The 166146-nt window shown below is 56.3% G+C and carries 159 protein-coding genes, 2 tRNA genes, 1 other RNA gene, 1 pseudogene and 1 other annotated feature (1 of these 164 cut by a window edge); of the genes and pseudogenes, 73 read left to right on the top strand and 90 right to left on the bottom strand.

Annotated elements, in window-relative coordinates:
* Positions 1–238 precede the first annotated feature (238 nt).
* The 13 genes from dppF to IAE50_RS11770 form a co-directional block, all read right to left on the bottom strand.
* On the bottom strand, positions 239–1252 hold the full coding sequence (dppF, locus tag IAE50_RS11830; RefSeq protein ID WP_042713255.1) for a dipeptide ABC transporter ATP-binding subunit DppF: 1014 nt from the start codon (positions 1250–1252) through the stop codon (positions 239–241).
* The gene (gene dppD / locus IAE50_RS11825) at positions 1239–2231 is read right to left on the bottom strand and encodes a dipeptide ABC transporter ATP-binding protein (RefSeq protein WP_200580327.1); all 993 of its coding nucleotides are present in this window, start codon (positions 2229–2231) and stop codon (positions 1239–1241) included. The genes dppF and dppD overlap by 14 nt, the downstream gene beginning before the upstream one ends.
* A gap of 10 nt (positions 2232–2241) precedes the next feature.
* Entirely contained in the window at positions 2242–3144 is a 903-nt protein-coding gene (dppC, locus tag IAE50_RS11820) for a dipeptide ABC transporter permease DppC (protein ID WP_042713257.1), read from the bottom strand.
* A 9-nt stretch (positions 3145–3153) separates the two neighbouring features.
* Positions 3154–4173 carry a dipeptide ABC transporter permease DppB gene (gene dppB, locus IAE50_RS11815; RefSeq protein ID WP_042713258.1) on the bottom strand — a complete coding sequence of 340 codons (1020 nt, stop codon included), beginning with the start codon at positions 4171–4173 and terminating at the stop codon, positions 3154–3156.
* A gap of 141 nt (positions 4174–4314) precedes the next feature.
* Positions 4315–5922, bottom strand: coding sequence for a dipeptide ABC transporter periplasmic-binding protein DppA (gene dppA / locus IAE50_RS11810; RefSeq protein WP_200580326.1), 1608 nt, complete (start codon positions 5920–5922; stop codon positions 4315–4317).
* A 758-nt stretch (positions 5923–6680) separates the two neighbouring features.
* Positions 6681–6812, bottom strand: a non-coding RNA gene (locus IAE50_RS11805) — RtT sRNA.
* 36 nt (positions 6813–6848) lie between these two features.
* Positions 6849–6925, bottom strand: a tRNA-Pro gene (locus tag IAE50_RS11800).
* A 90-nt stretch (positions 6926–7015) separates the two neighbouring features.
* Complete coding sequence (eptB, locus tag IAE50_RS11795; RefSeq protein WP_200580325.1) at positions 7016–8698, bottom strand: kdo(2)-lipid A phosphoethanolamine 7''-transferase; 1683 nt, start codon at positions 8696–8698, stop codon at positions 7016–7018.
* 214 nt (positions 8699–8912) lie between these two features.
* Complete coding sequence (locus IAE50_RS11790) at positions 8913–9344, bottom strand: organic hydroperoxide resistance protein (RefSeq protein WP_042718589.1); 432 nt, start codon at positions 9342–9344, stop codon at positions 8913–8915.
* Positions 9345–9447: 103 nt separating this feature from the next.
* The gene (locus IAE50_RS11785) at positions 9448–9708 is read right to left on the bottom strand and encodes a Txe/YoeB family addiction module toxin (RefSeq protein WP_054802690.1); all 261 of its coding nucleotides are present in this window, start codon (positions 9706–9708) and stop codon (positions 9448–9450) included.
* Entirely contained in the window at positions 9705–9959 is a 255-nt protein-coding gene (locus IAE50_RS11780; protein ID WP_232045137.1) for a type II toxin-antitoxin system Phd/YefM family antitoxin, read from the bottom strand. The genes IAE50_RS11785 and IAE50_RS11780 overlap by 4 nt, the downstream gene beginning before the upstream one ends.
* Before the next feature lie 218 nt (positions 9960–10177).
* Positions 10178–11380: an MFS transporter gene (locus IAE50_RS11775; RefSeq protein ID WP_076769346.1), complete on the bottom strand. Its 1203-nt coding sequence runs from the start codon at positions 11378–11380 to the stop codon at positions 10178–10180.
* 241 nt (positions 11381–11621) lie between these two features.
* On the bottom strand, positions 11622–12302 hold the full coding sequence (locus IAE50_RS11770) for an autotransporter domain-containing protein (protein WP_094418958.1): 681 nt from the start codon (positions 12300–12302) through the stop codon (positions 11622–11624).
* Between the two features lie 147 nt (positions 12303–12449).
* Here IAE50_RS11770 and tag point away from each other — a divergent pair, with 147 nt between their 5' ends.
* A complete protein-coding gene (gene tag / locus IAE50_RS11765; protein WP_200580324.1) occupies positions 12450–13031 on the top strand; it encodes a DNA-3-methyladenine glycosylase I in 582 nt (193 codons plus the stop codon).
* The gene (locus IAE50_RS11760; protein WP_042718597.1) at positions 13009–13455 is read left to right on the top strand and encodes an N-acetyltransferase; all 447 of its coding nucleotides are present in this window, start codon (positions 13009–13011) and stop codon (positions 13453–13455) included. Before tag ends, IAE50_RS11760 begins: the two co-directional genes overlap by 23 nt.
* On the opposite strand, the gene IAE50_RS11755 is transcribed toward IAE50_RS11760, so the two are convergent.
* Positions 13418–15748 carry a molybdopterin guanine dinucleotide-containing S/N-oxide reductase gene (locus tag IAE50_RS11755; RefSeq protein WP_200580323.1) on the bottom strand — a complete coding sequence of 777 codons (2331 nt, stop codon included), beginning with the start codon at positions 15746–15748 and terminating at the stop codon, positions 13418–13420. The two genes, IAE50_RS11760 and IAE50_RS11755, sit on opposite strands and share 38 nt — an antisense overlap.
* 192 nt (positions 15749–15940) lie before the next feature.
* Here IAE50_RS11755 and IAE50_RS11750 point away from each other — a divergent pair, with 192 nt between their 5' ends.
* The 5 genes from IAE50_RS11750 (at position 15941) to ghrB (ending at position 21110) form a co-directional block, all read left to right on the top strand.
* On the top strand, positions 15941–16957 hold the full coding sequence (locus IAE50_RS11750; RefSeq protein WP_200134914.1) for a LacI family DNA-binding transcriptional regulator: 1017 nt from the start codon (positions 15941–15943) through the stop codon (positions 16955–16957).
* A gap of 114 nt (positions 16958–17071) precedes the next feature.
* A complete protein-coding gene (locus IAE50_RS11745) occupies positions 17072–17833 on the top strand; it encodes a sugar phosphate isomerase/epimerase (protein WP_200580322.1) in 762 nt (253 codons plus the stop codon).
* Complete coding sequence (locus IAE50_RS11740; protein WP_200580321.1) at positions 17826–18767, top strand: sugar kinase; 942 nt, start codon at positions 17826–17828, stop codon at positions 18765–18767. Before IAE50_RS11745 ends, IAE50_RS11740 begins: the two co-directional genes overlap by 8 nt.
* 79 nt (positions 18768–18846) lie before the next feature.
* On the top strand, positions 18847–20139 hold the full coding sequence (locus IAE50_RS11735) for an MFS transporter (protein WP_042718604.1): 1293 nt from the start codon (positions 18847–18849) through the stop codon (positions 20137–20139).
* The gene (gene ghrB / locus IAE50_RS11730; RefSeq protein ID WP_200580320.1) at positions 20136–21110 is read left to right on the top strand and encodes a glyoxylate/hydroxypyruvate reductase GhrB; all 975 of its coding nucleotides are present in this window, start codon (positions 20136–20138) and stop codon (positions 21108–21110) included. Before IAE50_RS11735 ends, ghrB begins: the two co-directional genes overlap by 4 nt.
* 67 nt (positions 21111–21177) lie before the next feature.
* On the opposite strand, the gene IAE50_RS11725 is transcribed toward ghrB, so the two are convergent.
* On the bottom strand, positions 21178–21579 hold the full coding sequence (locus tag IAE50_RS11725) for a hypothetical protein (RefSeq protein ID WP_200580319.1): 402 nt from the start codon (positions 21577–21579) through the stop codon (positions 21178–21180).
* 252 nt (positions 21580–21831) lie between these two features.
* Entirely contained in the window at positions 21832–22542 is a 711-nt protein-coding gene (locus IAE50_RS11720; protein WP_042718608.1) for a DUF3053 domain-containing protein, read from the bottom strand.
* A gap of 390 nt (positions 22543–22932) precedes the next feature.
* Between IAE50_RS11720 and IAE50_RS11715 the strand changes: the two genes are divergently transcribed.
* Positions 22933–23226: an HTH-type transcriptional regulator gene (locus tag IAE50_RS11715; RefSeq protein ID WP_042718609.1), complete on the top strand. Its 294-nt coding sequence runs from the start codon at positions 22933–22935 to the stop codon at positions 23224–23226.
* A 51-nt stretch (positions 23227–23277) separates the two neighbouring features.
* Here the strand turns inward: IAE50_RS11715 and IAE50_RS11710 are convergent, their stop codons facing one another.
* The 3 genes from IAE50_RS11710 to IAE50_RS11700 form a co-directional block, all read right to left on the bottom strand.
* Positions 23278–23865: a hypothetical protein gene (locus IAE50_RS11710; RefSeq protein ID WP_200580318.1), complete on the bottom strand. Its 588-nt coding sequence runs from the start codon at positions 23863–23865 to the stop codon at positions 23278–23280.
* Positions 23865–24827: a hypothetical protein gene (locus tag IAE50_RS11705; RefSeq protein ID WP_042718613.1), complete on the bottom strand. Its 963-nt coding sequence runs from the start codon at positions 24825–24827 to the stop codon at positions 23865–23867. The genes IAE50_RS11710 and IAE50_RS11705 overlap by 1 nt, the downstream gene beginning before the upstream one ends.
* 174 nt (positions 24828–25001) lie before the next feature.
* Positions 25002–26621 carry an ABC-F family ATP-binding cassette domain-containing protein gene (locus IAE50_RS11700; RefSeq protein ID WP_200580317.1) on the bottom strand — a complete coding sequence of 540 codons (1620 nt, stop codon included), beginning with the start codon at positions 26619–26621 and terminating at the stop codon, positions 25002–25004.
* A 420-nt stretch (positions 26622–27041) separates the two neighbouring features.
* Here IAE50_RS11700 and IAE50_RS11695 point away from each other — a divergent pair, with 420 nt between their 5' ends.
* From IAE50_RS11695 to IAE50_RS11685, 3 genes are read left to right on the top strand one after another with little or no spacing between them, the layout of a single operon-like run.
* Positions 27042–27413 (top strand): response regulator, encoded by a 372-nt coding sequence (locus IAE50_RS11695; RefSeq protein WP_042718617.1) that lies wholly within the window; start codon positions 27042–27044, stop codon positions 27411–27413.
* A complete protein-coding gene (locus IAE50_RS11690) occupies positions 27410–28051 on the top strand; it encodes a chemotaxis protein CheC (RefSeq protein ID WP_042718620.1) in 642 nt (213 codons plus the stop codon). The genes IAE50_RS11695 and IAE50_RS11690 overlap by 4 nt, the downstream gene beginning before the upstream one ends.
* 2 nt (positions 28052–28053) lie before the next feature.
* Positions 28054–29013: a sensor domain-containing diguanylate cyclase gene (locus IAE50_RS11685; RefSeq protein ID WP_200580316.1), complete on the top strand. Its 960-nt coding sequence runs from the start codon at positions 28054–28056 to the stop codon at positions 29011–29013.
* A 172-nt stretch (positions 29014–29185) separates the two neighbouring features.
* Here IAE50_RS11685 and glyS read toward each other — a convergent pair whose 3' ends face one another.
* The 3 genes from glyS to IAE50_RS11670 all read right to left on the bottom strand — a co-directional run bounded on the left by glyS (position 29186) and on the right by IAE50_RS11670 (position 32611).
* The gene (gene glyS, locus IAE50_RS11680; protein WP_200580315.1) at positions 29186–31255 is read right to left on the bottom strand and encodes a glycine--tRNA ligase subunit beta; all 2070 of its coding nucleotides are present in this window, start codon (positions 31253–31255) and stop codon (positions 29186–29188) included.
* A gap of 9 nt (positions 31256–31264) precedes the next feature.
* Positions 31265–32176 carry a glycine--tRNA ligase subunit alpha gene (glyQ, locus tag IAE50_RS11675; protein WP_042718627.1) on the bottom strand — a complete coding sequence of 304 codons (912 nt, stop codon included), beginning with the start codon at positions 32174–32176 and terminating at the stop codon, positions 31265–31267.
* A gap of 135 nt (positions 32177–32311) precedes the next feature.
* Positions 32312–32611 (bottom strand): YsaB family lipoprotein, encoded by a 300-nt coding sequence (locus tag IAE50_RS11670; protein WP_042718720.1) that lies wholly within the window; start codon positions 32609–32611, stop codon positions 32312–32314.
* 171 nt (positions 32612–32782) lie between these two features.
* Here IAE50_RS11670 and IAE50_RS11665 point away from each other — a divergent pair, with 171 nt between their 5' ends.
* Positions 32783–33778, top strand: coding sequence for an acyltransferase (locus tag IAE50_RS11665; protein ID WP_200580314.1), 996 nt, complete (start codon positions 32783–32785; stop codon positions 33776–33778).
* On the opposite strand, the gene IAE50_RS11660 is transcribed toward IAE50_RS11665, so the two are convergent.
* The 4 genes from IAE50_RS11660 to xylA form a co-directional block, all read right to left on the bottom strand.
* A complete protein-coding gene (locus IAE50_RS11660) occupies positions 33771–34688 on the bottom strand; it encodes a GlxA family transcriptional regulator (protein ID WP_232045136.1) in 918 nt (305 codons plus the stop codon). The two genes, IAE50_RS11665 and IAE50_RS11660, sit on opposite strands and share 8 nt — an antisense overlap.
* Positions 34689–35225, bottom strand: coding sequence for a cysteine hydrolase family protein (locus IAE50_RS11655; protein ID WP_200580313.1), 537 nt, complete (start codon positions 35223–35225; stop codon positions 34689–34691). It abuts the gene before it with no gap.
* Between the two features lie 121 nt (positions 35226–35346).
* Positions 35347–36801, bottom strand: a complete 1455-nt coding sequence (gene xylB / locus IAE50_RS11650; protein ID WP_200580312.1) for a xylulokinase — start codon at positions 36799–36801, stop codon at positions 35347–35349.
* 39 nt (positions 36802–36840) lie between these two features.
* Complete coding sequence (gene xylA, locus IAE50_RS11645) at positions 36841–38163, bottom strand: xylose isomerase (RefSeq protein WP_042718634.1); 1323 nt, start codon at positions 38161–38163, stop codon at positions 36841–36843.
* Positions 38164–38512: 349 nt separating this feature from the next.
* Between xylA and xylF the strand changes: the two genes are divergently transcribed.
* The 4 genes from xylF (at position 38513) to xylR (ending at position 43574) form a co-directional block, all read left to right on the top strand.
* On the top strand, positions 38513–39505 hold the full coding sequence (xylF, locus tag IAE50_RS11640) for a D-xylose ABC transporter substrate-binding protein (RefSeq protein WP_124967016.1): 993 nt from the start codon (positions 38513–38515) through the stop codon (positions 39503–39505).
* Between the two features lie 87 nt (positions 39506–39592).
* Complete coding sequence (locus IAE50_RS11635; protein ID WP_200580311.1) at positions 39593–41134, top strand: xylose ABC transporter ATP-binding protein; 1542 nt, start codon at positions 39593–39595, stop codon at positions 41132–41134.
* Complete coding sequence (xylH, locus tag IAE50_RS11630) at positions 41112–42293, top strand: xylose ABC transporter permease XylH (protein WP_042718639.1); 1182 nt, start codon at positions 41112–41114, stop codon at positions 42291–42293. The genes IAE50_RS11635 and xylH overlap by 23 nt, the downstream gene beginning before the upstream one ends.
* A 102-nt stretch (positions 42294–42395) precedes the next feature.
* Positions 42396–43574, top strand: coding sequence for a D-xylose utilization transcriptional activator XylR (gene xylR / locus IAE50_RS11625; protein WP_042718640.1), 1179 nt, complete (start codon positions 42396–42398; stop codon positions 43572–43574).
* Positions 43575–43622: 48 nt separating this feature from the next.
* On the opposite strand, the gene IAE50_RS11620 is transcribed toward xylR, so the two are convergent.
* Complete coding sequence (locus IAE50_RS11620; protein WP_200580310.1) at positions 43623–44450, bottom strand: protein bax; 828 nt, start codon at positions 44448–44450, stop codon at positions 43623–43625.
* Positions 44451–44767: 317 nt separating this feature from the next.
* Between IAE50_RS11620 and IAE50_RS11615 the strand changes: the two genes are divergently transcribed.
* On the top strand, positions 44768–46804 hold the full coding sequence (locus IAE50_RS11615) for an alpha-amylase (RefSeq protein ID WP_200580309.1): 2037 nt from the start codon (positions 44768–44770) through the stop codon (positions 46802–46804).
* Positions 46805–46940: 136 nt separating this feature from the next.
* On the top strand, positions 46941–48197 hold the full coding sequence (gene avtA / locus IAE50_RS11610; protein ID WP_187291293.1) for a valine--pyruvate transaminase: 1257 nt from the start codon (positions 46941–46943) through the stop codon (positions 48195–48197).
* Between the two features lie 7 nt (positions 48198–48204).
* Here the strand turns inward: avtA and IAE50_RS11605 are convergent, their stop codons facing one another.
* The 4 genes from IAE50_RS11605 to IAE50_RS11590 all read right to left on the bottom strand — a co-directional run bounded on the left by IAE50_RS11605 (position 48205) and on the right by IAE50_RS11590 (position 52703).
* A complete protein-coding gene (locus tag IAE50_RS11605) occupies positions 48205–48672 on the bottom strand; it encodes a 4Fe-4S dicluster domain-containing protein (protein ID WP_200134899.1) in 468 nt (155 codons plus the stop codon).
* A 106-nt stretch (positions 48673–48778) separates the two neighbouring features.
* Complete coding sequence (selB, locus tag IAE50_RS11600) at positions 48779–50629, bottom strand: selenocysteine-specific translation elongation factor (RefSeq protein WP_200580308.1); 1851 nt, start codon at positions 50627–50629, stop codon at positions 48779–48781.
* Positions 50626–52002, bottom strand: a complete 1377-nt coding sequence (selA, locus tag IAE50_RS11595; RefSeq protein WP_200580307.1) for an L-seryl-tRNA(Sec) selenium transferase — start codon at positions 52000–52002, stop codon at positions 50626–50628. Before selA ends, selB begins: the two co-directional genes overlap by 4 nt.
* Positions 52003–52094: 92 nt before the next feature.
* Complete coding sequence (locus IAE50_RS11590; RefSeq protein ID WP_042718654.1) at positions 52095–52703, bottom strand: glutathione S-transferase; 609 nt, start codon at positions 52701–52703, stop codon at positions 52095–52097.
* Between the two features lie 653 nt (positions 52704–53356).
* Here IAE50_RS11590 and IAE50_RS11585 point away from each other — a divergent pair.
* From IAE50_RS11585 to trmL, 8 genes are all read left to right on the top strand, one after another.
* Positions 53357–55270, top strand: a complete 1914-nt coding sequence (locus tag IAE50_RS11585) for a PTS mannitol transporter subunit IICBA (protein WP_042718655.1) — start codon at positions 53357–53359, stop codon at positions 55268–55270.
* 94 nt (positions 55271–55364) lie between these two features.
* Complete coding sequence (gene mtlD / locus IAE50_RS11580) at positions 55365–56528, top strand: mannitol-1-phosphate 5-dehydrogenase (protein WP_083699459.1); 1164 nt, start codon at positions 55365–55367, stop codon at positions 56526–56528.
* A complete protein-coding gene (gene mtlR / locus IAE50_RS11575) occupies positions 56528–57115 on the top strand; it encodes a mannitol operon repressor MtlR (protein ID WP_076770295.1) in 588 nt (195 codons plus the stop codon). The genes mtlD and mtlR overlap by 1 nt, the downstream gene beginning before the upstream one ends.
* A 54-nt stretch (positions 57116–57169) precedes the next feature.
* Complete coding sequence (locus IAE50_RS11570) at positions 57170–57532, top strand: YibL family ribosome-associated protein (protein WP_042718723.1); 363 nt, start codon at positions 57170–57172, stop codon at positions 57530–57532.
* 261 nt (positions 57533–57793) lie between these two features.
* Positions 57794–59449 carry an L-lactate permease gene (gene lldP / locus IAE50_RS11565; RefSeq protein WP_042718661.1) on the top strand — a complete coding sequence of 552 codons (1656 nt, stop codon included), beginning with the start codon at positions 57794–57796 and terminating at the stop codon, positions 59447–59449.
* Positions 59446–60222 carry a transcriptional regulator LldR gene (gene lldR / locus IAE50_RS11560; RefSeq protein ID WP_200580306.1) on the top strand — a complete coding sequence of 259 codons (777 nt, stop codon included), beginning with the start codon at positions 59446–59448 and terminating at the stop codon, positions 60220–60222. The genes lldP and lldR overlap by 4 nt, the downstream gene beginning before the upstream one ends.
* Positions 60219–61406 carry an FMN-dependent L-lactate dehydrogenase LldD gene (gene lldD / locus IAE50_RS11555; RefSeq protein WP_076769328.1) on the top strand — a complete coding sequence of 396 codons (1188 nt, stop codon included), beginning with the start codon at positions 60219–60221 and terminating at the stop codon, positions 61404–61406. Before lldR ends, lldD begins: the two co-directional genes overlap by 4 nt.
* 62 nt (positions 61407–61468) lie before the next feature.
* The gene (trmL, locus tag IAE50_RS11550) at positions 61469–61942 is read left to right on the top strand and encodes a tRNA (uridine(34)/cytosine(34)/5-carboxymethylaminomethyluridine(34)-2'-O)-methyltransferase TrmL (protein ID WP_200580305.1); all 474 of its coding nucleotides are present in this window, start codon (positions 61469–61471) and stop codon (positions 61940–61942) included.
* A gap of 208 nt (positions 61943–62150) precedes the next feature.
* Here the strand turns inward: trmL and cysE are convergent, their stop codons facing one another.
* From cysE to IAE50_RS11525, 5 genes are all read right to left on the bottom strand, one after another.
* Positions 62151–62972 carry a serine O-acetyltransferase gene (gene cysE / locus IAE50_RS11545; protein ID WP_042718667.1) on the bottom strand — a complete coding sequence of 274 codons (822 nt, stop codon included), beginning with the start codon at positions 62970–62972 and terminating at the stop codon, positions 62151–62153.
* An 83-nt stretch (positions 62973–63055) separates the two neighbouring features.
* On the bottom strand, positions 63056–64066 hold the full coding sequence (gene gpsA / locus IAE50_RS11540) for an NAD(P)H-dependent glycerol-3-phosphate dehydrogenase (protein ID WP_042718668.1): 1011 nt from the start codon (positions 64064–64066) through the stop codon (positions 63056–63058).
* Positions 64066–64533 carry a protein-export chaperone SecB gene (gene secB / locus IAE50_RS11535; protein WP_042718670.1) on the bottom strand — a complete coding sequence of 156 codons (468 nt, stop codon included), beginning with the start codon at positions 64531–64533 and terminating at the stop codon, positions 64066–64068. Before secB ends, gpsA begins: the two co-directional genes overlap by 1 nt.
* Positions 64534–64572: 39 nt before the next feature.
* Complete coding sequence (gene grxC / locus IAE50_RS11530; RefSeq protein WP_042718672.1) at positions 64573–64824, bottom strand: glutaredoxin 3; 252 nt, start codon at positions 64822–64824, stop codon at positions 64573–64575.
* A 46-nt stretch (positions 64825–64870) separates the two neighbouring features.
* Entirely contained in the window at positions 64871–65302 is a 432-nt protein-coding gene (locus tag IAE50_RS11525) for a rhodanese-like domain-containing protein (RefSeq protein ID WP_042718673.1), read from the bottom strand.
* Positions 65303–65546: 244 nt separating this feature from the next.
* Here IAE50_RS11525 and gpmM point away from each other — a divergent pair, with 244 nt between their 5' ends.
* The 3 genes from gpmM to IAE50_RS11510 are packed head-to-tail and all read left to right on the top strand — an operon-like array spanning position 65547 to position 69298.
* Entirely contained in the window at positions 65547–67091 is a 1545-nt protein-coding gene (gpmM, locus tag IAE50_RS11520; RefSeq protein ID WP_200580304.1) for a 2,3-bisphosphoglycerate-independent phosphoglycerate mutase, read from the top strand.
* Between the two features lie 9 nt (positions 67092–67100).
* On the top strand, positions 67101–68366 hold the full coding sequence (gene envC / locus IAE50_RS11515) for a murein hydrolase activator EnvC (RefSeq protein WP_054802705.1): 1266 nt from the start codon (positions 67101–67103) through the stop codon (positions 68364–68366).
* A gap of 2 nt (positions 68367–68368) precedes the next feature.
* Entirely contained in the window at positions 68369–69298 is a 930-nt protein-coding gene (locus IAE50_RS11510) for a divergent polysaccharide deacetylase family protein (protein ID WP_200580303.1), read from the top strand.
* Between the two features lie 8 nt (positions 69299–69306).
* Here the strand turns inward: IAE50_RS11510 and IAE50_RS11505 are convergent, their stop codons facing one another.
* The 3 genes from IAE50_RS11505 to kbl all read right to left on the bottom strand — a co-directional run bounded on the left by IAE50_RS11505 (position 69307) and on the right by kbl (position 72858).
* A complete protein-coding gene (locus tag IAE50_RS11505) occupies positions 69307–70341 on the bottom strand; it encodes a glycosyltransferase (RefSeq protein ID WP_200580302.1) in 1035 nt (344 codons plus the stop codon).
* Positions 70342–70629: 288 nt separating this feature from the next.
* Positions 70630–71655 carry an L-threonine 3-dehydrogenase gene (tdh, locus tag IAE50_RS11500; protein WP_042718684.1) on the bottom strand — a complete coding sequence of 342 codons (1026 nt, stop codon included), beginning with the start codon at positions 71653–71655 and terminating at the stop codon, positions 70630–70632.
* A gap of 9 nt (positions 71656–71664) precedes the next feature.
* Positions 71665–72858: a glycine C-acetyltransferase gene (gene kbl / locus IAE50_RS11495; RefSeq protein WP_042718685.1), complete on the bottom strand. Its 1194-nt coding sequence runs from the start codon at positions 72856–72858 to the stop codon at positions 71665–71667.
* A gap of 214 nt (positions 72859–73072) precedes the next feature.
* Here kbl and rfaD point away from each other — a divergent pair, with 214 nt between their 5' ends.
* The 4 genes from rfaD to IAE50_RS11475 are packed head-to-tail and all read left to right on the top strand — an operon-like array spanning position 73073 to position 77284.
* A complete protein-coding gene (gene rfaD / locus IAE50_RS11490) occupies positions 73073–74005 on the top strand; it encodes an ADP-glyceromanno-heptose 6-epimerase (RefSeq protein ID WP_200580301.1) in 933 nt (310 codons plus the stop codon).
* 2 nt (positions 74006–74007) lie between these two features.
* Positions 74008–75054 (top strand): ADP-heptose--LPS heptosyltransferase RfaF, encoded by a 1047-nt coding sequence (rfaF, locus tag IAE50_RS11485; protein WP_042718688.1) that lies wholly within the window; start codon positions 74008–74010, stop codon positions 75052–75054.
* 3 nt (positions 75055–75057) lie between these two features.
* On the top strand, positions 75058–76017 hold the full coding sequence (rfaC, locus tag IAE50_RS11480) for a lipopolysaccharide heptosyltransferase RfaC (protein WP_200580300.1): 960 nt from the start codon (positions 75058–75060) through the stop codon (positions 76015–76017).
* Between the two features lie 10 nt (positions 76018–76027).
* The gene (locus tag IAE50_RS11475; RefSeq protein WP_200580299.1) at positions 76028–77284 is read left to right on the top strand and encodes an O-antigen ligase; all 1257 of its coding nucleotides are present in this window, start codon (positions 76028–76030) and stop codon (positions 77282–77284) included.
* Positions 77285–77318: 34 nt separating this feature from the next.
* Here IAE50_RS11475 and IAE50_RS11470 read toward each other — a convergent pair whose 3' ends face one another.
* The 9 genes from IAE50_RS11470 to rfaQ all read right to left on the bottom strand — a co-directional run bounded on the left by IAE50_RS11470 (position 77319) and on the right by rfaQ (position 86226).
* Positions 77319–78401: a glycosyltransferase family 9 protein gene (locus IAE50_RS11470; protein ID WP_200580298.1), complete on the bottom strand. Its 1083-nt coding sequence runs from the start codon at positions 78399–78401 to the stop codon at positions 77319–77321.
* Positions 78402–78427: 26 nt separating this feature from the next.
* Positions 78428–79285, bottom strand: a complete 858-nt coding sequence (waaZ, locus tag IAE50_RS11465; RefSeq protein ID WP_200580297.1) for a 3-deoxy-D-manno-oct-2-ulosonate III transferase WaaZ — start codon at positions 79283–79285, stop codon at positions 78428–78430.
* 86 nt (positions 79286–79371) lie between these two features.
* The gene (rfaY, locus tag IAE50_RS11460; RefSeq protein ID WP_200580296.1) at positions 79372–80070 is read right to left on the bottom strand and encodes a lipopolysaccharide core heptose(II) kinase RfaY; all 699 of its coding nucleotides are present in this window, start codon (positions 80068–80070) and stop codon (positions 79372–79374) included.
* A 20-nt stretch (positions 80071–80090) separates the two neighbouring features.
* Positions 80091–81113, bottom strand: coding sequence for a glycosyltransferase (locus IAE50_RS11455; protein WP_200134882.1), 1023 nt, complete (start codon positions 81111–81113; stop codon positions 80091–80093).
* A 19-nt stretch (positions 81114–81132) separates the two neighbouring features.
* Positions 81133–82149, bottom strand: a complete 1017-nt coding sequence (waaO, locus tag IAE50_RS11450) for a lipopolysaccharide 3-alpha-galactosyltransferase (RefSeq protein WP_200134881.1) — start codon at positions 82147–82149, stop codon at positions 81133–81135.
* Complete coding sequence (gene waaB / locus IAE50_RS11445; protein WP_200134880.1) at positions 82146–83240, bottom strand: lipopolysaccharide 1,6-galactosyltransferase; 1095 nt, start codon at positions 83238–83240, stop codon at positions 82146–82148. Before waaB ends, waaO begins: the two co-directional genes overlap by 4 nt.
* A 19-nt stretch (positions 83241–83259) precedes the next feature.
* Positions 83260–84057 carry a lipopolysaccharide core heptose(I) kinase RfaP gene (gene rfaP, locus IAE50_RS11440; protein WP_200134879.1) on the bottom strand — a complete coding sequence of 266 codons (798 nt, stop codon included), beginning with the start codon at positions 84055–84057 and terminating at the stop codon, positions 83260–83262.
* Entirely contained in the window at positions 84050–85174 is a 1125-nt protein-coding gene (locus IAE50_RS11435) for a glycosyltransferase family 4 protein (protein WP_200580295.1), read from the bottom strand. The genes rfaP and IAE50_RS11435 overlap by 8 nt, the downstream gene beginning before the upstream one ends.
* Entirely contained in the window at positions 85174–86226 is a 1053-nt protein-coding gene (rfaQ, locus tag IAE50_RS11430) for a lipopolysaccharide core heptosyltransferase RfaQ (protein WP_200580294.1), read from the bottom strand. The genes IAE50_RS11435 and rfaQ overlap by 1 nt, the downstream gene beginning before the upstream one ends.
* Before the next feature lie 386 nt (positions 86227–86612).
* Between rfaQ and waaA the strand changes: the two genes are divergently transcribed.
* Positions 86613–87890, top strand: coding sequence for a lipid IV(A) 3-deoxy-D-manno-octulosonic acid transferase (gene waaA, locus IAE50_RS11425; protein WP_054802713.1), 1278 nt, complete (start codon positions 86613–86615; stop codon positions 87888–87890).
* A gap of 8 nt (positions 87891–87898) precedes the next feature.
* Positions 87899–88378 (top strand): pantetheine-phosphate adenylyltransferase, encoded by a 480-nt coding sequence (gene coaD / locus IAE50_RS11420; RefSeq protein ID WP_042714983.1) that lies wholly within the window; start codon positions 87899–87901, stop codon positions 88376–88378.
* Positions 88379–88417: 39 nt separating this feature from the next.
* Here the strand turns inward: coaD and mutM are convergent, their stop codons facing one another.
* The 4 genes from mutM to radC form a co-directional block, all read right to left on the bottom strand.
* Entirely contained in the window at positions 88418–89227 is an 810-nt protein-coding gene (mutM, locus tag IAE50_RS11415) for a bifunctional DNA-formamidopyrimidine glycosylase/DNA-(apurinic or apyrimidinic site) lyase (protein ID WP_200580293.1), read from the bottom strand.
* 78 nt (positions 89228–89305) lie between these two features.
* Positions 89306–89473 carry a 50S ribosomal protein L33 gene (gene rpmG, locus IAE50_RS11410; protein ID WP_003024094.1) on the bottom strand — a complete coding sequence of 56 codons (168 nt, stop codon included), beginning with the start codon at positions 89471–89473 and terminating at the stop codon, positions 89306–89308.
* A gap of 20 nt (positions 89474–89493) precedes the next feature.
* Positions 89494–89730: a 50S ribosomal protein L28 gene (gene rpmB / locus IAE50_RS11405; RefSeq protein WP_002436699.1), complete on the bottom strand. Its 237-nt coding sequence runs from the start codon at positions 89728–89730 to the stop codon at positions 89494–89496.
* Between the two features lie 216 nt (positions 89731–89946).
* Positions 89947–90615 carry a DNA repair protein RadC gene (gene radC / locus IAE50_RS11400; protein ID WP_042714990.1) on the bottom strand — a complete coding sequence of 223 codons (669 nt, stop codon included), beginning with the start codon at positions 90613–90615 and terminating at the stop codon, positions 89947–89949.
* Positions 90616–90784: 169 nt separating this feature from the next.
* Between radC and coaBC the strand changes: the two genes are divergently transcribed.
* The 4 genes from coaBC (at position 90785) to IAE50_RS11380 (ending at position 94357) form a co-directional block, all read left to right on the top strand.
* The gene (gene coaBC, locus IAE50_RS11395) at positions 90785–91999 is read left to right on the top strand and encodes a bifunctional phosphopantothenoylcysteine decarboxylase/phosphopantothenate--cysteine ligase CoaBC (RefSeq protein WP_200580292.1); all 1215 of its coding nucleotides are present in this window, start codon (positions 90785–90787) and stop codon (positions 91997–91999) included.
* Complete coding sequence (dut, locus tag IAE50_RS11390) at positions 91977–92435, top strand: dUTP diphosphatase (RefSeq protein WP_200580291.1); 459 nt, start codon at positions 91977–91979, stop codon at positions 92433–92435. The genes coaBC and dut overlap by 23 nt, the downstream gene beginning before the upstream one ends.
* Positions 92436–92559: 124 nt before the next feature.
* On the top strand, positions 92560–93156 hold the full coding sequence (gene slmA / locus IAE50_RS11385) for a nucleoid occlusion factor SlmA (protein WP_042714996.1): 597 nt from the start codon (positions 92560–92562) through the stop codon (positions 93154–93156).
* A gap of 184 nt (positions 93157–93340) precedes the next feature.
* Positions 93341–94357, top strand: coding sequence for an SMP-30/gluconolactonase/LRE family protein (locus IAE50_RS11380; protein WP_200580290.1), 1017 nt, complete (start codon positions 93341–93343; stop codon positions 94355–94357).
* Between the two features lie 35 nt (positions 94358–94392).
* Here IAE50_RS11380 and pyrE read toward each other — a convergent pair whose 3' ends face one another.
* Positions 94393–95034 (bottom strand): orotate phosphoribosyltransferase, encoded by a 642-nt coding sequence (pyrE, locus tag IAE50_RS11375; RefSeq protein WP_094418916.1) that lies wholly within the window; start codon positions 95032–95034, stop codon positions 94393–94395.
* A 120-nt stretch (positions 95035–95154) separates the two neighbouring features.
* On the bottom strand, positions 95155–95871 hold the full coding sequence (gene rph / locus IAE50_RS11370) for a ribonuclease PH (RefSeq protein ID WP_042715001.1): 717 nt from the start codon (positions 95869–95871) through the stop codon (positions 95155–95157).
* Positions 95872–95995: 124 nt separating this feature from the next.
* Between rph and IAE50_RS11365 the strand changes: the two genes are divergently transcribed.
* The gene (locus IAE50_RS11365) at positions 95996–96859 is read left to right on the top strand and encodes a YicC/YloC family endoribonuclease (protein ID WP_042715002.1); all 864 of its coding nucleotides are present in this window, start codon (positions 95996–95998) and stop codon (positions 96857–96859) included.
* Positions 96860–97122: 263 nt separating this feature from the next.
* Positions 97123–97740: a trimeric intracellular cation channel family protein gene (locus tag IAE50_RS11360; protein WP_200580289.1), complete on the top strand. Its 618-nt coding sequence runs from the start codon at positions 97123–97125 to the stop codon at positions 97738–97740.
* On the opposite strand, the gene ligB is transcribed toward IAE50_RS11360, so the two are convergent.
* Positions 97734–99413, bottom strand: coding sequence for an NAD-dependent DNA ligase LigB (gene ligB / locus IAE50_RS11355; RefSeq protein ID WP_200580332.1), 1680 nt, complete (start codon positions 99411–99413; stop codon positions 97734–97736). The two genes, IAE50_RS11360 and ligB, sit on opposite strands and share 7 nt — an antisense overlap.
* 254 nt (positions 99414–99667) lie before the next feature.
* Between ligB and gmk the strand changes: the two genes are divergently transcribed.
* From gmk to IAE50_RS11320, 7 genes are all read left to right on the top strand, one after another.
* Positions 99668–100291 (top strand): guanylate kinase, encoded by a 624-nt coding sequence (gene gmk, locus IAE50_RS11350; protein WP_042715009.1) that lies wholly within the window; start codon positions 99668–99670, stop codon positions 100289–100291.
* Between the two features lie 54 nt (positions 100292–100345).
* Positions 100346–100621, top strand: a complete 276-nt coding sequence (rpoZ, locus tag IAE50_RS11345; protein ID WP_007369481.1) for a DNA-directed RNA polymerase subunit omega — start codon at positions 100346–100348, stop codon at positions 100619–100621.
* An 18-nt stretch (positions 100622–100639) separates the two neighbouring features.
* Positions 100640–102757 carry a bifunctional GTP diphosphokinase/guanosine-3',5'-bis pyrophosphate 3'-pyrophosphohydrolase gene (gene spoT, locus IAE50_RS11340; RefSeq protein WP_200134856.1) on the top strand — a complete coding sequence of 706 codons (2118 nt, stop codon included), beginning with the start codon at positions 100640–100642 and terminating at the stop codon, positions 102755–102757.
* Between the two features lie 4 nt (positions 102758–102761).
* Positions 102762–103451 (top strand): tRNA (guanosine(18)-2'-O)-methyltransferase TrmH, encoded by a 690-nt coding sequence (gene trmH / locus IAE50_RS11335; RefSeq protein WP_200580288.1) that lies wholly within the window; start codon positions 102762–102764, stop codon positions 103449–103451.
* A gap of 3 nt (positions 103452–103454) precedes the next feature.
* Positions 103455–105536, top strand: a complete 2082-nt coding sequence (gene recG / locus IAE50_RS11330; RefSeq protein ID WP_200134854.1) for an ATP-dependent DNA helicase RecG — start codon at positions 103455–103457, stop codon at positions 105534–105536.
* A gap of 125 nt (positions 105537–105661) precedes the next feature.
* A complete protein-coding gene (locus IAE50_RS11325; RefSeq protein ID WP_200580287.1) occupies positions 105662–107047 on the top strand; it encodes an NCS2 family protein in 1386 nt (461 codons plus the stop codon).
* A gap of 123 nt (positions 107048–107170) precedes the next feature.
* Entirely contained in the window at positions 107171–108892 is a 1722-nt protein-coding gene (locus IAE50_RS11320; protein ID WP_200580331.1) for an AsmA family protein, read from the top strand.
* Between the two features lie 184 nt (positions 108893–109076).
* Here IAE50_RS11320 and yicI read toward each other — a convergent pair whose 3' ends face one another.
* On the bottom strand, positions 109077–111395 hold the full coding sequence (yicI, locus tag IAE50_RS11315) for an alpha-xylosidase (RefSeq protein WP_200580286.1): 2319 nt from the start codon (positions 111393–111395) through the stop codon (positions 109077–109079).
* A gap of 10 nt (positions 111396–111405) precedes the next feature.
* Positions 111406–112797: a glycoside-pentoside-hexuronide family transporter gene (locus IAE50_RS11310; RefSeq protein WP_200580285.1), complete on the bottom strand. Its 1392-nt coding sequence runs from the start codon at positions 112795–112797 to the stop codon at positions 111406–111408.
* A gap of 286 nt (positions 112798–113083) precedes the next feature.
* Here IAE50_RS11310 and IAE50_RS11305 point away from each other — a divergent pair.
* The 5 genes and pseudogenes from IAE50_RS11305 to IAE50_RS11290 all read left to right on the top strand — a co-directional run bounded on the left by IAE50_RS11305 (position 113084) and on the right by IAE50_RS11290 (position 117373).
* Positions 113084–113178, top strand: a tRNA-Sec gene (locus tag IAE50_RS11305).
* A 151-nt stretch (positions 113179–113329) separates the two neighbouring features.
* Positions 113330–113517 (top strand): annotated as a pseudogene (gene rhuM / locus IAE50_RS25995) (RhuM family protein); the annotation flags it as partial.
* 244 nt (positions 113518–113761) lie between these two features.
* Complete coding sequence (locus tag IAE50_RS11300) at positions 113762–114352, top strand: N-acetyltransferase (RefSeq protein ID WP_200580284.1); 591 nt, start codon at positions 113762–113764, stop codon at positions 114350–114352.
* A gap of 251 nt (positions 114353–114603) precedes the next feature.
* Positions 114604–116097 carry a pyridoxal-dependent decarboxylase gene (locus IAE50_RS11295; RefSeq protein ID WP_225975678.1) on the top strand — a complete coding sequence of 498 codons (1494 nt, stop codon included), beginning with the start codon at positions 114604–114606 and terminating at the stop codon, positions 116095–116097.
* A gap of 217 nt (positions 116098–116314) precedes the next feature.
* Positions 116315–117373: an AbrB family transcriptional regulator gene (locus IAE50_RS11290; protein ID WP_042715033.1), complete on the top strand. Its 1059-nt coding sequence runs from the start codon at positions 116315–116317 to the stop codon at positions 117371–117373.
* Positions 117374–117545: 172 nt separating this feature from the next.
* Here IAE50_RS11290 and IAE50_RS11285 read toward each other — a convergent pair whose 3' ends face one another.
* The 3 genes from IAE50_RS11285 to IAE50_RS11275 form a co-directional block, all read right to left on the bottom strand.
* Positions 117546–117764, bottom strand: coding sequence for an AbrB/MazE/SpoVT family DNA-binding domain-containing protein (locus tag IAE50_RS11285; protein WP_094422710.1), 219 nt, complete (start codon positions 117762–117764; stop codon positions 117546–117548).
* A 106-nt stretch (positions 117765–117870) separates the two neighbouring features.
* On the bottom strand, positions 117871–118764 hold the full coding sequence (locus tag IAE50_RS11280) for a dihydrodipicolinate synthase family protein (protein WP_200580283.1): 894 nt from the start codon (positions 118762–118764) through the stop codon (positions 117871–117873).
* A gap of 13 nt (positions 118765–118777) precedes the next feature.
* Positions 118778–119467 carry a B3/4 domain-containing protein gene (locus tag IAE50_RS11275; RefSeq protein ID WP_200580282.1) on the bottom strand — a complete coding sequence of 230 codons (690 nt, stop codon included), beginning with the start codon at positions 119465–119467 and terminating at the stop codon, positions 118778–118780.
* Positions 119468–119512: 45 nt separating this feature from the next.
* Between IAE50_RS11275 and IAE50_RS11270 the strand changes: the two genes are divergently transcribed.
* A complete protein-coding gene (locus tag IAE50_RS11270; RefSeq protein ID WP_200580281.1) occupies positions 119513–120115 on the top strand; it encodes an XRE family transcriptional regulator in 603 nt (200 codons plus the stop codon).
* 107 nt (positions 120116–120222) lie between these two features.
* Positions 120223–121395, top strand: a complete 1173-nt coding sequence (locus IAE50_RS11265; RefSeq protein WP_200580280.1) for a multidrug effflux MFS transporter — start codon at positions 120223–120225, stop codon at positions 121393–121395.
* Positions 121396–121501: 106 nt separating this feature from the next.
* Here the strand turns inward: IAE50_RS11265 and IAE50_RS11260 are convergent, their stop codons facing one another.
* Both IAE50_RS11260 and IAE50_RS11255 read right to left on the bottom strand, forming a co-directional pair.
* Positions 121502–122455, bottom strand: a complete 954-nt coding sequence (locus tag IAE50_RS11260; RefSeq protein ID WP_128481852.1) for an aldo/keto reductase — start codon at positions 122453–122455, stop codon at positions 121502–121504.
* Between the two features lie 61 nt (positions 122456–122516).
* Positions 122517–123452, bottom strand: coding sequence for a LysR family transcriptional regulator (locus IAE50_RS11255; protein ID WP_200580330.1), 936 nt, complete (start codon positions 123450–123452; stop codon positions 122517–122519).
* A gap of 194 nt (positions 123453–123646) precedes the next feature.
* On the opposite strand from IAE50_RS11255, the gene IAE50_RS11250 reads away from it, so the two are divergent.
* The 3 genes from IAE50_RS11250 (at position 123647) to IAE50_RS11240 (ending at position 125165) form a co-directional block, all read left to right on the top strand.
* Positions 123647–124300, top strand: a complete 654-nt coding sequence (locus IAE50_RS11250; RefSeq protein WP_042715053.1) for an oxygen-insensitive NAD(P)H-dependent nitroreductase NfsB — start codon at positions 123647–123649, stop codon at positions 124298–124300.
* 157 nt (positions 124301–124457) lie between these two features.
* Entirely contained in the window at positions 124458–124763 is a 306-nt protein-coding gene (locus IAE50_RS11245) for a type II toxin-antitoxin system MqsR family toxin (RefSeq protein WP_076769309.1), read from the top strand.
* Positions 124764–125165 (top strand): type II TA system antitoxin MqsA family protein, encoded by a 402-nt coding sequence (locus IAE50_RS11240; RefSeq protein ID WP_200580279.1) that lies wholly within the window; start codon positions 124764–124766, stop codon positions 125163–125165.
* Positions 125166–125222: 57 nt separating this feature from the next.
* Here the strand turns inward: IAE50_RS11240 and IAE50_RS11235 are convergent, their stop codons facing one another.
* The 6 genes from IAE50_RS11235 to IAE50_RS11210 form a co-directional block, all read right to left on the bottom strand.
* Positions 125223–126416 (bottom strand): zinc-dependent alcohol dehydrogenase, encoded by a 1194-nt coding sequence (locus IAE50_RS11235; protein WP_042715056.1) that lies wholly within the window; start codon positions 126414–126416, stop codon positions 125223–125225.
* 73 nt (positions 126417–126489) lie between these two features.
* Positions 126490–127464 (bottom strand): ABC transporter ATP-binding protein, encoded by a 975-nt coding sequence (locus tag IAE50_RS11230; RefSeq protein WP_200580278.1) that lies wholly within the window; start codon positions 127462–127464, stop codon positions 126490–126492.
* On the bottom strand, positions 127461–128444 hold the full coding sequence (locus IAE50_RS11225; protein ID WP_042715059.1) for an ABC transporter ATP-binding protein: 984 nt from the start codon (positions 128442–128444) through the stop codon (positions 127461–127463). The genes IAE50_RS11230 and IAE50_RS11225 overlap by 4 nt, the downstream gene beginning before the upstream one ends.
* Complete coding sequence (opp4C, locus tag IAE50_RS11220; RefSeq protein ID WP_200580329.1) at positions 128441–129388, bottom strand: oligopeptide ABC transporter permease; 948 nt, start codon at positions 129386–129388, stop codon at positions 128441–128443. The genes IAE50_RS11225 and opp4C overlap by 4 nt, the downstream gene beginning before the upstream one ends.
* 2 nt (positions 129389–129390) lie before the next feature.
* Positions 129391–130347 carry an ABC transporter permease gene (locus tag IAE50_RS11215; protein ID WP_094422692.1) on the bottom strand — a complete coding sequence of 319 codons (957 nt, stop codon included), beginning with the start codon at positions 130345–130347 and terminating at the stop codon, positions 129391–129393.
* Between the two features lie 47 nt (positions 130348–130394).
* Entirely contained in the window at positions 130395–132020 is a 1626-nt protein-coding gene (locus tag IAE50_RS11210) for an ABC transporter substrate-binding protein (RefSeq protein ID WP_370569037.1), read from the bottom strand.
* Positions 132021–132727: 707 nt separating this feature from the next.
* On the opposite strand from IAE50_RS11210, the gene IAE50_RS11205 reads away from it, so the two are divergent.
* Positions 132728–133582 carry a hypothetical protein gene (locus tag IAE50_RS11205; protein ID WP_200580277.1) on the top strand — a complete coding sequence of 285 codons (855 nt, stop codon included), beginning with the start codon at positions 132728–132730 and terminating at the stop codon, positions 133580–133582.
* Positions 133583–133631: 49 nt separating this feature from the next.
* Entirely contained in the window at positions 133632–134471 is an 840-nt protein-coding gene (locus tag IAE50_RS11200) for a hypothetical protein (protein WP_200580276.1), read from the top strand.
* A 188-nt stretch (positions 134472–134659) separates the two neighbouring features.
* Here the strand turns inward: IAE50_RS11200 and IAE50_RS11195 are convergent, their stop codons facing one another.
* From IAE50_RS11195 to IAE50_RS11185, 3 genes are all read right to left on the bottom strand, one after another.
* Positions 134660–134869, bottom strand: coding sequence for a hypothetical protein (locus IAE50_RS11195; RefSeq protein WP_042715070.1), 210 nt, complete (start codon positions 134867–134869; stop codon positions 134660–134662).
* Between the two features lie 123 nt (positions 134870–134992).
* The gene (locus IAE50_RS11190) at positions 134993–135436 is read right to left on the bottom strand and encodes a hypothetical protein (protein ID WP_200580275.1); all 444 of its coding nucleotides are present in this window, start codon (positions 135434–135436) and stop codon (positions 134993–134995) included.
* Positions 135437–135637: 201 nt separating this feature from the next.
* Entirely contained in the window at positions 135638–136594 is a 957-nt protein-coding gene (locus IAE50_RS11185) for a LacI family DNA-binding transcriptional regulator (protein WP_042715073.1), read from the bottom strand.
* 292 nt (positions 136595–136886) lie between these two features.
* Between IAE50_RS11185 and IAE50_RS11180 the strand changes: the two genes are divergently transcribed.
* From IAE50_RS11180 to IAE50_RS11155, 6 genes are all read left to right on the top strand, one after another.
* A complete protein-coding gene (locus IAE50_RS11180) occupies positions 136887–137201 on the top strand; it encodes a PTS sugar transporter subunit IIB (protein ID WP_042715075.1) in 315 nt (104 codons plus the stop codon).
* 11 nt (positions 137202–137212) lie between these two features.
* Complete coding sequence (locus IAE50_RS11175; protein ID WP_042715077.1) at positions 137213–138544, top strand: PTS sugar transporter subunit IIC; 1332 nt, start codon at positions 137213–137215, stop codon at positions 138542–138544.
* 12 nt (positions 138545–138556) lie between these two features.
* Entirely contained in the window at positions 138557–139948 is a 1392-nt protein-coding gene (locus tag IAE50_RS11170; protein WP_200580274.1) for a glycoside hydrolase family 1 protein, read from the top strand.
* 5 nt (positions 139949–139953) lie between these two features.
* A complete protein-coding gene (locus tag IAE50_RS11165) occupies positions 139954–140259 on the top strand; it encodes a PTS lactose/cellobiose transporter subunit IIA (RefSeq protein ID WP_094422682.1) in 306 nt (101 codons plus the stop codon).
* A 144-nt stretch (positions 140260–140403) separates the two neighbouring features.
* Entirely contained in the window at positions 140404–141783 is a 1380-nt protein-coding gene (locus IAE50_RS11160) for a carbohydrate porin (protein ID WP_042715082.1), read from the top strand.
* Between the two features lie 100 nt (positions 141784–141883).
* Complete coding sequence (locus tag IAE50_RS11155; protein WP_042715084.1) at positions 141884–142786, top strand: EamA family transporter; 903 nt, start codon at positions 141884–141886, stop codon at positions 142784–142786.
* Between the two features lie 94 nt (positions 142787–142880).
* On the opposite strand, the gene nepI is transcribed toward IAE50_RS11155, so the two are convergent.
* Together nepI and IAE50_RS11145 are read right to left on the bottom strand one after the other, a co-directional pair.
* The gene (gene nepI, locus IAE50_RS11150; protein ID WP_200580273.1) at positions 142881–144065 is read right to left on the bottom strand and encodes a purine ribonucleoside efflux pump NepI; all 1185 of its coding nucleotides are present in this window, start codon (positions 144063–144065) and stop codon (positions 142881–142883) included.
* Between the two features lie 96 nt (positions 144066–144161).
* On the bottom strand, positions 144162–144614 hold the full coding sequence (locus IAE50_RS11145) for a DUF1198 domain-containing protein (protein WP_054803550.1): 453 nt from the start codon (positions 144612–144614) through the stop codon (positions 144162–144164).
* A 157-nt stretch (positions 144615–144771) separates the two neighbouring features.
* On the opposite strand from IAE50_RS11145, the gene IAE50_RS11140 reads away from it, so the two are divergent.
* A complete protein-coding gene (locus IAE50_RS11140) occupies positions 144772–146805 on the top strand; it encodes a DUF4034 domain-containing protein (RefSeq protein WP_200580272.1) in 2034 nt (677 codons plus the stop codon).
* 153 nt (positions 146806–146958) lie between these two features.
* Here the strand turns inward: IAE50_RS11140 and ilvN are convergent, their stop codons facing one another.
* The 3 genes from ilvN to ivbL all read right to left on the bottom strand — a co-directional run bounded on the left by ilvN (position 146959) and on the right by ivbL (position 149139).
* Positions 146959–147243: an acetolactate synthase small subunit gene (gene ilvN, locus IAE50_RS11135; protein ID WP_076769298.1), complete on the bottom strand. Its 285-nt coding sequence runs from the start codon at positions 147241–147243 to the stop codon at positions 146959–146961.
* 3 nt (positions 147244–147246) lie between these two features.
* Positions 147247–148935, bottom strand: coding sequence for an acetolactate synthase large subunit (gene ilvB, locus IAE50_RS11130; RefSeq protein WP_042715094.1), 1689 nt, complete (start codon positions 148933–148935; stop codon positions 147247–147249).
* Between the two features lie 105 nt (positions 148936–149040).
* Positions 149041–149139 (bottom strand): ilvB operon leader peptide IvbL, encoded by a 99-nt coding sequence (ivbL, locus tag IAE50_RS11125; protein WP_124966939.1) that lies wholly within the window; start codon positions 149137–149139, stop codon positions 149041–149043.
* 17 nt (positions 149140–149156) lie between these two features.
* Between ivbL and IAE50_RS11120 the strand changes: the two genes are divergently transcribed.
* The 4 genes from IAE50_RS11120 to emrD all read left to right on the top strand — a co-directional run bounded on the left by IAE50_RS11120 (position 149157) and on the right by emrD (position 152065).
* The gene (locus IAE50_RS11120; protein WP_200580271.1) at positions 149157–149486 is read left to right on the top strand and encodes a hypothetical protein; all 330 of its coding nucleotides are present in this window, start codon (positions 149157–149159) and stop codon (positions 149484–149486) included.
* Between the two features lie 168 nt (positions 149487–149654).
* The gene (gene tisB, locus IAE50_RS26730) at positions 149655–149750 is read left to right on the top strand and encodes a type I toxin-antitoxin system toxin TisB (RefSeq protein WP_076769296.1); all 96 of its coding nucleotides are present in this window, start codon (positions 149655–149657) and stop codon (positions 149748–149750) included.
* Between the two features lie 119 nt (positions 149751–149869).
* Positions 149870–150703, top strand: coding sequence for a DMT family transporter (locus IAE50_RS11110; RefSeq protein WP_094423020.1), 834 nt, complete (start codon positions 149870–149872; stop codon positions 150701–150703).
* 177 nt (positions 150704–150880) lie between these two features.
* Positions 150881–152065 (top strand): multidrug efflux MFS transporter EmrD, encoded by a 1185-nt coding sequence (gene emrD, locus IAE50_RS11105; protein ID WP_200135094.1) that lies wholly within the window; start codon positions 150881–150883, stop codon positions 152063–152065.
* Here emrD and IAE50_RS11100 read toward each other — a convergent pair.
* From IAE50_RS11100 to IAE50_RS11085, 4 genes are all read right to left on the bottom strand, one after another.
* Positions 151968–153056: a cellulase family glycosylhydrolase gene (locus IAE50_RS11100; RefSeq protein WP_200580270.1), complete on the bottom strand. Its 1089-nt coding sequence runs from the start codon at positions 153054–153056 to the stop codon at positions 151968–151970. The genes emrD and IAE50_RS11100 overlap by 98 nt on opposite strands.
* Before the next feature lie 94 nt (positions 153057–153150).
* Positions 153151–153501, bottom strand: a complete 351-nt coding sequence (locus tag IAE50_RS11095) for a DUF202 domain-containing protein (RefSeq protein ID WP_042715099.1) — start codon at positions 153499–153501, stop codon at positions 153151–153153.
* Positions 153491–153838 carry a YidH family protein gene (locus IAE50_RS11090; RefSeq protein WP_042715102.1) on the bottom strand — a complete coding sequence of 116 codons (348 nt, stop codon included), beginning with the start codon at positions 153836–153838 and terminating at the stop codon, positions 153491–153493. Before IAE50_RS11090 ends, IAE50_RS11095 begins: the two co-directional genes overlap by 11 nt.
* Before the next feature lie 33 nt (positions 153839–153871).
* On the bottom strand, positions 153872–155542 hold the full coding sequence (locus IAE50_RS11085; RefSeq protein WP_200580269.1) for a putative transporter: 1671 nt from the start codon (positions 155540–155542) through the stop codon (positions 153872–153874).
* Between the two features lie 275 nt (positions 155543–155817).
* On the opposite strand from IAE50_RS11085, the gene oxlT reads away from it, so the two are divergent.
* On the top strand, positions 155818–157083 hold the full coding sequence (gene oxlT / locus IAE50_RS11080) for an oxalate/formate MFS antiporter (protein WP_200580268.1): 1266 nt from the start codon (positions 155818–155820) through the stop codon (positions 157081–157083).
* A 108-nt stretch (positions 157084–157191) separates the two neighbouring features.
* Here the strand turns inward: oxlT and IAE50_RS11075 are convergent, their stop codons facing one another.
* The 4 genes from IAE50_RS11075 to ibpA form a co-directional block, all read right to left on the bottom strand.
* Complete coding sequence (locus IAE50_RS11075; RefSeq protein ID WP_200580267.1) at positions 157192–157659, bottom strand: hypothetical protein; 468 nt, start codon at positions 157657–157659, stop codon at positions 157192–157194.
* Positions 157659–158792, bottom strand: coding sequence for an AAA family ATPase (locus IAE50_RS11070; protein ID WP_200580266.1), 1134 nt, complete (start codon positions 158790–158792; stop codon positions 157659–157661). The genes IAE50_RS11075 and IAE50_RS11070 overlap by 1 nt, the downstream gene beginning before the upstream one ends.
* A gap of 103 nt (positions 158793–158895) precedes the next feature.
* Positions 158896–159327, bottom strand: coding sequence for a small heat shock chaperone IbpB (ibpB, locus tag IAE50_RS11065; protein WP_042715111.1), 432 nt, complete (start codon positions 159325–159327; stop codon positions 158896–158898).
* 108 nt (positions 159328–159435) lie between these two features.
* A complete protein-coding gene (ibpA, locus tag IAE50_RS11060) occupies positions 159436–159849 on the bottom strand; it encodes a small heat shock chaperone IbpA (RefSeq protein ID WP_042715112.1) in 414 nt (137 codons plus the stop codon).
* Positions 159843–159914, bottom strand: a sequence feature (ROSE (Repression Of Heat Shock gene Expression) occurs in the 5'-region of heat shock genes and acts as an RNA thermometer to modulate expression.). (Overlaps the previous gene by 7 nt.)
* Before the next feature lie 248 nt (positions 159915–160162).
* On the opposite strand from ibpA, the gene IAE50_RS11055 reads away from it, so the two are divergent.
* Positions 160163–160492 (top strand): YceK/YidQ family lipoprotein, encoded by a 330-nt coding sequence (locus IAE50_RS11055; protein WP_042715115.1) that lies wholly within the window; start codon positions 160163–160165, stop codon positions 160490–160492.
* 1 nt (position 160493) lies between these two features.
* Here the strand turns inward: IAE50_RS11055 and IAE50_RS11050 are convergent, their stop codons facing one another.
* The 6 genes from IAE50_RS11050 to dgoR all read right to left on the bottom strand — a co-directional run.
* Positions 160494–161720: a DUF3748 domain-containing protein gene (locus tag IAE50_RS11050; RefSeq protein WP_200580265.1), complete on the bottom strand. Its 1227-nt coding sequence runs from the start codon at positions 161718–161720 to the stop codon at positions 160494–160496.
* Between the two features lie 51 nt (positions 161721–161771).
* On the bottom strand, positions 161772–163109 hold the full coding sequence (locus tag IAE50_RS11045) for an MFS transporter (protein ID WP_124966930.1): 1338 nt from the start codon (positions 163107–163109) through the stop codon (positions 161772–161774).
* A gap of 107 nt (positions 163110–163216) precedes the next feature.
* Positions 163217–164365 carry a galactonate dehydratase gene (gene dgoD, locus IAE50_RS11040; protein ID WP_200135085.1) on the bottom strand — a complete coding sequence of 383 codons (1149 nt, stop codon included), beginning with the start codon at positions 164363–164365 and terminating at the stop codon, positions 163217–163219.
* Positions 164362–164979 (bottom strand): 2-dehydro-3-deoxy-6-phosphogalactonate aldolase, encoded by a 618-nt coding sequence (locus IAE50_RS11035; RefSeq protein WP_094422665.1) that lies wholly within the window; start codon positions 164977–164979, stop codon positions 164362–164364. The genes dgoD and IAE50_RS11035 overlap by 4 nt, the downstream gene beginning before the upstream one ends.
* Positions 164963–165841, bottom strand: a complete 879-nt coding sequence (locus IAE50_RS11030; protein ID WP_200135084.1) for a 2-dehydro-3-deoxygalactonokinase — start codon at positions 165839–165841, stop codon at positions 164963–164965. Before IAE50_RS11030 ends, IAE50_RS11035 begins: the two co-directional genes overlap by 17 nt.
* A protein-coding gene (gene dgoR / locus IAE50_RS11025; protein WP_042715123.1) for a D-galactonate utilization transcriptional regulator DgoR crosses the window boundary here: on the bottom strand, positions 165838–166146 show its final stretch. Its footprint extends 381 nt past the window's final position; 309 of the gene's 690 nt are visible here — the last part of the coding sequence; its start codon lies beyond the right edge, outside the window; the stop codon is at positions 165838–165840. Before dgoR ends, IAE50_RS11030 begins: the two co-directional genes overlap by 4 nt.

Raw genomic sequence — 166146 nt, 5'->3', positions numbered from 1 at the left:
GGATTGACAAGGGGAGCGCGGCCGCTCCCTTTGTCCCGTTCACCGCATAAGTGGTTGATGAAACTCCCCAGCGCCTGGTGAACGGAATCATTCCACCCATGTAGCATAAGCGCCGCCGAACATGCCGGATGGCGCGTAAAACACTTATCCGGCCTACGGAACGGAACCCTTCCACCAATGCCACATACCAGGCCCATTGCCGGATGGCGGCTTCGCCTTATCCGGCCTACAAATAAACCTACACCTGCGGGATCTCGCGATTCTCATCCTTATCCACCGCAAAACAGGCCACCAGCTGACCATTGTAATCCTTCAACTGCGGCTGCAACTGCGTGCAGGGGCCGAAGCGACGGCTACAACGGGCATTAAAGGCACACCCCGGTGGCGGGTTGAGCGGACTCGGCAGCTCGCCGGTAAGCTTAATGCGCTCGCGGCGATCGTCCGGATTAAGCCGCGGCGTCGCGGAGAGCAGCGCCTGAGTGTAAGGATGGCGCGGGTTGGCAAAGATCTGCTCTTTGCTGCCCTTCTCCACGCAGCGGCCGAGGTACATCACCATCACCTCATCAGCAATGTGCTCCACCACCGACAGATCGTGCGAGATAAAGACGTAGGAGAGCCCCAAATCCTGCTGCAGATCCATCATCAGGTTCAGCACCTGCGCGCGCACGGAGACATCGAGCGCTGAAACCGGTTCGTCGGCAATCACCACGTCCGGGTCGAGCATCAGACCACGGGCGATAGCAATACGCTGACGCTGACCGCCGGAGAACATATGCGGGTAACGGTCATAGTGCTCGGTTTTCAGCCCCACTTTCGCCATCATCGCCAGCGCTTTCTCGCGGCGCGCCTCTCTGCTGAGCGAGCTGTTAATCAACAGCGGCTCTTCGAGGATCTGCCCCACTTTTTTACGCGGGTTCAGCGAGCCATAGGGGTTCTGAAAGACGATCTGGATTTTCTGCCGACGCAGCTTCTGCGCCTGCGGATCGTGCTTGAGCAGATCCTGGCCCTGGTAGTAGAGCTCACCGCCGGTCGGCGTTTCAATCATCGTCAGCAGGCGGCCAAGCGTTGATTTGCCGCAGCCGGACTCGCCGACCACCGCCAGGGTTTTGCCGCGCTCCAGCGAAAACGAGACGCCGTCCAGCGCTTTGACCAGGCGCTCCGGGGCGAAAAAGCCCTTCTTCACCGGGTAGTGTTTTTTCAGGTCGATCGCCTGCAACAGCGGCTGCTGCGAAGTGGCCTCATGCGTACTCATAATTCGGCCTCCCGGCATCATCGAGTGGGTAGTGACATTTGGACTGGCGGCCGCCGTCGACGGTGTTCAGACCCGGCTCATCGACGCGGCATTTGTCCGTCGCATAGGGGCAGCGCGGGTTGAGCAGACAGCCGCTTGGGCGGTCATATTTCCCCGGTACTACGCCCGGCAGCGACGCCAGACGCGCTTTGTCCTGGGCAAACTCCGGCAGCGCGCGCAGCAGCGCCTGGGTGTACGGGTGACGCGGCGCGCGGAAGATATCCCGCGATTCGCCCGCCTCTACCACCTGGCCTGCATACATCACGATGATTTTGTGCGCCGCTTCCGCCACCAGCGCCAGATCGTGCGTAATCAGAATCAGCGCCATGTTCTTTTGCTGCTGCAACTCCAGCAGCAGTTCGATGATCTGCGCCTGAATGGTAACGTCCAACGCAGTGGTCGGTTCATCAGCAATCAGCAGCTTCGGCTGGCAGGCAATCGCCATCGCGATCATGACGCGCTGGCTCATACCGCCCGAAAGCTGGTGCGGGTAAACGTCGAGCCGCGAAGCCGGGTCGGGAATGCCGACCTGGTTGAGCAGGTCGATCGCCCGCTGGCGGCGGGTTTTCTTATTGCCGCCCTGATGCACTTTAATCGCTTCCATAATCTGGAAACCGACGGTGTAGCAGGGGTTAAGGCTGGTCATCGGATCCTGGAAAATCATCGCCACTTCCGAGCCAACCAGGCTGCGGCGCTCTTTCTCGGAAATCCGTTTTAAATCCTGACCGTTAAACTCCAGCTTCTCTGCCATTACGCGGCCGGGGAAATCAATCAGCCCCATGATCGCCAGCGAGCTGACCGATTTACCGGAGCCGGACTCGCCAACAATGCCGATCACTTCGCCCTGGTTTACGCTGTAGCTAATGCGGTCTACGGCGCGGAACTCGGCACCAACGTCGCCGAAGTGCACCGATAATTTATCTACATTTAATAACGCCATCTCGAACCTCTTACTGCTTCAGTTTGGGGTCGAGCGCATCACGCAGTCCGTCACCCATCAGGTTAAATGCCAGCACCGTCAGCAGGATCGCCAGACCCGGGAAGGTCACGACCCACCAGGCACTCTGTGCGAACTGCAACACGTCGGAGAGCATGGTGCCCCACTCCGGTGTTGGCGGCTGCGCACCCATGCCGAGGAAGCCAAGGGCGGCCATATCGAGAATGGCGTTAGAGAAGCCGAGCGACGCCTGAACGATCAGCGGCGCAAGGCAGTTCGGGAAAATATTGACGAACATTTGACGCATCGCGCCTGCACCCGCCACGCGGGAAGCGGTCACATAATCGCGGTTCACCTCCACCAGCACGGCGGCGCGCGTCAGGCGCACGTAGTGCGGCAGGGCGACAAAGGTTAATGCCAGCGAGGCGTTAACGATCGACGGGCCGAAGATCGCCACCAGCACCAGCGCCAGCAGCAGGCTCGGCAGTGCCAGCATGATATCGACGACGCGCATAATGATGTTGTCGATAAGCCCGCCGAAGTAGCCCGCCACCAGGCCGAGGATAATCCCGGCGACCAGCGACAACGCCACCACCAGGCAGCCAACCAGCAGCGAGAGGCGCGCGCCGAACATCAGACGCGACAGCGTGTCGCGGCCCACATCATCGGTGCCGAGGATATGCGTCCAGGTGCCGCCATCCTGCCAGACCGGCGGTGCCAGTAGCGCATCGCGGAACTGATCCGCCGGGTTATGCGGCGCGATGAAGTTGGCGAAGATGGCGATAATCAACATCACCACGACATAGGCCAGGCCGACAACCGCGCCTTTGTTGCGTTTGAAGTAGTGCCAGAACTCCTGCAGCGGCGTCATGGGCACCGGCGCAGAGATAACTTTATTTTCAGTAACTTGTGACATGATGGCCCCTTACTTCTTATGCCGAATACGCGGGTTCACCACGCCGTACAGCAGGTCGACCAGCAGGTTGACGAGGATAATCATCGTCGCGACCAGCAGCACCCCACCCTGCACCACCGGATAATCGCGGCGTTGCAGTGCATCAATCAGCCAGCGGCCAAGGCCCGGCCAGGAGAAGATGGTTTCGGTCAGGATCGCGCCCGCCAGCATGGTGCCGACTTGCAGACCGATAACCGTTACCACCGGCAGCATCGCGTTGCGCAGCGCGTGGACGATAATCACCCGCATACGGGTCAGCCCTTTGGCGCGCGCGGTGCGGATATAGTCTTCGCCCAGCACTTCCAGCATCGAGGAGCGCGTCATACGCACAATCACCGCCAGCGGAATAGTGCCGAGCACGACGGCCGGCAGGATCATGTGCGCGACGGCATCAATAAAGTTGCCCTCTTCGCCCCAGATGGCGGTGTCGATCAGCATAAAGCCGGTGAGCGGGTTGGTGTCATCGAGGAACACCATATCGCTGACGCGCCCGGAGACCGGCGTCAGGTTTAGCTGCACCGAGACCAGCATAATCAGCATCATGCCCCACCAGAAGATCGGCATGGAGTAGCCGGTCAGCGCGATGCTCACGGCGGTGTGATCGAAGATGGAGCCGCGTTTGACCGCAGCAAGTACGCCCACCGGAATGCCGACGGCAACGGCGAAGATCATCGCGCAGACGCCCAGCTCCAGCGTGGCTTTAAAGCGCGGCACGAATTCGTCCCACACCGGAAGACGGCTCTTCAATGAGAGACCTAAATCGCCGTGCAATACGCCCCACACATAGTGGACATACTGTTCCCACAGCGGCTTGTCGAGACCGAGCTCGGCCAGCAACTGAGCGTGACGCTCAGGGGAGATACCACGCTCACCCGCCATGATCATCACCGGATCGCCGGGGATCATATGAACAAAGGCAAAGGTGAGAAGGGTGATACCGATAAACGTCGGGATAACTAACCCCAGACGTCGGAGGATGAACTGCAACATAACCCGGATTCTCAGTAGTGACGCGACGCCTGGCGACGGCACGTCTGTATTGCTCACAAATGTATTTCCACTCTTATTACAAGAGGGAACAGACCTCTCCCCCTCTCCCAGCGAAGAGGGGGAGATCAGGCATTTTACTTATTATTCGACAGAGACGTTTTCGAAGTGGTGTTTGCCTAATGGATCAACCACATAGCCTTTCACCTCTTTACGCACTGGCTCATAGACGGTGGAGTGCGCGACGATCAGCGCCGGAGCCTGGTCATGCATCACTACCTGCGCTTGTTTGTAGAGCTCAATACGCTTGTTGTGATCGTCAGTGGCGCGCGCCGGCTGAATCAGATCTTCAAACGGCTTGTAGCACCAGCGCGAGTAGTTGGAGCCATCTTTCGCTGCTGCGCAGCTGAACAGGGTGGCGAAGAAGTTATCCGGATCCCCGTTGTCGCCGGTCCAGCCCATCATCACAGCCTGATGCTCGCCCGCTTTCGCACGCTTGAGGTATTCGCCCCACTCGTAGGTGACGATTTTGGCCTGTACGCCCACTTTCGCCCAGTCAGACTGAATCATCTCAGCCATACGGCGCGCGTTCGGGTTGTACGGACGCTGTACCGGCATTGCCCACAGCTCAACGGTGAAGCCCTTCTCATGACCGGCTTCTTTCAGCAGCTGCTTCGCCTTCTCCGGATCGTAGGTGTAGTCTTTAACGTCGTCGTTATAGCCCCACATGGTCGGCGGAATCAGGTTTTTCGCCGCAACGCCCGCGCCCTGATAGACCGCTTTGATGATCGCTTCTTTGTTTACCGCGTAGGTCAGCGCCTGGCGCACTTTCACATCATCAAACGGTTTTTTCTCGGTGTTGAAGGACATGTAACCGACGTTCAGGCCAGCCTGCTCCATCAGGTTAATGTTTTTGTCCTGCTTCATGCGCGCGATGTCAGCCGGGTTCGGGTACGGCATCACCTGACATTCGTTTTTCTGCAGCTTGGCGTAGCGCACGGAAGCATCCGGCGTGATGGAGAAGACCAGGCGATCGATCTTCGGCTTGGTGCCCCAGAAGCCTTCAAACGCTTTGTAGAGAATGCGCGAGTCTTTCTGGTATTGCAGCAGCTGGAACGGACCGGTACCGATTGGGTTGAGGTCAACTTTGTCCGGCGTGCCGGCTTTCAGCATGTTGTCCGCGTACTCTTTGGAGAGGATGGAGGCGAAGTCCATTGCCAGGTCAGCGAGGAACGGCGATTCCGGGCGCGTCAGCACGAACTGCACGGTGTGATCGTCGACTTTTTTCACTTCGCTAATCAGATCCGGCAGACCCATGCCTTCGAAGTATTCGTAGCTGCCGCCAGAGATTTTATGGTACGGGTTCTGGGCATTTTTCTGGCGTTCGAAAGAGAACACCACGTCATCGGCGTTGAATTCACGCGTCGGTTTGAACTCTTTGTTGTCCTGCCACTTCACGCCTTTACGCAGGTGGAAGGTGTAGGTTTTGCCGTCTTCGCTGATGTCCCACTTCTCCGCCAGACCCGGAATCACTTCCGTGGTGCCGGTTTTGAACTCAACCAGACGGTTATAAATTGGCACAGAGCTGGCATCGTAAGTGGTACCAGAGGTGAAAAGCTGTGGGTTAAAACCTTCGGGCGAACCTTCAGAACAATAAACCAGGGTTTTAGCCTGCACGCTTGCCGCGACGGTCATGGCCACCAGGCTAAGACCGAGCTTCAGCATCCCTGACTTCTTCAAGGAAATACTCATTGATTCTGCTCCAATGTGATATGTGTTGTTACCCATGCAGTGGGTATGTCCGACAGGCCTTTTTTAGTTTTTTACCCGGTCTGGTCGGTTGTGCCCGCAGGCGTTATGAGAGATGGGGATTCCTTTCACAAGGTTGACTGAGTTGCAGTACAGATTCTCCATGAAATGCCCCTCATGCCCTACAATCTGTCAACAGAATGTCAAAACGTCAATACAGGTAACCGGGATTTACAACGACGGTGAGAATCGGCAAACAAAGTTAAAAAAAAGTTCAAGCCGCCATATTCAGCAGGGAAATTTATGCTAAAGGCGCAGAGGCAGAATATTCCCCTTATAAAGCGCCCTTACCCAGTGATTAACATTCATGCAGATTATGAAAAATTTCTATCACAATGATGATTATCTGAGCGGTATATCCCGCGAACGCTAAAACGCACAGCGCAAAATGCTGACTTTATCCATAAGCAACGCGAAAAAAGATCGTTAGATATATAAATAAATACGATGGAATATCGCAAAAAATAGCCGTCAGGCAGCGGGAAGCAGGGATAAGAGGAATTTCAGCGGGTTTTGGTTTTTTACGGATGGATTGGGTGCGGGATCGTGGGTTTGCCGGATGGCGCGTGAACGCTTATCCGGCCTACGGAATTGAGGATTTTGCTGGATCGCGTAGGCCTGATAAGGCGAAGCCGCCATCAGGCAATTGAGCGGACGCAGAAAGCAAAAAACCCAACCGTAAGGTTGGGTTTTTCTAAATTTGGTCGGTGCCAGAGGATGACTCGCCACTGCGTGGCTCGCCCTGCGGGCCGTTGCTGCGCAACGTTCTCTCGCTGCGCTCGAGTCGAACCTCCACCCCCGGAGGTTCTCATCCTCTTTCGGACGCAGAAAGCAAAAAACCCAACCTTGCGGTTGGGTTTTTCTAAATTTGGTCGGTGATAGAGGATTCGAACCTCCGACCCCTTCGTCCCGAACGAAGTGCGCTACCAGGCTGCGCCAATCACCGAATGCGGGGCGCATCTTACTGCCGCCGACATGCCCCGTCAATCCTTTAATCGAAAAAAGCTAACTGACTGGCGAGAAAGCCAGCAGCGCGTTACTTCGCGGCCTGCCCCGGTAAACGGCACCAGTTGTTATTCTCGTTAATCCCACCGTCCGGCGAGGTATAACCGAGGCAACCCATAATGGTGTCGTACAGCTCAACGTGGCGGCGCGGCGTTTTATAGGCCACCTGCTGCTTGAGTTGCGCCAGCATCTGCGCCTTCTGCGGGTCTTCAAGGTATTTATCAGACATCCACACCATCATCGGCACGCGGAACTGCTCCGGCGGTGCCATATGGCGCGGCGTGCCGTGCAGGTGCTCCTGCTCATTGATCGATTCACCGTGATCCGCTGCGTAGAAGACAATCGCTTTACGGTCGCGCATCTTATCAATCACGCTGTCGATAAAGTGATCGACATAGGTCACCGAGTTATCAAAGGAGTTGATCATCTCCTCTTTACTGCACTTGCGATCGACGCCCATACACTCCGGTTTCCACTGCGCGAAGCTGCGCGGGTAACGCTGGGTATAGTTAAAGTGTGACCCTTTGGTGTGGAGAATAATCATATGCTTACCGTTGGCGTTATCCGCCAGCGAGCGGTTCATCTCGTCGACCAGCAGCATGTCGTCAACGTGCTTGCCACGGTTGCGCGGCTCAGCGCCTATCTGCTCGCGGTAGGCGATATTGTCCGCCATGGTGTTGCTGTAGAACCACATTTCGCTCTGCATGGCGTAGAGATCGCTGGAGAAGCCGAGCTGCTTGAGCACCGCGAAAATATTCTGCTCTTTCAGCGTACGCTGCGGGTTGGTCTCCGCACCGCCTTCGCGCACAAACATACAGCGCAACGAGAGCTTCGTCGCGGTATCGCACGAGTAACCGCGGAAGGCGACGAGGTTCTTCTCCTGCGCCAGCTTCGGCGTCGTATTGCGTTCATAGCCGAGCATACCCATATGGTCCCAGCGCGTGGTCTCGCCGATGATAAACACCACCCAGGTATCATCAATATCCTTCGGCGCGACGTAGGTAAACTTCGTCGCCGGGTTCATCAATGAACTGTTATCTGAAGACTCATCGACGCGCGCCCAGGCATAAAGCCCCAGCGCAGAGAGCCAGTTGGAGGGCAAATAGGAGTTAGCAACCACGCCGCCGTAGCTTGGCAGATCAACGCCCGAAGCGCGCTCGGTCTGCTTCTGCTGCACATCCATCAGGCGAATCGGCCCCCACACCAGCAGCCCGGCTAACACCACCAGGCCTGCGCTGCGAATGCGCGCGCCAGGCTGACGCAGCTGGCGCAGCAGGGTGTCGCGGCAGCGGTTGTGCCAGATAAAGAGCAGTGGGAGCGCGCTCACTGCCACGATCCAGACGAACAACTGCCAGCCCACCACCTCTTTGGAGAGGTCAATATCCGTGGTCATCACCGAAGCGATAATGCCGTAGCCAATCACCACGTTAAGGAAAGTCATGTAGTAGCTGGCGGCGGCTGAGAAGACCACAATCAGCGAAGTCAGAATACGCCAGACGCGTCGGCCAAACAGCGACAGCACACGTAGTAAGAAGAAGGTGACCAGCACGGTCGCGACCAGCTCCACGGCAGCGGAGAGCCCTTTCAGCGGGGTGAATGCGTGCGCGTAACCATCGAACCGACGGTAAAACACAGCGCTATTCATAAACAGACCGATATACAACGCAAGCAGGAAGCTTAACTTCTGCTGGGTAATCGTTTTGATATAGTTCATGCAAGCAGCTCAAAAAAGAGGAAAAAGCTCCTGAAAGCGAGAGTCATTCACGCGTCAGGCTAAACAATTGCGAAGGAAGTTAATACGTGAAACTTCTGAAGCGCGCTAAGTAGACCATAGCGGCAGGGAAAAGTGTCAATGGGAGATAAGATTCGGCCATATATTTACAAAAAATAGATGGCCGATGGCAAAAAATGTTAACCGCGATGGGTTATCAGGAGGTGATTACATTGAGTTTTACATCAATGTTACCGCGAGTGGCATTGGAGTAAGGGCAGACAATATGCGCCTTTTGCACCAGCTCTTCCGCTTCTTTGTGATCCATGCCCGGCAGGTGGATATCCAGCTGCGCTTCGATACCAAAACCGGTCGGCAACGGCCCAATGCCTACCTGACCTTCAATGTAAGCATCCTGCGGCACTTTCTTCTTCTCGGTCGACGCCACGTGTTTTAGCGCGCCAAGGAAACAGGCCGAGTAGCCCGCTGCGAAAAGCTGTTCCGGGTTGGTCACTTCGCCGCCAGGGCCGCCCATCTCTTTCGGTACGCCCAGTTTGACATCCAGCACACCATCAGAGGAGGTTGCACGGCCATCGCGTCCCCCGGTTGCTTTCGCTTTAGCACGGTAAACCACTTTCTCTAAAGACATTTGTGACTCCTTCTGTTGGATGAACCTGATTAATAAGGATAGTCGCTTTGCGGAAAGTGTGCGGCGCAGATAGAGAAAAGCCTCGCGAAAGCGAGGCCAGGCATTAAAGATTTACGTAGTGGTAGCGGCAAGAAACGATAATCAGCGAGTCATCTTTTATGTAGTAAACGAGTCGATGCTCTTTGGTGATGCGGCGCGACCAGAGCGGCTTATGGTGCTTAAGCGCCTCCGGCTTTCCGAGCCCCTGGAAAGGGTGCTCAAGCGCATCCCTCACGAGGGTATCAATCTTCTGCTTTACCTTAGGGTCGTTCTGCTTCCAGAAATCTATATCAGCTTGCGCTTCCGGCGTTATCCTGGGCGTCATTCAAATTTATATTCCTGTAGGTCGCCGCTTTCCGCCTGTTGGATGCTGCGCTCAATATGCGCGGCGTTGACCGGGTTGCTGAACAGATGAAGCGTCTCTTGCATAGAGGCAAACTCCTCGGCATCGATAACCACCACGCTTTTAGCCCCTTTGCGGGTGACAAGGATCGGTGCCAGCTCGTCATTTGCCTGCTGCATCAGCGAGGCCAGGTTCTGGCGGGCGTCGGTGTAGTTAACATGTTGCATATTCATCTCCCAGGTTCTGTTACGCGAGACACTATAGCTAACGTACAAGTACCTGTACATATAGAACCCCGCCCTTTACGCAACGGATGGCAGGGCGAAATCATAGCGGGCCGTGAAAGTTAGCATTGCGATCGCCCGCAACAATCGTTGATGGCGTGAGAAATTCAGAAAACAACAAGGCCGCGACGATTGCCGCGGCCTGCAAAGGTGTAGCCAGTTCGTTATTACGCGTGCGCTTGCTGGTAGACCTCGCGCTGCGGCTGGCGAATGGTGGTGGAGAGTGCCAGCGAGAGGATCAGCAGGGCGAAGATGACACAGAAGGTGACATAAAAGCCGCCGAACAGTGAGGCGATAATCGAGCCACAGATGCTGCCGATACCGAAACCGAGGTAAATCACGCCGTAGTTTTTCGCCAGGTTGTTGAGGCCGAAGAACTCACTCACCAGCGACGGGAAGACGGTGATGGTGCCGCCGAAGTTGAAAGCAACACAGGCGATGGCGGCAAAGAAGCTCACGGCATTCAGCGGTGCGAAGAGCAGTGCGGCCATACCGACTAATGAAATCACCTGACCAATGGTAATCACGCGGATGCGGGCAATCTTATCAGAGAGGATACCCAGCACCAGGCGGCCGCTGAGGTTGGCAATTGCAATCACCGTTACCGCATTAGCAGCAGTGGCAATATCCAGATGCACCATCCCCTGCGCAATATCTTTCGCCACGCCAATCACATACAGGCCGCTCATGCAGGCGGTCAGGAACATCACTGCCAGCATCCAGTACTGCGGTTTACGCATTGACTGCGCCAGCGTGAAGTCATTTTCCACTACGCCGTTAACGGTGGAGACTTTCTGCAGCGGCGCATCGGTCATCAGCATCGCACCGAAGACAATCATCACCAGCGTGATCGCGCCCCAGATCATAAAGGTGCTTTCCAGGCCAACGGTCGCCAGCAGATGGCTGTCGATAAATTTAAAACCGAGGCTGCCAAGGCCGTAAGAACCGATAGAGAAGGCGGAGATCAGCCCTTTGCGCTCCGGGAACCACTTCACGCAGTTAGAGAGGGTTAACAGGTAGCCCGCGCCATCTGCCAGGCCAACCAGCACACCTGCGCTGAGCCACAGCATCATCAAATTGGTCGCATGCGCGGTGAGGAAGAAGCCAAGCCCGAGCAGCAGGCCGGAGGCGATGGTGACGCGCTTCACGCCAAAACGCTCCTGCAGTTTACCGGCTACGGAGGAGGAGAGCGCGAGGCCAAGGCTCAGCAGGCCAAAGGAAAACGCGACCTGGCTTACCGGCTCGCCCAGTTTTTCCGCCAGCGAACTATTGAACAAACTCCAGGTGTAAACCGATCCTAACGCAAACTGCGTGATGATGGTGCCGACCAGCGTCAGCCAGCGAGTGTGTTGAGCAAAGGAACTATTCATGGCAGTTGTCCCGCAGAAGAATAAAAAGGAATTCACTGCCGACAACCATAACGAAGCGCATTTCATGCCTGGGTAAAAAAGGCATGAAATGCAGCGAGAGAGGAATGAAATGCCGCTAAGCGGGAATGAATGACCGCGCGAAATATCACTGCGGCGAATACTAAGTGTGAGTTAGTACATACTATCAATATAAAACGCGCCGCTATTGTTTCAAGAGTGTAAAAAGATTGTTTTAATCGAGCTAAAAACGGGCGCTGACCCCCATGCTGTAGAGGTAGTTTTGCCCCCAGGTCTCGTTTTCCGATTGCGACATTGAGGCGTAGGCCGCGAGGTGCGGGTTGAGCAGCATATCGGCCCCCAGCGTGACATCCATCCAGTTACCATACTGGTTGGCGGCGGTAAGGCGATAAAGGCCCGACTGGCTCTTCCAGACGTTTTCGCCAAACTGCTGGTTAACGCTAATTTGCGCCCACGGACGCAGATCGCCAAAGCGGCTATCGACGCGCCAGCCCAGCGAACTGACGCTGGCGTGCCACAGCGGATCGCTGTACTGCACGTTGGTCGCACTGTCGCCGAATTCGTTATACATTGAGGTCGTTGAGCCATCGTAGTGCCACACCGCCACCGGGCCGGTAGTGACTTTACTTGAGAGCGGAATATTCCAGCCAAGGCTCATGGTGCTAATCGTATCGAGCGGCGACGTGTCGGGGAGATTAATGGCCAGCCCCGGCGAGTTTTGCGTCGAACGAATGCGCTCTTCAAGAATATCGTTATAACGGGGTTGCCGTTCGCTATCCCAGCGATAGCGTCCATCGGTGTCATCAGCACCGACATACTCTTGCTGCCACGCCGCCGCCGTCTGAGAAAAAAGCAGACAGGCAGGCAGCAGCGACATCATCAGGCCACTGCGGGTTGTTTTCATTATTTTACGACTCCAGAGAAGAGCCGAACTCGGCGTAATTGTTATCGTTGTTAGAACGGGCAAAAGCCCTGTAATAAATATTGTCTTTCTGGAGTTTACGTCAAGGCAGGCCGACGTTTATTTTTCCTTCACAAACGGAGTATGGATATGCAGCGTTGTGGTTGGGTTACGCAGGACCCGCTCTATCTCGATTATCACGATAACGAGTGGGGCGTGCCGCAAAGAGAGGGCAAAAAGCTGTTCGAGATGATCTGCCTCGAAGGGCAGCAGGCGGGGCTGTCGTGGATTACGGTGTTGAAAAAGCGGGAGAATTACCGTCACGCCTTCTATAACTTTGACCCGCAGCGCGTCGCCGCCATGACGGCGCAGGATGTCGATAATTTACTGCAAAATGCCGGGATTATTCGCCATCGTGGCAAGATTGAAGCGATTATTGGTAATGCGCGCGCCTACCTGGCGATGGAAGCCAACGGCGAGTCATTTTCAGATTTTGTCTGGGGGTTCGTCGATAACCAGCCACAGATCGCGCACGCCGCCCTGCTCGCAGAGATCCCTGCCTCAACGCCCGTCTCCGACGCCTTATCAAAAGCGCTGAAAAAACGCGGCTTCAAATTTGTTGGTTCAACTATCTGTTATGCCTTTATGCAGGCCTGCGGTCTGGTTAATGACCACGTCGTCGGCTGCATCTGTTACCCGGGAGGAACGCATGATTCGCGCATGGAACAGTGAAGATTTAACTCCGCTGCTGGCGCTGTGGCTGGAGAGCACCACCCTCGCCCACCCCTTTATTCAGGCCAGCTACTGGCAGGAGAGCGAAGCGCTGGTGCGCGACGCCTACCTTCCGTCGGCGAAAACCTGGGTCGCTGAGCAGGAGGGCGAATTGCAGGGCTTTGTCAGCGTGATGGATGAGCAGTTTATCGGCGCGCTGTTTGTGCGCCCGCAGGCGTTTGGCCTGGGGTTCGGGAAAGCGCTGATTAACCATGTTAAACAGCACTTTCCCCGCTTAAGCCTTGAGGTTTACCAGCAGAATGAGCGGGCGGTGAACTTCTACCATGCGCAGGGCTTTACCATTACCGAAAGCGCATGGCAGGAGGAGACCGGTCATCCGACGTGGATCATGAGCTGGCAGGCGGATCAAACGCCGTCAGCGTAAGCGCCGGGCCGCGATACTTCTCAACCCACGCCAGCGCCGTATTCCCCGCGCAGCCATTGCCCAGCCGCGAGCTGGGCAAATCTTTAGTCAGCACGTTCACCGCGCCGTTTTTACACAGCCCGTCCGCCGTTGGCTCAAGATCCGGCCATGCCCCTTCATGAATACAGATCACGCCAGGCTTAATACCGCTGCTCACCACCGCGCCCGCCAGCACCTGCCCGCGCTGGTTCCACACCCGCACCACATCGCCCGGCGCGATACCGCGCGCCTGCGCATCGAGCGGATGGAGCGTAATTGGCTCGCGCCCGGCAACCGCATACTCCTCGCGCAGACGAGTAAAGTTGAGCTGGCTGTGCAGGCGATGCGCGGGGTGCGCAGAGAGCACCTGCAGCTGCTCCGGCTCGGCATTGCCATGCCACTCATCTGGCTCCAGCCATGTCGGATGCGGCGGGCAGTCGGCATAGCCAAAGCTTTTAATGCGCTCAGAGAAGATTTCGATTTTACCGCTCGGCGTTTTCAGCGGGTGCGCCTGCGGATCGCGACGGAAATCGGCGTAACGCACAAAGCGCGCGTTCTGCTCGCTCTGTGGCATCTCAATCAGCTGGTTTGCCTGCCAGAACTCAGCAAACGGCGGCAGCGTTACCTGCTGGCTCGCCCCGCGCTCACCGGCGATGTTGTAGAAGGTCTCCAGCCACTGCAGATCGCTCTTCCCTTCGGTAAAGCGTTCGCGCCCGCCCGCTTCCCAGCGCTCGCTTAAGTCAGCAAACACCTCGAAGTCATCGCGCGCCTCAAACTGCGGCGGCACCACGCGCTGCATCGGCACCAGGTGCTGGTTGCTGTAATCGCCGGTCATCGTCAAATCGTTACGCTCAAACGAAGTGGTAGCGGGCAGCACGATATCGGCGTGTTTCGCCGCAGCCGTCCAGAAACACTCGGAGATCACCACCAGTTCTGGCTTCTGCCAGGCGCGGATCAGGCGGTTGGTATCCTGATGATGGGTAAAGTTTGCGCCGCCCGCCCACCAGACAAAGCGGATATCCGGGAAGTGTCCGTTGATGCCGTTATGCTGGTAAGGCGCGCCGGGGTTCTCCAGCGCTTCAACAATGCGCGCGACGGGGAATTTATGTACTGCGTCGGTGCCGCCTTTGACCAGCCCCTGCATTGAAGCGAGCACCGCGGCGCGGCGTGTCGGGTTACCGCCGTTGGCAAAGTGATAAGAGAGGCCAAACCCGCCGCCCGGCGTGCCGATCTGCCCAAGCATCGCCGCCAGCGTCACCAGCATCCAGTGTTTTTGCTCGCCAAACTGCTGGCGCTGCATCCCCCAGCCTGCCATCAACATGGTGGTGTTTTTATGGAAAACGTCCGCCAGTTCGCGGATTTTAGCCGCTTCGATGCCGCAGATGCCTGCTGCCCACTCCGCCGTTTTCGCCACGCCATCGCTTTCGCCGGTGAGGTAGGCGGCAAAAATCTCGTAGCCCACGGTGCAACGGGAGAGAAAATCATTATCCTGCCAGCCGTTCTCTACCAGCGTATGGGCGATGCCGAGCATCAGCGCCACGTCGGTGCCCATATGCGGCGCGATCCACTCCGCGCGGTCGCCGAGGAAATCAACGGTCTCCGATCGCATCGGATCGATACAGATCACCCGCTTGCCGCTGTTGCGCAGCGCGTCAAAGTAAGGAATCCCCTGCTCATCCGAGGCGTTCCAGGCAATCTTCAGGGTGTTTAGCGGGTTGGCGCTCCACAGCACCACTACGTCGCTATGCTCAAGGATCAGCGGCCAGCTGGTCTGCTGCTGGTAAACTTCGTTGCCGCCAACCACGTGCGGCATAATCGCCTGCGCGGCACCAGTGGAGTAATCCCCCAGATGGCCGGTGTAGCCGCCCGCGAGGCTCATATAGCGCTGTAACAGCGTGGCGGCTTTGTGCAGCACGCCGTTGGAGCGCCAGCCGTAGGAACCCGCAAAGATTGATGACGGGCCATAGCTGTCACGAATACGTTTGTGCTGCTGATGGATCAGATCCAGTGCCTGATCCCAGCTGACGCGCACAAACTCATCCTGCCCGCGCACGCCTTGCGGGCTGTCGGGCGAAGCGAGAAAGCCTTTGCGCACCATCGGGTAGCGCACGCGCGTTTCGCTGTGCACCTGCTCCTGCACCACGCTTTGCAGCGAGTTGGGGAAAGGCGTTGGCAGCGCGCCGCGTGAGGCGAGCACCTTTTCACCATCGGTGTCGACCAGCATCGGGCCCCAGTGGGCCGCCGTAAGAACTGTTTTGATAGCAGAGTTTGCCAAAGCGCGCTCCTGAATAGCTTGCAGGTGGTGTCGGATGTGTTGTTTGCGCTCTATCATCCACGGCGGGGCGCGTTTGGCAAAGAATTAAACGTCATTACCGCCGCGCGCCGGGTGATAAGCGCAGGTTAGTGCTTGATTGCCCGCGATTTCGCGCTAAGGTGTGGGCAACCAGTTACGGCGAGGGAAGCAACAATGGCGAAAACGACGCGCCCAACCATCAGCGATGTGGCGAAAGCGGCCAACACCGGCAAAACCAGTATTTCACGCTATCTCAACGGTGAAAAACATCTGCTTTCCGATGCCCTGCTGGCGCGTATTGAGCAGGCCATCGCCGCACTCGATTACCGCCCAAGCCTGATGGCGCGCGGTCTTAAGCGCGGGCGCACCCGGCTTATCGGGCTGATTATCGCCGATATCACCAATCCCTACTCCGTGCACGTGCTGAGCGGCATCGAAGCCGCCTGCCGCGAAAAGGGATTTACGCCGCTGGTCTGTAATACCAATAACGAAGTCGATCAGGAGCTGCACTACCTTGACCTGCTGCGTAGCTACCAGGTGGAGGGGATTGTGGTGAACGCCGTGGGTATGCGCGAAGAGGGGCTAAACCGCCTGCAACAATCCTCCCTGCCGATGGTGCTGATTGACCGCAAAATTCCTGATTTCGCCTGCGATGTCGTCGGGCTGGATAACACCCAGGCCGCCACCACCGCCACCGAGCACCTTATCGAGCAGGGTTTTGAAGCCCTGCTGTTCCTCAGCGAACCGCTGGGCACCGTCAACACTCGCCGCGAAAGGCTAAACGCTTTTCACTCCACCCTTGCCCGCTACCCTGGCGTGGTAGCGGAAGATGCGGAAGTGGTGCTGCACGAAGCGGCGCAGCTGGATAACACCCTGCGCCAGTTCCATGCCCGCCACCGCGGCATGCGCAAAGCGGTGATCTCTGCCAACGGCGCGTTGACCCTGCAAGTGGCGCGATCGCTTAAGCGTATTGGGCTGAACTGGGGCAGCGATATCGGCCTGCTCGGCTTTGATGAGCTGGAGTGGGCAGAGCTGGCAGGTGTGGGCATTACCACCCTCAAACAACCGACCTGGCAGATCGGTTTTGCCGCCGTCGAGCAGGTGGTGCGCCGCATTGAGGGCCACAGCGACACGGTGCACGAGCGGGTTTTCTCCGGCGAACTGATCGTGCGCGGCTCCACGTCGCGTTAATTCTCCTCTTCGTGATGCCGATCATAAATTCGACACAGTGAACTTTTCTTTGGAACCGGTTCCATCTAGCGTTAATGGAAGCTAATCACCCTGCCGTTATCGGGGAACCGGAAGATGAAAAGAAAAATTATTGTTGTTACCGCCGCCTATGGCCATGACCAGGTGGCGGCGCTGGGCGGCCAGGTCGGCACGCTGCCGATCATTGCCGATGCCGGTGCCGACGGCGTGGAGATTCGCCGCGAACTGCTGAACGACGAAGAGTTGTCGCATCTGCCCTCGCTGGCCTTCGCCATCGATATGCACAACCTGCTGGTCTGCTACTCCGCGCCGGAGCCGCTCTGCCTGGCCGATGGCACATTAAACCCGCGCCTGCCCGCCCTGCTGGAAGAGGCCCGCACGCTAAAAGCGCTGTGGCTGAAAGTCTCGCTGGGTCATTTCAAAGATAACGGCGTGCTGGAGACCCTGCGTGGCTGGCTGGCGGCAAGCGATGTGCCGCTGGTAGTGGAAAACGATCAAACTGAGTGCGGCAAGCTCGCGCCAATGCTGCGCTTTAAAGCCGCCTGTCACACTGCGCACCTCCCCGTCACGCTCACCTTTGATACCGGCAACTGGCTGTGGGTTGGCGATGAGCCGGAAGAGGCCGCGCGCCAGCTCGCGCCCGCCGTCAGTTATGTGCATGTCAAAGCCGTTGACCGCGCAGGCGATAAGCACTGCGCAACACCACCGAATGCCGAAAACCCGCGATGGCTGGCGCTGCTCGATGCACTGCCTGGCGATGTACCGCGTGGCATTGAGTTTCCGCTTGAGGGCGACGATTTGACTGCCGTAACCCGCCACTATGTCTCTCTGCTGCGTAAGGAGTTCAGCCATGCATAACGCGCTGGATGTCATCACCCTTGGCGAAGCGATGGCAATGTTTGTCGCCACCGAAACCGGCGATCTCGCCGAGGCCGGGCACTTTATTAAACGGGCGGCCGGTGCCGAATTAAATGTTGCCACCGGTCTTGCGCGTCTGGGGCTGAAAGTGAGCTGGGTCAGCCGCGTCGGCGATGACAGCTTTGGCCGCTTTATCCTCAACACGCTGCGCAAAGAGGGGATTGATACCTCCGGCGTGACGCTGGATACCCGCTACCCGACCGGTTTTCAGCTGAAATCGAAATGCGACGATGGAACCGATCCCATTGTGGAGTATTTCCGCAAGGGCTCCGCTGCCAGCCACCTTTCGCCGGAGGATTTTAACGCCGCGCTGTTCAGCGATGCGCGCCACCTGCATATGAGCGGCGTGGCGGCGGCGATCTCCACCACCTCTTACGCCCTGCTGGAGCATGCGGCGAAGGCGATGAAATCGCAGGGCAAAACCCTGTCGTTTGATCCCAACCTGCGCCCGGTGCTGTGGAAGAGCGAAGCGGAGATGGTCGAGAAGCTCAACGCACTCGCCTTCCAGGCAGACTGGGTGCTGCCGGGGCAGAAAGAGGGCGTAATTCTCACCGGTCAGCAGACACCGGAAGGGATTGCTGATTTCTATCTGCAACGCGGCGTGAAGGCGGTAATTATCAAAACCGGCCCTGACGGCGCGTGGTTTAAAACCGCCGAGGGCGAACAGGGGGCGGTTGCGCCGGTTATTGTCGAGAACGTCGTCGATACCGTTGGCGCAGGCGATGGTTTTGCCGTCGGGGTGATCAGCGCCCTGCTGGAAGGAAAAACGCTGCACGATGCGGTGCGCCGGGGCAATGCCATCGGTGCGCGGGCGATTCAGGTGCCCGGCGACAGCGAAGGATTGCCAACCCGCGCGGAGCTGGGCGCGCTGTAAGCGCCCGTTTCGCGGATACTCAAACCGCCTGTACCCTACATGACAGGTGGAAAATAACCTCAACCATAGAGGCAACCTTATGAGCAACGCCACCAACTCAGCCAAACGCTGGCTCTATATCATGCCGATTGTGTTTATCACCTACAGTCTGGCCTACCTCGATCGCGCGAACTTCAGCTTCGCCTCCGCGGCCGGGATTAACGACGATCTCGGCATCACCAAAGGCGTCTCTTCGCTGCTGGGCGCGCTCTTCTTCCTCGGCTACTTCTTCTTCCAGATCCCCGGCGCGGTCTACGCCGAACGGCGCAGCGTGCGCAAGCTGATCTTTATCTGCCTGATTTTGTGGGGTGCCTGCGCATCGCTGACCGGCGTAGTGAGCAATATTCCGATGCTGGCCGCCATCCGCTTTATCCTCGGCGTGGTGGAAGCGGCGGTGATGCCAGCGATGCTGATTTACATCAGTAACTGGTTTACCAAATCGGAGCGCTCGCGGGCGAACACCTTTTTAATCCTCGGTAACCCGGTCACGGTGCTGTGGATGTCGGTGGTCTCCGGCTACCTGATCCAGTCTTTCGGCTGGCGTGAGATGTTTATCATCGAAGGCGTACCGGCGGTGATCTGGGCCTTCTGCTGGTGGGTACTGGTAAAAGATAAACCGAGCCAGGCGAAGTGGCTGAGCGAAGATGAGAAGCGCGCGCTGCAAACGCAGCTTGATAAAGAGCAGCAGGGCATTAAAGCGGTTCGTAACTACAGCGAAGCCTTCCGCTCGCGCAATGTGGTGTTGCTCTGCCTGCAATATTTCGCGTGGAGCATCGGCGTGTATGGCTTTGTGCTGTGGCTGCCGTCGATTATTCGCAGCGGCGGCGACAACCTCGGCATGGTGGAAGTGGGCTGGCTCTCTTCCGTACCTTACCTGGCGGCGACCATTGCCATGATCCTCGCCTCCTGGGCCTCCGATAAGCTGCAAAACCGCAAACTCTTTGTCTGGCCGCTGCTGCTGATTGGCGCGTTCGCCTTTATCGGCTCGTGGGCCGTGGGCGCGAATCACTTCTGGATCTCCTACACCCTGCTGGTGATTGCCGGGGCGGCGATGTACGCGCCGTATGGCCCCTTCTTCGCGATTATCCCGGAGATGCTGCCGCGTAATGTGGCGGGCGGCGCAATGGCGTTAATCAACAGCATGGGCGCGCTCGGCTCATTCTGCGGCTCGTGGTTTGTCGGCTACCTCAACGGCGCGACCGGCAGCCCGTCCGCTTCGTACATATTTATGGGGGTGGCACTTTTCGCCTCTGTATGGCTTACTTTAATTGTTAAGCCTGCTAACAATAAGCAGATTCCGGCAGGCGCACCGTCACAAGGGAGAACCGCATGAAGCCATCTATCATCCTGTACAAAGCCTTGCCCGATGATCTGCTCGCACGACTGGAGACGCACTTTACCGTGACCCAGGTTGCTAACCTGAAACCTGAAACGGTGCAGCAACATGCCGAGGCATTTGCCAACGCGCAGGGGCTGTTAGGCTCCAGCCAGACGGTGGATAGCGCGCTGCTGGAGAAGATGCCGCAGCTGCGTGCCACCTCGACCATCTCGGTGGGCTATGACAATTTTGATGTGGATGCGCTGAACGCGCGCAAGATTGCCCTGATGCACACGCCAACCGTGCTGACCGAAACCGTGGCAGACACCATTATGGCGCTGGTGCTGAGCAGCGCCCGCCGGGTGGTGGATGTGGCTGAGCGGGTCAAAGCAGGCGAATGGACCAAAAGCATTGGGCCGGACTGGTTCGGCATTGATGTACACCATAAAACGATGGGTATTGTCGGTATGGGGCGCATTGGCCTGGCACTGGCGCAGCGCGCGCACTGTGGCTTCGGCATGCCGATTCTTTACCACGCCCGCAGCCAGCACGCCGAAGCGGAAGCGCGCTTTCAGGCGCGCCATTGCGATCTGGAAACGGTATTGCAGGAGTCCGATTTTGTCTGTGTAGTGCTGCCGCTCACTGAAGAGACGCAGCATCTGATCGGCAAAGCGCAGTTCGCGATGATGAAAAAAACCGCCATCTTTATTAATGCCGGACGCGGTCCGGTAGTGGATGAAGCGGCGCTGATTGAGGCGCTGCAAAACGGCGAAATCCACGCCGCCGGGCTGGATGTATTTGAGCAGGAGCCGCTGCCAGCGGACTCACCGCTGCTGTCGCTGCCCAACGTCGTGGCACTGCCGCATATCGGTTCTGCGACCCATGAGACGCGCTACAACATGGCGGCCTGCGCGGTCGATAACCTGATTGATGCGCTCAATGGCAAGGTGGAGCAGAACTGCGTTAACCCGCAGGTCGTCCGCTAAGGTCAATTCAGCAATAAAAAAGAGGCGATTGTATCGCCTCTTTTTTTATGCCTGCATCCGCTTACTGCTACGGTAAATCGACAGCCTCTTGCCCCTCGGGATCGACAATGTTTTCAACGGCAGTTTTTGGAGGGTTAAGAGTGTATTTGAGCACTACAGACGCGCCCTTCTTGATGAGCTTCACTTGCGATACCGGTATCACGCCCGCGGCTTTCAGTACCGTTTTTTTCCCGCTGATACTGCATTCCAGCGTGAACAGGTAGAAGTAGTCAAAATTATGCATGACGCTCAGCTGCTTCCACTCAACAACGGAGGCAGCGGTCACTTCACCTTGCCATTTTCCTCTGCTGTTCCACTGCCTGATTAGCGTGTTCTCTTCTTTATTTACTTTTATTCCTTTTAAGGAATAAAAGATGTTTATTCCAACGAGTATCCATGGAACAAAATGTAAGTATTTGGTTATCTCCACTGATAAATAACCTCTACGTTGAAATCTAACCGCGTTCATGGGTAAAGGCGATGGGCTGGCTCAGCCATTTACGGCGACTTGTTTGCGAAGATTCACTGTGACAGATGAATGTAGAGGAAAAAGCGCTGACATAGCTTCCTCGTCTGCCTGAAGAGAAGCGGAACGGCCATTAACAGGCCGTTCCTTTCAGGCGCGGATGGTACAGGTGTCGCGCCAGCCATTAGCAACCGCGCTTCACCGTAGCCTTATTACTTATTTCATTCCTGAGACGGTTGCCGTCCAGGCCTGGGTAAACGCCTGATGCTGCGCCGCCAGCGGCCCAATCAGCGCGTTATACTGGCTGGCCTGCTCGGAGGTCGGGAACTGAATGCCGTTCGCCGTAAAGCTCACCTGCGTGCCCTGCTGCGCGATAAAGTCGCCCACCTGCACCAGCTGCTGGGTGAAGACCTGCGCCGCCGGGATCAGCGGTTGCAGCGCGTTAGCCGGGTTGGTCACCACTTTGGTGTAAACCTGGTCATAGACCGGTTTCAGATCGTCTGCCTGCTTGAGCGCGGCATGAGAAGCATCGGCCTGCATTTTCGCGTTCTGCAACTGCTGGCTCAGCACGCCGAGAGAACCGTTGGCCTGGCGAAGCGGCTCGCGCTGCGTCATATAATCCTGCGGAACGCGGATGGCGTTAACGCTATCAACGACCGGGCGCAGACCGGAATCCATCGCCTGGTTTACCTGCTGGGAATAGCCATAGATAACCGCATAATCAGAGACAAACGGGCCGAACTGTTTTTTCTGATCCGCCGTCAGCGCTGGCAGACGTTCGCTGCTGCGCATTGCCGTATTCTGCAGGAAATCGATAAACGCTTTACGTTGATCGCCTTCTTTATCAAAACACCCACTCAGGCTTACCACCATTAATAGCGCCGCAAGAGACGCAAACCAGCGAGAGCAGGACTGTCCTGTCGCCATTTTATTACTCCTTTCACCCATAAAACCGCTTCTCGGCACACGCGTGCCCAACGGCCTACAAGGATAGTCCAGGTCAGCCTCGCAAGATACCCCTTCATTACACACAAAAGCGTGCGGATCCGTTTTGGCACGATATTTTCCGTGATCGCGGTCAGATTATTCTTAATCCAAATTTTTGCTGACGATTTACAAATTTATACCGAGCAAAATCGCTCTCTTATTAATCAATCAATTAAACAAAACTTAAGCGGCAGAAGGTGCATTTTGCGCGCATCTACCCCGCTTACAACGTAAATAATCACTGGCGAAATCATACGCCAGGTTTTTTTCCGACTACTCTTATCAGGCTGTATCACGATATCCGCTGTGTGATTTTATGAGGAGTGCTCAATGGAGTACAAAGACCCGATGTTTGAACTGATGAGCAGTCTCGAACAGATCGTATTTAAGAAAGATGTTGCGCAGACGGGAACCCTGAGCAAGAAGCCGAATTCCTTTAGTGACTTTGAACAATTGCGACGTGGAACCGGTCTGAAGATTGATGACTTCGCTCGTGCGATGGGAGTCTCTGTCTCAATGGTGCATGAGTGGGAATCACAACGTATAACACCCACCGCCACCGAGATGAAACTGATGCGCCTGATTCATTCGAATCCGATGCTCAGCAAGCAGCTTATTGACTAAGCTGCAACGGTCAGAGCCCCCGCCACGCCGGGGGTTTATGTTTTTCCCGCCTTAACGAGACTTCAACCGCAACGTCCTCGCCACTTTTGTCAGACGCGCTGTTCGACAGTAGAGCGCAAACACCACAAACCCTTCGCCATTAAGCAACCGCCGACACCCGACTAATGCCGCCAATGCAATCAGCAACGGTATCGCCGCACCGCCGCCCGTCAGCAGATTAATCACCAACTGCGCCACGGTGACCAGCAGCAAGCCGCTAAAGAGATACGCGAAACCGGCAAGCCCGGCGCTAAAGCCGCGCGCCAGCATAAACATGCTGCTGATGGTGGTCGCCAGCACCACCAGCGCAGGAGCAAAAAAGGCGAGCGCGTGTAGCGGCGGCGTCAGCCCCGGCAAGAGGCGCAGCAGGGAAAGCAGATTGAGCGCAAACGCCACTAGCAGCAGCAGCATTACAAACGCCACCGGGAAGCCGTTCTGGCGCGGCTGCTCGACGGCGGTTTTGTCAAAATGGCGCTCCAGCTCGGGCGTGGAGCGCGACAGGACGCGTTCATCTTTGCGCGCGATCAGCGGCTCGATTTCACGCCCGTGCTGCCATAAATCGTAGAACACCGATCCCGTCAGCCAGCTTAACAACGACATCAGATCACCGCCAGCGACTGAATGGTCCCGACGATATAGCGCCCGGTGCGCGGCACGTTGCCCGGTGCGGCAATAACGCCACTCACCGCGCTGCCTGCCAGTGCCGCTGCGCTGGTCACCACCTGGCCCAACTGACGGGTCAGTTCAACCTGGACCGGCTCGACGGGGAAGCGTTTCGGATAGAGCCCGGCGCGGATGGCGGCCTTGATGCCTTTATTGCTGATACCGGGGTTCTGCGCGCGGATAATCAGCTCCGTCAGACGGGCGCGATCCTGGCGCGGATACTCTTTCAGCCACTGCGTCGCTTTCAGCGAGGAGACCGACTTCATCGCTTTCCAGGTTGCCAGCGCCTCTTTCAGCGCGCCACCGGCGCTCGCCAGTGAGACAAGATCCAGCGAAGTTGAAGTGGCGACATACCACTCCTGGGAATCAAGCCAGGCGACGTTTTCACCGCCGTTCTCCACCAGATCGTACACGCGATAGATGCCGTTAAGGCACTGCAAACCGGTCGCCGCCGTGCCCGCATAGCCAATCGCCACCAGCACGGTGCTGCCGCCCGCGGTGAGCGGTGTGGCGACGGTACCGGCGGCCATCACGCCCGCAGTGATAAGCATCGCCCCGCAGGAGAGCACCGTCGAGGCGATCTCGGTGCCCATCGACGTTGCAGAGACCGCTTCCGTCAGCGCTTTACCGTTGCTGGAGTTGGTCGGCTGGGCGGCGGCTTTGGTGACGATAACGTGAGTGACGATGCCGCTCTGCCCGTTGGGATGGCGTTTACTCGGACGCACCAGATAACGCTCGGGGCCATCGGCATAGATGATGCCTGCGTCGGCAAATTCACGGGTACAATCCATTGCGGCGCCGAGGGCTTTAAAATCAAAATCACTCGCTCCTGCACCGGTCATACGGGCAAATTCATACCCCGGCAGATTTCGTTCGGGGTTCATTCCTGGCAGATTCATCATCGTTTCCTTGCGGCGGTGGCGTAGCAGAAGCTGTCGAGCCGGGGCTAAACAGCGTGAGCATATCTATCGCTTTCACTTATGTTACTTCTTATTAACAGCAGGCAACCGTATCGCGTTTATTTTCATCACTCAAGTTTAGAGCAGGATTGACTACGAGAATTGGTTGCCCGCTCACGCTTGCTGCCAGCACCATCCGCTGACCTGCCACGTCAGGCTGTGCGTCAGCCCAAGCCCGGCAAGAAACGCCTCATCGTGTGAAACCACCAGCATTGTGCCGGGAAAATCTGCCAGCGCCGCTTCAATCGCGCGGGTGGAAGCGAGATCGAGATGGTTGGTCGGCTCGTCGAGCAGTAACAGCTGCGTGGCATCGCGCTGCCAGAGCACGCAGGCAAGCGCCGCCTTCAACCGCTCGCCGCCGCTCAGGGCCGCCAGCGGCAACATCACCTTCTCCGCGCCCAGCTGTAACTGCGCCAGACGGCTGCGCAGCACCCCCTCCTCCAGCAGTGAGTTGCCTCGCTGAAGGTGCTCAAGCACCGATAACGAGAGATCAAACCGCGAGAGATGCTGATCAAGCCAGGCGCAGCTGACCGAGCGGTGGCATTCGCCTGCCAGCGGCGCTAACTCACCGAGGATCGCCTTTAGCAGCGTCGACTTACCGCAGCCATTTGGCCCACGAATGGCGACGCGCAGCGGGCCGTCGATGCGCAGGCTCAGGGGAGAAAGCGCGATGTGCGGCAGCACCACCTCGTCGAGCACCAGCACCTGTTTGCCCGGCGGCACCTGGCTGCCGGGTAGCGTAAACAGCATCGGCATCTCCTCCTCTACTCGCTCACGCGCCTCGGTGACCGCAGCATTAAGTACCTCATTTTGTTGTTGATGCTGCTTGCGCCAGCTCGCCGGGCGCTCTTTGGCGAGGTTTTTATATTTCACCCGCTCAAAGGAGGCGATGTTGAGGGTATCGACGGTGCGCAGCGTTTTCGCCGAACGCCGCAGGCTGGCGTCGTGCTCCTTCTGCATTCGGCTGCGCGCTCGCCGACGCTCAACGGCGGCATGATCCAGCATCGCGCGGGCGGCCTGCTGCTGCGCGTCGCGCTGCTGCTCATAATCAGCGTAATTGCCGCCGTAGCTGCGAAGCCCGGCGGGCGTCAGTTCAACAATGCGCGACATCTCGCCGAGCAGGTGCCGGTCGTGAGTGGCGATCAGGGCACCGCCTTTATGCTGCCGGAGCAGGTCGCTAAACCATGCCCGCCCTTCTCCATCGAGGTGATTAGTCGGTTCATCCAGTAACAGGTAATCCGCGCCGGTCATAAACGCGCCGCAGAGCAGCGCCCGAACGCGCTCGCCGCCGCTCAGTGCGGCAGCCGGTTTGTCCGGCGCGAACGGCGGCAGATTAGCGTGTTGAAAGGCGGCCTCAAGCCGCTCAGGCAGATCCCACTGACCGTCGAGTAACTCCAGATCGGCGGGCTGATAGCCCCCCTGTAACACGCGCTCCAGCGCGGCGAAGATCTCGCCATAGCCGAGCAGCTGCGCCAGGGTGGTGTGCGCAGAGAGGGTGTGTTGCTGCGCGACATACGCCCAGCGCACTGCGGATTCGATATGCCCAAACGCGGGCTGAGATTGCCCGGCAAGCAGGTGTAGAAGTTGGGTTTTGCCAACGCCGTTACGCCCCACCAGCCCGCACAGCGAGGCGTCGAGGGTTAAATTCAGCGGGCCAAAAAGGGTTTCGCCCGTCGCAAACTGACAGGTGACCTGATGCAAAATAAAGGCGGGTGACTGCGCACAATGAGCCATAAGCACTCCTGAATGAGATCGTTAACGGCCTTGCCAACGCGCGAGCGTTTAACAAGGTAGTGGATTCATCAGTCGTGTTTGTTCATTTTCCGGGTGCGCTCCAGTGAGACGAGGAGTTCGTCGGCGCACAGGATAGCCAGAGAGCCTGGCCGGGTTCAAGGTTAAATTTTCATCTTTACGTCGCGGTGCGCAAAATTGAGGGCTAATTGTTTGCGCAATATTGCCGATGAATAAGGTGACTTAACTGAAAGTAGCAGGCCATGCGTGCAATCCAGGATCGCCATTTCAGAAAGGAGACGATAAAACCGCGCGTTACCCCAAACGCATAACGGTGGCATATCGTTCAGCACTGCTCAGGGAGGAGGTCCGGAAGTAAAGCATTGTTCTGGTTTCAGGCCCTGAATCCTAAAATGAGAATGAATGATGTCCAGATATATTCTGATTGTCGATGACAGCCGCCTGTCACGCATGATTTCCCGCCAGTATGTTCTTAACTTGCACAGCGACTGGAGCATTGATGAGGCCGGTACGGGCGAAGAGGCGATTGCCCATGCCGCGGCGAACACCCCCTATCTGATTCTGCTTGATGTGAATATGCCCGGCATTGGTGGTATTGAAGCGGCGTCACGCCTGCGTCAGACGCACCCGCAGACCCACATCGTGCTGCTTACCGCCAACGTGCAGAACTCCGTGCAGGCTGCCGCCGAAGAGATGGGCCTCGGCTTTCTGCCAAAACCGCTGAAAGAGCCGCAGCTTCACGAGATGCTGAAACGTCTGGAGAGCCAGCCATGACCGAGTTGCCCGATATCAGCGAGATTGAAGCAGACAGCCTGATGGAGATCTTCAACATCGGCGTCGGCCACGCAGCGGCGGCGATGAGCAACATCGTCAACGAAGAGGTGCGCATGTCGGTACCGACCATCCGCTTTACGCCGCGCTCGAAAGCGGCCGACGAGATGGGTGCTGGCGTATCGCTGTTCGGCATTAGCCAGCATTACGAAGGGGCCTATGCCACCGAAGCGATTCTGATGTTTCCGGAAGCCGCGAGTTTTGAAATCGTCCGCATGATGGTCGGCGATCTGATCCCGGCGCACGAACTGGGCGAGATGGAGCGCGAAGCGATGAGCGAGATTGGCAATATCGTGCTCAATGCCTGTGTCGGCACGCTGGCAAATATGTTCCAGAAAGAGCTACAGGGTTCGCTGCCAGTGGTGCGGGTTGGCAGCAGCGAAGAGATCCTCAACCCGGAAAAAGATGAGAACGATCCGCTGGTTATGATGCTGCGCATTGATTTTGCGCTCGAGCGCCAGCAGATCCAGGGCTATCTCGCGTTTATCCTCGATATGTCCGCTCTGTGCGACTTACGCGAGCAGGTTCGGCTTTATATCAGCCGTTTAGAATCCGGTAGTGTTCCCAGCGGAATGCATTAATCATGAAAGATAAGTTGTTATTGGATGCGTTTTCAGCCCTCAGCCTCGGTGTCATCCTCGTGGATGCGCAGTACCGTATCGCGCTGTGGAATGCGTGGTTAGAGACGCATACCGGGCGGGCGGCCAGCGACACCGTTGGCGAAGACTTTTTTTCCGTCTTCCCGGACCTGACCTATCACCGCGTTGGCGATGCGATCCGTCAGGCCATTGGTCACAATTTATCTTCCCTGCTTTCACAATCGCTACACCGCTCCCCTTTTCCGCTCTATGCGGAACCGGCGCGGCCAACCGCCCGTCTGAGCCAGGCGGTGACCATTGTTCCACTCGGCGATGCCGAGCGTTACTGCCTGATTCAGATTGTCGATGTCACTGCGGCAGTGCGCCGTGAGTCGCTGCTGCGCGATCAGGCCCATGAATTGTTGTCGCAATCCCTGTCGGATGGCCTGACGGGCGTCGGCAACCGCCGCTATTTCGATCTCTGCATTGAGCGCGAGTGGCGCGCCAGCAAGCGTAACAATAAACCGCTGTCGCTGCTGCTGATCGATGTGGACTACTTCAAGTCCTACAACGACAGCTATGGTCACCAGCACGGCGATGAGTGCCTGCAACAGATCGCAGCGGCGATGCGCGGCGCGCTCTGCAACCCGAATGAGATCCTGTTTCGTTACGGCGGCGAGGAGTTTTGCGCCCTGCTGCCGGAAACGCGCTCGGCAGCGGCGGTGGAGCTGGCAGAAAAGCTGCGCACCAGCGTGCAGCGCCTGGAGCTTCCCCACGCCAGTTCCCCGGATGGCTGCGTCAGCGTCAGTATCGGCGTCGCCAGCCTGTGTCAGCAGAACCATACCGAATATGGGCAGCTGATCCAGAGCGCCGATAACGCGCTCTACGAGGCGAAACGCGCCGGGCGCAACACCGTGCGCGTCAGTAATGCCTTTCGTCGATTCACCCACGCGCCACGCCACTGAGTTAGGCGCTGTTGCCGGATGGCAGTTCCGAACCGTCTGCTTTGCCGGATGGCGGCTACGCCTTATCCGGCCTACGATTTAGCGCGGCTCATGGCCCCATGCGCACCACGCTCCCCGGCAACATCGGGGCATAAAAAAACCCGCCGTAGCGGGTTTTTTATCGACTGAACGATTACTGCAGCAGCGAGATATCTGCCACCTGCAGGAAGAGTTCACGCAGTTTCGCCAGCAGCGTCAGGCGGTTGATGCGCACCTCTTTATCGTCGGCGTTCACCATCACGTTCTCAAAGAACTCGTCCACCGGCTCGCGCAGCTGCGCCAGCTCGATCAACGCTTCCTGATAGCGCCCTTCAGCAAAGAACGGCTGCAGGGTATCGCGCAGAACCACCACGTTGCCCGCCAGCTTAATCTCTGCGGCCTCTTTCAGCACCGCCGCCTGCACGTTCTCATTCAGCGTTTCGTCAGATTTCGCCAGGATGTTGGAGACGCGCTTGTTGGCTGCCGCCAGCGCCGCCGCTTCCTCCAGCGTACGGAAGTGGGAAACCGCCTTCATACGCGCGTCGAAATCAGCCGGTTTGGTCGGACGGCGCGCCAGCACCGCCTGAATGGTATCAACGCTGTAGCCTTCGTCCTGATACCAGGCGCGGAAGCGGCCCAGCATAAAGTCGATCACATCGTCGACCACTTTGGCGTTCGTCAGCTTATCGCCGTAGAGACGCACCGCCTCTTCGGTCAGGGTTTGCAGATCCAGCGCCAGGTTCTTCTCAACGATAATACGCAGCACGCCCAGCGCGGCACGGCGCAGCGCGAACGGGTCTTTATCGCCTTTCGGATGCTGGCCGATACCGAAGATCCCCGCGAGGGTATCCATCTTATCGGCAATCGCCACGGCGCAAGCCACCGGGTTAGACGGCAGCTCGTCACCGGCAAAGCGCGGCTGATACTGCTCGTTCAGCGCAACGGCAACGTCTTCCGCTTCGCCGTCGTGACGCGCATAGTGCATGCCCATCACGCCTTGGGTGTCGGTAAACTCAAACACCATGTTGGTCATCAGGTCGCACTTGGAGAGCAAACCCGCGCGCGTGGCGTGGTTCACATCTGCGCCAATCTGACCGGCAATCCAGCCCGCCAGCGCCTGAATACGATCGGTCTTGTCGCGCAGCGTGCCGAGCTGCTGCTGGAACAGCACGGTTTGCAGACGCGGCAGGTGATCTTCCAGGCGTTTTTTACGGTCGGTATTGAAGAAGAACTCGGCATCCGCCAGACGCGGGCGCACCACTTTTTCATTACCGGAGATAATCTGTTGCGGATCTTTCGACTCGATATTGGCGACGAAGATGAAATTTGGCAGCAGTTTGCCGTCGTTGCCATACACCGGGAAGTACTTCTGGTCACCCTTCATGGTGTAGACCAGCGCTTCCGCCGGAACGGCGAGGAATTTCTCTTCGAACTTCGCGGTCAGCACCACAGGCCACTCAACCAGAGAGGTGACCTCTTCCAGCAGGCTGTCGCTCAGATCGGCAGTTCCGCCAATCTTACGCGCCGCCTCTTCAGCGTCCGCTTTGATTTTGGCTTTACGCTCGGCGTAATCCGCCATCACTTTGCCGCGCTCCAGCAGGATCTGCGGGTACTGATCGGCGTTGTCGATAGTGAACTCCGGCTCGCCCATAAAGCGGTGGCCGCGAATGACGCGATCGGACTGAATGCCAAGGATCGTTGCCGGAACCAGCTGATCGCCCAGCAGCAGGGTAACGGTGTGAACCGGACGCACAAAGTGCACGTCCGACGCGCCCCAGCGCATCAGTTTCGGGATCGGCAGTTTGCTAAGCGAGGTGGCGATCATGTTCGGCAGCAGCGCTTCGATGCTTTCGCCTTTCACATGGGCGCGATAGAGCAGCCATTCGCCTTTGTCGGTGGTCAGACGCTCGGCCTGATCGACGGTGATACCGCAGCCGCGCGCCCAGCCTTCAGCCGCTTTGCTCGGTTTGCCTTCCGCGTCGAACGCCTGGGCGATGGCCGGGCCACGTTTTTCAACTTCGCGATCCGGCTGCGCAGCGGCAAGATTAGCCACTTTCAGCGCCAGACGGCGCGGCGCGGCGAACCACTTAACCTCGCCGTGGGCAACGCCTGCCGCATCCAGCTCAGCGGTAAAGTTGGCAGCGAAGGACTCAGCCAGGCTGCGCAGGGCTTTTGGTGGCAGCTCTTCGGTGCCGATTTCCACCAGGAATGTTTTCTCTGACATGGCCGCCTCTTATTTATTTCTGTTGCACATCGGGAAGCCAAGGGCTTCACGGGAAGCGTAATAGGCTTCAGCGACTGCTTTGGTCAGCGTACGGATGCGCAGAATGTAGCGCTGGCGTTCGGTGACGGAGATGGCTTTACGCGCATCAAGCAGGTTGAAGCTGTGGGCGGCTTTCAGAATGCGTTCGTAAGCCGGCAGCGGCAGCGGATTTTCCAGCGCCAGCAGCTGCTGAGCCTCTTTCTCATACTGCTCGAAGCAGGTGAAGAGGAAGTCGACATCGGCGTATTCGAAGTTGTAAGTGGACTGCTCCACTTCGTTTTGATGGAACACGTCGCCGTAAGTGGTTTTACCCAGCGGGCCGTCGCTCCAGACCAGATCGTAGACGCTGTCTACGCCCTGAATGTACATCGCCAGACGTTCCAGACCGTAGGTGATCTCGCCGGTGATCGGCTTGCACTCAAGGCCGCCAACCTGCTGGAAGTAGGTGAACTGCGTCACTTCCATGCCGTTAAGCCACACTTCCCAACCAAGTCCCCAGGCACCCAGCGTCGGGTTCTCCCAGTTATCTTCCACGAAACGGATATCGTGAATGGTCGGGTCCATACCCAGCTCTTTCAGTGACCCGAGGTACAGTTCCTGAATGTTGTCCGGAGAGGGTTTAATCACCACCTGGAACTGATAGTAGTGCTGTAAGCGGTTCGGGTTTTCGCCGTAACGACCATCGGTCGGGCGACGGGAAGGCTGAACGTAGGCGGTTGCCATCGGCTCCGGGCCCAGCGCGCGCAGGCTGGTCATTGGGTGCGAAGTACCGGCACCCACTTCCATGTCCAGAGGTTGAACGATGGTGCAGCCCTGACGAGCCCAATAATCCTGTAAGGTCAGGATCAGACCCTGAAAGGTCCTGGTATCAAACTTTTGCATATTATTTCGTGCTGGATACGTGTGGATTTAAAGGAAGCGACCAGTATACCCGCTGACTGCAAGATATACAGTACGAAACGGGGTTGTTTACGGAAAATTGGGAAATAGCGGCGGCATTGGCGCGTATTATGGGGCTTAACGCATCGAAAGATGCAAAAACTGCCCTTCAGCGTCAAAAGTGCAGACAAACGCTTCATGACGCGGCGTAACGCCTCGCATCTCGTAGCTGCCCTGATACTGTTCGAAGCCGGTAACGTTCACTTTTTCCGCCCCGGTGTTGTAGCGGTGCGCGGCGTTTTCGCGGCAGAGCTGCTCCATATTGAGGGAGCGTGTCGGGCCAGGCCGTGCCGTTTGCGCCTTCTGCTCCGGCATTTTCTCGGGCGCACTGCAACTTGTCAGCAGCAACATCAGCATCGGCAGAGTAAACTTCATCATTTTCTTACGCATTTCCTTGCGGGCTGATAGGGTAAACGGCCAAAAACGCCATTGTGCAGCACTGCGCTTAGTGCACAACCACGCGTGGGAAAACTCAGAATTATCCAAAGAGATACGCAGGTAAATTACCAGTCTTAGGATATTTGTCGACAATAAGAAATTGAGGAAGTGATGCCGTCAAAAATTCACTGGATAGATAATTTACGCGGGATAGCCTGTTTAATGGTGGTCATGATCCACACCACAACCTGGTACATTACTAATCCAGCCGCCGTTACCAGCTTCGACTGGAATGTTGCCAATCTGCTCAACTCCGCCTCGCGCGTCAGCGTTCCCCTCTTTTTTATGATTTCAGGCTACCTCTTTTACGGCGAACGCAGCGCCCAGCCGCGCCACTTTTTGCGTATCGGCCTCTGCCTGCTGTTTTATAGCCTCATCGCCCTGCTCTATATCGTGCTGTTTACCTCGATTAACAGCGACCTGTCGCTGAAGAACATCCTGCAAAAGCCGATTTTTTACCATCTGTGGTTCTTCTTCGCCGTCATCGTTATCTACCTGCTCTCGCCCCTGATTCAGGTCAAAGCCCTGAGCGGCAAGATGCTTCTGGCGCTGATTGCGGTGATTGGCGTCGTCGCTAACCCCAATCTGGTGACGCTAAAAAGCGATGGCGTTGAGTGGTTACCGATCAATCTCTACATCAACGGCGACACCTTTTACTACGTGCTCTACGCCATCCTCGGGCGCGCCATCGGCATGATGGCGACGCAAAGACGGGCGCTGAACTGGCTGAGCGCCGCAGTAGTGGTGCTGGCGGTGGTGGCGATTTCACGCGGTACGCTGCATGAGCTGAGATGGCGCGGTAACTTCGCCGATACCTGGTATCTCTACTGCGGCCCGATGGTCTTTCTCTGCGCTATCGCACTGTTTACGCTGGTAAAAAACACGCTTAGCAGCCGCACTCTGCCGGGGCTGGCGCTGATTTCGCGCCACTCACTCGGTATTTACGGTTTTCACGCGCTGATTATTCATGCGCTGCGCACGCGCGGCGTTGAGGTGCAAAACTGGCCGCTGCTCGACATTGTGTGGGTCTTCAGCGCGGCGCTGGCGGCAAGCCTGGCGCTCTCGATGCTGGTGCAGCGCATCGACCGGCGGCGGTTTGTCAGCTAGCAATACGCGCCCGCGCCCGGTGCAGCTGGCGCGGGGAGGAGAAACCGGCGGCCAGCGCCGCCTGCTCCGCCCCCTGGCCCTGTAACAGCGCCTGCTCGGCAATCACCAGCCGCAGCTGCTCCAGATAGTCGCGCACGCTGATCCCCAGGTGCTGCTGAAAAAGACGGGTGAGATGCCGGGCGCTGACGTGAGCCCGCGCGGCAATCTCCGCCAGTTGCCAGGCTTTTTGCGGCTCGGCGGTCAGCGCATCCTGCGCCCGGTGCACCGCCGGATGGAGATGGTTACGATAGCGCAGCCACGGTGAAAGCTGCGGATCGTCGCCGGAGCGGCGAAACCAGACCACCATTTCGCGCGCTACCGCCAGCGCACGCGCCGGCCCGCATAAGCGGTTGATAATGTGCAGGGCAAGATCGATACCTGAGGTGATGCCCGCGCTGGTCCAGATGCCGCGATCCTCAATAAAAATCCGGTTCTCTTTGACCAGCGCCGCCGGTTCCAGCGCCTGCAAGCGGGCAATCACATTGTGATGCGTCGTGCACTGAACCCCGTTAAGCAGCCCGGCTTTCGCTGCCAGCATTGCGCCGGAACAGACGCACATCAGCGTAATCGCCCGGCGGTGGAGCAGCGGTTGCAGGCGCATCAGCCAGTTGCGCACCTGCGTTGCCTGCGGCGTGTCGAATAACTGCGACGAATCGCTGACGCCGGGCAGCACCAGCAGGCTCCCCTCCGGTAACGTCTCCGGCAGCGGCGCGATGTTGCCCATCGTTAAGCCAAGGGAGGTTGCCACCTCCGCTTGCGGGCCGATGTAGTGCAGGCGAAAGGTCTCCTGCGCCTGGGCAAAGGTCTCCGCCGGACCGGCCATATCGAGCGCCAGCACGCCGGGCAGCATCACAAACCAGACATCACACATTTATTGTTCCAGCGTCTCCTGGACGGTGTTAATGGCGGCAAAGCGCCCGACGAGCACGGTTTCCGTACGGTGGCGCAGCGTGTGGCTATCCAGCGTCACGCCATTATGTGTCATTGGGAAAGTGAGCGTCGCTTCGCTGACGAAGGTCACGCGATAGCCCAGATCCGATGCCACCCTGGCGGTCGTTTCACAGCACTGCTCCGTACGAATACCACAAATAATCAGATGAGTGATATCGCGCTGACGCAGCCAGCGATCGAGGCCGGTATCGGTAAAGGCGTTGTGGACATGCTTATGGAAGGTGACATCCGCCTGGTGCTGCAAAAAGGGCATCGGTTTCACGAAGCCGCTCTCCAGCGAGAAGGGGCCACTGTCGGCGACGTGAAAAATATCCACCAGCGGAATGCCGCGCGCCTGGCAACCGGCAATCAGTGTCAGCATCGCCTGCTGGAAAGCGGGAAAGTCGTTATCCTGCCAGAAATTACGGTGGAAAAAGGATTGCTGGGTGTCGATGTTAATCAGCGCGGTACGGGTCATTTCAGGACTCCTTGCTCAGTGGGGTTAACGCTATTCTGGCAAGGCTTTACGCTGCTGCTAAGACCAAAAAAGGACAACATCAGGGTGATTACGGCCCACCGTTGCCAGCGGGCCGAAAAGGTTATGACATCAGCGGCAACAGCTGCTGATAGATGCGGCGGAAGGTGTCGCGCTTCTCGACATAGTGCGCGTGACGCTGCGCGTCCGGCTGATGCTGCTGCTCAACCGGCAGTTGCGGCAGCAGCGTTGCCAGCGGTACGCCGGGATTAACGGCGATTTGTGCCAGCCGCGCCGCGCCGAGCGCCGGGCCAACATCCCCGCCGGTGCGGTAATCGAGCTGCAAGCCGCTGATATCCGCCAGCATCTGCCGCCACCAGTCGCTGCGCGCGCCGCCGCCGATAAGGGTAATGCTCTGCGGCGTCACGCCGCAGGCGTGCACCACATCCATCCCGTCTGCCAGCGCATATCCCACCCCTTCCAGCACCGCGCGCGCCAGCTCCGCCGGGCCGTGTTGATGGGTCAGACCAAAGAAGACGCCCTTTGCCTGCGGGTTGTTGTGCGGCGTGCGTTCGCCGGAGAGATAGGGCAGAAACCAGATATCGCCCGCGTTCTCATCCGCCTGCTGCGCGGCGCTAATCAGTGCCTGCACCGATTTCATGCCGGTCAGTTTGGCCGCCCAGTCCAGACAGGAGGCCGCGCTCAGCATCACCGACATCAGGTGCCAGCGCCCCGGCAGCGCGTGGCAGAAGCTGTGCACTGCGCTTTCCGGCTTGCTGAGAAACCCTTCGCTGACGGCAAAGTAGACGCCGGATGTGCCAAGCGAGAGCATCGCCTGCCCCGCATCCGCCATGCCGACACCGACCGCGCCAGCGGCGTTGTCGCCGCCGCCTGCAACAATCGGCACTACCGGCATCGCCCAGCGCCGGGCAACTTCCGGCAGCAGTTCGCCGGTGATCTCACTGCCTTCAAACAGCGTTGGCATATGGCTACGCGACAACGAGCAGGCGGCGAGCATCTCGTCGCTCCAGTCGCGCTTCGCCACATCGAGCCACATGGTGCCTGCGGCATCGGACATATCGCTGGCAAAGACGCCGGACATCTTCAGCCGCAGATAATCTTTCGGCAGCAGCACCTTCGCCACCTTAGCGAAGATCTCCGGTTCATGCCGCTGCACCCACAGCAGCTTCGGCGCGGTGAAGCCCGGCATCATCAGGTTACCGGTGATCGCACGGGCGTTAGCCACCCGCGCCTCCAGCAGCCCGCACTCTTCACCACAGCGACCATCGTTCCAGAGGATCGCCGGGCGCAGAACGCGGTTTTCGCTATCGAGCAGCGTCGCGCCGTGCATCTGCCCGGCAAGGCCGATGGCCTTCACCTGCTGCAACGAATGCGCCGCACCGAGCGCCTGGATGGCGCGATCCGTCGCCTGCCACCAGCTTTCGGGATCCTGCTCCGACCATAACGGGTGTGGGCGAGAGACGCTGAGTTTCTCCGTGTGGGAGGCCAGCACCTCGCCCTGCTCACCGAGCAGAATCGCTTTCACGCCCGAGGTACCGAGATCGATCCCGATATACATAGTGACTACTCCTTTTTGAGTGTGCCGCGCAGAAGCCGGTTACTTATCGAAGAGATACGCGTTGACCAGGTTCTCCAGTTGCTCCTGGTGACCGCTCTGGTGACGCGGTGCCAGGTTCTGCTCTTCAGCGTACTTCGCAAGTTCCGCAAGGCTAAGCTGCCCCTGCAAAATTTGCTGGCCCAGCTCACCATTCCAGCCCGCGTAGCGTTTGGCGACGCGTTTATCCAGCTCGCCCTCTTCGACCATGCGGGCAGCGATTTTCAGCGCCAGCGCCATGGTGTCCATCGCGCCGATATGGCCGTAGAAGAGATCGTACTTATCGGTACTCTGGCGACGGACCTTGGCGTCAAAGTTGAGGCCGCCGGTGGTGAAGCCGCCCGCTTTGATGATTTCATACATCACCAGCGCGTTCTCTTCGACGCTGTTCGGGAACTGGTCGGTATCCCAGCCGAGCTGCGGATCGCCGCGGTTGGCGTCGACGGAGCCAAACAGCCCCAGCGCAATGGCGGTGGCGATTTCATGATGGAAGGAGTGGCCCGCGAGGGTGGCGTGGTTGGCTTCGATATTGAGCTTGATCTCTTTCTCCAGTCCGAACTGTTTCAGGAAGCCATAGACCGTCGCGGCGTCGTAGTCGTACTGGTGCTTGGTCGGCTCCTGCGGTTTTGGCTCAATCAGCAGCGTGCCGCGGAAACCGATTTTGTGCTTATGCTCAACCACCATGTTCATAAAGCGGCCAATCTGCTCGCGCTCCTGGCGCAGGTCGGTATTGAGCAGGGTTTCGTAGCCTTCGCGTCCGCCCCACAGCACGTAGTTTTCGCCGCCGAGTTTATGGGTGGCGTTCATCGCGCTTACCACCTGGGTTGCCGCCCAGCTGAAGACTTCCGGATCCGGGTTGGTGGCTGCGCCCGCGCCGTAACGTGGGTTGGTGAAGCAGTTTGCGGTGCCCCACAGCAGCTTGACGCCGCTCTGCTGCTGTTTTTCTCCCAGCACATCAACCATTTCGGCGAAGTTGCTCAGGTACTCTTTCAGCGAGGCGCCTTCCGGGGAGACATCGACATCATGGAAGCAGTAGTAGGGCACATTGAGCTTATGGAAGAATTCGAAGGCGACATCGGCTTTGCGTTTTGCCAGCGCCATCGCCTCGCCCGGCTGCTGCCAGGGGCGATCGAAGGAGCCGACGCCAAACATATCCGCGCCGTTCCAGCAGAAGGTGTGCCAGTAGCAGGCGGCGAAACGCAGGTGATCTTCCATGCGTTTACCGAGCACCAGCTCATCCGGGTTGTAGTGACGAAACGCGAGCGGATTCGTACTCTTTGAACCTTCAAAACGAACCCGATCCAGCTGGTCAAAATAAGCGTGCATAATGAGCTCCATTGGCGAGTGAACATATCTGAGTTAATACTGGATTCTCTCTGCGCCTTGCTCAATTACGTTATTTCACACTGCCATTGAGAGAATACGCAAACGTGCGCTGGCTCGCAAAATAACCGCAAAAGTTGCTGCGAGGTGCTTTCCTGTTTTTTATGCAACGCCAGTTTTATTTTTTTTAAAATAAGATCGGGGTCATAAATCAGCAAATAAACCAAAAAACGTAACCCGCCTATTAAAATCTGTAATTGCCACTATTCCATTCTGCGTTAAGAATTTGCTCGTTCTAAGCAGTGCACGTTTCTTTTATCTCGCACACCACCCTACGAAAGGTATTCCTATTATGAAGATAAAGAATCTCTGCCTTACACTCTGCGCCACCCTGCTGCTTGCCAGCACGTTCAGCCATGCCAAAACGATAAAAATCGGCATGGCGATTGACGATCTGCGTCTTGAACGCTGGCAAAAAGATCGCGACATTTTTGTGAAGAAAGCCGAATCCCTCGGCGCCGATGTTTTCGTCCAGTCGGCGAACGGTAATGAAGAGACCCAGATGTCGCAAATTGAAAATATGATCAACCGCGGCGTCGACGTGCTGGTTATTATTCCCTACAATGGTCAGGTATTAAGTAACGTTGTGAAAGAAGCTAAACAGGAAGGAATTAAAGTTCTGGCCTATGACCGCATGATTAATAATGCGGATATCGATTTCTATATCTCCTTCGACAATGAAAAAGTCGGGGAATTACAGGCGCAAAGCCTGGTCAACAAGGTGCCGCAGGGTAATTATTTCTTAATGGGCGGCTCACCGGTGGATAATAACGCCAAGCTGTTCCGTGCCGGGCAGATGAAGGTGTTAAAGCCCTATATCGACAGCGGGAAAATTAAAATTGTCGGCGACCAGTGGGTCGATGGCTGGCTGCCGGAAAATGCGCTGAAAATAATGGAGAACGCGCTGACCGCCAACAACAATAAAATCGATGCCGTGGTTGCCTCAAATGACGCAACCGCTGGCGGCGCTATCCAGGCCTTAAGCGCGCAGGGGCTGGCGGGCAAAGTTGCCATCTCCGGCCAGGATGCGGATCTCGCTGGGGTCAAACGCCTGATGAACGGCAGCCAGACAATGACCGTCTATAAACCTATCACCCAGCTTGCCAACACCGCGGCGGAGATCGCCGTCGAGCTTGGTAACGGTAAGCAGCCGAAGGCCGATGCCTCGCTCAACAATGGCCTGAAAGATGTGCCCGCCCGCCTGCTGACGCCGATTGAAGTCACCAAAGAGAATATTGACGCCACGGTGATCAAAGACGGCTTCCACCAGAAGAATCAGCTCTGAAAACGACGGCGCGCCTGAGTTCAGAATCAGGCGCGCCGCCGCCCTCACTTCAGGCGCTGTCTGATAAGCGATCGACGTGGAGCAGCCATGCCTTACTTACTCGAAATGAAGAACATCACCAAAGCCTTCGGCGTCGTGAAGGCGATTGATAACGTCAGCCTGCAACTTAACGCGGGCGAAGTGCTCTCCCTGTGCGGCGAAAACGGCTCGGGTAAATCGACCCTGATGAAAGTGCTGTGCGGCATCTACCCGACCGGCAGCTATGAAGGCGAAATCTACTTTGCAGGGGAGATTCTGCAAGCGAGCCATATCCGCGATACCGAGCGCAAAGGGATCGCCATCATTCACCAGGAGCTGGCGCTGGTGAAACATCTCACAGTGCTGGAGAACATCTTCCTTGGCGCGGAGATCACCCGCCACGGCGTGATGGATTACGACCAGATGACGCTGCGCTGCGAGAAGCTGCTCAAACAGGTGAGCCTCGCCATCTCGCCCGATACCCGCGTCGGTGACTTAGGCCTGGGCCAGCAGCAGTTGGTGGAGATCGCCAAAGCGCTGAACAAGCAGGTGCGGTTGCTGATTTTAGATGAGCCGACCGCCTCGCTGACCGAGCAGGAGACGGCGGTGCTGCTCGATATCATCCGCGACCTGCGCAACCACGATATCGCCTGCGTTTACATCTCCCATAAGCTCAATGAAGTGAAAGCCATCTCCGACGTTATCTGCGTTATCCGCGACGGGAAGCACATCGGCACCCGCGACGCGGCGGGGATGAGTGAAGATGACATTATCACCATGATGGTGGGCCGCGAGCTGACCGCGCTCTACCCCAATGAACCGCACACCCACGGCGAGGAGATCCTGCGCGTCGAGCACCTTACCGCCTGGCATCCGGTTAACCGCCATATCAAACGCGTCAACGACGTCTCCTTTAGCCTCAAGCGCGGCGAGATCCTCGGCATTGCCGGGCTGGTCGGGGCCGGGCGCACCGAAGCCGTGCAGTGCCTGTTTGGCGTCTGGCCAGGGCGCTGGGAGGGAAAAATTTTTCTGGATGGCAAAGAGGTTGAGATCCGCAACTGCCAGCAGGCGATTGGTCACGGCATCGCCATGGTGCCGGAGGATCGCAAGCGCGACGGCATTGTGCCGGTGATGGCGGTGGGTAAAAACATCACGCTGGCGGCGCTAAACCAGTTTACCGGCAGCCTGAGCAGCCTCGATGACGCCGCCGAGCAGGCGTGCATTTTGCAGTCCATCCAGCGGCTGAAAGTAAAAACCTCGTCGCCGGAGCTGGCGATTGGCCGGCTGAGCGGCGGCAATCAGCAGAAAGCGATTCTCGCCCGCTGCCTGCTGCTCAACCCGCGCATTTTGATCCTTGATGAGCCGACGCGCGGCATCGATATCGGCGCGAAGTATGAAATCTACAAACTGATTAACCAACTGGTGCAGCAGGGGATTGCGGTGATTGTGATCTCCTCCGAGCTGCCCGAAGTGCTGGGCCTGAGCGACCGCGTGCTGGTGATGCACGAAGGGAAGCTGAAAGCCGATCTTATCAACCGTCATTTGACCCAGGAGCAGGTTATGGAAGCGGCGCTGAGGAGCGAACATCATGTCGAAAAGCAACCCGTCTGAAAGTCAGTTATCCACCGCGTCGCCAGGCCCCTTCTCCGGGCTGAAGTCACTCAACCTGCAGGTGTTTGTGATGCTTGCGGCCATCGTTGTGATCATGCTCTTTTTCACCGGCATGACCGACGGTGCCTACCTGAGCGCGCGTAATATCTCTAACCTGCTGCGCCAGACCGCCATCACCGGCATCCTCGCGGTGGGGATGGTGTTTGTCATTATCTCGGCGGAGATTGACCTCTCGGTAGGCTCGATGATGGGCCTGCTGGGCGGTGCGGCGGCTATTTTTGACGTCTGGCTCGGCTGGCCCTTGCCGCTCACGGTGGTGGTGACGCTGCTGCTTGGCCTGCTGCTCGGCGCGTGGAACGGCTGGTGGGTGGCCTACCGCAAAGTGCCGTCGTTTATCGTTACCCTCGCCGGGATGCTGGCGTTTCGCGGCGTGTTAATCGGCATTACTAATGGCACTACCGTTTCCCCTACCAGCGCGGCGATGTCGCAAATCGGCCAGAGCTATCTGCCGGACGGTGTTGGCTTCGGCGTGGGCGCGCTGGGGCTGGTGGCATTTGTGCTCTGGCAGTGGCGCGGGCGCATGCGCCGCCAGTCGCTGGGCTTAGCCACCTCCTCCTCCGGCCATGCGGTGGGGCGCCAGGCGCTGATCGCGGTGATCGTGCTCGGTGCCATCTGGCTGCTGAATGATTACCGCGGCGTGCCAACGCCGGTGCTGCTGCTGGTCTTTCTGCTGCTGGCAGGTCTGTTTATGGCAACGCGCACCGCTTTTGGCCGCCGCATTTACGCCATTGGCGGCAACCTTGAAGCGGCGCGGCTCTCCGGCATTAACGTTGAGCGCACCAAACTGGCGGTCTTCGCAATCAATGGCCTGATGGTGGCGATTGCCGGGCTTATCCTCAGCTCGCGCCTTGGTGCCGGTTCGCCGTCGGCCGGGAACATTGCCGAACTGGATGCAATTGCCGCCTGCGTGATTGGCGGCACCAGCCTCGCGGGCGGCATCGGCAGCGTGGCGGGCGCGGTAATGGGGGCGTTTATTATGGCCTCGCTGGATAACGGCATGAGCATGATGGATGTTCCCACCTTCTGGCAGTACATCGTCAAGGGAGCCATTTTACTGCTGGCGGTGTGGATGGACTCCGCCACCAAACGTCGTGCCTGAGTCGGGCGAACAGAGGCGCGATCACACTGCCGGATTATTTTTGTCCGGCAGCGTGTTGAATATGGTAATCAGAACTGATGAATAGTCAGGAAGCGAACCACTATGTTTGAAAAGCGCCATCGCATCACGCTGTTATTTAACGCGAATAAAGCCTACGACCGACAGGTGGTCGAAGGCGTTGGGGAGTATCTTCAGGCGTCGCAATCGGAGTGGGATATCTTTATTGAGGAGGATTTCCGTGCCCGTATTGAGAACATTAAAGAGTGGCTCGGCGACGGCGTGATCGCCGACTACGATGACCGGGAGATTGAGCGGCTGCTGGCGGATGTCGATGTACCGATTGTCGGCGTCGGCGGCTCTTATCACACGCCGGAGCACTACCCGCCGGTGCACTATATCGCCACCGACAACCACGCGCTGGTCGAGAGCGCCTTCTTGCATCTCAAAGAGAAAGGGGTGCATCGCTTCGCCTTTTACGGCCTGCCCGCCTCGAGCGGCAAGCGCTGGGCCGCCGAGCGGGAGTATGCTTTTTGCCAGCTGGTAGCGCAGGAGAAGTATCGCGGCGTGGTTTACCAGGGGCTTACTACCGCGCCGGAAAACTGGCAGCATGCGCAAAATCGCCTTGCCGACTGGCTGCAAACGCTGCCGCCGCAAACGGGGATTATCGCCGTTACCGACGCGCGGGCGCGCCATGTTTTGCAGGTCTGCGACCATCTGCATATTCCGGTGCCGGAGAAGCTGTGCGTGATAGGCATCGATAACGAAGAGCTGACCCGCTACCTCTCCCGCGTCGCGCTCTCTTCGGTAGCGCAGGGCACGCGGCAAATGGGCTACCAGGCCGCGAAGCTGCTGCACCGGCTGCTCGATAACGAAGCAATGCCGTTGCAGCGCCTGCTGGTGCCGCCGATGCGGGTGGTTGCCCGCCGTTCCACGGATTACCGTTCGCTGAACGATCCGGCGGTGATTCAGGCGATGCACTATATCCGCAACCACGCCTGCAAAGGCATTAAGGTCGATCAGGTGCTGGATGCGGTCGGTATTTCGCGCTCCAATCTGGAGAAGCGCTTCAAGGAGGAGGTGGGCGAAACCATTCACGCGGTGATCCACGCCGAGAAGCTGGAGAAGGCGCGCAGCCTGCTGATCTCCACCTCGCTCTCTATCAATGAGATTTCGCAGATGTGCGGCTACCCGTCATTGCAGTACTTCTACTCGGTCTTCCGCAAGGCCTACGACAGCACGCCGAAGGATTATCGCGACCGCTACAGCGAAATTCTGATTTAGGCGCAAAGAAAAACGCCTTCCGGATGGAAGGCGTTTCAGCAAGCGGGGTTACATGTGGGCGGCAATTAACTGCTGATTGTCCTGATACATGGCAAACAGATAGTTGTTGTAGCTCGCGCCGCGGGTGGAGTAGCCCTTCAGCTTGTGGATCATCGCCGTTGCCGTCACTTCCTGGTCCGCTTTACGCAACTGCGCACGGGATTTACGGAAGGAGGCATAGGCCGCGTGCGTGTTCAGGTTGGTGACGTAAGCGTCGACCGACTCCTGTACCGAGCCAAACTGCGAGTAACCTTTCACTCTGCCCGAGCCGCTTTTGCAGGCGCCTTTCGCGCACTTCATGCCGAACAGGTTGTTGTTACTGCGCGCCAGCTTAGAGGTGCCCCAGCCACTCTCTGCTGCGGCCATGGTGGCGACCATGCTGTCCGGAATAATGTCAACGCGCTCCAGCAGCGTGTTCCACGGAATACGGCGCGTATTCCCGGACCAGGTCACTTTGTAGCGTTTGGCAATATCCTTCATGCGCGTGCGCTCAGAGGGCGACCACTGGCTGTCATACTGTTTTCTGAGCAGCCAGTTACGCTCCGCGGTGATCGCAGCGTTTTTGCTGGTGATGTAAGGCATTACGGTCCGGAGAAACGCTCTCTTTCGTGGTGTCCCGGAAGGGTATTTTCGCAAATCAGGAAGTGAACGGCTTTTTACACTATTGCGAGAATACTCTTTCTTACTGCTTGCCTGTTTTTTTACGCTTGCCTTGGTGACGTGGGCTTTGTGACTCGCTGTTTCTGTGTGCGTTTTTGCCAGCACTCCACCTGAAAACATCAAGGTGAAAAACATGAGTATCGTCGCCCCACTTCGTCGCATGGGTATCGATATCATTAGGTCTCCTGGTCGGATATAAGCATTCCAACGCCTTCTTTTATGCACGATTTTGCGGGCTGAATCGCAAATCATACCAAAATTAACCTTATCGGGCACGTACAGAAATAATCCAATTCTGAAACTATGTCACCGGTAAACTGCATATAAAGCGCACAAGTTCTTAAAAATGCGGCGATTATCGCAATTTCGAAAAACGCACGTTTTACGCATTTTCTCAACCCTCTCCCTCCTCCCTGGCGAACCGGCGATGGGGAGGAGTTACCCGTGCCAGCAGACGGGCACACTAGGGAAAATCGCTATCACGGGGCTTATTGATGAAACACGCTGCCTTACTTCTGCTGTTACTGCCCGGCGTCGCCTGCGCCGACTGGACGGCTGCCGGTTTTCCCGCGTTGACCGACGACGGCACCGGCGTCTGGCGCAGCCAGGCAACGCTGAAAAAGGGTGAGATACCCGTTACCGTGCAGCAAGGCGATGCGTGCTGGCAGCCTGCCGGTGCCATCAAGCTCAATCAGATGCTGTCGCTGGTGCCGTGCAGCGCCAGCGCGCCGCAGTGGCGTATCTTCCGCGACGGCGATTATCAGCTCCAGCTTGATACCCGCTCCGGCACGCCGACGCTGTTAATCAGCGTGAAAGCCCCGGCAGAGAAGCAAGCGGTGGTGGCGCGCCAGTGCCCGGTGCGCAGCGATAAACCGTTGACCATTCCGGTTGGCGACACCTTCCCGGAAGGCAGCGAAGTGCGGGATTTCTACAGCCAGCAAACCGCAACGGTGCGCGAGGGCAAAATCACGCTGCTCCCGGCGAAAGAGAGCAACGGCCTGCTGCTGCTTGAGCCTGCGCAGACGCGCGGTGCGGCACCATTTCAGTGGCATAACGCCACGGTCTACTTCGTGCTGACCGACCGCTATGTCAACGGCGATCCCACCAATGACAACAGCTACGGGCGGCACAAAGATGGCATGCAGGAGATCGGCACCTTTCACGGCGGCGACCTGAAGGGGCTGACCAGCAAGCTCGACTATTTGCAAAAACTCGGCGTAAACGCCCTGTGGATCAGCTCGCCACTGGAGCAGATCCACGGCTGGGTTGGCGGCGGCACCAAAGGGGATTTCCCCCACTACGCCTACCACGGTTACTACACGCTCGACTGGACGCGCCTCGACGCCAATATGGGCGATGAAAACGATCTGCGCACGCTGGTTGATGAAGCGCACCGCCGCGGCATCCGAGTGCTGTTTGATGTGGTGATGAACCACGCCGGTTATGCAACGCTTGCGGATATGCAGACCTACCAGTTCGGCGCGCTCTACCTGAAAGAGGAGGAGCGCAAAAAAATCCTCGGCGAGCACTGGACCGACTGGAAACCTGACGCCGGGCAAACCTGGCACAGCTTCAATGATTACATTAACTTCAGCGATAAAACCGCCTGGCAAAACTGGTGGGGCAAAAAGTGGATCCGCACCGATATTGGCGATTACGACAACCCCGGTTTCGACGATTTGACGATGTCGCTGGCCTTCCTGCCGGATCTGAAAACCGAATCGAAAGAGGCTTCCGGGCTGCCGCTCTTTTATCGCCATAAACCGGACACCGCCGCGCGCGAGATTGCCGGTTACACGCCGCGCGACTATTTGACCCACTGGCTGAGCCAGTGGGTGCGCGACTACGGCATTGATGGTTTCCGCGTTGATACCGCCAAACACGTGGAGCTGGAGGCCTGGCAGCAGTTGAAAACCCAGGCAACGGCGGCGCTGGCAGAGTGGAAACAGGCCAATCCGCAGAAGAAAATCGACGATGCGCCCTTCTGGATGACCGGTGAATCCTGGGGGCACGGCGTGATGGAGAGCGCTTACTATCAGCACGGTTTCGATGCGATGATCAACTTCGACTACCAGCAGCAGGCCGCAGATGCCGCCAGCTGCCTGGCGAATATGGACAGCGTCTGGCAAGAGATGGCGGAGAAGCTGCAAAGCTTTAATGTACTGAGCTACCTCTCTTCGCACGATACCCGCCTGTTCCGCGAAGGCGGTACGCAGTCAGCAGAGCTGCTGCTGCTCGCCCCCGGTGCGGTGCAGATCTTCTACGGCGACGAAACCGATCGTCCCTTTGGCCCGACAGGTTCGGATCCGCTACAGGGGACGCGATCGCAGATGAACTGGCAGGATCTTGATGGTAAAGCCGCCGCCAGCCTGCGCCACTGGCAGACGCTCGGGCAGTTTCGCGCCCGCCATCCGGCGCTGGGTAGCGGCAAGCAAACATCGCTTACGTTGCCGCAGGGTTACGGCTTTGTGCGCACCCAGGGCGAGGATAGAGTGATGGTCGTCTGGGCCGGGCGGGCGCAGCAGAATTAATATCAGAAGATTGTGCTGATAAAGCACACTTGTTAAGAGCAAACGTCGATAAACTGCGACGAAGGGAGATTTGCACCTCGCGGGTGAGAGCGTTATGGTTAGCCACTTTCACCCGCAGCCCGACAGAGCAGTAGCGATGACATTTTCACTTTTCGGCGACAAATTTACCCGACATTCAGGCATTACGCGTCTGATGGAGGATCTTAACGACGGTTTACGCACCCCAGGCGCTATCATGCTCGGCGGTGGCAACCCGGCAAAAATCCCGGCGATGACCGACTACTTCCAGCAGCTGCTTTCACAGATGCTGGAGAGCGGCAGCGCCACGGATGCCCTGTGTAATTACGATGGTCCGCAGGGTAAAACCGAGCTTCTGACGGCGCTGGCCGCGATGCTGCGTGAAGAGTTAGGTTGGGATATTGAACCGCAGAACATTGCACTGACAAACGGCAGCCAGAGCGCATTTTTCTACTTGTTTAACCTCTTTGCCGGCCGCCGCGCCGACGGCAGCACGCGCAAAGTACTCTTCCCGCTGGCGCCCGAGTATATCGGCTACGCCGACGCCGGGCTGGAAGAGGATCTCTTCGTCTCCACGCGACCCAATATTGAGCTGCTGCCGGAAGGGCAGTTTAAGTACCACGTCGATTTCGAGCACCTGCATATCGGTGAAGAGACGGGGATGATCTGCGTTTCGCGCCCGACCAACCCGACCGGCAACGTCATCACCGATGAGGAGTTAATGAAGCTGGACGTGCTGGCCAATCAGCACAATATCCCGCTGGTGATTGATAACGCCTACGGCGTCCCCTTCCCCGGCATTATCTTCAGCGAAGCGCGCCCGCTGTGGAACCCGAATATCATTCTCTGCATGAGCCTGTCGAAGCTGGGCCTGCCGGGCAGCCGCTGCGGCATCATTATCGCCAATGACAAAGTGATCTCTGCCATTCGCAATATGAACGGCATTATCAGCCTCTCACCGGGCGGCATTGGTCCGGCGATGATGTGCGAGATGATTAAGCGCAAAGATCTGCTGCGCCTCTCAAATGAGGTGATTAAGCCGTTTTACTACCAGCGCGTGCAGGAGACCATCGCCACGCTGCGCCGTTATCTGCCGCCGGAGCGCTGCCTGATCCACAAACCGGAAGGGGCGATTTTCCTCTGGCTGTGGTTTAAAGATCTGCCGATCAGCACTGAGCTTTTGTACCAGCGCCTGAAAAAACGCGGCGTGTTGATGGTGCCGGGCGATTACTTCTTCCCCGGCCTCGATAAGCCGTGGCCGCACACCCATCAATGCATGCGCATGAACTATGTGCCGGAGCCAGAGCTTATCGAAGCGGGCGTTAAAATCCTCGCCGAAGAGGTGGAGCGCGCCTGGCAGGAGCACAGCGCCTGACAGCGGTTTACGCGGGCAGGCTTTTTAGCCGCGCTTCGCGTAACCGCGCCGGATCGACACAACTCAGCGCACTCGTCGGGCAGGCCTCAACGCAGGCAGGCCCGCCATCGCGGTGCTGACAGAAATCGCACTTCAGCGCCTGTAACGGCGCTGAAGTTACCTCCATCGCGCCAAACGGGCAGGCGATCATGCAGCTTTTGCAGCCGATACAGCGCGACTGCTCCACCAGCACTGCACCTTGCGCTCGGTAAATGGCACCGACCGGGCAGGCTCTGGCACAGGGCGCCTCTTCACAGTGATGGCAGGTAACTGCCGTGGAGAAGTCGCCGGTTTTGACCACGCGAATGCGTGAAGAGAAACGGGCGGGGTTAAGGCCCGAGCAATCCTGATCCTGCTGGTGTGATACCGCGCAGGCCACTTCGCAGGTGCGGCAGCCGATGCATTTTGCCGCATCGGCGATGATAAATCGGTTCACGCGTCCTCCCGCCTGAGGCTGAAAAGAGCGAGAGTGCCAGAAAAAACCGCCTGCGCGCTTTGATCGCACCCGGTAGATCGGCACATTTCTCCCCAAGCGAAGTGCCTTACCCCTTTTCGTTAATAAAGAGCGCCTTGTCGCGCAGAATATGGTCGTTGCCACGGCGGCGGGTAAATCCAATGCGATCGAAGTACTCGAGGATCTGAATCGCCAACTTGCGCCCGACATTGAGCTGGTCGCGAAAATCCGCCGCGCTGGTGGAGCCGCGCCCCTGATCGAGATCGCGGATCATGCTGGCGAAGGTGACAATGCGATCGTTGCGGTAGTAGCGATCTTTGACGATGGCGGTGATCAGCCCCTGCTGCGCCGCCTGGCGCAATACGCCGCGCATCACCTGCTCATCAACCCCCGTTTCGCGCGCTAAATCACGCACCCACCAGGGCTCATCACCGAAGAGCGGCGCGGCTTTCTGCCACAGCTGCGCCTGCTCATCGTTAAAACCGGCTTTATGCTCCGGCAGATGCAGCCAGCCGTGATGGCTCTGGATATCGCCGCTCTCGCGCATACGCTCAATCAGCGTTAAGACCAGCGCTTCATCCTCCATCGGCAGCGCCATGCGGCGCAAACGCTCGCGGCCGGGGCCGGGTTCGTCATGATGTTGCTGATGGTAGGTTGCCAGCGTCTCCAGCAGCTTGCGCTGCCAGCGGGCGGCTATCGGCGCATCGAGCAGGTTATTACCGGCACGGATAAAACAGGGATTTTCCAGCAGCAGATTCAGGCCGCTGGTGCTGAGCTGACGCGCCCAGCCAAAGGCGATGAGATCCACCGCGCCGCGCGACAGGTGCGCGCTGAGCGCCTGCGCATCATCTTCAGCACGCGCAAGGTCGGCGATCCACGTCAGATAGTCCGCTTTGCGTTTGCCGCGCCGCGGCGAGTTCAGCGTCACCACGCGAGCGCCCGCAAGCGTAGTGCGCGCGGAGATATCGCGCAGCACCAGCCGGTCGTTATCTGCCAGCCACAGCGGCGTATCCAGCACCAGCTCGGCTAAGCCATCCTCCAGCAGCGACACGCGCCCGGTGACATGGCTTGCAGCGTGATGGATATGCAGCGGCTGCCACTGGGTGAGCGGCGTATGGCTATGGAGGGCAACGATCGCCCGCTCCGTTGGCGCAGGCGGCTGTTGCGACAACAGCCAGTCGCCGCGGCTGAGCGCCTCTTTTTCTGCATCACCGGCAATATTTAGTGCAATGCGCTGCCCGGCGTGAGCATGTTCAACGGGTTGATTCTGCGCATGCAGACCGCGCACGCGCATCGGCTTATTAACGCCGGTGAGCCACAGCGTATCGCCGATACGCACATCACCGGAGAGCGCCGTGCCGGTAACCACCAGCCCTGCTCCCTTCACCGTAAAGGCGCGATCCAGCGCCAGCCGGAAGCGCTGATGCTCCGGGTGCGCCCGCTCCGGCAGCTGCAACAGGTGCGCGCGCAGCGCATCAATACCGCGCATCTCGGCGGCAGCGGTGACAAACAGCGTCGCCTGCGGGTAGCCAAACTCCCGTAAGGTCTGCTCCACCTCTTCGCGCACCTCGGCGATGCGCGTGTCATCGACGCGATCGGCTTTAGTGAGCGCGACGGTCAGCGCCGGGTTGCCGGTCAGTTGCAAAATCGCCAGGTGTTCACGGGTCTGCGCCATCACGCCATCGTCGCAGGCCACCACCAGCAGGGCGTGATCGATACCGCCAACGCCCGCCAGCATATTACTGAGGAATTTTTCATGCCCCGGCACATCAATAAAGCCCGGCACGCGGCCATCCGGCTGCGGCCAGTAGGCGTAGCCCAGATCGATGGTCATGCCGCGCCGCTTCTCTTCCGGCAGGCGGTCGGCGTTGACGCCGGTAATGGCTTCGATCAGGGTGGTTTTGCCGTGGTCGACATGCCCGGCAGTGGCAATAATCATTTCAGCAATATCTCCAGCAAGCGGGATTCATCATCAAGACAGCGGCAATCGAGCCACAGACGGCCCTCATAGATACGGCCAATCACCGGCTGCGGCAGCACGCGCCACTCGCTTGCCAGCGCTTCCAGCCGACGGCCGCTGCCGTCAAGCGGGGTAAAGGTTAGCGCCGCGCCCGGCAGCCGCTCGACGGGCAGCGATCCGCTGCCAATTTGCGACAGACAGGGCTCGACGCGCAGCGCAAACTCGCTGTAGCGGGCGGTAAGCGCGTCGCATAAGCGCTGGGCCTGGTCGCGGATCTCCGCCTGTGGGCGGGTGAGATAGCGCAGCGTCGGCAGATTTTGCGTCAGTTTTTCCGGGTGCAGATAGAGCCGCAACGTCGCTTCCAGCGCCGCGAGGGTCATTTTATCCGCCCGCAGCGCGCGTTTTAGCGGGTGGTGCTGAAGCTGCTCAATCAATGCCTTTTTACCGACGATAATCCCTGCCTGCGGCCCGCCGAGCAGCTTATCGCCAGAGAAGCTCACCAGGCTGACGCCCGCGGCAATCAGCGCCTGCGGCATCGGCTCTTTCGGTAAACCGTAGAGGCTTAAATCGACCAGCGAGCCGCTGCCAAGATCGACAATCACTGGCAGCCCGGCTTCCTGCGCCAGTTCAACCAGCTCGGCTTCCTCTACTGCTTTGGTAAAGCCTGCAATGTGGTAGTTGCTGGTATGAACTTTCATCAACGACGCGGTATTGGCATTGATCGCCTGGCGGTAATCTTTGGCGTGGGTGCGGTTGGTGGTGCCCACCTCATGCAGAATGCAGCCCGCCTGGCGCATCACATCGGGAATACGAAACGCGCCGCCAATCTCCACCAGCTCGCCGCGCGATACCACCACTTCACCGCCGGCTGACGTTGCCGCCAGCATCAGCAGCACCGCTGCGGCATTGTTGTTAACGATGCAGGCATCTTCCGCGCCCGTTAACTGGCAGAGCAGCGCCGCAATGGCGCGATCGCGATGACCGCGCCCGGCACCGTCAAGATCGTACTCCAGCGTTACCGCCGAGCCCATCGCCGTGGTCACCGCATCAATGGCGGCCTGCGACTGCACCGCGCGCCCGAGGTTGGTGTGCAGCACCGTGCCGCTAAGGTTAAACACCGACCGCAGCGCGTGGCTGTTCTCCTGCTCCAGGCGCTGTAAGGCGGCCTGCGCCCAGTTTTCACACCATGCAGGCAAGCGCTGGGCGTCGCGGATCGCTGCGCGCGCCTCATCCTGCAACTGACGCAGGGTTTGCGTAACGCGGCTATGGCCATACGTGGTTAACAGCGACGCGAACGCCTCATCACGTAACAGGCGATCGGTCGAGGGAATCTGGCTGTAAAGAGTTGTCATGAAAAGGCCCGGCTGTGGAGTTACCCCTCCCGTCAGGGGTGTTGACGTGAGAGGGATTGTACAGCGATTTTCTCAGGCGGGCATAACACGGATCACGCCTTGGGCGGTTCCGTGCGGGCAAAGCTTTCACGCTGGAAGAGATTTTCCACCAGCTTCACCAGCAGCGGGCGATCGACGTTCCAGCCCGGCGAGACGCGGCGGAAGTTGAGGTAGCTGATGGCACAGGCAATGGCGATGGTGGCCAGGTTGAGCGTGTCGACATCGAGTTCGCCCTCTTGCAGGCACTTTTCCAGCGCATCCAGCCCGCGTGAGACTTTTTCCCGCTGGCGCAGCAGTTCCGCCTGCGACTGCTGCTCTACCGGGCGGGCTAATTCACGCACCGAGACCAGCGCAGCGTCCATAATGCCGTCGGCCAGCGCTTCCAGCTGGCGGATTTTCAGCGCCGCTTTAGCATCGTCCGGCAGCATCGGCGGCTCGGCGCCCAGCAGGTCAATGTATTGCGCAATGATCGGCGAGTCGTACCACACCTCTCCCTCATCGGTGACCAGCGCCGGCACTTTGCCGAGCGGATTGTAGTGACCGACGCCGCTGTCGGCGTTGTAGGGCTGCTCGTTGATAAATTCGAAGGTGATGCCTTTTTCCAGCAGTATGACGGAGATTTTGCGTACAAACGGGCTGGTATAGCTGCCGATCAGTTTCATTGCCGTGTCCTTTTGAAATTTGCCGCAGGGATAAAAAAGAGTGTACGTCACGTGCCGGGGTTGTACAGCGAACCTCCTTACATTGCCTTAGATAACAAAATAGTCCTTTTCACCCAGGCTGGAACGGCAAGGGGCTAAAACCAGGAATCTCATTCAGAAAAAAAGAGCTTCTCTTAAAGCGTAGAAAGCGCGCGTTGCGTTCATCACGCTGTCAATTTCTTACCCCAGCATAAATACCGGCTGATGGGTGAAAGGGAGTTACATCGTTGGTCTTTCGAAAAGGCGCACTTTGCGGTCGATCACGTTCGGAATTTTCCGAGGAAAATATCTTGTGATTTACGTCACAAATAACTAACAAACTTCCGACAAATAAATGTGATTTGAATCACATTTATTCGCCAATGCCGGGTAAATTCTGCGCACTGTTCTTTTTTTACACTCATTTTTTGTGACGTAAGTCACTATGAATGGTGGATAACCCCCAACACCAGCGTGATCAAGATCACATAAAAGTGTGTCATCTGGACAGGCTAACGATTCGGTGCCAGATTCCGCATCACAGACAATTCAGGTCCGGCTACCTCTGCCGCCACATTAACAATAAACCTCGGGCTTCCGGCCTGTGCGCTAGCAAACATAAGAAGGGGTGTTTTATGTCATCCGATATCAAGATCAAGGTGCAAAGCTTTGGTCGTTTCCTGAGCAATATGGTGATGCCGAATATCGGCGCCTTTATCGCGTGGGGGATTATCACCGCCCTGTTTATTCCGACAGGATGGTTACCTAACGAGACGCTGGCGAAACTCGTCGGCCCGATGATTACCTATCTGCTGCCACTGCTGATCGGCTTTACCGGTGGTCGTCTGGTAGGCGGCGATCGCGGCGGCGTGGTCGGTGCTATCACCACCATGGGCGTGATCGTGGGCGCGGATATGCCGATGTTCCTCGGCGCGATGATTGCAGGCCCGCTGGGCGGCTACTGCATCAAGAAATTTGACGCGGCCGTCGACGGTAAGATCAAGTCCGGTTTCGAAATGCTGGTGAACAACTTCTCCGCTGGCATCATCGGGATGATCCTCGCCATTCTGGCGTTCCTGGCGATTGGCCCGGCGGTGGAAGTGCTCTCGAAAGCGCTCGCCGCAGGCGTGAACTTTATGGTGGTTCACGACATGCTGCCGCTGGCCTCTATCTTCGTTGAGCCGGCGAAAATCCTCTTCCTTAACAACGCCATCAACCACGGTATCTTCTCGCCGCTGGGTATTCAGCAGTCCCATGAGATCGGCAAGTCCATTTTCTTCCTGATTGAAGCGAACCCGGGCCCGGGTATGGGTATCCTGCTGGCGTATATGTTCTTCGGTCGCGGTAGCGCGAAGCAGTCTGCGGGCGGCGCGGCGATTATCCACTTCCTCGGCGGGATCCATGAGATTTACTTCCCGTACGTGCTGATGAACCCGCGTCTGCTGATTGCGGTGATCCTCGGCGGTATGACCGGCGTCTTTACCCTGAGCGTGCTGAACGGCGGCCTGGTCTCTCCGGCTTCTCCGGGCTCTATCCTCGCGGTACTGGCGATGACGCCAAAAGGCGCTTACTTCGCTAACCTCGCGGCGATTTTCGCAGCCATGATTGTCTCCTTCGTTATCGCGGCAATCCTGCTGAAAACCAGCAAAGTGAAAGAGGACGAGGACGATATCGAAGCGGCAACCCGCCGTATGCACGATATGAAAGCCGAATCCAAAGGCGCTGCAGCTGCGCAGGGCACAAAAGATGTCACTAACGATCTGAGCCACGTGCGCAAAATCATCGTCGCATGTGATGCCGGGATGGGCTCCAGCGCCATGGGCGCAGGTGTGCTGCGTAAGAAAGTGCAGGATGCGGGTCTGACCAACATCTCTGTTACCAACAGTGCGATTAACAGCCTGCCGTCCGATGTTGATCTGGTGATTACGCACCGCGACCTGACCGAGCGCGCCATGCGCCAGGCACCGCAAGCGCAGCATATCTCGCTGACCAACTTCCTCGACAGCGGCCTTTACACCGGCCTGACCGAGCGTCTGGTGGCTGCCCAACGCCACACGACTAACGAAGCGAAGGTTAACAGCAGCCTGCAGGACAGCTTTGATACTTCCAACACCCATCTGTTTAAGCTGGGCGCGGAGAATATCTTCCTCGGCTGTAGCGCCACGCAGAAAGAAGAGGCGATCCGCTTTGCCGGTGAGCAACTGGTTAAAGGCGGCTATGTACAGCCAGAATATATTGACGCGATGCTGGAACGTGAAAAACTGACGCCAACCTATCTGGGCCAGTCTATTGCGGTTCCGCACGGCACGGTGGAAGCGAAAGATCGCGTCCTGAAAACCGGCGTGGTCTTCTGCCAGTATCCGCAGGGCGTGCGCTTCGGTGAAGAAGAGGATGAGATTGCGCATCTGGTGATCGGTATTGCCGCGCGCAATAACGAACACATTCAGGTCATTACCAGCCTGACTAACGCGCTGGATGATGAGACGATTGTCGAACGTCTCTCGCACACCACAAGCGTTGAGGAAGTGCTGGCATTACTGAACCAGTAATCCGCTCCACGTTCTCTCCTCTTCGGGGGAGAGGGCTTGGGTGAGGAGAACCCGCTGACATTCCTCACCCCAGCCCTCTCGGGTAAAAACATTGATAAAGGGTCATTCTATGAAAGCATTACATTTTGGCGCAGGTAATATCGGACGTGGCTTTATCGGCAAGCTGTTGGCCGACGCGGGGATTGAACTGACGTTCGCCGATGTTAATCAGGTGGTTCTGGACGCCCTCAACGCCCGTCATAGCTATCAGGTTCACGTAGTCGGTGAACAAGAGCAGGTGGATACCGTCTCTGGCGTCAATGCGGTGAGCAGCATCGGCGATGAAGTTGTCGATCTGATTGCGCAGGTGGATTTAGTTACTACCGCTGTTGGCCCGGTCGTGCTGGAGCGTATCGCCCCGGCGGTTGCCAAAGGGCTGGTAAAACGTAAGGCGCAGGGCATCGATACGCCGCTGAACATTATCGCCTGTGAAAATATGGTGCGCGGCACCAGCCAGTTGAAAGGGCACGTTTTCGCCCAGCTGGCGGAGGAGGATAAAGCCTGGGTTGAGGCGCATGTCGGCTTCGTCGACTCTGCCGTCGACCGCATTGTCCCGCCTTCCGCCTCTGCCAACAACGATCCGCTGGAAGTGACGGTTGAGACCTTCAGCGAGTGGATTGTCGATAAAACCCAGTTTAAGGGCGCGCTGCCGACTATTCCGGGAATGGAGCTGACCGACAATTTGATGGCCTTTGTTGAGCGTAAGCTCTTCACGCTGAATACCGGGCATGCTATAACCGCCTACCTTGGAAAACAGACCGGCCATCAAACCATTCGCGACGCGATCCTTGATGAGAAAATTCGTGCCGTAGTGAAAGGCGCGATGGAAGAGAGCGGCGCGGTGCTGATCAAGCGTTATGGCTTCGATGCTGACAAACACGCAGCCTATATTCAGAAAATCCTGGGTCGTTTTGAGAACCCCTATCTGAAAGACGATGTTGAACGCGTAGGGCGTCAACCGCTGCGTAAACTGAGCGCGGGTGACCGTCTGATTAAACCGCTGCTCGGCACGCTGGAGTACAACCTGCCGCACGCCAACCTGGTGCAAGGGATCGCCGCCGCAATGCACTATCGCAGCGAAGAGGATCCGCAGGCGCAGGAGCTGGCTCAGCTTATTGCTGAGAAAGGCCCGCAGGCGGCACTGGCACAGGTTTCCGGTCTCGACGCCGACAGCCCGGTGGTACAGGAAGCCGTCAACGCTTATCAATCCCAGGCATGATGCCGATATTGGCGCGGGAGATCCCGCGCCAGCTAACGAAGTTGTCAGATATGCAGGCAATAATGGAACACACCCAGGCTTTCGAAAACCGTGTACTCGAGCGTCTGAATGCGGGAAAAACCGTGCGCAGTTTTTTGATTGCCGCCGTTGAGTTGCTCAACGAAGCGATCAATATCCTCGTGCTGCAGGTGTTTCGCAAAGATGACTACGCGGTGAAATATGCCGTCGAGCCGCTGCTGGACGGCGACGGTCCGCTGGGCAATTTGTCTGTGCGTTTAAAGCTGATTTACGGCCTCGGGGTTATCTCGCGGGCCGAGTATGAAGATGCCGAGCTGCTGATGGCGCTGCGCGAAGAGCTGAACCATGATGGCACCGAGTACGCCTTCACCGATGATGAGATCCTCGGGCCGTTTGGCGAGCTGCACTGCGTCGCCGCCCTGCCGCCTCAGCCTGTGTTCGATACCAGCGATGCAGATTTTTTCGCCATGCAAAAACAGCGTTATCAGCAGGTGGTGCGCTCCACCATGGTGCTTTCGCTGACCGAGCTGATCTCACGGATCAGCTTAAAAAAAGCATTCCAGAAGTAATCCCCTCCTGAAGTGTTGTATCCTTGCACTTTGTTCCTGAAGAAAATGCCTATCATGAAAGAAGTCGAAAAAAACGAAATTAAACGTCTGAGCGACCGTCTCGACGCGATCCGCCACCAGCAGGCGGAGCTCTCTCTGGTTGATGCGGCTGAGAAGTACGCCGAACTGGAAAAAGAGAAGACCACGCTGGAAACCGAAATCGCCCGTCTGCGCGACCAGTACAGCCAGAAGCTGAGTAAAGAGGCGCAGAAGCTGACGCAAATGCGCTACAGCCGCCCGATTACCAAGAAAGAGCAGGCCGATCTCGGCAAGTTGAAAAAAAGCGTGCGCGGGATTGTCGTGGTTCACCCGATGACGGCGCTGGGCCGTGAAATGGGCCTCGACGCGATGACCGGTTTCGCCAACACCGAGTTCTGATAGCTTCTCTCCGCCCCGCCTCCCTTGAGCGCGCGGGCGGCCTTAATTGGCCCTACCAATTCCACCCGCTTTTTCTCCGCGCTTCACAGTTCCACTAAATGCCTTCACAGCCTGATTGCCACGCCGCAACATTTGGATAACCATTCGTTATCACAAATCCTACACAACCCCATTGGCAGGACCACTTTTACAAAACCTGTGAGACAGAGCTAAGCAGAGACTTATCGCTCGCGGTTTTGCCGTGGTTCTCAGGAGACCTGCATGACGCTCTGGCAACAGAACTATGACCCGGCTGGTAATCTCTGGCTTTCCAGCCTCATCGCATCGCTTCCGATCCTGTTCTTCTTTTTCGCGCTGATAAAACTGAAGCTGAAAGGCTACGTTGCCGCAAGCTGGACCGTCGCCATCGCCCTTGCCGTTGCGCTGCTGTTCTACAAAATGCCGGTGGATCGCGCGCTGGCGTCGGTGGTGTACGGCTTTTTCTATGGCCTGTGGCCCATTGCGTGGATCATTATCGCCGCCGTCTTTGTCTATAAGATCTCCGTCAAAACCGGCCAGTTCGACATTATTCGCTCGTCGATTCTCTCCATTACGCCAGACCAGCGTTTGCAGATGCTGATTGTCGGCTTCTCGTTTGGCGCGTTTCTGGAAGGGGCCGCCGGCTTTGGTGCGCCGGTGGCGATCACCGCCGCCCTGCTGGTGGGGCTGGGCTTTAACCCGCTCTATGCCGCCGGGCTGTGCCTGATTGTGAATACCGCGCCGGTGGCCTTCGGTGCGATGGGGATTCCGATTCTGGTTGCCGGCCAGGTGACCGGGCTGGACAGCTTCGAAATCGGCCAGATGGTGGGCCGCCAGCTCCCCTTCCTGACCATTATTGTGCTCTTCTGGATCATGGCGATTATGGATGGCTGGCGCGGGGTGAAAGAGACCTGGCCTGCGGTAGTGGTTGCCGGGGGGTCGTTTGCCATTGCGCAGTATCTCAGCTCTAACTTTATCGGCCCGGAGCTGCCGGATATCATCTCCTCGCTGGTGTCGCTGGTCTGCCTGACGCTGTTCCTCAAGCGCTGGAAGCCAGTGCGCATTTTCCGCTTTGGTGATATGGGCGCGTCGCAGGTCGATCTCGATCTCTCCCGCACGAAATACAGCGCCGGGCAGATCCTGCGAGCCTGGTCGCCGTTCCTGTTCCTGACCGCAACCGTGACGCTGTGGAGTGTTCCGCCCTTTAAAGCGCTCTTTGCGCCGGGTGGCGCGCTTTACGACTGGGTGTTTAATATCTCCGTGCCGCACCTTGATAAGCTGGTGGCGCGCATGCCGCCGGTGGTGAACGCCGCCACGCCGTATGCGGCGGTCTATAAGTTCGATTGGTTCTCTGCCACCGGCACCGCCATTCTCTTTGCGGCAATCCTCTCGATTGTGTGGCTGAAGATGAAACCGAAGGATGCCATCACCACCTTTGCCGGTACGCTGAAAGAGCTGGCGCTGCCCATCTACTCTATCGGTATGGTGCTGGCCTTCGCCTTTATCTCCAACTACTCGGGCCTGTCGTCGACGCTGGCATTAGCGCTGGCGCACACCGGCAGCGCATTTACCTTTTTCTCGCCGTTCCTCGGTTGGCTGGGGGTCTTTTTAACCGGCTCTGACACCTCATCAAACGCGCTGTTTGCCGCGCTGCAAGCCACGGCTGCGCAGCAGATTGGCGTCTCGGATGTGCTGATGGTAGCGGCTAACACCACCGGCGGCGTGACCGGCAAGATGATCTCACCGCAATCCATCGCTATCGCCTGTGCGGCGGTGGGGCTGGTGGGCAAAGAGTCCGATCTCTTCCGCTTTACCGTCAAACACAGCCTGATATTCACCTGTATGGTCGGCGTGATCACCACCTTGCAGGCTTATGTGCTGACCTGGATGATCCCATGAACGTATTACCCAGACGCCTGGCTGACGAGGTCGCTGACCGCGTACGGGCGTTAATTGCAGAACAACAGCTGGAAGCGGGCATGAAGTTGCCCGCCGAGCGCCAGCTTGCCGTGCAGCTTGGCGTGTCGCGCAACTCCTTACGCGAAGCGCTGGCAATGCTGGTCAGCGAAGGCGTGCTGTTAAGCCGCCGCGGGGGTGGAACCTTTGTGCGCTGGCAGCATGAGGCCTGGTCGGAGCAGAACATCGTCCAGCCGCTGAAAACGCTGCTCAATGACGACCCCGATTACAGCTTTGATATTCTCGAAGCCCGCCACGCCATCGAGGCCAGCACCGCCTGGCATGCGGCGATGCGCGCGACCGACGCCGATAAAGAGAAAATCGTGCTCTGCTTTGAGGCCTCGCAATCTGATGACCCGGATCTCGCCTCGCAGGCGGATGTGCGTTTCCATCTGGCCATCGCCGAAGCCTCACACAATGTGGTGCTGCTGCAAACCATGCGCGGTTTCTTCGACCTGCTGCAATCCTCGGTCAAGCAGAGCCGCCAGCGCATGTACCTTGTTCCGCCGGTTTTCGCCCGGCTTACGGAGCAACACCGCACGGTAATGAATGCCATTCTTGCGGGCGATGCGGAGGGTGCGCGTCAGGCGATGATGGCGCACCTCGCATTCGTCCACACCACGATTCGCCAGTTTGACGAAGACCGGGCCCGCCAGGCGCGCATTACCCGCCTGCCCGACGAGCAACTGATTCATTTAAGGGAGAAAAAAGCATGATTATTTCCGCAGCCAGCGACTATCGCGCCGCGGCAAAACGCGTTCTGCCGCCGTTCCTGTTTCACTATATCGACGGTGGCGCCTACGCCGAATATACCCTGCGCCGCAACGTCGAGGATTTATCGCAGGTCGCGCTCCGCCAGCGGGTGCTGAAGAATATGTCCGACCTGAGTCTTGAGACCACGCTGTTCAAGGAGCAGCTCTCAATGCCGGTGGCGCTGGCACCGGTCGGGCTGTGCGGGATGTATGCCCGGCGCGGCGAAGTGCAGGCCGCAGGCGCAGCAGATGCCAAAGGCATCCCCTTCACCCTGTCGACCGTCTCCGTCTGCCCGATTGAAGAGGTGGCACCAACCATTAAGCGCCCGATGTGGTTCCAGCTTTACGTGCTGCGCGATCGCGGCTTTATGCGCAACGCGCTGGAGCGGGCAAAGGCAGCGGGCTGTTCCACGCTGGTCTTTACCGTCGATATGCCAACGCCCGGCGCGCGTTATCGCGATGCGCACTCCGGGATGAGCGGGCCAAACGCCGCGCTGCGCCGCTACTGGCAGTCGGTGATGCATCCGCAATGGGCATGGGATGTGGGCGTCAATGGCCGTCCTCACGACCTGGGCAATATCTCTGCGTACCTCGGGAAGCCAACCGGGCTGGAGGATTATATTGGCTGGCTGGCGAACAACTTCGATCCCTCTATCTCGTGGAAGGACCTGGAGTGGATCCGCGAATTCTGGGATGGCCCGATGGTGATCAAAGGGATCCTCGACCCGGAAGATGCCCGCGACGCGGTGCGTTTTGGCGCAGATGGGATCGTCGTCTCTAACCACGGCGGTCGCCAGCTGGATGGCGTGCTCTCTTCGGCGCGCGCGCTGCCAGCGATTGCCGATGCGGTGAAGGGTGATATTGCCATTCTTGCGGATAGCGGGATTCGTAACGGCCTTGATGTGGTGCGGATGATTGCGCTCGGCGCCGACACCGTGCTGCTTGGCCGCGCCTATCTCTATGCGCTGGCGACACATGGCCGACAGGGTGTGGCTAACCTGCTGGATCTGATTGAAAAAGAGATGCGCGTGGCGATGACGCTGACCGGCGCGAAATCGATTCGCGAAATCAGTAAAGAGTCACTGGTGCAGGCGCAGAGCGAGATCCCCGCCGCGCTGGCACCGCTGTCGCACGGCGATGCGGCGTAGTAAAAAATGCTCTCCCCGCCCTGGGGAGAGTGCTATCCTGCCCCCGCTATTAAGGGGGCTGCATGCTGAACATTGTCTTATTTGAACCTGAAATCCCGCCCAATACCGGGAATATTATCCGCCTGTGCGCTAACACCGGCTTTCGTCTGCATATCATCGAGCCGATGGGTTTTACCTGGGACGATAAGCGCCTGCGCCGTGCAGGGCTGGATTACCACGAATTCACCGCCGTGCAGCGCCACGCTGATTACGACGCCTTTATGGCCGCCGCTCAGCCTCAGCGCCTGTTTGCGCTGACCACCAAAGGGACGCCCGCGCACAGCGCCGTGTCGTTTGCCGATGGGGATTATTTAATGTTCGGCCCGGAAACCCGCGGCCTGCCCGCCACCATTCTTGATGCGCTGCCGCCGGAGCAGAAGATCCGTATTCCGATGATGCCGGACAGCCGCAGCATGAACCTTTCCAATGCGGTATCGGTAGTGGTGTATGAAGCCTGGAGCCAGCTCGGATATCCCGGCGCGGTGTTGCGCAGCTGATGAGGTAGTTGGTTGGAATTGCCGGATGGCGGCTACGCCTTATCCGGCCTACGGGTAGCGGGTAGCGCGCATCAACCTACCGCACTTCTGGCGTTATTGGCGAAGGCAGGCTGGAGACGGACAGCGCGGAAAAACCGGAGCGTACACGTAGTACGTGAGGATTTTGAGCACTGCCCGGGTTCAGGCTGGCGAGTAAAATAGCCAGAAATTAGATACCGTCGCCGTACTCAAACCCGTGATTGGCTCCATTAAAATGCTGATCCATATCCATCGCCGGCTTATCGCTCTCTGGCTTGCCGACAATGCGCGCCGGAACGCCTGCGGCGGTGGTATGCGGCGGTACGGGCTGCAACACCACGGAGCCGGCACCGATTTTCGCGCCGCGCCCCACTTCGATATTGCCGAGGATCTTCGCCCCTGCGCCAATCATCACCCCTTCACGGATCTTCGGATGGCGATCGCCGCTGGTTTTGCCGGTCCCGCCGAGGGTAACCGACTGCAGAATCGACACGTCATCTTCGATAACCGCCGTTTCCCCCACCACAATTCCAGTGGCGTGGTCGAGCATGATGCCGCGACCGATGGTCGCTGCCGGGTGAATATCAACCTGGAAGCTCACTGAGACCTGGTTTTGCAGGAAAATCGCCAGCGCCTGACGGCCCTGCGTCCACAGCCAGTGACCAATACGGTGCGCCTGCAGGGCGTGGAACCCTTTCAGATAGAGCAGCGGCGTTGAGTATTTATCCACCGCCGGGTCGCGGGTGCGCACGGCCTGAATATCACAGGCGGCAGAAGCGATCATCTCCGGGTCTGCGGCGTAGGCCTCTTCCACCACTTCGCGGATGGCGATGGCGGGCATGATAGGCGACGCCAGCTTGTTCGCCAGCATATAGCTCAGGGCACTGCCGAGGTTTTCATGCTTGAGTAGGGTTGCGTGATAAAAACTGGCCAGCATCGGTTCACAGTCCGCCAGCGCGCGGGCTTCGGCTTTGATATTTTTCCAGACCAGATCCAGTTCTTCACACGGCATTGCTTACTCCAGACGAAATAAAAGCAAGGCCGGACTCAGCCAGCCTTGACGTGATAGTGATGAGAATCCCTGCGATTAGCCGCTTATTGCTCATCCTTGCGGGCGCGGCCCAACAGCGTTAATGCTGCCTCGCGCGCATTTTTTCCGCAATACAATACCTGATAAATTTCCTCGGTTATTGGCATTTCGACGCCGAACCGGTGCGCCAGTGCACGCACTTCTTTGGTATTGCGATAGCCCTCAACCACCTGGCCGATCTTCTCCTGCGCGCCTTCGACATCCATGCCCTGACCGAGCATCATGCCAAAACGGCGGTTACGTGACTGATTGTCGGTGCAGGTCAGCACCAGATCGCCCAGCCCCGCCATGCCCATAAAGGTAGCAGGATCGGCACCCAGCGCCGCGCCAAGCCGCGACATCTCCGTCAGACCGCGCGTGATGAGCGCCGTGCGCGCATTCGCGCCAAAGCCGATGCCATCAGACATGCCTGCGCCAATCGCAATCACGTTCTTCACTGCGCCGCCAAGCTGCACGCCAATGAAGTCCGGGTTGCTGTAGACGCGAAGGCTCTTGCCGCAGTGCAGCAGTTGCTGAAGATCGTCGGCAAACTGCGGGTCGGTGGAGGCTAAAGAGATTGCCGTCGGCATTCCCGCCGCCAGCTCTTTGGCGAACGTCGGGCCGGAGATCACCGCCAGCGGAATAGAGGAGCCTAAAACTTCACGCGCCACGTCCTGTAACAGACGCCCGGTTTCCGCCTCCAGCCCTTTTGTCGCCCAGACAATGCGCGCATCGCTGCGCATCAGCGGTTTGATCTGCGCCAGCACCTCGCCAAAGACGTGGCTTGGCACAACGACCAGAATGTCGCGGCTGGCGGCCAGCGCGCGGGCAAGGTCGCTCTCAAGCTCAAGGGTGTCGGGGAAAGGTACATCGGGCAGGAACGCCACGTTGCAACGGTCGCGTTGCAGCGTCGCGATATGTTTCGGGTCATGGCCCCACAGCACAACCTGGTGGCCATTTCTTGCCAGCGTGATGGCAAGAGCGGTGCCGTAAGAGCCGGCACCGATCACAGTCATTGCAGCATTAAGTGCGTTCATCAGGCATCCTGATGTTGTTCGGCACCTTCGCCAGTCTGCTGTTGCAGGTAGTTCATGAACAGCGCATCAAAGTTGACTGGTGCAAGGTTCAGCTGTGGGAATGTACCGCGGGAAACCAGGCTGGTGATGCATTCACGGGCATACGGGAACAGGATGTTCGGGCAGTATGCGCCCAGGCAGTGCGCCATCTGGGTGCCTTCGATACCGTCGATAGAGAAGATGCCGCCCTGCTGTACTTCGCACAGGAAGCCGGTCTCTTCGCCCAGTGAGGCGGTTACGGTTACGCGCAGAACCACTTCATACACGCCGTCCGCCAGCTGCGTTGACGCGGTGTCGAGGTCCAGTTTGACTTCCGGCTGCCACTCTTTCTGAAAGATGTGCGGCGCATTCGGCGCTTCGAAAGAGATATCTTTCGTGTAGATACGCTGAATCTGGAAAGTCATTTCGGTGTTGTTTAGCTCAGACATGAATAAGTAACCCTTAAGTGTTGTAGTGCTTAGAAAGCATTAACCTAACAGCGGATCCAATCCGCCACGCGCATCCAGCGCAAATAAATCGTCGCAGCCGCCGATATGCTGTGCATCAATAAAGATCTGCGGAACCGTGGTACGGCCACTACGTTGAATCATCTCTTCACGTTTTACCATGTCGCCGTCAATCGGCAGCTCGGCAAAATCAACGCCTTTGCTGTTCAGCAGCGCTTTTGCGCGGTGGCAAAACGGGCAGGTTGCTTTAGTGTAGATCTCAATATTGGCCATATCTCTTCTCCTGGTTTTACCCGTGAGCCGAAGCTCACCGGATAAATTATTTACCGCGTACTAACGGCAGATTTTCGCCGACCCAGCCGGATACACCGTCTTTGAGCACAAAGACTTTCTCGAAACCGGCTTTTACCAGCTCGTTTGCCGGGGTCTGCGCCTGCAGGCCGGTACCGTCTACAACAATAATCGGCGTGCTTTTACGTTTTTCAAGCTCACCTACATTATTGGCTTTGATCTCGCCTGGCAGCAAATTCACCGCGCCGGCGATATGACCTTTACGGAAATCATCGCGCTGACGTAAGTCCACAACCACCGCATCTTCTTTGTTGATGAGGCGCGTGGCTTCGCCACGGGAAATCACTTTCACTTTCGACGCGACGCCTTTGAAGGTCGTGTATAACACCGCGGCGAACAACGCAAGCCAGCCGATACAGAGTATCGGGTTGCGTCCAATAAATTGCATAATTTCTTGCATCTGGGGTAACAGCTCCCGACTAAGTGATTAAAAACCAGCAAGGAGTATACCTGCGCAGTTAGGCAAATACAGCCAGCGAGCGCGATGGATTGCATTTTCTGCGGCGTGTTACGAAAAAAATAAACAAAGCGATGTAAAACACCCCCTCAGGTGACCCCTTTCTTTGATCTTCTGCGGCTATTTGATCGATTCAGCTGTAGTAAAATTACGCAAATTTTTATCTTCAGAGCATGAGGTTGTCGCAATGTCGGTTTCAAAAAAACCTATGGTACTGGTGATTCTCGATGGCTACGGCTATCGCGAAGATCAGCAAGATAACGCCATTTTCAACGCTAAAACCCCGGTGATGGATAGCCTGTGGGCTAATCGTCCGCACACCCTGATCGACGCCTCCGGGCTGGAAGTGGGTCTGCCGGATCGCCAAATGGGCAACTCCGAGGTGGGCCACGTCAACCTCGGTGCCGGGCGTATTGTCTACCAGGACTTAACCCGCCTGGACGTTGAAATTAAAGAGCGCACCTTCTTTACTAACCCGGTGCTGCGCGGCGCGGTGGATAAGGCAGTCAGCGCCGACAAAGCGGTGCACATTATGGGCCTGCTCTCCGCAGGCGGCGTGCACAGCCATGAAGATCACATTATGGCGATGGTCGAACTGGCCGCCGAACGGGGTGCAGAAAAAATCTACCTGCACGCCTTCCTCGATGGCCGCGATACGCCGCCGCGCAGCGCGGAATCCTCGCTGAAAAAATTTGAAGAGAAATTCGCCGCCCTTGGTAAAGGCCGCGTGGCGTCCATTATTGGTCGTTACTTCGCCATGGATCGTGACAACCGCTGGGATCGCGTCGAACAGGCTTACGACCTGATGACCCAGGCCAAAGGCGCATTCACCTTCGACAGCGCCGTTGCCGGTCTGCAAGCCGCTTACGCCCGCGACGAAAACGACGAGTTTGTGAAAGCGACGGTTATTCGCGCCGCCGGCCAGCCCGATGCGGCGATGGAAGATGGCGACGCGCTGATTTTCATGAACTTCCGCGCCGACCGCGCCCGTGAAATCACTCGTGCCTTTGTTAACAGCGATTTTGACGGCTTCCCGCGTAAGAAAGTGGTCAAGCTCGATTTTGTGATGCTGACCGAATACGCCGCCGACATCAAAACTGCCGTGGCCTACCCGCCGACCTCGCTTGCTAACACCCTCGGCGAGTGGATGGCGAAGAAAAACCGCACCCAGCTGCGCATCTCCGAAACGGAGAAGTATGCCCATGTCACTTTCTTCTTTAACGGTGGCGTTGAAGAGCCGTTCCCGGGCGAAGACCGCATCCTAATCAACTCACCCAAAGTTGCTACTTACGATCTGCAACCGGAGATGAGCTCCGCTGAACTGACGGAAAAACTGGTCGCCGCCATTACCAGCGGCAAATATGACACCATCATCTGTAACTACCCGAATGGCGATATGGTTGGCCATACCGGGGTGTTTGATGCGGCGGTCGCCGCCGTGGAAGCGCTGGATAACTGCATTGCGCAGGTCACCCGCGCCGTTGAATCGGTGGGCGGGCAGTTGCTGATCACCGCCGACCACGGCAACGCCGAGCAGATGCGCGATCCCTCAACTGGCCAGGCACATACGGCACACACCAATCTGCCGGTTCCGCTGATTTATGTGGGTGAGAAAACAGTGAAAGCGCTCTCCGGTGGCAAACTTTCCGACATCGCGCCGACCATGCTGTCGCTGATGGGTGAGGAAATCCCGCAAGAGATGACTGGTAAGCCGCTGTTCATCGTGGAATAATCGCTCCCCATGAGGGGAAAGGCGATTTTTTCAATTACATGGGTCGGGCTCCGACCTCTGCTCTGCGCCAGCGCACTCAGCGCTGGCGCTTTGCTGTGCGCCGTTCCCGCCCACGCGGATGACCGCGATCAGCTCAAATCCATCCAGGCCGATATCGCCGCCAAAGAGCGCGCGGTTCGCCAACAGCAGCAGCAGCGCGCAGGCCTGCTCGCACAGCTGAAAGCGCAGGAGGAGGCCATCTCCGCTGCCGCCCGCCAGCTGCACGAAACCGAAAACACACTGGCAGAACTCAATAAACAGATTGATGAGATGAACGCCTCCATCGCCAAACTGGAGCGTCAGCGCGCGTCGCAGGAGCGCAATCTTGCCGCGCAGCTCGATGCCGCGTTTCGCCAGGGCGAGCACAGCGGTATCCAGCTCCTGTTGAGCGGTGAAGAGAGCCAGCGCGGTCAGCGTTTGCAGGCTTACTTCGGTTATCTCAACCAGGCGCGCCAGGAGACCATCGCGCAGCTCAAACAGACGCGTGAAGAGGTCACCTCGCAGAAAGCCGAGCTGGAAGAGAAGCAGAGCCAGCAGCAGACCCTGCTCTATGAGCAGAAAGCGCAGCAGGCGAAGCTGGAGCAGGCGCGAAACGAACGTAAAAAGACCCTTGCCGGGCTTGAATCCTCGATTCAGGAAGGTCAGCAGCAGCTTAGCGAGATGCGCGCTAACGAATCACGTCTGCGCGATCGCCTTGCCCGCGCGGAAGCAGCAGCAAAAGCCCGCGCCGAGCGCGAAGCCCGTGAAGCGCAGGCGGTGCGTGAGCGGCAGAGCGAGGCCAGCCGCAAAGGCACCACCTATAAGCCAACCGAGAGCGAACGCTCACTGATGTCCCGCACCGGCGGCTTAGGCTCGCCGGCAGGCCGCGCGATCTGGCCGGTTCGCGGCCCGTTACTTCATCGTTATGGCGAACAGTTGCAGGGTGAGCTACGGTGGAAAGGGATTGTTATCGGTGCGTCTGAAGGCAGCGAAGTCAAAGCCATCGCCGACGGGCGCGTGATCCTCGCCGACTGGCTACAGGGCTATGGCCTGGTGGTTGTCGTAGAGCACGGCAAAGGCGATATGAGCCTTTATGGTTATAACCAAAGCGCCCTCGTCAGCGTCGGTGCGCAGGTGCGCGCAGGCCAGCCGATAGCTCTCGTCGGGAGCAGTGGTGGTCAGGGCCGGCCTTCACTCTATTTTGAAATTCGCCGTCAGGGCCAGGCGGTCAATCCACAGCCGTGGTTGGGAAGATAGGTTTGCTTCAACTTCGCCGCATCGTGATTACTCTTGCCAGCGTGCTGGCGCTCTCTTCGCCGGTGTTTGCCGGCAAACTGGCCATCGTTATCGACGATTTTGGCTACCGTCCCCAGACAGAAAACCAGGTGCTGGCCATGCCGCAGGCGGTCTCCGTCGCGGTGCTGCCCAATGCCACCCACGCCCGCGACATGGCGACCAAAGCGCATAATAGTGGCCACGAAGTGCTGATCCATCTGCCGATGGCACCGCTCAGCAAACAGCCGCTGGAAAAAGATACCCTGCGCCCGGAGATGGGCAGCGCAGAGATTGAACGCATCATCAGTGACGCCGTGAATAAAGTGCCCTATGCCGTCGGGTTGAATAACCATATGGGCAGCGCCATGACCTCCAGCCTGTTCGGCATGCAGAAAGTGATGCAGGCGCTGGAGCGCTATAACCTCTACTTCCTCGACAGCATGACCATCGGTAATAGCCAGTCGATGCGCGCAGCGTCCGGCACCGGGGTGAAGGTGATTAAGCGCAAAGTGTTCCTCGACGATACGCAGAATGAGGGTGATATTCGCCGTCAGTTCGACCGTGCCGTCGCGCTGGCGCGCCGTAACGGCTCGGCTATCGCCATTGGACACCCGCATCCGGCGACCGTACGCGTGTTGCAGCAGGCGCTGGCAAACTTACCCTCTGACATTACGCTGGTGCGACCAAGCGACCTGCTTCATGAACCGCAGGTCGACAACTCAACGCCAGCCAAACCTGATGCACAGCCGCAGCCGCCACGTAATCCGTTCCATGTTGCGAAGGTGTGTAAAGCGAAGCAGAAGCCAGAGCCGGTGAATGCCAGCCGCTTCTTTAGCGTGGTGGGAGAGAGCATCAGCGAAAGTACGCTGGTACAGTACTTCCAGCACCAGTGGCAGGGCTGGGGCCGGAAGTAAGCAGCGCTCTAGTAGATTTTCACCGCTTTACGGGCAAGACGATGGTGTGACGTCGTCTTGTCCCGCCATTTGTATAGCCGAAGTGACCACAGCAGCGCCTGATAAGCGAGTTTAGGGCTACGGACATTAGTGACCAGACGTTTAAACATTCCTGATGCATATATTTCGGCAATCATACGCTTGCGAATTATTTCATCCGGCTCTTTTCGCACGGCATGGCATACGCGGAGTGCTTCATAAGTAATTTGTTGATGGAATTCGGGATATATCGTAATGCGGTCAGCGTAATCGCGATTCAATTTCTCCAGCAGGCGCGTAATTTTCATGTAATGACGCTGATAGGCGAGGTTCTTTAATCCCTGGCGCTTCAGACGGCTGACCGAACAGCCATGGAGAAAATATTTATATAACGATTGTTCGGTATAACGCACGCGTTTGGCGTTATACATAAATTCGGTGCTCCAGATAATATCCTGGTGATGAAGCCCGGGAATAAATTCAATACGATTTTGCTTAATGACATCGTGGCGATAAACACCCATCCAGACCACGTGCGTCCAGCGGCGGCTTGCCAGCGCCACTCTTAACCAGTCAGGCCCGCTGAGTACGCCGGTAGAACGAATACGATCCAGCGGAATGGATTGCCAGGTGCTGTCGTTCTGCCGATCGCACCAGTCCGAGTTACACTGCGCGACATCCAGATCGTCTTCCAGCGCCATTTTCATCAGCGTTTCATACATTTGCGGATAGACAATATCATCGGCATCGACGAACGCGATGTATTCACCTGTGGCATACGTTAAGCCACGATTACGTGCCACCGAGGCACCGGCGTTACACTGATGAATAAGCTGGATATGCGAATACTTCTTTGCGTAACGCTCTGCTATTTCAGCAGAATTATCAGTCGAACCATCATTAACAATGATGATTTCAAGCGCCGTCCAGGTTTGCGCTAACAGGGATTCCATGCAAGGTACAAAGTCATCGCCCGCATTGTAGAGGGGGATAATAACGCTAAGCTTACCAGGGCTATTCATCATTAATTACCTGATTCATTGTCATTACAGTGACTATTTTTAAATTGTTTTAATTAAGAAAAAATTAAGGTCGGTCAGATTGAGTAGGTAAATTCTCAGACACAGCGGTTGCGATTAAGTTTCATCGCCGGTGCGAACTAAGATTATTCAGAGTAGCCTGGGGAGTTAAAGGGCGTAATAAGAGTATTGCGTAATTGCGAAGAATTTATGACACTGACAAAAGTTTACATTTAATAAATGTGTTTTGAGATTAGTCGCAGAAAAAAGGGCCATTATCTGGCCCTTACTCTTTTAATCCCAGCTCAGCACGACTTTGCCGGATTGACCCGAACGCATCGCGTCAAATCCCTGCTGGAACTCATCAATTCCGAAGCGGTGGGTAATGATCGGTGAGAGGTCGAGACCGGACTGGATCAGCGCGGCCATTTTGTACCAGGTTTCGAACATCTCACGGCCATAAATCCCTTTGATAAACAGCCCTTTGAAGATGACTTTGTTCCAGTCGATCGACATCTCCGAAGGCGGAATACCGAGCATGGCAATGCGTCCGCCGTGGTTCATGGTATCGAGCATGGTGCGGAACGCCGCAGGCGCGCCGGACATCTCCAGACCTACGTCGAACCCTTCTGTCATCCCCAGCTCCGCCATCACCTCGGTGAGGTTCTCTTTAGCGACGTTTACCGCGCGTGTGACGCCCATTTTGCGTGCCAGTTCAAGGCGATATTCGTTCACATCGGTGATCACCACATGGCGCGCGCCCACGTGTTTGGCGACCGCGGCCGCCATAATGCCGATGGGGCCTGCGCCAGAGACCAGCACATCTTCGCCCACCAGATCGAAGGAGAGCGCCGTATGCACTGCATTACCGAACGGGTCGAAAATCGACGCCAGCTCGTCAGGGATATTGTCCGGGATTTTGAAGGCGTTGAAGGCCGGGATCACCAGGTACTCCGCAAAACAGCCGGGACGATTGACGCCTACGCCGACGGTATTACGGCATAAATGGGTGCGGCCCGCGCGGCAGTTACGGCAGTGTCCGCAGGTGATATGCCCTTCGCCCGAGACGCGATCGCCGATCTTAAAGCCTTTCACTTCCTGACCGATGCCAACCACTTCACCCACGTATTCATGACCGACCACCATCGGTACCGGAATGGTTTTTTGCGACCACTCATCCCAGTTGTAGATATGCACGTCGGTGCCGCAAATCGCGGTTTTGCGGATCTTAATCAGCAGATCGTTGTGCCCAACTTCCGGTTCCGGCACATCGGTCATCCAGATGCCCTCTTCCGCTTTCAGTTTGGATAACGCTTTCATTTCACGTCCTCAGATCACACCCAGTTGTTTACCAATGCGGGTAAAGGCTGCTACCGCGCGTTCAATTTGTTCTGGCGTATGGGCCGCCGACATCTGTGTACGAATACGCGCCTGGCCTTTCGGCACCACCGGGAAGAAGAAGCCCGTGACGTAAATGCCCTCTTTTTGCAGCTCGCGGGCAAAGTTTTGCGCCACCACGGCATCGCCCAGCATTACCGGAATAATGGCGTGATCGGCACCTGCCAGGGTAAAGCCCGCAGCGCTCATCTGTTCGCGGAACAGTCGGGCGTTGGCCCACAGACGGTCGCGCAACTCGCCGCCGGACTCCAGCATCTCCAGCACTTTGATCGAGGCGCTGACAATCGCTGGCGCCAGCGAGTTGGAGAAGAGATAAGGGCGCGAACGCTGACGCAGCCACTCCACCACCTCTTTACGCGCAGCGGTATAACCGCCCGATGCGCCGCCGAGCGCTTTGCCAAGCGTCCCGGTAATGATGTCGACCCGGCCCATCACCTCACAGTATTCGTGAGTTCCGCGGCCGTTGGCACCGACAAAACCGACGGCGTGGGAATCATCAACCATCACCAGCGCATCATATTTATCCGCCAGGTCGCAGACGCCCTGCAGGTTAGCGATCACGCCATCCATTGAGAAGACGCCATCGGTGGCGATCAGCACGTGGCGGGCACCCGCTTCGCGCGCTTCTTGCAGACGCGCTTCCAGTTCCTGCATGTCATTGTTCGCGTAGCGGTAACGCTTCGCTTTACACAGACGCACGCCGTCAATGATCGACGCGTGGTTGAGGGCATCAGAAATAATGGCATCTTCCGCGCCGAGCAGCGTTTCAAACAGCCCGCCGTTCGCATCGAAGCAGGAGGAGTAAAGGATAGAGTCTTCCATGCCGAGGAAATCGGCCAGCTTCTTCTCCAGCGCTTTGTGGCTATCCTGCGTACCGCAGATAAAGCGCACCGAGGCCATGCCGAAACCGTGGCTATCCATACCGGCTTTCGCGGCGGCAATCAGCTCCGGGTGGTTGGCAAGGCCAAGGTAGTTGTTGGCGCAGAAGTTGATGACGTGGCTACCATTCGCCACGGTGATATCAGCCTGCTGCGCTGACGTGATAATGCGTTCCTCTTTGAACAACCCTTCCGCACGTGCGGTTTGCAGATCGTTCGTTAACTGTTGATAAAAATCCCCACGCATCGCAATTCTCCAGACTGGGCAAATTTCGGCACATATTACCCAAAGCTATACGTTGATACGAGATGACGCTTCACTGCTTATCCGTTTTGCAGCATAAATCACGCATAGCCCTCCCCTTTCCCGGGGAATGGCTGAAGGGGCAGCAATGTGATGGTATGATAAAGTTATTCGTGTCTGAGATTGTCTCAACGCTTCATTTTGCAAAGGTACAGTTATGATCATCGTCACTGGCGGCGCGGGTTTTATCGGCAGCAATATCGTTAAAGCCCTGAATGACAAAGGCATCACCGATATCCTGGTGGTGGACAACCTGAAAGACGGCACTAAGTTTGTCAATCTGGTCGACTTGCATATCGCCGACTATATGGATAAAGAGGATTTTCTGATCCAGATTATGTCTGGCGAAGAGTTCGGCGAGATTGAAGCGGTGTTCCATGAAGGTGCGTGCTCCTCCACCACCGAGTGGGATGGCAAGTACATGATGGAGAACAACTATCAGTACTCCAAAGAGCTGCTGCACTACTGCCTGGAGCGCGAAATCCCCTTCCTGTACGCCTCATCAGCAGCCACTTACGGCGGCCGCACCTCGGACTTTATTGAATCACGTGAATATGAAAAGCCGCTTAACGTCTACGGCTACTCGAAAATGCTGTTCGACGAGTATGTGCGCGGCATTCTGCCGGAAGCGAACTCGCCGATTGTCGGCTTCCGCTATTTCAACGTCTATGGCCCGCGCGAAGGGCACAAAGGCAGCATGGCGAGCGTCGCTTTCCATCTCAACACCCAGCTGAACAATGGCGAGAGCCCGAAACTGTTTGAAGGCAGCGACAACTTCAAGCGCGATTTCGTCTACGTTGGCGATGTAGCGGCGGTCAATCTGTGGTTCTGGGAAAACGGTGTCTCCGGCATCTTTAACCTCGGCACCGGACGCGCGGAGTCCTTCCAGGCCGTGGCGGATGCCACGCTTGCCTTCCATCAAAAAGGCAGCATTGAGTACATCCCGTTCCCGGACAAGCTGAAAGGCCGCTATCAGGCGTTTACGCAGGCCGATCTCACTAATCTGCGCGCGGCGGGCTACGACAAGCCGTTTAAAACCGTGGCTGAAGGCGTGAGTGAATATATGGCCTGGCTGAACCGCGACGCGTAAGTATGAAAATTCTGGTCATTGGACCCTCCTGGGTAGGCGACATGATGATGTCGCAGAGTCTCTACCGCACGCTGAAGGCGCGCTTTCCCCAGGCGATAATCGATGTGATGGCACCCGCGTGGTGCCGTCCGCTTTTATCGCGCATGCCGGAAGTTAACGAGGCGATCCCGATGCCGCTCGGCCACGGCGCGCTGGAGATTGGCGCGCGCCGTAAGCTGGGGCATAGCCTGCGCGAACGGCGTTACGATCGCGCCTACGTGCTGCCGAACTCCTTTAAATCTGCGCTGGTGCCCTTCTTTGCCGGTATTCCGCACCGTACCGGCTGGCGCGGCGAAATGCGCTATGGCGTGCTTAACGATGCGCGGGTGCTGGACAAACAAGCCTGGCCGCTGATGGTCGAGCGCTATGTTGCGCTGGCCTATGACAAAGGCGTAATGGGCTCGGCGAAAGATCTGCCGCAGCCGCTGTTATGGCCGCAGTTGCAGGTCAATGAGAGTGAGAAGCTGCAGGTTTGTGCGACCTTCGACCTCGCGGCTGAACGCCCGATGATCGGTTTTTGCCCCGGCGCCGAGTTTGGCCCGGCAAAGCGCTGGCCGCACTATCACTACGCTGAGCTGGCGAAACAGCTTATTGATGAAGGTTATCAGGTGCTGCTGTTCGGTTCGGCAAAAGATCACGACGCGGGTAATCAGATTCTGACCGCGCTGAGCATTGAGCAACAGGCGTGGTGCCGCAATCTGGCGGGAGAGACGCAGCTGGAGCAGGCCGTGGTGCTGATTGCCGCCTGTAAAGCGGTGGTGAGCAATGATTCAGGTTTGATGCACGTTGCCGCCGCGCTCGATCGCCCGCTGGTTGCGCTTTATGGCCCCAGCAGCCCCGATTTCACGCCGCCGCTCTCCCACAAAGCGCGCGTGATCCGCTTAATCACCGGCTACCACAAGGTACGCAAAGGCGATGCCGCAGAAGGGTATCACCAGAGCCTGATCGATATTACGCCGCAGCGCGTGCTGGATGAGTTGAATGGTTTGTTGCTGGCAGCAGAAGGATAAGCGATGCGGGTCTTGATTGTGAAAACCTCGTCAATGGGCGATGTGCTGCACACGCTGCCTGCGCTGACCGATGCCGCGCAGGCCATTCCGGGCATCCGTTTTGATTGGGTAGTGGAAGAAGGATTTGCCCAGATTCCTTCATGGCACCCAGCGGTCGACCGGGCTATCCCGGTGGCGATCCGCCGCTGGCGCAAAGCGTGGTTTTCCGCGCCTGTTACGGCAGAGCGCCAGGCTTTTCGCAACGCGGTGAAGGAGAGGCAGTACGACGCCATAATCGACGCGCAGGGTCTGGTAAAGAGCGCCGCGCTGGTCACCCGGCTGGCGCATGGTGTGAAACATGGGATGGACTGGCACTCCGCACGCGAACCGCTGGCGAGCCTGTTCTATAAACGCCGTCACGCCATTGCGAAACAGCAACATGCAGTTGAGCGGACGCGCGAACTCTTTGCGAAGAGTCTGGGCTATGCCAAACCGCAGGCGCAGGGTGACTACGCCATTGCGCAGCATTTCACCTCCAGCGCTGCGCCAGCTTCCTCCTACGCCGTCTTTTTACATGCCACCACGCGAGATGATAAACACTGGCCGGAGAGTCACTGGCGCACATTGATTGGCCTGCTTAACGGCAGCGGTTTGCAGATAAAGCTCCCCTGGGGAGCCGCTCATGAAGAGGCGCGTGCGAAGCGGTTAGCGGAAGGGTTTGATTACGTTGATGTGCTGCCGAAGATGAGTCTTGAGAAGGTCGCACAGACACTGGCTGGCGCAAAGTTCGTGGTGTCGGTGGATACGGGCCTCAGTCATTTGACGGCGGCGCTGGATCGACCAAATGTCACGTTATATGGCCCAACCGATCCTGGGCTTATTGGCGGGTATGGAAAAAACCAGCATATATGCCGCGCGAGTGATGGCGACTTAGCCCATCTCAGCGCAGATACCGTTTTTAATGAGATAGCTTGTTTAGCATAAAGGAAAGTGAATGCCAGTCTCTATGAATGCGCAAACCTGGAAGGGGCGAAGTGAAAAAGCCGCCTTTATTATGGAATATGGTACGTTTATTTTTAGCGCCGTTACGCTGCTGGTAGCGATGGTAAATAATAATCTGAGCATGAAGTTATTTAATATCTGCGGCATTCTCGCGATATTAACACTCATTATTAAAGGAAGATCATCGAATCTAACCTGGAAAAGTTTCGCCCTTCCCGCGTCCATCCTGTTTATTGGCATTATCGATCTTATCTGGTACAAACTTTTTAAAGTTAATAACTCTCCCTTTCAGGCGACGTACCATAACTACATCAATACCGTGCGGGTCTTTATTTTCGGCTTCTTCATGGTATTGCTGGCCGCAACGACAAAAATTAAGTACAAAAGCAGCGCGCTGCTTTATCTTCTCTATTCCGTTTCGTTTATTATTCTGGGCTACGCTCTTTTCCAGAAACATTCTCTTGGCATGGATAGAATCGATTTTGGCATTGGTTCATCAACGGGCGCCGCTTACTCCATTATGCTAGTTGGTTTGATCAGCGCGGTATCTATTCTGTATACACCTAAAAGCCATCCGCTTTTATTTGTGCTGAATACAGTAATGGTTTTTGCTGCTCTGGTGATGACGCAGACCCGCTCATCCATTTTGATTTTTCCGGTTATCTGCTGCATAACGATCGTCACTTATTACCTTAAGAATCCGAAAAAACTCTTTCTGGGAATTTGTGGTTTCTTAACATTAATGATTGTTCTTGGCCTTGTTTTCAGCCAGTCAATTGCCACACGATACGATGCAGCCGTTAATGACATAAACTTATATCAGCAGGGTAACGGTGACACCTCTCTCGGTGCGCGGTTTGCGATGTACGAATCCGGCATGACGCTCTTTAAAGAAGCTCCGTTAAAATGGCGCTCAGCAGAAGAGCGTTCACAGGAGGTTGAAAGTTTAATCGCAAAAAATAAAACATTAAGTTCTGCGATGATATATATCAACGTCCACCTGCATAACGAAATTATAGAAAATGCCTCGCTCAAAGGTATTGTCGGCGTAATATCTGTTCTCTGTTTTTATGCCGCGCTGATGTTTTCTGCCTACTACTATCGTGCGCTGGGGCTATTTGCTTTCAGCCTTGCAATAATTGGGACTGGGTTAAGCGATGTGCTTATCTGGGCGAGAAGCGTGCCGATTATCATTATCTGCGGCCTGACGCTGCTTCTACTTTTCAATAAGATCCGCAACTCGCAATAGCATGATGAATTAATGGCCACTACGTGTGGCCATTTTACTGCGTTGCGTTCATCCTGCCCGCCATCAGGCTTTCCAGCCCGTTAACTAACGTGCGCGCATCGATATCAGAGACGAAATGCGTGGGCGAGATAATTTGCTGCGCATACTCATTATTTGGCGCCCAAATCAGCGGCGAGGGATACTCAACGGTACGGGCCTGAGGGTAGAGCGCCAGCATCGGTCGGTTAAAGGCTGAAGCGATATGCACCAGCGCGGTATCGACGGAGACAACGTATTTGCTGAGCTTCGTTAAGGCTACGGTGTAGATAAAATCAGGGTAAGGCAGCGTTTCGATATTGTTTACAGGGATGGACGATAAGTCATCCGGATGTCCAGTATAGATAATTCTCAGACCAGGATGGTGCTGTGCAAACCAACTGTGGATAAGCATCATCTGTTCAGATGAAAGACGGCAAATCTTCTTGGCACCCAGTGGATTGATAACCACAACGTCAGACGATCCTACGAACGCGCTTACCGCCTCTTCGACATCGGCCGGAATAGCGATATCGTAACGATAATCATCGTCGGCATCGCAGCCGAAAAGCTGTCGCACAATGACGTTCGTGCGCGAAGACATATGCTCATTCAACTGCTCATCATGAGGGTTGTAGCGCGAATAGTAGCGCTGGTACCATTTATCAAATCCCAGCACGTACGAATCCCGGAAGCCCGAGAGCAGCAGCGCGTGACCAAAGCAGGGAAACGTTTCAAAGGGATCGAGAACAACATCGAACTGCCTCTCTCTTAACTGGCGGCGTAGTTTAAGCGTTTCCGCCAGGCTGTTCGATTTTTTTATGAACAGCTGCTCGATATGCGGGTGCGCTTTAAGAAAAGCGTGCCCTGTGCCGCAGGAGAGAATCGATAACGTGATACCTTTTTTGGCCAGTATTCTGTAAAGCGCACTGAGCACAATCAGGTCGCCAATCTTGCTGTTGTCATGAATTAACAAGCAGCTCTTGATGCTTTTGCCATCTACATCAGTCCCCCTTCTATTTTTTAAAAATAGAGAGAGAAAATTGATTTTAATTTTATTGATTAAATGCTTTTTCTTCTTGTGGAAAGTTCCAAGGCGCATTTTTCTTACCAAAAAGGTGTTTGCCACTAGTTAGCAAAGGTGTTTGCTTTGCGTTCGAAATCAATTTTTTCATGCAACTCGTGACTGTTTTTATAATTATTTGTTTCAAGCTCACCGGGTTGAATGAAAGGAATGATGTCGTAACTAATTGCCGTGTCATCTGAAAGATTATAGATATTAATATCCGGAATGTTCGCCCGCATAAAAATGAAGAAAGGCAAAATCTTCGGCAGATCTTTACTTAATTCAGATGGCATTGGGTTACTGCTTTCGTCATAAAATCGGCGGCAGGTGTTCGTCAGATCAAGGCCTGAGCAAATAATTGCGCTGTATTGCAACGAATAGGCAATTTGAATCGCAGTGTAAGCCACCGTATGGCATGAACAATATCCCAAAGCGATATCTTTACTGAAGCCAACGAGGTGCCCTTTCTTCGACCATGGGATATTAATGAGCAAATTTTTATGCAGGCGGCTTTTCATCAGGAATTTTACCTTTTTAACCGCACCACCTTTTTCTCGTTTGTAGAAGGCGCGCAGTATCAGGCAATTTTCGCGCAGATAACGCTTATCCTCTTCTGCTGCCGCCTCGTACACATCCGCATTAACAATGGTAAAACGGCTGCTGCGGCTAAACTGATAAAAATCATCACGACGCTGCAGCAAAAAGCGGGCGTCCGTTAAAACATAAATTAACGGTGTAATATCATTCTCGATTAAATAGGCGGCAGATCCGTTGACCGCAATAATATCCCGATTGCGAAGAATCGACAGAGGCGTCTTCTTTGACGTAGGCCCAGAGAGAAAGATAACAATGTCATCTGAAGACTTGTGTCTTTTCAATCGTTCAACACATGCATGTGTAATATATTTAATATTTTTCATAATAAACCTGTTGGGATTAATACATATTACCGTTTCAGACTAACAATATGCTTATCTTTAGTAATGCGGGCCAGCCATATATTCTTTCAGCGAACCGGCTTACCTTTTATCCGACGAATAAAATTACGTACCTTTTTCTTATAAATAAACTGGTAGTAACCAATATCCTTGACGCTATTAACAATACCGTAATGTCGTTCCAGGTCGATGCGATCTTTCGCTTTTCGTATCCGGGAAGGTGATTTGCCTGACAAATCTATAATGCGAACCTCACCGTTTTGAATGATAAAGTTGCCTTTATGCGGATCGCCTGAAACCATACCATTTTGATGCAACTCATCTATCGATAGTTTTATTTTTTGTTTTAGCTCATCATCAATAGAAGTAAAGTCTGCTAACTCAATGCCATCAATATATTCAATCAACATGATATAGGAGTGGGCAAAGCGAAAAGTCTTCTTAGCCGCCAGCAGATAAAAATCATTTATTGCACCAGCGCCATTTTTCCTGATGCGTTCTGTCTGATGAAACAAGGCTTCATAGTAATCGCCCTTGAAAATAGACTTCAGAAAACGCTCAGCTTTTTTCTGCTTAGGTGCGAAGACTTTTAAAATATACTTTCCATATTCCGTATTGATTAGTACGACTTTTGTATCATCAATACTGCGAAAAACTTTTATCACATCGAGATTATAATCCATGAAATCTTTAAAAATTTTCAGGTATTTTTCACCACCACTTTTGGTGAAAACAACATAATCCCCAACTTGATATTTGTCACTCATAAATTAGACCAGCTATTATTTTATTTTGAATGTAAAGAATATTTTCTCAGAAGATATAAAAAACCTGCTTTGATACCTGCCATATATTTATGCTGCACCAAAAGATGCTTGTATCGCTTCTTAAACTCAATAAATGTCCTTGCGTCACGCGGCGGTTGATCATTCCAGGGTGAAGCAGCTAACGCAGTTTGGTAATAAATAGTAGATGGATACGTCGCCCATTTATGCCAGGGTTTTGTGGCACCGGTATAATGTATTAATACGGTTTCATCTGAAATAATATTCTTGAAGTTTTGGTGAGTACGATCTTTTAACTCACTTTTAATGGTATAGATTGTATTAAATTTCCCGGGCAGAAAATGGACTTTATCTTTTAATAATACATTAAGCACATCCTGATCCGGGTACTTAAATTGTATGCCGCGGTTATTTTTATCAAGCAGGATCGAGAATGCCTGATTAGTGAGATCGTTTTTCACCCACTCTTTAAGATTGGCAAACACCACGCCAGAGTTAAAATAATTGTTGCGGATTTCGGGATCTTTTAATCTTTCGATAGCTTTACTTTGCATCGAATCAACATCCCTGACCACTGCGGCAGCAACGTTTTCAAGATTACACGCAGCCAGTTCATCAAGCTTACCTTTACAAAAGACGTCGGCGTCGAGATAGAGCAATTTATCGAAGCTATCGCTAAAGTACTCGAAGGCAAATAACCTGAAATACATAGCACGCGACCATATTTTAGTGCTCGGAAGATCGCTCAGGCATTCAGCATTAATCAAGTATAAGCTGATCTTGATTGCATACTTCTCAGCCAGAAGGGCAATTCTCTTCAGGAAACAGTCATCATACTCATCGGAAATGATGTGATAACTAATGTTGATGCTGTTATTAATTACAATCGACGTTATTGATACGCCAACCCAATCAAGATAGTTGCGATCAATTCCATAGGCGATGTTTAGAGCGTTGGTTGTTTTCTCTTTGCTATGATCAAAAACTTCGAATTCAGAAATTTTAATACCTGGAAATGAGTCCACTGCATCACCTATGTATTTTTTAGTTTGCGATTTTCTTTTGAAAATAGAACAAATAACTAATCAACCCTTTAACGAACTTCTTCTGATGCAGCATGTGTTTGGCACAATATCGATACTGATTTGCATTAGTTGGTTTCAGTAAGCGATCGTTTTTCCACGGCGACTCTCTTTTAGCCCGCAGAAAACCTTGTGAAACAGGATAATCTGACCAATCATGCCATGGTTTTGTTGGCCCAATATAATGGATAAATACCGTACTTTCATTTACCGGATTTACTACACCCGTCTTTAATTCATAATTAATGCTGTACTGTGTATTGAACTTTTTATCAATAAACTTCGCTTTATCCACCAGCAGCATATTTAATACATCTTGATCGAGATGCGTAATTTTGCCAGCCACAACCGGATCGCGTAACATTTCAATCGCATTGCGCGAGATATCATTCGCCGTCCAGCACGGAATATTAATCAGCAAAAAGCCGGCATTAAAATAACCGTTAACTAACCCAGGCGAGTCCAGGCTTATCGCTCGCTTTTGCCACCAGGTGATATCACCTTCCGCGACCACTGCGGCGATCTCATCCTCGCTAAACTCAAGATCAATCAGCTCCTGAACGCTACCCTGGCAGGCGATATCCGCATCGAGATAGAGGACGCGGTCGGCTTTTTCCGTAAAGTAATCGGCAATAATGAAGCGGAAATAAGTCGCATAGGTCCAGTTTTTGGTGCTGGGAAGCGATTTTAATTTATCGCAGTTGACCAGATAAACCGTAATTCGTGACTGGTACTGCTCAGCGAGTGAAGAGAACTTTTTGTTATCTTCTTCGGTTATATAATCGGTAAAGACATGGAAGGATAAACGCTTATCTTTGTTATTTAAAAGAATTGATGCTATCGAAATCCCACATCCATAGAGAAAGTTTTTATCAATGCCGTAGGCGATATTGAACGTACTGATGTCAGCATCAGACAGATAGTTGTAATCCTTTATCGAAAGAATCACTTCTTTCTCATCAAAATAAGTTTGGCTCATTTAATGCTCGTTGTCAGTGCAGCGAGGACAGAGCGAATCGCCTCTCGCATATTTCGATTATATGTTTCAGTGTAAAACGCGTTGATTGACTGCTTAATCGTATCCGGCTCGAACGCCGTACGACGATCAACGACCTGCTGTAGCAATGTCACAAATTCAGCCATATCGCCCGGCGGATAGAGGTAACCATTCACGCCCTGGCGAATAATATCCTCCGGACCGGCCATACAGTTTGCGCTGATACAGGGAATGCCCCATGACATTGCTTCCAGCAACACCATGCCGAAGCCTTCAAAGGATGAGGTCAGCAGCAATGCAGATACTTTTTTGATCTTGTCCCGGACCACCACCCAGGGCTGGGCCTGCCAGCCATGCCAGGTGATGTTGCTGTCGATATTGAGTTTGCGCGCGTAGGCTTTGCACTTATCAAAATCGGAGCCATCGCCAATCGCATGCAGATGCCAGTCGCCTTTGACCTGCGCGAGGCCATCAAGCAGATCTTTAACCCGCTTCTGCCCCTCAAACTTCATCCGGCCAACGTATAAGAACGTTGTTGTCTCGTCCGCCTTCGGGGCGGGAATCGTTTCAGTCTGCGGTTCAACCGGGTTATAGATGACGTGAATCATCTCTGGCGCAATGTGCCGCGCCTCCATCTGCGTTTTGATGCCGCTGCTTATCGCGAGGTGATAATCAGCCCAGGCTACAGCGTCGCCGTGCTTTTTGTGATCCAGCGAGAAATGCGGCCAGGACAAAACGGTAAAACGATGTTTGCTTTTACGCCGCGCTCTGTTTGCCAGAAAGCAGGAGGGCGTATCAATGCAGATAACGAGGTCGGGCTTATGCTCATCTACCCAGCGCTTGAAATTGCGGATATGTATCGCGCGCCTGAGAAAGCTGAGTTTGATGTTCGAGAAGGAGTAAGCGGCGTTAATCCCCGCCAGCCATCCTTTATCCATTTTGTCGTTACGGCAAAAAAAGAACATTTCGCACTGCGCAAAGGCATCTTGCTGAAAAGAGTGAATGACGGCTTTGATGACCGTTTCCATACCACCAAAACCCGATACCGCTTCACCAACAAATGCAATTTTCATTGAGTGACCACTTCTCATTTTAGAGAGACTTACGTTCTGTTCTTTCGCGGATCTTCTCAGCCCGGGCCTGCGCTTTCGCTAATAAGCCCGCTTCTTGCTGAACAATCTTTCGCGGCGATGCGGCAAAGTAGACGGTAAGAAAACGCCAGATATCCCGCTGGGTAAGACCAATATTGAGTGAAGAGAAGTAGAGCCCAATCAGATCTTTATCGCGCCAGCGCGTTGGCACATGCGCGCGCATCTGTGCACGATGAAGATCGATCACCGAGATTTTCAGGCGCTGTTCATCGCCGTCAAAAGGCAGGTGAAGCAGAAAATGGCAGATATAGCAGTCGCGATGGTTTACGCCAGCCTGATGCATCTTGCGCACCATGGTCGCAACACGATGAATTATCATCCGTTTAACGCGCGGTTGCGGCGGCGTTGTCAGCCAGTCGGCGCAATAATCTTCCAGGCTAATGGTTGGCGTCAGATCTTCAGTGATAATAAAGGACGTTTTATTGATAGGGTTGGCACCCTTTTCGCCAAACCCAACGCCGTGCATGGTATCAACACCCGCATCATGCAGGCGATGAATGGCTTTCCACTCGCGATCGGCACCCAGCACCGGCAAGCGCAGCGAAAGCAGATTTTTCACCACCTCTTTAAACGCGGTGCCCTGATGCCATTTCAGGAAATAGCTTTTACCGGCAAGTTCAAAACGCAGGGTGCGGCGCGTTTCGAGCTGGCGAAACACCTCTCCCTGTAGCTTTTCAACCTCGGCAAACGCATCTTTACCCCGCCAGAGTGTCGCCAGCGGCTCTTTCAATTCAACCATTCACTTCACCCGTAATGATGTCCGCCGCTCTCTCCGGCAGGCTATAAAGATCTTCTGTGTCTGCAAAGTGGCGCGCTCGCGCAGCCCACGCTTCGCGCAAGGCAGGCTCTTGCAGCGCACGCTGTAGCGCCTCGTTCAACGCGGCCTGAGACCATGGTTCTTCAATCACCACGCCGCACTGCGCGCGGGCAATGTAGTGCGCATATCCACAAACGCCACTGACAATCACCGGCAGGCCAGCTGTTATCGCTTCGAGCAGCACAATCCCCGCGGCTTCCTGGTAGGCAGGATGCATCAGCAGATCGGCACCCGCCATCAGTTCAGCCACATCGCTGCGCCCGGAAAAGAAGTGCACATTCTCTTTAATGCCAGCCTTCGCCGCCTGGGCGGCAAATCGCCCGGGTTTGTCCTGGCCGACCACAAACAGTATCGTCTTCTTTCTTAATGCTTCTGGCAGGGCGGCAACAGCGGCAAGCGTTCGATCAACGCCTTTCCTGCTGAAATCGGATCCAACCTGTAACAGCCAGAACTGATCCTCCGCGATACCACTCTTTTCACGGTAGATCTGGCGGGCATTGGCGATCTGCTGGCTGTATTTACGATCCGGATAGATCCCCGGAGGCAGAATGTGAAACCTGTCGCTTTCGGTATGGTAGTGCCGTTGAAAATCGCCAATCTGCTTATCCGTTAGCATCAGCAGCTGCGTCGCTTTCCCTTGTTCAAAGGTCGCTTTCTCAAAGGCGGCATAATGGCGATAGCGAGACGTCAGGCGGTAAAAGAAGCCCTTCTCCTGCGCCACTTTTTCGGCGTAGCAAACATCGGCCGCATAGTAGACATCAAGGCCCGGCATTTTATTAAAGCCGACCATGCGATCGGCGGGATGCTGCGCCAGATGCGCCACTACCCAGGCGTGATATTCAGCGTTGCGACCGTGGTTGGTGCGCGAGGTGACCGGGACACGGATCAGCTCAAACCCGGCTGGCACATCGCCTTCCCAGGACTGGACATAGACCCTGACATGATGCCCGCGCCCGGCCACGGTTTGCGCGATACGCATAAAGTCGCGCTGCAGACCGCCGAAGGGAAAATATTTGTATAAACAGAAAGCGACAATCATCAGGAAGCGCCTTCTAAAGAGGGCAGCATTTTCTCCGTTGCCGCGATGACATCTTCTGCCGGAATGACGGAGAGATATTTCTTGTTTCTGTCCAACTGGCTGCGCGCCGGCATCGGCTGATAATTGCCGGCCCAGAACTGAATAATGTTGTCGCTCCACGGGCGCCAGAAAACGTGGTCGGTCGCGCCAAAGAGACAGATAATCGGTGTCTTCACCGCGGCGGCGATATGGCCTGGCGCAGAATCCACGCCAATAAATAGCGCGGCGTGGGCAATTAAGGCACCGAGTTCAGGAAAACGCGTTTTACCCGCCAGAGAAGTGACGGGCCTGCGCGCGCATCCGTGGGCAATCTCCTCAACGCAGGCGAGATCGTCCGCGCCAGGGCCAGAGGTCAGCACAACGTCATAGCCCCGGGCTTGCAGCGCATCAATCACCTGCGAGAATTTTTCATTGTCCCAGCATTTAAACAGCTGTCGGGCAGTCGGCTGCACAACAACATAGTGCTCGCCAACGCCCGCCTCATTCAGCGCGCTGCGCATACGTTCCCAGTGTTCGGGCGCGTAGCTCATGGTGGTATAACGGCAGAAGTCGGTGATACCCAGCGGAACAAGGGTCGATAAGTTACGTTCTACCGCGTGCTCACCGGCAAAAGGTGCGAGATGGGTAAAACTCTTTTTCCAGAAAGCGGACTGCCGATGGGCGTAGTCCTGCGAAATTTTCACTTTTGCCGGCACAGAGCGTACCAGCGGCGCCACGATATGCTGATCCGTCAGGTTGACGATGAGATCGTAATTATTCTTGCGTAATTGGCTCACCAGAGAGAAGAAGTTCTGTATCTTTTCCTTTAAAGGCGCCCCTTTATTGCTCATGCCATAAAGAGCATGAATCTCGGGGTTTTCGGATAAGATTGGCATTGTGTCTTTGTAGAGCAGCATATCAATGCGCGCATCAGGATAGTTGCGTTTTAACGTACTGACGACCGGCGTGGTCAGCAGCATGTCTCCATGAAAACGCATTTTAATAACCAGAATTCGGTGAAATCGCTTTTCCACAATCGGCTCTTCTTGATGTGATATCCGTGAAAAAATTACAGGCACGCTACCGCCCCAGGCTCGACAGCTACCTGAACACTGATATTGCGCACTTATAGATCTTTTATTGTACCACTTCTTTACCACCAATCCGATCTGAAGCACTTTTCAACAAAGCCATTAAAAAGATCATAAAAATCATGTCCATAGATAAAATTTATTGCTTCATGGCCATAATGGGTTCGCGCTGAAACATTCAATAAACTAGATAAAAATGAAAAAAAATTGATAAGACTGATACAAATAACGTGATAAGAGGTGAATTTGACCGATTTCAGCAAAAGTAATAGCAATGGCGGTACTAAATACATAAAATCCCCAGCACATTCCTAAGCCTGCAACGTACTATGCTCCAATTGCTCTACACCACACTTCTGTACATCATTCAGCCGCTGATTTGGGTGCGGTTGTGGGTGCGTGGTGCAAAAGCTCCGGCTTACCGCAAACGCTGGGGCGAGCGCTATGGCTTCTACAATAAGCCGTTAAAAGCAGGCGGCATCATGCTGCACTCCGTCTCGGTCGGCGAAACACTGGCGGCGATTCCGCTGGTGCGCGCCTTACGTCACCGTTATCCTGATTTACCCATTACCGTCACAACCATGACGCCAACTGGCTCCGAGCGCGTGATGTCAGCATTCGGCGGCGACGTTCAGCATGTCTATCTGCCTTACGATCTGCCCGGCGCGCTAAATCGTTTCCTTGATAAGGTCGACCCCAAGCTGGTGTTGATTATGGAAACTGAGCTGTGGCCCAACCTGATTAGCGCGCTGCATAAACGAAACATTCCGCTGGTGATTGCCAACGCCCGCCTCTCGGCGCGCTCCGCCGCTGGCTATGCGAAGCTGGGTAAATTTATTCAGAAGCTGCTGCGCAAAATTACGCTGATTGCCGCGCAAAACAGCGAAGATGGCGACCGTTTTATCGCACTTGGCGCCAAACGCAATCAGCTTACCGTAACCGGTAGCCTGAAGTTTGATATCTCTGTCACACCGCAGCTTGCCTCCCGCGCTGTCGCCCTGCGTCGTCAGTGGGCGCCGCATCGTCCGGTGTGGATTGCTACCAGCACCCACGAAGGCGAAGAGAGCATTATGCTGCTCGCGCATCAGGCCTTGCTAAAACAGTTTCCTGATTTACTCTTGATTCTGGTTCCGCGTCATCCTGAACGCTTTCCTGACGCCGTAAATATGGTGCGCGAGGCGGGCTTGAGTTTCATCACGCGCTCTTCCGGCGAGATCCCTTCAGCCAGCACGCAGGTGGTGGTTGGCGATACGATGGGCGAGCTGATGCTGCTTTACGGCATTGCCGATTTGGCCTTTGTCGGCGGGTCGCTGGTAGAGCGAGGCGGTCACAATCCTCTTGAAGCCGCCGCGCATGCGATCCCGGTGTTGATGGGGCCGCATACGTTCAACTTCAAAGATATCTGCGCGCGGTTGACGCAGGCTGATGGGTTGATCACCGTAAACGATGTCGATGCGCTCATCAAAGAGATCACCTCTTTGTTGACCGATGAAGATTACCGGAATTTTTACGGTCGCCACGCAGTTGAAGTGCTCTACCAGAACCAGGGCGCTCTGCAGCTTCTGTTGCAACTGCTGGAACCCTATCTGCCACCTAAAGCGCAATAAGGTCGATTATGCAAAAGCGGGCGATCTACCCTGGTACGTTTGATCCCATCACTAACGGGCATATCGATATTGTGACCCGTGCCGCCGCGATGTTTGATGAGCTGATACTGGCGATTGCCGCCAGCCCAAGCAAAAAGCCGATGTTCAGCCTTGATGAGCGCGTTGCACTGGCGAAGCAGGCAACGGCGCATCTGCAAAATGTCACGGTAGTCGGTTTTAGCGATCTGATGGCTAACTTCGCGCGTGACCAGCAGGCCACGATTTTGATCCGCGGTCTGCGCGCGGTAGCGGATTTTGAGTATGAGATGCAGCTGGCGCATATGAACCGGCATCTGATGCCGAATCTGGAAAGCGTCTATTTAATGCCGTCGAAAGAGTGGTCGTTTATCTCCTCTTCGCTGGTCAAAGAGGTGGCGCGCCATCAGGGCGACGTCGCACATTTCCTGCCGCAGCCGGTTCACCAGGCGCTGCTTGATAAGCTGAAGTAAGCTTCGATGCCGGATAGCTTATCCGGCTTTACTCCACACCTATTTTTGGCACTGACGACAGTAGAACGTCGAGCGCTGCGCATGTTTTGCCGCCACGATTGGCGTACCGCAGATGCGACACGGCTGCCCTTCTCGCCCGTAAACCTGCAACTCCTGCGCGAAGTAACCCGGTTTGCCATCGCTTTGCAGGAAGTCTTTCAGCGTCGTCCCGCCCTGCTCAATGGAGCGTAACAGCACCGCTTTGATCACGCGAACCAGCAGTTCGTAATCCTGCTGCGAGAGGGATAAAGCGAGCCGATCGGGATGGATCCCGGCGGCAAACAACGATTCGCTGGCATAAATATTCCCGACGCCCACCACCAGCTTGTTATCCATCAGCCAGGGTTTGATCGCCGTTTTCTTCTTCGCGCACTTCTCCCGCAGATAGTCGGCATTAAACGCATCGCTCAGCGGCTCCGGGCCGAGATGCGCCAGCACGTTATGTCCTTCCAGCTCTTTGGTCCACAGCCAGGCGCCAAAACGACGCGGATCGGTGTAACGCAGCACTTTGCCGTTGCTCATCACCAGATCGACATGGTCATGTTTTTGGGCGGGAAGCTCATGGGGAAGAATGCGCAGACTGCCGGACATACCGAGGTGAATGATGATCCAGCCATCCGGCAGCTCGAGCAGCAGGTATTTAGCGCGTCGCTGCACGCTGAGCACCGGTTTGTCGCTCAGGCTATGGATCTCTTCGGAAACAGGCCAGCGTAAGCGGCCGTTACGTACCACCGCATGCAGGATGGTTTCACCGACCAGGTGCGGTTCAATGCCTCTGCGGCTGGTTTCAACTTCAGGTAATTCAGGCATCTCATCTCCGGCTTTTTGCGGGCTATCAGAAATGCAAAAACCCCGACAGTGCGGGGTTTTTGTTCAAGAAAACTAAAATTATTTAATTTTAGCTTCTTTGTACAGCACGTGCTGACGGACAACTGGATCGAACTTTTTCAGTTCCAGTTTTTCCGGCTTAGTACGTTTGTTCTTCGTGGTGGTGTAGAAGTGACCAGTACCAGCGGAAGAAACCAGCTTGATTTTCTCACGAATACCTTTAGCCATGATTTATATCCTTTAAGTACTTAGTACTTTTCGCCACGGGCACGCAGTTCAGACAGAACTGTATCGATGCCTTTCTTATCAATTACACGCATACCTTTAGCAGATACACGCAGGGTGACAAAACGCTTTTCGCTCTCAACCCAAAAACGGTGAGAGTGCAGGTTCGGCAGGAAACGGCGTTTAGTCGCGTTCAGTGCGTGGGAACGGTTATTACCGGTCACCGGACGCTTGCCAGTAACTTGGCAGACTCGGGACATGTCTATTCTCCAAAAATCAAATTAGCTCGAGCTTCGTATGGGGTATTGGCGCCTCGTCAGGCTTTACAGCCCGGTCATCGCAGTTCTATGTGAACTCTCGATTGCCAGGCCCAAATGCCAAACCCGAGATTCTCAAAGGTGGCGTAGTATACGCTGACTCGGCGGTGTGCTCAAGTCCCGAACAGACAAAGATCCCGATGGATCGCGCAAAGTGGTCTAAATCCAACCGCGTTCCGCAAAAGAAACGCACTCGCCGCGACCAATGACCAGATGATCAATAACGCGAATGTCCATGAGTTGGCAGCATTTTATCACTCGTTCGGTGATGGCCTTATCTGCTCTGCTGGGCTCAGCATTACCCGAGGGGTGATTATGCGCGAGGATCACGCCGACCGCATTGAATTTTATCGCTTCGCGTAAAATTTCTCGCGGATGCACCTCAACATGGTTAATCGTGCCGGAAAAAAGCCGGGCATGTTTGATGATGCGGTTGCGGTTATCAAGCAGGATCACCATAAAGACCTCCCGCTCTTCGTTCGCCAGCTGGCTCTGCAAAAACTCCCGCACCATCTCCGGGCTGAGCAGAGAGCTCTCCTCGGCAATACGCGCGTTGTAGGAGCGCCTCGCCAGCTCGCCAATGCCCCTGAGCTGCGCATATTTGGCGACGCCAATGCCCGAGATAAACCGAAACTCATCATAGTCGGCACAGAGCAGAGAGTGGAGCGAGCTGAAGTGGTTTAGCATCTCCCGCGCTACCGTAAGTACGCTTTTCCCGCACGCGCCAGTGCGTAAAAATAGCGCCAGTAACTCAACGTCCGTAAGGGACTCAACGCCCAGCTGCATCATTTTTTCGCGCGGCTTTTGAGGAATTAACACAATCGCCATATCCACACCTCCCTGTCAGAAACTCATGCTGCCACATCCGGGAATGCTCATCGAATGGCACTTTTCAACGCTGCGTAGCGCCTCGCAAAGTGGTTTACGGGCATAGGCACGACGACATCAGGATTGTGATAAAATCCCCAACCTCTGGCGAATCCAACGGGAAAGAATCATGACAACTCTGGCGGGTAAAAAAATTGTCCTCGGCGTAAGCGGCGGTATCGCGGCCTATAAAGCGCCTGAGCTGGTGCGTCGCTTGCGCGATCGCGGCGCGGAAGTCCGCGTGGCGCTGACCGAGGCCGCCAAAGCCTTTATCACACCGCTGAGTCTGCAGGCCGTTTCCAGTTACCCGGTCTCCGACAGCCTGCTTGACCCCGCTGCGGAAGCGGCAATGGGGCATATCGAGTTGGGTAAATGGGCCGATCTGGTGATTCTGGCACCCGCCACCGCTGATTTAATCGCCCGTGTCGCGGCGGGTATGGCAAACGATCTGGTCTCAACCATCTGCCTGGCCACGCCGTCACCGGTTGCGGTTGTTCCGGCGATGAATCAGCAGATGTACCGCAACGCCGCCACCCAGCACAATTTACAGGTGCTCGCTTCGCGCGGCCTGCTGTTGTGGGGGCCAGACAGCGGCAGCCAGGCGTGCGGTGATGTCGGCCCGGGCCGCATGCTCGATCCGCTGACCATCGTTGATATGGCCGCGGCCCACTTCTCGCCGGTCAAGGATTTGCAACATCTGAACATTATGATTACCGCCGGTCCGACCCGCGAACCGCTGGATCCGGTGCGCTACATCACCAATCTCAGCTCCGGCAAAATGGGCTTCGCCATTGCTGAAGCGGCCGCGAAGCGCGGCGCGAACGTGACGCTGGTTTCAGGCCCGGTGTCGCTGCCTACGCCCGCCTTTGTTCAGCGCGTGGATGTGACCACTGCCCTTGAGATGGAGGCGGCGGTTCAGCAGCGCGCCCAGCAGCAGCATATTTTTATCGGTTGTGCAGCGGTCGCGGACTACCGCGCCAGCGAGATCGCGCCGGAAAAAATTAAAAAGCAAGGCGATGAAATCACAATAAAAATGGTGAAAAACCCTGATATCGTCGCCGGCGTTGCGGCGCTCACCAGCCATCGACCTTATGTTGTTGGGTTTGCCGCGGAAACGAATAATGTGGAAGAATACGCCCGGCAGAAACGCGCCCGCAAAAACCTCGACCTGATTTGCGCCAACGATGTTTCGCAATCTAATCAAGGCTTTAATAGCGACAACAACGCATTACATCTGTTCTGGCAAGATGGCGATAAGCGCTTGCCGCTGGAGCGCAAAGCGCTGCTGGGACACCTATTACTGGACGAGATTGTTACCCGTTATGATGAAAAAAATCGACCTTAAGATTCTGGACCCGCGCGTGGGTGAGCAGTTCCCGCTGCCGACCTATGCCACCTCCGGCTCCGCCGGTCTTGACCTGCGCGCCTGTCTGGATGACGCCGTAGAGCTGGCGCCAGGCGACACCACGCTGCTGCCGACTGGTCTGGCGATTCACATTGCCGACCCAACGCTTGCCGCCGTGATTCTGCCGCGCTCGGGCCTCGGTCATAAACATGGCGTGGTACTGGGCAACCTGGTTGGGCTGATTGATTCCGATTACCAGGGGCAGCTGATGGTCTCCGTCTGGAACCGTGGAAAAGAGAGTTTCACCATTGTGCCTGGCGAGCGTATCGCGCAGATGGTCTTTGTACCGGTGGTGCAGGCTGAATTTAACCTGGTGGAAGAGTTCGATGCCACCGTGCGTGGCGAAGGCGGCTTTGGCCACTCCGGGCGTCAATAATCCGCGCTATTTAACGCATTACACAACACTATAACGCGATAAGATGACCGCAAATGCCAGGCATTTGCGGCCGTTGTGTGGTTGCTCGCCTGACAAGTGATTATTTTCTGGGGTTTTTTAGAACATGGCAGAAAAACAGACTGCGAAAAAGAATCGCCGTGAGGAAATACTTCAATCTCTGGCGTTAATGCTGGAATCCAGCGATGGAAGCCAACGTATTACCACGGCGAAACTGGCGGCATCGGTCGGCGTCTCTGAAGCCGCGCTGTATCGTCACTTTCCCAGCAAAACACGCATGTTCGATAGCCTGATCGAGTTTATCGAAGATAGCCTGATTACCCGCATCAATCTGATCTTAAAAGATGAAAAAGACACGACTGCGCGTTTGCGTCTGATTGTGTTACTGATTCTGGGCTTCGGCGAACGTAATCCCGGCTTAACCCGCATCATGACCGGTCATGCGCTGATGTTTGAGCAGGATCGCCTGCAAGGGCGCATTAACCAGCTGTTTGAGCGTATCGAAGCGCAGCTGCGCCAGGTGCTGCGCGAACGCAAAATGCGTGAAGGCGAAGGGTATGCAACCGACGAAACGCTGCTGGCAAGCCAGTTGCTGGCCTTCTGCGAAGGGATGCTGTCGCGCTATGTGCGCAGCGAGTTCAAATATAGCCCGACCGACGATTTTGACGCGCGCTGGCCGCTGTTACTTCTGCAATTACAGTAATCACCCTATGCAGCCTCTGTGGCTGCATTCGCATTTCCCGCCATTCTGTGTAAAAGCCCAACGTAATTCGTAACAATGCCAGATGTGGCACCCTTCCCGATTCTCTACGCTCCTTCAGGCACCTGGTTATTCCTGAAACAAACCACCGCTTCGATACCCTACAAAAGCAAGAAGGAGAGACCGGATGGCAACATCTCGTCGGGAACTGTTAAAGCTGAGCGGTATCGCTACCGCTTCACTGTTACTGAGTCAAAAGAGCTTCGCTGCCTGGACACCTGCGCCGCGCTACCCCGATCCGCGCGTGGTCGCGCTCGATGATGCTTTTCGCGGATATATGGTCTCCAGTGCAAAAGTGGAGCAAATCGCCACCGGCTGTCGCTGGGCGGAAGGACCAGTATGGTTTGGCGATATGCGCATGCTGCTCTGGAGCGACATCCCCAACAATGCGGTAATGCGCTGGGATGAGCAGACCGGCGAGACCGCTGTTTTTCGCAAACCAGCGAATAATGCCAATGGACATGCCCGCGATCGCCAGGGGCGATTGATTAGCTGTGAGCACGATACGCGGTGCATTACGCGCACGGAGTACGATGGCACCATCACAGTACTGGCGGATAGCTTCGACGGTAAGCCGCTCAACTCGCCGAACGATCTCGCGGTCAAATCAGACGGTTCAATCTGGTTTACCGACCCGCCATTTGGCATTACCGGTTTTTATGAAGGACATAAAGCCGAACCGCAACTGCCGCAGAATGTTTATCGTCTCGATCCGCAAACCCGCAAGCTGGAAGTGGTGCTGGGCGATGTGCGCGGGCCGAATGGCATCTGCTTCTCGCCGGACGAGAAAATTCTCTATGTGGTGGAGAGCCGCGCTACGCCTAATCGTTTAATACTGGCGTGGGACATTGTCGGCGGGCAGTTACAAAATAAGCGGGTGCATATTGATTGCGGCAACGGCACCGCGGACGGTATCGCCTGCGATGTTGACGGCAATTTATGGTGCGGATGGGGGATGGGCAGCGACGAGCTGGATGGTGTCCGGGTGTTTAACCCGCAGGGCAAAGCGATTGGTATGATTCATCTGCCCGAGCGCTGCGCTAATCTCTGCTTCGGCGGTGAGCAGCGAAACTGGCTTTTTATGGCCGCCAGCACCTCGATTTACGCCCTGTATGTCAACACGCAGGGCGCACAGCTTCTGTAAGGCGAAACCCGGCAGGCCTGCTGCCGGGTAGCAACTCAGACGCCGTACTCTTCGCGATACGCACGCACGGAGGCGACCAGATCGGCCAACTCTGGCTTCTCTTCCAGATAATCCACCAGGTCATTCAGCGTAATGATGGAAATAACCTTGCAGCCGTAATCACGCTCAACTTCCTGAATTGCAGAGATCTCTGCGCGGCCGCGCTCCTGACGGTCGAGCGAGATCAGCACGCCGGCGAGCGTCGCGCCGTTAGCCTGAATAATCTCCATCGACTCGCGGATCGCCGTACCGGCGGTAATCACATCATCCACCAGCATCACACGGCCCTGCAGCGCACTGCCGACCAGGTTACCGCCTTCGCCATGATCTTTGGCTTCTTTACGGTTAAAGCAGTAAGGCACATCGCGCTCGTGATGCTCTGCCAGCGCTACCGCAGTGGTAGTCGCAATCGGGATGCCTTTATAAGCCGGGCCAAACAGCAGATCGAAATCAATCCCGGAATCCATTAACGCTTCAGCGTAAAAACGGCCCAACAGCGCCAGATCGCGCCCGGTATTAAAGAGCCCGGCGTTAAAGAAATAGGGGCTTTTGCGCCCGGATTTCAGCGTGAACTCGCCGAACTTCAGTACCTGTTTGTTAAGCGCAAATTCAATAAACTGACGCTGGTACGCTTTCATGGATCCGCTCCTCTTCCTGTTTTGATGATTTAAAAATTTAGCAAAGTGCGTTGCGCAGACAGCAGGCTTGAAGGCCGGATGTTGCGCAAAAAAAAGGGCGACTCATCGTCGCCCTCAAAATCAATTTTCTAATGCCGCTTTTTGCGCCGCGACAATGGACTCAATGCCCCCTCGGGCTAGCGCCAGCATTGCGAGCAGTTCCTCGTGGGTGAAGGGCTCGCCCTCTGCAGTGCCCTGCACTTCGATCATGCGGCCATCTTCGGTCATCACGACGTTCATGTCGGTCTCAGCCGCTGAGTCTTCAACATATTCCAGATCGCACACCGCTTCGCCATTGACGATGCCCACAGAGACGGCCGCGACCATACCTTTCATCGGGTTGGTCTTCAGCTTGCCTGCGGCAATGAGCTTGTTCAGCGCATCGGCCAGCGCCACGCACGCACCGGTGATCGACGCGGTACGGGTACCGCCATCGGCCTGCAGAACATCGCAATCGAGGGTGATAGTAAATTCGCCAAGCGCTTTCAGATCGACCGCCGCGCGCAGTGCACGCGCGATCAGGCGCTGGATCTCCATGGTACGTCCGCCCTGCTTGCCCTTCGCCGCTTCACGGGCGTTACGGGTGTGGGTCGAACGCGGCAACATGCCATATTCGGCAGTGATCCAGCCCTGGCCCTGGCCTTTAAGGAAGCGTGGAACACCTTCGTCGATGGAGGCGGTGCAGAGCACTTTGGTGTCGCCAAATTCCACCAGCACGGAACCTTCTGCGTGTTTTGTGTAGTTACGGGTCAGGGTGACGGGGCGCACTTGAGTGGCGCTTCGGCCTGCTGGACGCATGATGATTTCTCCGGCTGTTACGAATGTGGCTGCGCATTATACTGGCTAACCCTGGTTATTCCTATCCTGATAAGGCCACCAAAGCTATAATCCCCCGCATCTCTCCTTCAAAACGGGAACGACTATGATCCGCAGTATGACCGCCTACGCCCGGCGTGAAATCAAGGGTGCATGGGGCTCCGCCTCCTGGGAACTGCGCTCGGTTAACCAGCGTTATCTGGAAACTTACTTCCGCCTGCCGGAACAATTCCGCAGCCTTGAACCGGTTGTCCGCGAGCGTCTGCGTACCCGTCTGACCCGCGGTAAAGTGGAATGCACCTTACGCTTTGAGCCGGACGCCAGCGCGCAGGGCGAGCTGATTCTGAATGAAAAACTGGCTAAGCAGCTGGTCACCGCCGCGAACTGGGTAAAAATGCAGAGCGACGAGGGTGAAATTAATCCGGTCGATATTCTGCGCTGGCCTGGCGTGATGGCGGCTCAGGAGCAGGATCTCGATGCGATTACCGCTGAAATCCTCGCCGCGCTGGATGGCGCGCTGGACGACTTTATCGTCGCCCGCGAAACCGAAGGCCAGGCGCTGAAAGCGTTGATCGAGCAGCGTCTGCAAGGCGTCAGCACCGAAGTCAACAACGTGCGCGCCCATATGCCGCAAATCCTGCAATGGCAGCGTGAGCGCCTGGTCAGCAAGCTGGAAGAGGCGCAGGTGCAGCTGGAAAATAACCGCGTCGAGCAAGAGCTGGTAATGATGGCGCAGCGTATCGACGTTGCTGAAGAGCTGGACAGGCTCGAAGCGCATGTAAAAGAGACCTACAACATCCTGAAGAAGAAGGAAGCTGTAGGTCGCCGCCTCGACTTTATGATGCAGGAGTTCAACCGCGAGTCGAACACGCTGGCCTCTAAATCAATCAATGCGGAAGTGACCAACTCGGCTATTGAGTTGAAAGTGCTTATTGAGCAGATGCGCGAGCAGATTCAAAATATCGAATAAGCCTCTCGTCTCATTAAAAGGTCCGTAAGGGCCTTTTTTTGTATCCATTCACCCACATATTATTTATCGATAACTGCTTTATTATTCTGGCGCACATTACAGAAACGCCTAATTAAATAAAATTAAAATCAATAAGATAAACAACAAAACCCATCACACCAGGCATTAACCTAACTAATCCGAAACACCGATCGTTAGAAAATCTCAATAGCCCCTTTCCCACTTAATCATTACCCTGCCCGCACTGAATTTATGGGGGCGGCATGCTGTTACACATTCTCTATCTGATCGGCATCACTGCCGAAGCCATGACCGGCGCGCTGGCCGCAGGGCGACGTCGAATGGACACCTTTGGCGTCATTATTATTGCCACCGCGACCGCGCTTGGCGGCGGTTCGGTGCGCGATATCCTGCTTGGCCACTATCCGCTCGGCTGGGTGAAGCACCCCGAGTATGTGATCATCGTTGCTATCGCCGCGGTGCTGACCACAATCTTTGCCCCGGTAATGCCCCATCTGCGCCGCCTGTTTCTGGTGCTGGACGCACTCGGGCTGGTAGTATTTTCCATTATCGGGGCGCAAATCGCCCTCGATATGGGCGAAGGCCCGATCATCGCCGTGATTGCGGCCGTTATCACCGGCGTCTTTGGCGGCGTGCTGCGCGATATGTTTTGTAAGCGCATCCCTCTCGTGTTTCAGAAAGAGCTCTATGCCGGCATCGCGTTTGCTGCCGCCGTGTTCTATATCGCGCTAAGCCATGTCGTTACCAACCATGACATCGTGGTGATTACCACCCTACTGTTTGGCTTCACCAGCCGCCTGCTGGCGATACGCTGGAAACTGGGTCTGCCGGTGTTTCACTACAAGCATAATGCTCACTGAAAGGCCTTTACGCCCTGCTTCGCAAGCCAGGCCGTGAGCTGCTCAACCGCTGGCTCGCGGATAAAAGCGACAACCTGGCGTGCTTTCTGTGCGCCGATGGCGGGTAGTTGTTGCCAGGCCAGCTCATCCCGGCTGCGCATCTGTCGCCATGAAGTATCGCCCGCAGCATTGATCGCCAATTGTGGCAGCGGCGTACCGAGTGCGTGAAGCCAGCGGTTTAGCGGCCTCTCACGCGTTAAGGAAAAACGGTGCCAGAGTTGCAGTCCGCGCGCGGGCGACATTCCGGGTGTCGTCTGCAACTGCTCTTTGGTCAACACCAGCCAGGAGAAAAGATGTTCAAAATGGTGAGCCTGATGCAGAGTCCGCCAGCCGCTCTCGCTCAATCCGGCTATCTCCAGCGCCTTATCAGAACTAAGCCAGGAGAGGCGGGCAATAAACTGTTGCTGGCAATCTGGCGTGGCGTAAAAGCAGCTCAGCGGCGTAAAGCGAGCTTGTGGCGGCGTGGGCGGCTGTCGAACAAGGTTGCGCCAGACCACGCGCTCCACGCGAGGGATCCCCTGCCCGGCAAGGGTGACGGCAATATGGTCGCCCGGTGCGATATCTAACGCCTGCCAGCGCTGAATGGACCCAATATTCACGCGCTGCACGCGCTTATCATCCAGTTTTACCGGCTCCAGCAGCGCGACAACGGAGATTTTCCCGGTCCGCCCGATGGCAAACTGAATATCCTCTACCGCTGCCACCTCTTCTACCGGTTCATACTTCCAGGCCACCACCCAGTCGCTTTGACCAGGTAACCACGCTTTGCCCGCAGGCTCCGCACTGGTGCGCACCACCACGCCATCCGTGACGAAGGGCAGTGGCGAGGTGAACCAGTGCTGGCGAAGACGCTCCACCTCCTGCACGCTGTTGACCGGCGCGCTGTAGTAGTGCGCCTCTTCAAAGCCCGCCTTTTTCAGTGCCACCAACCGCTGCGCTAAAGTGGCAGGGCCATCGGGCCAGGCCCAGACAAAAAAAGCGAGGTCATTAAGCAGCTCCGGGTTGTCGTGCCGCATCATCGCGCCGGCGACTTTTGCTCGGGCATTGAGACCCCCGGCCTCTTTTTGGATATGCCCCTTGCGGCGTAAATAGAGTTCACCCTGCAAGACGCTATTCGCCAGCGCACCGGTCACAGTTTTCGGGATCGCAGGAATGGCCTGCGCCTTTGCTGTCCACTCCTCGCCCGCAAGGCCATTACCCCGGCTGATAGCCTGTGCCAGCCTGCCGTTGCGATAGACCAGCGTGACCGCAACGCCATCCACTTTCGGCTGCATCCACAGATCCTGCTTTCCCCTCATCCACTGCTGCAACGCCCATTTATCCGCCAGTTTGCGCACCCCGGTATGGGCAACCGGATGATTAAGATTGCCGCCCGGTAAAGCAGGCGCAATGTCTGCGGGTGTCATGTTGAAACAGCGCTGCCAGTTCGCCAGGCGCGCGCTCATCCGATCGTAAACATCGTCGCTCACCGCGCTTGCGCCTCTTGACCAGTAATCGTCGTTCCATCTGCTGAGCTGCTGTTTCAGGCGCGATACCTCCTCCTGCGCCCGTGATGGCGACCAGACCGGACAAGCCGCCAGGCTAAACGCACTCCATAGCAGTAGAAAAATAGTGACCCCAACGCTTCTCCACATCATGCCTCTCCCTTGTGATTGCGGAGTGGTTATAGCGCTGCGGTTGAGCGCTTTTGAGCGGGAAAAGAGCAGGATGCGAGCGGGCTTCCGGGAAACTTACATGGCGATGAAAACGTGCATAAAAATCAGGAAAGCAGTACGCAAAATCGAATCATTGATGGGAAAACGGGTGACAAAAGCTACGTCACGTAGCGGCGATGTGTATAATAGGCACGTATGTAAGTTCCTATCGCATTCACATACAAAAGACTCTCATGGCTCAAGGCACGCTCTATATTGTTTCCGCCCCCAGCGGCGCGGGTAAATCAAGCCTCATCCAGGCTTTGCTGAAAACCCAACCGTTATACGACACGCAAGTTTCTGTTTCGCACACCACGCGCGCGCCGCGTCCGGGTGAAGTGCACGGTGAACACTACTTCTTCGTTAATCACGATGAGTTCAAAGCGATGATTAGTGAGGATGCGTTTCTTGAGCATGCCGAAGTGTTTGGCAACTATTACGGCACCTCACGCGCGACGATTGAGCAAGTGCTCTCAACGGGCGTCGATGTGTTTCTTGATATCGACTGGCAGGGCGCGCAGCAAATTCGCACCCGCATGCCGCAGGCGCGCAGCATCTTTATTCTGCCGCCGTCGAAGCTGGAGCTGGATCGCCGCCTGCGTGGCCGCGGCCAGGATAGCGAAGAGGTGATCGCGAAACGTATGGCGCAGGCGGTTGCCGAAATGAGCCATTACGCCGAGTATGATTACCTGATTGTGAATGATGATTTCGATACCGCCTTGGGCGATCTGAAAACCATTATCCGCGCTGAACGTCTGCGCATGAGCCGCCAAAAGCAGCGACATGACGCTTTAATCAGCAAACTATTGGCAGACTGAGCCTGGTTTCAGTATCATGCCCAGTCATTTCTTCACCTGTGGAGCATTTTAAGTATGGCACGCGTAACTGTTCAGGACGCTGTAGAGAAAGTTGGTAACCGTTTTGACCTGGTGCTGGTCGCCGCGCGTCGCGCTCGTCAGATGCAGGTTGGCGGTAAAGATCCGTTAGTACCGGAAGAAAACGATAAAACCACCGTTATCGCGCTGCGCGAAATCGAAGAAGGTCTGATTAACAACCAGATCCTTGATGTACGTGAGCGCCAGGAACAGCAAGAGCAGGAAGCCGCAGAACTGCAGGCTGTTACCGCCATTGCTGAAGGTCGTCGTTAATTAACCTGCAGGTCACCCTTGTATCTGTTTGAAAGCCTGAATCAGCTGATTCAAAACTATCTGCCTGAAGACCAGATCAAACGTCTCAGGCAGGCGTATCTCGTTGCACGTGACGCTCACGAGGGTCAGACACGTTCAAGCGGTGAACCTTATATCACGCACCCGGTAGCGGTGGCCTGTATTCTGGCCGAGATGAAACTCGACTACGAAACGCTGATGGCCGCGCTGCTGCATGACGTGATTGAAGATACCCCCGCCACCTACCAGGATATGGAGCAGCTCTTTGGCAAAAGCGTTGCCGAACTGGTGGAGGGTGTCTCCAAGCTGGATAAGCTCAAATTCCAGGATAAAAAAGAGGCGCAGGCGGAAAACTTTCGCAAGATGATCATGGCGATGGTGCAGGATATCCGCGTCATCCTTATCAAGCTTGCTGACCGCACCCACAACATGCGCACGCTGGGCTCCCTTCGCCCGGACAAGCGTCGCCGCATCGCCCGTGAAACCCTCGAAATCTACAGTCCGCTGGCGCACCGTTTAGGTATCCATCACATCAAAACTGAGCTGGAAGAGCTGGGCTTTGAGGCGCTCTACCCGAACCGCTATCGCGTGATCAAAGAAGTGGTAAAAGCCGCGCGCGGCAACCGCAAAGAGATGATTCAAAAAATCCTCTCGGAAATCGAAGGGCGTTTACAGGAAGCGGGGATCCCCTGCCGCGTCAGCGGGCGGGAGAAACATCTTTACTCCATCTACTGCAAGATGGTGCTGAAAGAGCAGCGTTTTCACTCGATCATGGATATTTACGCCTTCCGCGTCATTGTTCACGATCTTGATACCTGCTATCGCGTACTCGGTCAGATGCACAGCCTCTACAAGCCGCGTCCCGGTCGCGTAAAAGACTATATCGCCATCCCCAAGGCGAACGGCTATCAATCCCTCCATACCTCAATGATTGGCCCGCACGGCGTACCGGTCGAGGTGCAGATCCGTACTGAAGATATGGATCAAATGGCGGAGATGGGGGTTGCCGCGCACTGGGCTTATAAAGAGCACGGCGAAAGCAGCACCACCGCACAAATCCGCGCCCAGCGCTGGATGCAGAGCCTGCTGGAGCTGCAACAGAGCGCCGGTAGCTCGTTTGAATTTATCGAAAGCGTTAAATCTGATCTCTTCCCCGATGAGATTTATGTTTTCACCCCCGAAGGCCGCATTGTCGAACTGCCTGCTGGCGCCACGCCGGTGGATTTCGCCTATGCGGTGCACACGGATATCGGTCACGCCTGCGTTGGCGCGCGCGTCGATCGTCAGCCCTACCCGCTGTCGCAGTCGCTCTCCAGTGGCCAGACGGTGGAGATTATCACCGCGCCGGGCGCCCGCCCGAATGCCGCCTGGCTGAACTTTGTCGTCAGCTCGAAAGCGCGCGCGAAGATCCGCCAGATGCTGAAGAACCTCAAGCGCGACGACTCCGTAAGCCTGGGCCGTCGCCTGCTGAATCACGCGCTGGGCGGAAGCCGCAAGCTGGCGGAAATTCCGCAGGAGCATATTCAGCACGAGCTGGAGCGTATGCGGCTGGCATCACTTGACGATCTGCTGGCAGAGATCGGCCTTGGCAACGCGATGAGCGTTGTGGTGGCGAAAAATCTGCAGCAGGGGGAAGCCACGCCGGGCACCGCCGCACCGACTGGCGCAAACACCGCGCACTTGCCGATTAAAGGCGCAGACGGCGTGCTGATCACCTTCGCCAAATGCTGCCGCCCGATCCCTGGCGACCCGATTGTCGCCCACGTCAGCCCCGGTAAAGGGCTGGTTATCCACCATGAGTCCTGCCGTAATATTCGTGGCTACCAGAAAGAGCCAGAGAAGTTTATGGCCGTGGAGTGGGATAAAGAGACGGCGCAAGAGTTTATCACCGAGATCAAGGTGGATATGTTTAACCACCAGGGCGCACTGGCGAACCTGACGGCGGCCATTAACACCGCCACTTCCAATATTCAGAGCCTGAATACGGAAGAGAAAGATGGCCGCGTTTATAGCGCGTTCATCCGCCTGACGGCGCGCGATCGCGTTCATCTGGCGAATATCATGCGTAAAATCCGCGTGATGCCGGATGTGATTAAAGTCACCCGTAACCGAAACTAATTGTATGAATGCTCAGCGTTATGCGCGAATCCGCGAGATGCTCGCCAGGCGTCAGCCGGATCTGACGGTCTGCATGGAGCAGGTCCACAAACCTCATAACGTCTCTGCCATTATCCGTACTGCGGATGCCGTCGGCGTGCATGAAGTGCACGCTGTCTGGCCGGGGAACCGCATGCGCACCATGGCCTCTTCCGCCGCGGGCAGCAACAGCTGGGTGGATGTTAAAACTCACCGCACCATTGAAGATGCCGTCGGCGTGCTCAAGCAGCACGGCATGCAGATCCTTGCCACCCATCTGTCGGACAAAGCCGTCGACTTCCGTGAGATCGACTATACCCGTCCGACCTGTATTTTGATGGGGCAGGAGAAAACCGGGATCACCCGGCAAGCGCTGGATCTCGCGGATCGGGATATCATCATTCCGATGACGGGCATGGTGCAGTCGCTCAATGTCTCCGTAGCCTCGGCGCTCATTCTCTACGAAGCGCAGCGCCAGCGGCAAAACGCCGGTATGTATAAGCGTGAAAACAGCATGTTGCCGGACGCCGAGCAGCAGCGCCTGCTGTTCGAAGGCGGCTACCCTGTGCTCGCGCGGGTCGCGAAACAAAAAGGCCTGCCTTACCCTCATGTGAATAATGAGGGGCAGATTGAAGCCGACCCGACGTGGTGGGCTACCATGCAGGCTTCGAGGTAACCGATGAAAGGGAAGCTGCTCGATGCGGTGCCACTGAGTTCATTGACCGGCGTTGGCGCGGCGCAGAGCAGCAAGCTGGCGAAAATTGGCCTGCACACCGTTCAGGATCTGCTGTTACACCTTCCCCTGCGTTACGAAGATCGAACCCAACTCTACCCCATTGCCGACCTGCTGCCGGGCATTTACGCCACGGTAGAAGGCGAAGTGCTGAACTGTAACGTCACGTTCGGCGGTCGCCGGATGATGACCTGTCAGATAAGCGACGGCTCCGGCATGCTGACCATGCGCTTTTTCAACTTCAACGCGGCGATGAAAAACAGCCTTGCGGTTGGCCGCCGCGTGCTGGCTTATGGCGAAGCGAAACGCGGAAAGTATGGCGCGGAGATGATCCACCCGGAGTATAAGGTGCAGGGCGATCTCAGCACTCCGGAGCTTCAGGAGACGCTGACGCCGGTCTACCCAACGACCGAAGGCGTTAAGCAGGCTACGCTGCGCAAATTAACCGATCAGGCGCTGGAGCTGCTGGCAACCTGCGCCATCAGTGAACTGCTACCGCCGGAGCTGGCGCAGGGATTGATGAGCCTGCCGGAGGCGCTGCATACGCTGCATCGCCCGCCGCCTTCGCTGCAATTAAGCGAACTGGAGAGCGGGCAGCATCCCGCCCAGCGTCGGCTGATTCTTGAAGAGCTACTGGCCCATAACCTGAGCATGCTGGCGCTACGCGCCGGTGCGCAGCGTTACCATGCGCAGTCGCTCGCCGCTAACGATACGTTAAAAGATCAACTGCTCGCCTCCCTGCCCTTTAAACCAACCGGCGCACAGGCGCGGGTGGTGGCGGAAATTGAACGCGATATGGCGCTGGATATGCCGATGATGCGCCTGGTCCAGGGCGACGTCGGCTCAGGTAAAACGCTGGTGGCCGCGCTCGCGGCGCTACGCGCAATCGCCAATGGCAAGCAGGTGGCGATGATGGCGCCGACCGAACTGCTGGCAGAGCAGCACGCCAATAACTTCCGCGCGTGGTTTGCGCCGCTCGGTATCGAAGTTGGCTGGCTGGCGGGTAAGCAGAAAGGTAAAGCCCGCCAGGCACAGCAAGAGGCGATTGCCAGCGGTCAGGTGCAGATGATCGTCGGCACCCACGCTATTTTCCAGGAGCAGGTGCAGTTTAACGGTCTGGCGCTGGTGATCATTGATGAGCAGCACCGCTTTGGCGTCCACCAGCGGCTGGCGCTGTGGGAAAAGGGGCAGCAGCAGGGCTTTCACCCCCATCAATTGATTATGACCGCCACGCCAATCCCGCGAACGCTGGCGATGACGGCCTATGCCGATCTCGATACCTCGGTGATTGATGAACTACCGCCGGGCCGTACGCCGGTGACCACGGTCGCCATTCCCGATACACGTCGCAGCGAGATTATCGATCGCGTCCGCAGCGCCTGCACCGGCGAAGGTCGCCAGGCTTACTGGGTCTGTACGCTGATTGAAGAGTCGGATCTGCTGGAAGCCCAGGCCGCGGAAGCGACCTGGGAAGAGTTAAAGCTGGCTCTGCCGGAGCTGAACGTTGGGCTGGTACATGGCCGCATGAAGCCGACCGAGAAACAGGCGGTGATGCAGGCCTTTAAACAGGGCGAGCTGCATCTGCTGGTGGCCACCACGGTGATTGAAGTTGGCGTGGATGTGCCGAACTCCAGCCTGATGATTATTGAAAACCCCGAACGTCTCGGTCTTGCGCAACTCCACCAGCTGCGCGGGCGCGTCGGACGTGGCGCGGTGGCCTCACACTGTGTGCTGCTCTACAAATCCCCGCTGTCGAAAACCGCGCAAAAGCGCCTGCAGGTGCTGCGCGACAGCAACGACGGCTTTGTGATTGCGCAAAAAGATCTCGAGATCCGCGGCCCGGGCGAGCTGCTGGGCACCCGCCAGACCGGCAATGCCGAATTTAAAGTGGCCGATCTGCTGCGCGACCAGGCAATGATCCCCGAAGTTCAGCGCGTTGCGCGCCATATTCACGAACGTTACCCGCAGCTGGCAGAAGCGCTGATTGACCGCTGGATGCCGGAAACCGAACGCTACTCCAACGCCTGATTTTTAGAACCTGATGGTGTGAGATCAACCTCCGTTAGAAAAGTATGCTTCCAGCCAAAGCAACCGTTTGCTTTTACCATTCAGTCCGATAAAATCAGCGCTTTTCCATCAGGGGATAGCTTGAGATGTCCGTAAACACCATCGAGTCGGAAAATGCGCAACCGGTTGCGAAGACTCAACCCAGCGAATTGATCTACCGCCTTGAAGATCGTCCCCCGCTGCCGCAAACACTGTTTGCTGCGCTGCAACACCTGCTGGCAATGTTCGTTGGCGTGATCACGCCCGCGCTGCTGATCTGCCAGGCGCTGGGTTTACCGGCTCAGGACACTCAACATATTCTCAGCATGTCGCTCTTCGCTTCCGGCGTCGCGTCGCTGATTCAAATTAAAACCTGGGGCCCGGTCGGCTCCGGGCTGCTCTCAATCCAGGGCACCAGCTTTAACTTCGTGGCACCGCTGATTATGGGCGGCACGGCGCTGAAAACCGGCGGTGCCGATGTGCCGACGATGATGGCGGCGCTGTTTGGCACCTTGATGCTGGCAAGCTGCACCGAGATGGTTATCTCGCGTATTCTGCCGCTGGCGCGCCGCATTATCACCCCGCTGGTTTCCGGTGTGGTGGTGATGATTATCGGCCTGTCGCTGATTCAGGTTGGGCTGACCTCCGTCGGTGGCGGCTTCGCGGCAATGGGCAATCACACCTTCGGCGCGCCGAAAAACCTGCTGCTGGCAGGCGTGGTGCTAGGGCTGATTATCCTGCTTAACCGCCAGCGCAACCCCTATCTGCGCATTGCCTCACTGGTGATAGCGATGGCGGTCGGTTATGTGCTGGCGATGTTTATGGGCATGCTGCCGGAGTACAACGCGCCGGAGAGTACCTTTATGGTACCGACGCCGCTCTATTACGGCCTGAGCATTGACTGGAGCTTGCTGCTGCCGCTGATGCTGGTCTTTATGATCACCTCCCTGGAGACCATCGGCGATATCACTGCCACTTCCGACGTCTCTGAACAGCCTGTTACCGGCCCGCTCTACATGAAGCGGCTGAAGGGTGGCGTGCTGGCAAATGGTCTTAACTCTTTTGTCTCTGCGGTGTTCAATACCTTTCCCAACTCCTGCTTTGGCCAGAATAACGGCGTGATCCAGCTGACCGGCGTCGCCAGCCGTTATATCGGCTTCTTTATCGCGGTGATGCTGATGGTGCTCGGCCTCTTCCCGGCGGTGAGCGCGTTTGTGCAGCAGTTACCGGAGCCAGTACTCGGCGGAGCCACGCTGGTGATGTTTGGCACTATCGCCGCCTCCGGCGTGCGCATTGTCTCCCGTGAACCACTCAACCGCCGCGCGATCCTGATTATCGCGCTGTCGCTGGCGGTGGGTTTAGGCGTGTCGCAGCAGCCGCAGATCCTGCAATTTGCGCCGGACTGGCTGAAAAACTTGCTCTCCTCCGGCATCGCAGCAGGCGGGATCACCGCTATCGTCCTGAACCTCATCTTCCCACCGGAAAAAGAGTAAATTGCCTCGCGCGGCAACTGAGTATCTTCTGTTGCCGCAGCAATTTCCTTTCATCATTCCTCCCTTGAGCATCGCGCACAATTCGTGCATAACTCCCTTACGGTCACGTGAGGGAGGAAGATGATGAAATTTCTTGGGAAGCTGCTGTTAGCGGTCGTTATTATCCTGTTTGTGCTGCTGCTGGCGGCCTACTTTCTGCTGCAAACCCGCTGGGGCGCAACGCAAGCGAGCCAGTGGATCAGCGACAACAGCGATTATCACCTCACCTTTGACGCCATTGACCACCGCTTCTCTTCCCCTTCTCATCTGGTATTGAAAGGCGTCAGCTTCGGCCGCAAAGGCCAGCCAGCAACGCTGGAGGCGAAAATGGTCGATATCGGCCTCAGCAGCCGACAACTCACCGACCCGCTGCATGCCGACACCATTCTGCTACAGGACGGTACGCTTAACCTCTCCCCAACCGCCGCGCCGCTGCCTTTCCAGGCAGATCGCCTGCAACTGCGCAACATGGCTTTTAACAGCCCGGCAACTGGCTGGGAGTTAAGCGCGCAGCGCGTTACCGGTGGTATCTCACCCTGGCAGCCAGCGGCAGGTAATGTGATCGGCAGTAAAGCACAGTTGCAGATGAGCGCCGGTTCGCTGACGTTAAATGGCGTTCCCGCCAGTAACGTGCTGATTCAGGGCAGTATTGATAAAGATGTGGTGACCTTAACCACTATCGGTGCTGATATGGCGCGCGGCTCGCTCACGGGTGATGCAAAGCGCAGCGCCGATGGCAGTTGGGTGGTGAATAATCTGCGTCTTAACGATATTCGTCTGCAAAGCGATAAGTCGTTGCAGGATTTCTTTGCCCCGCTCACCACCCTGCCTTCGCTGAAAATCGGCCGTGTGGAAGTGACCGACGCCACGTTGCAGGGGCCTGAGTGGGCAGTGACCGACCTCGATCTTAGCCTGCGCAACCTGACCTTCAAGAAGGGCGACTGGGAGAGCGAAGAGGGCAAACTGTCGATGAATGCCAGCGAGTTTATCTACGGTTCGCTGCACTTTTTCGACCCGATTCTGAATGCCAGCTTCTCCCCGCAGGGCATCGCGCTGCAGCAGTTCACCTCCCGCTGGGAAAACGGCATGGTGCGCACCTCCGGTAACTGGTACCGCACAGGCAAGGCGCTAGTGCTGGATGATGCGGCGTTTGCCGGGCTGGAATACACGCTGCCGGCGAACTGGAAACAGCTGTGGATGGACGATCTGCCCCCATGGCTGAACAGCCTGGTGCTGAAAAAATTCAGCGCCAGCCGCAACCTGGTGATTGATATCGATCCGACATTCCCGTGGCAGCTCACCGCGCTGGATGGCTATGGCAACAATTTGCAGCTGGTGCGCGAACGGAAATGGGGTGTCTGGAGTGGGAATGCGAAGCTAAACGCTGCCGCAGGCACCTTTAACCGCGTCGATGTGCGCCGCCCTTCGCTGGCGCTGAATGCCAATAGCAACACGGTCAATATCACCGAACTTAGCGCCTTTACCGGCCAGGGGCTGCTGGAAGCGAGAGCGGTGGTAGCGCAAACCCCGGATCGCAGCGTCAATGTCAGCCTCAACGGGCGCGGCGTGCCGGTCAATGTATTGCAGGCGTGGGGCTGGCCCGCATTGCCGATTGATGGCGAAGGCAATTTGCAGTTAACCGCCAGCGGCCAGGTGCGCGCCGAAGCGCCGTTAAAACCCTCCGTCAATGGCGAGTTACAGGCGGTCAACGCGCATAAACAGCAGATTAAGCAGAGCATGCACGGCGGCACGGTTAGCAGCGCGGGTGCCGTTGCGCCAGCCGCCGCGCCGCAGGCGACGCCGTAAACCCGTGCCGGATGGCGCTGCGCTTATCCGGCCTACTTTTGACCTTCCCCTTGTAGGCCCGGTAAGCGTTAGCGCCACCGGGCAGCTCCTGCACCATTGCCGGATGGCGCTGCGCTTATCCGGCCTACGTTTGACCCTCCCCTTGTAGGCCCGGTAAGCGTTAGCGCCACCGGGCAATCTGCGTTTAGAGGGTGATATAAACTTCGGTGCCCTGCGGGGTAATGACCAAACCAGTTTCACTTTTGCTTGCCGTCGCTCCCTGCAGATGGGTTATCTGCATAATATTGCGCAGGCATAGCGTCCAGTTTTTGCCTTCGCCATCAGCCCGCACGGTAATCACAGCGCCTTCACGTTTGGCTGATAAACGGAAAACGCTCTCGCCGCGGCTATCCGGCACCTCACACACAGCTTCGCGCCCATCGTCGAGTTGAAAGAGCTGGAACGCGGTGCCCTGATGCCAGGTGTAATCGGGTCGCTGATCGTTATCGCCCAGCGCCAGTAGCGTATTGTCGCGAACGTAGACCGGCAAGCTCATAAAGCCATGCCGCTGTTTGTGCCAACGGCTACCGTCGAGGAGGTCGTTATGCCACAGGTGCGTCCAGCGCCCTTCCGGCAGGTAAAACTGCACCTCGCCCGCTTCGCTGAACACCGGCGCGACCAGCAGGGCGTCGCCGAGCATATACTGGCGGTCAAGGTAATCGCAGGCCGGATCGTCCGGGAAAGCCAGCATCATTGCGCGCATCATCGGCACACCGGATTCGTTTGCTGCTACCGCCTGCCGGTAGAGATAGGGCATCAGGCGGCATTTCAGCTGCGTGAAAAAGCGCACCACATCGCAGGACTCGTCATCGTAAGCCCACGGCACCCGATAGGATTTGCTGCCATGCAGGCGGCTGTGGCTGGAGAGTAAGCCGAACGCACACCAGCGCTTATAGACATGCGCAGGCGCGGTATTCTCGAAGCCACCGATATCATGGCTCCAGAAACCAAAGCCGGAAAGACCAATGGATAACCCGCCGCGCAGGCTTTCCGCCATTGATTCATAGGTGGCATAGCAGTCGCCGCCCCAGTGCACCGGAAACTGTTGCGCGCCGACGGAGGCCGAGCGGGCAAACAGCACCGCTTCCTTCTCACCCACGCTCTCTTTCAGCACGTTCCACACCAGCTCGTTGTAAATATAGGCGTAGTGGTTATGCATTTTTTGCGGGCAGGCGCCGTTGTGCCACACGACATCCGTTGGGATGCGCTCGCCGAAATCGGTTTTAAAACAGTCGACACCCATTGCCACCAGCGCGTTAAGCTTATCGGCATACCACTGGCAGGCTTGCGGGTTGGTGAAGTCATAAATCGCCAGCCCCGGCTGCCATTTATCCCACTGCCATATCGAGCCGTCCGCCCGTTTCAGCAGATAGCCTTTCTCTTTCAGTTCGCGGAACAGCGGGGATTTTTGTCCGATGTAGGGATTTATCCAGACACAGATTTTTAGCCCACGCTCCTTCAGGCGTTTGATCATCCCTGCCGGATCCGGGAAGGTCACCGGGTCCCACTCAAAATCGCACCACTGGAAAGCCTTCATCCAGAAGCAGTCGAAGTGAAAAACATGCAGCGGCAGTTGGCGCTCAGCCATACCGTCGATAAAGCTGTTTACGGTCGCTTCGTCGTAGTTGGTGGTAAAAGAGGTGGTGAGCCACAGGCCGAACGACCACGCCGGTGGCAGCGCCGGGCGGCCGGTGAAGCGGGTGTAGCGGTTTAGCACCGCTTGCGGTGTTGGGCCGTCAATGACGAAGTACTCAAGCGACTCCCCCTCAACGCTGAACTGCACTTTGGAGACTTTCTCCGAACCGATTTCAAACTCCACCGCCTGCGGATGATTGACCAGCACGCCGTAGCCCCGGTTGGTGAGATAGAAGGGAATGTTTTTATAGGCTTGTTCGGTGCTGGTGCCGCCATCGCGGTTCCAGGTTTCCACAGATTGCCCGTTCCGCACCAGCGCCGTGAAGCGCTCGCCCAGGCCATAAACCGTTTCACCAACGCCCAGATCCAGCCGTTCGAAAACGTAATTGCGCCCGCTGTTACCATCCTGCACGTAGCCGCTGTTTTTAAGCTGGCTGCCGGTGATGCGCTCGCCGTTGCGCAGAAAATCAATGGCCCACGCTTCGCCTTTCGTCACCCGAACGGCCAGCGCGCCGCTGCGTAGCTCGGCATACGTCTGTGTGTTATCTATCGCGACAGCCACATCTTGCGCAATGTTGAGCGGGAAATGCGGACCTTTCTCTGTGCCGCCCTCAAAGTGCGCGATACGTACACCGATAATGCCCTCCTGCGGCGAGAAGAAGCGCAGCGTAAAGAGCGGCGTATCCAGTTGCCAGGTGCGCTCGCGCACGTCGCGCGGGGCGGCATACACCACCATCTCACTCCCCTGCAGGTCAACATCAAATACCTGAATCGGATTGATTAATGTCAGGCCGGGCTGGATAAGCCAGTTGCCATCACTGATCTTCATACGTTGCTCCTTACAGTAACTCTTCCCGGGGTGAAATATTGCCGAACCGCTTCTGGCTACGGTGTTCGCCGCGCGCCAGCTGCGCCACAATCGACTCCAGCAGGGGGGTTTTCAGGGTGTAGTAGCGTCTGGCGATAATGGCGCTGAGCAGATAACAGGCAGCCGGCACCAATGTGAATAGCGCGATGATGATGGTGAGCGTCATACTGTTTTGCCGCGGCGCGGCGGCTTCATAGCCACTGCCCGCCAGCGCCCAGCCAATCAGTGCGCCGCCAAGGGCGAGGCCGAGTTTCAGCACAAACAGCGTGCCCGCAAAGCTGATGCCGGTCAGACGCTTGCCGTTGCACCATTCGCCGTAATCGACGGTATCAGACATCATCACCCACTGGATCGGGGTGACCAGCTGGTGCAGCACGCCGATAACAAAGATAAAGGCGAACATGGTGAAGCTGGCCTGAATGGGGATAAAGAACATGCCGATGCTGAGCGGGGTGAGCGCGGCGTTGGTCCACCAGAAGATGGTGACTTTGCACTTCCAGTCGGTGAGCGGTTTCGCCAGCGCGCTGCCAATCAGGTTACCGACGCAGTAGGTTGTCAGGAAAGCAGTAAAGATGGCGGCATCGCCCATGATCCACGTGACGTAATACATCATCGCGCCGCCGCGCACGCACACCGCAAGAATGTTCAGGATGGTCAGTATCCCTACGATGCGCCACTGATCGTTTTGCCAGATATCGCGCAGATCTTCGCGCATGGAGGTGGTCGCTGGCGGTGCCTGGATGCGCTCTTTGGTGGTGAAAAAGCAGAATGCCAGCATCATAAATGCGATCACCGATAGCACGGCGATCCCGCCCTGAAAACCGACGACCTTATCCTCTGCGCCAATCAGCGTTACCAGCGGCATCATCAGTACCGTGGAGAGCATGCCCCCTGCGGTAGCCAGCACGAAGCGCCAGGATTGCAGAGAGATGCGCTGTTGCGGATCGTTGGTGATGACCCCGCCCAGCGCGCAGTAAGGAATATTCACGACGGTATAAAGCAGGGTGAGTAACGTATAGGTGACGGCGGCATAGAGCATCTTGCCGTTAAGGCTGAGATCCGGCGTGCTGTAAGCGAGCACGCAGACGATACCAAAAGGGAGCGCGCCAAAGATGATCCATGGCCGGAATTTGCCCCAGCGGCTGCGCGTACGGTCGGCGAGCAGCCCCATGCAGGGGTCGGAAACGGCATCCAGCGCACGCGCCAGCAGGAACATGGTGCCGACAAACCCGGCGGGAATGCCGAAAATATCGGTATAGAAGAACATCATGTAGAGCATGACGTTATCAAAGATGATGTGGCTGGCGGCATCGCCCATCCCGTAGCCAATCTTTTCTTTTACAGAAATAGCCTGACTGTCCATTTTTGTTTCCTTAACGCAGCAAAACCATGCCGATTGCGGTGTTAAGGGTTTTAATCGATCGCTTTACGGGCGGAAATTGCGATTTCTGGTTATTAAATTACGTTTATTCTTTTCTGTGATCGCGATTCCTTAACGTATGAAAAAAGCTAAGCAATGGAAAAGATAGAGATTTATCTTAAACGGTCGTCGAAAGGGAAAGCAGAATGTGAAAAATTACGGTGAGGGATGTGGTAAATCACTGAAAGTAGGTATAATGCGCCCCGCCTCCATGTAGCAATGCAGGCGCGGAAGATCGTCATCTCCGGTGAGGTGGCTGGACTTCAAATCCAGTTGGGGCCGCCAGCGGTCCCGGGCAGGTTCGACTCCTGTGATCTTCCGCCAAAATTAAGCCTCTGGTTGGCACATCGCTAAATATCACTTCTTATTTACACCATGCTTTTTGCAGCCTGAGCGCGTATTAAATTAATTAAGCGTCACGCTTGTTTTATTTTTCTTCGGCATCGTTCGCTAATCTTTCCAGTTCTTTTCTTCCTTTGATGAAGATCAGGCTCGCCGTCGTAAGCAAATCTTCCTCCGGACTGGCAAAAGAAGCTGGATCAATTTCTGCAATTTAATCATCGTGAGGATTTACGCGACGCAGGCAGGATAGGTAAAAAAAGCGGATCAAAAATGCTAGCTGAATATTTATTTTTCACCGAGCTACAGCGCCATTTAAAATAAGCAGGTAGTTAAAAATCGATAAACGCATCACTAAACCCCACTTAATTTTACCCTCTAAATAAAACAACAACTCCTCAATAATTATTTCTACCAATAGCAACATGCAGCCGGTAATTTATTTTCGGATGTTTCGTCACCCTCGCATTTATTAATCATGATATCTTTCTGCGCCATACCACCTCCTGAAATTAATAAGACGCATTAATAAAGCATTTATATCAATCCAACCAACCGAGGGAAAATAATGAATGTAAGGGATGCTACCTTTTCTGATATCGAGCTGATATGCGACCTGCTGGCCGAGGCATTTTATGACGATGTGCTTATTGAATCAGCCTTTCCGGCACCGGAAAGACGACGAGAGGCATTGCGCAGCTTTTTCAGGATCTATGCCGAAGTCGCGCTACGCAAAGGTGGCGTTATTATTGATGGAAATAATGTCGGCGCGCTAATGTATTTTCATTATGACTCAGAAAATATTACCGATGAGATCCTGTTCAAGCAGTTACGAGATGAATATAGTGCCGATTACGCCACCATGGCCTATTTAATGCACAAGCTGAGCGCTTATCATCCAACAACTCCCCACTTCTATATTTTCGTGCTCGCTATTCCTGGCCAGGATCGCGGCATGGACGTTATCAACGCGTTGATGTACCGGTTAATCCATTTACAGGATCAAGCAGGCGTGCCTTGCTATGCCGAATGTACGGCTGCGCGTGTGCAACGTCTTGCCGGGCGACTTGGCTTCAAACCCGCAGATTTCAAACTCTGCGTCGACGGTTTCCCTGAGCTCTACCCTATTTTAAGAGAACCGCAAAAAGCGCTCATTTAATACCACTCCACGCGCAAAGGATTGTGATGAATACTATTAATGAAGATCCAAAAAGACGAGCAAAGAAATATCAGGAAGTAGCCAACTCACTATTTCCTTCAGCCTTTTCTGATAACCATGATGCTCTTACTGAAAACATGACGCGTATTTCAGAGCATATAAACCGATTGCGTCCGCAGAATAATGGCCCGGCGTGGTTAGGTAATAGCGGTAAGCTTGACGTTGATTATAAAAGTGTCAGGGTTGCCGAAATGGCTGATAATTTACGCCAGTGCGAAGATGTTATTAACGAGACGGCAGCACTTTTTCACGGTATGCCGAACTGGGGCCATCCCTTAGCGATGTGCAATACCATCCCGCAGGGAAATACGGCCTCAGTTATTGCAGGCATGATCGCGCAGGTCTTCTCCCCTAATATTGTGTCGGGGGAGTACTCCTGGAACGTTCAACGCGCGGAACTGGAAAGCGGCGGGATGGTAGCAAACCTGATTGGCTGGGATGCGCAACGGGCTGGCGGTCTTTATACCTACGGCGGCTCCGGCTGCTGGACCTATCATCTCAAATATGCCCTGTCGCGCGTGCTACCTGGCTCCAGACGCGAAGGCGTTCGTACTAATGCGAAAGTCCTCTGTTCCCAGCAGGCGCACTTCACCATGCTCAACAGCACCGACTGGACCGGTCTCGGAACGGATAACATTATCTGCATCAAAACCGATCCAAAGACTAACGCCATGGATCTAAAAGATCTGGAAGCGGTGCTGATTGCGCTGCGGATGCAAAATATCCCGGTTGCGTCAGTGGTCTGTACGATGGGGACAACCGACGCTAATGCCTTCGATCCGGTGGCGGATGTGCGCCGCTTACTGGATCGCTATCGCAACGCCGCGCCATATGGCAAGGCGCTGCTCTACTGCGATGCGGTGACCAGCTGGTCATGGCTGGCCTTCCAGAAATATGACTTTGCCGCTAACCCGCTGCAGTTCACCGAAGCGCTACTGCCGATGATGAAGAGCAACGCCCGCGAACTGGAGAAGATGAAATACGCGGATGCCATTGGCATTGATTTCCATAAAGCGGGCTTTTCGCCCTACACCAGCAGCTTCTTTGCATATCGCGATGCCGGTGAGTTTGAAGCGCTGTTGCAGCGCCCGGGCTCGGCTTATTTGCAGTCCCGCACGGATTACAACCCTTACCACTACACGCTTGAAGTCTCGCGCGCGGCAACCGGCGCAGTCGCGGGCTGGGCGACGATGAAATACTTTGGCTATGAGGGCTTCCAGGCATGTCTGGGCTCGATCCTGGAAAATCATCTGGTGATGCGTAATCTGCTGCAAGCAGAGCCATCTACGGTGTGCGTCAATCCGCAGGATAATGGCATGGTCACCCTGCTGCGCATCTATCCGCAGGGAGTGAATGCCCAGCAGCAGTATCAACGTGAGCTGACCGATCCCGCGTATAAACCGCAGCTGTCGGCGCATAATCAGTTAACGCTGGCGATTGGCAATAAACTTTATGAATGGTTCCGCGAGGGCAAGCAGATCAACGGGATGTGTACGCCCTATATGAGCTTTACCACCGGTTTCTGCGTCACCGAGTACAACCGCGATGCGGCCGATCCGGAGGCCAAAGTGTTCGCCCTGAAAATCTACATTATGAATATGCACCTGACGCCGGAGCTGATGAAGCACGTGCTGGATTGCATTATGGCGGCACGGGACGAGGTCGTTGGGCAGGAATTCCAGTAATAAAAGATCTCTTTATTTTGTCGCCAGTAGTAATGCAGGGTGTAAATAATGTTTGATTTACACCCTTTTTATCTAAAAAGAGTCTCAGGTTTGCAGTCCACAGAGAGAGCGCTTACATTCCAATAATCTGATTTGCTCTTCAATTTATTGATTGCGGGAAGCGTATGTCATCCAGCCTATTTATTCATATTACGGCGACACAAAAGGATTGCCGTTAATGACCACGTTAACGCCCATATGGCGTAACTGGTTGCAGCTTATTACGCTCTCATTATTGTTGGTGGTGGTAATGGAGTGGCTCCATCTTCCCGCCGCCCTGCTGCTTGGCCCGATGTTCGCGGGCATTTTTCTCGCCATCAACGGCCGCCCGGTCACCATTAATAAACAGGGGTTTAGCGCCGCGCAAGCGGTGGTTGGCGCGATGATTGCGCACGCCATTCCGCCGTCGGTATTTGGTCGTATCGCCGCCGACTGGCCGCTGTTTGTGGTCTGTATTTTCTCCGTAATTTTCGCCAGCGCTATTCTCGGCTGGATAATGGCGAAACTGCAGGTTTTTCCCGGCTCGACCGCCATCTGGGGTTCATCGCCCGGCGCGGCGGCGGCGATGACAATAATGGCAGAGAGTTTTGGCGCCGATGTGCGGCTGGTGGCGTTTATGCAGTATCTGCGAGTAATGGTGGTGGCGCTGGTCGCGGTGCTGGTCACCCGCCTTGGCATGGGGGCAGAGAGCGCCGAGCATGCGGTGGCAACCTTTACGCTGTTCGCCCCGCTGCGCGCGTGGCCGTTTATCGCAACGTTAATGCTGATTGCCGTTGGTTTTCTAATTGCCCGACGGGTAAAGATGCCCTCCGGGCCGTTACTGATTACGCTCGCGCTGGGGATTATCGTTGAGGATAGCGGCCTTATGACGCTTGAGCTGCCACCGTGGCTGCTGGCGCTCTCTTACGCGCTTATCGGCTGGAGTATAGGCCTGCGCTTTACGCGCGAGATTGTGCGCTACGCCGCCCGCGCCCTGCCCCGCGTGCTGCTGTCGGTATTGACGCTGGTGACGATCTGCTGCGGTTTCGCCTTCCTGCTGGTGAAATTTGCCGGCATCGATCCGCTTACCGCCTACCTCGCCACCAGCCCCGGCGGGGCCGATACGGTGGCAATTATCGCCTCATCAAGCCATGTTGATATCGCCTTTGTGATGGCGATGCAGACCGGACGCTTTATTGTGGTGCTGATTACCGGCCCGGCGATCTCACGGTTTGTGGCGAAGCGGCTGGGAAAATAATTCGCTAGTGTGTTGTCCAGTCCTGCAACCTTAAGCCAGGGATACGCATAAATTCATGGGTGTTGTTAGTTTACGCATCTGCACATGATGCCCATTGAAAGCCTGGCGGAGGATTTCTGGCTTATTTTATAAGTCGAAAATTCAGAAGTTTGTATCAAGCATGATTTGAGCATCAAAACGCTTCTCTGTCCTGTTCGCCCGGCTGTTCCCGCGAAGGCATAAAATCTGGTGATGCGCTTTCATCGTCAAACCAGCTGTCCAACGCCGACATGATGATGCGCGAATTATCTACGGAAATGATATCGACCTGTTTCACGTCCGGCAGCGTCACCGCTTTGGGCGCGTGCATGGTCAGACGACGATTACTTTTGAAGACCGCTGTTTTTACCATTTACTGTTCCAGTGCTGAAATTTAATGCTTCGACAGTACCTACCAGCTATGGGGTTTACAAAGCTATTTTTGCCGGATAAGGCGCAGCCGCCATCCGGCAATCCTCTCACACTGTTAATCGCAACTGCTCAATAACCTGGGCAACCTCGCGCCGTGCGTCGCCTTGCAGCGTCTGTAAAGGCGCGGGTAAACACGGTGCTTTCACCACGCCAAGCAGCTCTGCGGCAGTGGCGATAACGCGCAGGCTGCCGCCGTAACGCTTAAACAGATCCCATAGCGGCTGGAGCGCGGCGGTATGCTGGCGCGCCTGTGCGATATCGCCCGCCATCGCCGCGCGGGAAATAGCCAGTGCCGCCTGCGGGAAAAGCCCACCGAACACCGAATACCAGACGCTGCACCCGGCATTCAGCGCTTCAATCGCCGTGCCGTCGCCGCTGATGCCGAGGCGGATCTCCGCCGGGATTTGCGCGCGCAGCGCACTCACCCGCTCTGAGGCAAGCTCCGCGGCAAGAGGCGGGATTTTGATCGAGCCAATATTCGGCAACTGGGCGATACGGGCAAGCAGCTCGTCGCTGAAGTTAAAGTGCGTGGCGTTAGGGTTGTTATAGATACAGAGCGGCACCGACAGTTCGCGGGTGACGGTGGCAAACAGATCGAAGACTTCATCTTCCGTTAACGGATGATAAGAGACCGGGGCCAGCAGCACGGCGCTGACGCCTGCTTTCTGCGCATCCTCCGCCAGCCAAAGCACATCGCGCGTGCGCAGCGCGCCAATCCCGGCGATCACCGGCACCGCGCCGGAATACTCCGTTGCCAGACGCAGGACGCTCGCGCGCTCGCTGCGGCTAAAGTAGGGGTAGCACCCCGTAGAGCCGAGCGCGCCGATGGAATCGACGCCTGCGGCGCGCAGTTTTTCAATAATGCTGATATAGGCCGCCTCATCCAGGCGGTCATCGAGAAGTGGCGTCAGCGCAAAAGCGCTTAATCCTGTGAAGTCCATTCTTGTTCCCTCATTACGCAAACCCAATCAGGCTTTTTTCAGTGTGGCAACCCGGCATCATACGGCCTAACCCGGCGATCAGTTCGTCGCCTGCCTCACATAATGCATCGAGCGGCATCGCCGGCAGACTCTCAAGGATAAACCACATCTGGCTGTCTGCCGCGCTCAGACGCGTACGCACACCCTGACGCCAGTTCCAGCGTCGGCAGGTTACACCCTGCTCATCGCGCCAGATAACCTCTCCTGGCTCCGGTGATTCCAGCGCCAGTTCGCCCTCTTTCATGGTATCGAACGGCTCGCTGCCATCGGCCAGCGTCAGGCAGGGCGCGCCGACATACGCGGCGATATTTTCGCCACCTACCGGCACAGCGTAGCGCAAACTGATGGCGTTATAGAGATCGACTACCGGGTCAATGGCGGGCAGGACGCCGTCTCGCAACACGCGTTTTCGCAAAGCCTGGGCAGAACAGGGCGTGCGTTTGGGTTTCGCGCCAAACTGTTTAAACACTTCATCCCAGGCCGCCAGGTGCGCATCCGCCCACGAAGGCTCGCCCGCCGTGACCAGTGCACAAGCATGCTTTAACGCCTCTTCGCCCACCTGCGGGTGAATCAGCGGCGCGGCCTGCAGCGAGATGCTGATAGCGCGAAAGCCGGGCGCCAGCACGGCAAGACGCGCATCGATTGACGGCTGAACGGAAAGCATTGGATAATCCTTTTTAGTGACCATTTTATTGCACAGTATCGACCGATGACCAAAAAAGTCAATAAACCGACCGACTCCGGCGCGGATATCCAGCGCGTCAGTGAAGCGGTTGCCGCGCGAATCAAAGCGTTTCGTAAGCAGCAAAAACTCTCGCTGGATGAGCTCTCCCGCCGGGCGGGCGTCAGCAAAGGTATGTTGGTCGAGATTGAAAAATGTCTCGCCAACCCGAGCATCGCGCTGCTGTGTAAAATTGCGGCGGCGATGGGCGTCTCGGTGGCCGACATTGTTGATGTCGCCAGTAAACCGCTGGCGCATCTGATTGCCAAAGAGGATATTCCGCTGCTCTGGCGTGGCGAGAAAGGTGGCAGCGCGCGCCTGCTGGCGGGCACCAGCGGACCGGATATGCTTGAGCTGTGGCGCTGGGAGATCTTTCCCGGTGAGCGTTTTACCTCGCCCGGCCATCCGGTCGGCACCGTCGAGCTGCTGCACGTTGAGCGCGGTACGCTGACGTTAGAAGTCGCGCAAACGTCGCTGGTTATTGCCGAAGGGTGCTCTGCCGTGGCGCAAACCGATGTGCCGCACCACTACGCCAACGATGGCGACCTCCCCGTGGTCTTTACCATGACGGTCAGTGAACGCCACACCTGAGCCCGCATTAACGCCATGATGATTTAATGGCGTTATGCTTTGTGTCGCCCTGCTTAAGTTAACGCGCCGCGCTGTCGGCACCCTCTTCGTGACTTAATCAGGATCTTATGCAAACCAAGCTACACGGGCCGCTGTTTCTCGCGATCCTCAGCGCACTGATGGCCTTCACCTCCCTGTCGACGGATATCTACCTGCCTGCGATGCCGCTGATGGCGCGCGAGCTGCAAGGTGATGTCGAACTGACCATCACTGGCTTTTTGATGGGCTTCGCGCTGGCGCAACTGGTGTGGGGGCCGGTGAGCGATGCCATCGGACGCCGCAAGCCACTGTTTATCGGCATGGTGCTGTTTATCATCGGTTCGGCGGGGTGTGCGTTATCGACGGAGATCCATCAGATGGTGTTCTGGCGCGTGTTTCAGGCATTTGGTGCCTGTACCGGGCCGATGCTGGCGCGGGCGATGATCCGCGACCTCTTTGTGCGCACCCGCGCGGCGCAGATGCTCTCTACCCTGACCATTATTATGGCGATCGCCCCGATTATCGGGCCGCTGGCGGGCGGGCAGATTATTAAGTTCACCACCTGGCATGCGGCTTTCTGGGTGCTGGTGGTGATTGGCGGGCTGATGTTTATCTCCCTCTTCGCGCTGCCGGAAACCCTGCCCGCCGAGAAGTGCATTCATGCGTCGCTGACGGGCGTATTTCGCAATTACTTCACGCTGCTGCGCAATCGTGCGTTTATGCGTTACACGCTATGCGTCACCTTTTTCTATGTCTCCGCGTACGCCTTCGTCACCGGCTCACCGTTCGTCTATATCGGCTATTACGGCGTCGCGCCGCAGCATTTTGGCTGGCTGTTTGCGCTCAATATTGTTGGTCTGATGGGGATGAGTGCCGTTAACCGACGGCTGGTGCAGCGCCATCCGCTTGATAAGCTGCTGAAGATTGCCGTCACGCTGGCCGCGCTCGCGGGCATAGTGCTGGCGCTGCTGGTGAAGCTGCAATTGGGTGGTCTGGTTGCGGTGCTGATTACGGTGTTTGTCTTCTTTTCGATGAACGGCATTATCGCCGCCGCCTCGACCGCCGCCGCGCTGGATACCGTCCCGGCCTTTGCCGGCTCAGCATCAGCGCTGATTGGCTCCCTGCAATATGGCAGCGGCATTATCTCTTCCCTGCTGCTGGCCGCGTTTCGTGACGGCACACCGTGGACAATGGCGTGGATCATGGCGCTGTTCGTCGTCGCCAGCGCCGCAATGGCGTGGCGGGTCTGCTCCCAGCAATAGAGGGCGATGCCGGATGGCGGCTTGCGCCTTATCCGGCCTACGGGGTTTGCAGGCTGGTATCAGTTCGTAGGCCCGGTAAGCAGCGCGCCACCGGGCATTTGACGGTTTATGCGCCGGCTTTGTTCAATGCGGCGATCTCATCGGTAGAGAGGTTCAGCGCCACCGCGGTAGCGAAGCTCTCGACGTGTGCGGTTTTTGTCGCGCTGGCAATCGGCGCGGTGACGCCCGGTTGGTTAATAAGCCAGGCTAGCGCCACTTCGGCGGGTTTCACATTATGATTTGCCGCCACCTTGTCGAGCGCATCGAGAATGGCGAATCCGCGTGGATTCAGGTATTTGGCGATGCCCTGCCCGCGCTGGCTCTGGCTAAGATCGCTTTCGCTGCGATATTTTCCTGACAGAAAGCCGGAAGCGAGGCTGTAGTAGGTCACGACGCCAATATTTTCCCGCACCGTTAAATCCTGCAACGCGCCTTCAAAGCTCTCGCGATCGTAGAGGTTATATTCCGGTTGCAGCACCTGGTAGCGCGGCAGCCCTTTCTCGTCCGCTACTTTCAGCGATTCTGCCAGCTGTTGGGCGTCGAGGTTGGACGCGCCAATCGCGCGGATTTTCCCCGCTTTCAGCAGCTTTTCATAAGCGCCTAACGTTTCATCGTAGGGCGTTTCGCTATCCGGCCAGTGGGAGAAGTAGAGGTCGATATAGTCCGTTTGCAGGCGACGGAGTGAGTCATCAACCGCCTGCTCAATCCAGCGTGCCGAGAGCCCTTTTTTGCCGGGTTCGCCCATATCGGCGCCCACTTTAGTAAACAGGGTGATCTTGTCGCGATGACCCGGGTGCGCCGCCAGCCACTTACCAATAATGGTTTCCGATTCGCCACCCTTGTTGCCCGGTGCCCATGCAGAGTAAACGTCTGCCGTATCGATCGCCGTAAAGCCCTTTTCCAGTAACGCGTCCAGCAAACTGAAGCTCTGCTGCTCATCGACGGTCCAGCCGAACACATTGCCGCCAAAAACTAATGCCGGGATCTGTAACCCCGTGGTGCCTAATGAACGTAATGCCATCGCCACTTCCTCCTGTGAAGGTCAAACTTTAAGCCTGGCGCGTAATGGCGATCGCTTTTGGTTATCCGTGCGGTTTTTCCGCTGCCAGGCTGCGCAGCTGTGCGGTGATTGGTCTTAATGTTTCCCGTAAAACCGCGTGCAGATGGCGAATCGCCGGGGAGAACTGTTTGCGGTGCGGGCAAATGAGGTTAAGCGGCGCGGCCTCGCCGGGATGCTGCGGCAGCAACACCTCCAGCCGCCCGGCCAGCACATCGGCGCTGATGTCGATCCACGACTTGTAGACAATACCCATCCCTTCCACCGCCCAGCGGCGGGCGACATCCGCGTCGTCGCACAACATGCGGCTTTTGACGATCAGCTGTCGGCGCAAGCCATTTTCCGGAAAGCTCCATTTGTCATACACCTGGTTGTTCATGGTGAAGAGCAGACAGTGATGGTTAACCACCTCATCGAGGGTTTGCGGCCTGCCGTGCTGCGCCAGATAAGCGGGCGACGCGGCCAGCACCCGGCGGTTATCTTCGGCAATCGGCAGCGCTACATAGCTGCTGTTATCCAGCACGCCGTAGCGGATAGCGACATCCACCGGATCGCGAAACACATCGCTAAGCTGATCGGAAAGGGAGAGGCGCAGAGAGACCTTCGGGTACTGAGCACAAAAACGGGTGATGATCGGCAGCAGCACGTTACGCCCAAGATCGGATGGCACCGCCATGCGCAGCTCGCCCTGCGGTTCGTTATCGCCGCTGTGCAGGCTCTCTGATCCGGCGCGCACCACCTCCAGCATCTCCTGGGCGAAGGGGAGGTACTTTTCGCCCTCAGCGGTTAAGCGCAGGCTACGGGTCGAGCGCACAAACAGGCGCTTATCGAGATCGCGCTCCAGGCGGTGCACCGCTGCGCTGACCTGGCCGGGAAGCAGCCCGGCTTCGCGCGCGGCGTTAGAAAAACTGCCCAGCAGCGCCGAGCGAACAAACAGCGTGACATCTTCCAGCCGAATCATCATCTCTCCGAACGGCAAATAACAAGCGCTTCTGTTGTGCCAGAAAAGCGGGCGCAGGCAAACTGCATTTTCACTTTGCGAGTGAAAGTGTTGCCGTTTTTCACTAATTTATCTTCGCTGGCGTTGCGTTTATCCTCGGCGACTCTACGGGACGGTGCGCCCCGCGTTATTTGAATGTTCGCCAGGAGAGAAAAATGACCCTTGATGAAGCCGTGATTTCCCGCCATACCGTCAAAGCCTTCGACCCCGCACAGCGCGTGCCGCAGGAGAAGATCGACACCCTGCTCAACGTGCTGCAAAACAGCCCCTCTTCCGTTAACTCGCAGCCGTGGCACTTTGTTGTCGCCTCAAGCGAGGAGGGACGCGCGGCGATGGCGAAATCCGCCACCAGCAACTTCATCTATAACAAACCGAAAATTGCCGATGCCTCACACGTGATTGCGCTCTGCATGCGCAGCGATCTCGATGAAGCCCACCTGCAAAAGGTGCTGGCACAGGAGGAGAAGGATGGCCGCTTTGTGGCTGACGGCGCGAAAGCGGGTCAGGATAAGGGCCGCCGCTCCTATGTCGATCTGCACCGCTATGAGCAGCGCGATCTGCCGCAGTGGATGGAGAAACAGGTCTATCTGGCGCTCGGCGGCCTGCTGCTCAGCGCAGCGATGCTCGGCATCGACGCCACGCCGATGGAGGGATTTGACGCACGTGAGCTCGACCTGGCGCTGGGCCTGCGCGAGAAAGGGCTGACCAGCGTCGTGCTGGTATCGCTCGGCGTGCGCAGCGAGCAGGATTTTAACGCCGCACTGCCTAAATCCCGCCTGCCGCGCGACGAGATCTTCACCTTTATCTAAAAATGGAAGCCCGGTTCACCGGGCTTCTTATTTGTTGCATTCTCTTGCAGGCCAACCAGTTCATCACCCGCATTTCCCTACTTTCCCGCTTTGACCAGGACATTGCATGCGGTAGCTTTTTACCCTATTTGCATAATTTAGCTTTTAGGTTAAAACTATGGAGAAAGGAACTCCCCATGTCCGCTTACATATCGTCAAGCGGATGGTGCTTGAGGGAAAGGTCAGAACCACGGCCAGCGCTGTCGCGGGAGCGATTGAATTAGGCTTTAATCCACCGCCATTTGACGAGATGTGCGCAGTAATTCAGGCGCTCACTTCAGAAGATTTTTTTAAAAGCATGACGGCATATGTCGATCATACGGTGTGGCACGATGTTTACCGGCCAGTCTGGAAGAGGCAAAAACTTTATCTAAAGTTAATCGTCTCTGACGATGTACTGATCGTGTCATTTAAGGAGAGATAAATGAAATGCCCTGTTTGCGGCGCTGCGGGACTCAAACATGACACCCGCAACATTGAATACCGTTACAAAGGGAAAGTGACTACGCTCACTGCGATCACAGGCGATTACTGCGACGCATGTGGAGAGATCATTTTTGACCGTCTGAACGGTGAACTTTACTCAAAACAGGTTGCGGCTTTTGTCCGCAAAGTTAACGCAGAAGAGGTTGATCCTCAGTTTATTGCCACTATCCGAAAGCGGTTTAATCTCGATCAGCGCCAGGCAGCAGAGATGTTTGGCGGTGGCGCAAACGCCTTTAGCCGGTACGAAACCGGACGTGTTGCACCGCCAAGACCTTTAGTTTTGCTCTTTAAGGCGCTGGACAAGCATCCAGAGCTTTTCGAGGAGCTAAAACATGCCTGAAAGCCCGGTTCCCCGGGCTTTTTGCTTGTCTGCCCGGCGAACCGGGCATCGGCGGGGTTAGATCGTCGCTTTCGCGGCGTTGAGCCCCGGAACGAGGATCACTTTGCGGCAATCTTCTGCATGCTTATCGAAGATCTCATAGCCGCGGGCGGCCTCTTCGAGCGGCATATGGTGCGTGACAATCTCTTCCGGTTTGAGATGGCCGGACTCAATCAGCGGCAGCAGGTCTGGCAGGAATGAGTGGACGTGAGTCTGCCCCATTTTGAAGGTCAGCCCTTTATCGAAGGCGTCGCCAAACATAAAGGCGTGAATAAACCCGGCGTAGACGCCCGGCACGCTGACGATACCACCGCGCCGCACGGCGGCAATCGCCTGGCGCAGCACTTTGCCGCTGCTGCCCTCGATTTTCAGGGTGCTGAGCACCGTTTCGGTGGTGCTGCCTTTGGCTTCAAAGCCCACGGCATCAATCACCGCATCAACACCACGATGGCCCGGCGTGTTTTCAATAATCCACGCCGCCGGATCATCATTCTTATCAAAGTTGATGGGAATAACGCCGTAGCGGTCGCGGGCGAAGGCGAGCCGGTAGTCGCTGTCATCGATCATGAAAATCTGTTCAGCCCCTTCCAGACGCGCGCACGCCGCCGACAGCAGCCCGACGGGGCCCGCGCCGTAAATTGCCACGCTTGAACCCTGTTTAATTTCGGCGTTTTTTACCGCCTGCCAGGCCGTGGGCAGGATATCGGAGAGGAAAAGCACCTTCTCGTCAGAGAGCGTATCCGGCACTTTAAACGGCCCGGTATTGGCCTTCGGCACGCGGACATACTCCGCCTGGCCGCCGGGAATACCGCCATAGAGATCGCTGTAGCCAAACAGCGCCGCCGGCGGAGTAATGCCTTTTCGGTTTAACGCTGCACCTTTGCCTTCGTTCGTTTCCGAACAGGCGGAGTATTGATGAAGCTTACAGAAAAAACATTCGCCGCAGGCGATAACAAAGGGGATCACCACCCGGTCGCCCTTGCTGACCGCATGCACGCCAGCCCCGGTCTCGACCACTTCGCCCATAAACTCATGACCGAAGATGTCACCGTGATGCGTACCGGGGATTTTGCCGTGATAGAGGTGCAGATCCGAGCCGCAAATTGCCGTTGCGGTCACGCGGAGGATAATATCATCCGCCGCCTGGATAATCGGATCGGGGTGGTTATCGACGCTGACTTTATGTGAACCGTGATAAGTAAGTGCTCTCATGTACCGTGTTCCCCATGATTTCAGACAGGACTGATAAGCATAGAACAGCCTGGGGAAGCACGGCGAAGCGGCACTACATCTTATCCACCCAGTGGCAGGCAACATGATGCCCGGAAGCCACTTCACGCAGCGCTGGTGCCTGTTCACGGCAGATCTCCGTGGCGTGCGGGCAGCGCGACGAAAAGCGGCAGCCCGGCGGCGGTCGCGAAGGGTCAGGGATCTCGCCCTGCACTGCCGCTACCGGCTCACGCAGCGGATCGAGAGTCGGCACAGCGGCCAGCAGCGCGCGGGTATAGGGGTGCAGCGGCTGGTTGAAGAGCGTGTCGCGGCTGGCGGTCTCCACCAGTTGACCGAGATACATCACCGCCACGTCATCGCACAGATGTTCGACCACGCCGAGATCGTGGGAGATAAAGAGAAAGGTGACGCCGAAGTCGTCGCGAAGATCGGCGAACAGGTTGATAATCTGCGCCTGAATAGAGACATCCAGCGCCGAAATCGGCTCGTCGGCAATAATAAAATCTGGGTTAAGGATCAGCGCGCGGGCAATGCCAATTCGCTGGCGCTGACCGCCGGAAAACTCATGGGGAAAGCGGTTGTAGTGCTGCGGCGCCAGCCCGCAAATCTTCATCACCGCAATCACCTTGTCATACAGCTCTGCGCGGGTGCAGAGCTTATGCTCCAGCATCGCTTCACCAATCGCATCGCCGATGCGGATGCGCGGATTGAGCGAGCTGTAGGGATCCTGAAACACCAGCTGGATTTTCGGTCGCAGGGCGCGCAGCGCCTTCGCCGGCAGATCGCCCAGCTCCTGGCCGCGATATTTCACGCTGCCAGCGGTTTTGTCGTACAGCCCCAATAGCGTACGTCCGACGGTAGTTTTGCCGCTGCCGGATTCGCCGACCAGGCCAAAAATGGTGCCAGGCCGAATGTTAAAACTGACGCCATCAACCGCGCGCACCTCTCCGGTCTGCTGACCAAACAGCCCGTCGCGCAGCGGGAAGTACTTCTTCAGGTCTTTAACTTCAATCACATACTCTGCGCTCATGCCTGCGGCTCCGTTAACGCACTGTGAATACAGGCCGCCTGCCGGGTCTCGTCGCCCACCAGCGGCGGAATGCCGCGCCGACAGGCGTCGGTCGCGCGCTCGCAGCGATCGTAAAAGGCGCACCACGGTGGCAGTTCAGCCAGATCGGGAACCTGGCCGGGAATCGAGTAGAGCCGACGCCGCCGCTCGCCCGGCACCGGACGTGAGGCGATCAGCCCTTTGGTGTAGGGGTGCAGCGGATGACGTAACACGTCGGCGGTTGGCCCCTGTTCAACAATCCGCCCGGCGTACATCACCACCACATGCTCCGCCATCTGCGCGATCACGCCCAGATCGTGAGTGATCAACATCAGCGCCATATGGTGCGCCTGCGCCTGGTCGCGCAACAGCCGCAGGATCTGCGCCTGCACGGTGACATCCAGCGCGGTAGTTGGCTCATCGGCGATTAACAGCTTCGGCTGGCAGCTCAGTGCCATAGCTATCATGATGCGTTGCAGCATGCCGCCGGAGAGTTGATGCGGATAGCTGCTCATCAGGCTCTCTGCCCGCGCCAGCCCCACTTCAGCAATTAATTGCGTTGCGCGCTGCCAGGCCGCTTTCGGCGACAGTCCGCGATGGCGGATCAGCGGCTCGCACAGCTGCTCACCGATGGTCAGCACCGGGTTCAGGGCGGTCATTGGCTCCTGGAAAATCATCGCCAGCTGGTTGCCGCGCAGATCGGCCATTTTCGACGGCTTCAGGCGCAGCAGATCCTCGCCCTGAAAGCGGATTTCCCCGCCATCGATGCGCGCCGCCTGCGGTGGCAGCAAACCCATCAGCGACATCGCCGTGACGCTTTTTCCGCAGCCGGATTCACCGACCACGCCGATAGTCTGCCCGGCCTGAATGGCAAAGGAGACCTCCTGCACGGCGCGTACGCGCCCCTGCTCTGCGGCGAAAGAGACGGAGAGTTGGTTAAACGTGACCAGCGGTTCGCTCATTTCAGGCTCCGTTTCATCTTCGGATCGAGCGCATCGCGCAGGCCATCGCCCAGCACGTTAATGGCAATCACGGTGATAAAAATGGCGATCCCTGGCGGCATCCACAGCCACGGACGGCGTTGAAAATCGATCAGGCTGTTGGCGGCATCCATCATATTGCCCCACGACGGCGTTGGCGGTACCACGCCCATGCCAAGGTAGCTGAGCGCCGACTCCATCAGAATGGCGTTCGCCACCGCCATGGTCGCCATCACTACCAGAATCGGCACCGTATTAGGCAACAGGTGACCAAACAGGCGGCGGCGCGAGGAGAGGCCAAGTACCTGGGTGGCCAGCATAAAATCGCGCTCGCGCAGGGAGAGGATCTGCCCGCGTACCAGCCGTGCCAGCTTCGGCCACTCCAGCAGGCTGAGCATCACCACCACCATGTAGATACGCGACTCGGCGGGGAAATCGAGCTCCGACAACATCGCCCCGGCGACAATCAGCAGCGGCAGGCTTGGGATGGTCATCACCAGATCCGCCAGCCGCATAATCACTTTATCGGTCCAGCCGCCCGCATAGCCCGACAGCGCGCCAAGCAGGTAGCCGAGCGCCACGGAGAGCAGCATGGTCAGCAGGCCGATAATCAGCGAGATACGTCCGGCCAGCAGCAGGCGGGTATAAACATCGCGCCCGAGGAAGTCGGTGCCCAGCCAGTGCTCAGCACCAGGAGGTTTGTTGATCATCAGCGCATCGGTGGCGTCGTTTTTCCACGGCGACCAGATTGGCCCGACAATGCACCAGACAGCCATCACAATCAGCGCCAGCAGGCAGAGCATCGCCAGCCGGTTGTGACGCAGCGCAAGCCACGCCTGTCGCCACGGTGACGGCGTCGCCTGAGCCAGCGCCGGGATCTCTGCTTTGCGCAGACGGCGGTTGGTTGAGAAGAGTGAACCCAGCATCATCACCTCACCCGGATACGCGGGTCAGCCCACGCGTAAAGCACATCGGCAATCAGGTTGCCGACAATGGTTAATACCGCCAGGAAGAGGGTGAAACCCATCAGCACGGGGTAATCCCGCGCGGCCAGCGAATCGATATGAATATGCCCGGCACCCGGCCAGTTAAACACCTTTTCGGTGATGATCGCCCCGGAAAAGAGCCCCGGCAGCTCAAAACCGAGCAGGGTGATAATCGGCAGCAGGGCATTGCGCAGCGCGTGTTTGAAGATCACCGTGCGCTCGCGCAGCCCTTTGGCGCGGGCGGTACGGATAAAGTCCATCTTTACCACATCAAGCATGCTGGCGCGAAAGTAGCGCGTCAGGCTGCCCGCCTGCAACATCACCAGTGCCAGCACCGGCAGCGCCAGATGCGCGGCAACCTGCATCACCCACGCCCAGCCGCTTTCATCGCTGCCGGTATTGGTCATGCCGCCCACCGGCAGCCAGTGCAGATCGACGGCGAACCACTTAATCAGCAGCAGGCAGAGGAAGAAGGTCGGAAAGGACATGGCGGCGAAGACCACCACGCTCACCACGTGGTCAAACAGCGAATTGGGCTTCAGCGCTGAAGCAATACCGACCGCGAGGCCAATACCCCAGTAGAAGACCAGCGCGACGCTTGCCAGCAGGAAGGAGTTCCAGATGTACTGGTTCAGCAGTTGGCTGACCGGGATCTGGTATTGCAGCGAGAAGCCGAGATCGCCGCGCAGCAGCTGGCCGAGCCAGTGCAGATAGCGGGTAAAAAGGGGCTGATCGAGGCCGTAAATCGCTTTCAGTTCAGCGGCACGGGCGGCGGTCAGGGTGATATTGCCGTCGATAAAGTCGCCCGGTGTTTTGGCGAACAGCATAAAGATGATCAGTGAAGCCAGCAGCAGCATCGGCACGGTTTGCAGCAGCCGCCTGAGGATAAAGTTTCCCATAACGCTCTCATGCCCGCCGCCGGGCAGCCCCGGCGGCGGTGAAGGTCTTACTTAACGATTTTGACATCCGGCAGGCTGCCGGTCAGGCCGTTATAGATGTCCGGTTTGAAGCCGGTCACGCGGGCGCTGCTCGCCGACAAAATCTGGCGGTAGCCGAGGAGAATCACCGGCGGATCGTCGGCCAGCACTTTATAGAGCTGGTGGTAGATCGGTTTGCGTTTCTCAACATCCAGTTCGGCGTTGCCTTCGTTAATCAGCTTATCGACCTGCGGATTGTTATAGCCCGACTCTTTCGATTCCGTGCTGTAGTAATCCCAGACGCCATCATGGGGATCATTCAGCGTGCTGGTGCTAAACGAGGCGAGATCATAGTTGCCCGCTTTGCGCTGGGACATCAGGGCGTTGAAGTCCACCACCTGCGGTTTCAGCAACACGCCAATCTGCTGCCAGTTCTCTTTGGCGATAGGGATCAGCGCATCGTTGAGCACTTTTTTGCTCACCAGCAGCGTCAGTTCAAGGCGTTTGCCCTCTTTTACGCGGATGCCATCCGGGCCCGGTTTCCAGCCTGCTTCATCAAGCAGCTTTTTCGCCTGTGCCGGATCGTACTTGTAGGGATTTACGCCATCGGCGTTATAGGCCCAGGAGATGGGCGCGATCGGCTCAATCGCCACTTTGCCGTAGCCCTGATAGACCACATCAATCAGTTTCTGGCGATCGAGGCCATAAATCAGCGCCTGACGCACTTTCGCATCCTGCAACGCCGGGCGATGCACGTTGAACTCCACTTTGCTGTAGTCGCTGGAGCCGTAGAGGTTGATATTGGCGAAGCCCAGCATTTTGAGCTGCTCAATATCATCCGGGCGCGAGGTAAACGCGTCGTAATCGGTCTCGCCGGTCTGGAAAAGCTGGAAGTTGGTCGACGGGTTGGTCACGCGATAGATAAAGCGCGGCGTCGGCGGTGTACCACGGTAGAAATGGGTATTGGCGTGGAAGCGAATCTCCTGGCCCGGAATGTATTTGTCGTAGACGTACGGCCCGTTACCGAGCGGCTTGCCGTGCAGCGTGCGTAAATAGTCGAGATTGCCGCGCTGATACCCTTTACCGTAATAGGCTTTCGACAGCACTGGCCCGCCGATTTTCGCCAGCGTCGTCGCGCCCGGCTGGGTGGTGGTCACTTGCAGCGTGTGGGCATCGATCACTTTCAGGCCGCTGACGCTCTCCGCTTTGCCCGCTTTATACTCCGCGCCGCCCGCGATATTCGCTAACGTGATATCGGTATCGCCGTCATATTTCGGGTCATAAAGCACGGTTAAGGTGAACGCCACATCTTCTGCGGTGAGCGGTGAACCGTCGCTAAAGGTCAAATTGGGGCGCAGCTTGATGGTGTAGACCTTATTGTCCGGGCTGATGGTCCAGCTCTCAGCCAGACCCGGCACCAGCTTGCCGTGGCTATCCCAGTCGATCAGGCGCGAGAAGATGACGTTAGTGACGTTCTCATCCCAACCGTTAACGAAAAAGTAGGGGTTAAAAATGCCCTGCGGCTCAGAGATGCCGGCCACAACGGTATCTTTACGTAATTTCGCCGCCGTCGGGATCTGGCTGGCATCCGTTGCGGGTGTGATGCCCTCTTTTAAGGGTTCATCGGCGAAAGAGGCGGTGGAAAACGCCACCATGCCGCTGAGCAACGCAATTTTCAGCGCAAGGGTGAAGTGCGTGGGCTTTGTTGTTAAGCGATTCAGTAACCTGGCCAAAATTGCTCCCTCATCAAGTCATTGCATGTAATTTACAAATCATGACGAAAGATAAGAGTCGCACTTCAACCTGTCTAACAACGAAAACGTATGGCTTATAGCAAACTGACCTTAGCAATCTTATGGCTAACCAGCTGACTTTTTTAGCTAAGGATTTACCTGGCTATCCTCTATAAAGACCACGCAGTAAATCACGCGGATGGTGCCCGGCCGACCGGTGGGAGAGTGTGACAATGGCTTAGCAAGCTGGTTAGTCAGCCAGGCGTAATAAAAATACCCGCTTGAGATTATTTATTGAACAGGCCATTATTATTTGCAGACAAAAAGAAAAAACAGAAGAATATTCTTAACGAAAGCGCAATTCCTGCTAATTATCTACAGAGAGATTATTATCACTAAAAGCTTTTTTCCATGAGATAATAAATTCCTGGTTTTACTTATCGCTTTATTACTGCCTGAATCACGCTATTCTGGGGCTGAATACACAATTTTATGTGACGCAGATCACATAAAATTGTCTGTTTGCCGCTAACCCTTTTTTTGCCGATTTGAAAAAAGCAGCAACAAAAAATATCTTACTTAATAGACCAGGAGGTTGCTTTAACCATTTAACGATGAGGGTTAAATAAATGGCATCACAACAGTGCCGCATGGGGAATAGTAATAAAAGCAATCACACTTCAGGAATATTAATTACTCTTTATCATGCCCGCCGCGACATCATTTGCTTTGGTATAGTAGGTTTTATGTTGGCGATACTGAGTACATTTTATTACCCTCAACAATGGCTAACATCACTCACCATCAGCTCTGCAGAAAAATTTTCTCTTTATCCCCTGATGGCCTGTATACAAAACTTTTATGGTGCTGAAGTGGTAATTGAAGCTGACGATTTTTTTAATGACTACCTTATTTACTTAAAAAGAGTTATCGCTCGCGGTGAGTGGCAGGATATCTATCTTGATGATTCCAACCCTAATCAAATTAGAATATCCCTACTCTCGTGGTTTGCTGGCGCGCAGAATACGTCAATTCAGTTGGTGCTGCAGCAAGCGAACAATGAGCAGCAGAGCATGATTAACGAAATCAGCAAATGTTATTTAGAAGATATTAACCACACGTTTTACCGTATAGATAAAGAGTCTTATCAACTCTATCCCGTGCGAATGCGCTACAGCATCAGGATGTTTGTTGCTACTGCCACGGGAGTGATTGGCGTCAGTTTATTTGTTCTGCTCAGGGAAAAATGGCGGCAACTTGCCAGAGACTTTTACTATCAAAAAAACGAGGACGTTATGGAACGGAATAGCCATGAGCCGGATCGGTTCAAAGAAAATTGTACTGAAGAGAAATACTGGCAGGACGAAGAAGGAAATAAGAAAAAAAGGGTTGCAGACGGAACTATTGCAGCAATAACCATCTATTTAATCATGTTGGTCGTCAGCTTAATTTGGCTCGGTCTGGAAATTTACACCGGGCTTTAAAAAGGAAATACCTCTCATACTTGCAGGTATAAATAAAGGGAGTTTTTGTATGTCTGCTGAGATCATCGTCTTTAGCTATTCCTGGCCTGCGCTCCTGGCCATCACCACATTTTTTGAAAAAAACAGTTTTATCGTTATAAAAATATACCAGGATGAGCAAAAGCTTTTAGAGGCCCTGCATAAAAACACCTCACTCCCCTTAATCATTGATGCGTCACCGCACCGCAAGGTATTACTTATTGCAGCGGTCGCCTCAACATCACGCCTGCGCGCCGTTTTCTTTACCGCGCGTAAAATCCATCTCAATGACAAAGTCGTTGCTGAATTTTATTTTGAAGAGAAGCGCTGCATAACGCATTCGAAACTGATTACCCTGACGCGTGCAGAGATAGAGACAGCGATGCGTGTGGATCGCTCACCGGTCTGCCTCTCGCCGGGTATTATGCGACCAAGAATGATGAATCTGCTCTATGACAGGCAAACGTTATATAAAGAGATTCAGGACAAAATCTATCACCGGCTTTATTTGCTGGGCGCAACGCCCAATGAGATTAACACCCTGCGACTGCTTATTGCTGGTTTCTCCATACAAAAAATAGCGGAATTAAAGAACCTACAGATTAAAACCATATATGCCTACAAATCACAACTCGCGCAAAAAATTGAGCACACCATGTCTTCCCGTGAGTTGATTCGCGTATTGAGCGTTGAGGATAAAAACCAGGATAACGAGTGCCTTAACCATTTGTATAAGACCCGCTGTAATAATGAGAGAGCGCTCTGCGAAACCTGCCCGCTTTACCATTTCTGCTATGACTCAGAATCTGATAAATGTAATTTACCCTGCCATGAAGGATGTAAAACAGGGACAGATGAGAACCCTCCCTGATCACGTTATTTAATCTGATAGTGAAATCCGGGGCTTTATAACTCACGGGTATCTCGCTATATTCCACTCATTATTTCTGCGCTTTCAGAACGCATTCGCCTGGGCATTAGGGATTATTCCAGCCTTCTTTTATGCATTGAAGGTAGTGCCCAGACGAATGCTTTTTACTTTCTGCACGCCTGCCTGTTTCAGGTTTTCTCATCAGCATGATTTTTAATCAGGCTGACCGCCACCACCTCTATCTCGCGCAGCGTCATATATTTCAGCCGATCCCCATCAAGCTCCAGTCGGACTGTGCGAAATACACGCCCATCCGTCAGGGAGACCAGCGGACAATAGAGGCGGCTGGCGAGGTTAGTAATGCCAGCGACTTTCCAGAGGCTCTCTCTCTTTTCCACGGCTATTCTCCTTGGCTCTGCGGCGGCCTGCCAAAAAAAAGCCGGTCCACAGACCGGCAAATCTAACAAGTCGTACAAGTCAGACCATCAACGCAGGGGTATATGAAAAAACGCACTCTCAATTCAGTAACAGGCTGCCATTTGCATGGTGTGGCAGCAGGGTGAGAACCATTCAATATCATCGGAATAACGTCGGCTTTCTGGCTTAAACGGCACGCTGTAGCTGGTCAGCCGTGAACGGTTATCGCTAAGCCCCATAAAACAGGTGCAGCAGGATGCACACAGATCGCAAGAGAGGGGGCACTCTGACAGGTTGCGGAAATAGTCCCGATGCCGCAGCCCATCAGGGTCGATGCTTTTTTGCTTTTCGCCGGCGATGCGGACGAAATGTCTGGCCACAGCATTGCGGCCAGTGGGAAGAAGGGGGGTAAATGAATCCGTCGACACCTGTACGATTGCAGCGGATATTGGCTTCTGAATATGTGAATCCGCAGGCATGGCGACCATCATAATAATAAAAGCGAACAGGATTTTTATCCCTGAATCACATATATTCGAGTGCCGCATAGCTACCTTCCTTATTAAAAGAATGGATTTTACAGGTACGACTCGATACCGATTAAGCTCCCTTAAAATCGATGTATGATAGGTTTGTTTATTTTCTATTACATTTCAATAGCGAAGGATGAGTTTGGGAAAGGTTAACCGCCGAAGAGAGTATTCTTATCCGCTATAAAATAAAAAGCCTCCGTCTGGAGGCCCATTTATTTAGCGTTTTCTTACGTCCGGAATAATTAAATCCCCGCGAACGCGATATGTCCCTAATACGCTCTGCGTTTTTTCATTGAGCCACGACACAATACGCGCGGCCATTGCATCCATTGAATATTCAATCGCCGGAATCGTCGGAATACCCGGCAGATGCAGCGAGCCGGCGAGGCTGAAGACCATAATATCTTCCGGCACCGACTTATTAAACGCCTGTAACTGCGGGATCACGCGCTGCGCTTCCTGCTCATCGGCAACCAGTAAGGCGTTGAAGTTAAGCGTGGTGGCATTGTTCAGCAGCACCTGCAGGGCCACGGATGATGAGGTGTCATCCATAAACACCAGGTTGCGGTTAAAGGGCAGGAAATTGTTTTCCAGCGCCAGTTTATAACCGTGCAGCACCTGTTCGGCGGCGGCATTATGCGGGTGAATCAGCGCGATCTGACGGCGGCCCTGGCTTGTCAGGTAGTTGCAGGCGGTTTCGGCGGCAAAGGCGCGATCGAACTGAATGCTGTTAAGGGTGGTATCGGCAGACTCGACGCAATCCACGAGAATCACATTTTCGTCGTCAATAGATAGCGGAAAACGGGCACCAATAATCAGCACATCGTCACACAGCCCGCAGGTGAGCTCATCCAGCGCGCTCATCACCTCCGTTTTGGTGTTAGCAAAGCGCAGCAGCAGGTGCTTTTGGCTCTGGCTGAGATGCTTCTCTAGCGCGTAGAGGTAACCGGTGGTCTGGTTAACGTTCTCCTGAGCGCAGATCACGCCGATGCAGCCTGTCGACTGGCTGAGCAGCGACTGGGCGATAACATTGGGCCGATAGTTCAGCTCGTCGACGGCTTTCAGTACCGCGAGACGGCTGGCTTCCTTAACGCCGCGCGAACCGCTCAACACCCGTGAGACTGTGGCTTTCGACACCCCAGCTAAACGTGATACATCGTTGATTGTAGACATCTTTCTCCCCTGGCAGGCGCAAGGTGCGCCCGCAAAAAACAGACACTGCAATGGCTAATCTATAACCACCGCGAGTATAGCCGTTTCTTTTTTTCATGGAAACCGATTTTCCATTTGTGCCGTTTTGCCTGTTTAAAGGGCGCAATTTCGTGACGGAAATCCAATAACTCAGCCTTATTATTTACAGATATTGACAGCTATCACACTTCTATGGCGAATCCATGGAAACCGGTTTCCATATGATATCCAATCGTCTCCGCAATAACTTTTTACACTTCGAGGACGGTTAACGATGTTCAGGATCATGTTGTGTTGCTCAGCCGGTATGTCCACCAGTCTGCTGGTCAGAAAAATGGAAGAGGCGGCGAAAGCCCGCGATATCCCGGTTGAGATCGACGCGTACGGCGTAGCTGAGTTTGATCTGCAGTTTCCACGCTACCAGGTCGTGCTTCTCGGTCCACAAGTTAAATACATGTTAAAAACACTGGCAGAAAAGGCCGCCGCCCAGGGCATTCCGGTACAACCCATCAACCCGATGGATTACGGCATGCAACGTGGCGACGAGGTACTGGACTATGCTCTGTCGCTGATTGAAGCGGCACATTAAAAGGTGTTCTTATGAGTTCCCTCTACCAATCCATGATTACGGTGATTGAGCAAAGCATCACGCCGCTGGCCGGTCGTCTTGGTCAGCAAAAGTACGTTATCGCCATCCGCGACGGCTTTACCGCCGCGCTGCCGTTTATGATCATCGGCTCGTTTATGCTGGTGTTTATCTTCCCGCCCTTTTCTGCGGATACTACCGTCGGCTTCGCCCGCGCGTGGCTTGATTTCTCGACCGAATACCGCGAACAGCTGATGTTGCCATTTAACCTCAGCATGGGGGTGATGACCTTTTTCATCTCTGTCGGCATTGGCGCCAGTCTTGGTCGCCAGTTTAATCTCGACCCGGTAATGACCGGCCTGCTGGCGTTTATGGCCTTTCTGCTGGTCGCCGCGCCTTACAAAGATGGCACCATCTCGACGCAGTATCTCTCGGGCCAGGGCATCTTTACGGCGCTTATCACTTCGATCTACTCGTCACGGGTTTATGCCTGGCTGAAGCAGCACAAGATCACTATTCGTCTGCCAAAAGAGGTGCCGACCGGCGTGGCCCGCTCGTTTGAGATCCTCATTCCGGTGCTGGTGATTATTGGCACGCTGCACCCGCTCAACCTCTTTATCGAAGCGCAAACCGGCATGATTATGCCGCAGGCGATTATGCACCTGCTTGAGCCGCTGGTTTCCGCCTCCGACTCGCTGCCCGCGGTGCTGCTCTCTGTGCTGCTGTGCCAGATTTTCTGGTTCGCCGGCATCCACGGTTCGCTGATTGTCACCGGCATCATGAACCCGTTCTGGATGGCCAACCTCTCCGCAAACCAGGCCGCACTGGCGGCGGGCGCGGCGTTACCGCACGTCTATCTGCAAGGTTTCTGGGATCACTATCTGCTGATTGGCGGCGTCGGCTCCACGTTACCGCTGGCCTTCCTGCTGCTGCGCAGCCGCGTCGCCCATCTGCGTACCATCGGCAAAATGGGCGTGGTGCCGAGCTTCTTTAATATCAACGAACCGATTCTCTTCGGTGCGCCGATCATCATGAACCCAATGCTGTTTGTGCCGTTTGTCTGCGTGCCGCTGATTAACGCCGTGCTCGCCTGGACCGCCACCAAAATGGGGCTGCTGGCACAGGTCGTTTCCCTGACGCCGTGGACAACGCCTGCGCCAATCGGTGCTTCATGGGCGGCAAACTGGGCCTTTAGCCCGCTGGTAATGTGTTTGATCTGTATGGTGATGTCCGCCCTGATGTATCTGCCTTTCCTGCGCGCTTATGAGCACTCGCTGATGAAAGCAGAAGAGGAAAAAGCCGCGCAGAGCAGCGCCCCGATGGCGGAAACCGTCAGCAGTAATTAAAAGGAGTCGGTAATGAAATATGAATTTCCCGCAAACTTCTGGTGGGGCAGCGCCTGCTCTGCGCTGCAAACCGAAGGGGAAAGCGAACAGGGCGGTAAAAGCGCCACCACGTGGGATACCTGGTTTGCCCGTCAGCCGTGGCGTTTTCATCAGCAGGTGGGGCCGCAGCAGACCTCGACCTTCTACCGCCACTGGCAGCAGGATATCGCCCTGCTCAAACAGCTGAAGCACAACAGCTTTCGCACCTCGCTGAGCTGGGCGCGCCTGATTCCGGATGGTACCGGCGAGGTGAACCCGCAGGCGGTAGCGTTTTATAACAGCGTGATTGACGAACTGCTGGCGCAGGGCATTACGCCGTTTATTACCCTGTTCCACTTCGATATGCCGATGGTGATGCAGGAGAAGGGCGGCTGGGAGAGCCGGGAAGTGGTCGACGCCTTCAGCCGCTATGCGCAGATCTGCTTTGAGCTGTTCGGCGATCGCGTGCATCACTGGTTCACCTTCAACGAGCCGATTGTGCCGGTGGAAGGCGGTTATCTTTACGATTTCCACTACCCGAACGTGGTCGATTTTAAACGTGCGGCCACGGTGGCTTACAACACGGTTCTGGCTCACGCCAGCGCGGTGCGCGCCTTTCGTGCCGGGCATCATCCCGGTGAGATTGGCATCGTGCTCAACCTGACGCCCTCTTATCCGCGCTCGCAGCACCCGGCGGATGTGAAGGCGGCGCACTACGCTGACTTACTGTTTAACCGCAGTTTTCTCGACCCGGTACTGCGTGGCGAGTATCCCGCTGACCTGGTGGCGCTGCTGAAAGAGCACAATCAGCTGCCCGCCTGCCAGCCGGAGGATATTGCGCTGATTGCAGAAGGGAAGATCGATCTGCTCGGCATCAACTATTACCAGCCGCGGCGGGTAAAGTGCCGGGAGAGCGCGGTCAATCCCGATTCACCGTTTATGCCGGAGTGGTTGTTTGATTATTACGATATGCCGGGCCGTAAAATGAACCCTTATCGCGGGTGGGAAATTTATGAACCGGGTATTTACGATATTCTCACCAACCTGCGCATTAATTACGGTAACCCACGCTGTTTTATTTCCGAAAATGGTATGGGCGTCGAGAATGAACAGCGCTTTATTGAAAATGGCCAAATAAATGATAGCTACCGAATTAATTTCGTTCGCGATCACCTTATCTGGCTGCATAAAGGGATTAGCGAAGGCAGCAACTGTCTTGGCTACCATATGTGGACCTTTATTGATAACTGGTCGTGGTGTAATGCCTATAAAAACCGCTACGGTTTTGTGCAATTAGATCTCGACACCCAACAACGCACCGTTAAAAAAAGCGGAGAGTGGTTTGCCGCCACCTCTGAGAATAATGGTTTCACTACTCAGGATTGAAAATTATGGTCGCACTTGAAGAGGCGGTAATGGAGATTATCGTCAACGCCGGGCAGTCGCGCAGCCTCTGCTTTGAAGCCCTGCGCTCCGCGCGCGAAGGCAACATTGATGAAGCGAAACTGCTGTTGAAAGAGGCCGATGGCTATGCGCGCCAGGCACACCAGATGCAAACCAAATTAATCGAACAGGATGCCGGCGAAGGCCGCCAGCCGATGACCTTAATTATGGTGCATGCGCAGGACCATTTAATGACGTCGTTATTAGCTCGTGAATTATCTGAGGAGATCGTTCAGCTTTATCAGCGTAACTGAATGGAGAATTGATTACGGTAAATCTTAATACGTCTGTACCCAACTTAATAAAATAAAGCAGTCTGTTTTGATGATGGCAATATTCCACTCTGTAACGGAGCGGAAGGTTATTGTCTGAGAACAACTTACTATATTGAGATAACCATGAAGATAAATAAAAAACTTCCAGTGGCGCTGGCGGTTGCGGCTACACTTTGCTCTGGTTCCGCCCTCGCCCAGGAGTTTACGCAAGAGCAAATTGACGCCATTGTCGCAAAAGCGGTGGATAAAGCGCTAGCGGAACGCCAGGCGAAAATGGACGCCGCAATGAATAAAAAAGCCGATGTAGTAGTTGAGCCGCAAAGCGCGGCGCAAACGCCCGATTTGGCGATCCCTTACGGCGTGAAATTTACCGGTTATGCCCGCTATGGCGCGCATTACCAGTCCGGCGATCAGAAATATGTCGGCGTTGATGGCTCCTACAACGGTGCGTCGGCGATTGGTCGTCTTGGCAACGAAGGCAACGGCGGCGAATTCCAGCTCTCGAAAGCGTTCAAAGGCGATAACGGCGCGATCTGGGACATCAACGTGATGTTCGATCACTGGGGCGATGAAGTTAACCTGAAAAAAGCCTACGCTGGCGTGACTAATCTGCTGGCCTCCAACCCTAACGCCTACTTCTGGGCGGGACGTGATTTCCACCAGCGTCCACAACAGGGGATCAACGACTACTTCTGGATGAACCACGACGGCCAGGGCGCGGGGGTGAAAAACTTCGATATCGGCGGCGTGCAGTTTGACGTTGCGGCCGTTGGCTCCATCGAATCCTGTAGCCCGGAAGTGCTGGAGGATGAATCCAACCCGTCGCGCATCACCTGTACCGGCAGCTCTAACGTTGGCGATAAAGGCAACTATGCGGTCACCTCGAAAGTGCACGGCATGAAAGTTGGCCCGCTCGATCTGGAGATTTATGCCAACTACGGCTTTGACTCGAAAGCGGTGGATCGCGACGAGCGCCTGCACGCCTGGCAGGGCGGCGCGGTGCTGAGCCATACCTACGACAGCGGCATCAACAAGCTGATCGCCCGCTACTCTGATAACTCGGACAACAGCGTCTTCAACAAAACCGACGATCTTAAGGCCATCTACACCAGCTTTGAAGGGACCTATAAATTCACCCAGCAAACCCAGGTGGATTACCTGCTCGCCTTCCATGATTACGACAACAGCCGCATAAAAACGGATAACCGCCGCAACTATGGCGCGATTGTTCGCCCGATGCACTGGTGGAACGATGTGCACTCGACCTGGCTGGAGCTGGGCTACCAGCGCGTGGATTATGATGATGGCGGCGACAACCACGGCTGGAAAGCCACGCTGTCGCAGAACATCTCTATCGCGATGGGGCCGGAGTTCCGCCCGATGCTGCGCTTCTACGTAACCGGCGGCGAAGTGGATAACAAACGCACCGCGCGCGTTAACGGCACCAACGATACCTCCCTCGACTCGCTCAACATCGGCGCGATGTGGGAAGCCTGGTGGTAAGGTAACAGCCCGGAGGCGGTTCCCCTCATGCCGCCTCCGGTTCCTGTCCGGGCCTGTGTTATGCTTCTTAACCTGTTAATAAGTTATCAACGGGTTAGCGATGAGTTCGACGAAAAAAGGGATGCTCTGCGTGCTCGCAGCGGCAGTGCTGTGGGGCAGTTCCGGCGTATGTGCGCAGTTTATTATGGAGAAGAGCGCCATCTCTGCGCAGTGGTTAACCATGACGCGTCTGCTGTTTACCGGCGTGATCCTGCTTACGCTGTCGTTTGTTCACGGCGACAAGATTTTTACCATTCTGAAAAACCGTAAAGACGCGCTGAGCCTGCTCTTCTTCTCGCTGTTTGGCGCGATGGTGGTGCAACTGAGCTTCCTGGTGACCATCGAGAAATCTAACGCCGCCACCGCCACGGTGCTGCAATTCCTCTCGCCGACGATTATCGTCGCGTGGTTTGCGCTGGTACGCAAAGCGCGCCCGACGCTGCTGGTCTCAGCGGCGATCATGACCTCGTTAATCGGCACCTTCCTGCTGGTGACGCACGGTAATCTCACCTCGCTCTCCATCTCCTCCGGCGCGCTGGTGTGGGGAATTATCTCCGCCTTCTCCGCCGCGTTTTACACCACGTACCCTTCGGCGCTGATTGCCCGCTACGGCACGCTGCCGATTGTCGGCTGGAGTATGTTGCTGGCGGGGTTAATGCTGACGCCGTTCTATGCCGGGCAGGGGAGTGATTTTGTCATCGATGGCGCGCTGTTGATGGCCTTTTTCTACCTGGTGGTGATTGGTACGGCGGTGACCTTTAGCCTCTATTTGAAGGGCGCGCAGATGATTGGCGGCTCGAAAGCGAGCATTTTAAGCTGCGCCGAACCGCTCAGCAGCGCCCTGCTTTCGGTGGCCTTGCTCGGCGTGGTGTTCACATTGCCGGACTGGCTCGGCACGCTGTTGATTGTCTCGTCGGTGTTGCTTATCGCGCTGGATTCACGCCGCAAGGTGCGCGCCGCATAACGAACGCCGGTGCATTGCCCGATGGCGGCTGCGCCTTATCGGGCCTACGTGAATTGTAGGCCGGGTAAGCGCAGCGCCACCCGGCATTTTGAGGTCAGGCTCTGACCTTCACTTTTGCCGCCACCAGCAGCGCGGTGAGCAGCATCAGGCCGCCGGAGAGCATCAACGGCGAGAGCAGGCCGTAATGATCGAGGGCGAAGCCGCCAATCGCCGCGCCGCAGGTATTCGCCAATTGAATAACCGCCACCTGGATCGAACCGGCTTTTTCTGCCTGGTCGGCAAGGGTACGAGTGATCCACGTTGACCAGCCCACCGGAATCAGGGCGAAGCCCAACCCCCAGACAATGGCGATCCCCGCCGCAACCACCTTATCGCTGCCCCACAAAATCAGCACCAGCGCGCTCATCGCCAGCGTCAGCGGCGCAAGGGCCAGCGTCATTTTCACCGAGCGCTTCATCACCACTGACGAGAACGAGGTGCCGACGAAACTGGCGATACCAAAACTGAGCAGCACCAGCGTCAGCCCATCGACGCTGAAACCGGCAAGGGTCGTATAGACCGGGCGAATGTAGGTAAAGAAGGAGAACTGGCCGGCGAAGACCATGAAAATCGCCAGCATTCCCGCCGCAACGCCGGGGCGTTTCAGCAGGCCAAACATATTCTGGTGCTGCTCGGTCTGCCCTGGCAGCGACGGCAGCGCCATCCACACCCAGATAATACAGGCCACGCCCATCAGCGCTGCGCCGTTAAAGACGTTACGCCAGCCGATAATCCCGCCAAGAAAACTGCCCAGCGGCGCGGCAATCACCAGCGCAATCGACACCGCGCCAAAGATGACCGACAGCGCTTTCGGCACCGTGCGCATCGGCACTAAACGCATGGTCAGCGAGGCCGACATCGCCCAGAAGCCGCCAAGCGCCAGCCCAAGGCAGGCGCGCCCGACTAACAGCAGGGTAAAGCTGGTGGCAAACGAGACCAGCAGGCAGGAGAGGGTCAGCAGCAGCGCAAAGGCGAACACCACATAGCGGCGGTCGGTGGTGCGAATAATGTTGGTAATAAACAGGCTGGCGAACATCGCCACAAAAGCGGTCACGGTGACGGTTTGCCCGGCAAGCCCTTCGGAGACGCCCAAATCCAGCGCCATCGGCGTCAGCAGGCTGACCGGCAGAAACTCAACGGTGATCAAGCATGCTACACAGAAGGCCACGGCGAAAACGGCGGACCAGTTCGGCCGCGTGACCGGATCGGCTGAAGATTGCGCCATACTTTGCTCACTCATTGATTACCTGCTTAATTGTTAAACGTGAAAGTCGCGCAGTGTAACATTCATAAAGTGTGACGCAATTAACAATTCGGCAACTCTTCAGCATCGCTATCAGTGCAGCCAATAGACACCCTCTTCCGGTGCGAAGAGCGCGTTATAACGCATCTGAAAATTGCTCAGTTCGGCTTTATCCGGATCGATTTCACGCAGAAAGCCGAGCGCCAGGCGTAATTGCGCATCGGTAATCGGTGCCGCAAGCCGTGCTTTCTGCATCAGGCGGTGCCAGTAGTGAAAATTTTGCTCACCGCTATCCACAATCGCCACCTGCCAGATCAGCAGCAGCTGCGCCGCGTTTTGCAGGTGCGCTTCATCGGGACGCGCTAAATAGCGCAGAAATTCATTGCCCGCAGTTTTGCCCATCTGATCAATCATCGACTCCACCGGCACGGGTTGAATATTAAGCCGGTCGGTAAGACGGCGGATCGCACGGCGGGAATCGGAGGTTAATACCCGAAAACCAATCACAAAGACCACCACCAGCGTGGCCAACATCAACCAGATCATACGTTCTCCCGCAGCGAAAAGAGGCTCATCATACGGGCAAATCGGCGTCGACTAACAGCGCTAAGTGCGCTCAAACACCTAAATCAGGGGTTTGTACCTGCCGCTTTTTTTCGTGACAATGGACACCATTTTTCTCACATCTCCCTTATGAGGCACCATGATTTCACTGGATGAGATTTTTTCCGTCCGCCAGCAGCTGCGCGATTTGATGCACGCCGGGGAGTTTGAAGCCCTTACCCGCTACTATGCCGCCGCCGAGGCGCGCTGGCAGCAGGATCGCGATGATGCGTTTTTTCCCATCATCAGCCAGTACACCTTTCTCTTTACCCCGCAGTTATATAGCGAAGAGAAGATCGTCGAACTGCTGACCGCCTGGCATCAACAGCAGCCGCAGGCCCATTACCCCTGTGCGATGCTGGCTCAGCGCTGGCTTAATATCGCTGGCGACGCGCGCGGCGGCCACTACGCTGACCGGGTGACCGCCACCCAGTGGAGCCGCGCCCGCATCAGTAGCGATCTGCTCTTTTACTGGGCGGCGAAGGCCATCTCCCTGAATAACCAGACGCCTTTTCTCTATTACCTGCTGCTGACGGCGAGCGGGCACTTTAACCAACCCGCGTGGTTCGAGGAGCCGCATCAGCCGATAGCGCTCGATCTGAGCGCTTATTCAGACGCAGCGCTGGCCTTTGCCCGCGAAAAAGGCGGTTTACCGCTCTCCAGTGAGCCGATTTACACCGGTCTGCCAGTGGCCGATGAGCAGGAAGCGGAGATGGCGCCGCTTTACTGGCTCAACCGCGCGCTGGAGTGCGACCCGGAAAGCATGCCGGTGCGCGAGCAGTTTATCTATTACCTCTACCCGCGCTGGTACGGCGATGATGAGCATGTCGCCATCGATAACTTTTTAGCCAGCAACTACTGCACCACGTTGCCGGAGCTTAAGCGCAACAAGCTCTACAGCGTGAAGTGGCTGGATAAGCTCGGCAACCCCGAATACTGGCCCGATAAGCACAGCGGTAAAGCGATCGGCGCGTTCGATGAGGAGTTCCAGCAGATGCTGGCCCTGCCGATGGAGCCGGAAGATAAGGCAGCGCTGCACCTCACCTGCCTGGATACCTACGTCCATTTCCTGCTGGACGACGATTACACCTTCTACGCCCATAGCCCGCTCTTCGCGCGGCGCATTTATGAGAGCATTGAGTTTATGCTCAACCACGGTTCAGTCCGGCTGCTGTTTGCCCAGGAAGGGGCATTACTCTTCTGGCTGCTGTCGGTGCTGTGCCATAAAGAGTACGCGCTGCAAGATGAGAAGGGGCTCTTCCCGCGCTATATCGCGCTGACCGGCGCGCGCTGCGAAAACGACACCGAACTGCTGCTGAGCGCCTATCTGCGTTTGCAGACGCTGGAGGGTGTTCATCTTCCTGGCCCGGCAGAGCCGTGGCTTGCGCGCCTGAAGCAGACGGACGATCGCATCGGGCCGGACAAGCTGAACGTGCTGCTCAACCGTCTCTGCTTCTTCCAGCAGAAAGCGCAGGCGCAGGGCTTTTTAACGCTGCTCGCCGAACATGACGTGATCCCCGCCCTGCTGCTGTTAAGCGATATTCACAGTGGCCTGGCACCGGTTGCGGCGACCAATTTGCTGATTACGCCCTCCGCAGAGTCGGCGGCCGTAGCGCTTGATCGCGCCTGCCAGAACCGCTCGCCGGAAGCACTGTTCCGCAAAAGCCGCATTCTGGAAGCGCAACACGGAAGAGAGGCCCAGCCCGAGCGCCTGAAGCTGTTAGAGGAGGCGACCCGCCGCGGACACGCGCTGGCGCATTATGATTATGCCTGTGCGCTCTTCTGGTCGCGCGATGTGGAGCATCAGCGGCTGGCGGTGGAAAAAGTGTGTGCGGAGGTGCTGCTTGAGTCGCGTGTTGAAGAGGAGAAGCTGGCCTATATCGCCTATCTCTACGCATTTGGCGTGCTGAATCAACGCGGCGGTATGCGTAAAAATGTCTGGCTGTTTATCCGCTGGATTAACTACGCCATCGAGCTTTGGCCGGACGAGCACTACCAAAAAATGCAGCAGTTCTTCGAATCGCGTTACGTCAACTTTTTAGTGGTTCGCTTCCTGGCGAAGCGGGATAAGAAGCGGGCACCCGAGTGGCAAGTGGATTTACTGGGCAAGCTTGGCGTACTGGAGGATGAGTAATGTCTTATATCGGTTATATTCTGTTCGTCGTGGTACTTGTGGTCGTCGGCGTGAGAACCAATAAGAAGTCGCGCTACTACCTCAGCACCCCGCTGCCGCGCAAAAAATAGGGCGTAGCGCGCCGCCTTAACGGGCGGCGTGCCGCTTTAGCGCTTACTCAAAAAAGAGCCCCAGCTTATTGAACACGCCGGGATCGCTCTGGTGACGGATGATCTGCACCACATCTTCCAGCTTGTCGATCTGGCTTATCATCTGCTCAAGACGCTGATCGTTGGCGACCTGGAGCCAGATGCGGCTCTGCTCGCCGTTCTGGAGCGGTAAACAGAGAATGCCCTCCACGTTGAACGCCCGACGGGCAAATAGCCCGCAGACGTGGGTCATTACGCCCGGGTGGTTACGCACGGTGAGTTCAAGAATGACGTTATCAGTGCTCTGCATGGTTTATTCCCCCACCATTTCTGTATTCGCCGCGCCCGGCGGCACCATCGGGTAGACTTTCTGTTGTGGATCGATGCGCACATGCACCAGCGCAGGTCCTGGGCGGTCAATAATCTCCTGCAACGCGGCCTGCGGATCGGCGGCGGCGTTTAAATCGCAGGTGTGCAGGCCAAACCCGGCGGCAATCTGCACAAAGTTAACCATGCCCGGATAGGTCGCGGCAAAGACGCCGGATTTGTAGAACAGACTCTGCTGTTGATGCACCAGCCCCAGCGCCTCGTTATTCATCAGGATGATTTTGACATCGAGATTGTTTTCCGCCGCCGTCGCCATCTCCTGAATATTCATCATCAGGCTGCCGTCGCCGGAGAAGCAGATCACCTTCCGTTCCGGGTTCGCCAGCGCCGCGCCGATCGCCGTCGGCAGACCAAAGCCCATGGTGCCGAGGCCGCCAGAGGTGAGCCACTGGCGCGGGCGATTGAGCGGATAGGCTTGCGCCGTCCACATCTGATGCTGCCCAACGTCGGTAGTGATAATCGCCTCATCATCAACGCAGGCTGCCACCGCGTTAATCAGCCCATAGTGGCTCAAGGGATCGCTGTTCTGCGCAATGGAGGAGGGAAACTCCGCTTGCAGCTGTTCGACGGTGTTACGCCAGGCGTGGCGCGCGCTCGCCTCAATCTGTGGAATCAATACATCCAATACTTCGCCGACATCGCCCTGGATCGCGACATGCGCCTGCTTCACTTTCCCCAGCTCGGCGCGGTCGATATCAACATGAATGATTTTGGCATTCGGACAGAACTGCTCGGTTTTGCCAATCGCCCGGTCATCAAAACGCGCCCCCAGCACAATCAGCAGATCCGCCTCTTGCAGAATGAAGTTGGTGCTGCGCGCGCCGTGCATGCCAAGCATGCCGAGGGAGAGCGGGTGGTGTTTCGGCAGCATGCCGAGCGCCATCAGCGTCATGGTCGTTGGCAGGCTGGCTTTCTCCGCCAGCAGGCGAATTTGCTGCGGCGCATTGATCACCCCGCCGCCCAGGTAGAGCACCGGGCGCTGCGCGGCGTTGATCATCTCCGCCGCGGCACGAACGTCATGCGCATTCCACGCCGGAGCCGGGGCTTTAACGCCCGGTTCCGGCAGCTCGCTTAAGGTGATCTCCGCAGTCTGCACATCTTTAGGAATATCTATCCACACCGGGCCGGGACGGCCGGACTGCGCAATGCGGAACGCATCGCTGATCACCTGCGGCAGTTCGGCAATGTCGCGGACCAGATAGTTGTGTTTAGTGATGGGGATAGAGATGCCGTAAGTGTCCACTTCCTGAAACGCGTCGGTGCCGATCATTGAAGCGGGCACCTGGCCGGTAATGCAGACCAGCGGGATGGAGTCGAGGCGCGCGTCGGCGATGGCGGTAACCAGATTGGTTGCACCCGGCCCGCTACAGGCGAGACAGACCGCCGGTTTTCCCTGCGTGCGCGCCATTCCCTGAGCGATAAAACCGGCACCCTGTTCGTGGCGGGCCAGCACGTGGCGAATCTGCGTACTTTGGCTCAGGGCATCGTACAGCGGCAAAACGGTGCCGCCCGGAATGCCGGTAACGGTGGTAATGCCCTGACGCTCGAGTAAATGAACAATCAGCTGCGCGCCGGTGTAGCGCGTGGATTGAGGAGTGCTTTCCGAACTTGCCATGCTCCAGTCCTTCTTATTCTGGGCCGACTTTCCGGGAGGGATAAAACAAGAAACCCCGCCCGGTTTGCGCCGGCGGGGTTTTGGAATCGTGTGTTGTTCCGGACCCTACGGCGCATTGCCGACGACCACCACCACACGCACGACGACCACCGCGGCGTTGTGCGCGGTTTTTAGTAGGTTCATCGGTTTAGTGGCAGCGTTCATGGGGGACCTGTTGTTGTGTGAACAATTTTTATGTCATTAACGAGATTTATACAAACACAGGAATCATTCGCCGACAACTGCTTTTTACGCACCGGCAGCAAAGTGGGCCATTGATCACATTTCTTATTGCCGAAATGACAACAAAAAACCCCGCCGGAGCGAGGTTTTTTTTGCAGCTTTTTGCGGCTGGTGACCGCAAGCACACTGCGTTACGTCAACAGCGGAACTATACGCTATATCGTCCGGTTGCGCAATTTTTACACATAATCATCCGCATTAAGTATGGCTCAATGGCGCAAAAACAACCAATAATTACTGTATATAAATACAGTGCTCGCATATACTGATGTTGCGCATCTGTGTGGGGGCCGCAACTACGGCGCGCTAAGTCCTGGCTGAAACGGGTGGTGCCGTCAGCGCCTTAACCCCTTGAGAGCACACTGCGTTACGCCAACAACACGGCTGATAACAGGCAGCGGAAAGGTAAGTCAGCCGGTGCTCCTTTACCTGAGGAGATGCGTATGGGCCAGACGGAGATGGTTATCCTGATCCTGAAACTCATTGTTGCCTTGTTGCAACTACTTGAAGCAGTCCTGAAGTTTGTTCGTTAACTCAGGTTCAAGTCGCACCAAAGGGGGGCGGGCAACCGCCCCTCTTTACTATTCGCGTTCTGGCGTGCCTTGCGCCGGTCATGTTACATTTCGGTGACATTTCCCGTGCGCAGGTCGCCATGACGCTTTCGGTTTTCTGCATTCTGCTCTTCGCCGCACTGCTCCACGCCAGCTGGAACGCCATTGTCAAAGCGGGCAGCGATAAGCTCTATTCCGCCATTGCCGTGAGCGGATTTGCCGCGCTAATTGCGCTGATATTGCTCCCTTTTTCTCCCCAGCCAACGCTTGCCAGCGCGCCCTACCTCGCCCTCTCCTGTGCTCTGCAAGTGGTTTATACCGTGCTGGTCGCCAAAACCTACCAGGTCTCAGAGATGAGCCAGACCTACCCGCTGATGCGCGGCACCGCGCCGCTGCTGGTGGCGTTAGTCAGCGTGCTGTTTCTCGGTGATGCCCTGAGCGCGGTGGCGTGGAGCGGGATTGCGGTGATCTGCCTGTCGATTCTCGGCATGGCATTTAACGGGCGCAGCCAGTCGCGCACCGGGATCTGGCTGGCGCTGCTTAACGCCTGTTTTATCGCCAGCTATACGCTGGTGGATGGTACCGGCGTGCGCCTCTCCGGCACGGCGCTCGGGTACACCCTCTGGACCTTCTTCCTCAACGGTTTCTGCCTGCTGCTGTGGGCGATGGTGGCGCGCCGCCACGCCGTTTCCCGTTATCTGGTTGCTAACTGGAAATCAGGGCTGCCGGGCGGCATCGGTACGCTCGGCTCCTACGGCCTGGCGCTATGGGCGATGACGCAAGCGCCGCTGGCGGTAGTGGCTGCGCTGCGTGAAACCTCAATACTTTTCGGCGCGCTGTTAGCCTGCTTTGTGCTCAAAGAGCGCGTGGCAGGCGTGCGCGTTGTTGCCGCCTGCGGTATTGCCGCCGGGGCGATCCTGCTGCGTCTTTCGTAGATCATTCTGGCAACAAAAGTTGCCGATAATTGTTTAGAAATCCTGCCTGGCACCCTTTGCCAATTACTGAGTCCCCTGGTGGCTCATCCCACGCCTTGTGGTAGATTCCTCCGCAACCTAGGCTGCATTGCAGCTATATATTCTATAATTCTTCACTTTTTAAAAGTAATCATCGATATGAAAAGGCAGAGAAACGTCAATTTGTTATTGATGCTGGTGCTTCTGGTCGCGGTCGGCCAGATGGCGCAAACCATCTATATTCCGGCGATGGCCGATATGGCGCACGATCTGGCGGTGAGTAAAGGGGCGGTACAGAGCGTAATGGCGGCCTACCTGCTGACCTATGGCGTCTCGCAACTCTTTTACGGCCCGCTGGCCGACAGAGTGGGGCGCCGTCCGGTGATCCTCGCGGGCATGTCGATCTTCATGCTGGCGACGCTTATCGCTATCACCACCAACAGCTTACTGGTGCTGATCCTCGCCAGCGCCCTGCAGGGCGTCGGCACCGGCGTCGGGGGCGTGATGGCGCGCACCCTGCCGCGCGATCTCTATGCGGGCAGCGAGCTTCGGCATGCCAATAGCTTGTTAAATATGGGTATTCTGGTCAGCCCGCTGCTGGCACCGCTGATTGGCGGCGTGCTCAACACGCTGGTGAACTGGCGCGCCTGCTTTATCTTCTTACTGGTGCTGTGTGTGATTGTCACCTACAGCATGGCGCGCTGGATGCCGGAAACGCGTCCGCTGGATGCGCCGCGCTCGCGGCTGATCACCAGCTATAAAACCCTGCTCGGTAACGGCGCGTTTAGCTGTTATCTGCTGATGCTGATTGGCGGCCTGGCGGGCATCGCGGTGTTTGAGGCCTGCTCTGGGGTGCTGATGGGCGGCGTACTGGGGCTAAACAGTATGATGGTGAGCGTGCTGTTTATCCTGCCTATTCCGGCGGCGTTTTTCGGCGCGTGGTTTGCCGGACGGCAGAATAAACGCTTCACCACGCTGATGTGGCAGGCGTCGTTAAGCTGCCTGCTGGCCGGTATCCTGATGTGGATCCCCGGCATCCTCGGCGTAATGACTATCTGGACCTTAGTGGTGCCCGCCGCGCTCTTCTTCTTCGGTGCCGGGATGCTCTTCCCGCTGGCAACCAGCGGCGCGATGGAGCCGTTCCCCTTCTTAGCCGGTACGGCGGGCGCGCTGATTGGCGGCCTGCAAAATATGGGTTCCGGCGGGCTGGCGTGGCTCTCTGCGCAACTGCCGCAAAACAGCCAGTTTAGCCTTGGGATGCTGATGACGCTGGCCGGGCTGCTGATTGTGTTGTGCTGGCTGCCGCTGGCGTCGCGCCCTGGCCACCACGAACAGGCGGTTTGACCTCATGATGGCCCGGCTTCTGGTCGGGCTTTTCGCAGGTTGGCGTAATCATCTCTTTTAGCAGCGGCGCGGGCGCGGGCCGCCATGCGCCCTCTTCACCATCATAAAACTGCGTATCGGCATTAATCGCATACGGGATTTTCGCCCGGTTCAGCTCACACGCCATAAAGCGGGCGAAGGCCATCTGCGAGGCGGTCGGCGCATTTTTTATCGACTCGCCCACCGCCCAGCCACCGACCCAACTGGCGTGGCCGGTTTTTTGCTGCCAGCGCAGCGCCGCAGCGATACGGGCGCGGATCGCCGCTTTTTCGGCCGCCGTGCCGGAAGTCCACGGGTATTTGCCGTTACTTTTCAGCGGCCCCCACGGAAAGATATGCCACTCCGCCAGCAGGTAGTTCTGGCTGTGCGCAGGCAGCCGCAGCGAGGCGAGATCCTCAGGCGCGGCGCGCAATCGCGGGGCGATGAAGATCATACGCTGGGCATCAATCTGATGCAGAGTGCGCACGACATTATCGTAAGTACGATTCAAGGCGGGCAGATCGCGGTTCAGTTTGTCGGCGGGTTCATAAATCACATCAAAACCGAGCGTCGGATGCTCGCTGCCAAAAAATTGCCCGACGGTCGTCCACCAGGCCACCAGCTGCGCTTCGGTTTTTGCGTTGGGATCGGCTTTAAAACCATCGGCCTGATACGCGATGATCGGCGTTACGCCGTAGGCTTCGCAGGCTTCTACCAGCTTACGCAGGTGGATCAGCCGCGCTTCGGTCATATTATCCGCCACGCGAATACGAACATGCCGAATGCCAGCGTTGTAAAAATCACGCACCACCAGCGGGTCAAATTCGCGGATGCCGCGCTCGGTGCGCGCCCAGTCAACGTCCATGCCAACGCCCAACTGCTGCGCGTAACGCGCCGCCGTCAGCGGAGTATCGGCGGCATACACAGCGGTTGCCGCCAGCAACATAACAACAGCAATCAGTGGCTTTAACACGGTTGACCTTGCGAAAATCGGGGGTGATTACATGTATTTAGCATGCTTTTGCTCAGTGCGCGTAGCGGCAAAGCGTAATAAATTTTTCCCGCGCTCAGAGCAGAAGCCATAACTGGCGAATATGGGTAACGGCGAACAGCAGGGCGAGAGAGAAGACGCCAAGGGCGATAAGCAGCTTGTCACGCACGCTGCCGGGCAACGCGAAGTCACCGGCGTTCACATCCATGCGCTGCCGCAGATGGGTATAACGCCAGAGGATACCCGCCACCAGCGCCAGCAGCGCGAGGGAGATCCAGAACGGCGTGCCCGATTGCTGCCAGTTATGCTTTACCGCCAGCGCCATCAGCGCGCCATAGCCGAACAGCGTGCGTAGCCAGGCGAGCGAGGTGCGCTCCGGCTGCAAACCAGGGTCGACGGCGCGGCGCGCTCTGCGGCTATCCGGCATAGAACACCAGCACCATCACCACTGCGGCGACCGCCGCCAGCGCCACACTGATAAGCAGCAGCGTGCGGGTGTAGGGCAGATCCTCTTTTAAGCGCATCGCTTTCTCATTACGCAACCAGCGCAGATAGCCATACAGCGCCAGCGCGCCGGCGAAGAGGCAGAGCAGCAGCGCCAGCGTTTCGCGGATCAGCGGCGTGGCAAACTGCGGTGCCAGCTGATCGAGGCCAACGCCCGCGGCGAGAAAGCCCAGCGCGGTGCGGATCCACGCAAGAAAGGTGCGCTCGTTGGCCAGCGAAAAGCGGTAATCGGGCGCTTCGCCGACGCGGGAGATTTTCATCAATACTCCTTATAAAGCAGGCCGTTCGCCAGGCTAAAACGCCTGACCCAGCCCCCAAAATAGCACCGCCAGGAGTTGAGGGGTAATAATGCGCAAAAACATCACCAGCGGATAGACCGTCGCATAGGAGAGCGCCGCCGCGCCGCTGGTGGCATGCAGGTTATTGGCGAAGGCCAGCGCCGGTGGATCGGTCATCGACCCGGCCAGCATACCGCAGAGGGTTAAGTAGTTCATATTGCCGAGCATCCGCGCCAGCACGCCGACGGTCAGCAGCGGAATGGCGGTAATAAAGATGCCGTAACACATCCACGTCACGCCTTCGCCGTGGGTTAGCGTGGCAAAGAAATCACCGCCGGACTTCAAGCCGACAACGGCCAGAAACAGCACAATGCCAAGCTCACGCAGCGCCAGGTTGGCGCTCGGCGGCATAAACCAGTAGAGCTTGCCGATGGTGCCGATGCGCCCGAGGATCAGCGCCATAATCAGCGGCCCGCCCGCCAGCCCAAGTTTTAAGGCCACCGGAAAGCCGGGAATAAACAGCGGCACCGAGCCGAGCAGCACACCGAGACCGATACCGATAAACACCGGTAGCATCTGCACCTGCTGTAATTTTTGCTGCGCGTTGCCCACTTCGCTGGCTACCGCCTCAATCGCCGCCGGTCGGCCAACCAGGTTGAGGATATCGCCAAACTGCAGGCTGGCGTCGGAGCTGGCAACCAGCTCCACCCCGGCGCGATTGAGGCGTGAAATCACCACGTCATAGCGCTCTTTCAGTTGCAGGTCGCGGATCTTTTTCCCCAGCACTTTTTCATTGGTCACCACCACCCGCTCAACGCGCAGATCTGTGCCGCGCGTTGAGAGGGAGGTCTCCACCTCTTTGCCAATCACCACCTGCGCGTTATGCAGATCGCGCGGCAGGCCGACCAGGTGCAGCAGATCGCCCGCCTGAATTACCGTGGTGGGCGAGGGCACCATCAGCAGCTCGTCCCGTTTCAGCCGTGAACAGATGATTTTGTCGCTGTTGAGCAGCGGCACATCCTGAATCGCCATATTGTTGAGGTTGCTGTTTTCCACCCGAACATTGATGGTGCGAATATGCGAGACGCCGCTATTGAGGGTGGCGTCGTGCTTGCGGGCCTCCTCATCCACATTGACGCGAAACAGCACCCGCAGCAGCCACATACTCAGCAAAATGCCGCAGATACCGAACGGGTAGGCCATCGCATAGCTGGTGCCCATTATATCCAGCTGTTCCACCGGCAGCCCCAAATCGCGCAGGATCTGCTGCCCGGCGCCAAGGGCGGGCGTATTGGTCACCGCGCCGGAGAAGATACCGAGCACCACCGGCAGCGGAATGGCGAAGAGTTTATGCAGGATCGCCGTGACCAGGCCGCCCAGCAGCACAATCAGGATGGCGAAGAGGTTGAGGCGCAGCCCCGAGACGCGCAGCGAGGCAAAGAACCCAGGCCCGACCTGGATACCAATGGTGTAGACGAAGAGGATCAGGCCGAACTCCTGCACGAACAGCAGCATCGGGCCGCTTAACGTTATTCCCAGCCGATCGGCGATGTGCCCAACAATAATTCCGCCAAACAGCACGCCGCCAATACCAAAGCCGATGCCGCGTATTTTGATGTTGCCGATCCACAGCCCAACCACTGCCACCAGCGCCAGCACACTGACCATTAACGCTATCTCACTCATGATCGAATCCCTTTCCATGATGATTAGGCTAATTCTCGCAGAGAAGAGAGCCGTTTTATGGGCGATGGCGCACAAAGTACAGGGCTTTTCGCGCCCTCTAATGTGGCGAACCGCGCACCATATAATGTGATGCTGCTCTCACTTAACGCATAGCTGAGGCGTCTACCCGCAGGCGAAACCCTGCGCCTGCTAACTCTCTTCTGATGATTCGTACGTTGGCAGGTTATGGCATGGTTAATGCACAACTCCACTTTTGTTAACAACAGGGTGGCAGAATGACAAATACAACCTTAACCAGCGTAGTGGTAGCAAGCCCGTCGAAGAAATGGGTGCAACTGGCGTTGGGCTTACTGTGCATGATCTCCATCTCCAGCCCGCAATATGTCTGGGCGCTGCTGGCAAAGCCGTTTATGGCCAAGCTGGGCGTCCCGCTGGCGGAGATCCAGCTCACCTTTTCACTGCTGATTATTCTGCAAACCTTCTTTTCCCCCTTCCAGGGCAAGCTGATTGATAAGTTTGGCCCGCGCCGGTTGATTGCCATTGGCACCGTGCTGAGCGGCGCGAGCTGGATGCTGACGGCGAACATCAGCAGCCTGACGGGGCTCTATCTCTGTTACGGCGTGATCGGCGGCCTCGGCACCGGCATTGTCTATATCGGCGTGGTCGGTTTGATGGTGCGCTGGTTCCCCGAAAAACGCGGCTTTGCCACAGGGATGGTGGCGGCAGGCTACGGTATGGGCGCGATCCTTACCACGTTTCCGGTAACGCAGTCGCTGGCCGCCAAAGGGCTGGAGAGCACGCTGTGGCAGTTCGGCCTGCTGATGGCCGCCCTCGGTTTTATCGCCAGCCAGGGGTTACGCGCGCCGCAGCATGCCAGCGCGCAGCCGGTGAGCAGCCCGTTGAAGATGAGCGAGAAGAGCTTCGCGCCGAAAGAGATGCTGCGCAAACCGCTGTTCTGGCTGATGTTTGTCATGATGACCATGATGTCCACCTCCGGGCTGATGGTCACTTCGCAGATGGCGATTTTCGCCGACGATTTCGGTATCACCGCCGTCACGGTGCTCGGCATGGCGGCGCTGCCGCTGGCGATGACCATCGACCGGTTTATGAATGGCTTAACGCGCCCGGTGTGCGGCTATATCTCTGATCGGATTGGGCGCGAAAACATGATGTTTGTCGCCTTCGGTCTGGAAGGGTGCGCGATGGCGCTGTGGCTGTTGTGCAAAGACGATCCGCTACTGTTTGTGCTGCTCTCCGGGGTGGTCTTTTTCGGCTGGGGCGAAATCTTCTCGCTCTTTCCGGCAACCCTCACCGACACCTTCGGTACGCAGCATGCCACCTCAAACTATGGCTGGCTCTATATCTCGCAGGGGATCGGCTCGATTTTCGGCGGCCCGCTGGCGGCGCTGCTCTACCAGCAGACCGGTAGCTGGAACCTGGTGTTTGGCTGTGCAATCACACTGGATATTCTCTGTGCGCTGCTCGCCCTCTTTGTGCTGAAACCCTGGCGCCAGCGTTTTTTGCAGAGCGTGCATGCCTAAATAAAAAAGGCTCCGCATGCGGAGCCTTATCTGCCGGGTGACGGCGATGCCTTAGATTGCATCCTGCTGTAGGCCTGGTAAGCGAAGCGCCACCAGGCAGTAGGTTTGTCAGAGGTTACTGGCTGCTACATCATAGGATTGATGTAACTGACGGATGCGCCCGATATCTGAATCGTTGGAGCAGAGCTCAAGGGTATTGCAGTGCGCGCTGCTGAAATGAAACACGTCAAACTTTCGTTTCTCCAGGTTACGCGCTGCGGCACCGGGTTGCGCCGCCTGCCAGCTATCGAAACGGAACAGATTGGCCGAAAGTTCAGAGATATCGCGCGTAATATCCAGTTCGGGAAAACCGTTCAGGGTGGCCTGAAGTTCATCAAAGTCAGCTTTATTTGACCAACTGACGCCACGCAACACTTCATAGCGAATCAACGGCGTAATAAACAGCGCCACATCATCGTCAGCCAGTAGCTGAGTAAGCATTGTTATCGCGGAGGTTTTCATTTCCACAGATGTTCTGCCGCTTTTATCAAATGCTGCATTCAGAAGGTTGGTATCCAGCAAAACTCTCCGTGTCATTACTCTTTCTCCTGCTGGTTGAGCAAGCGTAATAAGTTCGCTTTTGCATCCTGCTGCTCGTCGGCGCTGCTGTTCTCAAGCTTCATCTGGTTTAGATCAACGCTGAATACATCTTTCAGTATATCGGCCAGCGCGGCTTTATTCGGCGCGGCGATTTTTTTCGTCTTCACAACGCCATCACCGTCACGATAGAGGTTATACGCTTCACCCTCTTTAAGCTGCGCGAGAACAACAGAGGAGTGCGTGGTAATGTAAAAGGTCGTATTAGGAAACAGCTTCTTGAGCAACGGCACGATATTCGCCTGCCAGGAGAGGTGCAGGTGGCTCTCTATTTCATCGATAAAGACAACGCCCTTCACCTTCTGAATATTGCTTTCATTGGTGAAATAGCCGTAACCGGAAACAATCGCCTGAATCAGTTTGAGGATGGAGGTAAAACCGGAGCTGAGCTGGCTGATTTCTCTCACCTGCCCGTCAACTTTCAGACTCACCCGATCGTCGCCGCTAATCTGTAAAAACTCCGGATCGATTCGCGCATCAATTTCGTGCAATAAGCGGATAACAGTCGAAATTTCCACTTCGCGGTTATCTTCACTTTTTTGCCAGCGGTTAGAGGAGCGGGCAATTGAAATAAACCACTCCTGAATACTGGCTGACATATTCATGGAGCCGAAATCCGCCTCCATCTGCCGGGTCAGCGTCTGGAAGTAATACTTTCTGCGGTTCTCAAGATTGCCCAGCGAGGTGTTAGTTACGCTTGATTGTGTCTCGATTTTTCCACGTGCCTGGGCACCGAGAAAAACTATCGGGAGCGTGTTAGAAACCACTGACGGAAAATAGCTCTTTGCGGTCATCCATATAGGAGATTCCTCTTTTTCACGCTGCACGGTAAAAGGTTCGGGGCAATTTGTAGCAACAGATTTGAATTTAAAGAAGATCTGATCAAAACCCTCAAGGTTTTTTTTCACCAGCTCATTATTAAAAAACATAAACTGGAACAGCGCTTCCAGCATTTTGGTTTTACCGACGCCGTTGGGGCCGATAAAGGTATAAATTCGCTGGTTAGGTTCAAGCCTAAGCTGCGCGCGCCCAACGCCGATAAGTCCTTCAATCTCAAGCTCTTCGCCAAGCATAGCCGTCTCCTGAATGCCGCAATGGCTCCAGTGTATACCAGCCTGCAAAAGAAACAAAAAAGCCCTGCTCAGAAAGCAGGGCTTAGCGGTTTTATGCGCTGTTTTAGCTATTCAACGCCGGGCGCGAACTAATGGCGATGCGTTGCGGTTCGGCGCTTTCGGGCACGTTGCGCAGCAGATCGATATGCAGCAGGCCGTTCACGAACGTTGCGCCGGAGACTTCCATAAAATCGGCCAGCGTAAAGCTCAGGGTAAAGGGCTGGATCACCAGACCCTGATGGAGCCATTTCGGTTCGTTGGCCGGTTTTTCCGGCGTGCCTTTAATGGTCAGCCGACCATTTTCCAGCTGAATATCCAGCTCTTGCTGGCGGAAACCGGCCAGCGCAAGGGTAATGCGGTAGTGGTTGTCGTCGCTTTTTTCGATGTTGTAGGGCGGGAACGCCTGCTGATCAACATTGGTGGTTTGCAGAGCGTTTGCCAGTTTGTCGAAGCCAATCCACTGACGCAGAAGCGGGGATAAATCGTAGTTACGCATTGTGTTTCTCCTTCAAAGAAGCGAGTGAATACCTGCGAGCTTTCGGCTCACATATGCCCCCTGACGGCGAGCATGTCGGGAGTGGGCCGCGCGAGCGACCCGACGTAATTAGTTAATTTCAATACGGCGCGGTTTTTTCTCTTCGGGGATGACGCGCTCCAGTTCGATATAGAGCAGGCCGTTCACCAGGTTGGCGCCTTTGATTTGAATATTTTCTGCCAGCTGGAATTTACGCTCGAAGTTACGCTCGGCGATGCCCTGGTAGAGATACGAACGCTCTTTCTGTTCAGCGGCGTGGGAGCCTTTCACCACCAGCAGGTTATCCTGGGCGGTAATATCCAGTTCGCTTTCAGCGAAACCGGCCACGGCGATAGCAATGCGGTAGTGGTTTTCATCCACTAACTCAACGTTGTACGGAGGGTAACCGTTATTGCTCTGGTTCGGGTTGTTTTCCAGCAGGTTAAACAGGCGGTCAAAACCGATAGCTGAACGATAAAGCGGGGAGAGATCAAAATTACGCATAGTTAAAGCTCCTGAAATCAGCGAGTGTGTAAGACCTTCCATAATGGACCGATCTTCATGCCATATAGCCGAACACCCTTGCGGCGTGTTCTGCGGCTACAGTGATAAAATGTGGCTGTCGCGAATTTTTTCAAGGGCAAATTTTTGACTTTTTTTGCACTTTCTCTGACAGGGCATAGACTGGGGGTGGCCGCACAAAGGGTTAAAGTGCGAATGCCGCCACAGAGCGGAGCGCGAATGCTGTTGTTTTCGCAGGCGTAGGGCTATAAACGCCGTGACAGCATTCAGACAATAAAACAACGATGATTAATCGATGATGAAAACGCGTTTGATAGTTTCTGCACTGGTTTGCGGAGTGATGGTCTCGGGCTGTTCCAGCGTGATGTCGCATACGGGCGGCAAAGAGGGGCTTTATCCCGGCACAAAAGCGAGTTCGTCGATGATTTCCGATGACGATACCGGCATTGGTATGAAATCGCTGGTGGCGCTGGATATGCCCTTTACCGCTCTTCTCGACACGCTGTTGATACCCTGGGATCTCTTTCGCAGAGATAACTCGGTGAAAGCGAGAGTCGAAAAGAGCGAGCGGGAAAATGAGGCGATTAACTCACTTATCCCGCCCGCGCCGATGCCGGTGCACTGATTTAGTAACCGGTCTGCGTCATCCAGAGCTGGCGGAAACCGTCGGCCTCTTCCATCCAGGCTATCTGCTTACCATCCGGTGAGAAGACCACCGCATCCCCGGAAGGGGGGTTGGCGTGATCGGCCGTCAAAAAGGTTATCTCTCCGCTTAGTGCGTCGCACAGCGCAATGCGGTTATCCAGCACAAACCCCAGCGCCTCGCCAGAAGGGTGCCAGTTAAACGCCGACTGGATCCCCGTCTCGCTGTGGGTTAACTGCCGCGGCTCGCCGCCCGCCGGGCTGATTAACCAGAGCTGCACAACGCCGTTGTCGTCACGCATCAAAAAGGCAATCTCGCTCGCCTGCGGGTTGCTGCGCACCCAGTGGCGCGGCGTCGTAACCAGACCCGGATAGCGCCGGTGATGGGTGAAGGTGAGGCGCTGCTGCTGCACGCCTTTTGGCGGCGCGGGAAGCGTCTGCTCTGTACCGGCCAGCGGCGCATCGCCCGCGGTTTTCCAGCCCTGCTCATCAGCAGGAAGATCGACAATAAACAGCTCCGGCACTTTTTCGCCGCTGGCGGAGAGCGTATCGCCAATAAACGCCAGCCGCTGGTTGCCGACCCACCCCTCTTCATACGCACGGTTGATCTCATCACTGCCGGGCGCAGGCGTCGGCGTCGTGCGGCTCACCAGCACGCACCAGTGGCTGCCACCATATTCACGCGGATGGGTGCAGGGCGGCGTTACCGGGCCAAACGGCACCGCTACGCCAACGTTGCGCAGATCCAGCGCAGGGTCGCGCTCATGCATAACGTGATCGTTATAGGTAAAGCTAATGTTCTGCCCGTTCGGGCTAAAGACATGCACGTGCGAGCCGCCGCGCAGCGCGCCGGGCGTGTAGGGCGCGGTGATATCCAGCGCATCAAGATTGGTTGTGCGGCCCTGCCCGGTTATTACGCCGCGCCGATGGTGGAAATCGTACTGCCAGGCGGCATCGGGGTTTTCCGGGCCGTGAATAAACACATACTTCTGCGCTTCAGGATGAACGGTCACCACGCCGACATGCGCGCCATCCGTTGCGGTGTAGATCACCTCAACGTCGCCGGATTGGACGTTGACGCGTTCGATGGTTTTGCCGGTAAAGGAGGCGCCGGAGGGGCGCACATCGAACACCAGCCACTGGCTGTCCGCCGTCCAGGTGTTGATATTGGTCAGTTGATGATTGCGCGGGGCGAAGGTGAGCTGTTTCATGAAAGTACCCTGAAGCCATAAACAGGCCTCAGGGTATAAGATTGCGTGGCGTTAACCTACTCGCTTCACATCGCCGACCAGCAAAATGTAGGAGAGCGCGCCAATCAGCGCCACGGCGGAGATATAGACCAGCGCCGGGCCAAAGCCGTAATCCTGCGCCAGGTAGCCAATCACCAGCGGCACGGTAATGCCGCCCAGCCCGCCGACAAAGTTAAACACCCCGCCGGTGAGGCCAATCAGGCGCATCGGTGCCAGCGACGACACCAGCGACCAGGTGATCGAGGCAAAGCCGTTGCCGAAGAAGGCCAGCGCCATCAGCGTCATAATCCACACGGGATCGTTGGTGTAGTTCGCGCCCATAATGCAGGTGGAGATAAGCAGACCGCAGATAATCGGCGTTTTACGCGCAATCCCCAGCGAATAGCCCTTTTTCACCAGCGTATCGGCGACCCAGCCGGAGAGCAGCACGCCAAAGAAAGCGGCCAGGAACGGCACGGTGGTCATAAACCCGGCTTTCAGCGCGGTGATACCTTTCTCCTGCGTCAGGTAGTTCGGGAACCAGGTGAGGAAGAACCACAGCGTTGAGGTGACGGCGAACTGGCCGAGATAGACGCCAATCAGCTTGCGGTGGAACACCAGTTTCCACTCCGCTTTGGTCAGCGGCTGGCGCGCCTCTTTTTTCACCGGCGCATCGCCATCAATCAGGCCGCCGCCCGCTTTGATGTACTCCAGCTCCGCCTGGCTGATGTTTTTGGTCAGGCGCGGCGGCTGGTAGACCTTAATCCAGATCAGCGACCAGATAATGCCGATGCCGCCGGTGACGATAAACACCCAGTGCCAGCTTAGCAGCTCCTGGATCCAGATCAGCAGCGGGGTGAGAAAAGCCAGCCCGACAAACTGCCCGGAGGTGTAAAAACCGACCGCCGAAGCGCGCTCCTGCTCCGGGAACCAGCTGGTCACCATGCGGTTGTTGGTCGGGAAAGCGGGTGCTTCAAAAATGCCGGTAATCGCACGCAGGCCAATCAGCGACAGCAGGCCGCTGGCGAAACCCTGAAACAGCGTGGCGACCGACCAGCCAAAGATGGCGATGAAATAGGTAAGCCGTGAGCCGACACGGTCAAGAAACCAGCCGCCGGGGATCTGGCAGAGGGTATAGAGCCAGGCGAAGGCGGAAAAGACGTAGCCCATCTCCGCTTTGGTAATACCGAACTCCTCCTGAATATGGGCAGAGGCCACGGCCAGGTTGGCGCGGTCGACATAACAAATGACCACCGTGATAAAGATCATCAGCAGCGTCAAATAGCGGCGACGCCCTGTTTTTGCAGTCGTTACAGAAATATCCATAACTGTCTGTCTCCGGGTTTTGGGCATGGCGAAGCCGCTCACCATGCCCTGTTAAATACAGAGGGTGTAGGAAAAATTATTTTTGATGTTCTGAATGCGCTAAATAGTTTGTTTAACCGCCAACGCACCGGCGGCGCAAAATATGACGAGCATTACCACTCGGCGACGGTACCGTCCGCGTGCCGCCACACCGGGTTACGCCAGTCCGGCGCATTTTTGCTTAGCTCAATCACTTTCTCTTCGTTGATCTCTACGCCAAGGCCCGGCTTCATCAACGGTTTAAAGAAGCCGCCTTCCATATTGAAGTCCTCTTTGTTCTTCACGAAGTCGAGCAGTTCGGCACCTTTGTTGTAGTGAATGCCCATGCTCTGCTCCTGGAATACCGCATTGTGCGAGACGAAGTCGACATGCAGACAGGCAGCGAGCGCCACCGGGCCGAGCGGGCAGTGCGGAGCCAGCGCCACGTCGTACGCTTCCGCCATACCGGCAATTTTGTAGCACTCGGTGATGCCGCCCGCGTGGGAGAGATCCGGCTGCAAAATCGCAATGCCGCCCGCTTCCAGCACGCGTTTAAATTCGAAGCGCGAGAACATACGTTCACCGGCAGCAATCGGAATATGGGTTTGCGCGGCCAGGCGCGGGTAATACTCCGCCTGCTCGGCCAGCACCGGCTCTTCAATAAACAGCGGGCGATAGGGCTCCAGCTCTTTAATTAATACTTTCGCCATCGGCGCGCTGACGCGACCGTGGAAGTCGAGGCCAAACTCAATCTCGTTGCCAAACGCTTCGCGGATCTGCGCCACGGTATTGACCGCCGCATCGACTTTGCGCGAATCATCGATAATGCCTAACTCTTCGCAGCCGTTTAATTTAAAGGTGTCGAAGCCAATGGTGCGCAGGGTTTTGATGCCATCAATCACTTCTGCCGGGCGGTCGCCGCCGACCCAGCTGTAGGCCTTGATTTTGTCGCGCACCAGGCCGCCCATCAGCTGCCACACCGGCGCATTGAGCACTTTGCCTTTGATATCCCACAGCGCCTGGTCAATCCCGGCGATGGCGCTCATCAGGATCGGGCCGCCACGATAGAAACCCGCGCGGTACATCACCTGCCACAAATCGTTGATACGGGAGGGATCCTGGCCAATCAGGTAGTCGCCAAGCTCATGCACCGCCGCTTCAACGGTACGCGCACGCCCTTCGATCACCGGCTCGCCCCAGCCGACCACGCCTTCATCGGTTTCGATTTTTAAGAACATCCAGCGCGGCGGTAAGCGGTAAGTCGTCAGTTTGGTTATCTTCATTGCACAGCCTCTTGATACGCGTTAACAAATGCTTTCGCCTGCTCGATGGTGCGGCTTACCGGCTGCCCGGCGCGATAGAGATCGCTGCCCAGCCCGGCGCCAACGCAGCCTGCCTGTAGCCACAGGTGCAGGTTTTCCGGCGTGACGCCGCCGACGGCAAACACCGGTACGTCCGCTGGCAGAACCGCTTTCAGCGCTTTGATGTAATCGGGGCCAAAGGCGGAGGAGGGGAAAATTTTCAGCGCCTGCGCACCGGCTTCAAGCGCAGTGAAGGCTTCGCTGGCGGTGGCGCAGCCCGGGCAGACGGTCATGCCGTGGCTGACCGCGCGGCGGATCACCTCCGGCTGCGTATTTGGCGTGACAATCAGTTTGCAGCCCATCTCCGCCAGCCGATCGACCTGCTCCGGTTTCAGCACCGTACCGCCGCCGATCAGCGCGCGATCGCCGAAGTTCGCTACGATATCGCCAATGCTGGTCTCCCAGTCGGGTGAGTTGAGCGGGATTTCGACGGCGTCGAAACCTGCGTCGAGTATGGCGGCGACGTGCTCGCGCGCCTCATCCGGGGTGATGCCACGTAAAATGGCGATCAGCGGAAGTTTAGTTTGCCACTGCATGGGCAATCCTCCTGATACCTGCCTGAAATGCCGTGTCGCCATCCAGCGTGTTTACCACCCGCCCGATAGCACGAAACGCGCGCTGATAGCGGGCGGAGAGGGATGGGCTGGCGACCAGCGTGATTGCCTGCGAACCGGCGAAGCGGGCGTTCATGGTCGCCACCTCACCGCCAATCAGCAGGCCCGAAAGGAATTCGCTCACCTGTTCGCGCGCAAGGGTGCCCAGCACATGGGCGGCGCGAACTTCAAAAAGCTGCGGCAGGATCTCAGGTGACGCGAGGCCGCGCGTCAGGCCTGCGTCGAAGGCATCATCACTGGCGGTTTGCTCCGGCAACCCTGCGCCCACCAGCGAGTGGCGCAGCAGGAGATGATGCAGTTCACCGGTCATTACGGTGCGAAAATCACGAATCTGATACTCATCAGCCTCGACCCATTTGCAGTGGGTGCCGGGCATCACATACAACGAAGCGGGGGCAAGCTCGCTGGCACCGAGCAGCTGAGTCTCTTCGCCGCGCATCACGTTGTGATTGTCATCGCTGGAGACGCACAGGCCGGGGATGATCCAGACACGCTCTTTTACCTGGGTCAGCTGCTCACCGATGCCGTCAAGCGTAGTCGGGCAGGGCAGATAGGGGGCGATTTTCCAGCCCGCATTGCTGCCGACCATGCCCGCCATTACCACCGGCGTGGTCTCGCTGCTCCAGCCCTCGGTCACTTCTGCTAACACCGCTTCGGGGGATCGGCCATTAAGTCGGGTCACACCCGCCTCAGACTGCCTGCTCTCCAGGCAAACGCTATCCTGAAAGTGCCAGGCGCGTAAGTTGGTGGATCCCCAGTCGATTGCGATGTAGCGAGCTGTCATGTAATTTCCTTCAACCTTCGTGTTGAGCTGGCGATCATGGTGAGCGCCGCCTGCTCTGCCGCTGTGCTGTCCTGATGCCGGATCGCATCGAACAGCGCCTTATGTTCCTGGAGGGTTTTCGGCATGTTCGCCTCATCCCCCATCCAGGTCCGTTCAAATACCGCCCGTTGCAGTGAGCTAATCGCCACACTCAACTGTTGCAGCACCGGGTTGTGCACCGATTGCAACACCGCTTCGTGATAGCGGATATCGGCCTCGTTAAAGGCGTCCCGGTCCTGGTTATTGGCGATCATGTCGTTGAGCGC

Origin of the sequence: Kosakonia sp. S42 (assembly GCF_016624785.1) — a bacterium.
GTDB lineage: Bacteria > Pseudomonadota > Gammaproteobacteria > Enterobacterales > Enterobacteriaceae > Kosakonia > Kosakonia cowanii.
Note: the sequence above shows the minus strand (reverse complement) of the source record. Positions and strands in the feature narration are given on the sequence as shown.

What these genes read in the sequence shown, in the direction of transcription:
- dppF (WP_042713255.1), bottom strand. Translation starts at nt 1,252, where the DNA reads ATGAGTACGCATGAGGCCACTTCGCAGCAGCCGCTGTTGCAGGCGATC.
- dppD (WP_200580327.1), bottom strand. Translation starts at nt 2,231, where the DNA reads ATGGCGTTATTAAATGTAGATAAATTATCGGTGCACTTCGGCGACGTT.
- dppC (WP_042713257.1), bottom strand. Translation starts at nt 3,144, where the DNA reads ATGTCACAAGTTACTGAAAATAAAGTTATCTCTGCGCCGGTGCCCATG.
- dppB (WP_042713258.1), bottom strand. Translation starts at nt 4,173, where the DNA reads ATGTTGCAGTTCATCCTCCGACGTCTGGGGTTAGTTATCCCGACGTTT.
- dppA (WP_200580326.1), bottom strand. Translation starts at nt 5,922, where the DNA reads ATGAGTATTTCCTTGAAGAAGTCAGGGATGCTGAAGCTCGGTCTTAGC.
- eptB (WP_200580325.1), bottom strand. Translation starts at nt 8,698, where the DNA reads ATGAACTATATCAAAACGATTACCCAGCAGAAGTTAAGCTTCCTGCTT.
- IAE50_RS11790 (WP_042718589.1), bottom strand. Translation starts at nt 9,344, where the DNA reads ATGTCTTTAGAGAAAGTGGTTTACCGTGCTAAAGCGAAAGCAACCGGG.
- IAE50_RS11785 (WP_054802690.1), bottom strand. Translation starts at nt 9,708, where the DNA reads ATGACGCCCAGGATAACGCCGGAAGCGCAAGCTGATATAGATTTCTGG.
- IAE50_RS11780 (WP_232045137.1), bottom strand. Translation starts at nt 9,959, where the DNA reads ATGAATATGCAACATGTTAACTACACCGACGCCCGCCAGAACCTGGCC.
- IAE50_RS11775 (WP_076769346.1), bottom strand. Translation starts at nt 11,380, where the DNA reads ATGAATAGTTCCTTTGCTCAACACACTCGCTGGCTGACGCTGGTCGGC.
- IAE50_RS11770 (WP_094418958.1), bottom strand. Translation starts at nt 12,302, where the DNA reads ATGAAAACAACCCGCAGTGGCCTGATGATGTCGCTGCTGCCTGCCTGT.
- tag (WP_200580324.1), top strand. Translation starts at nt 12,450, where the DNA reads ATGCAGCGTTGTGGTTGGGTTACGCAGGACCCGCTCTATCTCGATTAT.
- IAE50_RS11760 (WP_042718597.1), top strand. Translation starts at nt 13,009, where the DNA reads ATGATTCGCGCATGGAACAGTGAAGATTTAACTCCGCTGCTGGCGCTG.
- IAE50_RS11750 (WP_200134914.1), top strand. Translation starts at nt 15,941, where the DNA reads ATGGCGAAAACGACGCGCCCAACCATCAGCGATGTGGCGAAAGCGGCC.
- IAE50_RS11745 (WP_200580322.1), top strand. Translation starts at nt 17,072, where the DNA reads ATGAAAAGAAAAATTATTGTTGTTACCGCCGCCTATGGCCATGACCAG.
- IAE50_RS11740 (WP_200580321.1), top strand. Translation starts at nt 17,826, where the DNA reads ATGCATAACGCGCTGGATGTCATCACCCTTGGCGAAGCGATGGCAATG.
- IAE50_RS11735 (WP_042718604.1), top strand. Translation starts at nt 18,847, where the DNA reads ATGAGCAACGCCACCAACTCAGCCAAACGCTGGCTCTATATCATGCCG.
- ghrB (WP_200580320.1), top strand. Translation starts at nt 20,136, where the DNA reads ATGAAGCCATCTATCATCCTGTACAAAGCCTTGCCCGATGATCTGCTC.
- IAE50_RS11720 (WP_042718608.1), bottom strand. Translation starts at nt 22,542, where the DNA reads ATGGCGACAGGACAGTCCTGCTCTCGCTGGTTTGCGTCTCTTGCGGCG.
- IAE50_RS11715 (WP_042718609.1), top strand. Translation starts at nt 22,933, where the DNA reads ATGGAGTACAAAGACCCGATGTTTGAACTGATGAGCAGTCTCGAACAG.
- IAE50_RS11710 (WP_200580318.1), bottom strand. Translation starts at nt 23,865, where the DNA reads ATGTCGTTGTTAAGCTGGCTGACGGGATCGGTGTTCTACGATTTATGG.
- IAE50_RS11705 (WP_042718613.1), bottom strand. Translation starts at nt 24,827, where the DNA reads ATGAATCTGCCAGGAATGAACCCCGAACGAAATCTGCCGGGGTATGAA.
- IAE50_RS11700 (WP_200580317.1), bottom strand. Translation starts at nt 26,621, where the DNA reads ATGGCTCATTGTGCGCAGTCACCCGCCTTTATTTTGCATCAGGTCACC.
- IAE50_RS11695 (WP_042718617.1), top strand. Translation starts at nt 27,042, where the DNA reads ATGATGTCCAGATATATTCTGATTGTCGATGACAGCCGCCTGTCACGC.
- IAE50_RS11690 (WP_042718620.1), top strand. Translation starts at nt 27,410, where the DNA reads ATGACCGAGTTGCCCGATATCAGCGAGATTGAAGCAGACAGCCTGATG.
- IAE50_RS11685 (WP_200580316.1), top strand. Translation starts at nt 28,054, where the DNA reads ATGAAAGATAAGTTGTTATTGGATGCGTTTTCAGCCCTCAGCCTCGGT.
- glyS (WP_200580315.1), bottom strand. Translation starts at nt 31,255, where the DNA reads ATGTCAGAGAAAACATTCCTGGTGGAAATCGGCACCGAAGAGCTGCCA.
- glyQ (WP_042718627.1), bottom strand. Translation starts at nt 32,176, where the DNA reads ATGCAAAAGTTTGATACCAGGACCTTTCAGGGTCTGATCCTGACCTTA.
- IAE50_RS11670 (WP_042718720.1), bottom strand. Translation starts at nt 32,611, where the DNA reads ATGATGAAGTTTACTCTGCCGATGCTGATGTTGCTGCTGACAAGTTGC.
- IAE50_RS11665 (WP_200580314.1), top strand. Translation starts at nt 32,783, where the DNA reads ATGCCGTCAAAAATTCACTGGATAGATAATTTACGCGGGATAGCCTGT.
- IAE50_RS11660 (WP_232045136.1), bottom strand. Translation starts at nt 34,688, where the DNA reads ATGTGTGATGTCTGGTTTGTGATGCTGCCCGGCGTGCTGGCGCTCGAT.
- IAE50_RS11655 (WP_200580313.1), bottom strand. Translation starts at nt 35,225, where the DNA reads ATGACCCGTACCGCGCTGATTAACATCGACACCCAGCAATCCTTTTTC.
- xylB (WP_200580312.1), bottom strand. Translation starts at nt 36,801, where the DNA reads ATGTATATCGGGATCGATCTCGGTACCTCGGGCGTGAAAGCGATTCTG.
- xylA (WP_042718634.1), bottom strand. Translation starts at nt 38,163, where the DNA reads ATGCACGCTTATTTTGACCAGCTGGATCGGGTTCGTTTTGAAGGTTCA.
- xylF (WP_124967016.1), top strand. Translation starts at nt 38,513, where the DNA reads ATGAAGATAAAGAATCTCTGCCTTACACTCTGCGCCACCCTGCTGCTT.
- IAE50_RS11635 (WP_200580311.1), top strand. Translation starts at nt 39,593, where the DNA reads ATGCCTTACTTACTCGAAATGAAGAACATCACCAAAGCCTTCGGCGTC.
- xylH (WP_042718639.1), top strand. Translation starts at nt 41,112, where the DNA reads ATGTCGAAAAGCAACCCGTCTGAAAGTCAGTTATCCACCGCGTCGCCA.
- xylR (WP_042718640.1), top strand. Translation starts at nt 42,396, where the DNA reads ATGTTTGAAAAGCGCCATCGCATCACGCTGTTATTTAACGCGAATAAA.
- IAE50_RS11620 (WP_200580310.1), bottom strand. Translation starts at nt 44,450, where the DNA reads ATGATATCGATACCCATGCGACGAAGTGGGGCGACGATACTCATGTTT.
- IAE50_RS11615 (WP_200580309.1), top strand. Translation starts at nt 44,768, where the DNA reads ATGAAACACGCTGCCTTACTTCTGCTGTTACTGCCCGGCGTCGCCTGC.
- avtA (WP_187291293.1), top strand. Translation starts at nt 46,941, where the DNA reads ATGACATTTTCACTTTTCGGCGACAAATTTACCCGACATTCAGGCATT.
- selB (WP_200580308.1), bottom strand. Translation starts at nt 50,629, where the DNA reads ATGATTATTGCCACTGCCGGGCATGTCGACCACGGCAAAACCACCCTG.
- selA (WP_200580307.1), bottom strand. Translation starts at nt 52,002, where the DNA reads ATGACAACTCTTTACAGCCAGATTCCCTCGACCGATCGCCTGTTACGT.
- IAE50_RS11590 (WP_042718654.1), bottom strand. Translation starts at nt 52,703, where the DNA reads ATGAAACTGATCGGCAGCTATACCAGCCCGTTTGTACGCAAAATCTCC.
- IAE50_RS11585 (WP_042718655.1), top strand. Translation starts at nt 53,357, where the DNA reads ATGTCATCCGATATCAAGATCAAGGTGCAAAGCTTTGGTCGTTTCCTG.
- mtlR (WP_076770295.1), top strand. Translation starts at nt 56,528, where the DNA reads ATGCCGATATTGGCGCGGGAGATCCCGCGCCAGCTAACGAAGTTGTCA.
- IAE50_RS11570 (WP_042718723.1), top strand. Translation starts at nt 57,170, where the DNA reads ATGAAAGAAGTCGAAAAAAACGAAATTAAACGTCTGAGCGACCGTCTC.
- lldP (WP_042718661.1), top strand. Translation starts at nt 57,794, where the DNA reads ATGACGCTCTGGCAACAGAACTATGACCCGGCTGGTAATCTCTGGCTT.
- lldR (WP_200580306.1), top strand. Translation starts at nt 59,446, where the DNA reads ATGAACGTATTACCCAGACGCCTGGCTGACGAGGTCGCTGACCGCGTA.
- lldD (WP_076769328.1), top strand. Translation starts at nt 60,219, where the DNA reads ATGATTATTTCCGCAGCCAGCGACTATCGCGCCGCGGCAAAACGCGTT.
- trmL (WP_200580305.1), top strand. Translation starts at nt 61,469, where the DNA reads ATGCTGAACATTGTCTTATTTGAACCTGAAATCCCGCCCAATACCGGG.
- cysE (WP_042718667.1), bottom strand. Translation starts at nt 62,972, where the DNA reads ATGCCGTGTGAAGAACTGGATCTGGTCTGGAAAAATATCAAAGCCGAA.
- gpsA (WP_042718668.1), bottom strand. Translation starts at nt 64,066, where the DNA reads ATGAACGCACTTAATGCTGCAATGACTGTGATCGGTGCCGGCTCTTAC.
- secB (WP_042718670.1), bottom strand. Translation starts at nt 64,533, where the DNA reads ATGTCTGAGCTAAACAACACCGAAATGACTTTCCAGATTCAGCGTATC.
- grxC (WP_042718672.1), bottom strand. Translation starts at nt 64,824, where the DNA reads ATGGCCAATATTGAGATCTACACTAAAGCAACCTGCCCGTTTTGCCAC.
- IAE50_RS11525 (WP_042718673.1), bottom strand. Translation starts at nt 65,302, where the DNA reads ATGCAAGAAATTATGCAATTTATTGGACGCAACCCGATACTCTGTATC.
- gpmM (WP_200580304.1), top strand. Translation starts at nt 65,547, where the DNA reads ATGTCGGTTTCAAAAAAACCTATGGTACTGGTGATTCTCGATGGCTAC.
- envC (WP_054802705.1), top strand. Translation starts at nt 67,101, where the DNA reads ATGAGGGGAAAGGCGATTTTTTCAATTACATGGGTCGGGCTCCGACCT.
- IAE50_RS11505 (WP_200580302.1), bottom strand. Translation starts at nt 70,341, where the DNA reads ATGATGAATAGCCCTGGTAAGCTTAGCGTTATTATCCCCCTCTACAAT.
- tdh (WP_042718684.1), bottom strand. Translation starts at nt 71,655, where the DNA reads ATGAAAGCGTTATCCAAACTGAAAGCGGAAGAGGGCATCTGGATGACC.
- kbl (WP_042718685.1), bottom strand. Translation starts at nt 72,858, where the DNA reads ATGCGTGGGGATTTTTATCAACAGTTAACGAACGATCTGCAAACCGCA.
- rfaD (WP_200580301.1), top strand. Translation starts at nt 73,073, where the DNA reads ATGATCATCGTCACTGGCGGCGCGGGTTTTATCGGCAGCAATATCGTT.
- rfaF (WP_042718688.1), top strand. Translation starts at nt 74,008, where the DNA reads ATGAAAATTCTGGTCATTGGACCCTCCTGGGTAGGCGACATGATGATG.
- rfaC (WP_200580300.1), top strand. Translation starts at nt 75,058, where the DNA reads ATGCGGGTCTTGATTGTGAAAACCTCGTCAATGGGCGATGTGCTGCAC.
- IAE50_RS11475 (WP_200580299.1), top strand. Translation starts at nt 76,028, where the DNA reads ATGCCAGTCTCTATGAATGCGCAAACCTGGAAGGGGCGAAGTGAAAAA.
- IAE50_RS11470 (WP_200580298.1), bottom strand. Translation starts at nt 78,401, where the DNA reads ATGCGCCTTGGAACTTTCCACAAGAAGAAAAAGCATTTAATCAATAAA.
- waaZ (WP_200580297.1), bottom strand. Translation starts at nt 79,285, where the DNA reads ATGAAAAATATTAAATATATTACACATGCATGTGTTGAACGATTGAAA.
- rfaY (WP_200580296.1), bottom strand. Translation starts at nt 80,070, where the DNA reads ATGAGTGACAAATATCAAGTTGGGGATTATGTTGTTTTCACCAAAAGT.
- waaO (WP_200134881.1), bottom strand. Translation starts at nt 82,149, where the DNA reads ATGAGCCAAACTTATTTTGATGAGAAAGAAGTGATTCTTTCGATAAAG.
- waaB (WP_200134880.1), bottom strand. Translation starts at nt 83,240, where the DNA reads ATGAAAATTGCATTTGTTGGTGAAGCGGTATCGGGTTTTGGTGGTATG.
- rfaP (WP_200134879.1), bottom strand. Translation starts at nt 84,057, where the DNA reads ATGGTTGAATTGAAAGAGCCGCTGGCGACACTCTGGCGGGGTAAAGAT.
- IAE50_RS11435 (WP_200580295.1), bottom strand. Translation starts at nt 85,174, where the DNA reads ATGATTGTCGCTTTCTGTTTATACAAATATTTTCCCTTCGGCGGTCTG.
- waaA (WP_054802713.1), top strand. Translation starts at nt 86,613, where the DNA reads ATGCTCCAATTGCTCTACACCACACTTCTGTACATCATTCAGCCGCTG.
- coaD (WP_042714983.1), top strand. Translation starts at nt 87,899, where the DNA reads ATGCAAAAGCGGGCGATCTACCCTGGTACGTTTGATCCCATCACTAAC.
- mutM (WP_200580293.1), bottom strand. Translation starts at nt 89,227, where the DNA reads ATGCCTGAATTACCTGAAGTTGAAACCAGCCGCAGAGGCATTGAACCG.
- rpmG (WP_003024094.1), bottom strand. Translation starts at nt 89,473, where the DNA reads ATGGCTAAAGGTATTCGTGAGAAAATCAAGCTGGTTTCTTCCGCTGGT.
- rpmB (WP_002436699.1), bottom strand. Translation starts at nt 89,730, where the DNA reads ATGTCCCGAGTCTGCCAAGTTACTGGCAAGCGTCCGGTGACCGGTAAT.
- radC (WP_042714990.1), bottom strand. Translation starts at nt 90,615, where the DNA reads ATGGCGATTGTGTTAATTCCTCAAAAGCCGCGCGAAAAAATGATGCAG.
- coaBC (WP_200580292.1), top strand. Translation starts at nt 90,785, where the DNA reads ATGACAACTCTGGCGGGTAAAAAAATTGTCCTCGGCGTAAGCGGCGGT.
- dut (WP_200580291.1), top strand. Translation starts at nt 91,977, where the DNA reads ATGATGAAAAAAATCGACCTTAAGATTCTGGACCCGCGCGTGGGTGAG.
- slmA (WP_042714996.1), top strand. Translation starts at nt 92,560, where the DNA reads ATGGCAGAAAAACAGACTGCGAAAAAGAATCGCCGTGAGGAAATACTT.
- IAE50_RS11380 (WP_200580290.1), top strand. Translation starts at nt 93,341, where the DNA reads ATGGCAACATCTCGTCGGGAACTGTTAAAGCTGAGCGGTATCGCTACC.
- pyrE (WP_094418916.1), bottom strand. Translation starts at nt 95,034, where the DNA reads ATGAAAGCGTACCAGCGTCAGTTTATTGAATTTGCGCTTAACAAACAG.
- rph (WP_042715001.1), bottom strand. Translation starts at nt 95,871, where the DNA reads ATGCGTCCAGCAGGCCGAAGCGCCACTCAAGTGCGCCCCGTCACCCTG.
- IAE50_RS11365 (WP_042715002.1), top strand. Translation starts at nt 95,996, where the DNA reads ATGATCCGCAGTATGACCGCCTACGCCCGGCGTGAAATCAAGGGTGCA.
- IAE50_RS11360 (WP_200580289.1), top strand. Translation starts at nt 97,123, where the DNA reads ATGCTGTTACACATTCTCTATCTGATCGGCATCACTGCCGAAGCCATG.
- ligB (WP_200580332.1), bottom strand. Translation starts at nt 99,413, where the DNA reads ATGTGGAGAAGCGTTGGGGTCACTATTTTTCTACTGCTATGGAGTGCG.
- gmk (WP_042715009.1), top strand. Translation starts at nt 99,668, where the DNA reads ATGGCTCAAGGCACGCTCTATATTGTTTCCGCCCCCAGCGGCGCGGGT.
- rpoZ (WP_007369481.1), top strand. Translation starts at nt 100,346, where the DNA reads ATGGCACGCGTAACTGTTCAGGACGCTGTAGAGAAAGTTGGTAACCGT.
- trmH (WP_200580288.1), top strand. Translation starts at nt 102,762, where the DNA reads ATGAATGCTCAGCGTTATGCGCGAATCCGCGAGATGCTCGCCAGGCGT.
- recG (WP_200134854.1), top strand. Translation starts at nt 103,455, where the DNA reads ATGAAAGGGAAGCTGCTCGATGCGGTGCCACTGAGTTCATTGACCGGC.
- IAE50_RS11325 (WP_200580287.1), top strand. Translation starts at nt 105,662, where the DNA reads ATGTCCGTAAACACCATCGAGTCGGAAAATGCGCAACCGGTTGCGAAG.
- IAE50_RS11320 (WP_200580331.1), top strand. Translation starts at nt 107,171, where the DNA reads ATGAAATTTCTTGGGAAGCTGCTGTTAGCGGTCGTTATTATCCTGTTT.
- yicI (WP_200580286.1), bottom strand. Translation starts at nt 111,395, where the DNA reads ATGAAGATCAGTGATGGCAACTGGCTTATCCAGCCCGGCCTGACATTA.
- IAE50_RS11310 (WP_200580285.1), bottom strand. Translation starts at nt 112,797, where the DNA reads ATGGACAGTCAGGCTATTTCTGTAAAAGAAAAGATTGGCTACGGGATG.
- IAE50_RS11300 (WP_200580284.1), top strand. Translation starts at nt 113,762, where the DNA reads ATGAATGTAAGGGATGCTACCTTTTCTGATATCGAGCTGATATGCGAC.
- IAE50_RS11295 (WP_225975678.1), top strand. Translation starts at nt 114,604, where the DNA reads ATGGCTGATAATTTACGCCAGTGCGAAGATGTTATTAACGAGACGGCA.
- IAE50_RS11290 (WP_042715033.1), top strand. Translation starts at nt 116,315, where the DNA reads ATGACCACGTTAACGCCCATATGGCGTAACTGGTTGCAGCTTATTACG.
- IAE50_RS11285 (WP_094422710.1), bottom strand. Translation starts at nt 117,764, where the DNA reads ATGGTAAAAACAGCGGTCTTCAAAAGTAATCGTCGTCTGACCATGCAC.
- IAE50_RS11280 (WP_200580283.1), bottom strand. Translation starts at nt 118,764, where the DNA reads ATGGACTTCACAGGATTAAGCGCTTTTGCGCTGACGCCACTTCTCGAT.
- IAE50_RS11275 (WP_200580282.1), bottom strand. Translation starts at nt 119,467, where the DNA reads ATGCTTTCCGTTCAGCCGTCAATCGATGCGCGTCTTGCCGTGCTGGCG.
- IAE50_RS11270 (WP_200580281.1), top strand. Translation starts at nt 119,513, where the DNA reads ATGACCAAAAAAGTCAATAAACCGACCGACTCCGGCGCGGATATCCAG.
- IAE50_RS11265 (WP_200580280.1), top strand. Translation starts at nt 120,223, where the DNA reads ATGCAAACCAAGCTACACGGGCCGCTGTTTCTCGCGATCCTCAGCGCA.
- IAE50_RS11260 (WP_128481852.1), bottom strand. Translation starts at nt 122,455, where the DNA reads ATGGCATTACGTTCATTAGGCACCACGGGGTTACAGATCCCGGCATTA.
- IAE50_RS11255 (WP_200580330.1), bottom strand. Translation starts at nt 123,452, where the DNA reads ATGATTCGGCTGGAAGATGTCACGCTGTTTGTTCGCTCGGCGCTGCTG.
- IAE50_RS11250 (WP_042715053.1), top strand. Translation starts at nt 123,647, where the DNA reads ATGACCCTTGATGAAGCCGTGATTTCCCGCCATACCGTCAAAGCCTTC.
- IAE50_RS11245 (WP_076769309.1), top strand. Translation starts at nt 124,458, where the DNA reads ATGGAGAAAGGAACTCCCCATGTCCGCTTACATATCGTCAAGCGGATG.
- IAE50_RS11240 (WP_200580279.1), top strand. Translation starts at nt 124,764, where the DNA reads ATGAAATGCCCTGTTTGCGGCGCTGCGGGACTCAAACATGACACCCGC.
- IAE50_RS11235 (WP_042715056.1), bottom strand. Translation starts at nt 126,416, where the DNA reads ATGAGAGCACTTACTTATCACGGTTCACATAAAGTCAGCGTCGATAAC.
- IAE50_RS11230 (WP_200580278.1), bottom strand. Translation starts at nt 127,464, where the DNA reads ATGAGCGCAGAGTATGTGATTGAAGTTAAAGACCTGAAGAAGTACTTC.
- IAE50_RS11225 (WP_042715059.1), bottom strand. Translation starts at nt 128,444, where the DNA reads ATGAGCGAACCGCTGGTCACGTTTAACCAACTCTCCGTCTCTTTCGCC.
- opp4C (WP_200580329.1), bottom strand. Translation starts at nt 129,388, where the DNA reads ATGCTGGGTTCACTCTTCTCAACCAACCGCCGTCTGCGCAAAGCAGAG.
- IAE50_RS11215 (WP_094422692.1), bottom strand. Translation starts at nt 130,347, where the DNA reads ATGGGAAACTTTATCCTCAGGCGGCTGCTGCAAACCGTGCCGATGCTG.
- IAE50_RS11210 (WP_370569037.1), bottom strand. Translation starts at nt 132,020, where the DNA reads ATGGTGGCGTTTTCCACCGCCTCTTTCGCCGATGAACCCTTAAAAGAG.
- IAE50_RS11205 (WP_200580277.1), top strand. Translation starts at nt 132,728, where the DNA reads ATGGCATCACAACAGTGCCGCATGGGGAATAGTAATAAAAGCAATCAC.
- IAE50_RS11200 (WP_200580276.1), top strand. Translation starts at nt 133,632, where the DNA reads ATGTCTGCTGAGATCATCGTCTTTAGCTATTCCTGGCCTGCGCTCCTG.
- IAE50_RS11190 (WP_200580275.1), bottom strand. Translation starts at nt 135,436, where the DNA reads ATGCGGCACTCGAATATATGTGATTCAGGGATAAAAATCCTGTTCGCT.
- IAE50_RS11185 (WP_042715073.1), bottom strand. Translation starts at nt 136,594, where the DNA reads ATGTCTACAATCAACGATGTATCACGTTTAGCTGGGGTGTCGAAAGCC.
- IAE50_RS11180 (WP_042715075.1), top strand. Translation starts at nt 136,887, where the DNA reads ATGTTCAGGATCATGTTGTGTTGCTCAGCCGGTATGTCCACCAGTCTG.
- IAE50_RS11175 (WP_042715077.1), top strand. Translation starts at nt 137,213, where the DNA reads ATGAGTTCCCTCTACCAATCCATGATTACGGTGATTGAGCAAAGCATC.
- IAE50_RS11170 (WP_200580274.1), top strand. Translation starts at nt 138,557, where the DNA reads ATGAAATATGAATTTCCCGCAAACTTCTGGTGGGGCAGCGCCTGCTCT.
- IAE50_RS11165 (WP_094422682.1), top strand. Translation starts at nt 139,954, where the DNA reads ATGGTCGCACTTGAAGAGGCGGTAATGGAGATTATCGTCAACGCCGGG.
- IAE50_RS11160 (WP_042715082.1), top strand. Translation starts at nt 140,404, where the DNA reads ATGAAGATAAATAAAAAACTTCCAGTGGCGCTGGCGGTTGCGGCTACA.
- IAE50_RS11155 (WP_042715084.1), top strand. Translation starts at nt 141,884, where the DNA reads ATGAGTTCGACGAAAAAAGGGATGCTCTGCGTGCTCGCAGCGGCAGTG.
- nepI (WP_200580273.1), bottom strand. Translation starts at nt 144,065, where the DNA reads ATGAGTGAGCAAAGTATGGCGCAATCTTCAGCCGATCCGGTCACGCGG.
- IAE50_RS11145 (WP_054803550.1), bottom strand. Translation starts at nt 144,614, where the DNA reads ATGATCTGGTTGATGTTGGCCACGCTGGTGGTGGTCTTTGTGATTGGT.
- IAE50_RS11140 (WP_200580272.1), top strand. Translation starts at nt 144,772, where the DNA reads ATGATTTCACTGGATGAGATTTTTTCCGTCCGCCAGCAGCTGCGCGAT.
- ilvN (WP_076769298.1), bottom strand. Translation starts at nt 147,243, where the DNA reads ATGCAGAGCACTGATAACGTCATTCTTGAACTCACCGTGCGTAACCAC.
- ilvB (WP_042715094.1), bottom strand. Translation starts at nt 148,935, where the DNA reads ATGGCAAGTTCGGAAAGCACTCCTCAATCCACGCGCTACACCGGCGCG.
- ivbL (WP_124966939.1), bottom strand. Translation starts at nt 149,139, where the DNA reads ATGAACGCTGCCACTAAACCGATGAACCTACTAAAAACCGCGCACAAC.
- tisB (WP_076769296.1), top strand. Translation starts at nt 149,655, where the DNA reads ATGCGTATGGGCCAGACGGAGATGGTTATCCTGATCCTGAAACTCATT.
- IAE50_RS11110 (WP_094423020.1), top strand. Translation starts at nt 149,870, where the DNA reads ATGACGCTTTCGGTTTTCTGCATTCTGCTCTTCGCCGCACTGCTCCAC.
- emrD (WP_200135094.1), top strand. Translation starts at nt 150,881, where the DNA reads ATGAAAAGGCAGAGAAACGTCAATTTGTTATTGATGCTGGTGCTTCTG.
- IAE50_RS11095 (WP_042715099.1), bottom strand. Translation starts at nt 153,501, where the DNA reads ATGCCGGATAGCCGCAGAGCGCGCCGCGCCGTCGACCCTGGTTTGCAG.
- IAE50_RS11090 (WP_042715102.1), bottom strand. Translation starts at nt 153,838, where the DNA reads ATGAAAATCTCCCGCGTCGGCGAAGCGCCCGATTACCGCTTTTCGCTG.
- IAE50_RS11085 (WP_200580269.1), bottom strand. Translation starts at nt 155,542, where the DNA reads ATGAGTGAGATAGCGTTAATGGTCAGTGTGCTGGCGCTGGTGGCAGTG.
- oxlT (WP_200580268.1), top strand. Translation starts at nt 155,818, where the DNA reads ATGACAAATACAACCTTAACCAGCGTAGTGGTAGCAAGCCCGTCGAAG.
- IAE50_RS11075 (WP_200580267.1), bottom strand. Translation starts at nt 157,659, where the DNA reads ATGACACGGAGAGTTTTGCTGGATACCAACCTTCTGAATGCAGCATTT.
- IAE50_RS11070 (WP_200580266.1), bottom strand. Translation starts at nt 158,792, where the DNA reads ATGCTTGGCGAAGAGCTTGAGATTGAAGGACTTATCGGCGTTGGGCGC.
- ibpB (WP_042715111.1), bottom strand. Translation starts at nt 159,327, where the DNA reads ATGCGTAACTACGATTTATCCCCGCTTCTGCGTCAGTGGATTGGCTTC.
- ibpA (WP_042715112.1), bottom strand. Translation starts at nt 159,849, where the DNA reads ATGCGTAATTTTGATCTCTCCCCGCTTTATCGTTCAGCTATCGGTTTT.
- IAE50_RS11055 (WP_042715115.1), top strand. Translation starts at nt 160,163, where the DNA reads ATGATGAAAACGCGTTTGATAGTTTCTGCACTGGTTTGCGGAGTGATG.
- IAE50_RS11050 (WP_200580265.1), bottom strand. Translation starts at nt 161,720, where the DNA reads ATGAAACAGCTCACCTTCGCCCCGCGCAATCATCAACTGACCAATATC.
- IAE50_RS11045 (WP_124966930.1), bottom strand. Translation starts at nt 163,109, where the DNA reads ATGGTGAGCGGCTTCGCCATGCCCAAAACCCGGAGACAGACAGTTATG.
- dgoD (WP_200135085.1), bottom strand. Translation starts at nt 164,365, where the DNA reads ATGAAGATAACCAAACTGACGACTTACCGCTTACCGCCGCGCTGGATG.
- IAE50_RS11035 (WP_094422665.1), bottom strand. Translation starts at nt 164,979, where the DNA reads ATGCAGTGGCAAACTAAACTTCCGCTGATCGCCATTTTACGTGGCATC.
- IAE50_RS11030 (WP_200135084.1), bottom strand. Translation starts at nt 165,841, where the DNA reads ATGACAGCTCGCTACATCGCAATCGACTGGGGATCCACCAACTTACGC.